The organism is Enterobacter sp. BNK-14 (assembly GCF_047456095.1).
GTDB lineage: Bacteria > Pseudomonadota > Gammaproteobacteria > Enterobacterales > Enterobacteriaceae > Enterobacter > Enterobacter kobei.
This window is the reverse complement of record NZ_CP179897.1, coordinates 4,011,660-4,241,072: the sequence shown is the minus strand read 5'-3', so window position 1 is coordinate 4,241,072 and position 229,413 is coordinate 4,011,660. Positions and strand designations below refer to the sequence as shown.

The 229,413-nt window shown below is 56.1% G+C and carries 218 protein-coding genes, 12 tRNA genes and 1 riboswitch (2 of these 231 running past the window's edge); of the genes, 118 read left to right on the top strand and 112 right to left on the bottom strand.

Translation table 11 applies throughout. The annotated features are described in order from the left end of the window. Window positions 1-36 carry the beginning of a 23S rRNA (adenine(1618)-N(6))-methyltransferase RlmF gene (gene rlmF / locus ACMGGM_RS20130; protein WP_023332468.1) on the bottom strand. It extends 876 nt beyond the left edge of the window, so 36 of the gene's 912 nt are visible here — the first part of the coding sequence; its start codon is at window positions 34-36; its stop codon lies off the left edge, out of view. A gap of 243 nt (window positions 37-279) precedes the next feature. On the opposite strand from rlmF, the gene mcbA reads away from it, so the two are divergent. From mcbA to ybiJ, 3 genes are all read left to right on the top strand, one after another. Further along, entirely contained in the window at window positions 280-546 is a 267-nt protein-coding gene (mcbA, locus tag ACMGGM_RS20125) for a DUF1471 family periplasmic protein McbA (protein ID WP_014883104.1), read from the top strand. Window positions 547-669: 123 nt separating this feature from the next. Further along, window positions 670-936, top strand: coding sequence for a DksA/TraR family C4-type zinc finger protein (locus ACMGGM_RS20120; RefSeq protein WP_414149066.1), 267 nt, complete (start codon window positions 670-672; stop codon window positions 934-936). 285 nt (window positions 937-1,221) lie between these two features. Beyond that, window positions 1,222-1,482, top strand: a complete 261-nt coding sequence (gene ybiJ / locus ACMGGM_RS20115; RefSeq protein ID WP_014883102.1) for a DUF1471 family protein YbiJ — start codon at window positions 1,222-1,224, stop codon at window positions 1,480-1,482. A gap of 118 nt (window positions 1,483-1,600) precedes the next feature. On the opposite strand, the gene ybiB is transcribed toward ybiJ, so the two are convergent. Then, window positions 1,601-2,563 (bottom strand): DNA-binding protein YbiB, encoded by a 963-nt coding sequence (gene ybiB, locus ACMGGM_RS20110; protein WP_023332467.1) that lies wholly within the window; start codon window positions 2,561-2,563, stop codon window positions 1,601-1,603. Between the two features lie 252 nt (window positions 2,564-2,815). Here ybiB and ACMGGM_RS20105 point away from each other — a divergent pair, with 252 nt between their 5' ends. The 5 genes from ACMGGM_RS20105 (at window position 2,816) to ACMGGM_RS20085 (ending at window position 8,208) form a co-directional block, all read left to right on the top strand. Next, on the top strand, window positions 2,816-3,352 hold the full coding sequence (locus ACMGGM_RS20105; protein ID WP_023338176.1) for a fimbrial protein: 537 nt from the start codon (window positions 2,816-2,818) through the stop codon (window positions 3,350-3,352). Window positions 3,353-3,420: 68 nt separating this feature from the next. Further along, window positions 3,421-4,095, top strand: a complete 675-nt coding sequence (locus tag ACMGGM_RS20100) for a molecular chaperone (RefSeq protein WP_250365983.1) — start codon at window positions 3,421-3,423, stop codon at window positions 4,093-4,095. 74 nt (window positions 4,096-4,169) lie between these two features. Then, window positions 4,170-6,680, top strand: coding sequence for a fimbria/pilus outer membrane usher protein (locus tag ACMGGM_RS20095; protein ID WP_396294917.1), 2,511 nt, complete (start codon window positions 4,170-4,172; stop codon window positions 6,678-6,680). Between the two features lie 20 nt (window positions 6,681-6,700). Further along, entirely contained in the window at window positions 6,701-7,690 is a 990-nt protein-coding gene (locus tag ACMGGM_RS20090; protein WP_063614053.1) for a fimbrial protein, read from the top strand. After that, on the top strand, window positions 7,690-8,208 hold the full coding sequence (locus ACMGGM_RS20085; RefSeq protein WP_023332462.1) for a fimbrial protein: 519 nt from the start codon (window positions 7,690-7,692) through the stop codon (window positions 8,206-8,208). Before ACMGGM_RS20090 ends, ACMGGM_RS20085 begins: the two co-directional genes overlap by 1 nt. Here ACMGGM_RS20085 and dinG read toward each other — a convergent pair. Together dinG and rhlE are read right to left on the bottom strand one after the other, a co-directional pair. After that, window positions 8,195-10,372: an ATP-dependent DNA helicase DinG gene (dinG, locus tag ACMGGM_RS20080; protein WP_023332461.1), complete on the bottom strand. Its 2,178-nt coding sequence runs from the start codon at window positions 10,370-10,372 to the stop codon at window positions 8,195-8,197. The two genes, ACMGGM_RS20085 and dinG, sit on opposite strands and share 14 nt — an antisense overlap. A gap of 97 nt (window positions 10,373-10,469) precedes the next feature. Further along, on the bottom strand, window positions 10,470-11,852 hold the full coding sequence (rhlE, locus tag ACMGGM_RS20075; RefSeq protein WP_023332460.1) for an ATP-dependent RNA helicase RhlE: 1,383 nt from the start codon (window positions 11,850-11,852) through the stop codon (window positions 10,470-10,472). Window positions 11,853-12,060: 208 nt separating this feature from the next. On the opposite strand from rhlE, the gene cecR reads away from it, so the two are divergent. From cecR to ACMGGM_RS20050, 5 genes are read left to right on the top strand one after another with little or no spacing between them, the layout of a single operon-like run. Then, the gene (gene cecR, locus ACMGGM_RS20070; RefSeq protein ID WP_023332459.1) at window positions 12,061-12,738 is read left to right on the top strand and encodes a transcriptional regulator CecR; all 678 of its coding nucleotides are present in this window, start codon (window positions 12,061-12,063) and stop codon (window positions 12,736-12,738) included. Beyond that, on the top strand, window positions 12,735-13,730 hold the full coding sequence (gene hlyD / locus ACMGGM_RS20065; RefSeq protein ID WP_023332458.1) for a secretion protein HlyD: 996 nt from the start codon (window positions 12,735-12,737) through the stop codon (window positions 13,728-13,730). Before cecR ends, hlyD begins: the two co-directional genes overlap by 4 nt. After that, complete coding sequence (locus tag ACMGGM_RS20060) at window positions 13,723-15,462, top strand: ATP-binding cassette domain-containing protein (RefSeq protein ID WP_023336950.1); 1,740 nt, start codon at window positions 13,723-13,725, stop codon at window positions 15,460-15,462. The genes hlyD and ACMGGM_RS20060 overlap by 8 nt, the downstream gene beginning before the upstream one ends. Next, complete coding sequence (locus ACMGGM_RS20055) at window positions 15,452-16,585, top strand: ABC transporter permease (protein WP_023332456.1); 1,134 nt, start codon at window positions 15,452-15,454, stop codon at window positions 16,583-16,585. Before ACMGGM_RS20060 ends, ACMGGM_RS20055 begins: the two co-directional genes overlap by 11 nt. Window positions 16,586-16,594: 9 nt before the next feature. Continuing rightward, a complete protein-coding gene (locus ACMGGM_RS20050; RefSeq protein WP_023332455.1) occupies window positions 16,595-17,701 on the top strand; it encodes an ABC transporter permease in 1,107 nt (368 codons plus the stop codon). Here the strand turns inward: ACMGGM_RS20050 and ACMGGM_RS20045 are convergent. Next, window positions 17,663-18,073, bottom strand: coding sequence for a YbhQ family protein (locus ACMGGM_RS20045; protein ID WP_014883088.1), 411 nt, complete (start codon window positions 18,071-18,073; stop codon window positions 17,663-17,665). The genes ACMGGM_RS20050 and ACMGGM_RS20045 overlap by 39 nt on opposite strands. 132 nt (window positions 18,074-18,205) lie before the next feature. Between ACMGGM_RS20045 and ACMGGM_RS20040 the strand changes: the two genes are divergently transcribed. Genes ACMGGM_RS20040 through ACMGGM_RS20030 form a run of 3 tightly spaced genes read left to right on the top strand, consistent with a single transcriptional unit; the run spans window position 18,206 to window position 21,164 of the window. Next, the gene (locus tag ACMGGM_RS20040) at window positions 18,206-18,967 is read left to right on the top strand and encodes an endonuclease/exonuclease/phosphatase family protein (protein WP_023332454.1); all 762 of its coding nucleotides are present in this window, start codon (window positions 18,206-18,208) and stop codon (window positions 18,965-18,967) included. Beyond that, the gene (gene clsB / locus ACMGGM_RS20035) at window positions 18,964-20,202 is read left to right on the top strand and encodes a cardiolipin synthase ClsB (protein WP_014883086.1); all 1,239 of its coding nucleotides are present in this window, start codon (window positions 18,964-18,966) and stop codon (window positions 20,200-20,202) included. Before ACMGGM_RS20040 ends, clsB begins: the two co-directional genes overlap by 4 nt. Continuing rightward, on the top strand, window positions 20,202-21,164 hold the full coding sequence (locus tag ACMGGM_RS20030; protein WP_014883085.1) for a lysylphosphatidylglycerol synthase transmembrane domain-containing protein: 963 nt from the start codon (window positions 20,202-20,204) through the stop codon (window positions 21,162-21,164). Before clsB ends, ACMGGM_RS20030 begins: the two co-directional genes overlap by 1 nt. A gap of 89 nt (window positions 21,165-21,253) precedes the next feature. Here ACMGGM_RS20030 and ACMGGM_RS20025 read toward each other — a convergent pair whose 3' ends face one another. From ACMGGM_RS20025 to moaA, 6 genes are all read right to left on the bottom strand, one after another. Then, the gene (locus ACMGGM_RS20025; protein WP_014883084.1) at window positions 21,254-21,961 is read right to left on the bottom strand and encodes a Bax inhibitor-1 family protein; all 708 of its coding nucleotides are present in this window, start codon (window positions 21,959-21,961) and stop codon (window positions 21,254-21,256) included. Between the two features lie 64 nt (window positions 21,962-22,025). Continuing rightward, on the bottom strand, window positions 22,026-22,478 hold the full coding sequence (moaE, locus tag ACMGGM_RS20020) for a molybdopterin synthase catalytic subunit MoaE (RefSeq protein WP_014883083.1): 453 nt from the start codon (window positions 22,476-22,478) through the stop codon (window positions 22,026-22,028). A gap of 1 nt (window position 22,479) precedes the next feature. After that, on the bottom strand, window positions 22,480-22,725 hold the full coding sequence (gene moaD / locus ACMGGM_RS20015) for a molybdopterin synthase sulfur carrier subunit (RefSeq protein ID WP_014883082.1): 246 nt from the start codon (window positions 22,723-22,725) through the stop codon (window positions 22,480-22,482). Beyond that, window positions 22,718-23,203, bottom strand: coding sequence for a cyclic pyranopterin monophosphate synthase MoaC (moaC, locus tag ACMGGM_RS20010; protein ID WP_014883081.1), 486 nt, complete (start codon window positions 23,201-23,203; stop codon window positions 22,718-22,720). The genes moaD and moaC overlap by 8 nt, the downstream gene beginning before the upstream one ends. A gap of 3 nt (window positions 23,204-23,206) precedes the next feature. Further along, window positions 23,207-23,719, bottom strand: a complete 513-nt coding sequence (gene moaB / locus ACMGGM_RS20005) for a molybdenum cofactor biosynthesis protein B (protein WP_023292963.1) — start codon at window positions 23,717-23,719, stop codon at window positions 23,207-23,209. Window positions 23,720-23,743: 24 nt separating this feature from the next. After that, entirely contained in the window at window positions 23,744-24,733 is a 990-nt protein-coding gene (gene moaA / locus ACMGGM_RS20000) for a GTP 3',8-cyclase MoaA (protein WP_032637145.1), read from the bottom strand. Then, a riboswitch (molybdenum cofactor riboswitch) is annotated at window positions 24,721-24,855 on the bottom strand. (Overlaps the previous gene by 13 nt.) 226 nt (window positions 24,856-25,081) lie before the next feature. Here moaA and yvcK point away from each other — a divergent pair. After that, window positions 25,082-25,990 carry a uridine diphosphate-N-acetylglucosamine-binding protein YvcK gene (gene yvcK, locus ACMGGM_RS19995; RefSeq protein ID WP_069601832.1) on the top strand — a complete coding sequence of 303 codons (909 nt, stop codon included), beginning with the start codon at window positions 25,082-25,084 and terminating at the stop codon, window positions 25,988-25,990. A 73-nt stretch (window positions 25,991-26,063) separates the two neighbouring features. On the opposite strand, the gene uvrB is transcribed toward yvcK, so the two are convergent. Further along, on the bottom strand, window positions 26,064-28,079 hold the full coding sequence (uvrB, locus tag ACMGGM_RS19990; RefSeq protein ID WP_014883077.1) for an excinuclease ABC subunit UvrB: 2,016 nt from the start codon (window positions 28,077-28,079) through the stop codon (window positions 26,064-26,066). A gap of 750 nt (window positions 28,080-28,829) precedes the next feature. Between uvrB and ACMGGM_RS19985 the strand changes: the two genes are divergently transcribed. Beyond that, window positions 28,830-29,552, top strand: a complete 723-nt coding sequence (locus ACMGGM_RS19985; RefSeq protein ID WP_023332449.1) for an ABC transporter ATP-binding protein — start codon at window positions 28,830-28,832, stop codon at window positions 29,550-29,552. Here the strand turns inward: ACMGGM_RS19985 and bioD are convergent. Genes bioD through bioB form a run of 4 tightly spaced genes read right to left on the bottom strand, consistent with a single transcriptional unit; the run spans window position 29,515 to window position 33,142 of the window. Further along, on the bottom strand, window positions 29,515-30,216 hold the full coding sequence (gene bioD, locus ACMGGM_RS19980) for a dethiobiotin synthase (protein ID WP_045134235.1): 702 nt from the start codon (window positions 30,214-30,216) through the stop codon (window positions 29,515-29,517). The genes ACMGGM_RS19985 and bioD overlap by 38 nt on opposite strands. Beyond that, on the bottom strand, window positions 30,209-30,964 hold the full coding sequence (gene bioC, locus ACMGGM_RS19975; protein WP_045134236.1) for a malonyl-ACP O-methyltransferase BioC: 756 nt from the start codon (window positions 30,962-30,964) through the stop codon (window positions 30,209-30,211). The genes bioD and bioC overlap by 8 nt, the downstream gene beginning before the upstream one ends. After that, window positions 30,948-32,105 carry an 8-amino-7-oxononanoate synthase gene (bioF, locus tag ACMGGM_RS19970; protein ID WP_048997247.1) on the bottom strand — a complete coding sequence of 386 codons (1,158 nt, stop codon included), beginning with the start codon at window positions 32,103-32,105 and terminating at the stop codon, window positions 30,948-30,950. The genes bioC and bioF overlap by 17 nt, the downstream gene beginning before the upstream one ends. Continuing rightward, window positions 32,102-33,142, bottom strand: coding sequence for a biotin synthase BioB (bioB, locus tag ACMGGM_RS19965; protein WP_008501133.1), 1,041 nt, complete (start codon window positions 33,140-33,142; stop codon window positions 32,102-32,104). The genes bioF and bioB overlap by 4 nt, the downstream gene beginning before the upstream one ends. An 86-nt stretch (window positions 33,143-33,228) precedes the next feature. On the opposite strand from bioB, the gene bioA reads away from it, so the two are divergent. Beyond that, window positions 33,229-34,518: an adenosylmethionine--8-amino-7-oxononanoate transaminase gene (gene bioA / locus ACMGGM_RS19960; protein WP_392389252.1), complete on the top strand. Its 1,290-nt coding sequence runs from the start codon at window positions 33,229-33,231 to the stop codon at window positions 34,516-34,518. A 48-nt stretch (window positions 34,519-34,566) separates the two neighbouring features. Then, window positions 34,567-35,043, top strand: a complete 477-nt coding sequence (locus ACMGGM_RS19955) for a kinase inhibitor (protein WP_014883071.1) — start codon at window positions 34,567-34,569, stop codon at window positions 35,041-35,043. A gap of 83 nt (window positions 35,044-35,126) precedes the next feature. Here ACMGGM_RS19955 and hutH read toward each other — a convergent pair whose 3' ends face one another. The 5 genes from hutH to hutI all read right to left on the bottom strand — a co-directional run bounded on the left by hutH (window position 35,127) and on the right by hutI (window position 41,369). Then, the gene (hutH, locus tag ACMGGM_RS19950; protein ID WP_069601829.1) at window positions 35,127-36,647 is read right to left on the bottom strand and encodes a histidine ammonia-lyase; all 1,521 of its coding nucleotides are present in this window, start codon (window positions 36,645-36,647) and stop codon (window positions 35,127-35,129) included. After that, the gene (hutU, locus tag ACMGGM_RS19945) at window positions 36,644-38,332 is read right to left on the bottom strand and encodes a urocanate hydratase (RefSeq protein ID WP_014883069.1); all 1,689 of its coding nucleotides are present in this window, start codon (window positions 38,330-38,332) and stop codon (window positions 36,644-36,646) included. Before hutU ends, hutH begins: the two co-directional genes overlap by 4 nt. 127 nt (window positions 38,333-38,459) lie before the next feature. Further along, the gene (locus ACMGGM_RS19940) at window positions 38,460-39,194 is read right to left on the bottom strand and encodes a histidine utilization repressor (protein ID WP_045134240.1); all 735 of its coding nucleotides are present in this window, start codon (window positions 39,192-39,194) and stop codon (window positions 38,460-38,462) included. Between the two features lie 19 nt (window positions 39,195-39,213). Beyond that, window positions 39,214-40,152: a formimidoylglutamase gene (gene hutG, locus ACMGGM_RS19935; RefSeq protein WP_045134241.1), complete on the bottom strand. Its 939-nt coding sequence runs from the start codon at window positions 40,150-40,152 to the stop codon at window positions 39,214-39,216. Further along, the gene (gene hutI / locus ACMGGM_RS19930) at window positions 40,149-41,369 is read right to left on the bottom strand and encodes an imidazolonepropionase (RefSeq protein WP_063614046.1); all 1,221 of its coding nucleotides are present in this window, start codon (window positions 41,367-41,369) and stop codon (window positions 40,149-40,151) included. The genes hutG and hutI overlap by 4 nt, the downstream gene beginning before the upstream one ends. A 225-nt stretch (window positions 41,370-41,594) precedes the next feature. Between hutI and ACMGGM_RS19925 the strand changes: the two genes are divergently transcribed. After that, a complete protein-coding gene (locus ACMGGM_RS19925) occupies window positions 41,595-42,878 on the top strand; it encodes a putative acyl-CoA thioester hydrolase (RefSeq protein WP_032637155.1) in 1,284 nt (427 codons plus the stop codon). A 52-nt stretch (window positions 42,879-42,930) separates the two neighbouring features. Here the strand turns inward: ACMGGM_RS19925 and tisB are convergent, their stop codons facing one another. Both tisB and pgl read right to left on the bottom strand, forming a co-directional pair. After that, on the bottom strand, window positions 42,931-43,020 hold the full coding sequence (tisB, locus tag ACMGGM_RS19920; protein WP_023332440.1) for a type I toxin-antitoxin system toxin TisB: 90 nt from the start codon (window positions 43,018-43,020) through the stop codon (window positions 42,931-42,933). A gap of 444 nt (window positions 43,021-43,464) precedes the next feature. Then, the gene (gene pgl, locus ACMGGM_RS19915) at window positions 43,465-44,460 is read right to left on the bottom strand and encodes a 6-phosphogluconolactonase (protein WP_014883064.1); all 996 of its coding nucleotides are present in this window, start codon (window positions 44,458-44,460) and stop codon (window positions 43,465-43,467) included. Between the two features lie 140 nt (window positions 44,461-44,600). On the opposite strand from pgl, the gene ACMGGM_RS19910 reads away from it, so the two are divergent. After that, on the top strand, window positions 44,601-45,419 hold the full coding sequence (locus ACMGGM_RS19910) for a pyridoxal phosphatase (RefSeq protein ID WP_023332438.1): 819 nt from the start codon (window positions 44,601-44,603) through the stop codon (window positions 45,417-45,419). On the opposite strand, the gene modC is transcribed toward ACMGGM_RS19910, so the two are convergent. The 4 genes from modC to ACMGGM_RS19890 form a co-directional block, all read right to left on the bottom strand. Then, window positions 45,420-46,478, bottom strand: a complete 1,059-nt coding sequence (modC, locus tag ACMGGM_RS19905) for a molybdenum ABC transporter ATP-binding protein ModC (protein ID WP_014883062.1) — start codon at window positions 46,476-46,478, stop codon at window positions 45,420-45,422. It lies immediately after the preceding gene. Between the two features lie 2 nt (window positions 46,479-46,480). Further along, window positions 46,481-47,170 carry a molybdate ABC transporter permease subunit gene (gene modB / locus ACMGGM_RS19900; protein WP_032637160.1) on the bottom strand — a complete coding sequence of 230 codons (690 nt, stop codon included), beginning with the start codon at window positions 47,168-47,170 and terminating at the stop codon, window positions 46,481-46,483. Then, the gene (gene modA / locus ACMGGM_RS19895) at window positions 47,170-47,943 is read right to left on the bottom strand and encodes a molybdate ABC transporter substrate-binding protein (RefSeq protein WP_045134246.1); all 774 of its coding nucleotides are present in this window, start codon (window positions 47,941-47,943) and stop codon (window positions 47,170-47,172) included. Before modA ends, modB begins: the two co-directional genes overlap by 1 nt. Window positions 47,944-48,119: 176 nt before the next feature. Continuing rightward, window positions 48,120-48,269 (bottom strand): AcrZ family multidrug efflux pump-associated protein, encoded by a 150-nt coding sequence (locus tag ACMGGM_RS19890; protein WP_014883059.1) that lies wholly within the window; start codon window positions 48,267-48,269, stop codon window positions 48,120-48,122. 127 nt (window positions 48,270-48,396) lie between these two features. Between ACMGGM_RS19890 and modE the strand changes: the two genes are divergently transcribed. From modE to gpmA, 7 genes are all read left to right on the top strand, one after another. Continuing rightward, window positions 48,397-49,185 carry a molybdenum-dependent transcriptional regulator gene (gene modE, locus ACMGGM_RS19885; RefSeq protein ID WP_023332436.1) on the top strand — a complete coding sequence of 263 codons (789 nt, stop codon included), beginning with the start codon at window positions 48,397-48,399 and terminating at the stop codon, window positions 49,183-49,185. Between the two features lie 67 nt (window positions 49,186-49,252). Continuing rightward, on the top strand, window positions 49,253-50,725 hold the full coding sequence (gene modF / locus ACMGGM_RS19880; protein ID WP_045134247.1) for a molybdate ABC transporter ATP-binding protein ModF: 1,473 nt from the start codon (window positions 49,253-49,255) through the stop codon (window positions 50,723-50,725). 200 nt (window positions 50,726-50,925) lie between these two features. Beyond that, the gene (gene galE, locus ACMGGM_RS19875) at window positions 50,926-51,942 is read left to right on the top strand and encodes a UDP-glucose 4-epimerase GalE (protein WP_023332434.1); all 1,017 of its coding nucleotides are present in this window, start codon (window positions 50,926-50,928) and stop codon (window positions 51,940-51,942) included. 9 nt (window positions 51,943-51,951) lie between these two features. Further along, window positions 51,952-52,998, top strand: coding sequence for a galactose-1-phosphate uridylyltransferase (gene galT / locus ACMGGM_RS19870; RefSeq protein WP_023332433.1), 1,047 nt, complete (start codon window positions 51,952-51,954; stop codon window positions 52,996-52,998). A 3-nt stretch (window positions 52,999-53,001) separates the two neighbouring features. Next, a complete protein-coding gene (galK, locus tag ACMGGM_RS19865; RefSeq protein WP_014883054.1) occupies window positions 53,002-54,150 on the top strand; it encodes a galactokinase in 1,149 nt (382 codons plus the stop codon). After that, on the top strand, window positions 54,144-55,187 hold the full coding sequence (gene galM, locus ACMGGM_RS19860; RefSeq protein WP_023332432.1) for a galactose-1-epimerase: 1,044 nt from the start codon (window positions 54,144-54,146) through the stop codon (window positions 55,185-55,187). The genes galK and galM overlap by 7 nt, the downstream gene beginning before the upstream one ends. Before the next feature lie 205 nt (window positions 55,188-55,392). Beyond that, window positions 55,393-56,145 carry a 2,3-diphosphoglycerate-dependent phosphoglycerate mutase gene (gene gpmA / locus ACMGGM_RS19855; RefSeq protein WP_008501111.1) on the top strand — a complete coding sequence of 251 codons (753 nt, stop codon included), beginning with the start codon at window positions 55,393-55,395 and terminating at the stop codon, window positions 56,143-56,145. Between the two features lie 61 nt (window positions 56,146-56,206). Here gpmA and aroG read toward each other — a convergent pair whose 3' ends face one another. Further along, window positions 56,207-57,259, bottom strand: a complete 1,053-nt coding sequence (gene aroG / locus ACMGGM_RS19850) for a 3-deoxy-7-phosphoheptulonate synthase AroG (RefSeq protein WP_014883052.1) — start codon at window positions 57,257-57,259, stop codon at window positions 56,207-56,209. Window positions 57,260-57,562: 303 nt separating this feature from the next. Between aroG and ACMGGM_RS19845 the strand changes: the two genes are divergently transcribed. Then, window positions 57,563-57,943: a protein YbgS gene (locus ACMGGM_RS19845; RefSeq protein WP_014883051.1), complete on the top strand. Its 381-nt coding sequence runs from the start codon at window positions 57,563-57,565 to the stop codon at window positions 57,941-57,943. A gap of 105 nt (window positions 57,944-58,048) precedes the next feature. Then, window positions 58,049-58,987, top strand: a complete 939-nt coding sequence (zitB, locus tag ACMGGM_RS19840; protein ID WP_023332431.1) for a CDF family zinc transporter ZitB — start codon at window positions 58,049-58,051, stop codon at window positions 58,985-58,987. Here the strand turns inward: zitB and pnuC are convergent. The 20 genes from pnuC to mngA form a co-directional block, all read right to left on the bottom strand. Then, complete coding sequence (pnuC, locus tag ACMGGM_RS19835) at window positions 58,984-59,703, bottom strand: nicotinamide riboside transporter PnuC (RefSeq protein WP_045134249.1); 720 nt, start codon at window positions 59,701-59,703, stop codon at window positions 58,984-58,986. The genes zitB and pnuC overlap by 4 nt on opposite strands. 22 nt (window positions 59,704-59,725) lie before the next feature. Next, the gene (nadA, locus tag ACMGGM_RS19830) at window positions 59,726-60,769 is read right to left on the bottom strand and encodes a quinolinate synthase NadA (protein ID WP_063614045.1); all 1,044 of its coding nucleotides are present in this window, start codon (window positions 60,767-60,769) and stop codon (window positions 59,726-59,728) included. A 191-nt stretch (window positions 60,770-60,960) separates the two neighbouring features. Beyond that, window positions 60,961-61,036: transfer RNA gene (locus ACMGGM_RS19825), tRNA-Lys, on the bottom strand. Window positions 61,037-61,059: 23 nt separating this feature from the next. Further along, window positions 61,060-61,135 (bottom strand) — tRNA-Lys (locus tag ACMGGM_RS19820). A gap of 146 nt (window positions 61,136-61,281) precedes the next feature. Then, a tRNA-Lys gene (locus ACMGGM_RS19815) sits at window positions 61,282-61,357 on the bottom strand. A gap of 3 nt (window positions 61,358-61,360) precedes the next feature. Next, window positions 61,361-61,436 (bottom strand) — tRNA-Val (locus tag ACMGGM_RS19810). A 26-nt stretch (window positions 61,437-61,462) separates the two neighbouring features. Beyond that, a tRNA-Lys gene (locus ACMGGM_RS19805) sits at window positions 61,463-61,538 on the bottom strand. A gap of 161 nt (window positions 61,539-61,699) precedes the next feature. After that, window positions 61,700-62,497 (bottom strand): cell division protein CpoB, encoded by a 798-nt coding sequence (gene cpoB, locus ACMGGM_RS19800; RefSeq protein ID WP_045134251.1) that lies wholly within the window; start codon window positions 62,495-62,497, stop codon window positions 61,700-61,702. 9 nt (window positions 62,498-62,506) lie between these two features. Further along, complete coding sequence (pal, locus tag ACMGGM_RS19795; RefSeq protein WP_003858578.1) at window positions 62,507-63,028, bottom strand: peptidoglycan-associated lipoprotein Pal; 522 nt, start codon at window positions 63,026-63,028, stop codon at window positions 62,507-62,509. Between the two features lie 35 nt (window positions 63,029-63,063). Beyond that, window positions 63,064-64,356 (bottom strand): Tol-Pal system beta propeller repeat protein TolB, encoded by a 1,293-nt coding sequence (tolB, locus tag ACMGGM_RS19790; RefSeq protein ID WP_013097529.1) that lies wholly within the window; start codon window positions 64,354-64,356, stop codon window positions 63,064-63,066. A 130-nt stretch (window positions 64,357-64,486) separates the two neighbouring features. Further along, window positions 64,487-65,755, bottom strand: coding sequence for a cell envelope integrity protein TolA (gene tolA, locus ACMGGM_RS19785; RefSeq protein ID WP_014883046.1), 1,269 nt, complete (start codon window positions 65,753-65,755; stop codon window positions 64,487-64,489). 28 nt (window positions 65,756-65,783) lie between these two features. Continuing rightward, window positions 65,784-66,212, bottom strand: a complete 429-nt coding sequence (tolR, locus tag ACMGGM_RS19780; RefSeq protein ID WP_003858589.1) for a colicin uptake protein TolR — start codon at window positions 66,210-66,212, stop codon at window positions 65,784-65,786. Between the two features lie 3 nt (window positions 66,213-66,215). Further along, entirely contained in the window at window positions 66,216-66,908 is a 693-nt protein-coding gene (tolQ, locus tag ACMGGM_RS19775) for a Tol-Pal system protein TolQ (RefSeq protein WP_008501101.1), read from the bottom strand. Continuing rightward, window positions 66,905-67,309, bottom strand: coding sequence for a tol-pal system-associated acyl-CoA thioesterase (gene ybgC, locus ACMGGM_RS19770; protein WP_003858593.1), 405 nt, complete (start codon window positions 67,307-67,309; stop codon window positions 66,905-66,907). The genes tolQ and ybgC overlap by 4 nt, the downstream gene beginning before the upstream one ends. Window positions 67,310-67,457: 148 nt before the next feature. Beyond that, window positions 67,458-67,748 (bottom strand): cyd operon protein YbgE, encoded by a 291-nt coding sequence (gene ybgE / locus ACMGGM_RS19765; RefSeq protein ID WP_010428735.1) that lies wholly within the window; start codon window positions 67,746-67,748, stop codon window positions 67,458-67,460. Then, on the bottom strand, window positions 67,748-67,861 hold the full coding sequence (gene cydX, locus ACMGGM_RS19760; RefSeq protein WP_003858598.1) for a cytochrome bd-I oxidase subunit CydX: 114 nt from the start codon (window positions 67,859-67,861) through the stop codon (window positions 67,748-67,750). Before cydX ends, ybgE begins: the two co-directional genes overlap by 1 nt. Window positions 67,862-67,875: 14 nt before the next feature. Next, the gene (gene cydB / locus ACMGGM_RS19755) at window positions 67,876-69,015 is read right to left on the bottom strand and encodes a cytochrome d ubiquinol oxidase subunit II (protein WP_014883044.1); all 1,140 of its coding nucleotides are present in this window, start codon (window positions 69,013-69,015) and stop codon (window positions 67,876-67,878) included. Between the two features lie 15 nt (window positions 69,016-69,030). Continuing rightward, window positions 69,031-70,599 carry a cytochrome ubiquinol oxidase subunit I gene (cydA, locus tag ACMGGM_RS19750; RefSeq protein WP_014883043.1) on the bottom strand — a complete coding sequence of 523 codons (1,569 nt, stop codon included), beginning with the start codon at window positions 70,597-70,599 and terminating at the stop codon, window positions 69,031-69,033. Between the two features lie 672 nt (window positions 70,600-71,271). Then, a complete protein-coding gene (gene mngB, locus ACMGGM_RS19745) occupies window positions 71,272-73,902 on the bottom strand; it encodes a mannosylglycerate hydrolase (protein WP_045134252.1) in 2,631 nt (876 codons plus the stop codon). Between the two features lie 23 nt (window positions 73,903-73,925). Continuing rightward, complete coding sequence (gene mngA, locus ACMGGM_RS19740; protein WP_045134253.1) at window positions 73,926-75,842, bottom strand: PTS 2-O-a-mannosyl-D-glycerate transporter subunit IIABC; 1,917 nt, start codon at window positions 75,840-75,842, stop codon at window positions 73,926-73,928. 171 nt (window positions 75,843-76,013) lie between these two features. Here mngA and ACMGGM_RS19735 point away from each other — a divergent pair, with 171 nt between their 5' ends. Next, the gene (locus ACMGGM_RS19735) at window positions 76,014-76,730 is read left to right on the top strand and encodes a GntR family transcriptional regulator (RefSeq protein WP_045134254.1); all 717 of its coding nucleotides are present in this window, start codon (window positions 76,014-76,016) and stop codon (window positions 76,728-76,730) included. 83 nt (window positions 76,731-76,813) lie between these two features. Here the strand turns inward: ACMGGM_RS19735 and sucD are convergent, their stop codons facing one another. From sucD to sdhC, 8 genes are all read right to left on the bottom strand, one after another. After that, a complete protein-coding gene (gene sucD, locus ACMGGM_RS19730; RefSeq protein WP_008501094.1) occupies window positions 76,814-77,683 on the bottom strand; it encodes a succinate--CoA ligase subunit alpha in 870 nt (289 codons plus the stop codon). After that, window positions 77,683-78,849: an ADP-forming succinate--CoA ligase subunit beta gene (gene sucC / locus ACMGGM_RS19725; RefSeq protein WP_006809579.1), complete on the bottom strand. Its 1,167-nt coding sequence runs from the start codon at window positions 78,847-78,849 to the stop codon at window positions 77,683-77,685. The genes sucD and sucC overlap by 1 nt, the downstream gene beginning before the upstream one ends. 83 nt (window positions 78,850-78,932) lie before the next feature. Beyond that, complete coding sequence (gene odhB / locus ACMGGM_RS19720; RefSeq protein ID WP_014883039.1) at window positions 78,933-80,156, bottom strand: 2-oxoglutarate dehydrogenase complex dihydrolipoyllysine-residue succinyltransferase; 1,224 nt, start codon at window positions 80,154-80,156, stop codon at window positions 78,933-78,935. Between the two features lie 14 nt (window positions 80,157-80,170). Continuing rightward, the gene (gene sucA, locus ACMGGM_RS19715) at window positions 80,171-82,978 is read right to left on the bottom strand and encodes a 2-oxoglutarate dehydrogenase E1 component (RefSeq protein WP_014883038.1); all 2,808 of its coding nucleotides are present in this window, start codon (window positions 82,976-82,978) and stop codon (window positions 80,171-80,173) included. 238 nt (window positions 82,979-83,216) lie between these two features. After that, on the bottom strand, window positions 83,217-83,933 hold the full coding sequence (sdhB, locus tag ACMGGM_RS19710; RefSeq protein WP_014883037.1) for a succinate dehydrogenase iron-sulfur subunit SdhB: 717 nt from the start codon (window positions 83,931-83,933) through the stop codon (window positions 83,217-83,219). Between the two features lie 15 nt (window positions 83,934-83,948). Continuing rightward, window positions 83,949-85,715, bottom strand: a complete 1,767-nt coding sequence (gene sdhA, locus ACMGGM_RS19705; RefSeq protein ID WP_014883036.1) for a succinate dehydrogenase flavoprotein subunit — start codon at window positions 85,713-85,715, stop codon at window positions 83,949-83,951. Then, window positions 85,715-86,062: a succinate dehydrogenase membrane anchor subunit gene (sdhD, locus tag ACMGGM_RS19700; RefSeq protein WP_008501088.1), complete on the bottom strand. Its 348-nt coding sequence runs from the start codon at window positions 86,060-86,062 to the stop codon at window positions 85,715-85,717. The genes sdhA and sdhD overlap by 1 nt, the downstream gene beginning before the upstream one ends. Next, window positions 86,056-86,460, bottom strand: coding sequence for a succinate dehydrogenase cytochrome b556 subunit (gene sdhC, locus ACMGGM_RS19695; RefSeq protein ID WP_020684965.1), 405 nt, complete (start codon window positions 86,458-86,460; stop codon window positions 86,056-86,058). Before sdhC ends, sdhD begins: the two co-directional genes overlap by 7 nt. A 639-nt stretch (window positions 86,461-87,099) precedes the next feature. Here sdhC and ACMGGM_RS19690 point away from each other — a divergent pair. Next, window positions 87,100-88,383: a citrate synthase gene (locus ACMGGM_RS19690; protein WP_014883035.1), complete on the top strand. Its 1,284-nt coding sequence runs from the start codon at window positions 87,100-87,102 to the stop codon at window positions 88,381-88,383. A 99-nt stretch (window positions 88,384-88,482) separates the two neighbouring features. On the opposite strand, the gene nei is transcribed toward ACMGGM_RS19690, so the two are convergent. From nei to ACMGGM_RS19655, 7 genes are all read right to left on the bottom strand, one after another. Continuing rightward, window positions 88,483-89,274: an endonuclease VIII gene (gene nei, locus ACMGGM_RS19685; protein WP_014883034.1), complete on the bottom strand. Its 792-nt coding sequence runs from the start codon at window positions 89,272-89,274 to the stop codon at window positions 88,483-88,485. A gap of 18 nt (window positions 89,275-89,292) precedes the next feature. Next, window positions 89,293-90,033: a 5-oxoprolinase subunit PxpA gene (pxpA, locus tag ACMGGM_RS19680; RefSeq protein ID WP_032637179.1), complete on the bottom strand. Its 741-nt coding sequence runs from the start codon at window positions 90,031-90,033 to the stop codon at window positions 89,293-89,295. Beyond that, complete coding sequence (gene pxpC, locus ACMGGM_RS19675; protein ID WP_023336927.1) at window positions 90,020-90,952, bottom strand: 5-oxoprolinase subunit PxpC; 933 nt, start codon at window positions 90,950-90,952, stop codon at window positions 90,020-90,022. Before pxpC ends, pxpA begins: the two co-directional genes overlap by 14 nt. Further along, the gene (gene pxpB / locus ACMGGM_RS19670) at window positions 90,946-91,602 is read right to left on the bottom strand and encodes a 5-oxoprolinase subunit PxpB (protein ID WP_045134255.1); all 657 of its coding nucleotides are present in this window, start codon (window positions 91,600-91,602) and stop codon (window positions 90,946-90,948) included. Before pxpB ends, pxpC begins: the two co-directional genes overlap by 7 nt. Before the next feature lie 14 nt (window positions 91,603-91,616). Beyond that, window positions 91,617-92,360, bottom strand: a complete 744-nt coding sequence (locus tag ACMGGM_RS19665) for a type 2 GTP cyclohydrolase I (protein WP_045134256.1) — start codon at window positions 92,358-92,360, stop codon at window positions 91,617-91,619. Between the two features lie 10 nt (window positions 92,361-92,370). Then, window positions 92,371-93,783, bottom strand: coding sequence for a deoxyribodipyrimidine photo-lyase (gene phrB, locus ACMGGM_RS19660; RefSeq protein WP_045134257.1), 1,413 nt, complete (start codon window positions 93,781-93,783; stop codon window positions 92,371-92,373). Window positions 93,784-93,991: 208 nt separating this feature from the next. Next, window positions 93,992-94,198: a YbfA family protein gene (locus ACMGGM_RS19655; RefSeq protein ID WP_014883027.1), complete on the bottom strand. Its 207-nt coding sequence runs from the start codon at window positions 94,196-94,198 to the stop codon at window positions 93,992-93,994. A 308-nt stretch (window positions 94,199-94,506) separates the two neighbouring features. On the opposite strand from ACMGGM_RS19655, the gene kdpF reads away from it, so the two are divergent. From kdpF to potE, 9 genes are all read left to right on the top strand, one after another. Further along, window positions 94,507-94,596, top strand: coding sequence for a K(+)-transporting ATPase subunit F (kdpF, locus tag ACMGGM_RS19650; protein WP_014069365.1), 90 nt, complete (start codon window positions 94,507-94,509; stop codon window positions 94,594-94,596). Then, on the top strand, window positions 94,596-96,275 hold the full coding sequence (kdpA, locus tag ACMGGM_RS19645; RefSeq protein ID WP_014883026.1) for a potassium-transporting ATPase subunit KdpA: 1,680 nt from the start codon (window positions 94,596-94,598) through the stop codon (window positions 96,273-96,275). The genes kdpF and kdpA overlap by 1 nt, the downstream gene beginning before the upstream one ends. 18 nt (window positions 96,276-96,293) lie before the next feature. After that, window positions 96,294-98,342, top strand: coding sequence for a potassium-transporting ATPase subunit KdpB (gene kdpB, locus ACMGGM_RS19640; protein WP_045134258.1), 2,049 nt, complete (start codon window positions 96,294-96,296; stop codon window positions 98,340-98,342). A 12-nt stretch (window positions 98,343-98,354) separates the two neighbouring features. Beyond that, window positions 98,355-98,930 (top strand): potassium-transporting ATPase subunit KdpC, encoded by a 576-nt coding sequence (kdpC, locus tag ACMGGM_RS19635; RefSeq protein WP_063943413.1) that lies wholly within the window; start codon window positions 98,355-98,357, stop codon window positions 98,928-98,930. Continuing rightward, window positions 98,931-101,618, top strand: coding sequence for a two-component system sensor histidine kinase KdpD (gene kdpD / locus ACMGGM_RS19630; RefSeq protein ID WP_023336921.1), 2,688 nt, complete (start codon window positions 98,931-98,933; stop codon window positions 101,616-101,618). It begins immediately after the preceding gene. Next, window positions 101,615-102,292, top strand: a complete 678-nt coding sequence (gene kdpE / locus ACMGGM_RS19625; RefSeq protein WP_008501074.1) for a two-component system response regulator KdpE — start codon at window positions 101,615-101,617, stop codon at window positions 102,290-102,292. The genes kdpD and kdpE overlap by 4 nt, the downstream gene beginning before the upstream one ends. Before the next feature lie 279 nt (window positions 102,293-102,571). After that, the gene (speFL, locus tag ACMGGM_RS19620) at window positions 102,572-102,676 is read left to right on the top strand and encodes a leader peptide SpeFL (RefSeq protein WP_003858645.1); all 105 of its coding nucleotides are present in this window, start codon (window positions 102,572-102,574) and stop codon (window positions 102,674-102,676) included. 254 nt (window positions 102,677-102,930) lie between these two features. After that, a complete protein-coding gene (gene speF, locus ACMGGM_RS19615) occupies window positions 102,931-105,129 on the top strand; it encodes an ornithine decarboxylase SpeF (RefSeq protein WP_063943411.1) in 2,199 nt (732 codons plus the stop codon). Then, entirely contained in the window at window positions 105,126-106,439 is a 1,314-nt protein-coding gene (gene potE, locus ACMGGM_RS19610; RefSeq protein ID WP_022647448.1) for a putrescine-ornithine antiporter, read from the top strand. The genes speF and potE overlap by 4 nt, the downstream gene beginning before the upstream one ends. 104 nt (window positions 106,440-106,543) lie before the next feature. Here potE and pgm read toward each other — a convergent pair whose 3' ends face one another. Both pgm and seqA read right to left on the bottom strand, forming a co-directional pair. Next, entirely contained in the window at window positions 106,544-108,184 is a 1,641-nt protein-coding gene (gene pgm, locus ACMGGM_RS19605; RefSeq protein ID WP_414149065.1) for a phosphoglucomutase (alpha-D-glucose-1,6-bisphosphate-dependent), read from the bottom strand. Between the two features lie 24 nt (window positions 108,185-108,208). Beyond that, the gene (seqA, locus tag ACMGGM_RS19600) at window positions 108,209-108,757 is read right to left on the bottom strand and encodes a replication initiation negative regulator SeqA (RefSeq protein WP_014883019.1); all 549 of its coding nucleotides are present in this window, start codon (window positions 108,755-108,757) and stop codon (window positions 108,209-108,211) included. Window positions 108,758-108,940: 183 nt separating this feature from the next. Between seqA and ybfF the strand changes: the two genes are divergently transcribed. From ybfF to fur, 4 genes are all read left to right on the top strand, one after another. Beyond that, on the top strand, window positions 108,941-109,714 hold the full coding sequence (gene ybfF / locus ACMGGM_RS19595) for an esterase (RefSeq protein ID WP_014883018.1): 774 nt from the start codon (window positions 108,941-108,943) through the stop codon (window positions 109,712-109,714). 128 nt (window positions 109,715-109,842) lie between these two features. Then, window positions 109,843-110,130 (top strand): LexA regulated protein, encoded by a 288-nt coding sequence (ybfE, locus tag ACMGGM_RS19590; RefSeq protein ID WP_014883017.1) that lies wholly within the window; start codon window positions 109,843-109,845, stop codon window positions 110,128-110,130. Between the two features lie 155 nt (window positions 110,131-110,285). Then, window positions 110,286-110,816: a flavodoxin FldA gene (gene fldA, locus ACMGGM_RS19585; protein ID WP_008501067.1), complete on the top strand. Its 531-nt coding sequence runs from the start codon at window positions 110,286-110,288 to the stop codon at window positions 110,814-110,816. A 287-nt stretch (window positions 110,817-111,103) separates the two neighbouring features. After that, entirely contained in the window at window positions 111,104-111,550 is a 447-nt protein-coding gene (fur, locus tag ACMGGM_RS19580; RefSeq protein ID WP_003858655.1) for a ferric iron uptake transcriptional regulator, read from the top strand. A gap of 136 nt (window positions 111,551-111,686) precedes the next feature. Here fur and chiQ read toward each other — a convergent pair whose 3' ends face one another. The 4 genes from chiQ to nagE all read right to left on the bottom strand — a co-directional run bounded on the left by chiQ (window position 111,687) and on the right by nagE (window position 117,705). Then, window positions 111,687-112,013: a ChiQ/YbfN family lipoprotein gene (gene chiQ, locus ACMGGM_RS19575; RefSeq protein WP_014883016.1), complete on the bottom strand. Its 327-nt coding sequence runs from the start codon at window positions 112,011-112,013 to the stop codon at window positions 111,687-111,689. Between the two features lie 47 nt (window positions 112,014-112,060). Then, window positions 112,061-113,458: a chitoporin ChiP gene (chiP, locus tag ACMGGM_RS19570; RefSeq protein WP_014883015.1), complete on the bottom strand. Its 1,398-nt coding sequence runs from the start codon at window positions 113,456-113,458 to the stop codon at window positions 112,061-112,063. A 447-nt stretch (window positions 113,459-113,905) separates the two neighbouring features. Continuing rightward, entirely contained in the window at window positions 113,906-115,573 is a 1,668-nt protein-coding gene (glnS, locus tag ACMGGM_RS19565) for a glutamine--tRNA ligase (RefSeq protein WP_023332403.1), read from the bottom strand. 179 nt (window positions 115,574-115,752) lie between these two features. Continuing rightward, window positions 115,753-117,705 (bottom strand): PTS N-acetyl glucosamine transporter subunit IIABC, encoded by a 1,953-nt coding sequence (gene nagE, locus ACMGGM_RS19560; protein ID WP_045134261.1) that lies wholly within the window; start codon window positions 117,703-117,705, stop codon window positions 115,753-115,755. Window positions 117,706-118,032: 327 nt separating this feature from the next. On the opposite strand from nagE, the gene nagB reads away from it, so the two are divergent. From nagB to ACMGGM_RS19500, 12 genes are all read left to right on the top strand, one after another. Next, the gene (gene nagB, locus ACMGGM_RS19555; protein WP_008501061.1) at window positions 118,033-118,833 is read left to right on the top strand and encodes a glucosamine-6-phosphate deaminase; all 801 of its coding nucleotides are present in this window, start codon (window positions 118,033-118,035) and stop codon (window positions 118,831-118,833) included. 55 nt (window positions 118,834-118,888) lie between these two features. Further along, complete coding sequence (gene nagA / locus ACMGGM_RS19550; RefSeq protein WP_045134262.1) at window positions 118,889-120,037, top strand: N-acetylglucosamine-6-phosphate deacetylase; 1,149 nt, start codon at window positions 118,889-118,891, stop codon at window positions 120,035-120,037. 8 nt (window positions 120,038-120,045) lie between these two features. Beyond that, window positions 120,046-121,266: a DNA-binding transcriptional regulator NagC gene (gene nagC / locus ACMGGM_RS19545; RefSeq protein WP_014883011.1), complete on the top strand. Its 1,221-nt coding sequence runs from the start codon at window positions 120,046-120,048 to the stop codon at window positions 121,264-121,266. 45 nt (window positions 121,267-121,311) lie between these two features. Beyond that, on the top strand, window positions 121,312-122,064 hold the full coding sequence (nagD, locus tag ACMGGM_RS19540) for a ribonucleotide monophosphatase NagD (RefSeq protein WP_008501057.1): 753 nt from the start codon (window positions 121,312-121,314) through the stop codon (window positions 122,062-122,064). A 248-nt stretch (window positions 122,065-122,312) separates the two neighbouring features. Beyond that, window positions 122,313-123,977 (top strand): asparagine synthase B, encoded by a 1,665-nt coding sequence (asnB, locus tag ACMGGM_RS19535; RefSeq protein WP_014883010.1) that lies wholly within the window; start codon window positions 122,313-122,315, stop codon window positions 123,975-123,977. 224 nt (window positions 123,978-124,201) lie between these two features. Then, window positions 124,202-124,278: transfer RNA gene (locus tag ACMGGM_RS19530), tRNA-Met, on the top strand. 8 nt (window positions 124,279-124,286) lie between these two features. Beyond that, window positions 124,287-124,371, top strand: a tRNA-Leu gene (locus ACMGGM_RS19525). 23 nt (window positions 124,372-124,394) lie between these two features. Beyond that, window positions 124,395-124,469 (top strand) — tRNA-Gln (locus tag ACMGGM_RS19520). A gap of 32 nt (window positions 124,470-124,501) precedes the next feature. Further along, a tRNA-Gln gene (locus ACMGGM_RS19515) sits at window positions 124,502-124,576 on the top strand. Between the two features lie 17 nt (window positions 124,577-124,593). Then, window positions 124,594-124,670: transfer RNA gene (locus ACMGGM_RS19510), tRNA-Met, on the top strand. Window positions 124,671-124,710: 40 nt separating this feature from the next. After that, window positions 124,711-124,785 (top strand) — tRNA-Gln (locus tag ACMGGM_RS19505). Window positions 124,786-124,821: 36 nt separating this feature from the next. Continuing rightward, window positions 124,822-124,896: transfer RNA gene (locus ACMGGM_RS19500), tRNA-Gln, on the top strand. Between the two features lie 116 nt (window positions 124,897-125,012). On the opposite strand, the gene ubiF is transcribed toward ACMGGM_RS19500, so the two are convergent. Further along, the gene (ubiF, locus tag ACMGGM_RS19495; protein WP_063614037.1) at window positions 125,013-126,188 is read right to left on the bottom strand and encodes a 3-demethoxyubiquinol 3-hydroxylase; all 1,176 of its coding nucleotides are present in this window, start codon (window positions 126,186-126,188) and stop codon (window positions 125,013-125,015) included. 135 nt (window positions 126,189-126,323) lie between these two features. On the opposite strand from ubiF, the gene miaB reads away from it, so the two are divergent. The 10 genes from miaB (at window position 126,324) to rihA (ending at window position 136,598) form a co-directional block, all read left to right on the top strand. Then, on the top strand, window positions 126,324-127,748 hold the full coding sequence (gene miaB, locus ACMGGM_RS19490) for a tRNA (N6-isopentenyl adenosine(37)-C2)-methylthiotransferase MiaB (protein ID WP_014883008.1): 1,425 nt from the start codon (window positions 126,324-126,326) through the stop codon (window positions 127,746-127,748). Between the two features lie 163 nt (window positions 127,749-127,911). Further along, complete coding sequence (locus ACMGGM_RS19485) at window positions 127,912-128,958, top strand: PhoH family protein (RefSeq protein WP_014883007.1); 1,047 nt, start codon at window positions 127,912-127,914, stop codon at window positions 128,956-128,958. Next, a complete protein-coding gene (gene ybeY, locus ACMGGM_RS19480) occupies window positions 128,955-129,422 on the top strand; it encodes an rRNA maturation RNase YbeY (RefSeq protein WP_008501052.1) in 468 nt (155 codons plus the stop codon). The genes ACMGGM_RS19485 and ybeY overlap by 4 nt, the downstream gene beginning before the upstream one ends. 89 nt (window positions 129,423-129,511) lie before the next feature. Further along, entirely contained in the window at window positions 129,512-130,390 is an 879-nt protein-coding gene (gene corC / locus ACMGGM_RS19475; protein ID WP_014883006.1) for a CNNM family magnesium/cobalt transport protein CorC, read from the top strand. 5 nt (window positions 130,391-130,395) lie between these two features. Further along, on the top strand, window positions 130,396-131,934 hold the full coding sequence (gene lnt / locus ACMGGM_RS19470; RefSeq protein WP_014883005.1) for an apolipoprotein N-acyltransferase: 1,539 nt from the start codon (window positions 130,396-130,398) through the stop codon (window positions 131,932-131,934). A gap of 401 nt (window positions 131,935-132,335) precedes the next feature. After that, on the top strand, window positions 132,336-133,241 hold the full coding sequence (locus ACMGGM_RS19465) for an amino acid ABC transporter substrate-binding protein (protein WP_014883004.1): 906 nt from the start codon (window positions 132,336-132,338) through the stop codon (window positions 133,239-133,241). Between the two features lie 155 nt (window positions 133,242-133,396). Further along, window positions 133,397-134,137 (top strand): amino acid ABC transporter permease, encoded by a 741-nt coding sequence (locus ACMGGM_RS19460; RefSeq protein ID WP_045134264.1) that lies wholly within the window; start codon window positions 133,397-133,399, stop codon window positions 134,135-134,137. Beyond that, window positions 134,137-134,811: a glutamate/aspartate ABC transporter permease GltK gene (gene gltK, locus ACMGGM_RS19455; protein WP_032637193.1), complete on the top strand. Its 675-nt coding sequence runs from the start codon at window positions 134,137-134,139 to the stop codon at window positions 134,809-134,811. The genes ACMGGM_RS19460 and gltK overlap by 1 nt, the downstream gene beginning before the upstream one ends. Continuing rightward, window positions 134,811-135,536, top strand: a complete 726-nt coding sequence (locus ACMGGM_RS19450; RefSeq protein WP_014883001.1) for an amino acid ABC transporter ATP-binding protein — start codon at window positions 134,811-134,813, stop codon at window positions 135,534-135,536. Before gltK ends, ACMGGM_RS19450 begins: the two co-directional genes overlap by 1 nt. A gap of 120 nt (window positions 135,537-135,656) precedes the next feature. After that, window positions 135,657-136,598: a pyrimidine-specific ribonucleoside hydrolase RihA gene (gene rihA, locus ACMGGM_RS19445; protein WP_045134265.1), complete on the top strand. Its 942-nt coding sequence runs from the start codon at window positions 135,657-135,659 to the stop codon at window positions 136,596-136,598. Window positions 136,599-136,677: 79 nt separating this feature from the next. On the opposite strand, the gene ACMGGM_RS19440 is transcribed toward rihA, so the two are convergent. Further along, window positions 136,678-137,160 carry a zinc ribbon-containing protein gene (locus tag ACMGGM_RS19440; RefSeq protein ID WP_014882999.1) on the bottom strand — a complete coding sequence of 161 codons (483 nt, stop codon included), beginning with the start codon at window positions 137,158-137,160 and terminating at the stop codon, window positions 136,678-136,680. Window positions 137,161-137,374: 214 nt separating this feature from the next. Here ACMGGM_RS19440 and leuS point away from each other — a divergent pair, with 214 nt between their 5' ends. The 14 genes from leuS (at window position 137,375) to lipA (ending at window position 152,330) form a co-directional block, all read left to right on the top strand. After that, window positions 137,375-139,957, top strand: coding sequence for a leucine--tRNA ligase (gene leuS, locus ACMGGM_RS19435; protein ID WP_023338167.1), 2,583 nt, complete (start codon window positions 137,375-137,377; stop codon window positions 139,955-139,957). A gap of 14 nt (window positions 139,958-139,971) precedes the next feature. Then, window positions 139,972-140,541, top strand: a complete 570-nt coding sequence (gene lptE, locus ACMGGM_RS19430; protein ID WP_014882997.1) for an LPS assembly lipoprotein LptE — start codon at window positions 139,972-139,974, stop codon at window positions 140,539-140,541. Then, window positions 140,541-141,572: a DNA polymerase III subunit delta gene (gene holA / locus ACMGGM_RS19425; RefSeq protein WP_014882996.1), complete on the top strand. Its 1,032-nt coding sequence runs from the start codon at window positions 140,541-140,543 to the stop codon at window positions 141,570-141,572. The genes lptE and holA overlap by 1 nt, the downstream gene beginning before the upstream one ends. Continuing rightward, window positions 141,565-142,230, top strand: coding sequence for a nicotinate-nucleotide adenylyltransferase (gene nadD, locus ACMGGM_RS19420; RefSeq protein ID WP_041163044.1), 666 nt, complete (start codon window positions 141,565-141,567; stop codon window positions 142,228-142,230). The genes holA and nadD overlap by 8 nt, the downstream gene beginning before the upstream one ends. A 268-nt stretch (window positions 142,231-142,498) precedes the next feature. After that, a complete protein-coding gene (gene rsfS / locus ACMGGM_RS19415; RefSeq protein ID WP_003858696.1) occupies window positions 142,499-142,816 on the top strand; it encodes a ribosome silencing factor in 318 nt (105 codons plus the stop codon). Window positions 142,817-142,819: 3 nt separating this feature from the next. Beyond that, entirely contained in the window at window positions 142,820-143,287 is a 468-nt protein-coding gene (gene rlmH / locus ACMGGM_RS19410; protein ID WP_003858701.1) for a 23S rRNA (pseudouridine(1915)-N(3))-methyltransferase RlmH, read from the top strand. 28 nt (window positions 143,288-143,315) lie between these two features. Further along, the gene (gene mrdA / locus ACMGGM_RS19405) at window positions 143,316-145,217 is read left to right on the top strand and encodes a peptidoglycan DD-transpeptidase MrdA (protein ID WP_014882994.1); all 1,902 of its coding nucleotides are present in this window, start codon (window positions 143,316-143,318) and stop codon (window positions 145,215-145,217) included. A gap of 2 nt (window positions 145,218-145,219) precedes the next feature. Then, on the top strand, window positions 145,220-146,332 hold the full coding sequence (gene mrdB / locus ACMGGM_RS19400) for a peptidoglycan glycosyltransferase MrdB (RefSeq protein ID WP_014882993.1): 1,113 nt from the start codon (window positions 145,220-145,222) through the stop codon (window positions 146,330-146,332). Window positions 146,333-146,348: 16 nt separating this feature from the next. Continuing rightward, window positions 146,349-147,455 carry an endolytic peptidoglycan transglycosylase RlpA gene (gene rlpA, locus ACMGGM_RS19395; RefSeq protein ID WP_045134266.1) on the top strand — a complete coding sequence of 369 codons (1,107 nt, stop codon included), beginning with the start codon at window positions 146,349-146,351 and terminating at the stop codon, window positions 147,453-147,455. 139 nt (window positions 147,456-147,594) lie between these two features. Next, on the top strand, window positions 147,595-148,806 hold the full coding sequence (dacA, locus tag ACMGGM_RS19390) for a D-alanyl-D-alanine carboxypeptidase DacA (RefSeq protein WP_014882991.1): 1,212 nt from the start codon (window positions 147,595-147,597) through the stop codon (window positions 148,804-148,806). A gap of 105 nt (window positions 148,807-148,911) precedes the next feature. Beyond that, complete coding sequence (gene ybeD, locus ACMGGM_RS19385; RefSeq protein ID WP_003858718.1) at window positions 148,912-149,175, top strand: DUF493 family protein YbeD; 264 nt, start codon at window positions 148,912-148,914, stop codon at window positions 149,173-149,175. Between the two features lie 95 nt (window positions 149,176-149,270). After that, complete coding sequence (lipB, locus tag ACMGGM_RS19380) at window positions 149,271-149,912, top strand: lipoyl(octanoyl) transferase LipB (protein ID WP_014882990.1); 642 nt, start codon at window positions 149,271-149,273, stop codon at window positions 149,910-149,912. Between the two features lie 291 nt (window positions 149,913-150,203). After that, window positions 150,204-151,157, top strand: a complete 954-nt coding sequence (locus tag ACMGGM_RS19375) for a YbeF family transcriptional regulator (RefSeq protein ID WP_014882989.1) — start codon at window positions 150,204-150,206, stop codon at window positions 151,155-151,157. A gap of 207 nt (window positions 151,158-151,364) precedes the next feature. Continuing rightward, window positions 151,365-152,330: a lipoyl synthase gene (lipA, locus tag ACMGGM_RS19370; RefSeq protein WP_045134267.1), complete on the top strand. Its 966-nt coding sequence runs from the start codon at window positions 151,365-151,367 to the stop codon at window positions 152,328-152,330. Window positions 152,331-152,411: 81 nt separating this feature from the next. Here the strand turns inward: lipA and tatE are convergent, their stop codons facing one another. Next, entirely contained in the window at window positions 152,412-152,612 is a 201-nt protein-coding gene (gene tatE / locus ACMGGM_RS19365; RefSeq protein ID WP_014882988.1) for a twin-arginine translocase subunit TatE, read from the bottom strand. 125 nt (window positions 152,613-152,737) lie between these two features. Then, complete coding sequence (locus ACMGGM_RS19360) at window positions 152,738-153,526, bottom strand: deaminated glutathione amidase (RefSeq protein WP_014882987.1); 789 nt, start codon at window positions 153,524-153,526, stop codon at window positions 152,738-152,740. 67 nt (window positions 153,527-153,593) lie between these two features. Here ACMGGM_RS19360 and crcB point away from each other — a divergent pair, with 67 nt between their 5' ends. Further along, window positions 153,594-153,977 carry a fluoride efflux transporter CrcB gene (gene crcB, locus ACMGGM_RS19355; protein WP_014882986.1) on the top strand — a complete coding sequence of 128 codons (384 nt, stop codon included), beginning with the start codon at window positions 153,594-153,596 and terminating at the stop codon, window positions 153,975-153,977. Between the two features lie 219 nt (window positions 153,978-154,196). Here the strand turns inward: crcB and cspE are convergent, their stop codons facing one another. Both cspE and pagP read right to left on the bottom strand, forming a co-directional pair. Further along, complete coding sequence (gene cspE, locus ACMGGM_RS19350) at window positions 154,197-154,406, bottom strand: transcription antiterminator/RNA stability regulator CspE (protein ID WP_002439184.1); 210 nt, start codon at window positions 154,404-154,406, stop codon at window positions 154,197-154,199. A gap of 190 nt (window positions 154,407-154,596) precedes the next feature. Continuing rightward, window positions 154,597-155,172: a lipid IV(A) palmitoyltransferase PagP gene (gene pagP / locus ACMGGM_RS19345; protein ID WP_014882985.1), complete on the bottom strand. Its 576-nt coding sequence runs from the start codon at window positions 155,170-155,172 to the stop codon at window positions 154,597-154,599. Between the two features lie 432 nt (window positions 155,173-155,604). Between pagP and dcuC the strand changes: the two genes are divergently transcribed. Together dcuC and rna are read left to right on the top strand one after the other, a co-directional pair. Then, window positions 155,605-156,972, top strand: a complete 1,368-nt coding sequence (gene dcuC / locus ACMGGM_RS19340) for an anaerobic C4-dicarboxylate transporter DcuC (RefSeq protein ID WP_014882984.1) — start codon at window positions 155,605-155,607, stop codon at window positions 156,970-156,972. A 94-nt stretch (window positions 156,973-157,066) separates the two neighbouring features. Next, complete coding sequence (gene rna, locus ACMGGM_RS19335) at window positions 157,067-157,876, top strand: ribonuclease I (protein WP_023336912.1); 810 nt, start codon at window positions 157,067-157,069, stop codon at window positions 157,874-157,876. Here rna and ACMGGM_RS19330 read toward each other — a convergent pair. Next, window positions 157,870-158,487, bottom strand: coding sequence for a flavin reductase family protein (locus tag ACMGGM_RS19330; protein ID WP_023336911.1), 618 nt, complete (start codon window positions 158,485-158,487; stop codon window positions 157,870-157,872). The two genes, rna and ACMGGM_RS19330, sit on opposite strands and share 7 nt — an antisense overlap. Window positions 158,488-158,756: 269 nt before the next feature. On the opposite strand from ACMGGM_RS19330, the gene rnk reads away from it, so the two are divergent. The 3 genes from rnk to uspG all read left to right on the top strand — a co-directional run bounded on the left by rnk (window position 158,757) and on the right by uspG (window position 159,974). Beyond that, a complete protein-coding gene (rnk, locus tag ACMGGM_RS19325) occupies window positions 158,757-159,167 on the top strand; it encodes a nucleoside diphosphate kinase regulator (protein WP_014882981.1) in 411 nt (136 codons plus the stop codon). 139 nt (window positions 159,168-159,306) lie between these two features. Beyond that, the gene (gene yldA / locus ACMGGM_RS19320; protein WP_350028918.1) at window positions 159,307-159,396 is read left to right on the top strand and encodes a small membrane protein YldA; all 90 of its coding nucleotides are present in this window, start codon (window positions 159,307-159,309) and stop codon (window positions 159,394-159,396) included. Window positions 159,397-159,545: 149 nt separating this feature from the next. Continuing rightward, entirely contained in the window at window positions 159,546-159,974 is a 429-nt protein-coding gene (uspG, locus tag ACMGGM_RS19315) for a universal stress protein UspG (protein ID WP_014882980.1), read from the top strand. A gap of 39 nt (window positions 159,975-160,013) precedes the next feature. Here uspG and ACMGGM_RS19310 read toward each other — a convergent pair whose 3' ends face one another. From ACMGGM_RS19310 to ahpC, 6 genes are all read right to left on the bottom strand, one after another. Continuing rightward, window positions 160,014-160,781 (bottom strand): dimethyl sulfoxide reductase anchor subunit family protein, encoded by a 768-nt coding sequence (locus ACMGGM_RS19310; protein WP_014882979.1) that lies wholly within the window; start codon window positions 160,779-160,781, stop codon window positions 160,014-160,016. After that, window positions 160,781-161,338: a 4Fe-4S dicluster domain-containing protein gene (locus ACMGGM_RS19305; protein WP_014882978.1), complete on the bottom strand. Its 558-nt coding sequence runs from the start codon at window positions 161,336-161,338 to the stop codon at window positions 160,781-160,783. Before ACMGGM_RS19305 ends, ACMGGM_RS19310 begins: the two co-directional genes overlap by 1 nt. Then, entirely contained in the window at window positions 161,335-163,611 is a 2,277-nt protein-coding gene (locus tag ACMGGM_RS19300; RefSeq protein ID WP_045134268.1) for a molybdopterin-dependent oxidoreductase, read from the bottom strand. Before ACMGGM_RS19300 ends, ACMGGM_RS19305 begins: the two co-directional genes overlap by 4 nt. After that, on the bottom strand, window positions 163,608-164,183 hold the full coding sequence (locus ACMGGM_RS19295) for a molecular chaperone (protein WP_045134269.1): 576 nt from the start codon (window positions 164,181-164,183) through the stop codon (window positions 163,608-163,610). The genes ACMGGM_RS19300 and ACMGGM_RS19295 overlap by 4 nt, the downstream gene beginning before the upstream one ends. Window positions 164,184-164,369: 186 nt before the next feature. Next, window positions 164,370-165,935, bottom strand: coding sequence for an alkyl hydroperoxide reductase subunit F (gene ahpF, locus ACMGGM_RS19290; RefSeq protein WP_014882975.1), 1,566 nt, complete (start codon window positions 165,933-165,935; stop codon window positions 164,370-164,372). Window positions 165,936-166,120: 185 nt separating this feature from the next. Beyond that, window positions 166,121-166,684: an alkyl hydroperoxide reductase subunit C gene (ahpC, locus tag ACMGGM_RS19285; protein ID WP_014882974.1), complete on the bottom strand. Its 564-nt coding sequence runs from the start codon at window positions 166,682-166,684 to the stop codon at window positions 166,121-166,123. Window positions 166,685-167,300: 616 nt separating this feature from the next. Between ahpC and citR the strand changes: the two genes are divergently transcribed. The 3 genes from citR (at window position 167,301) to ACMGGM_RS19270 (ending at window position 170,205) form a co-directional block, all read left to right on the top strand. Continuing rightward, window positions 167,301-168,203, top strand: coding sequence for a DNA-binding transcriptional repressor CitR (gene citR, locus ACMGGM_RS19280; RefSeq protein ID WP_045134270.1), 903 nt, complete (start codon window positions 167,301-167,303; stop codon window positions 168,201-168,203). Between the two features lie 167 nt (window positions 168,204-168,370). Next, window positions 168,371-169,594: a phosphoadenosine phosphosulfate reductase gene (locus ACMGGM_RS19275; RefSeq protein ID WP_023332379.1), complete on the top strand. Its 1,224-nt coding sequence runs from the start codon at window positions 168,371-168,373 to the stop codon at window positions 169,592-169,594. Continuing rightward, complete coding sequence (locus ACMGGM_RS19270; protein WP_014882971.1) at window positions 169,579-170,205, top strand: IbrB-like domain-containing protein; 627 nt, start codon at window positions 169,579-169,581, stop codon at window positions 170,203-170,205. The genes ACMGGM_RS19275 and ACMGGM_RS19270 overlap by 16 nt, the downstream gene beginning before the upstream one ends. On the opposite strand, the gene ACMGGM_RS19265 is transcribed toward ACMGGM_RS19270, so the two are convergent. Next, window positions 170,206-171,366, bottom strand: coding sequence for a pyridoxal phosphate-dependent aminotransferase (locus ACMGGM_RS19265; RefSeq protein WP_014882970.1), 1,161 nt, complete (start codon window positions 171,364-171,366; stop codon window positions 170,206-170,208). Between the two features lie 121 nt (window positions 171,367-171,487). Here ACMGGM_RS19265 and ACMGGM_RS19260 point away from each other — a divergent pair, with 121 nt between their 5' ends. The 3 genes from ACMGGM_RS19260 to ACMGGM_RS19250 are packed head-to-tail and all read left to right on the top strand — an operon-like array spanning window position 171,488 to window position 173,327. Then, window positions 171,488-172,102: a methylthioribulose 1-phosphate dehydratase gene (locus ACMGGM_RS19260; RefSeq protein ID WP_014882969.1), complete on the top strand. Its 615-nt coding sequence runs from the start codon at window positions 171,488-171,490 to the stop codon at window positions 172,100-172,102. After that, window positions 172,099-172,788 carry an acireductone synthase gene (gene mtnC, locus ACMGGM_RS19255; RefSeq protein ID WP_014882968.1) on the top strand — a complete coding sequence of 230 codons (690 nt, stop codon included), beginning with the start codon at window positions 172,099-172,101 and terminating at the stop codon, window positions 172,786-172,788. The genes ACMGGM_RS19260 and mtnC overlap by 4 nt, the downstream gene beginning before the upstream one ends. Continuing rightward, window positions 172,785-173,327: a 1,2-dihydroxy-3-keto-5-methylthiopentene dioxygenase gene (locus tag ACMGGM_RS19250; protein ID WP_014882967.1), complete on the top strand. Its 543-nt coding sequence runs from the start codon at window positions 172,785-172,787 to the stop codon at window positions 173,325-173,327. The genes mtnC and ACMGGM_RS19250 overlap by 4 nt, the downstream gene beginning before the upstream one ends. 52 nt (window positions 173,328-173,379) lie before the next feature. Here ACMGGM_RS19250 and ACMGGM_RS19245 read toward each other — a convergent pair whose 3' ends face one another. After that, window positions 173,380-173,850, bottom strand: coding sequence for an SRPBCC family protein (locus tag ACMGGM_RS19245; protein WP_014882966.1), 471 nt, complete (start codon window positions 173,848-173,850; stop codon window positions 173,380-173,382). 42 nt (window positions 173,851-173,892) lie between these two features. Next, on the bottom strand, window positions 173,893-174,909 hold the full coding sequence (mtnA, locus tag ACMGGM_RS19240) for an S-methyl-5-thioribose-1-phosphate isomerase (protein ID WP_014882965.1): 1,017 nt from the start codon (window positions 174,907-174,909) through the stop codon (window positions 173,893-173,895). A gap of 104 nt (window positions 174,910-175,013) precedes the next feature. Here mtnA and mtnK point away from each other — a divergent pair, with 104 nt between their 5' ends. Continuing rightward, complete coding sequence (gene mtnK / locus ACMGGM_RS19235) at window positions 175,014-176,213, top strand: S-methyl-5-thioribose kinase (protein ID WP_014882964.1); 1,200 nt, start codon at window positions 175,014-175,016, stop codon at window positions 176,211-176,213. 62 nt (window positions 176,214-176,275) lie between these two features. Here mtnK and ACMGGM_RS19230 read toward each other — a convergent pair whose 3' ends face one another. From ACMGGM_RS19230 to ACMGGM_RS19215, 4 genes are read right to left on the bottom strand one after another with little or no spacing between them, the layout of a single operon-like run. Next, a complete protein-coding gene (locus ACMGGM_RS19230; protein ID WP_014882963.1) occupies window positions 176,276-177,517 on the bottom strand; it encodes an LVIVD repeat-containing protein in 1,242 nt (413 codons plus the stop codon). Next, window positions 177,514-178,578 (bottom strand): sugar ABC transporter substrate-binding protein, encoded by a 1,065-nt coding sequence (locus ACMGGM_RS19225; protein ID WP_023336903.1) that lies wholly within the window; start codon window positions 178,576-178,578, stop codon window positions 177,514-177,516. The genes ACMGGM_RS19230 and ACMGGM_RS19225 overlap by 4 nt, the downstream gene beginning before the upstream one ends. 19 nt (window positions 178,579-178,597) lie before the next feature. Continuing rightward, complete coding sequence (locus ACMGGM_RS19220) at window positions 178,598-179,593, bottom strand: ABC transporter permease (RefSeq protein ID WP_014882961.1); 996 nt, start codon at window positions 179,591-179,593, stop codon at window positions 178,598-178,600. Further along, the gene (locus ACMGGM_RS19215) at window positions 179,590-181,092 is read right to left on the bottom strand and encodes a sugar ABC transporter ATP-binding protein (RefSeq protein WP_014882960.1); all 1,503 of its coding nucleotides are present in this window, start codon (window positions 181,090-181,092) and stop codon (window positions 179,590-179,592) included. The genes ACMGGM_RS19220 and ACMGGM_RS19215 overlap by 4 nt, the downstream gene beginning before the upstream one ends. A gap of 159 nt (window positions 181,093-181,251) precedes the next feature. On the opposite strand from ACMGGM_RS19215, the gene ACMGGM_RS19210 reads away from it, so the two are divergent. From ACMGGM_RS19210 to ACMGGM_RS19195, 4 genes are all read left to right on the top strand, one after another. After that, window positions 181,252-182,340 carry an oxidoreductase gene (locus tag ACMGGM_RS19210; protein ID WP_014882959.1) on the top strand — a complete coding sequence of 363 codons (1,089 nt, stop codon included), beginning with the start codon at window positions 181,252-181,254 and terminating at the stop codon, window positions 182,338-182,340. 59 nt (window positions 182,341-182,399) lie between these two features. Next, complete coding sequence (locus ACMGGM_RS19205; RefSeq protein WP_014882958.1) at window positions 182,400-183,143, top strand: SDR family NAD(P)-dependent oxidoreductase; 744 nt, start codon at window positions 182,400-182,402, stop codon at window positions 183,141-183,143. Window positions 183,144-183,326: 183 nt separating this feature from the next. Next, on the top strand, window positions 183,327-183,623 hold the full coding sequence (locus ACMGGM_RS19200) for a type II toxin-antitoxin system RelE family toxin (protein ID WP_014882957.1): 297 nt from the start codon (window positions 183,327-183,329) through the stop codon (window positions 183,621-183,623). Beyond that, complete coding sequence (locus ACMGGM_RS19195; protein ID WP_014882956.1) at window positions 183,604-184,008, top strand: helix-turn-helix domain-containing protein; 405 nt, start codon at window positions 183,604-183,606, stop codon at window positions 184,006-184,008. The genes ACMGGM_RS19200 and ACMGGM_RS19195 overlap by 20 nt, the downstream gene beginning before the upstream one ends. Here ACMGGM_RS19195 and ACMGGM_RS19190 read toward each other — a convergent pair. The 7 genes from ACMGGM_RS19190 to entC all read right to left on the bottom strand — a co-directional run bounded on the left by ACMGGM_RS19190 (window position 184,005) and on the right by entC (window position 191,346). Continuing rightward, on the bottom strand, window positions 184,005-184,202 hold the full coding sequence (locus tag ACMGGM_RS19190; RefSeq protein WP_014169079.1) for a YbdD/YjiX family protein: 198 nt from the start codon (window positions 184,200-184,202) through the stop codon (window positions 184,005-184,007). The two genes, ACMGGM_RS19195 and ACMGGM_RS19190, sit on opposite strands and share 4 nt — an antisense overlap. Before the next feature lie 59 nt (window positions 184,203-184,261). After that, on the bottom strand, window positions 184,262-186,367 hold the full coding sequence (cstA, locus tag ACMGGM_RS19185) for a pyruvate/proton symporter CstA (RefSeq protein ID WP_014882955.1): 2,106 nt from the start codon (window positions 186,365-186,367) through the stop codon (window positions 184,262-184,264). Between the two features lie 149 nt (window positions 186,368-186,516). After that, window positions 186,517-186,930, bottom strand: coding sequence for a proofreading thioesterase EntH (gene entH / locus ACMGGM_RS19180; protein WP_014882954.1), 414 nt, complete (start codon window positions 186,928-186,930; stop codon window positions 186,517-186,519). Beyond that, window positions 186,931-187,686, bottom strand: a complete 756-nt coding sequence (gene entA / locus ACMGGM_RS19175; RefSeq protein ID WP_014882953.1) for a 2,3-dihydro-2,3-dihydroxybenzoate dehydrogenase EntA — start codon at window positions 187,684-187,686, stop codon at window positions 186,931-186,933. Beyond that, window positions 187,686-188,540 carry an isochorismatase gene (locus ACMGGM_RS19170; RefSeq protein ID WP_014882952.1) on the bottom strand — a complete coding sequence of 285 codons (855 nt, stop codon included), beginning with the start codon at window positions 188,538-188,540 and terminating at the stop codon, window positions 187,686-187,688. The genes entA and ACMGGM_RS19170 overlap by 1 nt, the downstream gene beginning before the upstream one ends. Window positions 188,541-188,550: 10 nt before the next feature. Then, window positions 188,551-190,161: a (2,3-dihydroxybenzoyl)adenylate synthase EntE gene (entE, locus tag ACMGGM_RS19165; protein WP_014882951.1), complete on the bottom strand. Its 1,611-nt coding sequence runs from the start codon at window positions 190,159-190,161 to the stop codon at window positions 188,551-188,553. Between the two features lie 9 nt (window positions 190,162-190,170). Next, the gene (gene entC / locus ACMGGM_RS19160; RefSeq protein ID WP_014882950.1) at window positions 190,171-191,346 is read right to left on the bottom strand and encodes an isochorismate synthase EntC; all 1,176 of its coding nucleotides are present in this window, start codon (window positions 191,344-191,346) and stop codon (window positions 190,171-190,173) included. A 187-nt stretch (window positions 191,347-191,533) separates the two neighbouring features. Here entC and fepB point away from each other — a divergent pair, with 187 nt between their 5' ends. After that, window positions 191,534-192,493, top strand: coding sequence for a Fe2+-enterobactin ABC transporter substrate-binding protein (gene fepB, locus ACMGGM_RS19155; protein WP_014882949.1), 960 nt, complete (start codon window positions 191,534-191,536; stop codon window positions 192,491-192,493). Between the two features lie 83 nt (window positions 192,494-192,576). Here the strand turns inward: fepB and entS are convergent, their stop codons facing one another. Then, a complete protein-coding gene (entS, locus tag ACMGGM_RS19150; RefSeq protein ID WP_014882948.1) occupies window positions 192,577-193,812 on the bottom strand; it encodes an enterobactin transporter EntS in 1,236 nt (411 codons plus the stop codon). A 108-nt stretch (window positions 193,813-193,920) separates the two neighbouring features. On the opposite strand from entS, the gene fepD reads away from it, so the two are divergent. Genes fepD through fepC form a run of 3 tightly spaced genes read left to right on the top strand, consistent with a single transcriptional unit; the run spans window position 193,921 to window position 196,705 of the window. Continuing rightward, window positions 193,921-194,925: a Fe(3+)-siderophore ABC transporter permease gene (gene fepD, locus ACMGGM_RS19145; protein ID WP_014882947.1), complete on the top strand. Its 1,005-nt coding sequence runs from the start codon at window positions 193,921-193,923 to the stop codon at window positions 194,923-194,925. Further along, entirely contained in the window at window positions 194,922-195,914 is a 993-nt protein-coding gene (fepG, locus tag ACMGGM_RS19140) for an iron-enterobactin ABC transporter permease (RefSeq protein ID WP_414149064.1), read from the top strand. Before fepD ends, fepG begins: the two co-directional genes overlap by 4 nt. Then, on the top strand, window positions 195,911-196,705 hold the full coding sequence (gene fepC / locus ACMGGM_RS19135; RefSeq protein ID WP_014882945.1) for an iron-enterobactin ABC transporter ATP-binding protein: 795 nt from the start codon (window positions 195,911-195,913) through the stop codon (window positions 196,703-196,705). Before fepG ends, fepC begins: the two co-directional genes overlap by 4 nt. Window positions 196,706-196,787: 82 nt before the next feature. Here fepC and entF read toward each other — a convergent pair whose 3' ends face one another. The 3 genes from entF to fes are packed head-to-tail and all read right to left on the bottom strand — an operon-like array spanning window position 196,788 to window position 202,061. After that, window positions 196,788-200,645 (bottom strand): enterobactin non-ribosomal peptide synthetase EntF, encoded by a 3,858-nt coding sequence (gene entF / locus ACMGGM_RS19130; RefSeq protein ID WP_063943409.1) that lies wholly within the window; start codon window positions 200,643-200,645, stop codon window positions 196,788-196,790. Beyond that, window positions 200,642-200,854 (bottom strand): MbtH family protein, encoded by a 213-nt coding sequence (locus ACMGGM_RS19125; protein WP_014882944.1) that lies wholly within the window; start codon window positions 200,852-200,854, stop codon window positions 200,642-200,644. Before ACMGGM_RS19125 ends, entF begins: the two co-directional genes overlap by 4 nt. A gap of 10 nt (window positions 200,855-200,864) precedes the next feature. Next, window positions 200,865-202,061: an enterochelin esterase gene (fes, locus tag ACMGGM_RS19120; RefSeq protein ID WP_014882943.1), complete on the bottom strand. Its 1,197-nt coding sequence runs from the start codon at window positions 202,059-202,061 to the stop codon at window positions 200,865-200,867. A 145-nt stretch (window positions 202,062-202,206) separates the two neighbouring features. Here fes and ACMGGM_RS19115 point away from each other — a divergent pair, with 145 nt between their 5' ends. Both ACMGGM_RS19115 and entD read left to right on the top strand, forming a co-directional pair. After that, on the top strand, window positions 202,207-204,447 hold the full coding sequence (locus ACMGGM_RS19115) for a TonB-dependent siderophore receptor (protein WP_014882942.1): 2,241 nt from the start codon (window positions 202,207-202,209) through the stop codon (window positions 204,445-204,447). Window positions 204,448-204,506: 59 nt separating this feature from the next. After that, on the top strand, window positions 204,507-205,181 hold the full coding sequence (entD, locus tag ACMGGM_RS19110) for an enterobactin synthase subunit EntD (protein ID WP_014882941.1): 675 nt from the start codon (window positions 204,507-204,509) through the stop codon (window positions 205,179-205,181). On the opposite strand, the gene ACMGGM_RS19105 is transcribed toward entD, so the two are convergent. The 7 genes from ACMGGM_RS19105 to betT form a co-directional block, all read right to left on the bottom strand. Beyond that, entirely contained in the window at window positions 205,135-205,974 is an 840-nt protein-coding gene (locus tag ACMGGM_RS19105) for a metal ABC transporter permease (protein WP_014882940.1), read from the bottom strand. The two genes, entD and ACMGGM_RS19105, sit on opposite strands and share 47 nt — an antisense overlap. Continuing rightward, entirely contained in the window at window positions 205,971-206,828 is an 858-nt protein-coding gene (sitC, locus tag ACMGGM_RS19100; protein ID WP_014882939.1) for an iron/manganese ABC transporter permease subunit SitC, read from the bottom strand. The genes ACMGGM_RS19105 and sitC overlap by 4 nt, the downstream gene beginning before the upstream one ends. Beyond that, on the bottom strand, window positions 206,825-207,631 hold the full coding sequence (gene sitB, locus ACMGGM_RS19095) for an iron/manganese ABC transporter ATP-binding protein SitB (protein WP_014882938.1): 807 nt from the start codon (window positions 207,629-207,631) through the stop codon (window positions 206,825-206,827). The genes sitC and sitB overlap by 4 nt, the downstream gene beginning before the upstream one ends. A gap of 2 nt (window positions 207,632-207,633) precedes the next feature. Further along, window positions 207,634-208,545 (bottom strand): metal ABC transporter substrate-binding protein, encoded by a 912-nt coding sequence (locus tag ACMGGM_RS19090; RefSeq protein WP_014882937.1) that lies wholly within the window; start codon window positions 208,543-208,545, stop codon window positions 207,634-207,636. Between the two features lie 166 nt (window positions 208,546-208,711). Beyond that, window positions 208,712-208,996 (bottom strand): NadS family protein, encoded by a 285-nt coding sequence (nadS, locus tag ACMGGM_RS19085; RefSeq protein ID WP_014882936.1) that lies wholly within the window; start codon window positions 208,994-208,996, stop codon window positions 208,712-208,714. After that, the gene (locus tag ACMGGM_RS19080; RefSeq protein ID WP_014882935.1) at window positions 208,993-209,385 is read right to left on the bottom strand and encodes a type II toxin-antitoxin system RelE/ParE family toxin; all 393 of its coding nucleotides are present in this window, start codon (window positions 209,383-209,385) and stop codon (window positions 208,993-208,995) included. The genes nadS and ACMGGM_RS19080 overlap by 4 nt, the downstream gene beginning before the upstream one ends. 136 nt (window positions 209,386-209,521) lie before the next feature. Beyond that, on the bottom strand, window positions 209,522-211,555 hold the full coding sequence (gene betT, locus ACMGGM_RS19075; RefSeq protein ID WP_014882934.1) for a choline BCCT transporter BetT: 2,034 nt from the start codon (window positions 211,553-211,555) through the stop codon (window positions 209,522-209,524). Window positions 211,556-211,683: 128 nt separating this feature from the next. Between betT and betI the strand changes: the two genes are divergently transcribed. The 7 genes from betI (at window position 211,684) to ACMGGM_RS19040 (ending at window position 218,406) form a co-directional block, all read left to right on the top strand. Next, window positions 211,684-212,271 carry a transcriptional regulator BetI gene (gene betI / locus ACMGGM_RS19070; protein ID WP_014882933.1) on the top strand — a complete coding sequence of 196 codons (588 nt, stop codon included), beginning with the start codon at window positions 211,684-211,686 and terminating at the stop codon, window positions 212,269-212,271. A gap of 13 nt (window positions 212,272-212,284) precedes the next feature. After that, window positions 212,285-213,757, top strand: coding sequence for a betaine-aldehyde dehydrogenase (betB, locus tag ACMGGM_RS19065; protein ID WP_014882932.1), 1,473 nt, complete (start codon window positions 212,285-212,287; stop codon window positions 213,755-213,757). 13 nt (window positions 213,758-213,770) lie between these two features. Continuing rightward, entirely contained in the window at window positions 213,771-215,435 is a 1,665-nt protein-coding gene (gene betA / locus ACMGGM_RS19060) for a choline dehydrogenase (RefSeq protein ID WP_014882931.1), read from the top strand. A 150-nt stretch (window positions 215,436-215,585) separates the two neighbouring features. Then, complete coding sequence (locus ACMGGM_RS19055) at window positions 215,586-216,149, top strand: fasciclin domain-containing protein (protein WP_014882930.1); 564 nt, start codon at window positions 215,586-215,588, stop codon at window positions 216,147-216,149. 43 nt (window positions 216,150-216,192) lie between these two features. Continuing rightward, window positions 216,193-216,747 carry an RNA polymerase sigma factor gene (locus tag ACMGGM_RS19050; RefSeq protein ID WP_063614036.1) on the top strand — a complete coding sequence of 185 codons (555 nt, stop codon included), beginning with the start codon at window positions 216,193-216,195 and terminating at the stop codon, window positions 216,745-216,747. Then, window positions 216,744-217,391 (top strand): anti-sigma factor domain-containing protein, encoded by a 648-nt coding sequence (locus ACMGGM_RS19045; RefSeq protein WP_045134273.1) that lies wholly within the window; start codon window positions 216,744-216,746, stop codon window positions 217,389-217,391. Before ACMGGM_RS19050 ends, ACMGGM_RS19045 begins: the two co-directional genes overlap by 4 nt. Before the next feature lie 274 nt (window positions 217,392-217,665). After that, window positions 217,666-218,406 (top strand): SDR family oxidoreductase, encoded by a 741-nt coding sequence (locus ACMGGM_RS19040; protein ID WP_045134274.1) that lies wholly within the window; start codon window positions 217,666-217,668, stop codon window positions 218,404-218,406. 327 nt (window positions 218,407-218,733) lie between these two features. On the opposite strand, the gene ACMGGM_RS19035 is transcribed toward ACMGGM_RS19040, so the two are convergent. Continuing rightward, window positions 218,734-219,432, bottom strand: a complete 699-nt coding sequence (locus ACMGGM_RS19035) for a GNAT family N-acetyltransferase (RefSeq protein ID WP_014882926.1) — start codon at window positions 219,430-219,432, stop codon at window positions 218,734-218,736. Between the two features lie 201 nt (window positions 219,433-219,633). Here ACMGGM_RS19035 and ACMGGM_RS19030 point away from each other — a divergent pair, with 201 nt between their 5' ends. The 5 genes from ACMGGM_RS19030 to ACMGGM_RS19010 all read left to right on the top strand — a co-directional run bounded on the left by ACMGGM_RS19030 (window position 219,634) and on the right by ACMGGM_RS19010 (window position 224,666). Further along, entirely contained in the window at window positions 219,634-221,202 is a 1,569-nt protein-coding gene (locus ACMGGM_RS19030) for an ABC transporter substrate-binding protein (RefSeq protein WP_063943407.1), read from the top strand. A 97-nt stretch (window positions 221,203-221,299) separates the two neighbouring features. Then, window positions 221,300-222,313, top strand: coding sequence for an ABC transporter permease (locus ACMGGM_RS19025; protein WP_063943405.1), 1,014 nt, complete (start codon window positions 221,300-221,302; stop codon window positions 222,311-222,313). Then, a complete protein-coding gene (locus ACMGGM_RS19020; protein WP_063943403.1) occupies window positions 222,313-223,146 on the top strand; it encodes an ABC transporter permease in 834 nt (277 codons plus the stop codon). Before ACMGGM_RS19025 ends, ACMGGM_RS19020 begins: the two co-directional genes overlap by 1 nt. Beyond that, window positions 223,139-223,975: an ABC transporter ATP-binding protein gene (locus tag ACMGGM_RS19015; protein ID WP_248235035.1), complete on the top strand. Its 837-nt coding sequence runs from the start codon at window positions 223,139-223,141 to the stop codon at window positions 223,973-223,975. Before ACMGGM_RS19020 ends, ACMGGM_RS19015 begins: the two co-directional genes overlap by 8 nt. Beyond that, on the top strand, window positions 223,962-224,666 hold the full coding sequence (locus ACMGGM_RS19010; RefSeq protein ID WP_014882921.1) for an ABC transporter ATP-binding protein: 705 nt from the start codon (window positions 223,962-223,964) through the stop codon (window positions 224,664-224,666). The genes ACMGGM_RS19015 and ACMGGM_RS19010 overlap by 14 nt, the downstream gene beginning before the upstream one ends. Window positions 224,667-224,774: 108 nt before the next feature. Here ACMGGM_RS19010 and ACMGGM_RS19005 read toward each other — a convergent pair whose 3' ends face one another. The 4 genes from ACMGGM_RS19005 to budA all read right to left on the bottom strand — a co-directional run bounded on the left by ACMGGM_RS19005 (window position 224,775) and on the right by budA (window position 228,643). Continuing rightward, complete coding sequence (locus ACMGGM_RS19005) at window positions 224,775-225,248, bottom strand: cold-shock protein (RefSeq protein ID WP_014882920.1); 474 nt, start codon at window positions 225,246-225,248, stop codon at window positions 224,775-224,777. Between the two features lie 131 nt (window positions 225,249-225,379). Then, on the bottom strand, window positions 225,380-226,150 hold the full coding sequence (locus tag ACMGGM_RS19000; protein WP_014882919.1) for a (S)-acetoin forming diacetyl reductase: 771 nt from the start codon (window positions 226,148-226,150) through the stop codon (window positions 225,380-225,382). Between the two features lie 20 nt (window positions 226,151-226,170). Further along, entirely contained in the window at window positions 226,171-227,805 is a 1,635-nt protein-coding gene (gene alsS / locus ACMGGM_RS18995; protein ID WP_230278589.1) for an acetolactate synthase AlsS, read from the bottom strand. A gap of 58 nt (window positions 227,806-227,863) precedes the next feature. Continuing rightward, on the bottom strand, window positions 227,864-228,643 hold the full coding sequence (gene budA, locus ACMGGM_RS18990; protein WP_014882917.1) for an acetolactate decarboxylase: 780 nt from the start codon (window positions 228,641-228,643) through the stop codon (window positions 227,864-227,866). Window positions 228,644-228,748: 105 nt separating this feature from the next. Between budA and ACMGGM_RS18985 the strand changes: the two genes are divergently transcribed. Then, window positions 228,749-229,413, top strand: the 5' portion of a protein-coding gene (locus ACMGGM_RS18985; RefSeq protein WP_014882916.1) for a LysR family transcriptional regulator. The gene runs 217 nt beyond the window's last position; only the first 665 of its 882 coding nucleotides appear in the window; the start codon lies at window positions 228,749-228,751; the stop codon falls past the right edge of the window.

Genomic DNA, 229,413 nt, shown 5'->3' with positions numbered 1-229,413 from the left:
ATTTCGTGGGTGCAATCCCGGCTTTTGGGAAGTCATGGCATTCTCCTTTAAACAGCGGCGTAAGATACCTTGTGCTGGCTCTACGGTAAATCTTTCTCTGCAACCCTTAAAAAACCGCCATAAATCAAACACCTTTATGTCTATGATCTGTCAGCGGATTGTCAGCTTTTATCGTTCAAAAAATAAGCAGATCATCATCAAATATTTGCGCTAAATCACACTCGTCAGGCTTCTAAACTTAAAGGGAATCACCTGTTGTTTCCTCATGAGGATGTGATTATGAAAAAGTATCTGACCCTTGCTCTTCTCGCCGGTACCCTGGCGAGCGCCTCTTTCTCCGCTATGGCCGTTCAGTCCCTGACCCAAAGCACGGACACCAGCCAGTTGCGCCCGGCAGGTACCGTCTCGGTAAGCCGCGCAAGCAACCTTGACGATCTTCAGGATAAACTGGCTGAAAAAGCTCGCCAGGAAGGCGCTAAAGGCTTCGTGGTGAACTCCGCAGGTGGAGATAACCATATGTACGGCACAGCGACTATCTATAAATAACGTGTTTCCTTTCACCCGACTGCATCTGCCTGCCAGATGCAGTTTGTCTCCCCTCTCACCTTGATTGTGCATTTTTTAACCCCATATTAACGCTATGGCTTAAACCGATATCAGGAGGGCAAGATGGCTTCCGGTTGGGCAAATGATGATGCCGTGAACGAACAGATCAACAGTACGATTGAAGATGCAGTTGCGCGCGCTCGCGGCGAAATTCCGCGCAGCGAAAGTTTAACGGAATGCGAAGAGTGCGGAGAGCCCATTCCTGAGGCGCGGCAAAAAGCCATTCCCGGGGTAAGGTTATGTATAACCTGCCAGCAGGATAAAGATTCAAAAAACGCTTCACATTCGGGATATAATCGCAGAGGATCGAAAGACAGCCAGTTACGCTGACTTTCCTTTACCTAAGTTAACCGCCCGAATGCTTACCTTTACGCTCACGCTTTTTAGCGAACCGCGTAGCAAAATGTGCCATTCAACTTTCTTCTGTAAAGCGTATCAACAAGAAGTGTAAAGCCGTAATTTGAATTTATTAATAATCAATAAGTTATTTGTCATTCAATTTTTTTGATTAACCACGTCAATTCTCTTCGATTTTATCTCTGCAGAAAAAACGTGATACTTATCACATCGACGGAACATCGTCCCCTTAACAGAATAACCTGCGAGAGATTAATTATGAAAACCATCAAATATGCTGTTGCTGCTGTTGCCCTGTCCGCTCTGTCTTTTGGCGCATTCGCTGTAGAGCCTGTTTCATCTACTCAGGCGCAGAGCATGAATAAAATCGGTGTGGTGAGTGCAGAAGGCGCGACCACGCTGGACGGTCTGGAAGCCAAACTGGCTGAGAAAGCGGCTGCTGCCGGTGCAAGCGGATACACCATCACCTCCGCTAACACCAACAACAAGCTGAGCGGTACTGCGGTTATCTACAAATAATCGCCTGAATGAATGCTGTACCCTCACCAAACCCTCTGGTGAGCTGCTCCAACCCTCATTGACCCTGTTGTTTGTTACCCTTGCTTGCCCGTCCGCCACTGGACGGGCTTTTTTTTGCCTAAAATGCCGCCTCAACCCGTTTCATGCCAGCCTCGACCGTGTCAACTTCCCCGGTCGCCAGCAGGCAGCAGGCCATCTGTAACTTGATGGACTGCGGCACCGGCACATTTCCGGCAAGGCACTGTTCAATCCACTTCGCGGTGATGTAGGGATCTTTCGCCTCCGGCAGAATAACGCCGCTGTTCTCTTCCCCACGTTCAAGCGCGATACGCGTCCCAGCCGCGTCGATCAGCATTATTTGCGGGCAGCGCTGCGGATTAGCGTACACCTCGCCTTCCGTCCCATGCATCAGCAACGCGTTGCCGCCAATCTCTTCAAAGAATTTCCCCACGCGCCCCACGTATTCCGGGTGCGAAACGCTGGAAAGGCGCAGCGCGGCATTTTCGGCAAACGGCGTGGCCAGCTTCGCCAGCGTATGCGCGCTGTTACGCACGCCCATTCGCCAGCGCATTGCGAGCTGCTTTTCCAGCGGCGGGCAGAGCGCCTTAACGGGAATATAGACCGGCTGATGGCTATCGAGCTTCGCCTGCGCCTGCCCGGCGTGGAGAGTGGGTTCGATCCCCAGCAGTTCAAAAATCGTTTCTGTCAGCACGCGGGTCGGATCTTCACTCACCCCATGCACCACCACCGGAAAACCCAGCTTATGTAACAGAATAGCCAGCAGCGGCGTCAGGTTGGCCTGCTTGCGCGCGCCGTTATAGCTGGGAATGACGATCGGCATCGGTTTTGCCACAGGTGGCGTCAGACGCAGCGTTTGCGCCTGCATCGCCTCATAAAAGCCGCGCATCTCCGCTTCACCTTCTCCTTTAATGCGCAGGGCGATAAGAATGCCGCCGAGTTCGAGATCGGGAACCTCACCGTTGAGCATACGGGTGTAAAGCGCACGCGCTGTCTCATGATCCAGGTCGCGGGCATGGTTTTTTCCACGCCCTACCTCTTTGATAATTTTACGATAATCCACGGTATCTCTCCTGAAAACGTCACCTTGTTAACACTATATCCCCGATGAAACCTGCCCGGTAGCTTTTTATCCCCACCGCCAGAGCCATCTGTTTTACCGAAGAAAAAAATTATGCAAGCACTGATTCAATTATTTGTGATGCCTATAGAAGATTCTTATCCATCCATTCTTTGATTAAATAACGAACGGAAATCATTGAGGACAACGGGCAAAAACCTTAGGCACGTTTTTACCCACACACCAGGAACTATTATGAACAAGATTGCGTTAGGTCTTTTTATCGCGTCGGTGATTGGCTGCTCGGCATCCGCTTTTGCAGCAACAGACGGTGAAGGACAGATCAACTTTACGGGCGAAATCATCGATTCCGCCTGTCAGGTTGTGAATGGTTTAAGTAACCCGTTGAACGTGACATTAGGCAAAGTCTCCAAGACGGTCTTTACCGGTGCCGGCTCCACCAGCACCGCCACGAAGTTTGATATTGAGTTAAAAAACTGCCCGGAAACCGTTACGGCGGCGGCAATCAACTTCGGTGGAACCCCGGATGCCAATAACAACAGCACCCTGGCGTTAACCCCCGATGCAGATGCCGCAACCGGCGTAGCCATTCAGCTGATCGACTCTTCTGAACAGCCCGTCAGTTTATATACTCCGTCAAAAGAGTATCCGCTGGCCTCCGGCACCGCAGTAAACGATCTGCAGTTTGCCGCGCGATATATTCAAACCGGTGCGACTATTACCGCGGGTCCGGCAAACTCTGTTTCAACATTCACGGTTATTTATAACTGATATTGCTCACCAGGGACTATTTCCTTTTGCAAAAAAGAGATAGTCCCGCCTTATTTTGAGAAAAAACTATGCGTCACGGTTATTTACTCAGCACCCTTTTACTGGTAGCTGCAACGGCACATGCAGGCGTTATTATTAACGGCACGCGCCTGGTCTACCAGGGAGGCAAAAAGGAATCCTCTATCGGTATTTCAAACCCAGATGCAACGGATTATCTGGTGCAATCCTGGGCGGATTCTGGCGGTAAAGACCTGGCCAAAGCTCCCTTTCTGATTACGCCGCCACTGTTTCGTCTTGATGCGAAGCAGGAAAACGTTCTGCGCGTCGTACGTACCGGCGGAAATTTGCCTGAAGATCGCGAGTCGATGTTTTGGCTGAATATAAAAGCCATCCCCTCCTCAAAAAAGGTGGCTGGGGTCAATACCCTGCAAATTGCGGTTAACACGCGCATTAAGCTGATGTACCGCCCGGCCTCCGTCAAGGGTAAACCGGAAGCGGTCGCGGATCAGCTTGAGTGGCACCGCGAGGGCAATGATTTAGTGGTTAACAACCCGACGCCGTTTTATATGAATTTCCAGTCGGTCACCCTTAACGGTCATAAGGTCGATAAAGCGACCTGGGCCGTACCAAAAACCGAAACCCATTTTGCGTTGCCTGCACATACCGGCGGTTCAACCATGTCCTGGTCAATTATTACTGATTACGGCAGCATCAGCAAAACGCTCTCTGCATCCGTGCATTAATACCGTACCCAATAACGCACCTTATGATTACCTATTCTTCAACCCCAAGAAGGCAATTGCCTTCCGTTTATCGGATGCTTACGCTGCTGACCCTGCTATGCGGGTTAGCGGCCGTGGGTTTTTCGCAGCAAACGCGGGCGGATGATTATTTTAATCCAGCATTGTTGGATGTGGATAATCCACAGCAGGGAAAAACCGATCTCTCCATTTATGAAAAAGGCCCGGGACAGGCGCCAGGGAAATATCAGGTCACGATCTTTATCAATAATAATAAAATTGATACCCGCGACGTGACCTTTATATTGCAAAAGCAGGATAATGGAGAAAATTCCCTTCAGCCCTGCTTTACTCTGTCCGATTTAAAAAGCCTGGGTATTAAAACTGACGACTATCCTCAGCTTGCCGTGAAGGGCGCATGCGCGGATTTGCACGCCATACCGGCGGCGACGGCGACATTTCGCGTCAGCAACCAGCAGCTTCTGTTGAGCATTCCGCAGTCCGCGCTCGGTCAGGTTCCCCGTGGCTATATTGACCCAACAGAATTTGATGAGGGGATCACGGCGGGCATCCTCAACTACAGCGCCAGCGCCAGCCAGAGCCACGCCCGTCAGCAGGGCATGCAGGACAACAGCAGCCAGTACGTTAACCTGCGTCCGGGCCTGAACGTCGGCGCGTGGCGCCTGCGCAACTACTCCACCTGGAGTCGCAGCACCAGCGGTCACGAAGAAGAGCAATCCTTTAACTCGGTCTACACCTATGCCCAGCGCGATATCGTGGCGTTAAAAAGCGACCTGACCGTAGGCCAAAGCAGCTCCCCGGCAGACGTATTTGACAGCGTTCCATATACCGGCGCGCAGCTGAACTCCGACAACGATATGCTGCCGGACAGCGAAAAAGGCTATGCCCCGATCATCCGCGGCACGGCCCACAGTAATGCGCTGGTGGTGGTACGTCAGAACGGCTACGTGATTTATCAAAATACCGTTGCGCCGGGTGCATTTGAAATTAATGACCTGTATCCCACCGGCAGCAGCGGCGATCTCCAGGTCACCGTGAAAGAGACGGACGGCAGCGAACGTCACTTTGTGGTGCCCTACGCCTCCGTACCGGTCCTCCAGCGCGAAAAGCATCTGAAATACAGCGTCACTGCCGGGCGCTACCGCTCTTATGACAAAGACGTGGAAAAAACGCCCTTCGCTCAGGGAAGTGCCATTTATGGCCTGCCGTACGGATTCACCGCCTACGGTGGCGTACAGCAAAGCAGCCATTATCAGTCACAGGCGCTGGGCACCGGTAAAAACTTTGGCGATCTTGGCGCGTTTTCTGTCGACGTGACGCGCGCCAAAGCGCTGCTCAAAAAACAGCAGGCCAGCAAGGGGCAATCCTGGCGTCTGCGCTACAGCAAAGATTTCGCGGGTACGGGCACAAACTTCGCTCTGGCTGGCTATCGCTACAACAGTAAAGGGTTTTACACCCTCGAAGACACCATGGAGTCCTATACCCGCGCCGATGACTGGTCAGCACCGCAGCAGCGCCGCGCGCGTACCGAGGCCACCATCGATCAAACCCTCGGCGAAGGCTGGGGATCGTTTACGCTGAGCCTGGTCAAAGAGACCTACTGGAACCAGGGTCAGGACATGACCTCGATGAGCGTCAGCTATAACAACAGCTGGAAGGGAATCACCTACAGCATGAGCTATAGCCTCAACAAAAACACCAACAGCCGTGATGACGAAGGCGATTCGGTCAGTAACGATAACCTGTTCGCGCTGAGCGTGTCGGTACCGCTGGATCGCTGGATGAGCAACACCTGGGCCTCCTACAACATGAATAACAATAAAGACGGCACCACGCACACGCTGGGCCTGAACGGGACGGCGCTGGAGGAGAACAACCTTAACTGGAACGTGCAGGAAGGCTATGACTCATCAGAGAACGGTACCTCTACCAGTCTGAACGCCGATTATAAAGCCACCTACGGGGAAGTGAGTGGCGGTTTCAGCCAGGACAAATACCAGCGGACCACCAACGTCGGTCTGCAGGGGGGCATGATAGCCCACGCTAACGGCCTGACGCTGAGCCAGCCGCTGGGCGAGACCATCGCACTGGTGAAAGCGCCCGGAGCCAGCGGCACGCACATCGCCAACCAGACGGGCGTGGAAACTGACTTCCGCGGCTATACCGTGGTGCCCTTTGTCACCGCCTATCGCCACAACACGATTTCGCTGGATACCGAAACGCTGCCTGACGAGGCTGACGTGACGCACGCTTCGCAGATCGTCACGCCAACCCGCGGTGCGGTGGTGCGGGCAAGCTTCAATACCCGCGTGGGTCATCGCGTCCTGATGATGCTGACGCACAACGGGAAGCCGCTGCCCTTCGGCGCAACGGTTACCACCGAGGATAAGGACAGCGAATTTATCGTCGGCACTGATGGCCAAACCTATCTTTCCGGAATGCCCGATCGCGGCAAGCTCTCCGTCTCATGGGGACAGGAAGCCAGCGACCACTGCGTTGCGGAATACACGCTCACGGATGAAAAAGAGAAAACAGACATTATTAACGCTGCCGCGCAGTGTCAGTAATCAACCGAGCAGGTTCACCTATGCAGCTTGTAAAACAATGCTTTTTCTTACTCGTACTGGCAACCGCATCGCTGTTTATGCCGCATGCAAAAGCCACCTGTACGTCGCCGGATATGCCAAAGACCATTAACCTGGCCACGGTTTCCGTCTCCACCACGCTTCCCGTCGGCGCGACCATCCCCGGCACCGAACAGACGGTACACGTCGCGGGCCACTGCGATAGTGCTGCAGATAAGGGTCTGGAGATCGTCTCCTGCTACTACGGCTACGGCACGGAAATTCCCGGCCTTTCCGGAGTCTATGAATCCGGCGTGAAGGGGGTTGGTATTGCGCTGATGAATGACAAAGGTCAGCGCATCAGCGGTGCGGGCGGGGTCACCTGTGACTCCCGCGGCACGCCAATTGGCTATGTCTCAACTGACGGCAACCAGACGTTCGATTTTAACGTCACGCTGGAGCTGGTAAAAACGGATACCGCGGTAGAATCCGGTACGCTAAATCAAAGCCAGACCGTTTTTGGCATTGGCGTTTTTGGTCACGAAGGCATCGGTTCACCCAACAATGTTAGCTATGCTGGTAACGTAAACCTTGAAAACGTCACCTGCTCCGTACTGCCAAAAAGCCTGACCGTCAACATGGGCGATTTCCCGGTCAGCGATTTCAACATGGTCGGCACCCTGGCGATGCCCGCGAAGGAGTTCAACATCACGGTGAACTGTAACTCCACCGTTCAGCCGGAATTTAAGGTCACCAGCAGTGACGGCTACGTACCCGGTTATCAGGGGGTGCTTAAGCTCACGCCGGAGGATGGCGTGGCAACGGGGGTCGGGATTGAAATGGCGATCGACAACGAGCTGGCAACGTTCGATACCTACACCCAAACTGAAACCCTGGCCTATGCCAACCAGACGATGGATATCCCGGTCAAGCTGAACTATTTGCAGGTGGCAGATGAAGTCACCCCTGGCCCGGCGAACGCCGTCGCCACCATTACTCTGGCCTATAAGTGATGAAAATGAAGAAACGTCTCTTTGTGCTGGCCGCGCTGGCCAGCACGCTCACCTGTCTGGCCCGGGCTGACGATATTCAGCTGCAAATGGTCGGTAACATTTATGCCAACACCTGCCTCGTGGACAGCGCCAGCAAGGATTTAACCGTTGATTTAGGCCAGGCGGCTTCCAGTGAATTCCACGACGTGGGGGATACCGGCGCGTGGAAAACCTTCAGCCTGAAGGTGACACATTGTCCTAAATCCCTCGCCCTGGCGACCGCCTTCTTTTACGGTCAGGCGGATGCTACCCACCCAACCAAGTTTGCCAACACGGGCAGCGCGAAGGGGCTGGCGCTGGAGCTGGCGGACAGCCAGGACCATATACTCATCGCACCGCAGGCCAGCTTTAACGCGCTGATTGACCAGAACGACCATACCGCTACCTTCCCGCTGGCCGCACGCTATTACGCCACCGCTATGCCTGTTACCGCAGGCACGTTCAGCAGCGTCGTTCAGGTGACCTTCACTTACCAGTAGGACCGCGCCCCTTAGCACGGATGCTTTTTCGACGCCCGGCAGCCTGTTTTGCCGGGCGTTTTTTTATCTCCGGTACCGACGGCTGTTCAATCGGGAAGACCGGAAGCGCGTTGAGCAGCCGCTGTCCATAATTTTTGGTCAGCAGACGTTTATCGTAGATCACCACTTCGCCCCAGCAGCCGTGGCTTCGAATCAAACGCCCCACCTGCTGAATCAGGTTAAACGATGCCGCAGGCAAACTCTGCACCTCAAACGGATAGCGGTTAAGGCTTTTCAGCCATTCGCCCTCGGTGATCACCACCGGGCTGTCGATGGGGGGGAAGGCAATTTTATGAATGTGGACCTGCGTCAGGTAGTCGCCTTTCAGGTCAAGACCTTCCGCGAAAGACTGCAATCCCACCAGCACGCTACGCTCGCCGTTATCAATGCGTTTACGGTGGGTTTCCACCAGCCTGTAACGCGGCTGGTCACCCTGCACCAGCAGGAGTAAACGCAGATCGGTGACGTGTTCCAGAAAACGCTGCATGGCGCGTCCACTGGCAAATAACACCAGCATGCCAGGGTATTTTTTACTCTCGACCTGTTCGCGGAAATAGGCCGCCATTTCCGCAATGTGCTGTTCTTCGTTGTCGATCAGCGGCTCAAACGTCATGCGCGGAATGACCAGCTTGCCCTGCTCGCAGTGGTTAAACGGCGAGTCCAGCGCCACAAAGCGGTCACCCGCTTTTTCTTTAAGCCCGCTCATCTCCTGCAAACGAGAAAAACTGTTCAGAGAACGCAGCGTGGCAGAGGTCACCACCACGTGCGGCACGCTGCGCCAGATCAGCTTTTCCAGCTGATCGGCCACGCGGATGCCCACGCAGTGGAAGTAGAGATGCACCTGCCCGTCCCGCACGTCGCGGGTGGCCCATTTGGTGACCGGCGCGCCTGATGCCTGCGCCATTGAGGCCAGCCGCCAGAGTTTGCTCTGCGCTTCGAACATGCCCAGCGCGCGGTTCATCTGTAGCAGAATACGGTGCAGACGCACCACGTCATGCGTGCCGGTTTTCTCGCTCAGATCGTTTAAGAACATCTCCGCCAGCCCGCGCAGCTTTTCAAGGTGCTTTGCCAGCTGCTGACAAATTTCCATCACCTCTTCTGGCAGTTCGCCCATCGCAAAGCGATGTTCCGCCTCCTGGGCTGCGGGAAGATAAAGGTTGAGGATGTTATTGAGCGAGGAGATCAGGCCGTAAACCTCTTCACAATGCTCGCTTAGCCGTTCCGGCACCGCCAGCGGCGGCGTGGTTTTCGGGCGGAACTGCTCCATGCAGGTTGCCACCAGCTTGCAGAACAGATCCAGCTGCAGGCGGAACCAGGGCGCGGTGATCTCGGCGCTCATCTCCAGCGCGTCCCGAGCCACGTCGGGCAGATGATGGCCTTCGTCGAGCACCAGCAGCAGATTTTTGGGCTCCGGTAGCACCGCCTCACTCTCCAGCGCGGCCATCACCAGCGCGTGGTTGGCGACAACCACCTCCGCCTCCTGAATTTCGCGCCGGGCGACAAAGAACGGGCACTCGCGGTAGTAGTGGCAGTTGCGGTTCAGACAGCTGGCTTTGTCAGTGCTGAGCCTGCGCCATAAGTCGTCGCTGATGGCCTGGCTGGTGTGATCCCGAAGGCCGTCCCACTTATAGCCGTCGAGTTCGGCTTTGAGTTTTGCACACTGCTCCTGCTCGGCCTTATTGTTCGGCGTCAGCTCGTCATCAAGAAACGCGAGCAGATCCTGTTGATTCGGCTCGCTGCTGGCGAGCGCCGCCAGGTTACGTGGGCACACGTAGCGCCCGCGCCCAAAGGCGGCGGTAAAGCGCAGGTCGGGGATGATTTTGCGCAGCAGCGGCAAATCTTTGCTGAAAATCTGATCCTGCAGGGCCACGTTGGCGGTGCTGACCACCAGCGTTTTGTCCTCTTCCCGCGCGATGGCAATACCGGGAATGAGATATGACAGGGTTTTCCCGACGCCGGTCGGCGCTTCAATCGCCAGATGTCGCCCGTCGTCCCCGGCAAGCGTTTTTGCCACGTCAGCAATCATCTGCCGCTGCGGCGCTCGGGGGATAAAGTCGGGGATCTGCTGTTGTAGCGCCTTGTACCATGCGCCAATTTGCGCTTTCAGCGCCGCGGTTAAAGCCATCGAAAAACCTGAAATACTGTATAAACAGCCACTATTGTGGCACTTTCTCTTCGCTGCCGCAAAAAGAAAAGCCCGGCTTTACGACCGGGCTTCCAGATTACTGCGGGTTAGCAGGTTTACGCGGGCGGCGTCGACGCTGCCCTTCCCCTGCCGGTTTCCCTTCGCCGCTGCGCCACGGACTTTCGCCGGCCGGTTTGCTGTCGTTGTTGCGACGCGGGGGCTTGCCGGATGATTTCGGCGCGCCGCCTTCAGCACGACGCGGCTGCTGACCGCGACCACCGCCGCCCTGACCACGACCGCCACCCTGGCGACCGTTCTGAATCGGCTCCGCCTTGATGGATGGATCCACTTCGTAGCCCGGGGTTTCGATGCGTGGGATCTCTTTCTTCAGCAGACGTTCGATGTCGCGCAGCAGCTTGTGTTCATCGACGCAGACCAGTGACAGCGCTTCACCGGTTGCCGCCGCGCGGCCGGTACGACCGATACGGTGAACGTAATCTTCCGGGACGTTTGGCAGCTCGTAGTTTACTACGTGCGGCAGCTCTTCAATGTCCAGACCACGCGCGGCGATGTCGGTTGCCACCAGCACGCGGATGTCGCCAGATTTGAAGTCCGCCAGCGCACGGGTACGCGCACCCTGGCTCTTGTTACCGTGGATGGCGGCACTGCGGATACCGTCTTTATTGAGCTGTTCCGCCAGGTGGTTCGCACCGTGCTTGGTGCGGGTAAAGACCAGCACCTGCTGCCAGTTACCCTGGCCGATCATCTGGGAGAGCAGCTCCCGCTTACGCTTTTTATCAACAAAGTGAACGTGCTGCGTCACCTGCTCAGAGGCGGTGTTGCGACGCGCCACTTCCACTTCCAGCGGGTTATGCAGCAGCTTTTCTGCCAGCGCCTTGATCTCGTCGGAGAAGGTGGCAGAGAACAGCAGGTTCTGACGACGCGCAGGCAGCTTGGCCAGCACGCGACGGATGTCGTGGATAAAGCCCATATCCAGCATGCGGTCAGCTTCATCCAGCACCAGAATTTCAATCTGATCGAGCTTCACCGCGTTCTGGTGTTCGAGATCCAGCAGACGGCCCGGCGTTGCCACCAGCACGTCCACGCCGCCGCGCAGCTTCATCATCTGCGGGTTAATGCTGACGCCACCGAAAACGACCAGCGAGCGAATGTTGAGATAGCGGCTGTAGTCACGCACGTTCTCACCAATCTGCGCCGCCAGCTCACGGGTTGGGGTCAGGATCAGCGCACGAACCGGACGACGGCCTTTGGCGTGCGGCTGGTTTTTTACCAGCAGCTCTAACAGCGGCAGCGTAAAGCCCGCGGTTTTACCGGTGCCGGTCTGGGCGCTGGCCATCAGGTCACGCCCCTGAAGAACGGCGGGGATCGCCTGCTGCTGGATGGGGGTTGGCTCAACGTAGCCCTGCTCTGCGATGGCACGCAGAATTTCCGGGTTCAGGCCAAGGGAATCAAAAGACATAAAAACTCCGAACCGCCCCGACCATCACAGGTGTAGTTTTCAGGGAGATATAACGAAAAGGGGAAGGACAAAAACCACAATGTCGCGAAGGGGCGGAGTGTAGCAGCTTTTGTGACGTGGCGCATAAAATATCCCTCCGCGTTCCCTCGACGTTAGCGTGAATCAGGCATAATCTTAATCAATCGATTGATTAATTTTTAATACCGCCATGAATACGACCCCAACAACAACCAAAGGTGAACAGGCCAAAAGCCAGCTGATTGCTGCCGCGCTGGCGCAGTTTGGCGAGTATGGCCTGCACGCGACCACGCGAGATATCGCCGCCCAGGCCGGGCAAAACATTGCGGCGATCACCTACTATTTTGGCTCAAAAGAGGATTTGTACCTCGCCTGCGCCCAGTGGATTGCCGATTTTATCGGCACACATTTTCGTCCGCACGTTGAAGAAGCCAGCGAGCTGTTGAGCCAGCCGACGCCGGATCGTGACGCTATCCGGCGGCTTATCCTGAATGCCTGCCATAATATGATCCGCCTGCTGACGCACGACGATACGCTCAACCTGAGTAAGTTTATCTCCCGCGAGCAGCTCTCCCCTACAACTGCCTATCAGCTGGTACACGATCAGGTCATTGCTCCGATGCATACCCACCTGACCCGGCTGATCGCCGCCTATACCGGGCGGGACGCCAGCGATACCGTGACCATTTTGCATACCCATGCCCTGCTGGGTGAAATCCTTGCCTTTCGTCTGGGGCGGGAAACCATCCTGTTACGCACCGGCTGGACACAATTCGATGAGGATAAAGCCGCGCAGATTAGCCAGGTCATCACCTGTCATCTCGATCTGATCCTGCAAGGCTTAACGCAAAGGAGCCTGAAGTCATGAAAAAACCTGTCGCCATCATTCTGGTGGTTGTTGTTTTGCTTGCCGCGGGCGTCGGTGGCTGGCTGTGGTATCAGAGCCATCAGGACCGGGGCCTGACGCTGTATGGTAATGTGGATATTCGTACCGTGAATATGAGCTTCCGCGTGGGTGGCCGTCTCGCCTCGCTGAGCGTTGACGAAGGTGATGCCATTAAACGCGGGCAGACGCTGGGCATGCTGGATAAAGCCCCCTACGAGAACGCCCTGATGCAGGCCAAAGCGGGCGTTTCCGTTGCCCAGGCGCAATATGACCTGATGCTGGCGGGTTATCGTGACGAAGAGATCGCCCAGGCCGCCGCTGCCGTTAAGCAGGCGAAAGCTGCCTACGACTACGCGCAGAATTTCTATAACCGTCAGCAGGGGCTGTGGAAAAGCCGCACCATTTCAGCCAACGATCTGGAGAATGCGCGTTCATCCCGCGACCAGGCGCAGGCGACGCTGAAATCCGCGCAGGATAAATTAAGCCAGTACACCACCGGTAACCGCCCGCAGGACATTGCCCAGGCCAAAGCCAGCCTTGAACAGGCGCAGGCGCAGCTGGCCCAGGCAGAGCTGGATCTGCATGATACAACCCTCATCGCCCCGTCTGACGGTACGCTGATGACCCGTGCCGTGGAGCCGGGCAGCATGCTCAGCGCGGGCAGCACCGTATTAACGCTCTCCCTGACCCGCCCGGTCTGGGTGCGCGCCTACATTGACGAGCCAAATCTCGGCCAGATGCAGCCGGGCCGCGAGCTGCTGCTCTATACCGATGGTCGTCCGGATAAGCCGTATCACGGCAAAGTCGGCTTTGTCTCCCCCACCGCCGAATTCACCCCGAAAACCGTTGAAACGCCGGACCTGCGTACCGACCTGGTGTACCGTCTGCGCATCATCGTCACCGATGCGGACGACGCGCTGCGTCAGGGCATGCCTGTTACCGTAAAAGTGAACAACGGGGAACGACATGAATGACGCGGTTATCCAGCTCAACAATCTGGTCAAACGCTTCGCAGGGATGGACAAACCGGCGGTCGCCCCGCTGAACTGCACCATTCAGAAAGGCTATGTGACCGGCCTGGTCGGCCCGGACGGCGCAGGCAAAACCACGCTGATGCGGATGCTGGCCGGTTTGCTAAAGCCGGATGAAGGCACAGCCAGCGTGCTTGGCCTTGACCCCATCAAAGACGACGGCGCGCTCCACGCCATGCTCGGCTATATGCCGCAGAAGTTTGGTCTGTATGAAGATCTGACGGTGATGGAAAACCTGAACCTGTATGCCGACCTGCGCAGCGTGACCGGCGAAACCCGGCAGAAAACCTTCGCCCGCCTGCTTGAGTTCACCTCCCTCGGCCCGTTCACCGACCGGCTGGCGGGCAAGCTCTCCGGCGGGATGAAGCAAAAGCTGGGGCTGGCCTGTACGCTCGTCGGCGAACCAAAGGTCCTGCTGCTGGACGAGCCCGGCGTCGGCGTGGACCCCATCTCCCGCCGTGAGCTGTGGCAGATGGTGCACGAGCTGGCAGGCGACGGGATGCTGATCCTCTGGAGCACCTCCTACCTCGACGAAGCGGAACAGTGCCGGGACGTGCTGCTGATGAACGAAGGCGAGCTGCTTTATCAGGGCGAGCCAACGACGTTGACGCAGAGCATGGCCGGACGCAGTTTCCTCCTCCACAGCCCGCAGGAGTCCAACCGCAGGCTGCTGCAGAGAGTGCTGAAACTGCCGCAGGTGAGCGACGGGATGATTCAGGGTCGGTCCGTGCGCGTAATCCTCAAAAAGGAGGCCACCGTCGAGGATATTCGCCGCGCGCCTGGCATGCCTGAAATTGAAATGGCAGAGACGGCGCCGCGCTTTGAAGATGCGTTCATCGACCTGCTGGGCGGCGCGGGGACATCGGAATCGCCTCTCGGCGCGATCCTCCACACGGTTGAAGGTACGCCGGGCGAGACGGTGATTGAAGCCAAATCCCTGACCAAAAAGTTCGGCGATTTCGCCGCCACCGATAACGTCAACTTTGCGGTAAAACGCGGCGAGATTTTTGGCCTGCTCGGGCCGAACGGCGCGGGGAAATCCACCACCTTTAAAATGATGTGTGGCCTGCTGGTGCCGACGTCCGGCAAGGCGCTGGTGCTGGATATGGATCTCAAAGTCAGCTCCGGCAAGGCGCGCCAGCATCTGGGCTATATGGCACAGAAATTCTCGTTGTATGGCAACCTGACCGTCGAGCAGAATCTGCGCTTTTTCTCCGGCGTGTACGGCCTGCGCGGGCGCGCGCAGAACGAGAAAATCCGCCGCATGAGCGATGCCTTCGGGTTAACGAATATTGCCTCCCACGCCACCGACGAACTGCCCCTCGGCTTTAAGCAGCGCCTCGCGCTGGCCTGCTCGCTGATGCACGAGCCCGATATTCTTTTCCTCGATGAGCCGACCTCCGGGGTGGATCCCCTCACCCGCCGCGAGTTCTGGCTGCATATCAACAGCATGGTGGAGAAAGGGGTGACGGTGATGGTGACCACCCATTTTATGGATGAGGCGGAATACTGCGACCGCATCGGGCTGGTCTATCGCGGCAAGCTGATTGCCCACGGCACCCCGGACGACCTGAAAAACCAGGCCGCCGACGATGCCGTGCCGGACCCGACCATGGAGCAGGCGTTTATCACCCTCATCCACGACTGGGATAAGGAGAATGCCCATGCGCAGTAACGCCCTTTCCTGGCGCCGGGTGCGCGCGTTATGCATAAAAGAGACGCGGCAGATCGTGCGTGACCCGAGTAGCTGGCTGATTGCGGTGGTGATCCCCCTGCTGCTGCTGTTTATCTTTGGCTACGGCATCAACCTCGACTCCAGCAAGCTGCGGGTCGGCATTTTGCTGGAGCAGCAGAGCGAAGAGGCGCTGGACTTCACCCACGCCATGACCGGCTCGCCGTACATTGACGCCACCATCAGCGATAACCGGCAGGCGCTGATCCAGAAGATGCAGGCCGGGAAAATTCGCGGGCTGGTGGTCATCCCGGTGGATTTCGCCGCCAATATGGCGCGGGCGAATGCCGACGCGCCGATCCAGGTGATTACCGACGGCAGCGAGCCGAACACCGCCAACTTCGTGCAGGGCTACGTGGAGGGGATCTGGCAGCTATGGCAGATGCAGCGTGCCGAAGACCGGGGGGAGACGTTTGAACCGCTCATCGACGTGCAAACACGCTACTGGTTTAACCCTGCCGCCATCAGCCAGCACTTTATCATTCCGGGCGCGGTGACGATTATCATGACGGTGATTGGCGCGATCCTGACCTCGCTGGTGATCGCCCGCGAGTGGGAGCGTGGCACCATGGAGGCGCTACTGTCCACAGAAGTGACGCGCGTCGAGCTGCTGCTGTGTAAGCTCATCCCCTACTATTTCCTCGGCATGCTGGCGATGCTGCTCTGTATGCTTGTCGCCGTCTTTATCCTCGGCGTGCCGTACCGCGGCTCGCTGGTGGTGCTGTTTTTTATCACCAGCCTGTTTTTACTCAGCACGCTGGGGATGGGGCTGCTCATCTCCACCATCACCCGCAACCAGTTTAACGCCGCGCAGGTGGCGCTCAACGCCGCCTTTTTACCGTCGATTATGCTGTCCGGGTTTATTTTCCAGATAGACAGTATGCCAGCGGTGATCCGCGCCGTGACCTACATCATTCCGGCGCGTTATTTCGTGAGCACGCTGCAAAGCCTGTTCCTGGCGGGGAATATTCCGGTGGTGCTGATTATCAACACGCTGTTTTTAATGGCGTCAGCGGTGATGTTTATCGGATTGACGTGGTTGAAAACCAAACGGCGTCTGGATTAAGGAGCGAACATGTTTCACCGACTATGGACGTTAATACGAAAAGAGCTGCAATCCCTGCTGCGCGAGCCGCAAACCCGCGCCATTCTGGTTTTGCCGGTGCTGATCCAGGTGTTGCTGTTCCCCTTTGCCGCGACGCTTGAGGTGACCAACGCCACCATCGCCATTTACAACGAAGACAACGGTAAACATTCCGTCGAGCTGACGCAGCGCTTTGCCCGTGCAAAAGCGTTTACCCATATCCTGCTGCTGAAAAGCCCGCAGGAAATCCAGCCGACCATCGATACGCAAAAAGCCCTGCTGCTGGTGCGCTTCCCGGCAGATTTTTCCCGTAACCTGGATACCTTCCAGACCGCGCCGATGCAGCTTATCCTCGACGGGCGCAACTCTAACAGCGCCCAGATTGCGGCCAACTATCTGCAGCAGGTGGTGAAGAATTATCAGCAGGAGCTGATGGACGGCAAACCAAAGCCCAACAACAGCGAGCTGGTGGTGCGTAACTGGTACAACCCGAATCTGGACTACAAATGGTTTGTGGTGCCGTCGCTGATCGCCATGATCACCACCATCGGGGTGATGATCGTCACCTCCCTGTCCGTCGCCCGCGAGCGGGAGCAAGGTACGCTGGATCAGCTGCTGGTTTCCCCGCTCGCGACCTGGCAAATCTTTGTTGGCAAAGCGGTGCCGGCGCTGATTGTCGCGACATTTCAGGCCACTATCGTGCTGGGCGTGGGAATTTGGGCCTATCAAATCCCGTTTGCCGGTTCGCTGGCGCTGTTTTACTTCACGATGGTGATTTACGGGCTGTCGCTGGTGGGGTTTGGGCTGTTAATTTCGGCGCTGTGCTCGACGCAGCAGCAGGCGTTTATCGGCGTGTTTGTCTTTATGATGCCAGCGATTTTGCTCTCCGGGTACGTTTCCCCTGTCGAGAACATGCCGGTGTGGCTGCAGGACATCACATGGATAAACCCGATACGCCACTTCACGGACATTACCAAGCAGATCTATCTGAAGGATGCGAGTCTGGATATTGTCTGGGGGAGTTTGTGGCCGCTACTGGTCATAGCGGCCACGACGGGGTCAGTGGCGTACGCGATGTTTAGACGCAACATTGCGTAGCTTTTTCTCTTTGGTGAGCAATGAGACCACCGCAGGCCCTGCAAGGATTGCGAGACCCGCCAGGGCCAGCAGCAGGTTGTTTTGCAGCACGCGTGACAGCAGCCAAAGCACAATCATCGCGGCACCAAAGTACCAGGTGGTGGTGAGCTCTTCGAGCACATCACCCACCTCGCGCCAGCGCGCTTCATGGTGGCGCTGTAAGAACAGCATCGACAGCACGGTGACGCCATAGAGGACGCATAGCCCCAGGCCAACACGCACCAGCGTGCCGCTCATCCAGCCCATCACCAGTACGGCCACGACCAGTAAATGCAACATTATCTGCCAGCAACTTAACCCCGTTGCGACACGAACACGTTGTTGCCACTTCATGGCTTCTCTCCTGAAGGATTTTATCTGCTTAATCAGACTACCGCACTTTACGGAAAATTCCGTAACGCCGCATCTTTTTGTGACGCCGACTACACTTTATTTTCATTGGGATAGTCACTCAGGAAGGGGCTTATGACTCAAAAAATGCAGCATTTCTCGCTTAAAGTGCTGACGATAAACATTCATAAAGGCTTCACAGCATTTAATCGCCGCTTCATTTTACCGGAGCTGCGCGACGCGGTTCGCACCGTCAGCGCGGACATTGTCTGCCTGCAGGAGGTGATGGGCGCGCACGAGGTGCATCCCATGCATTTCGAGAACTGGCCCGATACGCCGCACTATGAATTTCTGGCCGACACGATGTGGAGTGATTACGCCTACGGGCGCAACGCGGTCTATCCGGAAGGCCATCACGGGAACGCGGTGCTGTCACGTTTTCCTATCGAACATTATGAGAACCGGGACGTTTCCGTGGGTGAGAGCGAAAAGCGCGGGCTGCTATACTGCCGCATCGCGCCACCGGCACTCACGGTGCCCATTCATGTCGGTTGCGTGCATCTTGGCCTGCGCGAAGCCCACCGTCAGGCGCAGCTACAGATGCTGGCTGACTGGACCAATGCGCTTCCCGACGGAGAACCCGTGGTCGTGGCCGGTGATTTTAACGACTGGCGGCAGCGCGCGAACCATCCTCTGAAAGTCAATGCAGGGCTGGAGGAGATTTTTACCCGGGCCCATGGTCGCCCGGCACGGACGTTCCCGGTGCGCTTTCCCCTGCTGCGCCTGGACCGTATCTACGTGAAAAATGCCCATGCCAGCAGCCCGACGGCGCTGGCCTTACTTAACTGGCGACATCTGTCCGACCATGCCCCGCTCAGCGCGGAGATCCACTTATGAAATGTTCCTGGCAGGAAGGCAACCGGATCTCGCTGCTGGTCAACGGCGACGAGTATTACCCGGCCGTCTTTAAGGCGATTGATAACGCTAAGCAGAGAGTGATCCTCGAAACCTTTATCTGGTTCGAGGACGACGTGGGCAAACAGTTACACAGCGTACTGCTGCGTGCCGCCCGGCGCGGCGTCAAAATTGAAGCGCTGCTGGACGGCTATGGCTCACCGGACCTCAGCGACGGGTTCGTGAATGAACTGACCGCTGCGGGCGTGGTGTTCCGCTACTACGATCCCGGCCCGCGCCTGTTTGGCATGCGTACCAACCTTTTCCGGCGGATGCACCGCAAAATTGTGGTGGTGGATGAGACGGTGGCGTTTGTCGGCGGCATTAACTACTCCGCTGAACATATGTCCGACTACGGCCCGGAAGCAAAACAGGATTACGCCATTCGCATTGAGGGCCCGGTAGTACAGGACATCGTATTATTCGAACTGGAGAACCTGCCGGGGAAAGAGGCCGTTCGCCGCTGGTGGAAACGCCGCCATCGCCCGGAGGAGAACCGCAAGCCCGGCGAAGCGCAGGCCCTTTTCGTCTGGCGCGATAACGGCGAGCACCGGGACGATATTGAACGCCATTACCTGAAGATGCTCGCCAACGCGAAGCGCGAAGTGATCATTGCTAACGCCTACTTTTTCCCGGGCTATCGCCTGCTGCATGCCATGCGTAATGCGGCCCGGCGCGGCGTACGGGTGAAGCTGATTGTGCAGGGCGAGCCGGATATGCCGATAGTCAAAGTTGGCGCGCGGCTGCTGTATAACTATCTGGTCAAAGGCGGCGTTCAGATCTACGAATATCGCCGTCGGCCGCTACATGGCAAAGTCGCGCTGATGGACGATCACTGGGCCACCGTCGGCTCCAGCAACCTGGATCCGCTGAGCTTATCGCTGAATCTCGAAGCTAACCTGATCATCCACGATCGCCAGTTTAATCAGACCCTGCGGGATAATTTGCAGGCCCTGATTGTTAACGACTGCGTGCGCGTGGATGAGTCTATGGTGCCGAAACGCACCTGGTGGAACCTGGGCATCAGCGTAGTGGTGTTCCACTTCCTGCGTCATTTCCCGGCGATGGTCGGCTGGCTGCCAGCGCATACGCCGAAGCTGGCGCAGGTGGACCCGCCGGTACAACCCGAAATGGAAACCCAGGACCGCGTTGAAGCGGAAGATGGAGGCAAACCCTGATGTCGAAATCACATCCGCGCTGGCGGCTGGCGAAAAAAATTCTCACCTGGGTGTTCTTTATTGCGGTCGCCGTGCTGCTGGTAGTGTATGCCCAAAAAGTTGACTGGGAGGAGGTGTGGAAAGTTATCCGCAACTACAACCGGATGGTGCTGCTGGGCGCGACAGGGCTGGTGATCGTGAGCTACCTGATGTACGGCTGCTACGACCTGCTGGGCCGGGCATACTGCGGCCACAAGCTGGCTAAACGCCAGGTGATGCTGGTGTCGTTTATTTGCTACGCCTTCAACCTGACGCTGAGTACCTGGGTCGGGGGGATTGGCATGCGCTATCGCCTCTACTCGCGTCTCGGGCTGCCGGGCGGGACCATAACACGCATTTTTTCCCTGAGCATCACCACTAACTGGCTGGGCTATATTCTGCTCGGCGGGGTGATTTTCACCATCGGCGTGGTCCAGCTGCCCGCGCACTGGTACATCGATGAAGCCACGCTGCGTATTCTCGGCATCGTGCTGCTGCTGATTATCGCTTTTTATCTGTGGGCCTGCGCGTTTGCTAAACGCCGTCATATGACCCTCAGAGGGCAGAAACTGGTATTGCCGTCGTGGAAGTTTGCCATGCTGCAGATGGCGGTATCCAGCGCTAACTGGATGGCGATGGGAGCAATTATCTGGCTGTTGATTGGCGAGGACGTGAATTACTTCTTCGTGCTGGGCGTGCTGCTGGTGAGCAGTATCGCCGGGGTTATTGTGCATATCCCGGCGGGGATTGGGGTGCTGGAGGCGGTGTTCATTGCGCTTCTGGCCGGAGAGCATGTTTCTCAGGGAGCGATTATTGCCGCCCTGCTCGCCTACCGCATGCTCTATTACTTCCTGCCGCTGGCGCTGGCCACGGTCTGTTATCTGGTGCTGGAGAGTCGGGCGAAGAAACTACGGGCGAAGAATGAGAGGATGTTAGCGAAGTGAATAAGTCGGGTGGCTGCTTCGCCTTACCCGACCTACGGTTCGCGTTTCGTAGGCCGGGTAAGGCGAAGCCGCCACCCGGCAAAACAACCTTAACGACGGTTGCCGAAAATACGCAGCAACATCAGGAACAGGTTGATGAAGTCCAGATAGAGCGTCAGCGCGCCCAGAATCGAGTATTTGCGCAGGTTTGAACTGTCGCGCACGTCGATCTGCTCGCCGATGTTTTTCAGCTTCTGGGTGTCATACGCCGTCAGCCCAACGAAGACCACCACACCAATGTAGGTCACGGCCCACATCAGCGCTTCACTCTTCAGCCACAGGTTCACCAGCGACGCCAGCACAATCCCGATCAGCCCCATAAACAGCATGCTGCCGAAACCACTCAGGTCACGTTTGGTGGTGTAGCCGTAAAGGCTCATCGCGCCGAACATCCCGCCGGTTACCACAAACGTGCTGGCAATGGAGGAGTAGGTGTAGACGATGAAAATACTGGAAAGCGTCAGCCCCGTTAGCGCCGAATAGAGCATAAACAGCGTGGTCGCCATCCCCGCACTGAGCTTTTGCACCAGCCCGGAGAGGACAAACACCAGCGCCAGCTGCGCGATAATCAGCCCAAAGAAGGTGATTTTGCTGGAGAAGATAAACATCATCAGTTCAGGCGTGTTCGCCGCATACCACGCGATAAACGCGGTAAGCAGCAGGCCAACTGTCATCCAGCCGTACACCTGAGCCATATACGTCTGCAGGCCGCTACGGGTCTGCTGTACTATTGAATCGGAACGCGGAAATCGGTCCATGATTCACTCCTGATTAAGATTAAGTAGACACACACGTTAAGATTAACACATCCACGTCAACCGACTACCAACGGCTGGCGGCTTGTTTATCGCTATCGCGGGATTCCACCCAGCGCTCCCCTTCCGGCGTCGCTTCCCGCTTCCAGAACGGCGCTTTAGTTTTGAGGTAATCCATCATGAACTCCCCTGCCGCAAACGCGCTGCCGCGGTGCGCGCTGGTCACGCCCACGAAGACAATCTCTTCGCCTGGCCACATCTCGCCGATGCGGTGGATCACCGTGACGCGCCCGAGCGGCCAGCGGCCTCGCGCTTCTTCCACAATGGCCGCCAGCGATTTCTCCGTCATGCCCGGGTAGTGCTCCAGCGTCAGCGCCTTTACGCTGTCACCGAGGTTGTGGTTACGCACCTTGCCAGTGAACGTCACGACCGCGCCGTCTTCGTCACGCTCGGCCAGCCAGTCATATTCTGTCCCCACGTTAAAACGCGCCGGGCTCACCAGAATTCGGGTCTCAGCCATCTTAACCCCCTGTGACCGGCGGAAAGAAGGCCACTTCATCCCCTGCGGTTAGTGGATGGCTGAACTCAACCAGCGTCTGGTTCACGGCGGCCAGCAGCTTACTTTCGTCCAGCGCCAGCGCCCAGCGTTCGCCCTGTGCGGCCAGATGCGCACGCAGGGCGGCGACGTTTTCAAAAGAGCCCTCCAGCGTCAGGCTGTCGGTATTCACCAGCTCGCGCACCTGGGCAAAAAAGAGCACCTTAATCATGGCTGTCCACCTTAAAATCACCGGATTTGCCGCCGCTTTTTGCCAGCAGGCGAACCGGGCCAATCACCATATCTTTCTGCACCGCTTTACACATGTCGTAGATGGTCAGCGCGGCAACGGAGGCTGCCGTCAGGGCTTCCATCTCAACGCCGGTCTTCCCGGTTAAGCGGCACAGGGACTCAATGCGCACCCGATTATGCTCCGGCTGCGCCTGCAGGTTCACTTCCACCTTGCTAAGCATCAGCGGATGGCAAAGGGGAATGAGGTCCCAGGTGCGCTTGGCGGCCTGAATACCGGCGATGCGGGCGGTGGCAAAGACGTCACCCTTGTGGTGGCTGCCGTCGATAATCATCGCCAGCGTTTCCGGCTGCATGGTAACGAACGCTTCCGCGCGCGCCTCGCGCACCGTTTCCGCTTTGGCGGAGACATCCACCATATGCGCTTCGCCGGCGGCGTTAATGTGGGTCAGTTGTGACATAGCTTATTTCTTTAAATGGGGATGGAAATTACACGGACGGGTACGGGCATCCAGCTGCGGGGCGATGATGTTTTCCCATGCGGTGCGGCAGGCTTTGGTCGAGCCCGGCATGGCGAAAATCAGGGTGTTGTTGGCCACCCCGGCGACGGCGCGCGATTGCAGCGTGGAGGTACCAATCTCCTCAAAGGAGAGCATGCGGAATACTTCGCCGAAGCCTTCCACTTCGCGGTCAAACAGCGGGATCAGCGCTTCAGGCGCCTGATCGCCTGCGGTAAAACCGGTGCCGCCGGTGATCAATACCACCTGCACTTCATCGCTGGCAATCCACTGCGAAACCTGCGCGCGAATGGCGTAGCGGTTCTCTTTCACAATCGCTTTATCGACGATGTGATGCCCCGCATCATGGGCCGCCTCGCGCAGCCAGTGGCCGGACGTATCATCCTCTTCGCCACGGCGGTCGGAAACGGTAAGAATAGCAATGCGTGTCGGGATAAATTCTGCGCTTACCTGACTCATCTTCTGATTCCTTCTTAAGCCTGATCACCCGCCAATATAAGACAGGTTCTGAGTAATGCCGGTGTTGCCCTGATGCAGGAAGTGGGTCTGTTTTTTGTGCGTCAGCGCTTCAGAAATGCGCGCTTCAAGCGCTTCCTGCTGAGTATCGTCTTCCAGCAGATCGCGCAGATCTACGCCGCCGTCGCCGAAGAGGCAGAGATGGAGCTTGCCCACGGAGGAGACGCGCAGACGGTTACAGCTGGCGCAGAAGTCTTTCTCATAGGGCATGATAAGCCCAATCTCACCCTCGTAATCCGGGTGGCAGAAGACCTGCGCCGGGCCGTCGCTGCGCTGGCGGATCTGGTGGATCCAGCCGCGTTTGAGCAGCTCGTCGCGCAACACCATGCCGGAAATGTGATGGCGGCGGAACAGGTCACTGCCCTCACCGGTTTCCATCAGCTCGATAAAACGCAGCTGGATTGGGCGAGATTTTATCCACGCCAGGAAGGTATCGAGCTGATGATGGTTCACATCACGCATCAGCACCGTATTGACTTTGACTTTCTCGAACCCGGCCGCAAATGCCGCGTCGATGCCGTCCATCACCTGGCGGAACTTGTCCTGGCCGGTAATGGCGTGAAACTGGCGGGCATCGAGGCTGTCCACGCTGACGTTGATGGCGGTTAAGCCCGCGTCGCGCCAGGTCGCCACATCACGCGCCATCCGGTAACCGTTGGTGGTCACCGCAATCTGGCGGATATGTTCGTTTTCACGCACGGCGGCAATGATGTCGGGGAAATCACGGCGCAGAGAAGGTTCGCCTCCGGTCAGCCTGACCTTTTCGGTGCCAAGCCCGGAGAACGCGCGCGTAACGCGGCGCACCTCATCCACGGAGAGAAAGCCGTTATTGGTGACGCTGCCCGGTTTGTAACCGTCGGGCAGGCAGTAGGTGCAACGGAAGTTGCACACATCGGTAATAGACAGACGTAAGTAATAAAACTTACGCGCGAAAGCATCAGTCAGTTGTGAAGCCATGTACACCTTTCCAGATACGGGAGGCACAGTCATTTCTTTCTGTACCCTGGTGGCAGATCCGCCACGGCCAGAGCGCCATATCTTTCGACACAGGCACAAAGGCTAGAGTGTATGTTTTCAAATTCGAAAACGTGGTTATGGCGATAGTAGCGCGGAAATTCTCACTTCGCCATCATCGCCTTTCGCTATATAATTATGTATATAGCGACTCAATCGTGCATTTTCGCTACAGATTACCTAAAAACCTTCTTTTCGCATTGATATACGTCATTTTGCTTCGTATGAGGCATCGTCTTTTAGGGGTAGTTCAGGTAGTGTTACGCAGATCAAACGTGATAAGGAATTGGTATGCGCAATCGCACTTTTGCGGATCTTGACCGAGTGGTCGCTCTTGGCGGAGGCCACGGTCTGGGCCGGGTGATGTCCTCTTTGTCGTCACTGGGCTCAAGGCTGACAGGGATAGTGACAACCACCGATAATGGCGGCTCAACCGGGCGGATCAGACGTGCCGAAGGCGGCATCGCCTGGGGGGATATGCGCAACTGTCTCAACCAGCTGATTACCGAACCGAGCGTCGCATCAGCGATGTTTGAGTACCGTTTTGGCGGTAATGGGGAACTTTCCGGGCATAACCTTGGAAATTTAATGCTTAAGGCGCTGGATCACCTGAGCGTGCGCCCGCTTGAAGCCATCAACTTGATACGAAATCTGCTGAAAGTGGATGCGTTCCTGATCCCGATGTCTGAACAGCCGGTGGATTTAATGGCCATTGATGCTGACGATCACGAAGTGTACGGCGAAGTGAATATCGACCAGCTTCTGCTGCCGCCAAAAGAGCTGATGACCTACCCGAGCGTACCGGCAACGCGTGAAGCCGTCGAAGCGATTGGCGAAGCGGATTTAATCCTGATTGGCCCGGGCAGTTTTTATACCAGCCTGATGCCGATCCTGCTGGTCAAAGAGCTGGCGCAGGCGCTGCGTCGCACCCCTGCTCCGATGGTTTACATCGGTAATCTGGGGCGTGAGCTGAGCCCGGCGGCGGCAAGCCTGTCGCTGGCAGACAAACTGAGCCTGGTGGAGCAGTACGTCGGCAAGAAAATCATCGACGGCGTGGTGGTTGGGCCTAAGGTGGATGTCTCCGGTATCGGCGAGCGGGTGGTGATTCAGGTGCCGCTGGAGGCCAGCGATATTAAATACCGCCACGACCGCCATCTGCTGCGCGAAGCGCTGGAGAAGGCGATTCAGGCGCTGGGTTAGGTTCGTTTTATGCGGCCTGTTGCCCTCACCCCGGCCCTCTCCCACAGGGAGAGGGAGAAAACACATCACCAACTCACGATGCCGCAATAAACAAATCCCGCAGCTGATGAAGCTGATCGCGGATCTGTGCCGCCTCTTCGAACTCCAGGTTCTGGGCGTGCTGCATCATCTGCGCCTCCAGCTCGTGGATCTTCTGCTGCAGCGCTTTCGGCGTCAGTACGACGGTATCTTCTTCCACCACGGAACGCGCCTTGCCGCGGCCTTTCGCTTTGGTCTTCGCAATGTTCTGACCGAGCGCCAGAATATCCACCACTTTCTTGTTCAGCCCCTGCGGAGTAATGCCGTGCTCTTCGTTATAGCGCTGCTGTTTCTCACGGCGGCGTTCCGTTTCGCCAATCGCTTTCGCCATCGACGGGGTAATTTTGTCGCCGTAGAGAATCGCTTTGCCATTGACGTTACGCGCGGCGCGGCCAATGGTCTGGATCAGCGAGCGCTCGGAACGCAGGAAGCCCTCTTTATCCGCGTCCAGAATCGCCACCAGCGAGACTTCCGGCATATCCAGCCCCTCTCGCAACAGGTTGATCCCTACCAGCACGTCAAACTCACCCAGACGCAGATCGCGGATGATCTCCATACGCTCCACGGTATCGATATCCGAGTGCAGATAACGCACCTTCTCGCCGTGCTCTTCCAGGTACTCCGTCAGGTCTTCCGCCATACGCTTGGTGAGCGTGGTCACCAGCACACGCTCGTTGATGGCGGCACGCTTGCGGATCTCAGAGAGCAGATCGTCCACCTGGGTCGCCACCGGACGCACTTCGATAATCGGATCCAGCAGCCCGGTCGGACGAACCACCTGATCAATCACCTCATCGCCCGATTTCTCCAGCTCGTAGTTGCCCGGCGTGGCCGACACGTAGATAGTCTGCGGCGCCAGCGCCTCAAACTCTTCAAACTTCATCGGCCGGTTATCCAGTGCCGACGGCAGACGGAAGCCGTACTCCACCAGCGTCTCTTTACGCGCGCGGTCACCGCGGTACATCCCGCCAATCTGCGGAATGGTGACGTGGGATTCGTCTATCACCAGCAAGCCGTCGGCCGGGAGGTAGTCAAAAAGCGTCGGCGGCGGCTCACCCGGCCCACGACCTGAGAGGAAACGGGAGTAGTTTTCAATACCGGAGCAGTAGCCGAGCTCGTTCATCATCTCCAGATCGAACTGGGTTCGCTGGCTCAGGCGCTGCTCTTCCAGCAGCTTATTGTTCGCCAGAAGCACCTTACGGCGTTCAGCCAGCTCCACTTTGATCTCTTCCATCGCCTGCACGATACGCTCGCGCGGCGTCACGTAGTGCGTTTTAGGGTAGATGGTAAAACGCTGGATCACCGACTCAACGTGACCGGTTAGCGGGTCAAACAACGATAAACGTTCAACCTCTTCATCAAACAGCTCAACGCGCAGCGCCATATCGTCCGATTCCGCCGGGAAGATGTCGATCACCTCCCCGCGCACGCGGAACGTTCCGCGCTGAAATGCCTGGTCGTTACGGGTGTACTGCAACTCCGCCAGTCGGCGCAAAATCGCACGCTGATCGATGATCATCCCCTGCGTCAGGTGGAGCATCATCTTCAGATAGAGGTCCGGGTCGCCCAGGCCGTAAATCGCCGAAACCGACGCCACCACAACCACATCGCGACGCTCCAGAAGCGCCTTGGTCGCCGACAGTCGCATCTGCTCGATGTGTTCGTTCACTGAGGCATCTTTCTCGATGAAGGTGTCAGAGCTCGGCACATAGGCTTCCGGCTGGTAGTAATCGTAGTAGGAGACGAAATACTCAACGGCGTTCTCCGGGAAGAACTCTTTCATCTCGCCGTAAAGCTGTGCCGCGAGGGTTTTGTTGGGGGCAAGCACCATCGTAGGGCGCTGCAGATCCGCGATCACGTTGGCGATGGTGAACGTTTTACCGGAACCGGTTACCCCCAGCAGCGTCTGGTGCGCAAGCCCATCTTCCAGCCCCTCTTCCAGACGACGGATCGCCTCAGGCTGATCGCCAGATGGACGGAAAGCAGAATTCAGTTTGAACGGTTTACTCATGGGCGACGACCTGATGACGTTATAAGCGGCAGGTGAGTAATTTTACTCGTTGTTGCCAGGAATGCCAGTAAAAAACACTGGATGAAAAACCAGTAGCATGTCAGGATATTTAGCATAGCGGCTTAAGGATTAGCGCGTTAATGGATAAAATTTCGACTCTGACGAGATAAAAAACCAGTCAACGTGGGTTATCCCCAGAACTTTTTCTTTTTTAACATTTGTCAAGCCAGGTTATGAGAGTTTTATGGCAGCGCGTGACACTTTCATTACGGTAATTGCTTTTATCTAAGCAATTAAATTTTAAACGATATTTTCTAAAGCCGCGTTTCGCGTCAATTTGGGCGAAAGCCGCGTCTTCTCTCGCTTATCGCGTGTTTTCTAACTCTAATGCACATGGTTATCCACAGGAATAGTGGATAACTGCTTCCAGCCCGTGCAGAGTGCCGCTCGGCAAATTCCCGGATTTTCCCACGGGACGGCAACAAAAAATTTTTATCGCTATTTTTTGTCGATAAACAGTTGCGTCATTCATAACCACCTGATGGGATCTTGCTCACATTTCCGCCATTTTCCCCTGCACCACGACTCAACACCGCCAGCACCGTCGATGTGCAATTCCCGGTTTCCTTACCCCACTTAAGGGTGGAACATTCTTAAAAAAGCCGCTTTTTTAATCACTTCACGGTTTCTGGCAGGGGTTTTGCACAATCAAAAACCGAGCATCACCGACACATTTTTAAGGAGAGAAAGATGTTGAGTCTGCGTGCAGTGAATCAGTTTTACGGAAGCCAACATACGCTATGGAACGTGGATTTAGATTTTCCGCAAGGGATGTGTACCGGCGTTGTTGGCCTGCCAGGGATGGGAAAAACCACCCTAATGAATTGCATTGCCGGGAAAGTGCCCGTGGATAGCGGCACCATCATCTGGCATGAAGCGGGTGCGCCGCCGCGTGATTTACTCAGCCAGACGGCCGAACAACGTTCCGGACCGGGGATTGGCTATGTCCCGCAGGACAGGCGGATTTTTTCTCAGCTGACGATTGAGGAAAATTTGCACATTGCCATGCGGGCGATGGATAAATCCGACCCGGCAGCGAAAAGTGAAGTGTACGAGCTCTTTCCCGAACTTTACGCGCTGCGTCAGACGCGAGGCAACGCCCTTTCGCCAGAGGCGCAGTATCAGCTTGCTCTGGCAAATGCGCTGGTCAATCGCCCGCGTATGTTGATTCTGGATGAACCTATGCACGGTGCCGGCCAGGGCTTTGCCCATAAGCTTGCACAACTGCTGGTACGGCTAAACCGGGAGCTTGGGATGACGGTGCTGCTAGCAGAACAGCAGCTGTCGTTTATCCGCCGGGTAGCGGATCGGTTTTGCATGCTCTACCGCGGACGTAACGTGGCACAGGGCCACGTTAACGAACTCAACGATGAGCTTATTGCCCACTGGATGTCGCTGGAAGCAAGACGCTGAGGTCAAGATACTGACCGGTTTCGGCCTGTTCGGCATCGTCCGCAAGCCAGGGGATCTCCCCCAGGAATGGCGCGGGGAGCACCCGTTTGAGGGTCGTCAGATACTCATGGTGTCGCTTGCCCGGCGTGACCACGTCGTTGGCTATCCAGCCCGCGAGACGCAGCCCTGCCTGCTGAACGGCCTGCGCCGTCAACATGGCGTGGTTAATACAGCCGAGCTTGACGCCGACAACGAGTATGACCGGGAGTTGCTCGGCCTGCACCCAGTCAGCAAACGTCTGGTCCTGAGAGAGCGGCGTAAACCACCCGCCTGCACCTTCCACCAGCACCCAGTCGGCCTGGCTTTCCAGGGTTCGTAACCCGGCAGAGAGCACGGTAAAATCAATCGGACGGCCTTCATCGGCGCTGATAATGTGCGGCGAGGTAGGCTCGGCAAAGGTATACGGGTTCACCGCTGAATAGGCGAGTTCGAGCGTGCTGTTACGCTGAAGCGCCAGCGCGTCGGTGTTACGTAACCCCTCCGCCGTCATCTCGCTGCCGGAAGCCACAGGCTTATACCCGGCGGTGTTTTTCCAAAGCTTTCGCGCCGCCTGCAAAAGGGCAGCGCTGGCAACCGTCTTGCCCACTTCCGTATCCGTCCCGGTGACAAAATAACGTTCAGTCACGTTCAATAATCCCATGAAAAAGTTGATAAGAGAGCGGGAACTGGCCCCGCTGCTGCGGCCAGGCCAGCTCAAGGCGCTGCAGCTGGCCCCGGGTCAGCGGTTTTTTCTCGCGCCCGGCATGCAGATGCGTGGCGCCAATGCCCTTCAGCGAGCGCATCGCGCTTAAAGCATCGCTAAAATCGAGAGTGATGGTCTGCACCGTACTGCGACAGCGCCAGCCTGCCAGGGCCTGCGTAACCTGCTCATATGACAAAAAGCGGTTGGCGTGCGGCTGTTCATCCACCGACTGCCATGCCTGATTGAGCTCCGGTAACGAGCTTTCCAGTAGCGTGGTAAACGCCACCTTGCCGCCCGGGCAGGCGACGCGGTAAAGCTCGCTCAACGCCTGCGGCAGGCTGCTGCACCACTGCACCGCCAGATGGCTCCAGACCAGATCGAATTGCGCGTCCGCCAGCGGAATCGCCTCGATATCCGCCACCAGATAACGATGCGCAGCCTGCTGCTGGCGCGCCTCATCCAGCATAGCGGGAGACAGGTCGATGGCCGTCACGTGACTTCCCGCCTCGCGCCAGAGTCGGCTATTCCCGCCGGGGCCGCACCCGGCGTCAAGCACCTGGGTAAAGCGCCTCTCGCCGAGCAACGTCATCAGCCCCTGTGCGCTCTGGCGCTGCAGTTCATCGTGCTGTGAATAGCTGCGCGCGGCCCGGCCGAACGCCGCCGCAATGGCCTGCTTATTGACTGGCAACATGCAGCGCCTCCAGCAGTGCAGCAATATCCTCGGTCTCGTGCGCCGCCGTCAGCGTGAGCCGCAGACGCGCCGTGCCCGGCGGTACGGTGGGCGGACGAATAGCCGTGACCCACATCTCCCGATCGCGCAGCGTTTGTGCCAGGGAGAGCGCCTGCGCGTTTTCCCCTACGATCACCGGCTGGATGGCACTTTGCGAATCAGTACTGCGGAAAGGAAGCGCCGCCAGTCCCTGACGGAAGCGGCAGATATGCTCTGCCAGCCGCTGGCGACGTTCCTCCCCTTCTGCGCTACGAATGACGGCCAGGGACGCAGACAACGCCACGGCCTGCGCCGGTGGCATGCTGGTGCTGTAGATCAGGTGCCGGGCAAACTGCAGCAGATAGTCTGCAACGGACTCACTGCACAGTACGGCGGCGCCACTCACGCCAAAGCCTTTGCCGAAAGTGACTATCAGCAGCTCCGGTCTGACGCCTTGCTGGTGAACACTTCCCCGCCCTTCATCACCCGTCACGCCGATACCGTGGGCATCGTCGACCAGCAGCCAGGCATGTTGCTGTCTGGCAGCCTCGTGCAGTACGGCAAGCGGTGCGCTGTCGCCGTCCATGCTGAATACCCCTTCCGTGACCACCAGCTGTTGCCCCTCGCACGGTTTATCCAGCAGCGCAGCGAGTTGCCCCGCATCGTTATGGGCAAAGCGGCGCAGCTGAGCCGGACTCAAACTTGCCGCTTCCAGCAGCGAGGCATGGCTTAAGCGGTCGGCGACAATGCGGTCGTCCTTCCCCATCAGGGCGGTAATCACCGCCTGATTGGCGGCAAAACCCGAAATAAACAACAGCGCGCGCGGGTAGTCCAGCCAGTCGGCAAGCGCCTCCTCCAGCGCCTGATGTGCCGGGGTGTAGCCGCTAACGTGCCCCGATCCACCGCTGCCCACGCCAAACCGCTCTGCCCCCTGCTGCCAGGCGCGAACGATAGCCGGATGCTGGCTAAGACCGAGATAATCGTTACTGGAGAAGTTACGGTAACGCCGACTGTCGCGGGTCAGAAAACGGCCTGCGCCGTTTTCGACCACCTTGCGTACGCGAAACGCATCAGTCGCCCGACGCTCGTCGAGCGCCGACTGGATACGTGCCTGCCAGGTCATACTGCTGCCGCGTTGTAGAACTGGTCGGTGTCGGCATTGAAAATCTGCTGCTCCAGCTGCTGCTGTTGCTCGTTATCGCCCGTCAGCACCTCGGTCTGATGCGGGTTCAGCCCCAGCTTGCGGAACAGCTGAACGTCTTTGTCTTCCTCCGGGTTCGGCGTGGTCAGCAGCTTGCAGCCGTAGAAGATGGAGTTGGCCCCGGCCATAAAGCACATTGCCTGGGTCTGCTCGTTCATCTGCTCACGGCCCGCAGAAAGGCGTACATAAGAGGTCGGCATCATGATGCGCGCCACCGCGATAGTGCGAATAAAATCAAACGCGTCCACGTCTTCGTTATCCGCCAGCGGCGTGCCTTTGACCTTCACCAGCATGTTAATCGGGACGCTTTCCGGCGGCGTTGGCAGGTTCGCCAGCTGCAGCAGCAGACCCGCACGATCTTTCACCGTTTCACCTAAGCCCACAATACCGCCGGAACAGACTTTGATCCCCGCGTCACGCACTTTGTCCAGCGTATCCAGACGCTCCTGATAGGTGCGCGTGGTGATGATGTTGCCGTAAAACTCCGGCGAGGTATCGAGGTTATGGTTGTAGTAATCCAGTCCTGCCGCCGAGAGGCGCTGCGCCTGTTCTTCGTTCAGCGTTCCGAGCGTCATACAGGCTTCGAGGCCCATCTCCTTCACCCCTTTCACCATCTGCTCCAGATACGGCATATCGCGATCGTGCGGGTTCTTCCACGCCGCCCCCATGCAGAAGCGTGTCGAGCCGGCGTTTTTCGCCTTACGCGCGGAGTCGAGCACCTGCTCTACTTCCATCAGGCGTTCGGATTCAAGACCGGTTTTATAGCGTGCGCTCTGTGGGCAATATTTGCAGTCTTCAGGACAGGCGCCGGTCTTGATCGACAGCAGCGTGCTGACCTGAACATGGCGCGGATCGAAGTGCTGACGATGCACCTGTTGGGCTTCAAACATCAGCTCAAGGAAAGGTTTATTGAATAATTCAGTAACTTGCGACATCGTCCAGCGTGCGTGGTGAGCCATCGGGCTTCTCCAAAGGGTTTTGTTAATTTTCGGTTCGGTTTATACTCGTAAACCTAAAACTTTTCAAAATGGTTTACAAGTCGATTATGACCCAGGACGATCTCGCCTTCGACAAGCAGCATATCTGGCACCCTTACACCTCCACCACCCGCCCTCTTCCCGTCTATCCGGTGGCCTCGGCCCACGGCTGCGAGCTGCACCTTGCCAGCGGTGAACAGCTCGTCGACGGGATGTCCTCCTGGTGGGCGGCCATTCACGGGTATAACCACCCGCGCCTGAACACGGCGATGAAGGCCCAGATTGACCAGATGTCGCACGTCATGTTTGGCGGGATCACCCATCAACCTGCGGTGGATTTGTGCCGTCGCCTGGTGGCAATGACCCCTGAATCGCTGGAGTGTGTCTTCCTGGCCGATTCCGGCTCCGTGGCGGTGGAAGTGGCGATGAAAATGGCGCTGCAGTACTGGCACGCCAGAGGCGAAACGCGCCAGCGCTTCCTCACGTTCCGCAATGGCTATCATGGTGACACCTTCGGGGCGATGTCGGTCTGCGACCCGGATAACTCCATGCACAGCCTGTGGAAAGGGTACCTGCCGGAAAACCTGTTCGCGCCTGCCCCGCAAAGCCGCTTCGACGGCGAGTGGAACGAGATGGACATGGTTGGCTTCGCGCGACTCATGGCGGCACATCGTCATGATATCGCCGCCGTGATCCTGGAGCCGATTGTGCAGGGCGCAGGCGGAATGCGGATGTATCATCCGGAATGGCTGAAGCGTATTCGCAAGATGTGCGACCGCGAGGGCATTCTGCTGATTGCCGATGAAATCGCCACCGGCTTTGGCCGCACCGGGAAGCTGTTTGCCTGCGAGCATGCGGGTATCGCCCCGGATATTTTATGCCTGGGCAAAGCGCTGACTGGCGGCACCATGACGCTCTCGGCCACCCTCACGACCCGTCATGTTGCCGACACCATCAGCGACGGCGACGCGGGCTGCTTTATGCACGGTCCGACGTTTATGGGCAACCCACTGGCCTGCGCCGTCGCCAGTGAAAGCCTCGCCATACTGGAGAGCGGCGAGTGGCAGACGCAGGTCGCGGTGATTGAAGCGCAGCTGAAAGACGAGCTGAGCGCCGCCTCGGGTGCCCATTTTGTGGCGGACGTGCGCGTGCTGGGCGCCATCGGGGTAATTGAAACCACGCATCCGGTGAATATGGCGGCGCTGCAGCGCTTCTTCGTTGAGCAGGGCGTCTGGGTGCGGCCTTTCGGCAAGCTGATCTACCTGATGCCGCCGTATATCATCACTGCTGAGCAGCTGCGTAAGCTCACCGCCGCGGTAGTCGACGCGGTCAACATACCCGCGCATTTCACGATTTAGCCCTATGCGTTACACTTCGAGAACGAGTGATTAACGAGGGTAAACCGTATGAAAATCATCAGCAAAGATCTGCGCGACGGCGAAAAGCTGCCGGAACGCCACGTTTTCAACGGCATGGGGTATCAGGGCGATAATATCTCCCCGCACCTGGCGTGGGATGAGGTTCCGGCTGGCACGAAAAGCTTTGTCGTGACCTGTTACGACCCGGATGCACCAACCGGCTCCGGTTGGTGGCACTGGATCGTAGCAAACCTGCCTGCCGACACGCGCGTGCTGCCGCAGGGTTCCGGCTCCGGCCTGGTCGCCCTGCCGGAAGGCGCTATTCAGACGCGCACTGACTTTGGTAAAGCGGGCTACGGCGGCGCGGCGCCACCAAAAGGGGAAACCCACCGCTATATCTTCACGGTGCATGCGCTGGATGTGGACAAGATTGAGGTCGATGAAGGCGCGAGTGGCGCGATGGTAGGCTTTAACGTGCATTTCCATTCGCTTGGTAGCGCGTCGATTACGGCGATGTATTCGTAAAAAAAGCCGGGTGGCGACTACGCCTTACCCGGCCTACATTTTGCACTCGTAGGCCCGGTAAGCGCAGCGCCACCGGGCACGAATCACAGCACGGAAGGTAGCAGCCCTACCAGCCGTCCCTCTTCCAGAAGCTGCATCGCTTTATCAATGTCCGGCGCAAAGAAGCGGTCGTCATCGTAATGCGATACGTGCTCACGAAGCGCCTGACGCGCCTGCTCCAGCAGCGGGCTGGATTTCAGCCCTTCACGCAAATCAATACCCTGACTTGCCGCCAGCCATTCCACCGCCAGCACGCCGCGGGTGTTGGCGGCCATCTCCCAGAGACGACGTCCGGCAGCCGGGGCCATCGAGACGTGGTCCTCCTGGTTCGCCGAGGTTGGCAGGCTGTCGACACTGTGCGGGTGCGACAGCGCTTTGTTTTCACTCGCCAGCGCGGCAGCCGTCACCTGGGCAATCATAAAGCCCGAGTTGACCCCGCCGTTACGCACCAGGAACGGTGGCAGCTGCGACATATGTTTATCCATCATCAGCGCGATACGGCGTTCTGACAACGCGCCAATTTCGGCAATGGCCAGGGCGATATTATCCGCCGCCATCGCCACCGGCTCGGCGTGGAAGTTACCGCCGGAGACCACCTCGTTTTCCTGGGCGAAGACCAGCGGGTTATCGGATACCGCGTTGGCCTCTATCAGCAGTACCTCTGCGGCCTGGCGCAGCTGCGTCAGGCACGCGCCCATCACCTGCGGCTGGCAGCGCAGAGAGTACGGATCCTGCACTTTTTCACAGTTGTGGTGTGAATCCGCAATTTCGCTGGTGTCGGTGAGCACGTGGCGATACATGGCGGCGGCGTCAATCTGGCCGCGCTGGCCGCGCACCTCGTGGATGCGGGCGTCGAACGGACGACGCGAACCCAGCACGGCTTCAGTAGTGAGCGCGCCGCACACCACCGCCGAGGCAAACAGATCCTCCGCTTCAAACAGGCCGCGCAGCGCGAAGGCGGTCGACGCCTGCGTGCCGTTCAGCAGCGCCAGCCCCTCCTTCGCCGCCAGGGTGATCGGGGCTAAACCGGCTTTTTTCAGCGCCTCTTTGGCAGGAAGCCATTCGCCCTGCCAGCGTGCCTGCCCTTCCCCCAACAGAAGCAGCGACATATGCGCCAGCGGCGCAAGATCGCCGGAGGCGCCGACGGAACCTTTCGCCGGGATCCACGGATAGACGTCGGCATTAACCAGCGCCATCAGCGCCTGGATCACGCTCAGGCGAATGCCGGAGAAACCGCGCGCCAGGCTGTTGATTTTAAGCACCATCATCAGACGGACAATCTCGTCATCCAGCGGCTGGCCGACCCCCGCCGCGTGAGACAGCACCAGCGAACGCTGTAAGTTTTCCAGATCGTGCGTTGCAATGCGCGTTTGTGCCAGCAGACCAAACCCGGTGTTGATCCCGTAAGCCGTGCGCCCTTCGGCAACAATGGCCTCCACGCAGGCAACGCTGTCGTTAATGGCGGCGTGGGCACTTTCATCAAGCGAGAGCGTAACCGGCTGACGCCAGGCGTTTCGCAGCTGTTTAAGCGTCAGGGAACCGGGCGTAAGTGTTAAGGCGTTCATTCATGATTTCCTTGTGTGGCAGGGATCATCGGCAGGTTTAGCCCCTGCTCTTTGGCACAGTCAATAGCAATCTCGTAACCCGCGTCCGCGTGACGCATCACGCCGGTGGCCGGGTCGTTGTGCAGCACGCGAGCGATACGCGCGGCGGCTTCATCGGTACCGTCACAAACGATAACCATCCCCGAGTGCTGGGAGAAGCCCATTCCCACGCCACCGCCGTGGTGCAGCGAGACCCAGGTCGCGCCGCTGGCGGTATTAAGCAGGGCATTCAGCAGCGGCCAGTCTGAAACGGCATCCGAGCCGTCGCGCATGGCTTCCGTTTCACGGTTAGGGCTGGCAACGGAGCCGGAATCAAGGTGGTCGCGACCAATGACAATCGGTGCGGAGACTTCGCCGCTGCGCACCATTTCATTGAAGGCCAGACCCAGTTTTTGCCGCCACTCCAGACCGACCCAGCAGATACGCGCCGGCAGGCCCTGGAAGTTAATGCGCTCGCGCGCCATGTCCAGCCAGTGGTGGAGATGTTCGTCATCCGCGACGATCTCTTTCACTTTGGCATCGGTTTTGTAGATATCCTCCGGGTCACCGGACAGTGCAACCCAGCGGAACGGCCCAATGCCGCGACAGAACAGCGGGCGAATATAGGCAGGCACGAAGCCCGGGAAGTCGAAAGCGTTCGTCACGCCCATCTCTTTCGCCATCTGGCGGATGTTATTGCCGTAATCGAAGGTCGGAATGCCCATCTTGCTGAAGGCCAGCATCGCGGAGACGTGTTCAGCCATCGAACGTTTCGCGGCGAGAACCGTGCCTTCCGGGTCGGTTTCCGCTTTTTGCTGATATTCTTCCCACGTCCAGCCGTTTGGCAGGTAACCGTGCAGCGGGTCATGGGCGCTGGTCTGGTCGGTGACGAGATCCGGGCGAACGCCGCGGGCGACAAGTTCAGGCAGAATCTCTGCCGCGTTGCCGCACAGGGCGATCGACACCGCTTTGCCTTCCGAGGTGTATTTTTTGATGCGCGCCAGCGCATCGTCGAGGTTATCAGCCTGCTCGTCGACGTAGCGGGTACGCAGACGGAAATCAATGCGGCTCTGCTGGCACTCAATGTTAAGCGAGCAGGCGCCAGCAAGCGTGGCAGCCAGTGGCTGCGCGCCGCCCATACCGCCGAGACCGGCAGTCAATACCCAGCGGCCTTTCAGCGAGCCGTTATAGTGCTGGCGGCCGGCTTCCACGAAGGTTTCGTAAGTGCCTTGCACAATCCCCTGGCTGCCAATGTAGATCCAGCTCCCGGCGGTCATCTGACCATACATCGCCAGCCCTTTGGCATCCAGCTCGTTGAAGTGTTCCCACGTCGCCCAGTGCGGCACCAGGTTAGAGTTGGCGATCAGCACGCGTGGCGCGTTTTTATGGGTTTTGAATACGCCGACCGGCTTGCCGGACTGTACCAGCAGGGTTTCGTCGTGTTCGAGATGAGTCAGGGATTTTACAATTGCGTCATAGCATTCCCAGTTACGCGCGGCGCGGCCTATACCGCCGTAGACCACCAGCTCGTGGGGGTTCTCCGCCACCTCAGGGTCGAGGTTATTCATCAACATGCGCAGCGGGGCTTCGGTGAGCCAGCTTTTGGCAGTAAGCGTGGTGCCGCGCGCGGCGCGGACATCCTGCTGGCGGTATTTACCTGACGACATTGTGTGCTCCTCATAAAGGACAGATGATGCATTTAGATATACTTGTATAGACAAGCACACACAAGGTCAGTTTTAACAAAAAAGATACAATTTTGTTATATTGCGTTAGCGATCACGCTTATAAAACTTATGACATAAAGTGGCCCTGCAGCCGGTAACGGTTACCCGGGAAAAGCAGCCTGGCATGGGAGACAATCTGCGATGATGACCAGGTTCGACGGCGGATCAGCAGGCACGGATCGTGCTCTTTAATGCGCAACCGTTCACATTCCTGCGGCGTGGCGCGCACAGCCTCCACAATGTGTTCCCCTTCCGTCAGCGGTGCGACCAGCGAGAGGTACGCATGCGGCGTGGTTTGGGTGTAATCCTGGCTCAGATACTCCGGTATCCGCTCTGCGTTAACGCAGCGATCTTCAATCTGTACCGGAATGTCGTTCTCAAAATGCACCATCACGGAGTGGAAGATGCGGCTCCCTTCTTTAACATTCAGTTCGGCGGCCTGCTCGGCGCTCGCCTCGGTCTCTTCGAGCACCAGCACCTCGCAGCGGTGCTGATGATTTCGCGAGTGTATCTCATCGGCAATACTGCGGATTTCAAACAGCGCCGACTGACCTTTGGGCTCCGCCACGAAAGTGCCGACCCCCTGCAGGCGCACCAGAAGACCTTCATCGGTCAGTTCGCGCAGCGCCCGGTTGATGGTCATCCGGCTAAATCCAAATTGCGCCACCAGTTCGGCCTCGGACGGAATACGATCGTGAGGGCACCAGACACCGGTAGCAATTTTTTCGCTGATAGCCTGCTTCACCTTTTCGTAGAAAGGCGCAGGAGGGCTCGACTGCGCCAGGGGCGAGCGTGAAAACATCATGACTCCTTAACTCGGGTTATGCCCACCAGTGAGCAATTTGCCAGGCCAGACGAGCGGCAAGCTTCGCGCCCTGTCCGTCCCTGTCGTACTGCGGGTTAAACTCTACCAGATCGGCGGCCTGCAGCTTACCGCTGCGACAGATTTGTTCGATAACCGGCAGAAGATCCAGCGCCGGTACCCCTAACGCCGCAGGGGCGGATACGGCAGGCATTTCGCTCGCCGGCAGAACGTCGAGGTCAATAGTCAGGTAGACCCGATCGGCCTGCGCCAGCACCTTTTCCAGCGCAGATAACGCATCGCGTCTGAAATGCCAGTCTTCCACCAGCGTGACGTTCAGGCGTTCCGCTTCATCCCAGAGTGCCTGCGTGTTGGCTGCCCGGCTGACGCCAAAGCAGGCGTAGCGAAACGCCCGACCGTGGTCCTCGCAGTAATGGGCCAGTTGACGAAACGGGGTACCGGATGTTGCACGCTCGGCCTTGCGCAGATCGAGATGGGCATCAAGATTAATCACCGCCACGCGCTCGTTCGGGAAGGCATCGAGAATGCCCCGACCATGCGCCCAGGCGGTCTCGTGCCCGCCGCCAAAGATCAGCGTGCGCATCCCGGACTGCTGGCAGGCCGTCACCGCATCGCTTAAAACCCGCTGTGCCGCTTCAAGTTCATCACCTTCGACATACACGGACCCCATATCCGCAAGCCGTTCGTGTCCCTGATGGCTGGCCATATTCGCCAGCGCGTTGCGCAGGATATCAGGGGCCTGCACGGCGCCAGGCCTGCCCTGATTGCGTTTAACCCCTGCATCGCATTCAAACCCGAGCAGCGCGATGCCAGAGGAAAGCGGCGTAAACTGCGCCTGCTGCTGTATCGTCTGAAAGATACGCTTTGCATTGCTGGCCTCGGCGCTGTCGTCACGCCCCTGCCAGACCGTTTCGGCTACGGGCCGCCATAACCTCATACTGCCTCCCCACGGAAAATACGCTGATACAACGGATTGCGACCCGGTTCATAGACCATCTCAACCGGATGGTCAGCATCCCAGACGATAAAATCGGCCACATACCCCGCCTGCAATTGCCCGTGGGTTGCGCCGCGACCCAGCGCCTGCGCGGCGTGTCGCGTGACGCCAGCCCAGGCCTCTTCAGGGGTCAGGCTAAACTGGACGCAGGCCATATTCATCGCCAGGTGCAGGCTCGCAAACGGGCTGGTGCCGGGGTTATAGTCGGTGGCCACCGCCATCGGCACTCCCTGTTTTCTGAGCTGTTCAACCGGCGGACGCTGGCGCTCCTGAAGGAAATAGAATGCGCCGGGGAGCAATACCGCCACCGTACCGCTTTGCGCCATCGCCTGAATGCCTGCGTCGTCGAGATATTCGATATGATCCGCTGACAGCCCTTTATACTGGCTGACCAGCGCCGCACCGCCCTGATTAGACAGCTGCTCAACATGCCCTTTCACCGGAATACCCAGCGCGGTGGCAGCCTGGAAAAGACGCTCGGTTTGCGACGGGGTAAAGCCGACGTTTTCACAAAACACGTCTACCGCTTCAAATAACGCTTTTTGCCACAGCGTGGGCATGATCTGCTCGCAGACCAGCGTGAGATAGGCATCCGGATCCTGTCGGTATTCCGCAGGGACGGCATGTGCCGCCAGAAGCGTCGGGCTAATCTCGACCAGATTACTCAGACTAAGCTGGCGAGCAACCAGCAACATTTTCTCTTCGGCATCCGCGTTAAGTCCGTATCCCGATTTAATTTCTATGGTCGTAACGCCTTCATTCATCAGACGCTCTAGCCGCTGCTGCGCCAGCTTCAACAGGGTTTCCGGCGAACTGTTGCGTGTCGCCGTCACGGTGGCGTTAATCCCGCCGCCCTGCGCGCTGATGGTTTGATAAGAGACACCGTTCAGGCGCTGCTCCCACTCTGCCGCGCGGTCGCCGCCAAACACCAGATGGGTATGGCAATCAATCAGCCCCGGCGTCACCAGACGCCCCTGTAGATCAATGCAGTGACGGTGTCCGGAAGGAATGTCAGATTCAGGGATCACGGCCAGGATGGTTTGACCGCGCACGACCAGGGCGTGTTGCGCTTTAAGACCATAGGGTGCGGAGGCATCGGGAACCATCGTTGCCAGTCGCGCATTTCGCCATATTACATCGTCAGGATGAAGCTGCATGGGCATTCCACTTGTCATAGGTTGTATAGACATTTATTTTCATCCGCCGTCTGCTGTCAACCGTTCTGGTAGAAAATGTTATTTATTTGTGATGACTTTCCCGCCTCCCGGGGGTAAAAAATGCAACTTTTACCCTTTTTATCTTCCCGTTTCGCTCAACTTAGTATAAAAAAGCAGGCTATTTCGTCTATCCCGTTTAAGACTTGCATACCCAGGAGCTCCACCTTGAACATTTCCAGGATTTCCCGTCTGGCGTTAGCGCTCGCCTTTGGCGTGACCTTATCCGCATGCAGTTCAACACCACCGGATCAGCTGCCTTCTGAGCAGGTAGCACCGGGCACCGCGTCCCGCCCGATTTTGTCCGCTGATGAAGCGAAGAACTTCGACCGTGCCCACTACTTCTCAGCGATGGATCCTAACGCTGCGCCGTGGACACCGTCTTCTATTAACCTGCCGAAACAGCCTGACTTCGTGGTTGGCCCGGCTGGCGCCCAGGGCGTAACGCACACGTCCATTCAGGCAGCGGTTGACGCGGCCATTACCAAACACAGCGCCTCTCGCCAGTACATCGCGATCCTGCCGGGCGAATACGAAGGCACCGTGTATGTTCCGGCCGCACCAGGCAGCATCACCCTTTACGGTCTGGGCGAAAAAGCAATCGACGTGAAAATTGGCCTGGCGATTGATTCCGAAATCGACAGCACCACCTGGCGTCGCCTGGTGAACCCGGCCGGTAAATATATGCCAGGTAAACCGGCGTGGTACATGTTTGATAACTGCCAGAGCAAGCGTTCCGCTACCGTTGGCCTGATGTGCTCGGCGGTATTCTGGTCCCAAAATAATGGTCTGCAGCTGCAAAACCTGACCATTCAAAATACCCTCGGCGACAGCGTCGATGCCGGTACCCACCAGGCCGTCGCGCTGCGTAGTGATGGCGATAAGGTGCAGATTAACAACGTCAACATTCTGGGCCGTCAGAATACCTTCTTCGTGACCAACAGCGATGTTAAGAACACGCTGCAGAACAACCGCCTGACCCGTACGCTGGTAACCAACAGCTACGTTGAAGGTGACGTGGATCTGGTGTCCGGTCGCGGTGCGGTGGTATTTGAAAACACCGATTTCCGCGTGGTGAACTCGCGCACTCAGCAGGAAGGTTACGTGTTTGCGCCAGCAACACAGTCTAACCTGTTCTACGGCTTCCTGGCCGTTAACAGCCGCTTTAACGCTGCCGGCGACGGCGTGGCACAGCTGGGTCGCTCCCTGGATGTGGACTCTGCCACTAACGGTCAGGTCGTGATCCGCGACAGCGTGATCAACGAAGGCTTTAACATGGCGAAGCCGTGGGCTGATGCCGCGATCTCCAAGCGTCCGTTCTCCGGCAATACCGGTGCGGTGGATGATAAAGGGAACGTGCAGCGCAATCTGAACGACGCAAACTTCAACCGCATGTGGGAATACAACAACCGCGGTCTGGGTAGCAAGGTGGTTGCAGAGCCGAAGCAGTAAGATGAGAGTAAAAGGGGGATTTTAATCCCCCTTTTTACTGCAACTGAATGCGTCAGGCACCAAACTTAAGATACGCATCCAATAGTTGCATAATCGCAACCATGAGTTGCAGGAACAGAATTGCCCATTCCACACCGCTCATACGCCACTCCTTTGGTATAGAGCACTTCTCCTCTGCCTTACCTTTCCGCTGCCTGTCACCAGAGGTGTGTTGGCTATGTTTTGATGTGCTCCGCAGTTTAGGCACTGTCGGCACCACCCGACAGCTAGGACTTAAAAAGGATCCTGAATTGCGGAACTGCAACACATCAAACCAACGAACAGAATGATATCAAACCATTACTGTACATAAAAACAGTTATGAAGAGTTTAGGAATCCATAAAGAAAAACCAAATACCTCATTGATTATATTAGTTATTTTTGCGCACCACCGCTTGAGAACGTCTTTTCTTCATTGGTGATGATTTTACATCGTCTTAAGTCAACATTATGATAATCAGGTTGGTTACGTTTTGATGTGCTCTACCCGGCTACCACCGGGCATAAAAAAACCTCGCATTCGCGAGGTTTTTTGTTTCAGGCCACTTAGTGAGCGTTGACCAGGACCCACATCGGACCCTGGCCTACGGCGTAGCGTCCTTTTTCTTCCAGTAGACCCTGTACGCCTTTGATTTCATACAGCGCGATATGGTGGGATTTCTGCCCTGCCGCAATCAGGTATTTACCGCTGTGATCGATATTAAAGCCGCGCGGCTGAGTTTCCGTTGGCTGGAAACCTTCAATGGCCAGCACGCTGCCATCTTCGGAGACGCTGAAGACGGTAATCAGGCTGGAGGTACGGTCGCAGGCATACAGATGACGGCCGTCAGGCGTAATGTGGATATCCGCCGCCCAGCGGGTGTCAGAGAAGTCAGACGGCATCATATCCAGCGTCTGCACGCATTCGATCTGACCGTTTGGATCTTTCAGCTCCCACACGTCTACCGAACTGTTCAGTTCGTTTACCACATAGGCATACTGCTGGTTCGGGTGGAAGACCATATGGCGTGGGCCTGCGCCCTCAACGGTAGTCACTTCAGCCGGGTTTTGCGCCACCAGGTGACCATCGTCGCTCAGGGTAAACAGGCAGATGCGATCCTGCTTCAGTGCAGGCACCCACAGCGTGCGGTTGTCCGGAGAGATATTCGCCGAGTGACATCCTTCCAGCCCTTCCACCACGTCGACAGTGTCGACCGGAATGCCGTCGTCAAGGCGGGTCACGCTGACGCTGCCCGCATTGTAAGAGCCGCTAAAGATGAAACGCCCTTTACGATCGGTCGAGATGTGGGTCGGGCTGCCCGGCAGCGGCGCTTCGGCAGTGTAGGTCAGCGCACCGTCGTCCGGCGAGATGCGGTAGGCCAGCACCCGGAACTCAGGGCGTACGCCAACATACAGAAAACGTTTATCCGGGCTGACGACCATTGGCTGTACTTGCCCCGGAACATCAACAACCTGAACCAGCGTGAGCGAACCTTCTGCATTCAAACGCCAGACGTGGATCTGCTGACTTTCAGGACTGGCGGTATAAACGGTTTGTTTCATGAATACTCCTTTCCTCACTGCGCGTGAAAGTGATTATTTTTAACGGTGAATGCTGAATTTTAGCCAGGAATTTTGCAGCGATTTACTCTCGGTGTAACATCGCCTGAGACCTAAAATTCAACATTAACCCGGAAGAACAAATGACCTCGCGTGTGATTGCCCTGGATTTAGACGGAACATTACTGACCCCTCAGAAAACCCTGCTCCCCTCCTCCCTTGAAGCGCTTAAACGAGCCCAGGAAGCCGGGTATCAACTCCTTATCGTAACGGGTCGACATCACGTTGCCATTCATCCTTTTTATCAGGCACTGGCGTTAGATACACCTGCAATTTGTTGTAATGGCACTTATTTGTATGATTATCAGGCAAAAAAGGTTTTAGCCTCCGACCCGCTACCGGTTCCTCAGGCGCTGCAACTGATTGATCTGCTGGATGAGCATGCCATTCATGGCCTGATGTATGTGGACAACGCGATGCTGTACGAGCGCCCTACCGGCCATGTGGTGCGCACCAGTAACTGGGCACTTTCGCTGCCGGAAGCGCAGCGTCCGGTCTTTACCCAAGTGTCCTCCCTGCGCCAGGCCGCTCAGGATGTTGACGCTATCTGGAAATTCGCCCTGACGGATGAAGACACCACCAAACTGAATACCTTCGCGAAACAGGTTGAACAGACCCTGGGTCTGGAATGTGAATGGTCCTGGCACGATCAGGTAGATATTGCCCGTAAAGGCAACAGCAAGGGCAAGCGCCTGACGCAGTACGTAGAATCTCAGGGAGGGTCGATGCGTAACGTGATTGCCTTTGGCGATAACTATAACGACATCAGTATGCTGGAGGCTGCCGGTACCGGCGTGGCGATGGGCAACGCCGATGACGCGGTGAAAGCGCGCGCTAACGTGGTGATTGGCGATAACACCACCGATAGCATCGCGCAGTATATTTATACCCACCTGCTGTAATCAGGCAGTGATCGAGACGCTCTTGATTTGCGCGTAAAGCCACAGGCCGGGCTTGATACCTAACTCGTCCCTGGCCCACGGGCTGATGCGCGCCCAGAGCGTCCTGCTTCCCACCTCAAGCTTCACTTCCACCTGACCGTTATCATCAAAACACTCCGCCACTTTGGCGCGCAGAATATTACGAATGCTGGTTTGCAGCGGCGGTTGCAGCACCAGCGAGACGTCCGATGCCTGAATGCGAATACGCAGCGCGGACTGTAACGGCTTGTCGACCTTGCTCACCCACAGATGCTGGTCGCCCAGCGCCAGCGCGGTCATCGCATAATGCGGGTGGTGTTCCAGCACGCTCACTTTCAGGATACTGCTCTGCTGCTCCTTTGGAAGCCAGGGATGCATCACGCTGCTTCCCCATACCTCTTCCAGGTTGCCAAAGGCCTTTACGCTGCCCTCTTCCAGTACCAGCACTTTGTCGGCCAGATGGAGGATCTCATCCAGCGAGTGGCTGACGTAGAGCATGGGAATGTTAATCTCGCGGGTCAGGCGCTGCAGGTAGGGCAGCAGTTCACGTTTACGCGGAATATCCAGCGAAGCCAGCGGTTCGTCGAGCAACAGCAGCTCGGGTGCGGTCAGCAAGGCACGGCCAATCGCCACACGCTGTTTTTCTCCACCGGAAAGCGAGGAAGGCAGCCTGTCGAGCAGAGGCTCAATACCTAACAGCGTCACCAGCTTATCAAACTGCCCGGCCATACTTTTGGCCATACCGTAGCGCAGGTTGCCGCGCACGCTGTAGTGCGGGAACAAGCGCGCGTCCTGGAAAACATAGCCGATGCGACGTTTATCCGGCGAGAGGTATATTTTGTTCTCCACGTCATTCAGAACGCGGTCATTCAGAACAATTCGCCCTGACTGCGGGCGTGTCAGGCCGCTAATCGCATTAATCAGAGAGGTTTTTCCCGCACCGGAGACGCCAAAAATGGCGGTGATGCCGCTTGCAGGCAGCGTCTCGTTAAGCGTCAGCGTGTGGTTCCCCAGCGTCTGGGTGAAATTCAGTTCCAGCATCCTTATTTCCCCATCCGTTCGCGACTCAGCCGCGCCAGCCATTCAGACACCAGCAGCGAAGCCAGGGCCAGGACGATTGAAATGATGCACAGTCGCGCCGCCGCGCCTTCTCCGCCGGGTGTTTGAATCAGGGTGTACATGGCTGACGGAATCGTTCGCGTCTCGCCGGGAATGTTCGATACAAACGTGATGGTCGCGCCGAACTCGCCCAGCGAACGGGCAAACGCCAGTACCGTGCCAACTATAATCCCCGGCAGCGTAAGCGGGAGCGTGATGGTGAAAAAGACGCGCCAGCGCCCGGCACCCAGCGTGCGGGCCGCCTGTTCGAGCTTCATGTCCACCCCTTCCAGCGCGAGGCGGATCGCCCTCACCATCAACGGAAATGACATCACCGCCGCGGCCAGTACCGCACCGCGCCAGCTAAAGGCGAACGTCAGACCAAACCAGTCGTAGAGCTTCTCGCCGATAAAACCGCGTCGCCCCATCGAAATCAGCAACAGATAGCCGACCACCACGGGGGGTAAAACGAGCGGGAGATGAAGTACGCTGTCGAGCAGCGCTTTGCCGGGAAACCGGCAGCGCACCAGTAACCAGGCAAAGAAGATCCCAAAGGGCAAACTCAGCGCAACCGCCAGGGAAGAGACTTTAAGGCTCAGCAGAACAGCCTGCCATTCAGGATCGGTCAATATCATCAGTGAGTCGTAAATCCATAACGTTTAAAGATTGCGGACGCTTCTGGCCCCTTCAGGTAATCGCGAAAGGCCGTCACGGTCGCGTTTTTATGTCCATCAACAATCGCGACAGGATATTCCACTTTCTTGTGGGAGTCTTCCGGGAACGTTGCAACCACTTTCACACCCTTGCTGGCAACGGCATCAGAGCCATATACAATCCCCAGCGGGGCTTCGTTGCGTTCCACCAGCGCCAGCGCACCGCGTACATCTTCCGCCGGCGCCAGTTTCGGCGACAATGTCTCCCACGCGCCCAGTTTTTGCAGCGCTTCTTTGGCGTAGATCCCCGCCGGAACATGCTCCGGATCGCCCACCGCCAGACGGCCACCGTTAAGCAGGCTCATCCAGTTGGTCTCTTTGTTAATGGTAATATCCGCCTGCGCGCTGGCTTTTGGTGCCACGACAACCAGGCTATTCCCCAGCAGCGTTTCGCGGGTTGCCGGATCAATTGATTTCTTCTCCGCCGCGTAATCCATCCATTTCTGATCGGCTGAAATGAACAGATCCGCCGGTGCCCCCGCTTCTATCTGGCGCGCAAGCGTAGATGAAGAGGCGAAAGAGGAGACAACATCGACGTTTTTCTCTTTTTTATACGCCGTCGCAATATCCTGCAGCGCGTTGGTCAGCGACGCCGCCGCAAAAACCGTAATTTTTCCGTCGTCCGCCAGCGCCTGCCCGGCAAGTGAAAGCGTCAGCGTTGCCCCAGCGAAAAGACGTACCCATGAACGTGCCATTTGTAGCTCCTGTATATAGCGTTATATAGACGATAATATAACGATATCTTCATGGAGATCCCAGCGCTATATCGTACCGCTCAAGGGGTAAGCTGGACTGATTCTTAATACTATCGGAGAAAATGAGAAAAGCTTGAGAGCAAAACGCCCGGGCTAGCCGGGCGTTTTGAAGGGAATCAATGCTGCTTTTTAGCCTGGTCTTTGTGACCAATGTTCGAAAAGAGGTTGAACACTTCACCCAGGCCGTAGATGGCACCGAGGATGATGGCCATCACTACTGGCACCATGATCACGGCGAATACCAGACTTTTCAACAACTCTAACATGGTTTTCTCCAGATATTGTGAAGGGCTTATTCTACCCTGAAAAGTAAGAAAAACATCCCCTTTTGTGCGGTAGCCTTTGCGCCCCGCACCATTTGGGTCACAATATCCTTTTTGCCAGGACACTGTTATGCAGGCCGAAATTCTTCTTACTCTCCGACTACAGCAAAAGCTTTTTGCCGACCCCAGACGTATAGCCCTGCTTAAACAAATAGAACAAACGGGCTCGATTAGCCAGGGGGCAAAGAATGCCGGGATCAGCTATAAAAGCGCCTGGGATGCCATCAATGAAATGAATACCCTGAGCGAACACCCGCTGGTGGACAGAGCCACGGGCGGTAAGGGCGGTGGCGGCGCCAGGGTGACGCGCTACGGCCAGCGCCTGATTCAGCTTTACGATCTTCTGGGCCAGATCCAGCAAAAAGCGTTTGATGTTCTGAGTGATGACGATAGCGTTCCACTGGACAGTTTGCTGGCCGCCATTTCCCGCTTCTCGTTACAAACCAGCGCCCGCAACCAGTGGTTTGGTACGGTGACGGCGCGCGATAATCTTCAGATACAACAGCATGTTGAGATCCTGCTTGCCGATGGAACAACGCGTCTGAAAGCCGCAATCACCGCGCAGAGTGCAGAGCGCCTTGGCCTGGATGAAGGTAAAGAGGTGCTGGTGTTACTGAAAGCGCCATGGGTCAATATCACGCGTAACCCCGACACGGCACAGGCAGCGGATAACCAGCTATCGGGCGCAATCAGCCATATTGAACGCGGCAAGGCGCAATGCGAAGTGCTTATGACGCTGGCGGACGGACAATCACTCTGCGCGACGGTACCTTGCAGCGAGGCGGACGGCTTAGAAGAAGGTGCTGTCGTCACCGCATATTTCAACGCAGACCGGGTGATTATCGCCACATTGTGCTGAGCGCATTGACAACCGCGCTGACAGTGAGTATCCCTGACATCTGTTGCTGCAAAAAATGGGATAAATCATGGCTTTATTGCATATTTCGCAAGGTACGTTTCGTCTTAGCGATACCCGGACGCTGGCGATTGCTGATTTGACAATACGCGCGGCTGAAAGCTGGGCGTTTGTTGGCACTAACGGCAGCGGTAAATCCGCGCTGGCCCGTGCGCTGGCGGGGGAACTCACCCTCCTCAAAGGGGAATACCAGAGCGACGTTACGCGCCTGACGCGCCTCTCTTTTGAACAACTGCAAAAGCTGGTGAGCGACGAATGGCAGCGCAACAATACCGATTTACTCAGTCCTGGAGAAGAAGATACCGGCCGTACAACGGCGGAAATTATCCAGGATGAGGTGAAAGATCCTGCCCGCTGTCAGCGCCTGGCTGAACAGTTCGGCATTACCGCCCTGCTCAACCGACGCTTCAAATATCTTTCTACCGGCGAAACGCGGAAAACCCTGCTTTGCCAGGCGCTGATGAGCGAGCCTGAGCTGCTGATCCTCGACGAACCATTCGACGGCCTTGACGTCCAGTCCCGGGCGCAGCTGGCGCATCTGCTGGGCTCGCTTAATCGGCAGGGATATACCCTTGTGCTGGTACTTAACCGCTTTGATGAGATTCCGGATTTTGTCCAGCATGCCGGTGTGCTGGCCGACTGCCATCTGACCGAGACGGGCGAAAAGTCGGCGCTGCTTAAGCAGGCGCTGATCGCCCAGCTCGCGCACAGTGAACAGCTCGACGGCATCACCCTTCCGGAACCCGATGCCCCGTCAGCCCGCCACGCGCTCGATCCTCACCAGCCACGCATCGTGCTGCGTGATGGTATCGTCTCTTATGACGACCGCCCGATCCTTAACCATCTTAGCTGGACGGTGAATCCGGGCGAGCACTGGCAGATTGTCGGCCCGAATGGCGCGGGAAAATCCACGCTGCTGAGCCTCATCACCGGCGACCATCCGCAGGGCTATAGCAACGATCTCACGTTGTTTGGCCGTCGTCGCGGCAGCGGTGAAACCATCTGGGATATTAAAAAACATATCGGCTACGTCAGCAGCAGCCTACATCTGGATTACCGGGTCAGTACCACGGTACGTAACGTGATCCTCTCCGGGTATTTTGACTCCATCGGAATTTATCAGGCGGTGTCGGACAAGCAGCACAAGCTGGCCCAGCAGTGGCTGGATATTCTGGGGATGGATAGCCGGGTGGCTGACGCGCCGTTTCACAGTTTGTCATGGGGGCAGCAGCGCCTGGCATTGATCGTTCGCGCGCTGGTAAAACACCCGACACTGTTAATTCTGGATGAGCCCCTGCAGGGTCTGGATCCGCTAAACCGCCAGCTGATTCGTCGCTTTGTGGATATTCTCATTGCCGAGGGTGAAACCCAACTGCTGTTTGTTTCACACCATGCCGAGGATGCCCCTTCCTGTATCACCCATCGTCTTGAGTTCATTCCAGACGGCGAGCGCTATCGCTACCTTCTCAGCCACATCGACTAACCGTGGAGGGCCCCGCCCTCCTCTTTTCAGATAACTTGCATCATTACAACACTATCTCTTTGATCTAGAATGGTCTGAGTGATTGGAAAAGCGAGTTTGAAAACGAGTGTAAACGATTCCACTATTTTATCCCATGTCACACTTTTAGCGTCTCTGTTATGCTATGGTTATTACATACCATAAGCCTAATGGAGCGAATCATGCGAGTTCTGGTAACAGGTGGTAGCGGTTACATAGGAAGTCATACCTGTGTGCAACTGCTGCAAAATGGTCACGATGTGATCATCCTCGACAACCTGTGCAATAGTAAGCGCAGCGTGCTGCCGGTGATTGAACGTCTTGGCGGGAAACAACCCACTTTCGTGGAAGGCGACATCCGCAACGAAGCGCTGATGACCGAAATCCTTCACGACCACGCCATTGAAGCGGTGATCCACTTCGCCGGTCTGAAAGCCGTCGGTGAATCCGTTGCGAAGCCGCTTGAGTATTACGACAACAACGTCAACGGTACCCTGCGTCTCATCTCCGCCATGCGTGCGGCGAACGTTAAAAACTTTATCTTCAGCTCCTCCGCCACCGTCTATGGCGATCAGCCAAAAATCCCCTACGTTGAAAGTTTCCCGACAGGCACGCCACAAAGCCCGTACGGCAAAAGCAAGCTGATGGTGGAACAGATCCTGACCGATCTGCAAAAAGCGCAGCCGGAATGGAGCATCGCCTTGCTGCGCTACTTCAACCCGGTCGGCGCCCATCCGTCTGGCGATATGGGTGAAGATCCGCAGGGCATCCCGAACAACCTGATGCCGTATATCGCCCAGGTGGCGGTAGGCCGTCGTGAGTCGCTGGCGATTTTTGGTAACGACTACCCAACCCAGGACGGCACCGGCGTGCGCGACTATATCCACGTGATGGATCTGGCCGACGGTCACGTTGCGGCCATGCAACAGCTGGCAGATAAACCGGGCGTGCATATTTACAACCTCGGCGCCGGGGTCGGCAGCAGCGTGCTGGACGTGGTTAACGCCTTCAGCAAAGCCTGCGGTAAGCCAGTGAACTACCACTTCGCACCGCGTCGTGATGGTGACCTGCCCGCTTACTGGGCGGATGCCACTAAAGCCGACAAAGAGCTTAACTGGCGTGTGACCCGCACGCTTGATGAAATGGCACAGGATACCTGGCACTGGCAGTCACGCCACCCGCAAGGCTATCCGGACTAAGGATCCTTCATGACTTCGTTTAATCCCGTCGATCATCCGCATCGTCGTTTTAACCCGTTAAGCGGACAATGGATTTTGGTGTCTCCGCATCGCGCCAAGCGCCCCTGGCAGGGGGCGCAAGAGACGCCTGCGAAACAAACGCTACCGCAGCATGACCCGGATTGCTTCCTGTGTCCGGGCAACACGCGCGTCACCGGAGATAAAAACCCGGACTACAAAGGCACCTTCGTCTTCACCAACGATTTTGCTGCGCTAATGACCGACACGCCGGACGCGCCCGCGAGCCATGACCCGCTGATGCGCTGTGAAAGCGCGCGGGGTACCAGCCGCGTGATCTGCTTCTCGCCCGATCACAGCAAAACGCTGCCGGAGCTGAGCGTTGAGGCACTGAAAGAGGTGATCGGCACCTGGCAGGCGCAAACCGCTGAGCTGGGGCAGACTTACCCGTGGGTGCAGGTATTTGAAAACAAAGGTGCGGCGATGGGCTGCTCCAACCCGCATCCGCACGGCCAGATCTGGGCGAACAGCTTCCTGCCTAACGAAGCCGAACGCGAAGACCGCCTGCAAAAAGCCTATTTCGAGGAAAACGGCTCACCCATGCTGGTTGATTACACCCAGCGTGAGCTGGCCGATGGCAGCCGTACCGTGGTGGAAACCGAACACTGGCTCGCCGTCGTACCTTACTGGGCCGCCTGGCCGTTTGAAACGCTGCTGTTGCCGAAAGCGCACATACAGCGCATGACCGATCTCAGCGACGCACAGCGCGACGACCTTGCGCTGGCGCTGAAGAAACTGACCAGCCGTTACGACAACCTGTTCCAGTGCTCTTTCCCGTATTCCATGGGCTGGCACGGCGCACCGTTTAACGGTGAAGAGAACCAACACTGGCAGCTGCATGCCCATTTCTATCCGCCACTGCTTCGCTCTGCGACGGTACGTAAGTTCATGGTGGGCTATGAAATGCTGGCGGAAACCCAGCGTGACCTGACGGCGGAACAGGCAGCCGAACGTCTGCGTGCCGTGAGTGACGTCCACTATCGCGAATCAGGAGTCTAAAAAATGAGTCTGAAAGATAAAACACAATCCCTGTTTGCTGAGAAATTTGGCTACCCTGCCACCCATGTTATTCAGGCGCCTGGCCGCGTCAATCTGATCGGTGAACATACTGACTACAACGACGGTTTTGTGCTGCCGTGTGCCATTGATTACCAGACGGTTATTAGTTGCGCAAAGCGCGACGACCGTAACGTCCGCGTAATAGCGGCGGATTACGGTAACGAAACCGACGAGTTTTCCCTTGATGCCCCCATTGTGACGCACGACAGCCAGCAGTGGTCTAACTATGTGCGCGGCGTGGTGAAGCATCTGCAGAAGCGTAACAAGAACTTTGGCGGTGCGGATTTAGTGATCAGCGGCAACGTGCCACAGGGCGCGGGCTTAAGCTCCTCTGCCTCTCTGGAAGTCGCCGTGGGGACCGTGTTCCAGCAGCTTTATCATCTGCCGCTGGACGGGGCGCAAATCGCCCTTAACGGTCAGGAAGCAGAAAACCAGTTCGTGGGCTGTAACTGCGGCATTATGGACCAGCTGATCTCCGCGCTGGGCAAAAAAGAGCACGCGCTGCTGATCGACTGCCGCTCGCTTGGCACCAAAGCCGTTCCGCTGCCCAAAGGCGCGGCTGTTGTGATTATCAACAGTAATTTTAAGCGCACGCTGGTGGGCAGCGAGTACAACACCCGCCGCGAGCAGTGTGAAACCGGTGCACGCTTCTTCCAGCAGCCCGCCCTGCGCGACGTGACGCTTGATGAATTCAATAAGGTTGCGCATGAGCTGGATCCGGTTGTCGCCAGACGCGTTCGTCACGTGCTGACGGAGAACGCCCGTACCGTTGAAGCCGCGTCCGCGCTGGCGAAAGGCGACCTGAAACGCATGGGAGAACTGATGGCTGAATCGCATGCCTCCATGCGCGATGACTTTGAAATCACCGTCCCGCAAATTGATACCCTGGTTGAGATCGTCAAAGCGACCATCGGCGATAAAGGCGGTGTGCGCATGACCGGCGGTGGCTTCGGGGGCTGCATCGTTGCGCTGGTGCCGGAAGAGCTGGTCCCTGCTGTACAGGATGCCGTGACGAAGCAGTACGAAGCAAAAACAGGTATTAAAGAAACCTTCTATGTATGTAAAGCATCACAAGGAGCCGGACAGTGCTAAACGAAACACCTACCCTCGCACCGGATGGTCTGCCGTATCGCCTGTTAACCCTGCGCAACCGCGCAGGGATGGTGGTTACGCTGATGGACTGGGGTGCAACCCTGCTCTCCGCCCGCGTACCGATGCCGGACGGCAGCGTGCGTGAAACGATGCTCGGCTGTGCATCGCCTGAGCAGTATGTTAACCAATCGGCTTTTCTGGGAGCGTCCGTCGGCCGCTATGCCAACCGCATCGCTAAAAGCCGTTTCGAACTCGACGGCGTGGCGTACCCTCTCCTTCCAAGTCAGGGTGAGAACCAGCTTCACGGCGGACCGGAAGGGTTTGATAAACGCCGCTGGAAAATTGTCCGTCAAAATGACAGCGAAGTGCTGTTCTCGCTGGATTCACCTGATGGCGATCAGGGCTTCCCGGGCAACCTTATCGCCTCAGCACGCTTCACGCTAACCGACGACAACCGAATCGCCATCGAATACCGTGCCACGGTCGACAAGCCGTGTCCGGTTAACCTGACTAACCATGCCTACTTTAATCTGGACGGCAACCAGTGCGACGTGCGCAACCACAAGCTGCAAATCCTTGCGGACGCGTACCTGCCGGTTGACGAAATGGGCATACCGTATAAGGGCCTGAAGCAGGTGAACGACACCAGCTTCGACTTCCGCAATGCGAAAGCTATCGCACAGGATTTCCTGAGTGATGACGATCAGCGCAAGGTGAAAGGCTACGACCACGCTTTCCTGTTGCAGGCCAAAGGCGATCTCAGCCAGCCCGCCGCGCAGGTCTGGTCTGCTGATGAGAAGCTGCAGATGACCGTTTATACCACCGCCCCTGCCCTGCAGTTCTACTCAGGTAACTATCTTGGCGGCACAACGGCACGCGAACACAATGAATACAGCGACTGGCAGGGTCTGGCACTGGAGAGCGAGTTCCTGCCTGACAGCCCGAATCATCCGGAATGGCCGCAGCCAGATTGCGTTCTGCGCCCGGGTGAAGAGTACGTGAGCGTCACCGAGTATCATTTCATTCCGCGCGCTTAACGACAGGCCCTCACATAGAGGGCTTTTTTCTGCTCCCCTTGCTGAAAATAGCGCCGATCGCAGACAAAATCATAACCCTGGATTCACAAGCATCTTACACTCGGAGACTATTTTCGCTATGGTTAGGGTTAAGCGTTGCTGCTGGCCTGGCCACAGCAATATAATGAGAATTGTTATCATTCTAAAAATGCTTGAGGAGTAAGAGATGGCTATTACTAAGCTGGTCCTGGTGCGTCACGGCGAAAGCCAGTGGAACAACGAAAACCGCTTTACCGGTTGGTACGACGTTGATCTGTCTGAGAAAGGCGTAAGCGAAGCAAAAGCAGCAGGTAAACTGCTGAAGGAAGAAGGCTTCAGCTTTGATTTTGCTTACACCTCTGTGCTGAAACGTGCCATCCACACGCTGTGGAACGTGCTCGACGAACTGGATCAGGCCTGGCTGCCGGTTGAGAAATCCTGGAAACTGAACGAGCGCCACTACGGTGCGCTGCAGGGTCTCAACAAAGCCGAAACCGCTGAGAAATACGGTGACGAGCAGGTTAAACAGTGGCGTCGCGGCTTCGCGGTAACCCCACCAGAGCTGACCAAAGATGACGAGCGCTACCCGGGCCACGACCCGCGTTACGCGAAACTGACTGACGCTGAGCTGCCAACCACCGAAAGCCTGGCGCTGACCATCGACCGCGTTGTGCCTTACTGGAACGAAACCATTCTGCCACGCCTGAAAAGCGGTGAGCGCGTGATCATCGCCGCTCACGGTAACTCCCTGCGTGCGCTGGTGAAATACCTGGACAACATGGGTGAAGACGAAATTCTTGAACTGAACATCCCAACTGGCGTACCGCTGGTGTATGAGTTCGACGAAAACTTCAAACCAATCAAACACTACTATCTGGGTAACGCGGATGAAATCGCAGCGAAAGCCGCGGCTGTCGCGAACCAGGGTAAAGCGAAGTAATTTTCGCCAGACATAAAAAAAGCGCGGAACCTTCCGCGCTTTTTTATTTCTGCCTCAGGACTTAACCGCGACGTGCTTTCACCGCGTTCGCCAGCTGACGCAGGAGGGTGTCGGTATCGTCCCAGCCGATGCAGGCATCCGTGACGCTCTTGCCGTACACCAGCGGCTCGCTGCCTTCCAGGTTCTGGTTACCTTCGACCAGATGGCTTTCAATCATCACGCCAATCACCGCCTTCTCACCGCCGGCAATCTGCTGACAGACATCAGCCCCGACGTCCATCTGCTTTTTAAACTGCTTGCTGGAGTTGGCATGGCTGAAATCGATCATCACCTGCGGTGGCAGCCCGGCTTTTTCCAGCCCGACCTTCACGTCGGCCACATGTTTTGCACTGTAGTTTGGCTCTTTGCCGCCACGCAGAATAATATGGCAATCCCCGTTACCGCTGGTGTTCACGATGGCGGAATGACCCCATTTGGTCACGGACAGGAAGCAGTGCGGTGCACCCGCTGCGTTAATGGCGTCGATAGCCACCTTAATGGTGCCGTCAGTGCCGTTTTTAAAACCAACCGGACAAGAGAGACCGGATGCCAGTTCGCGGTGAACCTGAGATTCCGTGGTACGGGCACCAATTGCGCCCCAGCTCATCAAATCAGCCAGGTATTGTGGCGTGATCATATCCAGGAACTCACCGGCAGCAGGCAGGCCACTGTCGTTGATCTCCAGCAGCAGCTTGCGCGCAATACGCAGACCGTCGTTGATCTGGAAGCTGTTATCCATGTGCGGATCGTTAATGAGCCCTTTCCAGCCAACGGTCGTACGCGGTTTTTCAAAATAGACGCGCATGACGATTTCCAGCTCATCCTTCAGCTCTTCGCGCAGCTGAAGAAGCCTTGCCGCATACTCTTTTGCCGCAGCAGGATCGTGGATAGAGCATGGACCAATCACCACCAGAAGACGATCGTCATTACCTTTTAGGATCTTATGGATCGCTTTGCGAGCATGAGAAACCGTGTTTGCGGCATTTTCAGTGGCGGGGAATTTCTCAAGGAGCGCTACAGGAGGTAATAACTCATTGATCTCTTTAATGCGTAAATCGTCGTTCTGATAATTCATTTTCTTTCCAGCTCTGCCATATCTTTAGTAATGAAAGCAATCCTTTCAATCTATCTTGTCGACCAGGAAGTGTAAACACGGTTTTACACTTCACGCAGATAATTCCTGGAATTCGCCTAAAAATCGCCACAAAATAGCGAAAAATGAGATCTAACCTAAGCTTTTTAACTGTAACAACCAATTTTATACGCCTAAACGCGATTCCCTACTGACGTAAGTCCGTAAGGCGGAATCTTTCGCCTCTAAAAAGATGCACTGTTGGAGAAAGTTATCCAGCGTAACGACAAGAACAGGAGCACCATGATGAAAATGACAAAACTGGCAACCCTCTTCCTGACCGCCACTCTCACCCTGGCAAGCGGCAGCGTCCTGGCTGCTGAAACGGGCACCTCAGACAGCAACGGTGATGCCAATGCGGCAGCAGAAGCAGGCCAGGTCGCCCCTGATGCGAAACAGAATATCGCCCCAAATAATGTCGATAACAGCCAGATCAATACCGGCAACACCAATACCGGCGGCACCATGCTGCATCCGAACGGCAGTGATTCCGGCACCATGAATCACGACAATATGAGTTCAGATGAAGTTCATAAGAACTCAATGTGTAAGGACGGCAAATGTCCCGACCCTAACGACAAAGTGGGTAACGATGCCAATACCAAAACCGATGGCACAACCCAGTAAGTGGTCAGTGCTTTAAATGCGAAAGGAGAGCCCAGGCTCTCCTTTCTTTTTGGAGTAACCTGTTAAAAACGCTACACTAAAAAATAACGAAACAGGAAAGCAGACATGGCGCACACCCACTCACACGCATCTTCTCCCGGAAATGACAACGTAAAACGACTCATGCTGGCCTTCGGCGTCACGGCCACGTTTATGGTTATCGAGGTCATTGGCGGTCTGGTCTCCGGCTCGCTGGCGCTGCTGGCTGATGCCGGGCACATGCTGACCGATGCCGCAGCGCTACTCTTCGCTCTGCTGGCAGTGCAATTTGCTCGTCGTCCTCCGAACGCACGCCATACCTTCGGCTGGTTGAGGCTGACTACGCTTGCCGCGTTTGTTAACGCCATCGCGCTGGTGGTCATTACTATTCTTATCGTCTGGGAAGCCATCCAACGCTTCAGGCACCCGCAGCCAATAGCCGGAACGACAATGATGGTGATTGCCGTCGCGGGGCTGCTGGCGAATATTCTGGCATTCTGGATTTTGCATCGCGGCAGCGGGGAAAAGAACCTCAACGTGCGCGCTGCTGCCCTGCATGTGCTGGGGGATTTGCTCGGCTCAGTCGGGGCGATAGTCGCCGCGCTGGTGATCCTCTATACCGGCTGGACGCCAGTCGACCCGATTCTCTCCGTGCTGGTATCGTGTCTGGTTTTACGTAGCGCCTGGAGTCTGCTGAAGGAGAGCGTCAATGAACTGCTTGAAGGGGCACCCGCATCCATGGACATTGACGAGCTGAAGCGTAACCTGCGCCGTTCTGTCCCGGAAGTGCGCAATGTTCATCATGTGCATGTCTGGCAGGTAGGTGAAAAACCGGTGATGACGCTACACGTTCAGGTGATCCCACCTCACGATCACGATGCATTACTGGAACGCATTCATCATTTCCTGGAACATCATTACGAGATTGGCCACGCCACCGTCCAGATGGAGTATCAGGCCTGTAACGGGCCGGACTGCCACCTTAACGAGGCGCAGCCCGACCATTCACATCATCATCACCATTAGCGGGAAAGCGCGTGAGAGCCTCGCTCACGCGCGCTCTTAATCCACATACGGCTGCCATTCAGGGCAATGAAGGTCAGCAGCAGATATTCCAGCGACATCGCATAGACGCCCTGCAGCGCGAAAATGACCACGCTGATAACGTTGATGATGACCCACAGCAGCCAGTTCTCAACGTATTTACGGGTCATCAGGATCATCGCCGCAATTGACAGCACCATCATGCAGGAATCCCAGAACGGGAAAGCATCCGGCTGAAGTTCTGGCATCGTTACGCTCAGGCCGATACTGGACATAGCCGAAACGGCCACGCGGGTCAGGAAGGCAAACACCGGGTTGATATAAACTGTCATGAATCCAATAGCGACCACGCAAGCGACAAACCAGGCAATGGCTTTCGGCAGGGGTAGCCAGCGGATCTGTAGCTCAGCCTCCTGCTGGCTGTTCTGCCGCGACCACGCGTACCAGCCGTAAATATTGGCGGCGAAGAAGAACAACTGCAAAAGCAGACTGGCGTACAGCTGGATCTGGAAGAAGATAATCGCAAAAAGCGTAACGTTAATCAGCCCGAACGCGTAATTGCTGATTTTCTCCAGGCTTGCCAGCCAGATGCAGAGTAAACCCGCCAGCGTGCCGACGGCCTCAATCCATGACAGGTCATAGCCACCTGCACCAATCGGTATATGAACCAGAATGTTCTGCGTGCTAAAAAAATCCATCTTTTCCCCGGAACGTTTTGAATTAAGTACGTAGTGTAGCCGCAAAATCCAGCATGCGGTTAAGCGGAATTAACGCACCTTCGCGCAGCGCAGCATCGACATGAATTTCATGCGCGGCGCCGCCCGTCTCCAGCCCTTCGGCAATCGCTTTCAGACCGTTCATCGCCATCCACGGGCAATGCGCGCAGCTGCGACACGTCGCGCCCTCGCCTGCCGTTGGGGCTTCAAGGAGCTCTTTCTCCGGCACGGCCTGCTGCATCTTATAAAAGATACCGCGATCGGTCGCCACGATGAGCTGCTTGTGCGGCAGCGTTCTGGCCGCGTTGATAAGCTGGCTGGTTGAACCCACGGCATCCGCCATGTCGACAATGGACTGGGGTGATTCAGGGTGAACAATAATGGCGGCGTCAGGATAAAGCGCTTTCATGCGTGCCAGCGCCTGGGTTTTGAATTCGTCGTGCACAATGCAGGCCCCCTGCCAGCAGAGGACGTCAGCGCCTGTCTGCTTCTGAACATAATTGCCGAGATGTCGGTCAGGTGCCCAGATAATTTTCTCCCCCAGGCTGTCCAGATGCTCAATCAGCTCAACGGCGATGCTGGAGGTCACGACCCAGTCTGCCCGCGCTTTTACCGCCGCGGAGGTGTTGGCATAAACCACCACGGTACGGTCAGGATGGGCGTCGCAGAAGGCGGTGAACGCGTCAATCGGGCAGCCAAGATCGAGCGAACACTCGGCATTCAGCGTCGGCATCAAAATGGTTTTTTCCGGGCTGAGAATTTTCGCCGTTTCGCCCATAAAACGCACGCCAGCAACAAGCAGCGTGGAAGCAGGATGTTTTGCGCCAAAGCGCGCCATCTCCAGAGAGTCAGAGATGCAGCCCCCGGTCTCTTCCGCCAGTTGCTGGATTTCCGGGTCGGTGTAGTAATGCGCCACCATCACCGCGTCTCGCTCTTTCAGAAGACGTTTGATCTTCTCGCGGTAGAACTGTTTTTCGTCCTGGCTTAGCGGAACAGGTTTTGGCGGAAACGGATAGATGGCGGCTTCGGGATCAAACATCACACTCATTATGGCTTCTCGTTTTACGGGCTTAACAATATTGCCTTTCTTTTGCCTGACATAGCAAAACGCATGGCAATTGTGTTTTGTATACTAAACAAGATAGCGAATCTGGAGTGAAAAGTCACCGGGAATAGAGGTGTGGAGCATTTATAGAATTGCAGATAGCAAAAAGGCGCCTTTAGGGCGCCTTTCTACATTGGTGGGTCGTGCAGGATTCGAACCTGCGACCAATTGATTAAAAGTCAACTGCTCTACCAACTGAGCTAACGACCCCTTGCGGGATTTTTTCTTCGAAGTGGTGGGTCGTGCAGGATTCGAACCTGCGACCAATTGATTAAAAGTCAACTGCTCTACCAACTGAGCTAACGACCCATTCGGGTGCTGACTTCGAAGATTTTTACTCGGTACCACATTTAAGTGGTGGGTCGTGCAGGATGACTCGGCTTCGCCTCGCCCTTCGGGCCGTTGCTAATGCAACGTTATCCTTCACGTTTAATATCTGAGTAAGACATTAAAATTGGTGGGTCGTGCAGGATTCGAACCTGCGACCAATTGATTAAAAGTCAACTGCTCTACCAACTGAGCTAACGACCCGAGTGGTGGGTGATGACGGGCTCGAACCGCCGACCCCCTCCGTGTAAAGGAGATGCTCTACCAACTGAGCTAATCACCCACTCTGTACTATCGGAACTGCTTAAGTGGTGGGTCGTGCAGGATTCGAACCTGCGACCAATTGATTAAAAGTCAACTGCTCTACCAACTGAGCTAACGACCCACTTTTACGCTGTTTTCACGTTGTTTGATATCCCGTGGCAACGGCGGCATATATTACTGATTTAAGAATTCTGCGCAACAAAAATTTCGATGAAGATCACTTAACTGCTTACGAATCATGCTGCACGACCAGAAATAACGCGATTTCTGGTCATGCGATAATCATCCCATCGAATTCAGACGTTTTTGCGCCTGTTTGGCACCTTCGGTACCAGGGAATTTGGCGACCACCTGCTGATAAACCGCTTTGGCTTTCGCAGTGTCTCCTTTGTCCTGCATGATCACGCCAACCTTATACATCGCATCTGGCGCTTTCGGCGATTTCGGGTAATTTTTCACCACGGAGGCAAAATAGAACGCCGCATCATCCTTTTTACCCTTGTTGTAATTCAACTGACCAAGCCAGTAATTGGCATTTGGCTGGTAGGTTGAATCAGGGTATTTCTTAACAAAGTTCTGAAACGCAGCAATCGCGTCGTCCTGACGAGATTGATCCTGCACGAGGGCAATGGCCGCATTGTAATCCGTATTCGCGTCACCGCTCTGTACAGGCGCGCCTGTGGAGGCGGAAGCATCCGCAGACGGCGCGGGCGCGGATGTCGCCGCTCCGCTCTGATCGCCTGCTGCGGGTTGTGCTGCTGCACCACCACCGCTGCTGAGGCTATCTATCTGCAACAAGATTTGCTTCTGACGTTCCGCAACCTGGTTAAGCTGATACTGACTTTCCTGAATCTGACCGCGGAGTGAGTCAATATCGTTTTGGTTATCGGAAAGTTGTTGCTGGAGTTGGGTTAAAAGCTGACTGTGAGCGTTAGAAATACGCTCGAGTTGAGTGACCCGGTCTTCTACCGAGCCTGAGCCGACACTACTGATTGGTGCCTGAGCAAAAGCGGCCCAGGGGGCCGCTATTCCAACCAGTAACGACAGACTCAACAGATGATGTCTGAAGTTACTGCTCATGCCATTCTCTTAGTAAACCAGTACGGCACGACGGTTTTTGGAGTAAGCCGCTTCGTCGTGACCCAGTACTGCAGGTTTTTCTTTACCGTAAGAAACGATGGAGATCTGATCAGCAGAAACGCCTTTACCCTGCAGGTACATTTTAACAGCGTTAGCACGACGTTCACCCAGGGAGATGTTGTACTCTGGGGTACCACGTTCGTCCGCGTGACCTTCTACGGTGACTTTGTAAGATGGGTTGCTACGCAGGAAGTTAGCGTGAGCATCCAGCATCGCAGCGAAGTCAGAACGGATGTCGTATTTATCCAGATCGAAGTAAACGATGTTGTTCTGCTGCAGCTGCTGCATCTGAAGACGCGCCTGCTCTTCAGAAGACATGTTGCCATTGCCGTTCGCGTCCATACCGGTACCGGCACCCATCATGCCTTCGCCGCTCTGGTCATTGCTTGCGTTCTTGTTAGAAGAACACGCTGCGATTGCCATTACAGGCAGAGCGATCATCAGCCCCTTCAGCACTTTGTTCAGTTGCATTTCTATGATTCCTTTAGTAATCAATTAATTATTATTTACAGATACGGCGACCAGGCAGGTGATTTTACCTGTCCATCAGTGGCCGGAATACGCGCTTTGAAACGCCCATCTGTAGAAACCAGATTCAGCACAGATCCCATCCCCTGAGAAGAGCTGTAGATTACCATAGTGCCGTTAGGTGCCAGACTTGGCGTTTCATCCAGGAACGTTGACGACAGAACTTGAACGCCACCCGCTACCAGATCTTGTTTGGCAATGTGCTGCTGCCCACCGTTGGAGCTGACCATTACCATGAATTTACCGTCGCTGCTCACGTCTGCGTTCTGGTTCTGCGAACCTTCCCAGGTAATACGCTGCGGAGCACCGCCGTTGATGTTTACTTTATAGATTTGTGGACGGCCAGCCTGGTCAGAGGTAAACGCCAGGTTTTGACTGTCCGGGAACCATGAAGGTTCGGTGTTGTTGCTGCGACCATCGGTCACCTGGCGGATCTGGCCAGAGCCAATATCCATCACATACAGGTTCAGGCTACCGGTTTTAGACAGCGCAAAGGCCAGTTTAGAGCCGTCCGGAGAGAAGGAAGGCGCACCGTTGTGACGTGGGAACGACGCTACCTGACGCACAGCACCGTTAGCCAGCGTCTGGATAACCAGCGCAGAACGACCGCTCTCGAAAGTCACGTATGCCAGTTTAGAACCGTCCGGAGACCAGGCTGGAGACATCAGCGGCTGGGAAGAACGTTTCACCAGGAACTGGTTGTAGCCGTCGTAGTCAGAGACGCGCAGCTCATACGGGAACTGACCGCCGTTGGTCTGCACCACATAAGCAATACGGGTACGGAACGCACCTTTAATGCCGGTCAGTTTTTCGAATACCGCATCGCTGGCCGCGTGAGCCGCGTAGCGCAGGTACTGTTTAGTGACCTTGTAAGAGTTCTGTGCCAGAACGGTACCCGGTGCACCGCCGGTATCTACCAGCTGCCAGGCCACGTTGTAAGAGCCGTCCGGGTTAGGGGTAACCTGACCCACAACGACCGCATCAATACCCAGCGCAGACCATGCAGCAGGCTGTACTTCCTGTGCGCTGCCCGGCTGCTGAGGCAGACGAGAACGATCTAACGGGTTGAATTTACCGCTGTTACGCAGGTCAGCCGCCACGATGCCACCGGCATCTTCAGGTGCAGCGCCAGGACCGGCCCACTGGAACGGAACAACACCGATTGGGCGTGCCGAGTCCACCCCCTGGGTGATCTCGATACGTACTTCTGCGTGCAGCACAGCTGCCCACAGCATTAAAAAACTAAATGCTACACGTAATGCCTGCTTCATCATATCTCCCTTATCCGGGTAACCTTACCCACGATAATTTAGCAGAATGTTAACAAACTCAAATAGACAAAACTACACGATCCTGGCTATGACAATAGTCGGTTTTCTATACTTCCCAAAGGAAAGACGATCACAGCTTAAAGTCTAGTTTGGCATCTTTTATCTTATCGTAAACAGCCTCACTCGGCGGTTTAGGAATGTTCGCCGATCTTGCTGCGGCTAACGCTGCCTGGCAAAGCGCAGGATCGCCCCCTTCAGAAGTGACGCTTTTCAACCGTCCATCTGGGGCAAGATTGATATGCAGCACGCACTGTTTGCCCTGATACAGGCCCGCATCAAACAGACGGCTTTGGATCGCCACCTGAATCTGCTTCGCATAAGCGCTGATATCTGCACCAGTTGCCCCGCCGTTGGCGCCGGAGGTCCCGCTGTCTTTAGACGGCTGACCGTTCCCTTTCGCCCCGCCACCCGCTTTTGGTGCGTTCTTACCTGAACTCAGGTCGCCCAGCAAATCGTCGACGCCGGCAGCCGCAGCCGCTTTATCTGCAGCGGCCTTTTTGGCAGCGGCTTTTTCAGCCGCAGCTTTCTTATCGGCAGCCGCTTTTTTATCTGCTGCAGCTTTCTCGGCAGCCGCTTTTTTATCAGCAGCAGCTTTTTCAGCCGCAGCCGCTTTTTCAGCCGCGGCCTTCTCGGCAGCAGCCGCTTTCTTCGCAGCGTCAGCCGCTGCTTTCTTCTCTGCTTCCTGAGCGGCTTTCTTCGCCGCTTCGGCTTCAGCTTTCTTCTGAGCGTCAGCAGCCGCTTTCTTCGCCGCTTCGGCTTCGGCTTTCTTCTGAGCATCAGCAGCGGCTTTCTTCGCGGCTTCGGCTTCAGCTTTTTTCTGGGCATCGGCAGCCGCTTTCTTCGCTGCTTCAGCCGCTAATTTTGCCTGGGCATCAGCCTTCGCTTTGGCATCCGCTGCGGCTTTAGCGGCCGCTTCTTCCGCCTGCTTTTGCTGCTCCTGCGCTTTTTTCGCGGCCTCTTCAGCTTGCTTTTGCTGTTCCGCCTGCTCTTTCGCCGCTTCCTGCGCCTGCAAACGTTCTTTCTCAAGCTGCTTCAGACGTTCCTGCTCCGCGGCCTGCTTTTCACGCAGCTCTTCCGCTTGCTGTTGCGCCTGTTTTTCACGCTGTTCTTCAGCCCGTTTTGCACTCGCCTTCTGCTGCTGTTGGCGATTATAGTTTTGCACTACCGCACCGGGATCCACCATAACGGCATCGATGGAAGACCCTCCACCGCCGCCTGATGCATCAATATGCTCATCGAACGAACTCCAGATCAGCGCTGCAAAAAGAATCACGTGCAGTACTGCGGAGACGATTATCGCTCGCTTAAGCTTGTCGTTCTGTTCGGTTGCCTTTGACACTATCGGTTCCCAAAAACTACGCGGATGATCAAATAGGTTGAGTCATTAAGCCAACTGACTTAACACCCGCACTATGTAGCAAGTTCAGCGCTTTAATAATTTCATCGTAGGGTACGTCTTTCGCGCCACCGATTAAGAAGACCGTTTTCGGATTTGACTCCAGGCGACGCTGCGCCTCAGCTATCACCTGCTCCGGTGGAAGCTGATCCATACGATCTTTTTCTACCACCACGCTGTACTGCCCTACGCCGGAAACTTCAATGATGACCGGAGGATCGTCATTGGTGCTCACCGCCTGTGATTCTGTCGCATCCGGCAGATCCACCTCCACGCTCTGGGTTATGATTGGCGCTGTTGCCATGAAGATCAGCAGCAGTACCAACAGGACGTCCAGCAGTGGAACGATATTGATTTCGGACTTGAGCTCGCGACGACCTCGTCCACGCGATCTGGCCATGGTTTACCCCTTGTTGCTCTCGGTGCTGGTAAACGCCTGACGGTGCAGAATCGCAGTGAACTCTTCCATAAAGTTGTCGTAGTTCAGTTCCAGTTTGTTCACGCGCTGGTTCAGGCGGTTGTAAGCCATTACCGCCGGGATTGCCGCAAACAGACCGATAGCGGTCGCAATCAGTGCTTCAGCGATACCCGGTGCAACCATCTGCAACGTCGCCTGCTTCACCGCACCCAGCGCGATAAAGGCGTGCATGATCCCCCATACTGTACCAAACAGGCCGATATACGGGCTGATGGAGCCGACAGTACCGAGGAAAGGAATGTGCGTTTCAAGATTTTCCAGCTCACGGTTCATGGAGATACGCATCGCACGAGAAGCGCCTTCCACAACCGCTTCCGGCGCATGGTTATTTGCGCGATGCAGGCGAGCAAACTCTTTGAAGCCGCTATAGAAAATTTGTTCGGAGCCGGTCAGGTTTTCACGGCGCCCCTGGCTCTCCTGATACAGGCGAGAAAGCTCAATACCCGACCAGAACTTATCTTCAAACGCTTCCGCTTCACGGCCAGCAGCATTGAGGATACGCGTTCTCTGGATGATGATGGCCCAGGATGCGATTGAAAAACCAATCAAAATCAACATGATAAGTTTAACCAGAAGGCTTGCCTTCAGGAACAAATCAAGGATATTCATGTCAGTCACTGCTTAAACTCCGCGACAATAGACTTAGGAAGCGCACGAGGCTTCATTATGGTTGGATCAACACAAACAATCAGTACTTCAGCTGAGTTCAGTACGGTGTTCTCTGCGTTGACTATCCGCTGCGTGAAAACCAGTGAGGTCCCGCGCATTGATGTAATTTCAGTTTGGACTTCGAGCATGTCGTCGAGTCTGGCAGGCGCAAAATACTCAAGCGTCATCTTGCGTACCACGAAGGCAACTCGCTCAGCCAACAGCACCTGTTGACTAAAGTGATGATGGCGCAGCATCTCTGTGCGTGCCCGTTCATAAAAAGCAACGTAGCTGGCGTGGTAAACCACACCACCGGCATCGGTATCTTCGTAATAGACACGAACCGGCCATCGAAACAGCGTTGTATTCACTTTACATCCCAGTAATACAAGAAAAGTTGGAGCTTTCAAACTTCGCTACTATACGCGCGGGAAAGATGGTTTGGAATGGGAGAAAGTAAACGGAGAGTAAATTTTTATGGGCTCGGGTAAGCCCATATCGTTATAGGACATTTCTTATTCAGAAGAAGAAGAAAATCAAACCGGCGAGGAGAACCAGATCGGCAATCAGCGGGCAGAAAATGCCCTGCCAGTGTACCGCTTTCGGACGAAAGCCCACGCCGTGGATCACCCCAGCACACACTGCCCACATAATGAGGAAGCCATGCCAGATTTCCAGTTCGCTGGTTTTTGCCGCGAAACGCGACGGGTCCCAGAAGATGCAGCCTGCCAGCAGTAATGCCATCACTAAAGAAAGCGCCCGTAATGGGCGCTTATCCATTACCGCGTAAAGCGTCGCGATAATATTCATCAGTGTTTTTCTTCACCCGCTTTCGTCGCTTCAACATGCTCAAGCGCCAGGGCGGTGATGACACCAAAAGCACAGGCAAGAAGCGTCCCTAAAATCCATGCGAAATACCACATATTCAGCTCCTTACTTAGTACATAGAGTGGGTGTTGCTTTCGATATGTTCTTTGGTGATACGACCGAACATTTTCCAGTAACACCAGATGGTGTAAGCCAGAACAATCGGAACGAACACGCAAGCAACGTAAGTCATTAAGTTCAGCGTCATATGGCTGGAGGTTGCATCCCACATGGTCAGGCTAGCATTCAGCATGGTGCTGGATGGCATGACGAATGGGAACATGGCAATACCCGCCGTCAGGATGATGCACGCCAGGGTCAGCGAGGAGAACAGGAACGCCAGCGCGCCTTTCTCCAGACGAGACGTCAGCATGGTCAGCAGAGGCAGCAGTACACCCAGAGCCGGGATCGCCCACAGTGCAGGCATGTTATTGAAGTTCACCAGCCATGCGCCAGCCTGACGCGCCACTTCTTTGGTCAGCGGGTTAGACGGTGCCGTATGGTTGATTGCAGACGTCACGACATAACCATCAATACCGTACACCACCCATACGCCTGCCAGTGCGAAGCAGACCAGCGTCACCAGTGCAGCAACCTGAGCCGTCGCACGGGAACGCAGGTGCAGTTCACCCACCGTACGCATCTGCAGGTATGTTGCGCCCTGCGTGATGATCATCGCCACGCTCACCACACCCGCCAGCAGACCAAACGGATTCAGCAACTGGAAGAAGTTACCGGTGTAGTAAAGACGCATGTATTCGTCCAGGTGGAACGGTACACCCTGCAACAGGTTACCGAACGCCACGCCGATCACCAGCGGTGGAACGAAGCTACCAATGAAGATGCCCCAGTCCCACATGTTGCGCCAGCGGGTGTCTTCAATCTTGGAACGGTAGTCGAAACCGACCGGACGGAAGAATAAAGAGGCCAGCACCAGAATCATCGCCACATAGAAGCCGGAGAACGCAGCCGCGTAGACCATCGGCCAGGCAGCAAACAGCGCGCCGCCTGCGGTGATCAGCCACACCTGGTTACCGTCCCAGTGCGGGGCGATGGAGTTGATCATGATTCGACGCTCGGTGTCATTACGACCGAGGAAACGAGTGAGCATCCCCACCCCCATGTCGAAACCATCGGTGACAGCGAAACCGATCAGCAGAACGCCAATCAGCAGCCACCAGATAAAACGCAATACTTCATAATCGATCATTTGATGACTCCTGTCTTAGCGTGCCGGCTGAGTAGTCGCAGTGGACTGCTCGTAGTGATAGCGACCGGTTTTCAGGCTGCTTGGGCCAAGGCGCGCGAACTTGAACATCAGGAACAGTTCAGCCACCAGGAACAGGGTGTACAGACCGCAAATCAGCAGCATGGAGAAGATCAGGTCGCCTGCAGTCAGGGAAGAGTTCGCTACCGCCGTTGGCAGTACCTCACCAATGGCCCATGGCTGACGGCCATACTCCGCAACAAACCAGCCGGATTCGATAGCGATCCACGGCAGTGGAATACCGTACAGCGCCGTGCGCAGCAGCCATTTTTTCTCGCCGATGCGGTTACGAATGACGGACCAGAAGGAAGCCGCAATGATCAGCAGCATGATGATGCCGCAGCCCACCATGATACGGAATGCGAAGTACAGTGGCGCAACACGCGGAATGGAGTCTTTGGTCGCCATCTGGATCTGCGCTTCCGTCGCATCAGAAACGTTCGGGGTATAGCGTTTCAGCAGCAGACCGTAACCCAGATCTTTCTTCACGTCGTTGAACTGGTCACGTACCGCCTGATCGGTCGAACCGGCACGCAGCTGTTCCAGCAGCGAGTAGGCCTTCATACCGTTACGGATACGCTCTTCGTGCTGAACCATCAGCTCTTTCAGACCAGTGACCTGCTTATCAACAGAACGGGTGGCGATGATACCCAGCGCGTAAGGGATCTGAATCGCGAAGCGGTTTTCCTGCGCGTCCTGATCGGGAATACCGAACAGCGTAAAGGCAGCAGGCGCGGGTTGAGTTTCCCATTCAGCTTCGATTGCAGCCAGTTTGGTTTTCTGCACGTCACCCATTTCGTAACCGGATTCATCACCCAGAACGATAACAGAGAGGATGGCAGCCATACCGAAGCTTGCAGCGATAGCAAAGGAGCGCTTAGCAAAGGCGAAGTCACGACCGCGCAGCATGTAGTAAGAGCTGATGCCCAGAATGAACATCGCGCCGCACACGTAACCAGAAGCCACGGTGTGAACGAATTTCACCTGTGCAACCGGGTTCAGGACCAGCTCGGCAAAGCTGACCATCTCCATACGCATGGTCTCGAAGTTGAAATCAGACGCGATGGGGTTCTGCATCCAGCCGTTCGCCACCAGGATCCACAGCGCGGACAGGTTCGAACCTAATGCCACCAGCCAGGTGACGGCCATATGCTGGACTTTACCCAGACGGTCCCAGCCGAAGAAGAACAGACCTACAAAGGTGGATTCGAGGAAGAAGGCCATCAGACCTTCAATGGCCAGCGGCGCACCGAAGATGTCCCCTACATAGTGGGAATAGTATGACCAGTTAGTCCCGAACTGGAACTCCATGGTCAGACCGGTGGCCACGCCCAGTGCGAAGTTGATACCAAACAACTTGCCCCAGAACTTGGTCATATCTTTATAAATCTGTTTGCCGGAGAGGACGTAAACCGTTTCCATAATGGCCAGCAGGAACGCCATACCGAGCGTCAGCGGCACAAACAGGAAGTGGTACATCGCGGTCAAGGCAAACTGTAAGCGCGACAGTTCGACTACGTCTAACATTATGACTCCTTGCTCATCGCATGAAGACTCCGAGAGTGAACCCCGTCAGAAGAGATCCACACGCATGCCCCAATACAAATTATTCGCATCCTGGTCGTCGTTATTACCCTGAAGAAGGATAAAAACGATGACGTCAGGTTACAAATAGGTTAATAAAAAACTCAAATTGATCCCGCAAATATAATACGCTGCAAAACCCTTACAATAAACAGGTTTTTATTGAATCACATTTACGTTTTTCGACGGCGATCAATTTATAGCAAAATTACCACTTTTCGGCCATTTTGATCGGGAACAATTTAGCGCTTTTCAACGCCTTTTTCCAAGGATTAAACATTGATTTAAATCAAAAACAAGCAGCAATGTTAATCATGTTTAAACGCGGTGAGAATGGTAAAAACCATGTTAACGATATGTACATGCAAGGATGTGATAGGTTATCGAAGAAGGAAAAAATATAAACAGAAGTGATTTTTATTAACGCGAGAGAAATTGTCCTTTTCAAGCGCGACCAACAATAAAGCGTAGTCGAGCCAGATTATTTTTCCATTGCTTTTCTTCAACTCTTAGAAATTACATTTAATTTACCTTTATCACCCCATAAGTTAACACCACGGTGTGACTATTCAATGAAAAAAGGCCGCTAACGCTGCAGCCTTTTTATCACTGTTTTCAGCCGACAAGCACGCTAAAGGTGCGTGACTGTCCAGGCCTGAATACCCCGGCAATGCCCTCGCCTTCATGCTGCGCTAACACCTGTTCATTCATGTCCGTTTCGCAGCACCGTTTCACCGTCGGATTCACAGATAACGTCGCATCACATGCGCTGGACGCTGACGGGTTAAACAGACGAAGAATAAGCTCATCACGATCTTCCGCCTTTTTGAGAGCACTGAGCACACATCCCGTTGGCGAAAGCGCTAACAAACTGTAACTTTCCGGCGTGGTAAACGGTGCGCGGTTCAGTTTCATGGCATCCCAGGGAATTTTGTTGTAGCACTGTACAGGCGTTAACCACGATTTAGCCTGCTGCGCGACACCCGCATTTTCCGGCGTACCGCTGAAACTGAAGAGACTAAAGCGACAGCTTAGCGCGCCCCGAACCTGGGAGTCAGGAACGGGCAGTTTGATCCCTGATGGTCTGCCGGGACGCAACAGCAAATCTTCTTTGCCGAGTAGCCCCACGCCACGCAACAAGGTTACGGCAAAGGCTTTTTTATCCTCGCCCACCACTTCAAATTCGCGCAGTCCCTCGGTGAACAGCGCCAGCCCGTTTCGTTTCTCCTGCAGGACGGCGTAATTGAGTAAGTTCCAGACGGGAACAGGCGCTTCTTTCCAGCCCTCCTCCTGCCAGTTTTGCATGGCGGGATCCTGCGCAGCACGCGTGACCGTACCAAACTGCGTATCCGCTAACACCTCCAGGGTTGTAAACGGCGTTGGGATCAGCACGCGAACGCGGTGGTCGTCAGCCTGATTGTCCAGACGAACCGCCACATCAATGCGTCTGCTGTTGTGGCTAAGCGTTATTTCAAACTCAGCGCTGAGAGAACCGTTCCTCTGACGTGCCGTGCGTTCGGCCAGATTAGCCGGAACAGCGATCCGATGACGGATCACCGCCCTGCTCTGCCAGCCTTCATGCGTCACCTCAACCTGATGCTCGCCCTGTGCTGAAGTGAGCCTCCACTCTTCCCGGGCAGGCGAGTAGTCGTACTCATCGCCATCATCCGAACTCTCTTCGATTTCCAGTACGCGGTCATAAATCAGCCCGGTTTCTTTGTCACGCAGGCGCAGCGTGCCGTCTTCATTGAAATCAACCTGCCAGAACGCATTTTCAAGTAAGGATTCTGTGTTTTTCACCTCTGGGCGCTGCTTCCCGGCCACGTTCGGTTCGATAAACAACGTACGGTACCCCATCGACGGCAGTATCTGGCTGAGCTGAATATCAAACTCCATAAACGGTTCGTAATTGCCGTAATGGACAATCTGTCGGTCGATGAGACCGGGGTCGAGTTCGCGTGCGCTGCGAATGAAATACGGAATCTCATTGCCTTTATCATCCCGCAGACGGAACTGGCTGGCACGCAGTCGGATGGTGGTGTTCATCACCTCTTCACGCGGCCAGGGCATCAGGTTGAACATCACCAGCTTATCGGCATCGCTTTGCTGCATGTTGTCGACAATCTTGCGCATATAGAAACGCACCAGGTTGTCTGCCATGTCTTCAGCCAGTTCGAAGCGGGAGACAATCTCACGATGCACTTTGTCGCTGCAGCAGCAACCGATGCTGTCGTGAGCGTGGTTTTTGAGGATCTCTTTCCACATTTTCTCCAGCAGACCGTGGTGGTAATCGAAGCCCAGCGTCCAGGCAAGGGTCGCCAGCGGCTCGAGGATATTGACAATTTTGTTCTCAATACGCGCATGGGCGATTTTGATGTCCATGCGCGTAGAGCCGATTGTCCGGTGAACGCGCATGTATTTCCCGTCGATAAACTCCCCTTTTACCGTCGCCAGTTCATCGCGGTGCGCATCGATGTGGTCAAATACCTCTTCGAACCGACTCATCACAAACTGACGCTGGGGATAGATTTCTCGCAGCTTGTCCATTACTGCAAAAATATTCTGCTGCAGCGGCATCTGATCGTGACCGTTGGGCAGCAAAATCTCTTTGGTGACGGAGGCGCTTTCCAGCACCTCGAGATAGCTGTCGAGCCGCTTTCGCAGCCCCGCTTCGTCCTCCGGTAAGTACTTACCAATCGCGTAGCCCAGCGGCAGCACCTGTGCCGTCACTTCGCTGCCGTCCTGGCTCTGCCAGAGAAATTCCGTTTTATCGGTTCCGTGTCGTTCCGAGCAGCCGCGCCAGAACATGGTCCGCGTTATGCCAAACCCGTTATAAATATGCGGAAGCTGACCGGACATACCAAATGAATCCGGCAGATAGCCGATTTTCATCGGCTCGCCGAACGCCATACAGTCGCGAATGCCATACATAAGGTTGCGGACGATCGACTCGCCGCTGACGAGGGTGGTATCAGTCTGGGTATACCAGGGGCCGATAATCAGTTTTCCGCGCTCGACCAGGGCCTTCACGCGCGCGCGGTTTTCAGGCACGACGGCAAAATAATCCTCCAGCACCGCCGTCTGCCCATCAAGGACGTAATATTTATACTCGTCATCCTGCTCCAGGCGGGTCAGGATCTCTTCCATATTATTGACCAGAAGAATACGTGACTCTTCGGTGGTGAAATACCACTCACGGTCCCAGTGCATATGCGGTGTGATATGAACGCGAGATACAGCTTTCATCTTCGTTTCCTGTGTGTGAGTTTTTACCGTATGGCGTCTTCAGTGACGTATTTGCCCTTTTTTACCGCCTGGCGTCGCCAGAGCAGCAGAACAAACGTGGAGATAGCGGCCCCCAGCAGCGCCGCGCCAAACCAGCCCGCTGCGGCAACCACACCGGTCAGCCCTGCGTCGTGAAGTAAAAAGAGGGAGAAAATACCCGCCCCCGGGGTAGACAGCCCGATCCCCATCGCCCCAACAATCGCGCCGGTTACCATGGAGCCGAGCACAAAGGAGCCAATGACGCGAAGGGGATCTTCTATCGCCATCGGAATCGCCCCTTCGGTAATGCCCGCGAGTCCGAGCAGCCACGTTGATTTACCGGTTTCAATTTCAAACGGTTTAAACAGTCCCGGAGCCAGCATCGTTGACGCCGTCACGGTAAAGGCCGAGACCATTTTGACGGAGGCAAAGATGGCATAGGGACCGTATACGCCGTTCGCCATCGCGCCCAGGCAAAACGCGTAAGAGGCTTTGTTGACCGGCCCGCCCAAATCAAATGAACACATAAAGCCGAGGATCGCCCCCAGGAGCAGCGCATTCGCACCGGACAGACCATTAAGCCAGACGGTGAGCGTGTTATTAAGCCAGGCCACCGGTTCGCCGATCACAAACAGCATCAGGCTACCCGCCCCCAGCACGCCAATGACCGGATAGAGATAAAAGGTTAAAAAGCCGTTATAGCGGCTACTCAGGCGGATGTGATTTTTCACCCAGCGCATCAGGTAACCCGCGATCAGGCCGCCCACGATAGCCCCCAGAAAACCGGAGCCGATCATATTGGCAGCAAGACCAGCAGCAAATCCCGGTGTCAGGGCGGGTTTATCCGCCAGCGAGTAAGCGGTATACGCGGCCAGAACGGGAACCATCAAAATTCCGAGCATGCCGCCGCCAAGCTTGCGGTACATCCACAGCCACGAGTTTTCCTGGTCGAACAAGTGCTGCAAGCCCAGGATTTGCGCCAGCAGTACCGACACGGCCAGCACCGTACCGCCAGCGACGATCAGCGGCACCGCAAAGGAGATCCCGCTGAGGAGCGCCTGTTTGAGCTCACTTTTTACGCCCGTTTTCGTTTCGGTATCGACATACTCATGACCCGCATCGGATGAAGGCCGTAGCGCCAGCGCGCGCTCAATTAGCGCTTCAGCATGGCGCAGGGGCTCCGCAACGGGGACGGAAATCGCGGGGATCCCCTGAAAACGCTCACGCTCTTTGATCGCCACGTCTGCGGCAAAAATGCATGCTTTCGCCTCCTTCAACTGCTGCGCAGTGATGCGCCCCTCAATGCCGTTCGCCCCCTGCTTTTCGACCACCACGTTGACGCCCAGCCTGCGTCCCGCTTTTTCCAGGTATTCCGCAGCCATATAGGTATGCGCAATTCCAGCCGGACAGGCGGTAACGCAAACGATCGTCGGGGCATTCACCGCAACGGCGGCCTCTTGCGCTTCAGGGGTCGCTTCCAGGGCAGCAAGCACATCTTCCGCCGTGGTGGCTGCCATCACGCGCGCCCGGAGATCGTCATCCGCCAGGCGAGACGTCAGTTCCGTCAGTACCTGAATATGTGTCGACCCCGCTTCGGCAGGAGGAATGGCGAGAAGAAAAATCAGCTCAACCTCTTCCGGTCCGTCCACGCCTTCCCACTCCAGCGGTTCGCGCAGCGTTGCCACGGCGAAGGCCGCTTCTTTCACGACGGCTGATTTACCGTGGGGCACCGCCAGCCCTTCGCCCAGGGCGGTGGGGCCAAGCGATTCCCGATGGAAAACTTCTTTAAGAAAAGCATCGGCATCAGCGATTTTGCCCAGCGCCACCAGACGTGTCGCAAGCTGACGGATTGCCTCATCCCGGCAGGAAAACCGCGCCTGAACGCAGACTGCACGCGGATCGGTCAGGGTCGTCAGGTTCATAGTGATCCTCACATTTAGATCGTTATTGTCTGGGATGGATTCTGGCAGACCTTATAATACATGTATGTGATCACTTTCACTAATAAGCCAATTTGTATTTTATTTGTATTATTTACAAATCATCAGTTGAATGCATAATTCCCTGAAAAGGTATTAAGCAGGCGCAATCAAATGGGTAATAAACCGATGTACCGGCAGATAGCCGATGCGTTTCGCGAGAAAATTAACGCCGGGGAGTTAAAACCCGGTGACGCGCTCCCGACGGAGTCCAGCCTTCAGGAGACGTTCAGCGTTAGCCGTGTCACCGTCCGGCAGGCCCTGAAACTGCTGGCTGATGAGCAGATTATCGAAAGCATTCAGGGCAGCGGCTCTTATGTAAAAGAGGAACGCGTAAATTACGATATCTACCAGCTCACCGGTTTTTACGAAAAGCTGGCTGACCGAAACGTCGATACGCACAGTGATGTTAAAATTTTTGAAGTGGTGAAAGCCGATGAGCGGCTTGCGGCAACGCTGGCCATCAATCCGGAGGATAAAGTCTGGCACGTGAAGCGCGTACGCTTCATCAAGCAGAAGCCGGTTAACCTGGAAGAGACATGGATGCCGCTGGCAATGTTTCCCGACCTCACCTGGGACGTAATGGAAAATTCGAAATACCACTACATCGAGCAGATCAAAAAGATGGTTATCGATCGCAGCGAGCAGGAGCTGGTGCCGATCATGCCATCAGAGGAGGCGATCGCCGCGCTGGCGCTCGATCCGGCCAAACCGATCCTGGAAAAAGCCTCCCGCGGTTTCCTGAAGGACGGACGGGTATTTGAATACAGTCGCAACGTCTTCAATACCGACGATTACAAGTTCACGCTCGTTGCCAAACGCAGGCAATAAAAAAGGCCGCTTTTCAGCGGCCAACCATGTCGAAACGGACATTTTTTTACTTCAACGCTCCCCTGTCGGGGAGCAGAGAGGACTTACTTAATGATGGATTTCAGTGCTTCGCCGATATCCGCCAGGCTGCGAACGGTTTTCACGCCTGCGGCTTCGAGCGCTGCGAATTTCTCGTCAGCCGTACCTTTACCACCGGCGATGATCGCCCCTGCGTGACCCATACGCTTGCCTTTCGGCGCGGTCACACCCGCGATGTAACCGACAACCGGCTTGGTCACGTGTTCTTTGATGTAAGCAGCCGCTTCTTCTTCCGCGCTACCACCGATCTCACCAATCATCACGATCGCTTCGGTCTGTGGATCTTCCTGGAACAGTTTCAGGATGTCGATGAAGTTAGAGCCCGGGATCGGGTCACCGCCGATGCCCACACAGGTGGACTGGCCGAAGCCGTAATCGGTGGTCTGCTTAACGGCTTCATAGGTCAGGGTACCGGAACGGGACACGATGCCTACTTTGCCCGGCTTGTGAATATGACCCGGCATGATGCCGATTTTGCATTCGCCTGGCGTGATAACACCCGGGCAGTTCGGGCCGATCATGCGCACGCCGGCTTCATCCAGCTTCACTTTCACGGTCAGCATATCCAGCGTCGGGATACCTTCAGTGATGGTGATGATCAGTTTGATGCCCGCGTCGATCGCTTCCAGAATGGAATCTTTGCAGAACGGTGCCGGAACGTAAATAACGGTCGCGGTTGCGCCCGTCGCTTCTACGGCTTCACGCACGGTGTTGAACACCGGCAGGCCCAGGTGCGTGGTGCCACCTTTACCTGGCGTGACGCCGCCAACCATCTGCGTGCCGTAGGCAATCGCCTGTTCGGAGTGGAAAGTCCCCTGGCTACCGGTGAAGCCCTGGCAGATAACCTTGGTATCTTTATTAATTAAAACTGACATTATTTCCCCTCCACTGCGGCAACAACCTGCTGAGCTGCATCCGTCAGACTTTTCGCTGCAATAATATTCAGGCCGCTGTCAGCCAGTTTTTTCGCGCCGAGTTCAGCGTTGTTACCTTCCAGACGTACAACCACCGGAACGTTAACACCCACTTCTTCTACCGCACCAATGATACCGTCGGCGATCAGGTCGCAACGAACGATGCCGCCGAAGATGTTAACCAGAACCGCTTTAACATTGTCGTCAGAGAGGATGATTTTGAACGCTTCGGTCACGCGCTCTTTGGTTGCGCCACCGCCCACGTCGAGGAAGTTCGCTGGCTCACCACCGTGCAGCTTAACGATGTCCATGGTGCCCATTGCCAGGCCCGCACCGTTGACCATACAGCCGATGTTGCCGTCCAGCGCCACGTAGTTCAGCTCCCACTGTGCAGCCTGTGCTTCACGAGGGTCTTCCTGAGACTGGTCGCGCATTTCGCGCAGATCCGGCTGGCGGAACAGCGCGTTGCCGTCAGCACCCAGTTTGCCGTCGAGGCAGATCAGATCGCCCTGGGTGGTGATCACCAGCGGGTTAATCTCGATCAGCGCCAGGTCGCGCTCCAGGAAGATAGTCGCCAGACCCATGAAGATCTTGGTGAACTGCTGAACCAGCTTGCCTTCCAGACCCAGTTTGAACGCCAGCTCGCGACCCTGGTAAGGCATTGGGCCTGCCAGCGGATCGATCGCCACTTTGTGGATCAGATGTGGGGTTTCTTCCGCCACTTTTTCGATTTCCACGCCGCCTTCGGTAGACGCCATGAACACCACGCGACGGGAGCTACGGTCAACAACCGCGCCCAGGTACAGCTCTTTAGCGATATCCGTCGCAGCTTCAACCAGGATCTGGTTAACCGGCTGGCCGTTCGCATCTGTCTGGTAGGTCACCAGACGTTTGCCGAGCCAATGTTCAGCAAACGCACGAATCTCTTCTTTGCTCTTAACAACCTTCACACCGCCCGCTTTACCACGGCCACCAGCGTGAACCTGACATTTAACTACCCACGGGCCGGAACCGATTTTAGATGCGGCTTCTTCTGCTTCACGCGGGGTAGTACAGGCATAACCCACCGGAGCCGGTAAGCCATACCGGGCAAACAGCTGTTTGGCCTGATATTCATGTAAGTTCATGTGTTCTATCCATCCTTCAGGTAATCGTTAGGTAGTGCTTTTAGTGGCCCGGCAGCCATACGCCGCCGGGCAAGACTGCAAAACTAGACGTCCAGCAGCAGACGCGTTGGATCTTCCAGCAGCTCTTTAATGGCAACCAGGAAGCCCACGGACTCGCGGCCGTCGATCAGGCGGTGATCGTAAGAGAGCGCCAGGTACATCATTGGCAGGATCTCAACTTTACCGTCTACCGCCATCGGACGATCTTTAATGGCATGCATACCCAGGATCGCGCTCTGCGGCGGGTTAATGATCGGGGTAGACATCAGCGAGCCGAATACGCCGCCGTTGGTAATGGTGAAGTTACCGCCGGTCAGGTCGTCTACGGTCAGCTTGCCGTCGCGGCCTTTAACAGCCAGCTCTTTGATATTTTTCTCGATGTCAGCCATACCCAGGGTATCCACATCACGCAGAACCGGGGTGACCAGACCACGTGGGGTAGAAACCGCCATGCTGACGTCGAAATAGTTGTGGTAAACCACATCATCGCCATCGATGGACGCGTTCACTTCCGGGTAGCGTTTCAGCGCTTCAACGACAGCCTTCACGTAGAAGGACATAAAGCCCAGACGGATACCGTGACGTTTTTCAAACGCGTCACCGTACTGCTTACGCAGGTCCATGATTGGCTTCATGTTCACTTCGTTGAAGGTGGTCAGCATCGCGGTGGAGTTTTTCGCTTCCAGCAGACGCTCGGCTACACGCTTACGCAGGCGCGTCATTGGGACGCGTTTTTCGCTACGGGCACCCAGAGCAGGCTGAGCTGCTGCTGGCGCTGCCGCAGGGGCTTTCGCTTCTGCCTGAGCAGGTGCTTTCGCCAGGTGCTTGTCGATGTCTTCACGCGTCAGACGGCCACCCACACCGGTGCCTTTGATGGCAGCCGGGTCAAGGCTATGTTCAGCCAGCAGGCGACGGATCGCCGGGCTGAGGGCGTCGTTAGACTGTTCTTCCAGAGAAGCCTGCTGGCGCTGAGCCGGCGTAGAGGCTTTCTCTTCAGACTTGGCGCTGGACTCTTTACCCGCGCTGTTGCCTTCACGCAGGCGACCCAGGATCTGACGAGAGGTGACGGTCGTACCTTCATCTTCCAGCACCGCGTCCAGTACGCCATCCGCCGAAGCCGGTACTTCCAGTACCACTTTGTCAGTTTCGATTTCTACCAGCACTTCATCGCGCTTAACGGCATCGCCTGGTTTTTTGTGCCAGGTAGCGACGGTCGCATCTGCTACAGATTCAGGCAGGTCGGGAACAAGAATATCTACGCTACTCATTATGTATCCTTTAATTAATCGACGTTCAGCGCGTCATTGACCAGATCTTGTTGCTGCTTCTGGTGAACGGACATATACCCTACCGCCGGAGAGGCGGAGGCCGGGCGACCTGCGTAACGCAGAGCGGACCCAAATGGAATCACTTCACGGAAATGATGCTGGCTGCAGTACCATGCGCCCTGGTTAAGCGGCTCTTCCTGGCACCAGACAAAATCATGAACGTGAGCGTAAGGTTTCAGCACTTCCTGCATCGCCTGATGCGGGAACGGATAAAGCTGTTCGATACGCACGATGGCGACATCTTTCTGATCGTTCTTACGGCGCTGTTCCAGCAGGTCGTAATAAACCTTACCAGAACACATCACCACACGCTTCACGGCCTGCGGATCCAGCTCGTCAATCTCACCGATGGCTGGCAGGAAGGTGCCGTTTGCCAGCTCATCCAGGCTGGATACCGCCAGCGGATGGCGCAGCAGGGATTTCGGAGACATGACCACCAGCGGACGGCGCATACCGCGCAGTGCCTGACGACGCAGCATGTGGTAGACCTGAGCCGGAGTGGACGGCACGCAAACCTGCATGTTCTGCTCAGCGCAAAGTTGCAGATAGCGTTCCAGACGCGCGGAGGAGTGCTCCGGACCCTGGCCTTCATAACCGTGCGGCAGCAGCATGACCAGACCACACATGCGGCCCCACTTCTGCTCGCCGGAGGAGATGAACTGGTCGATAACGACCTGCGCACCGTTCGCGAAGTCACCGAACTGCGCTTCCCAGATGGTCAGGGTGCGTGGTTCAGCGGTGGCGTAGCCGTATTCGAAGGCCAGTACCGCTTCTTCAGACAGTACGGAGTCCCAGACCTTGAACTGGCCCTGACCGTTGTGGACGTGCTGCAGTGGGGTATAGGTTGAACCGTTAGACTGATTGTGAACCACCGCGTGACGGTGGAAGAAGGTGCCACGGCCCGCATCTTCGCCGGACAGACGCACGGGAATGCCTTCGTCAACCAGCGTTGCATAAGCCAGCGTTTCCGCGCCACCCCAGTCAAACAGCTTCTCACCTGCTGCCATGGACTGACGGTCAGCATAGATTTTCGCCACGCGAGACTGCATCTCGATAGCGTCTGGTACGGTGCTGATGCGTTTAGCCAGCTCCTGCAGACGCTTCATCTCAACCTTGTTCGGGTAGCTCTCATCCCACTCGTGGTTGAGGTACGGCGACCAGGTAAAGGAGTGCATGTTCATCGGACGCAGCTCTTTCACTACGCATTCACCCGCATCCAGCGCATCGCGGTAGAGGTTGACCAGTTCGGTCGCATCTTCCAGCGTCGCCACTTTTTCGCTTTCCAGCTTGTCAGCATAGATTTTGCGTGGCGTCGGGTGTTTTTTGATTTTCTGATACATCAGCGGCTGGGTTGCACTTGGCTCATCCGCTTCGTTGTGGCCGTGACGGCGGTAGCAGAAGAGGTCAATGAACACATCGCGTTTGAAGGTATTACGGAAGTCCAGCGCCAGACGGGTCACGAAAGCGACAGCTTCCGGATCGTCCGCGTTCACGTGGAAGATCGGCGCCTGAACCATTTTACCGATGTCGGTGCAATATGGTGTAGAGCGAGCATCCAGCGGGTTAGAGGTGGTGAAGCCCACCTGGTTGTTGATCACGATGCGAACGGTACCGCCCACTTCATAACCACGCGCTTTCGACATGTTCAGGGTTTCCTGAACCACGCCCTGCCCGGTTACCGCCGCATCACCGTGAATGGTGATTGGCAGCACTTTGTTGCTGCTTGGCTCGTCCAGACGATCCAGACGCGCTCGCACGGAACCGATAACCACCGGGCTGACGATCTCCAGGTGTGACGGGTTAAACGCCAGCGCCAGGTGAACCAGACCGCCTTCGGTTTCGATATCAGACGAGAAGCCCATGTGGTACTTCACGTCGCCGGTGCCGAGGTGCTCTTTATGTTTGCCCGCAAATTCGTCGAACAGGTCCTGCGGTTTTTTACCCAGCACGTTGACCAGGACGTTCAGACGACCACGGTGCGCCATGCCCAGTACCACTTCACGGGTACCGCTCTTGCCTGCATGACGAATCAGCTCTTTCAGCATCGGCACCAGCGCGTCGCCGCCTTCCAGCGAGAAGCGCTTTGCGCCCGGGAATTTCGCGCCCAGATAGCGCTCAAGACCCTCTGCTGCAGTCAGTTCGCCAAGGAAACGTTTTTTCTCGTCTGCTGAGAAATTCGCATGGCCCGCTACGGATTCGATGCGCTGCTGGATCCAGCGTTTCTCTTCGGTAGAGGTAATGTGCATGTATTCCGCGCCGATGGAGCCGCAGTAGGTTTGCTTGAGCGCATCAATGAGTTCGCCCAGCTTCATCGTGTCTTTGCCGATGGCAAAAGAACCTACGTTAAAGCTTTCCTGGAAATCGGCCTCGGTCAGATCGTGATACGCCGGATCGAGATCGGCCACACGTTCTTGCTGCCACAGTCCCAGCGGATCGAGATTCGCATGCTGGTGACCACGGAAGCGATAAGCGTTGATAAGCTGCAGGACTTTAACCTGCTTCGCATTGGTGTCAGGGTCGGAAATCGCAGAAGAGTAACGTGAGGCATCCTTCGCCAGACGACGGAAATAATCACGTGTTTTGGAATGGAATTGATCCGGTTTGACCCCTGTGCCAGGCAACTGCTGGAACATGGAACGCCAGTTTGCGTCCACTGAGTCAGGATCGGTTAAGAAGTCTTCATAGAGCTGTTCAATCCAGCTCTGGTTCGCACCAGAAAGGAAAGAAGAGTCCAGCCAGGCTTTCATTGCGCCGTTCTGCATCGTGATCCCTTAAGCATTTTTATGCTTACTTTCGCCGTAGAAACTACCACGCACACCACGTGTACGTGCCGGGGTTCACCTGCGAGCTCTTTTCATTTGGCCCGCGAAGGAACCTTTAGAAACTGTCTAAACTTCAGGGCAGTTTTTAAAGGTTTCTGCAATTTGCCCGGTGGCGCTACGCTTACCGGGCCTACTGTTACATAGGCCGGATAAGCGCAGCGCCATCCGGCGTTTTTACTTACGCACTGCGCTGCAGCAGCATCGACTTAATATGGCCGATGGCGCGCGTCGGGTTCAGTCCCTTCGGACATACACTGACGCAGTTCATGATGCTATGGCAGCGGAATACGCTGAAAGCGTCACTCAGTCCTTCCAGACGACTCTCGGTTTCGGTGTCGCGGCTATCGATCAGGAAGCGATAGGCAGCCAGCAGACCGGCCGGGCCGATAAACTTGTCCGGGTTCCACCAGAACGACGGACAGGACGTTGAACAACATGCGCAGAGAATACACTCGTACAACCCATCGAGTTTTTCACGCTGCTCAGGAGACTGTAAGTGCTCGCGAGCGGGTGGATTTTGCCCATTATTCAATAAGTAAGGCTTAATCTTCTCATATTGTGCATAGAATTGCCCCATGTCTACCACCAAATCACGCACGACCGGCAGGCCTGGCAGAGGACGGATAACAATTTTCTGACCAGGACGCTGCAACGCGGAAATTGGCGTGATGCAGGCCAGGCCATTTTTGCCGTTCATGTTCACGCCATCAGAGCCGCAGACCCCTTCACGGCAGGAGCGACGGAACGACAGTGTCGGATCTTTTTCTTTCAGCTGGATTAACGCATCCAGCAGCATCATGTCGCGACCTTCTTCCGCTTCCAGGGTGTAGTCCTGCATACGCGGAGCATCATCAACATCCGGGTTATAACGATAAACTGAGAATTCGAGTTTCATTATCCTGTCTCCGCATTAGTAAGTACGAATCTTCGGCGGGAACGCCGGACGCAGTTTCGGTTCCATGTTGACGCTACGACGCGTCATGGATTCCGACTCTGGCAGATACAGGGAATGGCACAGCCAGTTTTCGTCATCACGATCCGGGAAGTCGAAGCGGCTATGCGCGCCACGGCTCTCGGTACGGAAGTTTGCCGACATCGCGGTCGCGAACGCAGTTTCCATCAGGTTATCCAGCTCCAGGCATTCAACGCGCTGGGTGTTGAACTCGCTGGAGGTGTCATCCAGACGGGCATTTTTCAGACGCTCGCGGATCGCTTTCAGTTGCTCAAGACCTTTGGCCATTGCGTCACCTTCGCGGAATACCGAGAAGTTATGCTGCATGCATTCCTGCAGTGCTTTACGGATTTCCACCGGATCTTCGCCGTTACGGTTGCCGTTCCAGCGGTTGAGGCGCTCAAGAGAGGCATCAATTTCGTCGTCGGTCGCGTCACGCAGCGCGCCCTGCTCGGCAATGGATTCCTGCAGATGCAGACCGACTGCACGGCCGAATACCACCAGGTCCAGCAGCGAGTTGCCGCCGAGACGGTTTGCGCCGTGAACGGATACGCAGGCAATTTCACCTACGGCGAACAGGCCAGGAATAACCACATCTTCGCCCTGCTCGTTCACGGTCAACGCCTGACCGGTCACTTTGGTCGGAATACCGCCCATCATGTAGTGGCAGGTTGGGATAACAGGAATTGGCTCTTTCACCGGGTCGACGTGTGCGAAGGTACGAGACAGCTCCAGAATGCCCGGCAGACGGGATTCCAGCACCTCTTTACCCAGATGGTCGAGTTTCAGCTTCGCGTGTGGACCCCATGGGCCATCACAGCCGCGGCCTTCACGGATTTCGATCATGATGGAACGCGCCACCACGTCACGACCCGCCAGGTCTTTCGCATTCGGGGCATAACGCTCCATGAAGCGTTCGCCGTGTTTGTTCAGCAGGTAGCCGCCTTCACCACGGCAGCCTTCTGTTACCAGAACGCCGGCACCGGCGATACCGGTTGGGTGGAACTGCCACATTTCCATATCCTGAACCGGCACGCCTGCGCGGATTGCCATGCCGACACCGTCACCGGTGTTGATGTGGGCGTTGGTGGTGGACTGGTAAATACGGCCTGCACCGCCGGTGGCCAGCACGGTTGCGCGGGCTTTGAAGTAAACGACTTCACCGGTTTCGATACACAGCGCGGTACAACCGACCACTGCGCCATCGGCATTTTTCACCAGATCCAGCGCATACCACTCGGAGAAGATGGTGGTGTGGTTTTTCAGGTTCTGCTGATACAGGGTGTGCAGCAGTGCGTGGCCGGTACGGTCAGCCGCCGCTGCGGTACGTGCCGCCTGCTCGCCGCCGAAGTTTTTCGACTGGCCGCCAAACGGACGCTGATAGATGGTGCCGTTTTCCAGACGGGAGAACGGCAGCCCCATGTGGTCCAGCTCCAGAATCGCTTCCGGGCCGGTCTTACACATATATTCGATGGCATCCTGGTCGCCGATGTAGTCGGAACCTTTTACCGTGTCGTACATGTGCCATTCCCAGTTATCTTCATGGGAGTTACCCAGCGCAACGGTAATACCGCCCTGCGCGGATACAGTGTGGGAACGGGTCGGGAACACTTTAGAGAGCAGCGCACAGGTCTGGCCGCTCTGGGAAATTTGCAGTGCGGCACGCATACCTGCGCCACCGGCACCAATCACAACAGCATCAAATTCTCTGACTGGCAGTTTCATTACACACCCCACACCACAACGAATCCATAAATAACGTAAACCACCAGTGCAACGACAATGGCCAGCTGCAGAGGAAGGCGAATCGCCAGCGGTTTAACGTAATCGGTCAACACCTGCCACATACCAATCCACGCATGAATAAGGATGGAGAACAGCGCCAGCAGGGTGAACACTTTGGTGAAGGCGGATCCGAAGAACCCACTCCAGATTTCCCACGTCAGCGTACCGCTGGTCGCGAAGAAACCAATCATATAGATGATGTAAAGGGTGAGAACGATGGCGGTAGCACGGACAAGAATGAAGTCATGTACGCCGTTGCGTCCTAATGCGGAGGCGTTGCTTACCATACGAGAACTCCTGCGAGAAGTGAAAGCACGACAGTAATCACAAATGAAATGTTAGCGGAGCGTTTCCCGGCTTCGAACGTCTCTTCCAGGTAGCCAAAGTCCATCAGCATATGACGAACACCCACGACGACGTGGTACGCCAGCGCGGTCAGAATGCCCCACATGATGAATTTCACGAAGAAGCTGTTCATGATGGCAGAGGCCTGGAGGAATCCTTCAGGGGAGGAGAGGCTGGTACCCAGTAACCACAGCAGAATGCCGACCGCCACAAACGTAATTACACCTGAAACACGGTGCAGAATGGACGCTATTGCTGTTACGGGGAACCGGATCGTTTTCAGATCCAGATTGACAGGTCTTTGTTTTTTCACATTTCTTATCATGAATAACGCCCACATGCTGTTCTTATTGTTTCCTTCCTCCGGACTGCGATGCGGGTCAAGCAGCGTTCCTTTTCTATAACTGCGCGTCATGCAAAACAATGCTTCCAGATGCTTCAACGACACATTACAACGCTGGGTGGCTCGGGATTGCAGGGTGTTCCGGAGACCTGGCGGCAGTATAGGCCGTTCACAAAATCATTACAATTAACCTACATACAGTTTGTCGGGTTTTCTCTGGAACAGTGATCAGGGTCACGATAACAACATCTTTTTAATTTTTAATCATCTGATTTGACAAATGTTAAACAATATTGTTACAAACGTCATCAGAAAAGGCATATAATGCGCAAAAGTTATGAGGTCTCTCTTTCACCTGACAAATAGTTATGTAACAGTGTGATGGTATTGACCGAAGTTATCAGGACAGTTATTAGTGATATACAGGTTTGAATAATTCGGACTGCAAAAACGCTGATTTGCTGTTGTTTCACTGATATTTCATTCGTTTACCTGCAAGGCGCCATAGCTCTGTACCCTGGTTTGTCCTCGTGAGCTGAGCGGTAAGCCAAATAACAATCTGGTAACGGTGATTAACAGCTGAAAGCAAATCCGGTAAAGCGCAGTCTTAAGCATAAGGCGCTAAGGAGACCGTAAATGGCTGATACAAAGGCAAAACTCACCCTCAACGGTGGTGATGCTATTGAACTGGATGTGCTAAAAGGCACGCTCGGTCAGGATGTTATTGATATCCGTACGCTGGGTTCCAAAGGAGTATTTACCTTTGACCCTGGATTTACCTCTACCGCATCTTGCGAATCCAAAATCACCTACATTGACGGTGACGAAGGTATCCTGCTCCATCGCGGCTTCCCCATCGATCAGTTAGCCACCGAATCCAACTATCTGGAAGTGTGCTACATCCTGCTGAACGGCGAAAAGCCAACGCAGGCGCAGTACGATGAATTCAAAACCACCGTCACCCGTCACACCATGATCCATGAGCAGATTACCCGTCTGTTCCATGCGTTCCGTCGTGACTCTCACCCGATGGCGGTGATGTGCGGGATTACCGGTGCGCTGGCGGCGTTCTACCACGACTCCCTTGACGTGAATAACCCGCGTCACCGTGATATCGCGGCGTTCCGTCTGCTGTCCAAAATGCCTACCATGGCGGCGATGTGTTACAAATACTCCATCGGCCAGCCGTTTGTGTATCCACGTAACGACCTCTCCTACGCCGGTAACTTCCTGCGCATGATGTTCTCCACGCCGTGCGAAGAGTACGAAGTGAACCCGGTGCTGGAACGCGCAATGGACCGTATCCTGATCCTGCACGCTGACCACGAACAGAACGCTTCCACCTCTACCGTCCGTACCGCGGGCTCTTCAGGCGCGAACCCGTTCGCCTGTATCGCTGCGGGCATCGCCTCCCTGTGGGGACCGGCGCACGGCGGTGCGAACGAAGCGGCACTGAAGATGCTGGAAGAGATCAGCACCGTTGAGCACATTCCTGAATTCGTGCGTCGCGCGAAAGACAAGAATGATTCCTTCCGCCTGATGGGCTTCGGTCACCGTGTTTACAAAAACTATGACCCACGCGCCACCGTGATGCGTGAAACCTGCCACGAAGTGCTGAAAGAACTGGGTACCAAAGATGATCTGCTGGAAGTGGCGATGGAGCTGGAACACATCGCGCTGAACGACCCGTACTTCATCGAGAAGAAACTCTACCCGAACGTCGACTTCTACTCCGGTATCATTCTGAAAGCGATGGGTATTCCGTCTTCCATGTTCACCGTAATCTTCGCCATGGCCCGTACCGTAGGCTGGATTGCGCACTGGAACGAAATGCACAGCGAAGGCATGAAAATCGCCCGTCCTCGTCAGCTGTATACCGGCTACGAGCAGCGTGATTTTAAGTCTGATATTAAGCGCTAACAGACGTTGGGTGCGGCATGATGCCCTCACCCCAGCCCTCTCCCACAGGGAGAGGGTGAAAACCTTAAAAACGGTAACCCTTGGGTTACCGTTTTACTTTTATTTCTGGCAGTGCGGGCACCAGTAAAAAGGTCTCGAAGAGAGCATAATCCTGTCGATAATCCCGCCACATCGCTCGCACTTTTTCCCCGCCCGATGAAACACCTTAAACCGGAACAGCGCCCCGTGATGCCTGTTCTCATCTACCACGCCGCGCGTCGTGTAGGATAAACGCGGTATGTCCAACAGCGCATGGGACAGCGCTTCCAGCTGTTCATCGCTGAGCTGCGAGGCTTTATGCTGCGGCGCCAGCCCGGCTTCCCAAAGGATTTCCACCCGCAGGTAGTTGCCGAGCCCGGCCAGAAAGGCCTGGTCGAGAAACAGACCGGAAAACTGCCGATTGCGAAATTTGGGTGACAGCAAACGGGCTTTCACATCGCCCGCCGTCAGGCGCATATCCAGCACATCCGGCCCGACGCGCAGCAAGAACGGATGAACGAGCAACTGCTCAGGCGTTAACATTTCGATATCCGACGCGCTGTAAAGCAGGATGGCTTTATCAGCCGTTTGCAGCCTGACCCGCAGCACACGGGTGGTTTGCGGCTGTTCATCCGCGTTAACCACGCGCCAGACGCCGTAAAGCTGGTTATGGCTATATAACGTCAGGTTATGGGAAAAGTGCGTGAGTAAGGCTTTCCCGCGCGTTTCAATATGGGTCACCGTCTGCCCCAGCAGCTGTGATTCAAACGGTTTGAGTTGCGGAAAGGCAAACCAGACATCCGTCAGCGGTTTGCCCTTTATCGCCGCTTCCAGGCTATCCGCCGCGCGGCGGATCTCCGGACCTTCTGGCATGTTATTGTCCTTAAATGATTATTCTGCGCTGACAAGAATACCCTCATCAGAGAACGCTGCCCGCAGGCGTCGCGCAAACTGGAGCGCATGCTCGCCGTCGCCATGTAAGCATACCGTATCGGCCTGAACGTTTGCCGATGTACCATCCACAGCGGTGACACGCCCGGCGCGCACCATCTCCAGCGTCTGCGCCAGCGCTTTACCTTCGTCGGTAATGAGCGCCCCGGCCTGCGTTCGCGGCACCAGGCTGCCATCAGACTGATATCCCCGGTCGGCAAACACTTCCTGGCGGGTGGTTAACCCCAGGCGCTGCCCGGCGCGGATCAGCTCGCTGCCCGCCAGGCCCACCAGAATCAGCTGAGAGTCACAATCCCGCACCGCGCGGGCAATGGCGTCCGCCAGAGCAGGATCTTTCGCCGCCTGATTGTAAAGCATGCCGTGCGGCTTCACGTGGCGCAGTACGCCCTTCTCAGCGCGCACTATCGCCTCCAGCGCGCCAATCTGGTAAAGCATCTGAGCGTAGACCGTCTCCGGCGGCAGGTCCATCGCCGTACGGCCAAAGTTCTCCCGGTCGGGAAAGCTCGGGTGAGCGCCTATCGCCACGCCGTTTTTAATGGCATTGCGCACGCTCTCCAGCATGGTTTGCGCATCACCCGCGTGAAAGCCGCAGGCGATGTTGACCGAAGATACCAGCGTCATCAGCTCTGCGTCGGCGCGGCTCCCCTCCCCCAGATCGGCATTTAAATCAATCTTTACCATCAAGCCTCCACGCCAGCTGTTCGAGATAACGCTGCTGATCCTGCCGCGCTTTCAGCGCCTCCTCCAGCGAACATTGCACGAAATGGATCGGCTGACCGAGGGGAATTTGCGCCAGATGGTAGCGATCCGCGTCAATAATGCAGGCAATGCGCGGATAGCCGCCCGTCGTCTGCGCATCGTTCATCAGCACAATGGGTTGACCATTGCCCGGAACCTGAATGACGCCAGGCAATAAGCCGTGGGAGAGCAACTCCCGGTCGGTTGTGCGGGTCAGCGGCTGCCCCTGCAGGCGGTAGCCCATGCGGTTACTCTGCGGGCTAATCTTCCACGGCGAACGCCAGAAAGACTCTTTAGAAGCGTCATCGAACTCCTGATATTCCGGCCCCGGTAAGGCGCGGATCACGTTCCCCCACAGCAACTGTTTTACGCCCTGCGTCGTCGAGAAATCGCGTGTTGACGGCTTAATCGCCAGACGATCGCCATCGCGTAGCGAACGTCCCTCATGCCCCCCTATGCCCGCTTTCTGATCGGTACTGGCTGACCCCAGCACCTCCGGCACGTCAATGCCCCCCGCTACCGCAAGGTAACTGCGCACGCCGTGCAAAGGCCGTTTCAGCGTCAGACGTTGCCCGGCTTTCGCCCGCAAACGCCAGCCGGTCCACACCGCTTTGCCGTCCAGCGTGGCGTCACAACCTGCGCCGGTTAACGCAAACCAGGTTTCCTGACCGAACTCAATCACGCACTGACCCAGCGTAATTTCTAACGCCGCCGTGCTGCCTGCGTTACCCACCAGCAGGTTGGCAATCTCCAGCGAAGGACGATCAAGCGCACCGCAGTAGCTCACGCCAGACTGGCGCAGGCCAAAGCGGCCGGCATCCTGTACCGAGGTATAAAGCCCTGCGCGAAGTAACGTTAACATACCCCCTCCTTCTGCGGGATAAAGCGAAGGGTATCGCCAGGACGAAGGAGAATGGGTGCCTCCTGCCCCGGTTCAAATAATGGCATGGCGGTGTGCCCAATAAGCTGCCAGCCGCCCGGTGAGGTGAGCGGATAAATTCCGGTTTGTTCGCCGCCAATCGCCACCGTTCCCGCGGGAACGCTCAGGCGTGGCTCGGCCCGGCGCGACGTATGCAGCTGAGGGGATAATCCGCCAAGATACGGGAAGCCGGGTTGAAACCCCAGAAACCAGACCACGTAATCCACCGAACTGTGCAGCTCAACTACCTGCTTCTCCGTTAATCCGCAGTGATCCGCCACCACGCCAAGATCCGGCCCACCCGTGCCGCCATAGACGACCGGGATTTCAATCATTCTCGATTCCGGCTCCAGCGCTTCGCTCTCTTCCCACCAGCGCTGAAGACGTTCAATAGCATCCAGCGCCTTTGTCTGCGGGTTGCGCAGCACGACGGTAATGTTATTCATACCAGGAATGGTTTCTACCACTTCCGGGATGTCAACCAGACGCTGTGTCAGCCGCCAGATACGCTTTTGCGTGGCAAGCGTGACCGGCGGTTCAAGTTCCAGTACAACTGCGCTTTCACCCAGAAGATAACAACGCGCTCTCTGCACTCGGGCACCTCTCATCAGGCGGGATTAGGGATATCAATAAAGGTCACATCCAGATCGGTATTTTCCGTCAGCCATTCGCTGAGGGCGCGGATACCGCCACGCTCGGTAGCATGGTGGCCTGCCGCGTAAAAATGCAGCCCCTGTTCACGGGCTGAGTGAACCGTCTGCTCAGAGACTTCACCGGTAATAAACGCATCAACACCAAAACGCGCGGCGCAGTCGATAAAGCCCTGACCGCCGCCGGTACACCAGGCAACGCGCTTAACGGTATCCGGCCCCGTGTCGCCACACCACAGCGGACGACGCCCGAGACGTGCTTCGATCCACGATGCCAGCTCCAGACCCGGAACCGGCATCGACAGCTCTCCCCACGGGACCAGCGGCTCGATTTCGCCCATCACAGTGATCCCCAACAGCTGCGCCAACTGGACGTTATTCCCCAGTTCCGGGTGTGCATCCAGCGGCAGGTGGTAGCCGTACAGGTTGATGTCATTGGCCAACAGCGTTTTCAGGCGGTTGCGCTTCATACCGCGAATAATCGGTGATTCGTTTTTCCAGAAATAACCGTGGTGAACAATGATCGCATCGGCCTCCTGACGCACCGCTTCATCCAGCAATGCCTGGCTTGCCGTCACGCCGGTGATGATTTTTTGCACTGTCTCACGGCCTTCCACCTGCAGCCCATTCGGGCCGTAATCGCTGAAGCCGGCGGTATTGAGTTTTTCGTTAATCAGGCTTTCCAGTTCGCTGTTTTTCATCATCACTCTCTTAAGCTTTACGGGCGGCTTCATAGGCCGCCAGCGTGGCGACGCGCGCCTGTTTATGGTCAACAATCGGGCGGGGATAATCGAGCTTTACGCCCTGTTTATCCGCCCATGCCCACGGGTCGTGGATCGCTTTCGCAGGAACATGCCTGAGCGCGGGCAACCAGCGACGAATAAAGTCGCCGTTAGCATCAAATTTTTGTCCCTGAGTGGTCGGATTGAAAATCCGGAAATAGGGAGCCGCATCGGTACCGGTAGAGGCCGCCCACTGCCATCCGCCATTATTCGCTGCCAGATCGCCATCGATCAGCTGAGAAATAAAATAACGCTCCCCGACACGCCAGTCGATAAGCAGATCTTTCACCAGGAAGCTGGCGGTAATCATTCGCAGACGGTTGTGCATCCACCCGGTTTCATTCAACTGGCGCATCGCGGCATCAACAATCGGATAGCCCGTCTCCCCCTTTTTCCAGGCCAGTAAACGCGCCTCGTCGTGCTGCCATTTTACGTTATCGGTCCAGGGAATGAACGGGCGATGCTTGCAGAGATCGGGATGATAAGTCATCAGATGGCGATAGAACTCACGCCAGATCAGTTCGTTCAGCCACACCGACCCCGTCCCGCCGTCCAGCGCCTGCGGCTGCTCGGCCAGGAGACGATGCAGACACTGGCGAGGAGAGAGCACGCCCAATGCCAGGCAGGCCGATAATCGGCTTGTCCCTTCAACCGCCGGGAAATCCCTGCGCGCGTCGTACTCTCCCGCGCCCTGCTTGCAAAACTGGCGCAGCTTCGCAATCGCTGATTTCTCACTGGCAGGGAACAGAAGATCGTCGAACGACTGTTGGGGATAGTTAAACGTTAATTCAGGCAGATCGGTTATGGCATCACCCCGAACAGCGGGCGCGGCCACGCACTCAGGCAGCGCCTCTTTCAGGCGTTTAACAAACGCATTTTTAAACGGCGTAAACACTTTGTACATTTCGTGACTGCCGGTCATGACGCTGCCCGGCGCCAGCATGACGCTGTCATCAAATCCTTCACAAACTACCCCGTCCAGCATGTTTTCCAGCTGGCGATCCCGCCGCTGTTCGTTCAGCTCGTACTGATAGTTATAAAAAAGGTGTGTGACGCCGTTTTGCTGACAGATCGCCTGCAGCATCTGAAGCTGCGCGGCAAAATCACTGACCTCTTTGTAGATCAGCGGAATACCTTTTTCAGCAAGCGCGTGTTGCAGAACGTTCAGATGTGATTTGAGGTAAGCCGCCTGGCGCGGTGCCATATCATGCTGCTGCCACTGTTCGGGCGTAGCGATGAACAGTGCCAGCACGCTGGCATCCTCAGAACGACAGGCTGCCGCGAGAGCGATGTTGTCATGTACGCGCAGATCTGCGCGAAACCAAACCAGATGGGTGGGCATAAAACTCCAGGCAAATATCCATTATGTCCGTAAGGGCACGCCACCAAAGGAAAAAGTGGCGAGCTTTTACTGTACTTTGCCATGAAGTGTAGACGGGATGAAATAAAAAAGACCGCCGGGGGGTGGTAATGCCAGTCAGTTAAGTAACTGACTGGCATTACCCATTGCTATTGGCGGTTTCTATATTGCTATGTGTAGTCTTTCTTTTTTAGTAGAAGTCGCAGGTCGCTTTCTCGGCCTGATCCATCCACACCGGCTTCTCGCTGGTTTTCGCCCAGACGCGGTGCAGATAGCTGTAAAAACGAGCGCGATCTTTCCAGAACAGCATCACCGGCAGGGCCAGCACGCCAGCCACTACGGCGAAAGTACGACGCATGAACACAATATGAGCTGGATACGCTTTATACAGATCCATATTTTCTCCCCTATAGTTGGCCGGAAACGTCATCCGGAAAATTCAAAATCTGTGACCTGGATAAAATAATATCGCTTTGCGTGTAATTTTACTACTCATCCGACCACTTATTTTCATTCATTTAGTGAATATTTACACTCGCGCCGTAATTTAGTTACAAAAAAGTTAACAATTTACTTACCAATAGTTAAATTGTGGGCTTTGCCATTTTTATACTTTTTTTACACCCTCTCTCCTCATTTTTGCGAAATCTTTGCGCCATAAATCCTACCGTTAACCCAACAACAAAAGTCACCCGGAGGTGGATTGTGAGTGCAGGTCTTATTGCCGGCATCGTGCTGGTGTTCCTGTTATTGGGTTATCTGGTTTATGCCCTGATTAATGCGGAGGCATTCTGATGGCTGCTCAGGCGTTTTTGCTTATTGCCAGCTTCTTACTGGCGTTGTTCGTTCTGGCAAGGCCACTGGGAATGGGGCTGGCAAGGCTTATCAACAACGTCCCCCTGCCTGGTACGGGAAGCGTTGAAAAAGGGATCTGGCGTGTACTGGGAATAGACGATCGCGAGATGAGCTGGCGTGAATATCTGTTTGCCATTCTGCTGCTGAATATTGTTGGGCTGATTGCACTTTTTACCCTGCTGATGCTGCAGGGGAGTCTGCCGCTGAATCCGCAACAATTACCGGGTCTGTCCTGGCATCTTGCGCTGAATACGGCAGTCAGCTTTGTCACCAACACCAACTGGCAGTCCTATGCGGGTGAAACCACGCTCAGCTATTTCAGCCAGATGGTTGGGTTAACCGTTCAGAACTTCCTCTCAGCCGCCAGCGGTATCGCTGTGATCTTCGCGCTGACGCGCGCGTTTGCTCGTCAGAAAATCAGTACCCTGGGTAACGCGTGGGTGGATCTGACGCGCATCACGCTGTGGATATTGCTGCCAATTGCGCTGCTGATCGCGCTGTTCTTTATTCAGCAAGGTAGCCTGCAAAACCTGCTGCCATACACCCCTTATACCTCGCTGGAAGGGGCAAAACAGCTCCTGCCGATGGGGCCCGTGGCGTCGCAGGAAGCCATAAAGATGCTCGGCACCAACGGCGGCGGCTTCTTCAACGCCAACTCATCGCATCCGTTTGAAAACCCGACTGCCCTGACCAATTTTGTGCAGATGCTGGCGATTTTCCTGATCCCCACCGCACTCTGCTTTGCCTTTGGTGATGTCGTCAACGATCGCCGTCAGGGGCGCACCCTGCTCTGGACCATGTCGTTAATCTTCGTGGTCTGCGTTGCGCTGGTGATGTGGGCTGAATGGAACGGCAATAGCCATTTCATGCAGCTTGGGGCTAACAGCAATATCAATATGGAAGGTAAAGAGAGCCGCTTTGGCATTCTCGCCAGCAGCCTCTATGCGGTGGTCACCACGGCGGCCTCGTGCGGGGCGGTGAATGCCATGCATGACTCCTTCACCGCACTGGGCGGAATGATCCCAATGTGGCTGATGCAGATTGGCGAGGTGGTATTTGGCGGCGTGGGTTCAGGTCTTTACGGCATGCTGTTGTTCGTGATGCTGGCGGTGTTTATTGCCGGTCTGATGATTGGTCGTACCCCGGAATACCTCGGTAAAAAAATCGACGTTCGCGAGATGAAATTAACCGCGCTGGCGATTCTGGTAACCCCTGCCCTCGTACTGCTCGGCTCCGCACTGGCGCTGATGACCGAGGCCGGACGCAGCGGCATCTTTAACCCGGGTATTCACGGCTTTAGCGAAGTGCTGTATGCCGTCTCCTCTGCCGCCAACAACAACGGCAGTGCCTTTGCAGGCTTAAGTGCCAACTCACCGTTCTGGAACTGTCTGCTGGCGTTTTGCATGTTCGTGGGTCGTTTCGGGATCATTGTGCCGGTCATGGCGATTGCCGGATCGCTGGTGAATAAAAAAATTCAACCGACCACTACCGGAACATTACCGACCCACGGCGCGCTGTTTATCGGCCTGCTCACAGGCACCGTGTTACTGGTTGGTGCCCTGACCTTTATCCCCGCCCTCGCGTTAGGCCCGGTCGCGGAATACCTCTCTTTACGCTGATTTTGCGGAGAATTTGTCATGAGTCGTAAACAACTGGCCCTGTTCGAACCGTCATTAGTTCGTCAGGCGCTCATGGATGCGGTGAAAAAACTGAGCCCGCGCGTGCAGTGGCACAACCCGGTGATGTTTATTGTCTGGGCGGGAAGCGTCCTGACCACCGCACTGGCGATTGCCATGGGAACGGGCCACATGCCGGGAAATGCGATGTTTACCGGCGCCATTAGCCTGTGGCTGTGGTTTACCGTGCTGTTTGCCAACTTTGCGGAAGCGCTGGCGGAAGGCCGGAGTAAAGCCCAGGCCAACAGCCTGAAAGGGGTAAAAAAGACCGCCTTCGCACGCAAGTTACGTGAACCAAAATACGGTGCGCAGATGGACCACGTTCCGGCGGATGAACTGCGTAAAGGCGATGTGGTGCTGGTCGAAGCTGGCGATATTATCCCGTGCGACGGGGAAGTGATTGAAGGTGGCGCGTCGGTGGACGAAAGCGCCATCACCGGGGAATCCGCCCCGGTTATCCGTGAATCCGGCGGCGATTTCGCCTCCGTAACGGGGGGGACGCGCATACTCTCCGACTGGCTGGTGATCCAGTGTAGCGTTAACCCAGGTGAAACCTTCCTTGACCGGATGATCGCCATGGTGGAAGGCGCCCAGCGTCGTAAAACCCCCAACGAGATTGCCCTGACCATCCTGCTGGTCGCGTTGACCCTCGTCTTCCTGCTGGCAACCGCGACCCTGTGGCCGTTCTCCACTTATGGCGGTACGGCGGTCACCGTCACGGTGCTGGTGGCGCTGCTGGTCTGCCTGATCCCCACCACTATCGGCGGCCTGCTGTCGGCCATCGGCGTGGCCGGTATGAGCCGTATGCTCGGTGCCAACGTTATTGCCACCAGCGGACGTGCCGTTGAAGCGGCGGGCGATGTAGACGTTCTGCTGCTTGATAAAACCGGGACCATCACCCTCGGTAACCGTCAGGCATCAGACTTCTTACCCGCACCTGGCGTGGATGAAAAAACGCTGGCAGATGCCGCACAGCTCTCATCGCTTGCCGACGAAACTCCGGAAGGTCGCAGCATTGTGATTCTTGCCAAACAGCGCTTTAACCTGCGCCAGCGCGACGTTCAGAGCCTGCATGCCACTTTCGTGCCCTTCACGGCACAGACCCGGATGAGCGGCATTAATATTCAGGACCGGATGATCCGTAAAGGCTCGGTTGACGCCATTCGTCGCCACATTGAGGCTAATAACGGTCACTTCCCACCCGAAGTGGATAGCCTGGTGGAAAGCGTGGCCCGTCAGGGGGCAACGCCGCTGGTGGTGGCTGAAGGCGCAAATGTGCTGGGGGTGATTGCCCTGAAGGATATCGTCAAAGGCGGCATCAAAGAACGCTTTGCCCAGCTGCGTAAAATGGGGATCAAAACGGTGATGATCACCGGGGATAACCGCCTGACCGCCGCGGCGATTGCTGCCGAAGCGGGAGTGGATGATTTTCTTTCCGAAGCTACACCGGAAGCCAAACTGGCCTTGATTCGTCAGTATCAGGCGGAAGGGCGTCTGGTCGCGATGACCGGTGACGGGACCAACGATGCCCCTGCCCTGGCGCAGGCCGACGTGGCGGTGGCAATGAACTCCGGTACCCAGGCGGCAAAAGAGGCGGGCAACATGGTCGATCTCGACTCTAACCCGACCAAGCTGATTGAAGTCGTACACATTGGTAAGCAGATGCTGATGACGCGCGGCTCGCTGACCACGTTCAGCATCGCTAACGATGTGGCGAAATATTTCGCCATCATTCCGGCCGCGTTTGCTGCGACCTATCCGCAATTAAACGCCCTGAACGTAATGCACCTGCACTCCCCGGCATCGGCCATTCTGAGCGCGGTAATCTTTAACGCCCTGATTATTGTCTTCCTGATCCCGCTGGCGCTGAAAGGCGTGAGCTACAAGCCGCTCACGGCGGCCGCCATGCTGCGCCGCAACCTGTGGATTTACGGCCTGGGTGGGCTGGTGGTGCCCTTCATCGGTATCAAGGCTATCGATCTGCTGTTGACCCTGTTCGGGCTGGTTTAAAAGGTGAATCAAATGACGATGTTACGCCCCGCTATACTTCTGTTTATTCTGCTGTCGCTGATTACCGGGGGGCTCTACCCGCTGGTCACCACCGCCCTGGGCCAGTGGTGGTTTAAGGATCAGGCTAACGGCTCGCTGATTATGCAAAACGGTGAAAACCGCGGTTCGCGCCTGATTGGCCAGAGCTTTACGGACGCTCGCTACTTCCAGGGACGCCCTTCCGCCACTGCCGAAAGCCCGTATGATCCGATGGCATCCGGCGGCAGTAACCTGGCGGGCAGCAACCCGGCGCTGGACAAAGCCGTCGCCGAGCGTGTGGCCGCCCTGCGCGCCGCCAACCCACAGGCCAGCCGCGAGGTTCCCGTGGAGCTGGTCACCGCCTCAGCCAGCGGGCTGGACTATAGCCTGACGCCGGCAGCGGTGGCGTGGCAGATCCCGCGCGTTGCCGCCGCCCGTCAATTGAGTGTTGAACAGGTGAGCAAACTGATGGCAGAACACACACAAAAGCCGCTGGTCAGCTATATCGGCATGCCGGTAGTGAATATTGTTGAGCTGAATCTGGCGCTGGACGCGCTAAGGAAAAACTAAATGACCGACGAGCCCATGCGCCCGGATCCGGACAGGCTGCTTGAACAGACGGCTGAAGCCCATCGCGGCAAACTGAAAATTTTCTTTGGCGCCTGCGCGGGTGTCGGGAAAACCTTCGCCATGCTGACGGAAGCCCAGCGGCTTCGGGCGCAGGGGCTCGATATACTCATCGGCGTGGTTGAAACCCACGGACGTAAAGAGACGGCATCGCTGCTGAAGGGGCTTGCCACCCAGCCGCCCCGCCGCATCAGCCATCGGGGTCGTTTAGTCACTGAGTTTGATATTGATGCCGCCCTCGCCCGCCGTCCAGCGCTTATCCTGATGGACGAACTGGCGCACAGCAATGCGCCAGGCTCGCGTCACCCCAAGCGCTGGCAGGATGTGGAAGAATTACTTGAAGCTGGCATTGATGTTTTCACGACGGTTAACGTGCAGCATCTGGAAAGCCTGAACGATGTGGTCAGCGGCGTGACCGGCATTCAGGTGCGCGAGACGGTGCCCGACCCTTTCTTCGATTCCGCTGACGAAGTGGTGCTGGTCGACCTGCCGCCGGATGATTTGCGCCAGCGCCTGCACGAAGGCAAAGTCTATATTGCCGGACAGGCCGAGCGTGCCATCGAACATTTCTTCCGCAAAGGCAACCTGATTGCCCTGCGCGAACTGGCTCTGCGCCGTACTGCCGATCGCGTTGACGATCAGATGCGTGCCTGGCGCGATTTGCAGGGCCAGGAACGCGTCTGGCATACGCGGGATGCCATCCTGCTGTGCGTGGGGCACGGCAGCGGTAACGAAAAACTTGTCCGCACTGCCGCGCGTCTGGCCGCCAAATTTGGCAGCGTCTGGCATGCGGTGTATGTCGAAACGCCGCAGCTTCATGCCCTGCCCGAAAACCAGCGCCGCGCGATTCTGAGTTCGCTGCGCCTGGCGCAGGAGCTGGGTGCCGAAACCGCGACCCTTTCCGATCCTCAGGAAGATAAAGCCATTCTGCGCTACGCCCGGGAGCATAACCTGGGGAAAATCGTCATTGGCCGTCGCCAGCATCGTCGCTGGTTTAGCCGTGAATCCTTTGCCGACAAACTGGCCCGCCGCGCGCCGGATCTGGACCTGGTGATCGTGGCGCTGGATGATAAACCCACCCCCCTTCCCAGCCGCGCCCCGGACAGCCGTACTTTCAGTGATAAATGGCGCATTCAGCTTCGCGGCTGCCTGGTGGCCGTCGTGCTCTGCGCCCTGATCACGATCATTGCCAGCAAATGGCTGATTGCCTTCGACGCGGCCAACCTGGTGATGATCTACCTCCTTGGCGTGGTGGTGGTGGCGCTCTTTTACGGACGCTGGCCGTCGGTGCTGGCAACGGTGATTAACGTCATCAGCTTTGATCTGTTCTTTATTGCCCCTCGCGGGACGCTCGCCGTGTCGGACGTACAGTACATCCTGACCTTTGCCGTGATGCTCACCGTCGGGCTGGTGATCGGCAATCTGACGGCGGGCGTGCGCTACCAGGCGCGCATCGCCCGCTACCGCGAACAGCGCACGCGGCATCTGTATGAAATGTCGAAATCGCTGGCGGTGGGTCGGACCCCGCTGGATATTGTGCAGACCAGCGAGCAGTTTATTCGCTCGACGTTTCATGCCAGCAACCTGATTTTACTCCCGGACGAACACGGTAAGCTGCGCCCGCTAACCTCGGCCTCCGGCATGACGCCCTGGGACGAAGCCATCGCGCGCTGGAGCTTTGATAAAGGGTTACCTGCGGGCGCAGGGACCGACACCCTGCCCGGCGTGCCCTATCAAATTCTGCCGCTACGCAGCGCCGATAAAAATCAGGGGCTGGTGATTGTTGAGCCCTCAAACTTGCGTCAGCTGATGATCCCCGAGCAGCAGCGGCTGCTGGAGACTTTTACGCTGCTGGTTGCCAGCGCGCTGGAACGGCTGGCGCTTACCGCCAGTGAAGAACAGGCCCGACTGGCCAGCGAGCGTGAAAGCATTCGTAACTCGCTGCTGGCGGCGCTGTCGCACGACCTGCGGACCCCGCTGACCGTTCTGTTTGGTCAGTCAGAAATCCTGACGCTGGACCTGGCCGCGGAAGGGTCTAAACACGCCCTTCAGGCCAGCGAAATCCGCCAGCACGTGCTGAATACCACCCGTCTGGTGAATAACCTGCTCGATATGGCGCGCATTCAGTCGGGCGGATTTAACCTCAAAAAAGAGTGGCTCACGCTGGAAGAAGTGGTAGGCAGCGCGCTGAAAATGCTGGAGCCCGGCCTCGGTGGGCGGCATATCGCGCTGAACATGCCTGAACCCCTGACCTTAATTCACGTCGATGGCCCCTTGTTTGAACGGGTGCTGATCAATCTGCTGGAAAATGCCGGTAAATATGCCGGCTCAAGTGCCCGGATTGGCGTGGATGCGATGGTAGAGGATGGCACGCTTCACCTTGACGTCTGGGATACCGGACCGGGCATTCCTGCCGGGCAGGAGCTGGCTATTTTCGAAAAATTCGCGCGCGGGAACAAGGAGTCGGCCATTCCGGGCGTTGGGCTCGGGCTGGCGATTTGTCAGGCGATCGTTGACGTCCATGGCGGAACCATTTCCGCAGAGAATCGTCCGGAAGGCGGCGCGCGTTTTTGTGTTACACTTCCTCTGGAAACCCCGCCAGAACTGAATGAATTACCCGAGGATTTGTGATTAACGTTCTGATTGTCGAAGATGAGATCGCCATTAGCCGTTTTCTGCGCGCTGCGCTGGAAGGAGACGGTCTGCGCGTTCACGATGCGGGTACGCTTCAACGGGGTTTAATTGAAGCCGCCACCCGCAAGCCGGACCTGGTGATCCTCGATCTTGGGCTGCCGGATGGCGACGGCATCGATTTTATTCGTGAGGTTCGTCAGTGGAGCCAGATGCCGATTCTCGTGCTCTCTGCCCGTACTGAAGAGACGGATAAAATCGCCGCGCTGGATGCCGGCGCCGATGACTATCTGATTAAACCCTTTGGCATTGGCGAATTGCAGGCTCGCCTGCGCGTGGCGCTGCGTCGTCATAGCGCCACCACGCCTGCCGACCCAACCTACACGTTTGGTGATATTCGGGTTGACCTCGCCGCACGGCGCATTGTGCGCGGTGAAGAGGAAATCCATCTTACCCCCATCGAATTCCGCCTGCTCGCCGTGCTGCTTAATAACCACGGCAAGGTTCTCACCCAGCGCCAGCTGTTGAGTCAGGTGTGGGGACCCAACGCGGTGGAACATAGTCACTATTTGCGCATATATATGGGTCACCTTCGTCAGAAACTGGAAGTCGACCCCGCTCGCCCTCGCCATTTATTAACTGAAACCGGTATCGGTTATCGGTTTATGCTTTGAATAACTATTCATATTATTTTCTAAATAATCAAAAACCCTCCCGATAAATATTAAAAAAATAATCAATACATTATTCCATGGATTATTTTTGCTCGTTTAAAACATTAACAAAACCAATCATTAACACTTCAACAACAAATCAGCATTTTGATCTGAGTTATTCATCAAAAACGACTAATTATTTCTGAAATGATCGGTTAAGGGTGATCTGATTCACAGTTAATCCCTTTTTCCTGGATAAAATGACCATGCTTTCAATTACTGAAAGGAAAATGAAACATGGAAAACAACAATCGCTTAATGCCCCATATAAGGCGGACAACACATATCATGATGTTTGCCCACCGAAACTGCTTTGACTTTCACCTCTTTAATGCCCGGTAGTCCTTCGACTTCTGGCGCACTCGCTTACAGGTTATCCTGAAACACTTTATTTTACAGGCCATTGCCTGTGAACACGTGCGCTCATTCAATTTAATTCAGACTCATCCGCAACCGGGCGGACTGAATTTCAATCATCAAAAAGCAATTTACTGATTTTAATCAGCGGCCACACTTTGCTTTTTTTCCGGAAAATTATCGATTTCTTTCTGACAAGAAATCGAAGGACGCTTATTACCTAAAATAAAGAGAGAAAGATGAAAAGTTTAAAAATCGCGGCCAGCCGTGCATGTCCGGACTGCTTTACCACCCAGCGTGAGCTTGTGGATGTCCGCGCTTCTGATTATATCGACGTCGCGGCCATTGTTCTGGCCGTTAGCGATATTTCCAGCGGCATACTGGAAGAAATAGAAGCCACCGGATTTGGCATTCCCGTCTTTGTCGCAACGCATAAAGAAGAGATCATTCCGGCAGATTATTTATCGCGCATTCACGGCGTATTTGAGCATTCAGACACCAGCAACGATTTTTATGGCCTCCAGCTGGAAGCAGCGGCCCAGAAGTACGAAACCCAGCTGCGACCGCCGTTTTTCCGTGCCCTCGTAGACTACGTGAAACAGGGTAACAGCGCATTTGACTGTCCGGGGCATCAGGGGGGGCAATTCTTCCGCCGTCATCCTGCGGGCAATCAGTTTGTCGATTTCTTTGGTGAAACGCTTTTCCGTTCCGACCTGTGTAACGCCGACGTGGCGATGGGCGATCTGCTGATCCACGAAGGCGCGCCGTGCATTGCGCAGCAACATGCCGCAAAGGTCTTTAATGCCGATAAGACCTACTTTGTGCTGAATGGGACCTCCTCATCCAACAAAGTGGTCCTTAACGCCCTGCTCACCCCTGGCGACCTGGTGCTGTTTGACCGTAATAACCACAAATCGAATCATCACGGTGCTCTTCTTCAGGCTGGCGCGACACCGGTCTATCTGGAAACCGCGCGCAACCCGTACGGCTTTATTGGTGGTATTGACGCGCACTGCTTTGAGGAAAGCTACCTGCGCGAGTTGGTAGCCGAGGTGGCGCCAGGTCGTGCACGCGATGCACGCCCGTTCCGTCTGGCGGTGATCCAGCTGGGTACCTACGATGGCACCATCTATAACGCCCGTCAGGTGGTGGATAAGATTGGGCATCTGTGTGATTACATCCTGTTCGACTCGGCCTGGGTAGGTTACGAGCAGTTTATCCCGATGATGGCCGACTGCTCGCCGCTGCTGCTGGAGCTGAACGAAAACGACCCGGGAATTCTGGTCACCCAGTCGGTACATAAACAGCAGGCAGGCTTCTCGCAGACCTCGCAGATCCACAAAAAGGACAGCCATATCAAAGGCCAGCAGCGCTATGTACCCCACAAGCGGCTGAATAATGCTTTTATGATGCACGCCTCCACCAGCCCGTTCTACCCTCTGTTTGCTGCGCTGGATATTAACGCCCGTATGCATGAAGGTCAGAGCGGTCGCAATATGTGGATGGACTGCGTGGTTAACGGTATCGAAGCGCGCAAACTGATCCTGGAGAACTGCCAGTACCTTCGTCCGTTTGTGCCGGAGACGGTGGATGGCCGTCCGTGGGAAAGCTTCGACACAGCGGAAATTGCCACCGATCTGCGCTTCTTCCACTTCGTACCGGGTGAAAACTGGCACGCTTTTGAGGGCTATGCCGCGCACCAGTACTTTATCGACCCGTGCAAGCTCCTGCTGACCACGCCAGGTATTAACGCCCGCACCGGCGAGTATGAGGATTTCGGCGTGCCCGCCACCATCCTCGCCAACTTCCTGCGTGAAAACGGCATCGTGCCGGAGAAATGCGATCTCAACTCGATCCTGTTCCTGCTCACCCCTGCGGAAGATATGGGCAAACTGCAGCAGCTGGTGGCGCAGCTGGTGCGCTTCGAAAAACTGCTCGAGAGCGATGTTCCGCTGAAAGAGGTCCTGCCTTCTCTCTACAAACAACATCCGGAACGTTACGCGGATTACACGCTGCGCCAGATTTGCCAGGAGATGCACGATCTCTATGCCCGCCATAACGTGAAGCAACTGCAAAAAGAGATGTTCCGCAAGTCTCACTTCCCGCGCGTGATGATGAACCCGCAGGAGGCAAACTATGCGTATCTGCGTGGTGAAGTCGAACTGGTCTCCCTGCGCGACGCGGAAGGCCGCATTGCCGCTGAAGGCGCCCTGCCTTATCCGCCTGGGGTGCTGTGCGTTGTCCCGGGCGAAGTCTGGGGCGGCTCCGTGCTGCGCTACTTTGCCGCGCTGGAAGACGGTATCAACCTGCTACCAGGCTTCGCGCCTGAGCTGCAGGGCGTATACGTTGAAGAGTGTGAGGGTCGCAAACAGGTTCGCTGTAACGTCATCAAACAACCCGCTGCTCAGCCCGCGCTGCTGAAAGGAGAGACATTATGAGTAAATCCAATAAGATGGGCGTGGTGCAGCTGACCATCCTCACCATGGTCAACATGATGGGGTCTGGGATCATCATGCTGCCCACCAAGCTTGCCGAAGTGGGCACCATTTCGATTATCTCCTGGCTGGTGACGGCGGTGGGGTCAATGGCGCTGGCGTGGGCATTCGCCAAATGCGGGATGTTCAGCCGCAAGTCCGGCGGGATGGGCGGCTATGCGGAATACGCTTTTGGTAAGTCCGGCAACTTTATGGCCAACTACACCTATGGTGTATCGCTGCTGATCGCCAACGTGGCGATTGCCATTTCCGCCGTGGGTTACGGGACGGAACTGTTTGGCGCCACGCTCACCCCGGTACAAATTGGGCTGGCGACCATCGGGGTGCTGTGGATCTGCACCGTGGCGAACTTCGGCGGCGCGCGTATCACCGGACAACTGAGCAGCATCACCGTCTGGGGCGTGATTATCCCGGTCGTCGGTTTATGCATCATCGGGTGGTTCTGGTTTAGTCCTACGCTCTACGCCAACTCCTGGAACCCGCATCATGTGCCGTTCTTTACCGCCGTGGGCTCTTCTATCGCCATGACGCTATGGGCTTTTCTCGGACTGGAATCGGCCTGCGCGAACGCGGAAGTAGTTGAGAACCCGGAAAAGAACGTGCCGATTGCGGTACTTGGCGGAACGCTGGGGGCGGCGGTGATCTATATCGTCTCAACCAACGTGATTGCCGGGATTGTGCCGAATATGGATCTGGCTAACTCCACGGCACCGTTCGGGCTGGCTTTCGCCCAGATGTTCACCCCGGAAGTCGGGAAGGTGATTATGGGTCTGATGGTGATGTCCTGCTGCGGTTCGCTTCTCGGCTGGCAGTTCACCATCGCGCAGGTGTTTAAATCCTCGGCTGACGAAGGTTATTTCCCCAAAATCTTCTCCCGCGTCACCAAAGCGGACGCACCGGTGCAGGGCATGCTGGCCATCGTGATTTTCCAGAGTGGATTGTCGCTGATGACCATTAGCCCGTCGCTGAACAGCCAGTTCAACGTGCTGGTCAACCTGGCGGTGGTGACGAACATCATTCCGTACATTCTGTCGATGGCCGCGCTGGTGATTATTCAGAAGGTCGCGAAGGTGGATCCGCGTAAAGCACGAGCAGCGAATATCGTGGCGCTCATTGGGGCGATTTACAGCTTCTATGCGCTCTACTCTTCCGGTCAGGAAGCGATGCTCTATGGGGCAATGGTGACCTTTATGGGCTGGACGCTGTACGGTCTGGTGTCACCACGGTTTGAATTGAAGAATAAGCATAGTTAGGTAAAAACAAAACGGCAGCCCGAGGGTTGCCGTTTTTATTGTTTTCTCCCTCTCCCCGTGGGAGAGGGCCGGGGTGAGGGCATCAGCCCGCACCGATAACGCACTTACGCGTTCTTCAGCACTTCGCTGACAATCTCTACGGCTTCTTTCTCAATCTGCTGACGGTGCTCAGCGCCGAGGAAGCTTTCGCAATAGATTTTATACGCGTCTTCCGTACCGGATGGACGTGCAGCGAACCAGCCGTTGTCGGTCATTACTTTCAGCCCCCCGATAGACGCGCCGTTACCCGGTGCAGCCGTCAGACGCGCGGTGATCGGATCACCTGCCAGGGTGTTAGCACTGACCATCTCCGGAGAGAGTTTAGACAGCGCCGCTTTCTGGGCTGAGGTCGCGCTCGCCTGAATACGGTTGTAGCTTGGCGCACCAAAACGTGCCGCCAGGTCGTTGTAATGTTCCTGCGGGTTCTTACCGGTGACCGCGGTGATCTCCGCCGCCAGCAGGCACATGATGATACCGTCTTTATCGGTTGACCATGGCGTGCCGTCGAAACGCAGGAAGGATGCCCCGGCGCTCTCTTCACCACCGAAGCCGAAGCTGCCGTCGTGCAGACCGTCAACAAACCATTTGAAGCCCACCGGCACTTCCACCAGCTTGCGGCCCAGCGCGTCGACCACGCGGTCGATCATCGCGGAAGAGACCAGCGTTTTACCAACAGCCACCTCTTTGCCCCACTGCGGACGATGCTGGAACAGGTAGTTGATCGCCACAGCCAGATAGTGGTTCGGGTTCATCAGCCCGGCAGGGGTGACGATACCGTGACGGTCATAATCCGGGTCGTTCGCAAACGCCAGATCGAATTTGTCGCGCAGTGCCAGCAGGCCCGCCATCGCACACTCGGAGGAGCAGTCCATACGGATCGCGCCGTCTTTATCCAGGTGCATAAAGCGGAAGGTCTGATCGACGTGATCGTTCACGATGGTCAGATCCAGCTTGTAATGCTCGGCAATACGTTTCCAGTACTCGATACCGGAACCGCCCAGCGGGTCCACGCCCAGCTTCAGGCCTGCTTTCTGAATCGCCGCCATGTCGACGATATCCGCCAGTCCCTCCACGAACGGCTGAACCAGATCCTGCTCTTTTACGTGACCGGACGCCATTGCCGCATCCAGAGAGATGCGTTTCACGCCTTTCAGACCGTCAGCCAACAGCGCGTTTGCGCGGTCTTCTACCACTTTGGTGACGTTAGTATCTGCCGGGCCACCGTTAGGCGGGTTGTATTTAATGCCCCCGTCTTCCGGCGGGTGGTGGGATGGAGTGATAACAATCCCGTCAGCCAGCGCGCCACCTTTTTTGTTGTGCACCAGGATAGCGTTAGACACCGCCGGCGTTGGCGTGAAGCCGTTATTCTCCTGCACAATCACGTCGACGCCGTTTGCCGCCAGCACTTCCAGCACAGAGATGAACGCCGGTTCAGACAGCGCATGGGTATCTTTCCCCACGTAGCACGGACCGGTAACGCCGTTTTTAGCGCGCTCTTCCGCAATGGCCTGAGCAATGGCCAGAATGTGCGGTTCGTTAAAGCTATGGCGTGCCGCGCTACCGCGGTGACCAGATGTACCAAACTTCACTGCGTGTTCTGCGTTGCCCACGACCGGTTTCAGCACGTAATACTGCGCGGTCAGCTGAGCGACGTTAATCAAATCGCTTTGTTGTGCAGGTTGGCCTGCACGGCTGTGATTTGCCATTACCGGGTCCTTCTGATGCAAGGGTTAAATTGTACCGCAAACCTTTTCAATCAATTCCGCCGGGAACTGCATGGACTGCATGATGTGTTCAATCATGCTGCACTTGCGGCCCGTATTGGTATTGGTGATCACCCAGTATGGGGTGCCAGGGACATGTTTAGGTTTGGTTTGGTTGCCATTTTGCAGCAGCGTTTGCTCGTCACCCGCGAAATAGACGCGAGTACGACCGTGCAGCGACTCGGTCGCTTCAGCAAACGCTTTGTTATCCAGGGAGTAAAGTGTAGACAGCACCAGCATAAAGCGGTTAACCGCCTTTTTCTGCTCCGCATACTCGTCGGACAGCAGCAGCTCGCGCATCGCGCGTACTTTATCTTTTACCGGCGTCACGGCAGGCTTTGCTTGTGCAACAACGCTCGGCTGAGACACGACATCTTTGGTGACTGGGGTAGCAGGCTGTGAAGCGGCGGAAATTTTAAGCATGCGCCGTAAAATGTCGGACGCGCTCTCCCCGATATGCCGCGTTTGGCTGGCAATATACTGATAGAGTTCGTCATCAACTTCGATTGTTTTCATCTTAATCCAGTGCGATATCTTATCTGAATACAAGTCATTGGGATTATAAGGTCAAATCCCAACAGCGGATAGCGTCAAACCAGGTTGGCGGCAAAAGTCAGATTAAACTGGAACCTTGCGGCCGGGCGGCAGAATGGTCAACATGATACCCTAACCTGACAAACGTAAAAAAAGAACTTTGCCATGAAATTGAATACCCGAGCGCAAACTGCACAATCGCCGAACAATAATTCTCCCATCGTACTGGTTCATGGACTTTTTGGCAGCCTGGATAACCTGGGCGTGCTGGCGCGCGATCTGGTTACCGATCACGATATTTTACAGGTCGATATGCGCAACCACGGACTTTCCGGGCGCGCAGACGAGATGACCTACGCGGCAATGGCGCAGGATCTCCTGGATACGCTCGACGCCCACAACCTGCAGAAAGTGACCCTCATCGGGCATTCGATGGGTGGTAAAGCGGTTATGGCGCTCACAGCATTGGCACCTGAGCGAATTTCCGGGCTGGTGGTGATTGATGTCGCCCCAGTGGATTACGACGTTCGCCGTCACGATGAGATCTTCGCGGCAATTAATGCGGTGACGGAGGCCGGCGTTTCCACCCGTCAGCAGGCAGCAGCCGTGATGCGTGAGCATCTTGATGAAGAAGGCGTGGTGCAATTCCTGCTGAAATCGTTTGTTGAGGGGCAATGGCGTTTTAACGTCCCGGTGCTGTGGGACCAGTATAATAACATCGTGGGCTGGGAGGCCGTCCCCGCCTGGCCGCATCCTACCCTCTTCATTCGTGGCGGTAACTCGCCTTACGTTACTGATGCTTACCGCGACACGCTGCTGGCACAATTCCCGCAGGCGCGCGCCCATGTAATTGCCGGTGCCGGGCATTGGGTACATGCGGAAAAACCTGAAGCAGTCCTGCGCGCCATTCGTCGCTATCTCACTGATACGGCAAATTGATTAAAAAGAGAGCGACTGGAAGACGACGGGCTTCCAGTCGTTGGCGTGCCGTTTTTGCTGATGTATGATGGCGCGCTTATCGCCCGGGCATTAGCAGGGCGGCGTGTTTCCCCCGAAGTCTCAGAATCATGGCCAAAGAACAAACGGACCGTACGACACTAGATCTGTTCGCGAATGAGCGTCGACCGGGACGACCGAAAACGAATCCGCTTTCGCGCGACGAACAGCTGCGTATTAATAAACGCAACCAGCTTAAACGCGATAAAAATCGTGGGCTTAAGCGTGTCGAATTGAAGCTCAACGCTGACGCTGTCGATGCGCTTAACGAGCTGGCGGAAGCGCGTAATATCAGCCGCAGCGAGCTCATTGAAGAGATGCTGATCGCCCAGCTTGAGACATTGCGCAGCCAGGCATAAGTCTGAAAAACCCCTTTTTTACCCTTTTCATGTAGCACAAAGTGCAGTCCTGCGCGATAGCGGTTTCCGCAGGGTTGCCTGTTCTGCTATTATTGCCCTTATCCGTGGCCGAATTGCGCCACCATACCATTAAGTTTCAAGAGGTTATTTTACTCATGGCAATCATCGGCATTTTCTTCGGCAGTGATACCGGCAATACCGAAAATATCGCAAAAAACATTCAGAAACAGCTCGGTAAAGACGTTGCTGATGTGCATGACATCGCCAAGAGCAGCAAAGAAGATCTCGAGGGCTACGACATTCTGCTGCTGGGTATTCCAACCTGGTACTACGGTGAAGCACAGTGCGACTGGGATGATTTCTTCCCAACGCTGGAAGAGGTGGACTTCAACGGCAAGCTGGTTGCCCTGTTTGGCTGTGGCGATCAGGAAGACTATGCCGAGTACTTCTGCGACGCGCTGGGCACCATCCGCGACATCATTGAGCCGAACGGCGCCGTTATTGTCGGTCACTGGCCCACTGCCGGTTACCACTTTGAAGCCTCCAAAGGTCTTGCCGATGACGATCACTTCGTGGGTCTGGCCATCGACGAAGACCGTCAGCCTGAGCTCACCGCTGAGCGCGTAGAGAAGTGGGTTAAGCAGATCCGTGAAGAACTGCACCTGGACGATATTCTCAACGCCTGATTTTCGCGGCGCAACGGCGGTTGCGCCCGTTTTCCAGGTAAAACCGATTAAATTAATTGCTACAAACTTTTAACTTTTTCGCTCAGACCTGTACAATGTTTCCCTGGTAAAATGTGGTTTTCATTTCACAAGTTTGTCGGTGATACCCCATTTTTATAAGCATACTTTGCCTGAGACTTGCAGTTTTCATTTAGCCGTGGCAGTTCTATAATGAGACGCAATATCCAAGGTGCATTTTCTGTCACTTCTTTCAGAAGTGAATCGTTTAGCAACAGGACAGATTCCGCATGACTGACAACAATACCGCATTAAAGAAGGCTGGCCTGAAAGTAACGCTTCCTCGGTTAAAAATCCTCGAAGTGCTTCAGGGTCCAGACAACCACCATGTCAGTGCGGAAGACCTCTATAAACGTCTTATCGACATGGGTGAAGAGATTGGTCTGGCCACCGTTTATCGCGTGCTGAACCAGTTTGATGACGCGGGCATTGTTACCCGTCATAATTTCGAAGGCGGTAAATCTGTATTCGAACTGACCCAGCAACATCACCACGATCACCTGATCTGCCTCGATTGCGGCAAGGTCATTGAATTCAGCGATGATTCCATCGAATCGCGTCAGCGTGAAATCGCCGCTCGTCATGGCATCCGCCTGACCAACCACAGCCTGTACCTGTATGGTCACTGCGCTGAAGGTGATTGCCGCGAAAATGAACACGCGCACGACGCAAAATAAGTCACGTTCATACTCTGAGCCAGCCGTAAGGCTGGCTTTTTTTGCCTTAAAAAACCCGGTGGCGCAGCGCCTGGGCCTACGGACTATGACGCCTTTGTAGGCCCGGTAAGCGCAGCGCCACCGGGCGTAAAGCAACTTAATTATTGTTATTGCGTATCTCGTTCCAGATCTTATCGCAACGCTTCGCGACTTCCTGATCGTTACCCGTTTTACGCGCCTGGATACAGGCCTGATAATCCATCACACGAATATTCTCCTGCGTCGCGAATTGCTCATGCGCCTTCTCTTTCTTCAGCACATTCAGTACGCTCTGACAGGCTTCAATTTTCTCCGGCGAGCCTTGTGCGGTATTAATACAGGCGCTGTAAGCCTCCTTTAGCCTGGAATCTTCCTTCGGTGCCTGAGGCTGAGCGCAGGCCACCAGCCCCGATGCAAGCATCGCGACAATTACGATTTTTTTCATCATATGCAGTCTCCGGTCCGGCGGGCCTTAACCCGCCGGAAGATTCATCAGAAGATGGTGAATGGGGCAATAACCATGAATTTCACGTCACGTTCATCCTGGAAGATGTTGCCGTAACCGCCCGCATAGCTCGGGATATCGGAGTGGTTGTCATACTGAGTGAAGTGCAGTTTGAACATCGTGCCCTTCGCGCGCCCATCCTGCAGGGTATAGATAGCATCCAGGCTGTAGGAGGACTCTTTCAGGCGATAGTTTGGATCGTAGTACGCATCCGGCGTGGCCATGTCGCCAGGTTTTGCGTCCCAGGCGTAAGCGTAAGAAGCGCCCACTGCCCAACCCGGCAGGTTCCAGTTTTTCAGATCATACATTGCGCCGAAGAAGACCGCTTTTTCACCATCGGCGTTGAAGTCTGAGCGGTTATCCCACCAGATATCCAGACGACCGTTAGATGACGCGTAAGTTGGCGTCATACGTTGCAGGAAGTAGCCCTGCTGCCCTTCCGCCTTCACCCATGTCCCTTCCAGGCGTAAATCAACCTGGCCCACTTTATAGCCGAAAGTCAGCGCCTGCAGCCACGCGGTGCCGTCATAAATGTCGTTGACGCCGCCATCGCTGACCTTGTCACGCGTACCATAGAACTGGTAGCTGGTGCTCAGCGGACTTCCTGCGATATCAAATTTGTAGCTGGCTTTAGCAAAATACTGATCGATATAGCCTTCCGCCTGACCAAATGCGGCTTCCAGTACCAGATCGTTTTTAAAGTCGTATTTCGCGCCCAGCGAGTGGAGATAATCGACTTTGGTTTTCTTATCGTTCTGGTAGAACTTGTCCATTTCAATGTGCCATGGAGCCTTATACTCGTTGGTCCACATATAGGAGAAGCTCAACGCACCCGCATCACCATAGTCAAAGTTCGCCCCGGCTTCTGCACCCTGATAGGTACCTGGCATGAAGCTCCAGTGTGGTGCTAACAGCGTCTGGCCGGTTGGCTGAATATACCCTCCACGCGCCCAGACCGGGCCGTATTTAAATTTCGCTGCGGCCTTGTACAGGCTGATACCGCTCTTATCACCGGACCAGTCTTCATCGTAAGCTTTGTTGCTGGAGGAGAAAGCAATTTCGTTAGGGTGGCCGCTGTCGCCGTTTTCCGCCATTTCAATCGCGGTGAATGCAGCGATATCCAGGCCGAACATATCTGCGGCATAGCCTGACTGGAAGTCCAGGTTGGCGTTCCAGGTGGAGTGAGAAAGGTTGGTTTTATATTTGTCTTCGGCGACGTCTTTACGGTCACGTTCACGCTGCCAGTAATAGATGCCGCCCGTGAGGGTAGAATCGTCGATGAAACCCGCAGCTTTCGCCTCAGGTGTAACAACCAGGCCAGACATTGCTGTCACACCGGCAATAGCCAGCGCCAGCGCACTACGTTTGCCACTGAACGTACGCATAGATTATTCCTCTTTGACGAATTAAAGCGCCTAAAACGGCGAAAATAAAAAAGACCAGGCGGTCAGGGGTAGTTATAAATACCCTCGAATTAACTACCGTCTTTAGGTTATTTTTCGCGACGCGAATTATCAATGCTTTTCATCAGGCAAAAGTCAGGATTATGACGAAGTGCACATAATTGGTAGTGCTTTGTAACATTTGGCCGGAAGCGTGATTTGGCGGGGGTATAGCAGCGTATTTCAGGGTATTAGAACATTAGAAATCGCGTATTTTGCGAAATTTGCCATTTTCAAAAACAGACAAACTTTTTTTAAAAAAATAAGTAGCACCACATTGACCAAAAATAACGGCGGACATTTTTACAACGCCACTTTAACGATATGATCATTAATAAAAAAAACGCCGCAATAAGCGGCGTTTGTTTCTCATTGACCAGAGCAGCGTTATTATTCGCCGATCTTGGTCCAGGTGTCACGCAGACCGACGGTACGGTTAAATACCGGTTTTTCCGCAGTGCTGTAACGGCTGTCCAGGCAGAAGTAACCTTCACGCTCGAACTGGAACGCTTTACCTGCTTCAGCTGTTTTCAGCGATGGCTCAGCATAACCCTGTTTGATCACCAGAGATTCCGGGTTGATCGTCGCCAGGAAGTCTTCCGCCGCACCCGGGTTAGGCACGCTGAAAAGACGATCGTACAGACGGATTTCTACCGGCAGCGCGTGAGAAGCGCTTACCCAGTGGATAACGCCTTTCACCTTGCGACCATCGGCAGGATCTTTGCTCAGCGTTTCGGCATCGTATGAACAGAAGATGGTGGTGATATTCCCTTCTGCATCTTTCTCTACGCGCTCGGCTTTGATCACGTAGGCGTTACGCAGACGGACTTCTTTACCCAGCACCAGACGCTTGTACTGCTTGTTGGCTTCTTCACGGAAGTCAGCGCGGTCGATCCAGATTTCACCGCTGAACGGTACGTCACGGCTTCCCATTTCCGGTTTGTTCGGATGGTTAGGCATGGCAACCAGCTCACTCGCACCCTGAGGATAGTTTTCGATAACCAGTTTTACCGGGTCGATAACTGCCATCGCGCGCGGGGCATTTTCGTTGAGGTCTTCACGAATGCAGGACTCCAGCGACGCCATTTCAATGGTGTTGTCCTGCTTGGTCACGCCGATGCGCTTGCAGAACTCACGAATAGAAGCAGCGGTGTAGCCACGACGACGCAGACCAGAAATGGTCGGCATACGCGGGTCGTCCCAGCCCTCAACGTGCTTGTCAGTCACCAGCAGGTTCAGCTTACGCTTGGACATCACGGTGTATTCCAGATTCAGACGAGAGAACTCGTACTGACGCGGATGCACAGGGATGGTGATGTTATCCAGCACCCAGTCGTACAGGCGACGGTTGTCCTGGAACTCAAGCGTACACAGCGAGTGGGTAATGCCTTCCAGCGCATCGCTGATGCAGTGGGTGAAGTCGTACATCGGGTAGATGCACCACTTGTTACCGGTCTGGTGGTGTTCAGCAAACTTAATGCGGTACAGCACCGGATCGCGCATCACGATGAACGGAGAAGCCATGTCGATTTTGGCACGCAGACAGGCTTTGCCTTCTTCAAAACCACCCGCACGCATTTTTTCAAACAGCGCCAGGTTCTCTTCCACGCTGCGATCGCGGAACGGACTGTTTTTGCCAGGCTGCGTCAGCGTACCGCGGTATTCACGGATTTCATCCGCGGACAGTTCATCGACGTACGCCAGACCTTTGTTGATCAGCTCAACCGCGTAAGCGTACAGCTGATCAAAATAGTCAGAGGAGTAGCAGATATCGCCAGACCAGTTGAAGCCCAGCCATTGCACGTCGTTCTTGATGGACTCAACGTATTCGATGTCTTCTTTTACTGGGTTGGTGTCATCGAAACGCAGGTTGCACTGCCCCTGATAGTCTTGCGCAATGCCAAAGTTCAGGCAGATGGATTTCGCATGACCAATATGCAGGTAGCCGTTCGGCTCCGGCGGGAAGCGGGTATGCACCGTGGTGTGCTTACCACTGGCCAGATCTTCATCGATGATCTGACGAATAAAGTTACTCGGGCGGGCTTCAGCCTCACTCATCGTGGATTCCTCAAAGCGTAAACAACGTATAACGGCATATGATCTTATAAGCCGGACGTAGTGACAACCCTTAGTTACGGAAAATACGTATCAGATGAAAATAATGGGGGCATTTGCTGCAAAAAAAAGCGGCGGAGGATATCCCCCGCCGCTTAAGGCATGACTCTACTCAGGAGCGATTACTTGCCTTTAATCTCATACAGTGGCGTTTGACCTGCAACCACCTGACCTTTTGCCTGAATAACCAGGCCACTGAAGTCGTCGATGTTGCTGCAAACAACCGGACTGATCATGGAGCGTGCATTAGCGTTCAGGAAGTCCAGATCCATCTCCAGAACCGGCTGCCCGGCCACCACTTCAGCGCCCTCTTCCACCAGACGAGTAAAGCCTTTACCTTCCAGCGCAACGGTATCGATGCCCATGTGGACAACAATCTCCGCGCCATTTTCGGTTTCGAGGCAGAACGCGTGGTTGGTGTTGAAAATCTTCACGATAGTACCCGCAGCAGGAGAGACGACGGTTTTGTCCGTTGGTTTCACCGCCACGCCGTCGCCTACCGCTTTACTGGCGAACGCTTCGTCAGGCACTTGTTCAAGGTCAACGACCTCACCCGTTACCGGAGAGACCAGAGCCGCCACCGTCACGGCGTTAGGCACAGCCTGTGGCTTCGCGGCCGGAGTCGCCGTTGCCGCAGGTGCGCTGTCAGCTGCTGCCGCTGCGACCGGGCCACGCGCAACCACTTTCTTCATTTCGTCACCGATGGATTCCGCTTTGGCGCCCACGATAACCTGGATAGTTTGTTTGTTTAGTTTAACGACGCCAGATGCGCCAAGGCGTTTACACATTGCATCGCTTACGCGAGCGGAGTCACCCACGGTCAGACGCAGACGGGTAATACAGGCATCAATGGCTTTCAGGTTGTCGGTACCGCCGACTGCGGCAATGTAGCTGGTTGCCAGCTGAGTTAAACCTTCTTCGGTATTGCTGTTGGCTTCACTGGTCACGACGTCATCAGTGGTATCTTCGCGGCCCGGCGTTTTGAGGTTAAACATACGAATAACCGCGCTGAACAGAACGAAGTAGATAACGAAGAAGGCCGCCCCCATCACCACCAGCATCCAGACGTTCTTGCTTGCCGCTGGCAGGTTGTACATCAGCACGTAGTCGATCGCGCCTGCAGAGAAGGAGAAGCCCGCATGGATGCCCAGCAGAGTCGCCACGAACAGGCTGATACCGGTTAACACCGCGTGCATCAGGTACAGCAGCGGAGCCAGGAACATGAACAGGAATTCCAGAGGCTCGGTCACACCGGTCAGGAATGCGGTAATGGCGACTGACAGCAGCATACCGCCGACCATTGGACGACGCGCTTTCGGCGCAGCCAGGTACATGGCCAGCGCAGCGCCCGGCAGACCAAACATCATGATTGGGAAGAAGCCGGACATAAACATGCCCGCGGTGCCATCACCCGCGTAGAAGCGGTTAATGTCGCCGTGGAAAACGGTACCCGCCGCATTGGTAAACTCACCAATCTGGAACCAGGCGATGGTGTTCAGAACCTGATGCAGACCGGTTGGGATCAACAGACGGTTAATGAAGCCGAAGATGCCCGCACCCATCGCACCCGCAGAGACGATCCACTCGCCGCCCGCATGGATAGCATGCTGCACTGGCGGCCAAACGTAGCCAAAGATCGCGGCCAGAACCAGACAGAAGAAGCCGGTCGCGATTGGCACGAAGCGTTTGCCACCAAAGAAGCTGAGGAAGTCTGGCAGCTTGATGTTTGCCCAGCGGTTATATACCGCACCGCCGACCAGACCGGTAATGATACCCGCCAGTACGCCCATGTTGATTTCCGGGTTAATCGTTACCATCGCTTTCGTCAGGATGAAGTAACCGACCGCCCCTGCCAGCGCTGCGGCCCCCGCACTGTCTTTAGACCAGCTGGAAGCAACGCCGATGGCGAAAATCAGCGCCAGGTTGTCAAAGATTGCGCCGCCAGCCTGGGCGATAAACGGCACGTTGAGAAGATCGGGTTGCCCGAATCGCAGCAGCAGTGCTGCAACCGGTAGCACGGCGATAGGGAGCTGCAAAGCCCTACCGAGGCGCTGGAAAAAACCTAAAATATTCATCCTATTCCCCCTACGAGACCCTTTCCAGGCTCGCGCATTAACTATGTTTTTATTGTGTTGCTAACGATAAGTACCGTCGATAATTCACTGGCAGTGTGAGTGTGTGAAAAATTAATTCGTATCGCAAATTAAACACCCATTTTTTGTGATTTTTGTCACCAAATATCGTATTAAGCCCTCCCTTTCACTGGCTAACAGCGAAAACTTATTTTATCATTCAAAAAATCAAGACGGATTGATCCAGCCTGAAAGGTTCCAGGTTACGCTTAAGTATCAGGTTCCGGTAGCCATCCGCCCACTCTTCTACTTTAACTCTTGAGGTGAACAATGAGACTGATTCCCCTGGCAACTGCTGAACAAGTCGGTAAATGGGCCGCTCGCCATATCGTTAACCGCATTAATGCCTTCAAGCCTACCGCCGATCGTCCTTTCGTTCTTGGCCTGCCAACCGGCGGTACTCCGCTGACGGCGTATAAAGCCCTGGTTGAAATGCACAAAGCGGGCCAGGTTAGCTTCAAACATGTTGTGACCTTCAATATGGATGAATATGTCGGCCTGCCAAAAGACCACCCGGAAAGCTACCATAGCTTTATGCACCGGAATTTCTTTGATCACGTTGATATCCCAGCGGAAAATATTAACCTGCTGAATGGAAATGCGCCTGATATTGACGCAGAATGCCGTCAGTACGAAGAAAAAATCCGTTCTTACGGTAAAATCCACCTGTTTATGGGCGGCGTGGGCAACGATGGTCATATCGCGTTTAACGAGCCGGCATCGTCCCTGGCTTCCCGCACGCGTATTAAAACGCTGACCCATGACACCCGCGTGGCAAACTCCCGCTTCTTTGACGGTGATGTGAACCAGGTTCCAAAATACGCCCTGACCGTTGGCGTAGGCACCCTGCTGGATGCCGAAGAAGTGATGATTCTGGTGCTGGGTGGCGTGAAAGCGCAGGCACTCCAGGCTGCCGTTGAAGGCAACGTTAACCACATGTGGACCATCAGCTGCCTGCAGCTGCATCCAAAATCAGTCATCGTCTGCGACGAACCGTCCACGATGGAGCTGAAAGTGAAAACGCTGAAATACTTCAACGAGTTAGAAGCCGAGAACATCAAAGGTCTGTAATTGATTAACCGCCTCTTCTCTAAGAGGCGGCCGCTTTTTTTAACCGGGGGTCGTTATGTACGCTTTAACCCACGGTCGGATTTATACCGGCCACGAAATTCTGGATGACCATGCGATTGTTATCGCCAATGGCCTGATTGAACGTGTTTGTCCGCTGGCAGAACTGCCGCCAGGGATTGAACAGCGCTCACTCAATGGAGCAGTAATCTCCCCCGGTTTCATCGACGTACAGCTGAACGGCTGCGGCGGTGTGCAATTCAATGACACTGGCGAGGCGGTGACGGTTGAAACGCTGGAAATCATGCAGAAAGCCAACGAGAAATCGGGCTGCACCAGCTATCTGCCAACGCTCATCACCAGCAGTGATGACCTGATGAAACAGGGTATCCGCGTGATGCGCGAATACCTCGCCAAACACCCTAATCAGGCGCTCGGTCTGCACCTGGAAGGGCCATGGCTGAATATCGTGAAGAAAGGCACTCATAACCCGGATTACGTGCGCAAGCCTGACGCTGAACTGGTCGACTACATGTGTGCGAACGCCGATGTGATCGCTAAAGTGACGCTGGCACCAGAGATGACCGGCACTGACGTGATCAGCAAACTGGCTGCCGCCGGGATTGTGGTTTCAGCAGGACACTCAAACGCCACGCTGAAAGAAGCCAAAGCGGGCTTCCGCGCGGGCATTACCTTCGCCACGCACCTTTACAACGCCATGCCTTATATCACCGGTCGCGAACCGGGTCTGGTCGGGGCGATTCTGGACGAGCCAGACGTCTACTGCGGCATTATTGCTGATGGTATGCACGTGGATTACACCAACATTCGTAATGCCAAGCGCCTGAAAGGTGACAAGCTTTGCCTGGTTACCGATGCCACTGCACCAGCAGGTGCAAATATTGAGCAGTTCATTTTTGCCGGTAAAACAATATACTACCGCAATGGACTGTGTGTGGATGAAAACGGTACGCTGAGCGGTTCCTCTTTAACCATGATTGAAGGGGTGCGTAACCTGGTTGAGCACTGTGGGATTGCGCTTGATGAAGTCCTGCGTATGGCTACCCTTTATCCGGCTCGCGCAATCGGCGTGGATAAACAGCTTGGCGGAATTGCACCGGGTATGGTTGCAAACCTGACGGCATTCACACACGATTATAAAATTATTAAGACCATCGTTAATGGTAACGAGGTCGTCACTGAGTAAGTAAAAGTATGACACCAGGCGGACAAGCTCAAATCGGTAATGTCGATCTCGTTAAACAACTTAACAGTGCGGCGGTATATCGCCTGATTGACCAACACGGGCCAATCTCTCGAATTCAGATAGCCGAACAAAGCCAGCTTGCTCCCGCCAGCGTGACAAAAATTACCCGCCAGCTTATTGAGCGCGGTTTGATCAAAGAAGTCGATCAGCAGGCCTCTACCGGGGGCCGCCGCGCTATATCCATTATTACTGAAACCCGCAATTTTCAGGCGATTGGCGTTCGGCTCGGCCGTCATGACACCACGCTCACGCTCTACGATCTGAGCAGTAAAGCAATTGCGGAAGAGCACTATCCCCTTCCCGAGCGCACCCAGGAGACGCTGGAGCACGCGCTGCTGAATACCATCGCGCACTTTATTGAGAGCTGTCAGCGTAAGATCCGCGAGCTCATTGCAATTTCAGTGATTTTACCCGGACTGGTCGACCCGGAAAGCGGCGTGATTCGCTACATGCCGCACATTCAGGTGGAAAACTGGGCGCTGGTCGATGCGCTGGAAAAACGCTTCAAAGTGACCTGTTTTGTCGGCCACGATATTCGTTCTCTGGCACTGGCAGAGCACTATTTTGGTGCGAGTCAGGACTGCGAAGACTCTATTCTGGTGCGTGTCCACCGCGGGACAGGCGCAGGTATTATTTCTAACGGTCGGATTTTTATTGGTCGCAACGGTAACGTCGGCGAGATCGGCCACATTCAGGTCGAGCCGCTGGGCGAACGCTGCCACTGCGGTAACTTCGGCTGCCTTGAAACCATTGCCGCCAACACGGCCATTGAGCAGCGCGTTCGCCATCTGCTTGAACAAGGTTACCAGAGTCGCGTCACGCTGGCTGATTGCAAGATAGGCACCATCTGCAAAGCCGCCAATAAAGGCGATGCACTGGCCTGTGAGGTGATCGAGCAGGTTGGGCGCCATCTGGGGAAAACCATCGCCATCGCCATTAACCTGTTTAACCCACAGAAAGTGGTGATAGCCGGAGAAATTGTTGAAGCGGAAAAGGTGCTGCTCCCCGCGATTGAAGGCTGTATTAACACCCAGGCGCTAAAAGCATTCCGCCAGAATCTTCCTGTGGTTCGTTCAAAACTTGACCATCGCTCGGCAATTGGCGCTTTTGCGCTGGTGAAACGCGCCATGCTCAACGGTATTCTGCTGCAGCATTTGCTGGAAAGTTGATCGGACCTTATAGTAACGCCTTCTTTTTTTGATGTCGGAACGTCCATGACCATTAAGAATGTAATTTGTGATATCGACGGCGTGCTGATGCACGACAACGTTGCTGTACCAGGTGCTGCGGAGTTTCTTCACCGCATCATCGACAAAGGAATGCCTCTGGTTCTTCTCACGAACTACCCTTCTCAGACCGGTCAGGATCTGGCAAACCGCTTTGCGACGGCGGGCGTCGATGTCCCGGACAGTGTGTTTTACACCTCGGCGATGGCAACGGCGGATTTTCTGAAACGTCAGGAAGGCAAAAAAGCGTATGTGGTCGGCGAAGGCGCGCTGATCCACGAGCTGTATAAAGCGGGCTTTACGATTACAGATGTCAATCCGGACTTCGTGATTGTGGGTGAAACGCGCTCCTATAACTGGGAGATGATGCATAAAGCCTCGTTCTTCGTTGCCAACGGCGCGCGCTTCATTGCCACCAACCCGGATACCCACGGTCGAGGTTTTTATCCGGCCTGTGGCGCGCTGTGTGCCGGTATTGAAAAAATCTCCGGGCGCAAGCCATTCTATGTCGGCAAACCAAGCCCGTGGATCATCCGCGCCGCGCTCAATAAAATGCAGGCCCACTCAGAAGAAACGGTTATTGTCGGCGATAACCTGCGTACGGATATTCTGGCCGGCTTCCAGGCGGGTCTGGAAACCATTCTGGTGCTGTCCGGCGTCTCGCAGCTTGATGACATTGATTCGATGCCGTTCCGACCAAGCTGGATTTACCCCTCCGTCGATGAAATTGACATTATCTGATACCAAACCACGCTCAGGGCGTGGTTTTTCATTTTTAGCCCTTACAAATAAAACCATATCTAACAAAAAGCGCACTTTATTGCATAATCATCAATAAAAGTGTTCATGGCGTACTCTTTTTTCACTATTCCGCAATCACCATTGCACTATTTCCGTTTTCGCCCGTAAATCTCTTGCGCCCCTTCGCCCTTTGCGGCATTTTCATAAGCAAGCAACATTACAAAGCAACAGGGTTAACGGAGAAGGTTATGTGTTCAATTTTTGGCGTACTGGATATTAAAACTGACGCGGGCGAACTGCGTAAAAAAGCACTCGAACTGTCCCGCCTGATGCGCCATCGCGGCCCGGACTGGTCAGGCGTTTACGCCAGTGATAAAGCGATTCTGGCTCACGAACGTCTGTCTATCGTAGACGTCAACGCCGGTGCACAGCCGCTGTATAACGAGAAAAAAACGCACGCGCTGGCTGTTAACGGTGAAATCTATAACCATCAGGCACTGCGCGCCGAGTACGGCGATCGCTACGCCTTCCAGACCGGGTCTGACTGTGAAGTGATTCTGGCGCTCTATCAAGAGAAAGGTCCGGAATTCCTGGACGACCTGCAGGGTATGTTTGCCTTCGCCCTGTACGATAGCGAAAAAGACGCGTATCTGATTGGCCGCGACCATATCGGCATTATCCCGCTGTACATGGGCCACGATGAACACGGCAACTTCTATGTTGCCTCTGAAATGAAAGCTCTGGTACCGGTCTGCCGCACCATTAAAGAGTTCCCGGCAGGCAGCTACCTGTGGAGTAAAGACGGTGAGATCCGTCCGTACTACCAGCGCGACTGGTTCGATTATGACGCGGTTAAAGACAACGTGACGGATAAAGCCGAGCTGCGTCAGGCGCTGGAAGATTCCGTGAAAAGCCACCTGATGTCAGATGTACCTTACGGCGTGCTGCTCTCCGGCGGTCTGGACTCCTCCGTGATCTCCGCGATCACCAAGAAATTCGCCGCTCGCCGCGTGGAAGATCAGGAGCGCTCCGAAGCCTGGTGGCCGCAGCTGCACTCCTTTGCCGTGGGTCTTGAAGGGGCACCTGACCTGAAAGCTGCGCAGGAAGTGGCAAACCATCTGGGCACCGTGCACCATGAAATTCACTTCACCGTGCAGGAAGGCCTGGATGCAATCCGCGATGTGATCTATCACATTGAAACTTATGATGTTACTACCATTCGTGCCTCAACGCCGATGTACCTGATGTCACGTAAGATTAAAGCGATGGGCATCAAGATGGTGCTGTCCGGTGAAGGTTCTGACGAAGTGTTTGGCGGCTACCTGTACTTCCATAAAGCGCCAAACGCCAAAGAGCTGCATGAAGAGACCGTGCGTAAATTGCAGGCACTGCATATGTTTGACTGTGCACGTGCCAACAAAGCAATGTCGGCATGGGGAGTGGAAGCGCGTGTCCCGTTCCTGGATAAGAAATTCCTCGACGTGGCGATGCGTATCAACCCGCAGGACAAAATGTGCGGCAACGGTAAAATGGAAAAACATATCCTGCGCGAATGTTTTGAATCATACCTGCCCGCGAGCGTGGCGTGGCGTCAGAAAGAGCAGTTCTCTGATGGCGTAGGCTATAGCTGGATCGACACCCTGAAAGAGGTGGCAGCAAAACAGATTTCCGACCAGCAACTGGAAACGGCAAGCTTCCGCTTCCCGTACAACACGCCGGGCTCGAAAGAAGCGTACCTGTACCGCGAAATCTTTGAAGAGCTGTTCCCGGTGCCGAGTGCGGCAGAGTGTGTTCCGGGTGGCCCATCCGTCGCCTGCTCGTCTGCCAAAGCGATTGAATGGGATGAATCTTTCAAAGCGATGAACGATCCATCAGGCCGTGCGGTAGGCGTTCACCAGTCTGCCTACAAATAATCGCGACGATTCTAATCAGGCCCCTCTGGGGCCTTTTTTTTGCCTTGCATTTCACTCTCGAAAAACGATTAATAACCAATAATTGCCGAATATTCGGTCACGCTGTTCGCAACCTAACCAAACAGTCACATTCCGGCTATTTTCGTTGAAAAAGGTGTTGACGCTGCAAGGGTCTATACGCATAATGCGCCCCGCAACGCCGATAAGGTAACGCGAAAAAAGATGGCTACGTAGCTCAGTTGGTTAGAGCACATCACTCATAATGATGGGGTCACAGGTTCGAATCCCGTCGTAGCCACCATCTTTTTTGCGGGAGTGGCGAAATTGGTAGACGCACCAGATTTAGGTTCTGGCGCCGCAAGGTGTGCGAGTTCAAGTCTCGCCTCCCGCACCATTCCCAGGTAAGCGTTGCACGGATGGGGTATCGCCAAGCGGTAAGGCACCGGTTTTTGATACCGGCATTCCCTGGTTCGAATCCAGGTACCCCAGCCATATTTCTTCGATTTTGCGGTTCTCCGCGGTATTGGGGTATCGCCAAGCGGTAAGGCACCGGTTTTTGATACCGGCATTCCCTGGTTCGAATCCAGGTACCCCAGCCATCGAAGATTGCAGTACTGGCTACGTAGCTCAGTTGGTTAGAGCACATCACTCATAATGATGGGGTCACAGGTTCGAATCCCGTCGTAGCCACCAAATTAAGATTGTCGATTTTTCGGTAATCAAGACAAATTGTTGGGGTATCGCCAAGCGGTAAGGCACCGGATTCTGATTCCGGCATTCCGAGGTTCGAATCCTCGTACCCCAGCCAATTTAAAAAGTCGTTAAGCAGTTTGTTTAACGCAATTGGGGTGTCGCCAAGCGGTAAGGCTCTGGTTTCTGATACCAGCATTCCGGGGTTCGAATCCCTGCACCCCAGCCACTTAAAAACAAATAAGCCCGCTCTGCGGGCTTTTTTGTTTTTGTTGTTTGTGCGGCCTGATGCCCCCTCACCCTACCCCTCTCCCCAAAGGGGCGAGGGAATAGTCGAAGCAGCGATTAAAGTCCGAGAGCGTATTTCAGGGCCTGACGTTTCAACCCACCGGCACGTTCCGCCGCCATGAGGCCAATGTTACGCAGAATACGTACTGGCGCTAAGTCATTGCTGAACCCGGCATAGAACAGATCCATTCCCGACTGCATAATAAAATTATCCGCCATACGTCGCGTCTGGTAACGCTTCAGTACCTGATGGCTGGACCACGCTTCCGCATGCCCGCGCGCATGACTTAAAACGTCCAGTAATGCGTCAACGTCACGATACCCAAGATTTACCCCCTGCCCGGCCAGCGGGTTTATGGTGTGTGCCGCATCCCCCACCAGCGCCAGCCCGTCACGGGCATACTGCAAAGCGTGACGTCGCGTGAGCGGGAATGCGCCAGCGGCGACTGGCGTGATATGCCCCAGACGACTCGGGAAGTGCAGCAGGATCTCGCGCTGCAGTTGTTCCATTGAAAGCCCTTGTAGCTGGCGAATGCGCGCCGGTTTGTCGTACCACACCAGTGACGCCCAATGATCAAATAGCGGTAAAAAGGCATGCGGGCCATTCGGCGTAAAGTGCTGCCAGGTGCTCTCACCCGGCGAATTCTCACACTGGACGGTAATCAGCATACAAGACTGCTCATACTGCCAGGCATGTACCCCAATACCTGCCATCTGTCTGACCTGAGAATTGGCACCATCCGCCCCGACGACCAGCTTCACAGCCAGCTCATCACCGCTGTCGAGCATCAGCAAATAGCCGTTTTCGTGAGTATGAAGTGCCTTAAGTGACGCAGGAATACGCAGCGTCACCTTCGGGTGCGCCTCCAGGGCCTGCCAGAGCGCCAGCTGGAGCACATTGTTTTCCACCATGTAGCCCAGGCGCGGCAGCTTCAGCTCCGCAGCATCAAACGCAACGTGGGCATTTTCCCACTCCCAGGTTTCAAGACGGCTGTAGGGATGCGCACGCATCGCCTGCACCGTTTCCCAGACGCCCAGACCGCGCAGCAGATCGACCGACGCCGCGCTGATAGCAGAAATGCGCACATCCGGCTTGCTGGCGGGATCGAATGCCGGCGGTGCAGCCTGTTCAATTACCGTTACCTCAAATCCCTGCTGCGCCAGCCCCAGCGCCAGTGCGCCGCCGACCATACCGCCGCCGACAACGGCAACTTCGGTGTGTTGGAGTGTCATGGTCATTTTTCCTTATTGGAGAATCCCTTAAGTTTACCGGATTTTTGCGGTCCTGAGACACATAACCTTCATACTGGTCACAACCCCACCAAAGCATTACAATACGCGGCTTGCAATCCTGAGCTGAGCAAGTCGATGACTAAAAAACTCCATATAAAAACCTGGGGCTGTCAGATGAACGAATACGATTCATCCAAGATGGCCGATCTGCTGGACACCACCCACGGATACCAGCTGACTGAAAATCCGAAAGAAGCCGACGTGTTGCTGCTGAACACCTGTTCAATTCGTGAAAAAGCGCAGGAAAAAGTCTTCCACGTGTTAGGCCGCTGGAAACTTCTCAAACGAAAAAATCCGGACCTGATCATCGGCGTGGGCGGTTGCGTTGCGTCGCAGGAAGGTAAGCTGATCCGTCAGAGAGCCCCCTATGTGGATATCGTCTTTGGCCCGCAGACCTTGCACCGCCTGCCGGAGATGATCAACCAGGTTCGCGGTAATCGAAGCCCGGTCGTTGACGTCAGCTTCCCGGAGATCGAGAAATTTGACCGTCTGCCAGAACCGCGCGCAGATGGCCCGACCGCTTTCGTTTCCATCATGGAAGGCTGCAACAAATACTGCACTTACTGTGTGGTGCCTTACACCCGTGGCGAAGAAGTCAGCCGCCCGGCAGACGATATTCTGTTTGAAATCGCGCAGCTTGCCGCGCAGGGCGTTCGCGAAGTGAACCTGCTGGGCCAGAACGTTAACGCCTGGCGTGGGGAAAACTACGACGGCACCACCGGCACCTTTGCTGAACTGCTGCGCCTGGTGGCCGCGATTGACGGTATCGACCGTATTCGCTTTACCACCAGCCATCCGATGGAATTCACCGATGACATCATTGATGTCTATCGCGATACGCCAGAGCTGGTGAGCTTCCTGCATCTGCCGATTCAGTGCGGCTCTGACCGCGTTCTGAACCTGATGGGCCGTCCGCATACGGTTCTGGAGTACAAATCCACCATCCGTAAGCTGCGTGAAGCGCGTCCGGATATCCAGATAAGCTCCGACTTTATTGTCGGCTTCCCTGGTGAAACCGCGGATGACTTCGAGCGCACCATGAAGCTCATTGGTGAAGTGAATTTTGACGTCAGCTACAGCTTCATCTTCTCCGCGCGTCCTGGAACCCCTGCGGCCGATATGGTTGACGATGTGCCGGAAGAAGAGAAAAAGCAGCGTCTGTATATTCTGCAGGAGCGCATCAACCAGCAGGCCAACGCCTGGAGCCGCCGTATGCTCGGCACCGTCCAGCGCATACTGGTAGAAGGCACCTCGCGCAAGAGCATTATGGAACTCTCCGGTCGTACAGAAAACAACCGCGTGGTGAATTTTGAAGGCACCCCGGACATGATCGGTAAATTTGTGGACGTTGAGATTGTCGAAGTGCTCACCAACTCACTGCGTGCGAAAGTGGTCCGCACTGAAGACGAAATGGGCCTGCGTATTGCCGAGTCACCGGAATCCGTCATTTCGCGTACCCGCAAAGAAAACGATTCTGGCGTGGGGATTTACCAGCCTTAATCCTTCGGGCCTGCCGCTTCGGCAGGCCTTGTATTTCCTCTCATCGTCCCCAATATCATCTGCAATGCTTGCGCCTTTATTCTATGGCGTGAATAATTTCGGTAATGACCGTTTTATTACGCCGGGTGGCAGCGGGTCAGCTAACCAATCAAAGAGGAACAGTTTGAACATAGATACGCGTGAAATCAGCCTAACGCCCGCAGACAACGCTCGCCTGCTGAGCCTGTGCGGACCGTTTGATGACAACATCAAACAACTGGAGCGACGTCTGGGTATCGAAATCAATCGTCGCGATAATCACTTCAAACTTACCGGACGCCCTATCTGCGTCAATGCGGCTGCAGATATCCTGCGCAGCCTGTATGTCGATACCGCCCCGATGCGCGGCGAAATTCAGGATATCGAACCGGAACAAATTCACCTCGCCATTAAAGAGGCGCGCGTGCTTGAGCAGAGCGCGGAAAGTGTGCCGGACTACGGTAAGGCCATCAACATCAAGACCAAGCGTGGCGTCATTAAGCCGCGTACGCCAAACCAGGCGCAGTACATCGCCAATATTCTCGACCACGACATCACCTTCGGCGTGGGGCCGGCGGGTACGGGTAAAACCTATCTGGCCGTTGCCGCGGCGGTGGATGCGCTTGAACGTCAGGAAATCCGCCGTATCCTGCTGACCCGTCCGGCGGTGGAAGCGGGTGAAAAACTGGGCTTCCTGCCGGGCGACCTGAGTCAGAAGGTCGACCCGTATCTGCGTCCTTTATACGATGCGCTGTTCGAGATGCTCGGCTTTGAGAAGGTCGAAAAGCTGATTGAGCGTAACGTGATTGAAGTGGCCCCACTCGCCTACATGCGTGGTCGCACGTTAAACGACGCGTTCATCATTCTTGATGAAAGCCAGAACACCACCATCGAACAGATGAAGATGTTCCTGACGCGTATTGGCTTTAACTCGAAAGCGGTCATCACCGGTGACGTTACCCAGATCGACCTGCCGCGCAGCACCAAATCGGGCCTGCGCCACGCCATTGAAGTGCTGGCCGAAGTCGATGAAATCAGCTTTAACTTCTTCCACAGTGAAGACGTGGTACGCCATCCGGTGGTTGCGCGCATCGTTAACGCCTATGAAGCCTGGGAAGAGGCGGATCAAAAACGCAGGGCCGAACTGGCCGCAGAACGTAAGCGCGACGCGCAGGAGCAAGAACAGAAATGAGTCAGGTGATCCTCGATTTACAGCTGGCCTGTGAAGACAATTCCGGTATGCCAGATGAGGCACAGTTTCAGAAATGGCTGGATGCCGTTATCCCCCAGTTTCAGGAAGAATCAGAAGTGACGATTCGCCTGGTGGATGAGGCAGAAAGCCATGAGCTTAACCTGACTTACCGTGGGAAAGATAAGCCAACCAACGTGCTCTCTTTCCCGTTCGAAGCCCCGCCGGGTATCGAGATGCCGCTGCTAGGGGATCTGATCATCTGCCGTCAGGTGGTTGAACAGGAAGCCAAAGAGCAGCAAAAGCCGCTGGAAGCCCACTGGGCGCATATGGTGGTGCATGGCAGCCTGCATCTGCTTGGCTACGATCATATTGAAGATGACGAAGCGGAAGAGATGGAGTCCCTCGAGACAGAGATAATGCTTGCTCTGGGCTATGAGGATCCGTACATTGCCGAGAAAGAATAGTCAGTTAACTTACTGACGACTATGCCGCCGCGCAGGGAATTCGCGTGGCGGTAAATGTTGAACTAACAAGAGAACCCTTAACAAACGCCATGAGCGACGACAATTCACACAGTAGCGACACGACAAACACTAAAAAGGGATTTTTCTCCCTCATTCTGAACCAGCTTTTCCACGGCGAACCCAAGAACCGTGATGAACTGCTGGAGCTGATTCGTGATTCCGGGCAAAACGACCTTATCGACGAAGATACGCGCGAAATGCTCGAAGGGGTGATGGACATTGCTGACCAGCGTGTTCGCGATATCATGATCCCCCGCTCGCAGATGATCACCCTGAAACGTAACCAGACCCTGGACGAGTGCCTCGATGTGATCATCGAATCCGCCCACTCGCGTTTCCCGGTCATCAGCGAAGATAAAGATCACATCGAAGGGATTTTGATGGCGAAAGATCTGCTGCCGTTTATGCGCAGCGATGCCGAAGCCTTCAGCATGGAAAAAGTGTTACGCCAGGCCGTGGTTGTGCCGGAAAGTAAACGTGTGGACCGGATGCTGAAAGAGTTTCGCTCTCAGCGTTACCACATGGCGATTGTTATTGATGAATTTGGCGGCGTTTCCGGACTGGTCACGATCGAGGATATTCTTGAGCTGATCGTGGGTGAAATCGAAGATGAGTATGACGAAGAGGAAGATATCGACTTCCGTCAGCTCAGCCGCCACACCTGGACCGTGCGCGCGCTGGCCTCGATTGAGGACTTCAACGACGCTTTCGGCACTCACTTCAGTGATGAAGAGGTCGATACCATTGGCGGGCTGGTGATGCAGGCCTTTGGCCACCTTCCGGCGCGCGGTGAAACCGTTGACATCGACGGTTACCAGTTCAAAGTGGCAATGGCCGACAGCCGCCGTATTATACAGGTTCATGTCAGAACGCCGGACGACTCACCGGTGCCAAAACTGGAAGATTAATGTAAATGGCATTTGCCCCATTACTTGAACGCCAGCGCGTCCGTTTGCTGCTGGCGCTGTTACTCGGAGCCAGCGGTACGCTGGCTTTTTCTCCTTACGATATCTGGCCTGCGGCTATTCTCTCCCTGATGGGGCTTCAGGGTCTGACCCTGAACCGACGTCCGGTACAGGCTGCCGCCATCGGTTACTTCTGGGGACTGGGGCTCTTTGGCTCCGGCATTAACTGGGTCTACGTCAGCATCGCCCAGTTTGGCGGTATGCCGGGCCCGGTTAACGTCTTCCTGGTCGTCCTGCTCGCGGCATATCTCTCACTGTATACCGGTCTGTTCGCAGGGATCCTTTCCCGCCTGTGGCCTAAAACCACCTGGCTGCGCGTCGCCATTGCCGCGCCGGTGGTCTGGCAGATCACCGAATTCCTGCGCGGTTGGGTGCTGACCGGCTTCCCGTGGCTGCAGTTCGGCTACAGCCAGATTGATGGCCCGCTGAAAGGCCTGGCCCCGGTCATGGGCGTTGAGGCAATCAACTTCCTGCTGATGGTGGTGAGCGGCCTGCTGATCCTGGCGCTGGTCACGCGTTGCTGGAAACCGCTGGCCGTGGCGCTGGTGCTGTTTGCACTGCCCTTCCCGCTGCGGTATATCCAGTGGTTCACGCCTGAGCCTGAGCGCACCATGCAGGTTTCTATGGTGCAGGGAAATATCCCGCAATCTATGAAGTGGGATGAAAAAGAGCTGCTGAACACGCTGAAGATCTACGCCAACGCCACCGAAGAGGTGATGGGTAAATCGCAGCTGATCATCTGGCCGGAATCCGCCATTCCCGATCTGGAGATCAATCAGCAGCCGTTCCTGAACATGATGAACGACTTGCTGCTGGCTCGCGGCAGCACGCTGATTACCGGGATTGTCGATGCGCGTCTGAATCAGCAGAACCGTTATGACACCTACAACACCATCATTACGCTCGGCAAAGACAGCGAATACAGCTACAACTCCACGGATCGGTACAACAAGAACCACCTGGTGCCGTTTGGTGAATTTGTTCCGCTGGAGTCGATTCTGCGCCCGCTGGCTCCGTTCTTTGATCTGCCGATGTCCTCCTTCAGCCGTGGCCCGTACGTACAGCCCCAGCTGCATGCGCACGGCCTTGCCCTGACGGCGGCCATCTGCTACGAAATCATTCTCGGCGAGCAGGTTCGCGATAACTTCCGCCCGGATACCGACTACCTGCTGACCATCTCCAACGATGCGTGGTTCGGTAAATCTATCGGCCCGTGGCAGCATTTCCAGATGGCGCGTATGCGTTCTCTGGAGCTGGCTCGCCCATTGCTGCGCAGCACCAACAACGGCATCACCGCCGTGATTGGTCCACAGGGTGAAATCCAGGCCATGATCCCGCAGTTCACCCGTGAGGTGTTGACCACAAAAGTCACACCAACCACCGGCCTGACGCCGTATGCACGCACCGGTAACTGGCCGCTGTGGATCCTGACCGCGCTGTTCGGTTTCGGTGCCGTGCTGATGAGCCTGCGTCAGCGTCGTCGCTAATCTTACCTTCTGTTGCCGGGTGGCGCTAACGCTTACCCGGCCTACATTTTGACTCCCGTAGGTCGGGTAAGGCGTAGCCGCCACCCGACAAATTCCTTCCAGTGCCAAATCTGGCACGCCTGTTGCTTTGTATATTCACGCAAACGCAGTTTGGCTTAACGTGCAACCTTGTCGCACCAGCGTAGATCATCGGTAGCACCGAAACGGTGCAACGGGAGATATTTGCCTCTGAATGGTGCGGCGCGCTTCGCAAAAATAAACAATAACGCAGCAAAATCTTTACATTAAGCCAGACTAAATGTTAACAAGCTTGCATAACACTGCACTCGCATCGCGCGAGATATAACAACATCACAATGGGTATCAATGCGTCACTGGCGCTGATAAGAAAGGAGTTGGGTATGCAATTACGTAAACTGGCCACAGCAATGCTGGTTATGGGAATGTCTGCCGGCGTGGTTCACGCTGAAGATGCTCCGGCAGCAGGCAGTACTCTCGACAAGATTGCCAAAAACGGCGTCATCGTGGTCGGCCACCGTGAATCTTCCGTCCCGTTCTCTTACTACGACAACACGCAAAAAGTCGTGGGCTATTCACAGGATTACTCCAACGCCATCGTTGAAGCTGTGAAGAAAAAGCTGAACAAACCTGACCTGCAGGTGAAGCTGATCCCAATCACTTCACAGAACCGTATTCCACTGCTGCAAAACGGCACCTTTGATTTTGAGTGTGGCTCTACCACCAACAACCTCGAGCGCCAGAAACAGGCCGCTTTCTCTGACACCATCTTCGTCGTGGGCACCCGTCTGCTGACGAAGAAAGGCGGTGATATCAAAGATTTTGCTGACCTGAAAGGCAAAGCGGTCGTCGTAACGTCCGGTACCACCTCAGAAGTGCTGCTGCACAAGCTGAACGACGAGAAGAAAATGGATATGCGCATCATCAGCGCGAAAGACCATGGCGACTCCTTCCGTACCCTGGAAAGTGGCCGTGCCGTCGCGTTTATGATGGATGACGCCCTGCTGGCGGGTGAGCGTGCGAAAGCGAAGAAACCAGACAACTGGGACATCGTCGGCACCGCGCAGTCAAAAGAAGCTTACGGCTGCATGCTGCGTAAAGACGATCCGCAGTTCAAGAAGCTGATCGATGACACTATCGCCCAGGTACAGACTTCCGGCGAAGCGGAAAAATGGTTCGACAAATGGTTCAAGAACCCGATTCCACCAAAAAATCTCAACATGAACTTTGAACTGTCTGATGACATGAAAGCGCTGTTCAAATCTCCAAATGACAAGGCTCTTAACTAATTAGAACAACAGGGGCGGGATCTCCTGCCCTCTCGATTGTCGGGAAGCATGGACAGACTATACGTTGAGTGGTCGTTCCCCACTCAGCGCGAAAAATGAGCTTCTCACCAATCTTCGAGGGTAGCGCTGCTACCCTTTTTTTTCTGGAGTTTATTATGTCAATAGACTGGAACTGGGGCATATTCCTGCAACAAGCCCCGTTCGGCAACACCACCTATCTTGGCTGGCTGTGGAGCGGCTTCCAGGTCACCGTGGCACTATCGATAACAGCGTGGATTATCGCGTTTCTTGTCGGTTCGCTGTTCGGTATTCTGCGCACCGTCCCTAACCGTTTTCTTTCAACACTGGGCACTCTCTATGTGGAACTGTTCCGTAACGTTCCGCTCATCGTGCAATTCTTTACCTGGTATCTGGTTATCCCGGAACTGCTGCCGGAAAATATTGGCATGTGGTTCAAGTCGGAGCTGGATCCAAATGTGCAGTTCTTTGTCTCCTCCATGATGTGTCTGGGGCTGTTTACCGCTGCGCGCGTTTGTGAGCAGGTGCGTGCCGCCATTCAGTCATTACCCCGCGGACAAAAAAATGCGGGTCTGGCGATGGGTCTGACCCTGCCGCAAACCTACCGCTACGTGCTGCTGCCTAATGCCTACCGCGTTATCGTGCCACCGATGACCTCGGAGATGATGAACCTGGTGAAAAACTCGGCCATCGCCTCCACTATCGGCCTGGTCGATATGGCGGCCCAGGCGGGCAAGCTGCTGGATTACTCCGCTCACGCGTGGGAATCCTTCACCGCGATCACGCTCGCGTATGTTCTGATTAACGCTTTCATCATGCTGGTGATGAACCTGGTTGAACGCAAATTACGCCTGCCGGGCAATCTGGGGGGCAAATAATGTACGAATTTGACTGGAGTTCTATCGTTCCTTCCTTACCTTACCTGCTGGATGGCCTGGTGATTACCTTAAAAATCACCGTTATTGCCATCATCATTGGTATCGTCTGGGGCACCCTGCTGGCGGTGATGCGCCTGTCGAGCTTTAAGCCGCTCGCCTGGTTTGCGACCGCCTACGTTAACGTTTTCCGCTCCATCCCGCTGGTGATGGTGCTGCTGTGGTTTTACCTGATTGTTCCCGGCTTTCTGCAAAACGTCCTGGGGCTGTCACCAAAAACCGATATCCGCCTGATCTCGGCGATGGTGGCGTTCTCGATGTTTGAGGCCGCTTACTACTCAGAGATTATCCGCGCGGGCATCCAGAGTATCTCCCGTGGACAATCCAGCGCCGCACTGGCGCTGGGGATGACGCACTGGCAGTCCATGCAGCTGATTATTCTGCCGCAGGCGTTTCGCGCCATGGTTCCGCTCCTGCTGACCCAGGGCATTGTGCTGTTCCAGGATACCTCGCTGGTGTATGTCCTGAGTCTGGCAGACTTCTTCCGTACCGCGTCAACCATCGGTGAACGTGATGGTACGCAGGTCGAGATGGTGCTCTTCGCGGGCGCGGTCTATTTTGTGATTAGTTTAAGCGCGTCGCTGTTGGTCAGCTGGCTGAAGAAAAGGACGGTATAATGATTTCCCTGAAAAATGTTTCTAAATGGTATGGGCACTTTCAGGTGCTGACCGACTGCTCCACGGAAGTGAAAAAAGGCGACGTGGTGGTAGTGTGCGGCCCGTCCGGTTCCGGTAAGTCCACGCTGATCAAAACCGTTAATGGTCTGGAACCTGTGCAGCAGGGCGAAATTGTTGTTAACGGCACCAAAGTGAACGACAAAAAAACCAACCTTGCCCAGCTTCGCTCTCACGTTGGTATGGTGTTCCAGCACTTTGAGCTGTTCCCTCACCTCTCCATCATCGAGAACCTGACGCTGGCGCAGGTGAAAGTGCTTAAGCGCGATAAAAAAGCATCGCGTGAGAAAGGCCTTAAGCTTCTGGAGCGCGTTGGGCTTTCTGCACATGCCGATAAGTTCCCGGCGCAGCTTTCGGGTGGTCAGCAGCAGCGTGTCGCGATCGCCCGCGCGCTGTGTATGGATCCGGTGGCAATGCTGTTTGATGAGCCAACATCGGCACTCGATCCAGAGATGATTAACGAAGTGCTCGACGTTATGGTCGAGCTGGCGCACGAAGGGATGACCATGATGGTGGTGACGCACGAAATGGGCTTCGCCCGTAAAGTGGCCAACCGCGTCATCTTTATGGACGAAGGGAAGATCGTGGAAGACTCGCCGAAAGAAGAGTTCTTCGCGAACCCGAAATCCGAACGTGCGAAAGATTTCCTCGCCAAAATCCTGCATTAATCTTCTCAGTGCGCAATCTGCGGATTGCGCACTGCCTCACGCTTTCGCGCTCTTGTTCTCGTCGGCGTCACATTGCAGCGTTAACCTTGTCACAAAATAACGCTACGTATGGAGAACGCTATGGCACAGCCTATTATTCTCGATTGCGATCCGGGTCATGATGACGCCATTGCTCTCGTCCTCGCTCTTGCCTCCCCTGAACTGGTCGTAAAAGCGGTTACCTCATCCGCCGGAAATCAGACGCCGGATAAAACCTTGCGCAACGTGCTGCGCATGCTGACCCTGCTCAAACGCACCGATATTCCTGTCGCTGGCGGGGCCGTGAAACCGCTGATGCGCGAGCTGATCATTGCGGATAACGTTCATGGCGAAAGTGGACTGGACGGCCCTGAACTGCCGGAACCGGGCTTCGCGCCACAAGGCTGCACCGCCGTTGAGTTGATGGCGAAGGTGCTGCGCGAAAGTGCAGAGCCCGTGACGCTGGTGGCTACAGGTCCGCAGACGAACGTGGCATTGCTGCTTAACAGCCATCCAGAACTGCACGGTAAAATCGCCCGGATCGTCATCATGGGCGGCGCAATGGGGCTCGGAAACTGGACGCCAGCCGCGGAGTTCAATATCTATGTTGACCCTGAAGCCGCAGAGATCGTTTTCCAGTCCGGTCTGCCGATTGTGATGGCGGGGCTGGATGTGACGCATCGGGCCCAAATTATGGCAGACGATATTGAACGCTTCCGCTCTGTGGGTAATCCGGTGGCAACGACTGTGGCAGAACTGCTCGACTTCTTTATGGTGTACCACAAAGCCGAGAAATGGGGCTTCCATGGCGCACCGCTGCATGACCCGTGCACGATTGCCTGGCTGTTGAAACCTGAGATGTTTACCACGGTTGACCGCTGGGTTGGTGTGGAAACGCAGGGGAAATATACCCAGGGAATGACGGTGGTGGATTACTACTCGCTGACGGGGAACGAGCCGAATACTGCGGTGATGGTGAATATCGACCGGGAAGCGTTTGTAGATTTGCTGGCGGAGAGACTGGCTTACTATAGTGCGGCCTGATGCCCTCACCCCAACCCTCTCCCACGGGGAGAGGGAGCAAACACTAAAAACGGCAACAGGGTTGCCGTTTTGCTTTTACCTAGGGCTCAAACGGCCGGCGCTGGAACTGGTCGTGACCGCATTTCGGGCACAAGGGCAGCACCTCCGGCGTATACACCGCGATGTGGTGATGACATTTCTCACACACCAGATTTCCCAACCCTACCACTTCGCCGCTGTGGTACACACCGTGATGGTTCAAATCCTGAAACACCTCGCGCCACTCAAGCTGCGTTTTATCGGTGATATCCGCCAGCTCCTGCCACAGGCTCTCTTTGATCACCCGCATAAACACGCTGTCCGAGACCTCTTCCTGGCTCTCCTGATAGCTGCGCGCAAACTCTTCCAGGTCACGACGTACCGCACGCGTCACCTCTTCCACTTCGGTTCGCGTTAACTCACCCGTTTGCGTCACGCGGGCACGCGCCTGTTCGACCAGCGCATCAATATCACGCTCGCCGTTACGCAGCCGCTCCGTCAGTGTCGCCACCAGCTCGCGGTAAAATTGAGCAACCTTGTTCATCATTTTGCCTCCCGGGTAAGTAACTAACTCTAATAATAGACCTTATTTCACCGCCGCTTTGTCAGGTGAAGCACAGACCCGGTAAATTCCTGCAAAGTGCTTTTGTGCGAAAGGCTGTTTTGACGCGGACGTTTGGGCTATGCTATGCGGATCTGAATTACCACATCCATTGGCTACATTTGTAGCTGTATTAAAAACAGGACCACTGGCTGCCATGCAAGAGCAATACCGCCCGGAAGAGATAGAATCAAAAGTCCAGCAACACTGGGACGAGAAGCGCACCTTTGAAGTAACCGAAGACGAGAGCAAAGAGAAGTATTACTGCCTGTCGATGCTTCCCTATCCTTCTGGTCGACTACACATGGGCCACGTGCGTAACTACACCATTGGTGATGTGATCGCCCGTTACCAGCGTATGCTGGGCAAAAACGTGCTGCAGCCTATCGGCTGGGATGCGTTCGGCCTGCCGGCAGAAGGTGCAGCAGTAAAAAACAATACGGCACCGGCACCATGGACGTACGACAACATCGCGTACATGAAAAACCAGCTCAAAATGCTGGGCTTCGGCTATGACTGGAGCCGCGAGCTGGCGACCTGCACCCCGGAATATTACCGCTGGGAGCAGAAATTCTTCACTGAGCTGTACAAAAAAGGCCTGGTGTACAAGAAGACGTCTGCGGTTAACTGGTGCCCAAATGACCAGACCGTTCTGGCGAACGAGCAGGTTATCGACGGCTGCTGCTGGCGCTGTGACACCAAAGTTGAGCGTAAAGAGATCCCGCAGTGGTTTATCAAAATCACCGCTTACGCTGACGAACTGCTGAACGATCTGGATAAACTGGATCACTGGCCTGACACCGTTAAGACCATGCAGCGCAACTGGATCGGCCGTTCTGAAGGTGTGGAAATTACCTTCAACGTTGAGAACTACGACCAAACGCTGACCGTCTACACTACCCGTCCGGACACCTTTATGGGGGCGACCTATCTGGCCGTGGCCGCAGGTCACCCGCTGGCGCAGAAAGCGGCAGAGAACAATCCGGAACTGGCAACTTTCATCGACGAATGCCGCAACACCAAAGTGGCTGAAGCCGACATGGCGACGATGGAGAAAAAAGGCGTTGATACCGGCTTTAAAGCGATTCACCCGCTGACGGGTGAAGCTATTCCTGTCTGGGCGGCGAACTTTGTGCTGATGGAATACGGCACCGGTGCGGTGATGGCCGTTCCGGGACACGATCAGCGCGACTACGAGTTTGCCACCAAATATGGCCTGACCATTAAGCCGGTGATCCTGGCCGCAGACGGTTCTGAACCCGACCTGTCTGAGCAGGCATTGACCGAAAAAGGCACCCTGTTCAACTCCGGCGAATTTAGCGGACTGAGCTTCGAAGAGGGCTTCAATGCCATCGCTGACAAGCTGGCCTCGCTGGGCGTAGGTGAGCGTAAAGTCAACTTCCGTCTGCGCGACTGGGGCGTTTCCCGTCAGCGTTACTGGGGCGCGCCAATTCCAATGGTGACCCTTGAAGACGGCACCGTGATGCCGACGCCAGAAGATCAACTGCCGGTGATCCTGCCGGAAGATGTGGTCATGGACGGCATCACCAGCCCGATCAAAGCCGATCCTGAGTGGGCGAAAACCACCGTTAACGGCCAGCCTGCGCTGCGTGAAACCGACACCTTTGACACCTTTATGGAGTCTTCCTGGTATTACGCACGCTACACCTGTCCTCAGTATCAGGAAGGCATGCTGGATTCTGACGCGGCCAACTACTGGCTGCCGGTAGACATCTACATCGGTGGCATCGAACACGCCATCATGCACCTGCTCTACTTCCGCTTCTTCCATAAGCTGATGCGCGATGCTGGCATGGTGAATTCTGACGAACCAGCCAAACAGCTGCTGTGTCAGGGCATGGTGCTGGCTGATGCCTTCTACTACGTTGGCGCGAACGGCGAGCGTAACTGGGTGTCTCCGGTGGACGCGATCGTAGAGCGCGACGAGAAAGGCCGTATCGTTAAGGCGACAGACGCTGAAGGTCATGAGCTGGTTTATACCGGCATGAGCAAGATGTCCAAGTCGAAAAACAACGGTATCGACCCGCAGGTGATGGTTGAGCGTTACGGTGCAGATACCGTGCGTCTGTTCATGATGTTTGCCTCTCCGGCTGACATGACGCTGGAGTGGCAGGAATCCGGTGTTGAAGGCGCGAACCGCTTCCTGAAACGCGTCTGGAAACTGGTTTACGAACATACCGCACAGGGTGATGCTCCGGCGCTGAACGCTGCTGCCCTGACGGAAGATCAGCAGGCGCTGCGTCGTGATGTTCATAAAACAATTGCAAAAGTCACCGATGATATTGGTCGTCGTCAGACCTTCAATACCGCAATTGCGGCTATTATGGAACTGATGAACAAGCTGGCGAAAGCCCCGCAGGATGGCGAGCAGGATCGTGCCTTAATGCGTGAAGCGCTGCTGGCCGTCGTTCGCATGCTGAACCCGTTCACGCCACACGTCAGCTTTACTCTGTGGCAGGAACTGAAAGGCGAAGGCGATATCGACAACGCGCCGTGGCCGGTTGCGGACGAAGCAGCAATGGTGGAAAACACCACGCTGGTGGTAGTCCAGGTCAACGGCAAAGTGCGCGGTAAAATTACCGTGGCGGTCGACGCAACCGAAGAACAGGTTCGCGAGCGTGCAGGCCAGGAACCTCTGGTCGCGAAATATCTTGAGGGCGTTACCGTACGTAAAGTGATCTACGTACCCGGTAAACTGCTCAATCTGGTCGTTGGCTAAGCGCGGGAGGAAACGTGCGACAACTGGCAACAATACTCTTATCACTGGCGGTGCTTGTCACCGCTGGCTGTGGCTGGCACCTGCGCAATACCACGGCAGTGCCTGCTGAGATGAAAACGATGATTTTCGACTCATCAGATCCGAATGGCCCATTCAGCCGGGCAGTTCGTAACCAGCTGCGCCTGAACGGTGTCGAACTCATTGAGAAAGACACGCTGCGCCAGGATGTACCGTCTCTCCGCGTTCTGGGGACGACCCTGAGCAAAGATACAGCGTCTATCTTCCAGGATGGCCGTACCGCAGAGTATCAGATGGTAATGACTGTTAACGCAGCCGTGCTGATCCCGGGTAAAGACATCTATCCGATCAGCACAAAAGTGTACCGTTCGTTCTTTGATAACCCGCAAACGGCGCTGGCGAAAGATGCCGAACAGCAGATTATCATCAACGAAATGTACGACAAGGCAGCGGAACAGCTGATCCGTAAACTGCCAGGTATTGCCGCGTCGACAAAAGAAGGCTCTGACATTATTGAAAAACCGGATGCCAGTACGCCCCCGGTTTCTACCTCTATGGGTAACTGATGATCAGGCTGTATCCTGAACAACTCCGCGCGCAGCTCAATGAAGGGCTGCGCGCGGCGTATCTGCTGCTTGGAAACGATCCCTTACTGCTGCAGGAAAGCCTGGATGCCGTGCGACATACTGCAGGTGCTCAGGGCTTTGATGAACACCATACCGTCCAGGTGGATAACAATACCGACTGGGACGCCCTCTTCTCACTCTGTCAGGCGATGAGCCTTTTCGCGTCGCGTCAGACAATTCAGATCCTGCTGCCGGAAAACGGCCCTAACGCGGCCATCAATGAGCAGCTTGCCACTCTGGTGAGCCTGCTACACAGCGATCTGCTGTTAATTGTCCGCGGCAATAAGCTCACCAAAGCGCAGGAAAATGCCGCGTGGTTCACTCAACTGGCGACCCACTCGGTGCTGGTTACCTGTCAGACACCTGAGCAGGCGCATCTGCCAAAATGGGTGGCCGCAAGAGCAAAGCAGAACAATCTTCAGCTGGATGATGCGGCAAATCAACTGCTCTGCTACTGCTATGAGGGTAACCTCCTGGCGCTGGCACAGGCGCTGGACAGACTCTCCCTGCTCTGGCCGGATGGCAAACTGACACTCCCCCGCGTCGAGCAGGCCGTTAATGACGCCGCGCACTTCACGCCGTTCCACTGGGTGGATGCATTGCTGGCCGCGAAAAGTAAACGCGCCCTGCATATCCTTCAGCAGCTGCGCCTGGAAGGCAGCGAGCCCGTTATTCTGCTGCGTACGCTGCAGCGTGAACTGTTGCTGCTGATTACGCTCAAGCGACAGTCTGCCCATACGCCGCTGCGCGCGCTGTTTGATAAACACCGGGTATGGCAAAATCGCCGCGCAATGACCACCGAGGCCGTCAACCGCCTGAGCCATGAACAGCTTCGTCAGGCTGTCCAGCTTCTGATGCGCGCTGAGCTCACCTTAAAACAAGATTACGGCCAGTCGGTCTGGGCGGAGCTGGAAAGCCTTTCCCTGCTGCTCTGCCACAAGGCGCTGGCTGACGTATTTATTGATGGATAGTATGCACTCTTTACAGGCCCTGTATGGCGGCACCTTTGACCCGGTACACTACGGGCATCTTAAGCCGGTGGAAATTCTGGCGAATTTGATCGGCCTGCAGCGCGTCACCATTATGCCCAATAACGTTCCGCCGCACCGCCCTCAGCCTGAGGCAACCAGCGAGCAGCGAAAAGAGATGCTAACGCTTGCCATTGCGGATAAACCGCTTTTCAGGCTTGATGAACGGGAATTGCGTCGCGACACCCCCTCGTGGACGTCGCAAACGCTGCAGGAGTGGCGAGCTGAGCAAGGGCCTGACCAGCCGCTGGCGTTTATCATTGGTCAGGATTCTCTGCTCAACTTTCCCACGTGGCACAAGTATGAAACCATTCTGGAGAACAGCCACCTGCTCGTTTGCCGCCGCCCAGGCTATCCGCTGACCATGCGTGAAGAGCAGTATCAGCAGTGGCTTGAAGACCATCTTACCGATAACGTAGAGGATCTTCACAACCAGCCCGCCGGGAAGATTTATCTGGCGGAAACCCCGTGGTTCGATATCTCCGCCACCCTTATTCGTGAGCGTTTACAACACGGTTTAACGTGTGACGATCTGCTGCCTGCCCCGGTGCTGGCGTATATTCATACGCACGGGTTGTATCAGAAAAGCGCAGATGTTTAGTCAGGCGTCATAAAAAGCGGCTTATTGATTCTCCTGCCTTGACAGGTTAAGCCATACTGTTATCCTCCGCTGCCAGACTTTCCCGCCAGTCATTGCTTTACAGAAATTGTTTTACAAAAATGGCGATGCAATCTCTGGCGGAGGGTGGGATGATACCCGCCTTCAAAATCCCGGCCGGTGACATTTGTCCCGACAAGGGCGCCAGTTCAGGTATACTGTCTGGCTACAAATTCATAGTTGCACCATCTTATTCACCCAGGGGGAAAACTTGCAGGGTAAAGCACTCCAGGATTTTGTTATCGACAAAATTGATGACCTGAAAGGTCAGGACATCATCGCTATCGACGTTAAGGGTAAATCCAGTATCACCGACTGCATGATTATCTGCACCGGGACGTCTACGCGTCATGTTGTTTCGATTGCCGACCATGTGGTTCAGGAATCGCGTGCAGCAGGACTGTTACCGCTTGGCGTTGAAGGTGAAGCGACCGCTGACTGGGTGGTGGTTGACCTCGGCGATGTGATTGTCCATGTCATGCAGGAAGAGAGCCGTCGCCTGTATGAGCTGGAAAAACTCTGGGGTTAATGCGTGAAGTTGCAGCTGGTCGCCGTCGGCACCAAAATGCCGGACTGGGTACAAACCGGTTTTACTGAATATCTGCGTCGTTTTCCAAAAGACATGCCGTTCGAACTGGTGGAGATCCCTGCCGGGAAGCGCGGTAAGAACGCGGATATTAAACGTATTCTCGATAAAGAGGGCGAACTGATGCTGGCTGCCGCTGGCAAGAACCGCATCGTCACCCTCGATATTCCGGGTAAACCCTGGGATACGCCGCAGCTGGCGCACGAACTGGAGCGCTGGAAGCAGGATGGCCGTGACGTTAGTCTGCTGATTGGCGGACCTGAAGGGTTGTCCCCTGCCTGCAAAGCGGCAGCAGAACAAAGTTGGTCTCTCTCCGCGCTGACGCTGCCCCACCCGCTCGTTCGGGTCCTGGTGGCAGAAAGTCTGTATCGCGCGTGGAGCATTACTACCAACCACCCCTATCACCGCGAGTAATGACTGACCAGGGTAGATTAAGCAGCGGATGAAACTACAGAATTCTTTTCGCGACTATACGGCTGAGTCCGCGCTGTTTGTGCGCAGGGCACTGGTCGCCTTTACGGGGATTTTGCTGCTTACCGGCGTGCTGATCGCCAACCTTTATAATCTGCAAATCGTCCGCTTTACCGATTACCAGACGCGTTCAAACGAAAACCGCATCAAGCTGGTGCCTATCGCGCCCAGCCGCGGCATTATCTACGACCGTAACGGCACCCCTCTGGCGCTAAACCGCACCATCTATCAAATCGAGATGATGCCGGAAAAGGTCGATAATGTTCAGGACACGCTGGAGGCGCTAAGAAGCGTTGTCGATCTCAACGATGACGATATCGCAGCCTTCAAAAAAGAGCGCGCCCGTTCCCACCGATTTACCTCCATTCCGGTGAAAACCAATCTGACGGAAGTTCAGGTGGCCCGTTTTGCGGTGAACCAGTACCGCTTCCCCGGCGTGGAAGTGAAGGGTTACAAACGTCGCTACTATCCTTACGGCTCCGCGCTGACGCACGTCATTGGCTACGTTTCCAAGATTAACGACAAAGACGTTGACCGCCTTGATAAAGACGGCAAGCTGGCGAACTATGCCGCGACGCACGATATCGGCAAGCTCGGGATCGAACGCTACTACGAAGATGTCCTGCATGGACAGACCGGCTATGAAGAGGTTGAGGTTAACAACCGTGGCCGCGTCATTCGACAGCTGAAAGAAGTTCCGCCTCAGGCGGGGCATGACGTCTATCTGACGCTCGACCTCAAACTGCAGCAGTATATTGAAACCCTGCTGGCGGGCAGTCGCGCCGCCGTCGTGGTCACCGATCCGCGTACCGGGGGAATTCTGGCTATGGTGTCCATGCCTAGCTATGACCCGAATCTCTTTGTTGACGGCATCTCCAGTAAAGACTATTCCGGCCTGCTGAATGATCCCAATACGCCGCTGGTAAACCGCGCCACGCAAGGCGTTTACCCGCCGGCATCTACGGTGAAACCGTATGTGGCGGTCTCGGCGCTGAGTGCGGGTGTCATCAACCGTAATACCAGCCTGTTTGACCCGGGCTGGTGGCAGCTACCCGGGTCTGAAAAACGCTATCGCGACTGGAAAAAATGGGGCCACGGCCATCTGAACGTGACCAAATCTCTGGAAGAGTCAGCGGATACCTTCTTCTATCAGGTCGCCTATGACATGGGGATTGACCGCCTGTCAGAGTGGATGAGCAAGTTCGGCTACGGGCACTACACCGGCGTCGACCTTTCAGAGGAGCGATCCGGCAACATGCCGACGCGCGAGTGGAAGCTGAAGCGCTTTAAGAAGCCGTGGTATCAGGGTGATACCATTCCGGTGGGTATCGGCCAGGGCTACTGGACCGCAACGCCGATTCAGATGAACAAAGCGATGATGATCCTCATTAACGATGGCGTGGTCAAAGTCCCGCATCTGCTGCAAAGCACCGTTGAAGACGGCAAAAAGGTGCCGTGGGTACAGCCCCATGAAGCGCCCGTGGGTGACATTCATTCCGGCTTCTGGGAAATCGCGAAAGACGGTATGTACGGCGTAGCAAACCGTCCGAACGGTACCGCGCACAAATATTTCGCCGGAACGCCGTATAAAGTGGCTGCAAAATCCGGTACAGCGCAGGTCTTTGGCCTGAAAGCCAACGAAACCTACAACGCACACCGCATTGCTGAACGTCTGCGTGACCATAAGCTCATGACAGCATTTGCCCCTTACGATAACCCGCAGGTGGCGGTGGCGATGATTCTGGAAAACGGTGGCGCTGGCCCGGCGGTAGGGACCATCATGCGCCAAATCCTCGACCACATTATGCTGGGTGATAACAACACCGAACTGCCGGCTGAAAACCCGGCCGCCGCTGCGGCGGAGGACCAATAATCATGACGGATAATCCAAACAAAAAATCGTTGTGGGATAAAATCCACATCGACCCAGCCATGCTGCTGATCCTGCTGGCTCTGCTGGTTTACAGCGCCCTGGTTATCTGGAGCGCCAGTGGTCAGGACATCGGTATGATGGAACGCAAAATCGGCCAGATCGCGATGGGTCTGGTCATCATGGTGGTGATGGCGCAGATCCCACCGCGCGTCTATGAAGGCTGGGCGCCCTATCTCTATATCTTCTGTATTATTTTGCTGGTGGCAGTAGACGCGTTCGGCGCCATCTCAAAAGGGGCTCAGCGCTGGCTGGATCTGGGCGTTGTTCGTTTCCAGCCCTCGGAGATTGCCAAAATTGCCGTCCCCCTGATGGTGGCGCGCTTTATCAACCGTGATGTCTGTCCGCCGTCGCTGAAAAACACCGCGATCGCGCTGGTGCTGATCTTCCTGCCGACGCTGCTGGTTGCTGCGCAGCCTGATCTCGGCACCTCGATCCTTATCGCGCTCTCCGGTCTGTTTGTCCTTTTCCTGTCGGGCTTAAGCTGGCGTCTGATTGGTATCGCTGTGGTGCTGATTGCGGCGTTTATCCCTATCCTCTGGTTCTTCCTGATGCATGATTACCAGCGCCAGCGCGTTATGATGCTTCTCGACCCGGAAACTGACCCGCTCGGTGCGGGCTATCATATTATTCAGTCCAAGATTGCGATTGGCTCCGGCGGCCTGCGCGGTAAAGGCTGGCTGCACGGTACCCAGTCGCAGCTGGAATTTTTACCGGAACGTCACACCGACTTTATCTTTGCGGTACTGGCTGAAGAGCTGGGGCTGGTTGGTATCCTGATTTTGCTCGCGCTCTACGTGCTGCTGATCATGCGAGGATTGTGGATTGCCGCCCGGGCGCAAACCACCTTCGGCCGCGTCATGGCAGGCGGATTGATGCTGATTTTATTCGTTTATGTCTTCGTAAATATTGGTATGGTGAGTGGTATTCTGCCGGTAGTAGGCGTACCGCTGCCGCTGGTCAGTTACGGAGGCTCGGCACTGATCGTGTTGATGGCCGGGTTTGGGATCGTGATGTCGATCCATACCCACAGAAAAATGTTGTCAAAAAGCGTTTAAAAATAAGGGGATCGGAATGCGTAAGCAGTGGCTGGGGATCTGCATCGCGGCAAGTTTACTTGCGGCCTGCACAAGTGATGATGGTCAGCAACAGGCAACCGTCGCGCCGCCGCAGCCTGCGGTGTGTAATGGTCCGATCGTTGAAATCAGTGGGGCCGATCCCGTTTATGAACCGCTGAATGCCAGCGCGAATCAGGATTACGAGCGCGACGGCAAAAGCTACAAAATCGTGCAGGACCCTTCCCGCTTCAGCCAGGCGGGCTTTGCTGCCATTTATGATGCAGAACCGGGCAGTAACCTCACGGCATCCGGTGAAACATTTGACCCCATGCAGCTCACTGCCGCGCACCCAACGCTGCCGATTCCAAGCTACGCGCGTATCACCAACCTGGCTAATGGTCGCATGATCGTCGTGCGTATTAATGACCGTGGTCCATATGGTAATGACCGGGTGATTTCTCTGTCCCGCGCGTCTGCCGATCGCCTGAACACGTCGAACAACACCAAAGTTCGCATTGACCCGATTATCGTGGCGCAGGATGGCTCGCTGTCCGGGCCGGGTACCGCCTGTACGACGGTGGCGAAGCAGACCTATGCTCTGCCAGACCGCCCAAATCTTGACGGCGGAATGGGCAGCGTCTCTTCTCCGGCAGAGCCTTCTCAGCCGGCGGGAGAAATACGTCCAATCAGCAATGATACGCTGCAAAGCGATGATTCCACTGGCGCACCGGTAAAAAGTAGCGGCTTTTTAGGCGCACCGACGACCTTAGCGACGGGCGTGCTGGAAGGCAGTGAGCCGACGCCAGCCCCGGTTGCGGCTCCGGTGACGCAGCCAGCGCCGGTAACAGCGCCAGCGACCACGCAAAGCGCGGCAGCCGCTGCGCCAGCAGCAGCCAGCGGCGGCTTTGTCGTTCAGGTGGGGGCAGTGAGCGATCAGGCCCGAGCCCAGCAGTATCAACAGCGTCTAAGCCAGCAGTTTGGCGTACCTGGACGCGTTGAGCAGAACGGCGCGGTCTGGCGTATTCAGATGGGGCCTTTTGCCAGTAAATCGCAGGCAGCGTCTCTGCAACAGCGTTTGCAGAGCGAAGCACAACTGCAGTCCTTCGTCACTGTTGCAAAATAATTAATCGGCGGTATCCGAAATGTCAGTTTGTGTAAAACGCATTCACAAACTCATGCTTAAAGTCGGATGCCTGCCTGAATAGCATTTGCTATAGTAAGGCACTTTTTTTAATTCCATCACGGATGTCGTAGTTCTGACCATGAAGACCACTTTTTCTGCTCGTTTTGTGCAGCGCATGGCGCTGACCACGGCCCTTTGCGCAGCAGCACTCTCTGCTGCTCATGCCGATGACCTGAATATCAAGACCATGATCCCTGGCGTTCCGCAAATCGACGCGGAATCCTACATCCTGATCGATTACAACTCTGGCAAAGTTCTGGCAGAACAGAACGCCGATGCCCGCCGTGACCCGGCCAGCCTGACCAAAATGATGACCAGCTATGTTATCGGCCAGGCCATGAAAGCCGGTAAATTCAAAGAAACGGATCTGGTCACCATTGGTAACGATGCGTGGGCAACCGGGAACCCTGTGTTCAAAGGTTCTTCTCTGATGTTCCTGAAGCCCGGTATGCAGGTTCCAGTTTCCCAGTTAATCCGGGGTATTAACCTGCAGTCAGGTAACGATGCCTGCGTAGCAATGGCTGATTTCGCCGCCGGTAGCCAGGATGCCTTCGTCGGTCTGATGAACAGCTACGTCACCGCGCTGGGTCTGAAAAACAGCCATTTCCAGACCGTACACGGCCTGGATGCAGACGGTCAGTACAGCTCCGCACGTGATATGGCACTGATTGGTCAAGCCCTGATCCGCGACGTACCGAACGAATACTCCATCTATAAAGAGAAAGAGTTTACCTTCAACGGTATTCGTCAGACCAACCGTAACGGCCTGCTGTGGGATAACAGCCTGAACGTTGACGGTATCAAAACAGGTCATACCGATAAAGCCGGTTACAACCTGGTGGCCTCTGCCACTGAAGGCCAGATGCGTCTGATCTCTGCCGTGATGGGCGGTCGTACCTTTAAAGGTCGTGAAACCGAAAGCAAGAAACTGCTGACCTGGGGCTTCCGTTTCTTCGAAACCGTGAATCCGCTGAAAGCAGGCAAAGAGTTTGCGTCTGAGCCAGTGTGGTTCGGCGACAACGACCGTGCTTCCCTCGGCGTGGATAAAGATCTGTACCTGACCATTCCACGCGGTCGTATGAAGGATCTGAAAGCCAGCTACGTCCTGAACAGCACCGAACTGCATGCCCCGCTGCAGAAAAATCAGGTCGTGGGTACCATCAACTTCCAGCTGGATGGCAAGACTATCGATCAGCGTCCGCTGGTTGTTCTGCAGGAAATTCCTGAAGGCAATTTCTTCGGCAAAATCATTGATTACATTAAATTGATGTTCCATCACTGGTTTGGCTAAAAATCGAACACTTGAAAGTGTGATTTTGATCCCCATATACTAAGTATCCTGATAACTCCCACCTGACGTGGGAGTTATTCTTTTTGACGTTACGCCGGAGCTGACATGAAAACCAAACTTAACGAACTGCTTGAATTCCCTACCCCATTTACCTACAAAGTAATGGGTCTGGCGAAACCTGAGCTGGTTGATCAGGTGGTTGAAGTGGTACAGCGCCATGCGCCCGGTGATTACTCTCCGTCAGTAAAACCAAGCAGCAAGGGCAACTACCACTCGGTTTCTATTACTATCACCGCGACCCATATCGAACAGGTTGAGACGCTCTACGAAGAACTCGGCAATATCGAAATTGTGCGTATGGTGCTGTAGTCCCTTTGCGGTTACCCGGCTTACCGGGTAACCCCTCTCCCCCGCTGTGATATACTCCCCCTCATCATTGGTTCCTCGTCTTCGGAGACGCTGTTTTGTATCAGGATAAAATTCTGGTCCGTCATCTCGGGCTGCAACCTTATGAGCCTGTCTCCCAGGCTATGCATGACTTCACCGATTCACGCGATGACACGACCCCTGATGAAATTTGGCTGGTTGAGCACCTGCCGGTATTTACCCAGGGTCAGGCCGGTAAAGCGGAACATTTATTAATGACGGGCGATATCCCGGTGATCCAGAGCGATCGGGGTGGACAAGTGACTTATCACGGCCCGGGCCAGCAGGTGATGTACGTCCTGCTTAATCTGAAGCGCAGAAAGCTTGGCGTGCGTGAGCTGGTGACGTTGCTGGAACAAACCGTCGTCAACACGCTGGCGGAATATGGTATTGACGCGCATCCGCGGGCTGATGCACCAGGCGTCTATGTTGGCGAAATGAAGATCTGCTCGCTGGGGCTACGTATTCGTAAAGGCTGTTCCTTCCATGGTCTGGCGTTGAATATTAATATGGATCTGACGCCTTTCCAGCGCATAAATCCCTGCGGCTACGCCGGTATGGAAATGACGCAGATGCGCCAGTGGGTAGATACCGCCACGCCAGATAATATACGCCCTGTTCTTCTGAAGAATGTGTTAGCGCTACTTAACAATCCCCCGCATGAATATATCCCTGCTTAATATATCATACAGGGGAGCCCGTTAATTTGACGGGCAACTATTTATTTACCGCTTTTACGCTTTACAATAATCCGCAGATTCTATATTTTCGAAGCGCCCGAATATTGCCGTTACATATTATTTAGCCTCCGGACAGCACGGCATACACAGGCTAAGTAACGTGAGTGATAATCACACAACTGTTTGTTTTTGATAAACAAGTGAAACAAAACCAACACTTTACGAATCTCTACAAGCATAATAAATAAATTCAACTATCATTCATGTTGTGAATGTATACGGAGTGAAAGCGTGGAGTCTACTAATTTACCAGCCAAACGACTGAATGAACCCGGTGGCGAAGACAAGCCACAAATTTTTCGGACTTTACGTAATATTGATCTCAATTTACTGACTATTTTTGAGGCAGTATATGTCCATAAGGGTATCGTTAACGCTGCGAAAATTCTTAATCTCACGCCATCGGCAATAAGTCAGTCGATTCAAAAGCTACGCGCTATATTTCCTGACCCGTTATTTATCCGTAAAGGCCAGGGCGTCACGCCGACGGCCTATGCGACCCACCTCCACGAATACATCAGCCAGGGGCTGGAGTCGATTCTGGGTGCGCTGGATTTAACCGGGAGCTATGACAAACAAAGAACGATCACCATCGGCTGCTCTCCTTCAGTGGGCGTGCTGGTCATGCCCGCCATCTACCAGGCCGTGAAAGAGCATGCTCCCCAGCTTCTGCTGCGCAATGTGCCACTCAACGAACCTGACGTTCAGCTTGCCCAGTTCCAGACGGATCTGGTTATTGAGAGCGGCAGCTTCAGCGCCAGAGCGCTGGGGCAAAACGTGCTTTATGCCGATAATCTGGTTTTGGTTTGCCGCCAGCAGCATCCCGCGCTCAGCGAGCCGTTAACCATTGAGAACCTGCGCAATTACGACCACTCGTCTTTCATGACCGAAGGGCAGTCCAACCATGGTCTGCGCCAGCGCATTGATGAAATTTTCCCGGAACGTCAGATCAGTTTCAGCAGTTACAATATGTTTACCACCGCCTCCCTGATTGGCAGCAGCGATATGCTGTGCATCATGCCTTCACGCCTGTATCACCTGCTGCGGAAATGCTGGTCGCTGGAGAGTATTCCGCTCAGCCAGCTCAATGCGGAATCTATCGAGATTTCACTGCATTACAACAAACTCAGTTTGCGCGATCCGGTACTGGAAAACGTCATCCGCATTATCCGTCAGGCCTTCTGACAGCGAGTGTCAGCACAAGCCCCTGCCACAAGCAGGGCGAAAGGCACAAAACAACAACTATTTTACAAATTGGCGACGTGGCAGGCTGCTTTCATGGCCGTTTCAATGATATACTGCCTGTCGTTCGTTCAAAAATAGTTGATAAATACAACATTCCCTTGAATTGAAACGCTTTCCTTCGATATTCGCAACTGGAACACGCACGCTATGAGTAAACCCATTGTGATGGAACGCGGTGTTAAATACCGCGATGCCGATAAAATGGCCCTTATCCCGGTTAAAAACGTGGCTACCGAGCGCGAGGCGCTGTTAAGAAAACCGGAATGGATGAAAATCAAACTTCCGGCTGACTCTTCGCGTATCCAGGGGATCAAAGCGGCGATGCGCAAGAATGGCCTTCACTCCGTCTGTGAAGAAGCGTCTTGCCCTAACCTTGCTGAATGTTTCAATCACGGCACCGCGACGTTTATGATTCTGGGTGCCATCTGTACCCGCCGCTGCCCATTCTGTGACGTTGCTCATGGCCGCCCGTTCGCGCCCGATGCTAACGAGCCGCAAAAACTGGCGCAAACCATCGCTGACATGGCGCTGCGTTATGTGGTCATCACATCCGTTGACCGTGACGATCTGCGCGATGGTGGAGCTCAGCACTTCGCTGACTGCATTACTGCTATTCGCGAGAAAAGCCCGAACATTAAAATCGAGACGCTGGTTCCTGACTTCCGCGGCCGTATGGACCGTGCGCTGGACATCCTGACCGCGACGCCGCCAGATGTGTTTAACCACAACCTGGAGAACGTGCCGCGTCTTTATCGTCAGGTACGACCGGGTGCGGATTACAACTGGTCTCTGAAGCTGCTGGAGCGCTTTAAAGAAGCCCATCCGCATATCCCTACCAAGTCAGGTCTGATGGTCGGTCTGGGTGAAACTAATGACGAAATCATCGAAGTGATGCGCGATCTGCGCCGCCACGGTGTGACCATGCTGACGCTGGGCCAGTATCTGCAGCCAAGCCGTCACCATCTGCCGGTACAGCGCTACGTCAGCCCGGATGAGTTTGATGAGATGAAAGCCGAAGCGCTGGCGATGGGCTTTACCCACGCAGCATGCGGTCCGTTTGTTCGCTCTTCTTACCATGCTGACATGCAGGCAAAAGGCGAAGAAGTCAAATAGTGCTGTAATATCCATTTACAGTAATGCAAAAAAACCGGCCTGATGAGCCGGTTTTTTTTCGCAAGCCCTCAGGCATTGCTATTACTCTTTGTGAGAAAGCTTCTCTGCCGGGATGTCCTCAGCGCTTTTCTTCGCGGCTGCATCATCGTCGTTCATCGCTTTCTTAAAGCCTTTGATGGCAGCCCCCAGGTCACCACCCAGCGTGCGTAACTTCTTGGTACCAAACAGCAGGACGACCAGTGCGGCAACCACCAGCAGTTTGGTAATACTAATCTCACCCATAGATACCTTCTTTACATAAAACAGGCTGCATTCAGCGCCAAAACCTGACTGTATTAACGGTCATTTGGCGCGTGCACACAATAGCAATCTGTAACAAGGTGAATCAAGCATTGTTGAAAAAAACATCACATTAATTGCGGTGGCGCAAAGCGTCGGTTACGAAGAACAGGTAATTGCTGACGCGCAAGCGCAATTCTTTCTAAAAATATCTCCGTCATCAGCAGCACCGGCGCTTCCGCTGCTGCGGCAACCGTGACTCCCAGTGGATCAACTACCCTGCTCTGCCCGATATTTTTATTGCCACACTCCCCGGAAGCAACGACATAGCAGGTCGTGTCCAGCGCGCGCGCCGCAAGCAGCGTTGCCCAATGCTGCTCTTTCAGCGGTCCCTTAACCCATGCAGCAGGCAATACCAGCACGTCTGCCCCTTGCAGGGCCAGATGCAATGCCAGCTCAGGAAAACGCAGGTCGTAGCAGGTCATTAACCCAACCTTAAACCCGTCAATATCAATTAACGGCGCAACGCGGTCACCAGGGTCAACACGCCGTGACTCCTGAATGCTGAACGCATCATAAAGATGAAGCTTGGCATAGCGCGCGATAATCACGCCATCACGGATAGCCACCAGCGTATTTACGGCGCGCCCCGGCGCTGAAGGAACGTGCACTGTTAAGATGGTCGTCATCGCGTTACCCACGCTCTCGGTGAGCAACGGCTGTAAAAAATCGCCATCAAGCGGCTGCGCGGACTTCACGGACAGATCCGGGTCATTATCATCCCTTGCCAGCAGCGCTTCCGGGAGAACCAACAGCGACGCGCCCTTCTGCCGGGCCTGTGTCATCAGGTTCACGCATTGTAGTGCATTAACCTGCCAGTCAGGCGTGACTGCAAACTGCCCTACCGCCACATACATATTTGTCCCCTCATCATAAACAGCGTTAAACTCGCTACTCTTACACATCAAATAGCAGGTATTTAGCGTGTTACAACTCCTTTTGGCTGTTTTTATTGGTGGAGGCACAGGGAGCGTTGCGAGATGGTTCCTGAGTATGCGGTTTAACCCCCTGCACCAGGCGATTCCCATGGGGACACTGGCTGCCAACCTGATTGGTGCTTTTATCATTGGTATGGGGCTGGCCTGGTTTAACCGGATGACGCACATCGATCCCATGTGGAAGGTCCTGATTACCACCGGGTTCTGTGGCGGTTTAACGACTTTCTCAACCTTTTCTGCGGAAACGGTTTTTCTCTTTCAGGAAGGCCGTATCGGCTGGGCGCTGGTGAATATCGCGATCAACATGCTTGGATCCTTCGCGATGACGGGGATCGCATTTTGGCTATTTTCCTCAGTAAGCACGCATTAACCGTCGGGGCGTTAATGTTGGCTTAATTTTTCTCTGTCACTCTGGAGGCCATACTGAACGAGGGTGACAGAATGAAACAGAATCTGATGAGCGCAGGAATGGTGTTGTTGAGCGTACTGATCGTTGCCAGCTTCCTGAAAATGTACCTGCTTGGCTGATTCATAACGAAAAAAACCCGCTCAATGAGCGGGTTTTGAAATTCTTGCTGACGCGTCTGAATTACAGAGCGATTACGTTAGCAGCAGAAGGGCCTTTGGCACCGTTAGTGATTTCGAACTCTACGCGCTGACCTTCAGCCAGAGTTTTGAAACCATTAGACTGGATTGCAGAGAAGTGTACGAACACATCTTTGCTGCCATCTTCAGGAGTAATGAAACCGAATCCTTTGGACTCATTAAACCACTTAACGTTACCTTTAATCTTAGACATCAAAATTACCTTTACATTAAAAAACGACACAAATGCTGTGTCGGTTACCAGTACAACAATTGTGGGACCTTTTGTCCAGCGGATCTTTGACAAAAAGTGACTAAAGTCGCGTTAATTTTCACTGGCAGATTTTTATCGCTTAGGAATCAATGCCTGCGCGTTTTTTCACCAGCTGGTAACCTTTTTTCAGTCAAAACTGAAAACGCATCCAGGCGAAGTAAACGTTACCGTTGTTGTACGTCCCGGGGATGTAGGTCATCTGGAACGTTGCCGGGCCATAGCCAATCGAGGCCAAAGGCAGCAGCACGGGGATCGGAATGTAGTTCCAGTTATCACGCGCCGTCACTCCTGCGGTATAGCCTAACCCGACGTGGAAATTCTCGTCCGCCAGCGGGCGCCACGTTTTCTCCCAGCCGTAACCCCCAATCGGTTCCCATTTATTAAACGAGTCTTTAAAGGCCATCAGATAGATGCCGTGCCAGTTTCCTTTCTCATCCCAGCGTGACTGACCAAAACCAGCCCCCCACGGGCGCTCGTTGTATTTATCTGTTTTCTCTTTGTCATAAGCAAAGCGCGCATGCCACGTTATTGCCGGTACATAGAGATCATAATGTTCAGGTGCTGACCAGGTCTGCGAAACATTATCCGTAAAAGTAGAGAACCAGCCTTTATTCGTCGCGTTGTCTTCTGCCTGTGCAACAGATGAAAACGTTAACTGACCAAAAATAAACAATAAAAGAGAGAAAAAAGTATTACGTAAGCTCACAATGCAATTACCATTCTTAATATTCGAAGCAAAGTTTACCACACAATAGTTGAACCATGTCTTAACGGCATCAGCACTACTCCTAAATATCAGGCCTCTTTTCGGGAATATTCTTAAGGCAGCGTTCAGGCTGGCCCAAATAAACCTACAATATGTATGACTATAACATTTTCATCCATCCCGATTAACAGGCCGAAAAACACATAATTTTAACATTTTGTTATCATTAAAGAGACATGCTACGCTGTTTCTGGCGGTCAACTTCCTGATGACATAAATGCCTGGGCCATGGCAAAAACGCTGTGATACTGTTCTTTAGTCGTCTATTTATTGATTTTAATCAGCAAGGACAGGCCATTAATTCGGCACATTTTCATCCTTCTTATTTTATTAATTTTTTTCTACCTCAGGGCACAGGATACAGGGGAAACCATGCTTACGTTTATCGAACTCCTTATTGGGGTCGTCGTCATTGTCGGTGTAGCCCGCTACATCATTAAAGGGTACTCAGCCACGGGCGTTTTATTTGTTGGCGGCTTAACTCTCCTGATTGTCAGCGCATTAATGGGGCATCAGGTATTACCTGCCAGCGCAGCCAGCACGGGTTATACTGCCACGGATATTGTTGAATATATTAAAATACTGCTCATGAGCCGTGGCGGCGATCTCGGTATGATGATCATGATGCTGTGCGGTTTTGCCGCCTACATGACCCATATCGGCGCTAATGACATGGTGGTTAAGCTTGCCTCGAAACCCCTGCAGTATATTAACTCCCCGTATCTGTTAATGGTTGCCGCCTATTTCCTCGCCTGTCTGATGTCGCTGGCCGTTTCATCGGCCACCGGTCTTGGCGTACTGTTAATGGCCACGCTGTTCCCGGTGATGGTGAACGTGGGCATCAGCCGCGGTGCAGCGGCAGCCATTTGCGCATCACCGGCCGCCATTATTCTTTCCCCAACCTCTGGCGACGTTGTGCTGGCCGCCAAAGCAGCCGAGATGTCGCTGATCGACTTCGCCTTTAAGACCACGCTGCCGATCTCGATTGTCGCCATTGTGGGAATGGGGGTCGCGCATTTCTTCTGGCAGCGCTATCTCGATAAAAAAGAGAACATCAGCCATGAGATGATGGATGTCAGCGAAATCACCACCACCGCTCCAGCGTTCTACGCCATTCTGCCGTTCACACCGATTATCGGCGTGCTGATTTTTGACGGCAAATGGGGTCCACAGCTGCACATTATTACTATTCTGGTCATCTGTATGCTGCTGGCTGCCGTGCTGGAATTCGTGCGCGGTTTCAACACGCAAAAAGTCTTCTCCGGCCTGGAAGTGGCGTATCGTGGAATGGCGGATGCCTTCGCGGGCGTGGTGATGCTGTTGGTTGCGGCAGGCGTGTTTGCCCAGGGTCTGAGCACTATTGGCTTTATCCAGAGCCTGATCTCCATCGCCACGTCGTTCGGCTCAGCCAGTATTATCCTGATGCTGGTGCTGGTCGTTCTGACCATGCTGGCGGCGATGACCACCGGTTCTGGTAACGCGCCGTTTTACGCTTTCGTTGAGATGATCCCTAAGCTGGCTCACTCCTCTGGCATCAACCCGGCTTACCTGTCTATTCCGATGCTTCAGGCCTCAAACCTGGGTCGCACTATCTCTCCTGTTTCAGGCGTGGTCGTTGCGGTTGCCGGTATGGCAAAAATCTCTCCGTTTGAGGTCGTCAAACGCACGTCAGTCCCGGTGCTGGTTGGCCTGATCATCGTCATTATTGCTACCGAAGTGCTGGTTCCCGGCGCTGCCTAAGTAAAATTCCTGATTTCCAAAAAGCGCCTGCTGGCGCTTTTTGTGCTTTAATAACTCCCAAAAATTAATCGAGCACAACCAATCAGGAAATCACATGTTCAGGAAGGATATTGTTATCTCGTCTGGCGCAGTTGCGCTTGCACTCAGTGTCTTCTCCGCACAGGCAGAACCGCTCAACGCTACGCAATATGGCGATTTCGATCGCTATGTACTGGCGCTGTCCTGGCAAACCGGGTTTTGTCAAAGCATGGTTGAGCGTAACCGCAATGAACCGGATGAATGTCGTCTGCAAAAAGAGAGCGAAAATAAAGCCGATTTTCTGACCGTCCACGGGTTATGGCCTGGTCTGCCGAAATCGATAGCGGCACGAGGCGTGGATGAACGTCGATGGATGCGATTTGGTTGTGCCACGCGTCCCATCCCGAATATGCCGGAAGCAAAGGCCAGCCGCAAATGTGCTGCTGCCGAAACCGGGCTGTCGCTTTCCGGTGCGGCAAAACTTAATGAGGTGATGCCAGGCGCGGGCGGAAACTCCTGCCTGGAACGGTACGAATACGCCAAGCATGGCGTCTGTTTTGGTTTTGATCCCGATGCCTATTTCGGCACCATGGTGAGAATGAATCAGGAAATGAAAAACAGTGCCGTCGGTCAATTCCTCGCGGCTAACTACGGTAAAGCCGTCAGTCGTCGTGATTTTGACAACGCCATTGCCAAAAGCTGGGGCAAAGAAAACATCAAAGCCTTTAAGCTGACCTGCAATGGCAACCCGGCGTATCTCACTGAGATGCAGATTTCGCTGAAAGCAGACACCATTAACCAACCGCTTTCCACAACGTCCTTTGCCCCGCAGCCACATCCTGGTAACTGCGGAAAACAATTTGTCATTGATAAAGCCGGTTATTGACCCACCACCGGGCGCACCATATCGAACCGGTGTTCATCACTGATCCCATAGTACGCCGTCGGCCCACCCGCTCGCAGGATGGGCTGCGCTTTCGCCGTCTGGTATATCCCCTCTTCCAGTAGCGTTTCCGCTATATGGATCCCCACCACTTCACCCAGCACCAGCCAGGTATCAACCGGGGTGCCATCGGCTCCGGTAAGCTGAATGCACTGAGAAAGGCGGCACTCAAAATTGACCGGGCTTTCCGCCACACGAGGAGCACTCACCAGTTGGCTTGCGGCGGGGGTTAATCCTGCAAAGGTAAATTCATCCCGATCGTGAGGAAGCGTAGCCGAGGTTTGATTCATGGCATGTGCCAGATCGCGCGTCGCCAGATTCCAGACAAACTCCTTTGTCTCGTGAATATTTCGCACGCTGTCTTTCCAGCCGTTGCTGGAAAAGCCGATGATCGGCGGGCGATAGTTAAAACAGTTAAAGAAGCTATACGGCGCGAGATTCAACTGACCGGCCCGATCGCAAGAGGAGATCCAGCCAATCGGACGGGGACCAATAATGGCGTTCAGCGGGTCATGCGGCAGGCCGTGCCCCTGAGACGGTTGATAGAAGTACATAGTGCTCTCTCGTTGATGGGGCAGACACGCATAATGCTTCGCGCAACACCCGGGTTCAGGATACTCAGCGTAACGCAATCCGCCTGGAATTAAGACTGAATAAATTTCAGCGAAAATTCATATGGGACATGAATGTGACCTTCATCACTTCAAACTTGAGCGTTCAGCCAGTATCATCGGGTAAGTTAAACCCTCGCTGCCAGACGGCGAGGGTTTTCTTTTGGATTGGTTTCTGCGTTAGACGCAGCATTAACGACATGGAGTAAAAAATGTCCAGACCCACCATTATCATCAATGAACTCGACGCAGAACGTATCGACCGATTGCTGGAAAAAGCCGAATTCGCCTCACTTCCGGTGGCCGATGCCCTGAATGAGGAACTCGACCGCGCGCAGATGTGCACACCTGAGTCAATGCCGCATGACGTGGTCACCATGAACAGCCGGGTAAAATTCCGCAACCTGACCACCGGTGAAGAGCTGACCCGCACGCTGGTTTACCCGGCTCAGATGACTGACAGCAGCGCGCAGCTTTCGGTTCTTGCCCCTGTCGGCGCCGCACTGCTGGGACTGCGCACAGGAGATACCATCCACTGGGATTTACCGGGCGGGGCCTCCACTCATCTGGAAGTGCTGGAACTGCTCTACCAGCCAGAAGCTGCGGGCGATTACCTGCGTTAATCCCTTCTGAACAAGCGCCCACTCGCTTTGCACAGAGGATGCACCCGCATCCTCTTTCCGCAAATTCACCTGATTTTCCTATATCACCCTTATTCCCCTTAATACACGCTTAATCTGTTTTGGTGCCGTGGGGACGGTCATGGGTGAGATAGTGGTTATCACATTCATTTTTTTACTTTTTGTGGCCATCATCGTCTCGGCTGTGCTTTACCTTGAACGCCACTGGTGAACGCTCACGTCACCGCTCTGCCCCGCACGCTGCGCAATGATTTTTTTCGCGGCATCACGATCGTCATCAAAATTGACGGAGTGATTACAGAATCCATAACTATTTTGTGGTTGAATGATTTCAGCGTTTATAAACAAGGAGAAACGGGTATGTATCAGAGAATCATTATGCCGGTTGATGTTTTTGAAATGGAACTGAGTGACAAAGCAGTGCGTCACGCGGAATTTCTCGCACAGCAGGACGGTATTATTCACCTTTTACATGTCTTGCCGGGCTCCGCCAGCCTGAGTCTGCACCGCTTTGCCGCCGATGTGCGTCGCTTCGAAGAGCACTTACAGCACGAAGCCGAGACGCGCCTGCAAACCATGGTCGGGCATTTCAGCATCGACCCGTCGCGCATCAAAACCCACGTCCGGTTCGGTAGCGTACGCGATGCCGTCAATGAACTGGCCGCGGAGCTGAATGCAGACGTAGTGGTGATCGGTTCACGCAATCCTTCCATCACCACTCACCTGCTAGGGTCAAACGCCTCCAGCGTGATCCGCCATACCCACATTCCGGTGATGGTGGTTCGTTAACTGCCCATAAAAAACCCCGCTTGCGCGGGGTTTTGTTTATCAGTACAGATGACCAATATTGACGATGGTACTGACGGTATCACCGAAGAAGGTCAGGCGGCTGAGCACCACGCCCACCAGCAGGATAACAAATACGGCTTTCTGCATCGGATGGCGCCTTAGCGACAACGTGAACCCCACGACGCAGCACAGCAGGCAGCCCAGATAGAGCGGCGAGCTTAACCAGGCGTGAGCGGTCATTTTCATGATGGTGCCGCCGCTGAGCCAGAGTACCGGTGCGGCAATCAGCAGCGCCATCAGGGCGATAATGCCCTGACGCAGTGCGACAGCTGACGCTTTCATCCCGAGCAGCGGTGTAGCTGCACAGCCCAACACCCAGACGGTGGCAAAGAACAGCATCATGGTGATGCCGTTGGCAATGGCCTGCATCGCCGGCGCGGCGTAGGTCATCCCCTGCACCACCACCAGCAGTATCCCGAACAGGGACGCCAGCAGCGCTGCGCCTTTGTTGCCTTTCGTAAGAAAAGCCAGGCCAATTGTGCCGCCATACAGCGTCGCGCCGAGAATCTCACGGCTCAGCCAGGCATGTTTCAGGTTGATTAACGCATTATAAGCGTGTTCCGGGTGCGCCAGATGCAATACCGCGGCGATGGAGGCAACCCCCAGGATCAGCCCCGTGATCAGCCAGTGAAGACGGTTGCCCTGCACTTCGCCACGCAGCGTGCGCCAGCTCAACAGGAGCGTCATCCCAACGGACATCTGGCTCAGCACGGTAAAAATCACCAACGGCAGTTCGTACTTTTCCATTATTTGTCCCCCGGCTGTTTCGGCTGGCGTGCCAGAATGAAGCGCGTACCCGGATTAAGCTGCGGCATTTTTGGGAAGCCCGGCGGATACTGCACGGCATTATTTGGCAGCGGATCGGCATCCAGATCGATCAGGGTCAGCGCCCCAACCGGACAGGCGTTAACGCAGGCAGGATTCAAGCCGATATCCAGACGCTCATAGCACATGCTGCACTTCTCGGCCTTCTGCGTTTCCTCATTGAAGCGCGGAGCGCCATACGGACAATTGCGGATACAGTTTTTACAGCCGATGCAGCGCTCAGGGTTATGCACCACCACGCCATCATCACGTTTGGTGTAGGCTTCCACCGGGCACGCCGCCAGACAAGCGGGGTTTTCACAGTGGTTACAGGCCAGCGAAAAGAACGCACGCTCCTCATGCGGGTAAATTTCTTTATCCAGCGGGTAGACATAGCGCCAGAAACGTTCGGGTTCGAGCTGGTTGAAGCTCTTACAGGCCATGGCGCATCCGCGGCAACCAATACATTTATCACTGTTCACTAAAAATGCGCGTCTCATGCGTCCGCTCCTTCATTGGCAATGAGGACAATATCGACAAACTGATCGTGAATAGCCGCGCCCGGTGCACCGGTGGCCATTTTACCCATATCGGCCGGGGTATCTTTCACCACGTTCTGCACGTTATAGCTGAGCTTGTTGAACCAGGATTCGTACATGACCAGGAAATCTTCCGGTACATTGGTGGTGACTTTGGCACGCAGTTGAACCTCGCCGATCTCGTTGAATACCCGCACTGTCGCCAGGTCTCGGATCCCCTTTTTCTTCGCAGCAACCGGGTGGATATAGACAAAGGGCTCCGGCCAGAAGACCTGCATCCAGTCAAGGTTAACGAACTGCGAATGCAGGCCGTACTGCAGGTGCGGCGTAAAGAGCTGGAACGGCAGTTTACCTTCTGCGGCTGGCAGATATTCCGGCAGTGCTTTATGGCCGTTCTCTTCGCAGCGCGCGGATAAAAACTCATACTTGCCTGACGGCGTTTTGAACTTCCGATCGTGCCAGGCTGCGCTGCTCGGCATTTTGGCCTTCACCGGCCCCTTCAGCAGATCGTCCCAGGAGCTGATGCCAAACTGCTTCGCCAGCCCGTCGTTGAATTCCAGATCCAGCCATTTTTTCTGGTCAACATCCTGTGGGAAGGTGCAAGAGCCCGGTTCCATTTTGTTGATGGTACGGGAGAGCAACACGGCAATATCCAGGTCGCTCTTGCATTCGTACATCGGCTTGATGGCAGGTTCGTTTACCGTCAGCCAGTAGTGCCAGTAAGACGAAGAGGCGCTCCAGTGCTCGAAGGTGGTGGTGACAGGCAGAACGATATCCGCGTGCTGAACCGTCTCGTTAAAGAACTGATCCACGCACACCACCATTTCCAGCTTGTCGAACGCTTTTTTCATCTTGTTGCGGTCGAAGTCCTGGGCAAACGGGTTCTTACAGGCCACCCACAGCATGCGGATAGGGGGATCGTTGGCGTCCAGAATGCTTTGCGCAGTCTGGTTCAGGTTGAGCGCGCGGTCAGAGTACTTGCGCTTTTCGCCGCTATCGCTGACAAACTCGCCCACCGGGCCTGATGCCCCTTCCATCCCTACAGAACCCACCGGGGGTGTCTGCGTCATTGCGTGGTAGTTATAGCCCCAGGTCTGCAGATGGCCGTAGCGAGCGCCACCGCCTTCTACGCCGATATTGCCGGTCATGGCGACAAAGGCATCAATCGCACGCACGTTCGCGCCGCCGTTCACGTGGCGCTGCATACCGTAACCAATCCAGACGGTGGAAGGCTTAACCGCCGTGAACTCCTCGGCAAGCTGGCGAATCACATCCGGCGCCAGACCACAAATTTCCGATGCCCACTCTACCGTGATGTTGTTGAGCAAGTACTGCTCAAACTCCGGATACCCGTGCGCGAAATGATTGACGAACTCCTGGTCCACGCGGCCGGTGTCCACCAGATGGCGCGCCATACCCAGCGCCAGCGCACCGTCTGAACCTGAACGCACGCGCAGATAGAGGTCGGCTTTCGCGGCAGTTTGCGAGAACAGCGGATCGATAACCACCACTTTCGCCCCTTTCTCGCGGGCCTGATAGATGTACTTCATGGTGTGCATGGAGCACCAGGCCGGGTTCGCCCCCCAGAGGATAATGTATTTGGCTTTAACCAGATCTTCCGGGTCGTTACACCACATGTCGCCCATGTCGTAGTGCTGTGCGTCAATGCCCGCAGGCCAGCACGGCGTACCGGCAAAACGCGTGGTGTAGCCGAGCGAGGACATCATCCCCTCCACGGCATAGCTCATCACCCCCAGGTTGCCGGAATATTTGGTCAGCGCCAGGCCAAGCAGGGAGCCATCTTTCTTTTTGATCTCCAGCATCTTGCTGGCGATCCGCTGCATGGCCTCATCCCAGGAGATGCGTCGCCATTTGCCGCTGCCGCGTCCGTCCTGAATCATCGGGTATTTTATACGGTCCGGCGAGTAGACCCGGCGCGGGTAGGTCAGCCCTTTCACGCACGGCGCACCGTGGGTAAAGGTGGATTCGCTTGCCCCCTCGACGAAGGTAATCACGTCATCTTTCACCCACGTTTTTAAGCTGCAGGTGTCATAGCAGTTACGCGGACAGGCGTTACGGAAGATTTTGTAGGTTTTCGGGTTAAACGGAATGGGCGGTTGTGCCATGGCACATCGGGAGGATAATAATCCGCCGGGTAATGCGGCGACGGTACCTAGCGCAATCAGTCCTTTTAAAAAGGAGCGCCGGTTAAGCTGCCCTTTATCAATAGTCATAATATTACTCTCGTTTTTAATTCATCAAACCAATTAGTCAGTAGCACGGCGAGGCATTTAATTACGGCTGTTTTCGCACAATCCTTTATTTTTGCGATAAATGCCGGGAGCCATAATTCGAGATGCGCGCGGACAAAACGGGTAAGTGCTTCATGATATTGCGGTGAATGTCTGGCATGCACTAATAGCATTACGGCCAGTTCAATTTCATAGCTGATATGGTCGTCGGGGACGCTATTTTCCGCGGTAACGGACAGCCCAATGCTCTGCAGGAATTCGCGCACGCTCAGCGTTGTCGCCCCCATTAGCAGAGGCTCGTCGTCCAGATAAACCGAGGCATAAGGTGGCGCCAGCAGCGTCGCCGGGCCGACAAACAGCACATTGAAGTCATACTCGACGTTTAACGCCTCATCCTGCGGCCAGGACTCACTCTCAGGGAAAAAATAGCGTAACGAGGCGCATCGCGAGGTCATATCCGCCGCGTTGAAGAAATCACGAAACATCAACCCATTTATTTCAAAGGGTGTTAACGCCTCATACATTGAAGGTGTGAATATATCTTTATCATTCATGTTAAATATAAATATTTATCAACAGAAAACGACGAGATATTATCAGCAGGCTTATTAATTTCTTTGATCGAAGCAGGTAGTTAACGCATGAAGCGTTCAATCACGACAATAATTGAGAATAAAAAAAACCAATAAAAAAGCCACCCCATGATGAGGTGGCTACTGCAGGTATCGTCTTACTTTTTTTTATGCGGTTTTGGTGCGAATCAGATAGTCAAACGAACTCAGGGACGCTTTCGCACCTTCGCCCGTGGCAATGATGATCTGTTTGTACGGCACGGTCGTACAGTCACCTGCGGCGAAGACGCCTTTTACGCTGGTTTCACATTTCGCATCAATGATGATCTCGCCCATACGGTTGCGCTCAATCGCGCCTTCCAGCCAGGTGGTGTTTGGCAGCAGACCAATCTGCACGAAAATCCCCGAAAGCTGAACGCTGTGCACGTCGCCGCTGATGCGGTCACGGTATTCCAGGCCGGTCACTTTGCTGCCGTCGCCCTTCACTTCCGTGGTCTGCGCGTTCAGGATGATGTCGACGTTTTTCAGGCTGCGAACTTTATCCTGCAGAACCTGGTCGGCCTTCATCTCTGGCGCGAACTCCAGCAGGGTCACATGTTCCACAATCCCCGCCAGGTCGATAGCCGCTTCCACGCCGGAGTTACCGCCGCCGATCACCGCTACGCGTTTACCTTTAAACAGCGGACCGTCACAGTGCGGGCAGTAGGTCACACCTTTGGTGCGGTACTGATCTTCACCCGGAACGTTCATGTTGCGCCATTTCGCGCCGGTGGCAATGATAATGCTACGCGCTTTCAGCACCGCGCCGGATGCCGTTTCAATCTGGTGTAAACCGCCTTCGACCGCAGCAGGAACCAGCTTGCTGGCGCTCTGGCTGTCGATGACATCCACGTCATAGTCGCTGACGTGCGCTTTAAGTGCGCCAGCCAGTTTCTGGCCTTCGGTTTTCGGCACGGAAATGTAGTTTTCGATGTCCACGGTATCCAGTACCTGGCCGCCAAAGCGTTCACCCATCAGACCGGTACGGATCCCTTTACGCGCGGAGTAAACCGCCGCTGCCGCGCCCGCCGGGCCGGAACCGACGATCAGCACATCGTAGGCATCACGTTTGTTCAGCGCTTCTGCTGCGCGTTTTTCTGCGCCGGTATCCACTTTGGCAACAATTTCCGTCAGCGTCATGCGGCCCTGACCAAACTCCTGACCATTCAGATAGACCGCCGGCACGCCCATTACGTTACGCTCGGTGATCTCATTCTGGAACGTACCGCCGTCAATCGCCGTGTGTTTAATGCGCGGGTTCAGCACCGACATCAGGTTCAGCGCCTGCACCACGTCCGGGCAGTTGTGACAGGAGAGTGAGTAATAGGTTTCAAACTCGAAATCACCGTCGATGTCGCGGATCTGCTCCAGCAGGGCCTGCGCTTCTTTAGACGGATGCCCACCGGTCCACAGCAGCGCCAGCACCAGTGAGGTAAATTCATGCCCCAGCGGAGAGCCGGCAAAGCGCGGCCCCTGATCAGAACCCGGGTTGGCGATCAGGAAAGAAGGCTTACGGACTGCAAGCGTATTGTCTTCTTTGAAGGTCACTTTCGGTGACAGTTCAGCGATCTCTGCCAGCAGTTCCTTGATCTCTGCCGATTTCGCGCTGTCATCCAGCGTGGCAATCAGCTCAACAGGTTTGGTCAGTTTCTCAAGGTAGGCCTTGAGCTGGGTTTTCATATTCGCGTCGAGCATTGTTCTTCCCTCTCTTAAGACGTCATCATGCAAGCTGCCTTATAGGGGCGGCCTGAATGCAACTTGCATCATGGTGCTAATGAAATGGGCGCGGGCGCGCCCATGGATTGCCGGGTGGCACTTCGTTTACCCGGCCTACGATACTGTAGGCCTGTGCAAACGCGGCGCCGCCAGGCTTTGCAGACTTAGATCTTGCCGACCAGGTCTAAAGATGGAGCCAGCGTCGCTTCGCCTTCTTTCCATTTCGCCGGGCACACTTCGCCTGGGTGGGAAGCCACGTACTGAGCGGCTTTCACTTTACGCAGCAGGTCAGACGCATCACGGCCGATACCTTCAGCGGTAACTTCGATAGCCTGGATAATGCCCTGCGGGTCAACAACGAAGGTCGCGCGGTCGGCCAGACCTTCATCTTCACGCATATTGTCGAAGTTACGGGTCAGGGCGCCAGTCGGGTCGCCGATCATCGCGTATTTAATTTTCGCGATGGTTTCAGAGCTGCTGTGCCACGCTTTGTGGGTGAAGTGGGTATCGGTAGAGACAGAGTAAACGTCTACGCCCAGCTTCTGCAGTTCTTCATAGTGGTCAGCCACGTCACCCAGTTCGGTCGGGCAAACGAAGGTAAAGTCAGCCGGATAGAAGAAGAACACGCTCCAGCGACCTTCGGTATCTTTCTCAGTGACTTCAATGAACTCACCGTTTTTGAACGCCTGGTTTTTGAAAGGTTTAATTTTGGTATTAATCAAAGACATCTGTACTTCCTCCGTGTTTTCGTTGAGATGTAAGGTAACTAACTTTGCTCATCGGGGCTAATGCGTTTGCTTTATCAAATCAATCAGCCATACCTAACAACATCAACAAGACAGTAAGGTGAACCTTTTAAAGGAAACGCCAAAAGTAAAAAGGCCGCCTCTACGGGCGGCCCTTTTACCTGAATTCCCCGCAGGTACATTCAGTGCCAGCTTAAGCTGGCGTTGCGTTGCGCTCTACGCCCTTAACATCAAGGTGGTAACAGCCGTTTAATTACACCATCCGTGCCAGGCTTGAGCAATCCACGGGAGAGGCATTCCTGCCTATGGCTGTGATAGGCAGTTTCGAACATAATGACGGGGCGTTATAAATTAATTTTTATTATAAAAATAACTCAATATATAAATGACAATTGTCAATTAAAGTGCCTCTTAGTGAGATAAAATTATCTTAATCATCTTTGAAGTACTATTTTAATAATCTGACGTCGTGATATATTAAGACGCGTTTAATTTAAAATTAAGAGAGTTAACCGAAAGGATTGTAAATGGTTAACTTCAAACTATAGTTATCAGTGATGTGATAACTCATGCAAACACGACATCATCAGGACGACACATGGCAAATCTCTACGATCTTAAAAAATTTGATCTCAACCTGCTAGTCATTTTTGAATGTATCTATCAACATTTGAGTATCAGTAAAGCGGCTGAGACGCTCTATATTACTCCCTCAGCAGTGAGTCAGTCATTGCAGCGTCTGCGCGGACAACTCAACGATCCCTTGTTTATTCGTTCAGGTAAGGGCATCACCCCCACTACGGTTGGCGTCAACCTTCATCATCATCTTGAACAAAACCTCAATCAGCTTGAGCAAACCATCAATATGATGCACAGCAACGGGTTGAAGAAGAGCTTTGTCATTTACGGTCCGCAGTTTATGACGCCTAAAATCATGCTGGATCCGATGAAAATCCTGATCGAGAAGTATAACTATCAGGTTGAGCTGCATGATGTCTTCCTTGCCCCGGACTCAGCAGAAGACCTGCTGGCATACCGGAAAGCGGACCTTGTCTTCTCTTTCGCCCCGCTGAATAGCCGTTCAACGGCCTGCTGCTTGTTCCAGCAGATGTCTTTTACGCTGGTTTGCCGTCAGGATCACCCCCGCCTGGGTTTACAGGCGACGCGTGACGAAATTCTTCAGGAAAAATTTACGGCCTTCCTGAGTGATGAGTTGAGCGTAAAGAATTTTCAGGAGCATACTGAGCAACTGCTTCCCGAACGAAATATCCTGTTCCGCAGCGACTCGTTTATCTCACTGCTGTCGATGATAGGCAATTCCGATCTGATTGGATTAGCCCCTACGCCAGCCTTTGAGCAGTATGGCCCGGCATTAAATCTCCGTAAGATTGAGACTGACATTACCTTCCCGACAGTCCCGGTTTATATGATGTACAATCGCTCAGCACTGAATAATGCTTCCTTCTCCAATTTTATTGATGACTTAAACTTACCCCAATAATTATAACTGACTGTTTACAGCAGTCAGTTACTTTTAATGCATTCACAAGGGAAATGTATTTAGCGTAATTATATGATTAATTTTTACCTATAATTATCTTCTTTCTAAGAGTATCATCCCCATTATTCATGCGCCATCTGATCATTATCACTCAGTAATGGATTGATATGTCACTTTACAAATTTCCATTGAATCAAAACGTAGTCGATGCCACGCAAGAGCGAATAAAATGGACCCTGGAGAATTTATCCAGGGTGTGTGTCTCTTTTTCAGGGGGAAAAGATTCCACCGTCATGTTACATCTGACGGCATTATGCGCCCGTAAAATGAAACGCAAAATAGACGTTCTCTTTATAGACTGGGAAGCGCAATTTACTTACACCATTAATCATGTCGAACATATGCGCGCCTTATACAGCGATGTCATCGATCGTTTCTGGTGGGTAGCGCTTCCCCTCACCACGCAAAATTCCCTGTCGCAATTCCAGCCAGAGTGGCAATGCTGGGAACCCAATACCGAGTGGGTACGGCAACCGCCTGACGATGCCATAACAGATCCCGCCTTTTTCCCCTTTTACCAGGGGGGAATGTCTTTTGAGACCTTTGTGCGCAGTTTCTCGGACTGGTTCTCTCTCAACCGCCCGGCCGCCGTCATGGTCGGGATACGCGCCGATGAGTCATACAACCGTTTTCTGGCTATCGCATCAGCGCGTAAACAACGCTTTGCCGATGATAAACCCTGGACGACCGTCGCACCGGGTGGGCATGCCTGGTATATCTATCCTCTCTACGACTGGAAAACCGCGGATATCTGGACCTGGTTTGCAAAAACCGGCAATAGCTATAACACACTCTATGACCTTATGTATCAGGCCGGCGTACCACCGCGCTATATGCGCATCTGCGAACCTTTTGGCCCGGAACAGCGTCAGGGCTTATGGCTCTATCATGTTGTAGAGCCCGAACGCTGGGCGACCATGTGCGCACGTGTCAGCGGCGCGCGCAGCGGCGGAATTTACGCCGGGCACGACAACCATTTTTACGGTCACCGCAAAATACTCAAGCCGGACCATCTTTGCTGGCGGGAATATGCCCTGCTGCTTCTCGACAGCATGCCGCAGAATACGGCCGAGCATTACCGCAATAAAATCGCCATATATCTGCACTGGTACCAGAAGAGGGGCATGGAGGATATTCCCGATACCCAGGAGGGCGATATCGGTGCCAAAGACATCCCTTCATGGCGGCGCGTTTGTAAGGTTTTACTTAATAACGACTACTGGTGCAGAGCGCTGTCTTTCAGCCCAAACAAACCCAAACATTATCAGCGCTACAGCGACAGAGTGAAGGCAAAACGCAAGGAGTGGGGCATTTTATGCGACAAAGAATAATCAACGAAATCGAAACGTACCTTCAGTCACTTCCTGAAGAGGACCAAATTAACGCCATTAATGCCTTTCGCCAGGCACTGCATAAATATAGCCCGTTTAACGATCAACCCATCGACTGCGTATTGTGGATCAAACAGGACGCTATCACGGCTAACGATTACAACCCCAATAATGTGGCCCCACCGGAAAAACGGTTGCTCATTAAGTCGCTGGAACTTGATGGATTCACCCAGCCTATTGTTGTAACAGAAAACGAACCACAACATTATGAAATTGTGGATGGTTTTCATCGTCATGAGATTGGCAAAAGTCGGGCTGCGTTAAAGCGCAAGCTGAAGGGTTACCTGCCTGTCACGTGCCTGCGTCAGGAACGACTCGGTAAATATGACCGCATGGCCTCGACCATCCGACACAACCGCGCACGCGGGCGGCATCAAATCAACGCGATGTCTGAAATCGTTCGAGAACTTGCGCAGCTTGGCTGGAGCAATGAAAGAATTAGCGAAGAGCTCGGTATGGATGGTGACGAGGTGCTGCGTCTCAAACAAATCAACGGCCTGCTGGAACTGTTTGCAGACCGTCGTTACTCAGAAGCCTGGACGGTGAAATAATCAGAGCGTGTTCAAACGCTCTGCCGCGGCCAGTAGCGTCGATTCCTGCTTCGCAAAGCAGAGACGAATCAGTTTATGCGGAAAAGGATCGGCGCAGAACACCGACAACGGAATAGCGGCCACGCCGACTTCTTTTGTCAGCCACTGGCAGAAACTGACATCATCCAGATCGGAAATGGCGCTGTAGTCAGCCAGCAGGAAGTACGTCCCCTCGGAAGGCAAAATTTCCAGGCGACTTTGAGCCAGTGCGGTCACAAACAGATCCCGGCGTGCACGGTAAAAATCCGGCAGGTCGCGATAATGCTGTGGTTCATCGCGTAGCATGTCCGCCAGCGCCAGCTGAGCCGGGGTATTCACCGCAAACGTCAGGTACTGGTGTACCTTACGTAATTCAGCGCTGATGGCGGCAGGTGCCACGCAATACCCCACCTTCCAGCCGGTCATATGGTACGTTTTGCCAAATGACGACACGGCCACGGCACGTTCACGAAGCTGCGGATGGGCCAGCACGCTGGCGTGCCCTTCTTTAGTAAAACAGATGTGCTCATACACCTCGTCGCTCAGGACATAAATTTCACGTTCGGCAATGGCCTGCCACAGCGCGGCAAAATCGGCTTTCTGCCACACGCTCGCAGACGGGTTATGGGGCGTATTCAGGATCACCAGCCGCGTTTTATCGCTCAGCAGCGCAGCGAACGCCCGCCAGTCCGGGCGGAAATGCGGCGGCTGCAGCGCCACGCGTTTCACCACGCCGCCAGAGAGTTCAACCGCAGGCGCGTAGCTGTCGTAACTGGGGTCAAAACAGATGACCTCATCGCCCGCGCGCACCAGCGCGGTGATGGCCGCATACAGCGCTTCGGTCGCCCCTGCCGTCACCGTAATGTCGCTATTCGCATCCGGTTTATGGCCATACAATTCCGCCGTTTTATCCGCAATGGCTTCCCGCAGCGCCTGCACGCCCGTCATCGGCGCATACTGATTTGCTCCCTGCGCAACGTGGTACGCCAGTCGTTCCTGCAACCAGGCCGGTCCGTCAAAATCCGGGAATCCCTGAGAGAGATTAATGGCGTTGTGCTGCTGCGCCAGTGCGCTCATCTGCGTAAAGATGGTGGTGCCGAGATTAGGAAGTTTACTCTGAGGAATCAATGCGTTATTACTCATTATACGGTGCCTGCATGTAATACTTATGTTGCTGCCACTATAACACGATGTTACCATTTGGCAATCAAGACGCTTAGACGTCTATACCATATCAATATTCCTGGTCGAGAGGTAAAAGGCAATGGCAGACAACCTGCAACTCACACAACTTGTCGACGCCTGCCGCTGGATTGGCGCCAAAGGCTGGGCACCCGCCACCGGTGGCAACATGTCTGTGCGACAGGATGAACACCTCTGCTGGTTGAGCGAATCCGGTAAAGACAAAGGCAGCCTGACCACGGCGGATTTTCTGCAGGTCGAGATCGCCACAAACCGTGCGCCATCAGGCCGCAAGCCGTCGGCAGAGACCGGGCTACACACCCTCATTTATCGCCTGTTCCCCGAGGCCAACGCTGTCCTGCACGTTCACACCGTCAACGCGACGGTGCTGTCACGTCTGGTCAGGGAAACCGAGCTGAACATCAGCGGCTTTGAGATGCAAAAATCGCTTACCGGACAGGCCACCCATCTGGATACCGTCTCCATCCCGGTGTTTGATAATGACCAGGATATCGACGCCCTCGCCTCGCGAATCGCCCATTACGCGCAGGAACGCCCGCTTAATTATGGTTTTCTTCTGCGCGGTCATGGCTTAACCTGCTGGGGACGCGATGTGGCCGAGGCCCGCCGCCATCTGGAAGGACTTGAATTTCTTTTTGAATGCGAAATGCGTTTACGACAACTGGAGAGAGTATGATTCGCGCAATTGTGACGGATATTGAAGGGACCACCAGCGATATCCGTTTTGTCCACGATGTTTTGTTCCCCTACGCGCGTGAGCGGCTGGCGGCGTTCGTCACCGCGCAGCAGTACGCCGAGCCGGTCAAATCCATTCTGGACAATCTGCGCGATGAAATCGGTAACCCGCACGCCAGCGTCAGCGAGCTTATTGACGCCCTCTTTGCCTTTATGGATGAAGACCGTAAATCCACGGCGCTCAAAGCGCTTCAGGGGATCATCTGGCACGATGGCTACGTGAATGGCGACTTTACCGGCCACCTCTACCCTGACGTCCTGCCTGCGCTGGAAAAATGGAAAGCGCAAGGGATTGATCTCTATGTTTATTCCTCGGGATCTGTCGCCGCACAGAAACTGTTATTTGGCTACAGCGACGAAGGTGATATTACTCATCTGTTCAGCGGCTATTTTGATACCCACATCGGCGCCAAGCGCGAGGTGGCGTCTTACCAGAACATTGCGGCCCAAACGGGCATCGCGCCGTCGCAGATCCTGTTCCTGTCAGATATTCATCAGGAGCTGGACGCGGCTGAACAGGCAGGCTTTCGTACCCTGCAGCTGATTCGCGGCGATGATGACGGGGCAAGCCATCACCATCAGGTCCACCAGTTTGACGAGATAAACCCGGAGCAGATCCCTTCATGAGCGCATTAACTGTCTATTCTGATAAAGACGCCAGTCAACCAAAGTGGCACAGCACCGACGCCGCCGAGATCGCCCGGCAGCTCAACGCCAAAGGCGTACGTTTTGAACGCTGGGACGCGGACCGCGATTTAGGTCAGGATCCCGCCCCGGAGGCGGTGATTGAGGCTTACCAGCATGCGATCGACAAACTGGTGGCAGAGAAAGGTTATCAGAGCTGGGACGTCATCAGCCTGCGGGCCGATAACCCACAAAAAGACGCGCTGCGCGCAAAGTTCCTGAGCGAACATACTCACGGCGAAGACGAAGTGCGCTTCTTCGTGGAAGGCGCGGGATTGTTCTGCCTGCACATTGGCGATGAGGTTTATCAGGTGCTGTGCGAGAAAAACGATCTGATCTCCGTACCCGCGGGTACGCCGCACTGGTTTGATATGGGTTCAGAGCCGAACTTTACCGCGATCCGTATTTTCGACAATCCGGAAGGCTGGGTGGCGCAGTTTACGGGCGATGCGATCGCGGATGCGTATCCACGTCTGGCATAATCTTTTCTCCCTCTCCCTGTGGGAGAGGGTTGGGGTGAGGGCTTAACGCGCACTACGCGTTAAGCCCTTTCACATACCCCACCAGCTGATCCAGCACAATCCCCCACCCTTCGTGGAAGCCCATCTGTTCATGCTGCTCACGAATTTCCTTCGTCGGGTGGCGCGCAATTGCCGTATAGCGGGTTTTGCCCTCGCCCACCTCCTCCAGCAGCAAAATCGCCGTCATAAACGGCTTCTCGGCCGGTTTCCAGCCTTCCGTATAACCGTCGGTAAAGACCAGTTTTTTTCCCGGGTCGATTTCAAGAAACACACCCCGGTTATCCATCCGCTGTCCGTCCACCTCAAATACGGTATTGAACCGACCGCCCACGCGCAGGTCGAGGTCGCATTCGGTCACTTTATGGGGAGCAGGAATGAAGAAGTTTTTGATGTGCTCGGGCGTGGTCCAGCAGAGCCACAGCAGGTCGCGCGGTGCATCCACCACGCGCTCCAGTTTTAAGTCAGTATCAGGATCAAGCGTCACGATATCGTCCTCTAAAGGGAACCCCTTAAAGGATAGCCGGACTCAGGCGAATTTCCCGTTTGCCACCTCTTCCGGCGTCACTACGCCCGTATCCAGCACCCAGCCGCTAATCAGCGAGGCTGGCGTAACGTCAAACGCCGGGTTATAGACCAGGGCGTTTTCCGGCGCCCACTGCACCGCCCCAAAGCTTCCCGCAACGCCCTTCACCTCACTGGCGGCGCGCTGCTCAATCGGGATCGCATCTCCGTTCGGGCACTCCGGGTCGAGGGTTGTTTGCGGGGCAGCCACGTAGAACGGAATGCCGTGGAATTTCGCCAGCACCGCAAGGGAATAGGTACCGATTTTGTTCGCCACGTCGCCGTTAGCGGCAATTCGATCGGCCCCTACCCACACGGCGTCCACTTCCCCTTTTGCCATCAGGCTGGCGGCCATGGAATCGGTAATCAGCCGATACGGCACGCCCAGCTCGCCAAGCTCCCACGCGGTCAACCTGCCGCCCTGCAGCAGCGGACGGGTTTCATCCACCCAGACGTTGCTGACATTTCCCTCCTGATAGGCGCGGGCAATCACGCCCAGCGCCGTGCCCACGCCCGCCGTTGCCAGCCCGCCGGTGTTGCAGTGGGTCAGCAGGCGGCTACCGGGCGTCACCAGCGCGCTGCCCGCGCGGGCGATAGCGTCACACAACTGCCTGTCTTCAGAAATCAGGCGCAGCGCTTCAGACACCAGCGCCGAAACGAAATCTTCCTGCCAGAGCGCCAGCTTCATACGGTCAAGGTTGTTCATCAGGTTCACCGCCGTCGGGCGGGACGCGCGCAGGGTTTCCAGCGCCACGGCGAGTTCATCACGGCTTTTGCCGCTTTCCGCCAGCAATGCCAGCAGCAGGCTTGCAGAGAGACCAATCAGCGGCGCACCGCGCACGCGCAGAGCATGGATATGCCCGACCAGCGTCTCTACCGTGGAGGCCTCAAGCCAGCGTTTCTCCTGCGGAAGCGCCTGCTGGTCGAGAATAAAGAGCTGATTATCCGCCACCCGCAGGCTGGTCGTCTGTAATGTCTGCATGTCGTTAATTCCCTGTTGCGTTGTTGTAGCACATTGTGTCAGGATGAAATCCAGATGTATAGACGTCTACATGTCTTTATTAGCAAACTCGTGAGGAGCAGGCCATGTCGCAATACCGTACCTTTACCCCTCAGGACGCCGTGGAGTATGCCAGGCAGTTTGGTGGACTCGACGATCCTTCCTCGCTGGTGGAGGCGCAGGAAGTGGGCGACGGCAACCTCAATCTGGTTTTCAAAATTTTCGATGCCCAGGGCACAAGCCGCGTCATCGTCAAACAGGCGCTGCCCTACGTGCGCTGTGTCGGCGAGTCCTGGCCGCTGACGCTGGACCGCGCCCGTCTGGAGGCGCAAACCCTGGTCGAGCATTACCAGCACAGCCCGCAGCACACCGTGAAAATCCACCACTTTGACCCGGAACTGGCGGTGATGGTGATGGAGGATCTCTCCAGCCATCGCATCTGGCGCGGCGAGCTGATTAAAAACAATCACTATCCTCAGGCCGCGCGTCAGCTGGGTGAATACCTCGCATACACGCTGTTCCACACCAGCGATTTCTACCTGCATCCGCACGCGAAAAAAGCGCAGGTAGCGAAATTCATCAACCCGGAGATGTGTGAGATCACCGAAGATCTGTTCTTCAACGATCCGTACCAGATCCACGAACGCAACAACTACCCGGTCGAGCTGGAAAATGACGTCGCCGCCCTGCGCGACGATGCCCAGTTGAAAATTGCCGTGGCCTCCCTGAAGCATCGCTTTTTCTCACACGCTGAAGCGCTGCTGCACGGGGATATTCACAGCGGCTCCATTTTTGTGGCGGACGGCAGCCTGAAGGCCATTGACGCCGAGTTCGGCTACGTTGGCCCGATTGGCTTTGACGTCGGCACTGCCATTGGCAACCTGCTGCTCAACTTCTGCGGCCTGCCGGGGCATCTGGGTATTCGCGATGCCGCCGCCGCCCGCGAGCAGCGCCTGATCGACATTCAGGCGCTGTGGAACACCTTCGCGGAGCGCTTCCAGGCATTAGCAAACGAAAAAACGCGAGACGCCGCGCTCAGTGCGCCGGGCTATGCTTCCGCGTTTCTGAAAAAGGTCTGGCATGACGCCATTGGTTTCTGCGGCACCGAACTGATTCGCCGCAGCGTCGGGCTTTCCCACGTCGCGGATATCGACACCATTCAGGATGACGCCATGCGCCACGAATGCCTGCGCCATGCGATTACCCTCGGCAAGGCGTTGATTGTCATTGCCGAGCGCATCGACAGCGCGGAAGAGCTGGTGGCACGCGTGCGGCAGTACAGCTGAGTGCTTCTGGTTTTCTCCCTCTCCCCGTGGGAGAGGGTCGGGGTGAGGGCACCAAACCGCACTCACCCTAAATACTCAATCACCGACAACCCACCGTTATAATCCGTGCTGTAGATAATCCCCTGAGCATCCACAAACACGTCGCAGGACTGGATCACCTGCGGGCGATTCGGCCGCGTATCCATCATTCTTTCCGGCGCAGCTGGCACCAGCGCACCGGTCTCCACCGGGCGATACGGGTTGGAAATATCATACGCGCGTACGCCCGCGTTCTGGTAAGTGGCAAAAATCAGCGTCGAGCTGACAAAACTCCCCGGCCGGTTCTCGTGCAGGTTGTGCGGCCCAAAGTGCGCCCCTTTCGCCACGTAGTCGGTTTCATCCGGCTGCGGGAAAGTCGAGATACTCACCGGGTTCGACGGCTCGCGGATATCAAACAGCCAGATCAGCTTCTCCCCATCCTCCTGGTTATCCAGCACCGCTTCGTCGAGCACCACCAGCAGGGAACGGTCCGGCAGCGGCAGCGCGGTATGCGTCCCGCCACCAAACGGCGGGCTCCAGTTGCGATGGCTAATCAGCTTTGGTTGAGTGCGGTCTTTCACGTCCAGCAGCGTCAGACCACCGTCGCGCCAGCTCCCATAGGCGGTATCGCCGGCGATAATCGCGTGGTGCAGCGCGTGGCGCTTCCCTTCGGGCCAACTGGGCTTTTCCCCTTCGGCCTGGTTCATCCCCGGCAGCCACCAGCGCCCCGCCACTTCAGGCTTGCGCGGGTCGGCCAGATCGATGGTCAGAAAGATATAATCGGTAAAGCCGTCAATCAGCGCCGACACGTACGCCCAGCGCCCGCCGACGTACCAGATGCGGTGGATCCCGATGCCGTTCAGCGAAAGAAAGCCGATTTCACGCGGCTTGTCCGGGGTAGAGATATCAAACACCCGCAGCCCGGCGCTCCAGCCTTTGTCCCGCACGTCGCTGACGGTCTCCCCCACCTGACGGGTGTAGTAAACCTTCTCATCGGCAAAGCGGGCATCGGCAAACAGATCCCGGGCGTTGATCACCAGCAACAGATCGTCATGCGCCTGCAAATGCACGTTCCAGGTGCCGGGCGGCGCGGGAACATAACCTGCCGCTTTCGGTTTTTCCGGGTCGCGCACATCGACGATGGAAAAACCCTGCGACACCATATGACCGATATACGCGAAACCGCGATGCACCATCAGCTGCACGCCGTCCGGGCGACCGCCCTGGTCGCTATGGCCAATCAGCCGCATATTGCGGCTGTATTCGGGCGTAGGGAGCACACTCATTTATTTTTAGCTTCCAGCGTCGCAAACCACGGCGCGATAAAATCGTCCGTCTGGCCCCAGCCCGGAATGATTTTCCCAAGCGACGCCACGTTCACCCCACCCGGCTGGGCGGTCAGCAGCGCCTGCGGAATGGCAGCGGCTTTAAAGTCATAGGTTGCCGGGGTCGCTTCTCCGGCAATCTTATTGGCGATCAAACGCACGTTGGTTGCGCCAATCAACTTCGGATCCACCGCCACGCTTACCTTCCACGGGCTGCCCGGCTCGCGCATCAGCTGCAGATCCTGGTTAGATATATCGATGCTGTAGAGTTTGATCTCGGTGCGCCCGTTCTCTTTCAGCGCCTTATACGCGCCCTGGCTGAAGGCATCCCAGGTGCCCCAGATAGCGTCGATTTTTCCTTTCGGGTATTTCGCCAGGATAGCGCCCACCTTGTTGGCGGTATCCCCCTGCACGTCAGAGGAGACCGCACCAATGGATTCCAGCTCTTTGATCTCCGGATACTGTTTTTGCAGTTCCTTGTACGCCGCCTGACGACGCTCCATCGGCGGGAAGCCCGCCACCCACAGCTTGACAATATTGGCCTTTCCGTTGAAATCTTTCGCCAGCTGGCCGAAGGAGAGGTTCGTCAGCGAAGCATCATCCTGCTGAGTAACGGTCACGCCCGGGATCTCGCCGTTCACCGCCGTATCAAACACGGCGACTTTAATCCCGGCATCCACCGCCTTCTTCACCAGCGCGGTGGAGTACGGATCGCGCCCCTGAGACAGGATAATCCCGTCGTACTTCTGGCTGATTGCCTGGTTCACGAAGTCCTGGAATTTGGCATCGTCCCCGTTGCTTAAAAAAGTGCTGACCTTAAAGCCGAGTTTCTTCCCTTCCTGAATCGCCCCCGCCACAAACTGCGTGGTGTTGTCGTCGGAGCCGAGGTTGCGGATCACCGCGATGCGGATCGGACCCTCGTGGTTCGCAATGGCAGCCGGCACCGGTGCGGGCGTGGCCGCGAAGCCTGGCAGCGCAGTCAATAATCCAAGTGCTACCAATGAGCGTGCAATTTTTTTCATTTTTTATCCTGTTGTGTTATCAGCGTTTTTGTATGTAGGTCATCGCCAGCGCCACCGCGAGCACCAGCCCTTTTATAATGTCCATGGCGTAATACGGCACGGAGAGCATCACCAGCCCGTTCGACAGCACGCCGAGAATAACTGCCCCAACCAGCGTCCCCAGCGCGTTCGGCTTGCCGGAACCCGCCAGCGAGAAGCCGATCCACGCCGCGGCCACCGCATCCATCAGATAACCGCCCCCGGCATTCACCTGCGACGAGCCAATGCGCGAGGCCAGCAAAATCCCGCCCAGCCCCGCCAGCAGCGAGGCGATCACGTAAGCTGCCACCTTGTAGCGCGTGGTGCGAATACCGGAGAGGCGCGCGGCTTCCGGGTTGCCGCCGATGGCGTACATGCGTCGGCCATGCGTGGTGAGGGACAATCCCAGCTGCGCGAGAACCGTCACCACCAGCATGATGATGACGATGGTCGGCACCTGCCCCAGCAGGCTGAACGCCGCCGGAATGGTCCCTTCCGCCATATCACCGCTCGGCAGCACCATGTTTTCGGTAATCGACCCGCCATAGCTGTAAGTCATCGCCACGCCCTGGATCACAAACAGGCTGGCGAGGGTTGCGAGCATGTCCGGAATACGCAGGATGACGATCAGAAACGCGTTGAACAGCCCCACCAGCGTGCAGAGCGCAAGGGTAATCAGAATCGACTCGGTAGTGCCGAAGCCGTGCCAGACGAAAAGCGATATCACCAGCGCGTTTGCCAGCGACGCGGTGGATCCCACGGAGAGATCGAACCCGCCGATGGTCAGCGAAATCGATACGCCAATGGCAATCACCGTCACGATGGCGATCGCGCGCAATATGTTGATGATGTTGTTCGGATCGAGGAAGTTGTCCGAGGCCAGGCCAAACACCGCCACCAGCGCGACGACGGTCAGCAACATGCCCCACTTGTAGAGAAAATCGAAAATATGCTGACGGCCTGACGCCGCCGCAGTCACTGAAAGGGCCTTACTCACGACGCCGATCCTCCGGTTGAATAATAAAGTAGTGTCTCTTCACGGGCCTCGGCCCCGGCGATTTCCGCCACGATACGTCCGTCCCACAGCACGCAGATGCGGTCGCACAGCCCGACCAGCTCGGCAAATTCACCCGAGGCATAAATCACCCCTTTGCCCTCGCGCGCCAGGCCGTCAATCAGCTGGAACAGATCGGTTTTAGCTTTCACGTCCACGCCCTTCGTCGGCTCGTCGAAAATCAGCACGCTGGCATCATTACGCAGCCATTTACCGATGGCGACCTTCTGCTGGTTGCCGCCGGATAAACGGCGCAGCACCTGCCCCGGCCCCCGCGCACGCACGCCGACGCGGGCAATCACCTCTTCTGCCCAGCGCCACGCCTGACGATGACCAAACAGGCTCCAGCGCGAGAAGCTGTTATCGGCGCACACGGCAAGGTTCATGCTCACGGGCTCGTCGATAAAAATGCCCTCCTTGCGCCGCTCCTCCGGCACCAGCGCCAGCCCGCGCAGCACCGAGTCGGCCGGGTCGTGCGGTTTCCAGGGCTGATAATTCAATTCGCCTTGTGCCACCCGGCTTTTCGTGGCGCCAAACAGCGCCTTACAAAGTTCGGTTTTACCCGCGCCCGCCAGCCCGGCAATGCCCAGAATTTCGCCTTTGCGCAGGTGAAGGGAGATATCTTTCAGCAGCGCGTCATCGTGCAGGCCCTCTACGCGCAGCAACGTTTCGTCGCTGTGCGGGGGGCGAGCAGGCGGGTAAATATCGCTCAGCACGTGGCCAAGCATCTTCTCAACGATCGCTTCGCCGCTGAGATCGGCCATCGGGCCGGACTCAATCAGCTTGCCGTCACGCAGCACCGTCAGGGTGTCGCAGATGGCTTTCAGCTCGTGAATACGGTGCGAGATAAACACTACGCCGATGCCCTGCTGCTGCAGGCGTCTCACCACCGCAAACAGGCGCTCGCTTTCGTGTGCATCCAGCGGTGCGGTGGGTTCATCCAGAATTAAAAAACGGCAATGATGGGACAGCGCCCGCGCCAGCAAAATCTGCTGTTTTTCAGCAAGCGTGCAGCTGTCGACCGATCGCCGAACATCCATGGACACGTCCAGTTGCGCCAGCGCCTGTCTCGCCTGGTGACGAACCGCACGCCAGCTGAAGCGGTGCCCGGGCTGCGCAAGCTGGTCGAGCATGATGTTCTCGGCAATGCTCAGCCCCGGGATCAGCGCCACGTCCACTTCCTGCTGCACAAGGTGAATGCCCAGCCGTTTGGCGTCCAGCGGCTCGCGGATCGTCACCGACTGGTTGTTAATGCAAATCTCGCCTTCATAGCGATCGTGCGTTCCGCACAGCACCGCCATCAGCGTCGATTTCCCCGCGCCGTTGGCGCCGGTCAGCGCATGCACCGACCCTCCGCTCAGGGTAAAGTCCACCCGTGACAGCGCCTGAAAGCCGGAAAAGGCCAGGCTGATACCACGCATCTCAAGGCGACTGGAAACCATCCGCGTAAATCCTTCATTACTCTTCTGATTTATCGAATTTTTCACAGCGCCGGTTGACTGACAACGACGGAAAAGGCATAAGATAAAGCGAAATATTATTAGCCATCCGGATGTCCAGACATAACATCGGGTTAGCGCGTGCTAAAAAAGGACAACACCATGAGCAATACCGATATCCGCGTCGTGCCCGGCCCGGCGAACTACTTCTCCCACCCAGGCAGCCTTGTGCATCTCAATGATTTCTTCACGCCAGAGCAGCTTTCCCGCGCGGTGTGGATTTACGGCGAGCGCGCCATCGAAGCCGCGCGCCCTTTCCTGCCAGCGAGCTTTGACGCGCCGGGGGCAAAACACCTGCTGTTTAAGGGCCACTGCAGCGAGCGCGACGTCAGCCACCTGGTGAATGAAGCCGGCAGCGACGTCAGCGTGGTGATAGGCATCGGCGGCGGCGCGGTGATGGATACCGTCAAAGCCGTGGCGCGCCGTTCAGGTGTACCGTTCGTGGGCATCCCCACCATCGCCGCGACCTGCGCGGCGTGGACCCCGCTCTCCGTCTGGTATAACGATGAAGGCCAGGCGCTGCAGTTTGAGATTTTCGACGACGCGAACTTCCTGGTGCTGGTGGAGCCGCAGATCGTTCTCAATGCCCCGGCGGAATACCTGCTGGCGGGCATCGGCGACACGCTGGCGAAGTGGTACGAAGCGGTTGTGTTGGCACCTGAGCCGGAAAACCTGCCCCTGACCGTGCGGCTGGGCATCAACAGCGCGCTGGCGATCCGCGACGTGCTGCTGGAACGCAGCGAGGAAGCGCTGGCAGACCAACAGCGTGGCGAGTTATCGCAGGCGTTCCGGGACGTAGTGGATGCGATCGTTGCCGGCGGTGGAATGGTCGGCGGTCTGGGCGAGCGCTACACCCGCGTGGCGGCGGCGCATGCCGTACATAACGGGTTAACCGTGCTGCCGCAGACGGAAAAATACCTGCACGGCACCAAGGTGGCCTACGGCATTCTGGTGCAAAGCGCCCTGCTCGGCCAGGACGACGTGCTGGCGCAGCTGGTGGCGGCCTATCAACGCTTTAACCTGCCGACCCGGCTACGCGAACTGGACGTTGATATTAATAACCGCGACGCGCTGGATAAGGTTATTACCCACACTCTGCGTCCGGTGGAGTCGATTCATTATCTGCCCGTTGAGTTAACCCCTGACGTTCTGCGCGCCGCGTTTGAGAAGGTGGAAACATTCCCCCGTTAAATGCGCCGACCGTCTATACCTAATGATGATTCTCACCACTCTCTCGCAACGAGGTCATCATGCAGATCGATTTAACAGGTAAGAAAGCGCTGGTTACCGGCGCCAGCCGTGGGTTGGGCCGTGCGATAGCCCTGTCGCTGGCCCGCGCCGGTGCCGATGTGGTTATAACGTATGAAAAATCAGCCGATAAAGCCCAGGCGGTCGCCGATGAGATAAAAGCGCTTGGCCGATACGGTGAAGCCGTACAGGCTGACAGCGCCAGCGCGCAGGCGATTCAGGATGCCGTCACCCATGCGGCGCGCGCGCTCGGCGGGCTGGACATTCTGGTCAACAACGCCGGGATCGCGCGCGGTGGCCCGCTGGAGTCCATGACGCTGGCTGACATTGACGCCCTGATCAACGTCAACATCCGCGGCGTGGTGATCGCCATTCAGGAAGCGCTGGTGCACATGTCTGACGGCGGGCGCATCATTAACATCGGCAGCTGCCTGGCAAACCGCGTGGCCATGCCCGGTATTGCCGTTTACTCCATGACCAAGTCGGCTCTCAACTCTCTTACCCGCGGCCTGGCGCGCGATCTCGGCCCGCGCGGCATCACCGTCAACCTGGTGCATCCCGGCCCGACCAACAGCGATATGAACCCGGAGGACGGCGAACAGGCGGAAGCCCAGCGCCAGATGATTGCGGTCGGCCATTACGGTCAGCCGGAAGACATCGCGGCGGCAGTCACTTTCCTTGCCAGCCCGGCCGCCGGGCAGATCTCCGGTACCGGTCTGGACGTGGACGGCGGTTTGAACGCCTGAACGCATATTTTCTGCAAGCCTCTGTCACCCGGCAGAGGCGCTTCCGGGCCGCCTCGACGGTTTGCGTTTTGCCGCTTTCTCGCGGTTTTTCGCCGCTCTACAGTACCCCATTAGAAATTCGGATTTTATCTAATAGTCTTATTATTTCCTTATATTTTGTGTGGGCGTACAGTGGAGGTACGGATGAAGATTGTCTGGTCAAAGAATGCAAAGAAAGAGTTTTCCAAAATCGATGGCCGATATCAGCGAAGAATCAAAGTTAAACTTTCTGAGCTAGACGATCGCTCAGCTCCCCAGCCCGATATCAAAAAAATATCGGCGACAGAAAATCATTTCCGGCTACGCGTTGGCGATTACCGCATTCTGATTACACTTCGGGACGATCCCGATAAACATTGTTATGTTTTGGCCGTCAAGCGCAGAACATCAACGACCTACCTTCACGAGGAGAAAGCCCCCTATGGCTGTTCAGCTAATTAAGGACGATGACGGAAAAACGCAGTACGTGGTTATTCCCTATGATGAATACTTTCGTATGTGCTTACAGATGGCAGAAATCGACGACGAAACCGACGATGATCTGGAGGATATTGAAGTCGAACACGATTGTTATGATGACGTAGGTTTACCGGGGGAAGTGTGCGACATCATGCATAACGAGAACGTCAGCCTGCAGGCCGCGTGGCGCATCCATTGCGGGTTATCCCAGCAGGAGGTGGCGCAGAAACTCGGCATCACCCAGTCCGCCGTCTCACAGCTGGAAGCGCTGGACTCCCGCCCGCAAAAACGTACCCGCGAAAAGCTGGCGGCAATTTACGGCTGCAAGCAGGAGCAGATCAGCCTCTATTTACCAAAAGAGGGTTAACAGCACTTCGCCCCGCCCTTGCCGCCGTAGCGGGCGTCCTGGCGGTCGCGGAAAAAGGCTTCATAGGTCATGGGCGTCTGGTCCGGATGGTTGACGCGCATATGTTCAACGTAGTTGTCGTAGTCCGGCACACCAATCATCATTTTGGCGGCCTGGCCCAGGTACTTACCTGCTTTGGAGAGGGTGTCGAACATCGTTCTGGTCTCACAGAAAATGTAGGCCGGGTAAGCGCTAGCGCCACCCGGCACACTGGTTAATGCGCCCCTTTCGCCTGGGTGACAATCTCTTCCAGGTTTTCAGGCATTGGCTCATACGGTGTCTCTTTCGCCGTTGGCTTATCCACTTTCAATGCTGCCAGCGCGGTTTTAAGAGAATACAACGCCAGCACCACGACCACCACCATAAAGAAGATGGTCAGCCCGGCATCCAGACGGTTATTAAACACCAGCTGCGACAGCTGAGACTCGGTGTACTGCGCCGGGATCTTGCCGCTGTCGATCATCGCCTGGAACTTATTGGCAATCGCCAGGAAGCCCACTTTGTTATCCGGGCTGAAGGCTTTCTGCCAGCCTGCCGTCAGGGTACAGATCAGCAGCCACGCGGTCGGCACCAGCGCCACCCACGCATAGCGCTGGCGCTTCATTTTGAACAGCACCACCGCGCAGAGCATCAGCGCCATGCCTGCCAGCATCTGGTTAGCGATACCGAACAGCGGCCAGAGCGTGTTAATGCCACCGAGCGGATCCACCACGCCCTGATGCAGGAAGTAGCCCCACGCCAGCACGCACAGCGCCGTCGCCAGCAGGTTTGCCGGGAGCGAATCAGTACGCTTCAGGTTCGGGGAGATCACCCCCAGCAGATCCTGCAGCATAAAGCGCGCCGCACGCGTACCGGCATCCACCGCCGTCAGGATAAACAGCGCCTCGAACAGAATGGCGAAGTGATACCAGAACGACACGTCCATCAGCCCACCCAGCGCACCGTGGAGAATGTAGGCCATACCCACCGCCAGCGTTGGCGCACCACCCGCACGGGAGATAATTGACTGCTCGCCCACCTCATTAGCGATATGCGTCAACGTTTCAGGGGTAATCGCAAAGCCCCAGCCGCTGACCACCTGCGCAGCAGACGCCACGACGTCAACGGTCCCGGCCGGGGCCAGTACCGCCATCGGGCTGTTCATCGCGAAGTAGACGCCCGGGTCGATAATACAGGCGGAAACCAGCGCCATAATGGCGACGAAGGATTCCATCAGCATGCCGCCGTAGCCAATCAGGCAGGCCTGATTTTCATTCGCCAGCATCTTCGGCGTGGTCCCGGAGGCAATCAGCGCGTGGAAACCAGACACCGCACCGCAGGCGATGGTGATAAACAGGAACGGGAACAGATTGCCCGTCCAGACCGGGCCGGTACCGTCGATGAACTTAGTCAGCGCAGGCATGGTCAGGGTCGGACGCATAATCAGAATGCCGATCGCCAGCCCGACGATGGTACCGATTTTCAGGAACGTAGAGAGGTAGTCACGCGGGGCCAGCAGCAGCCACACCGGCAGTACCGCTGCCACAAAGCCATACCCCACCAGCATCCAGGTCAGCTGTATACCGGTAAAGTCGAAGAACGGTGCCCAGATCGGGCTTTCCGCCACCCAGCCGCCGGAAATAATGGCGAAGACCAGGAACACCAGGCCAATCACCGACACTTCACCAATGCGGCCCGGGCGCAGGTAGCGAATGTAGATCCCCATAAACAGCGCCAGCGGTATGGTGAACGCGACGGTGTACGTCCCCCACGGACTGTGGGTCAGCGCTTTCACCACAATCATCGCCAGCACCGCGAGAATGATCACCATGATCATAAAGGTCGCCACCAGGGCAATCACCCCGGCGGTTGCGCCCATCTCCTCTTTCACCAGCTCACCCAGTGAACGGCCGTCGCGGCGAGTGGAGACGAACAGCACCATAAAGTCCTGCACCGCGCCCGCCAGCACCACGCCCGCGAGGATCCAGATCATCCCGGGCAGGTAGCCCATCTGGGCCGCCAGCACCGGTCCTACCAGTGGACCCGCCCCGGCAATCGCCGCAAAATGGTGACCGAACAGCACTTTTTTGTCGGTCGGGACGTAGTCCAGACCGTCATTATGACGTACGGCAGGCGTCATGCGCGTCGCATCAACGCCCAGGACGGTTTTCGCGATATAGCGGCCATAAAAACGATACGCGATCAGATAAATGCAGACGGAGGCGACAACGATCCAGAGCGCATTGATCTGTTCCCCCCGGTTGAGGGCGATATAGCCCAGGGCAAAAGCTCCCACAACGGAGAGCCCTGCCCATGTAAGGTATTTCCCTGAGTTGTTCATTGTGGTTATCCGTTGTTGTGAAACAGTGAGATGTTACATTTTGTTTCTAGAACAACGGCAAATATTTAACAACTCTGAAACGCAATAATGTGTGGTCAAACCAGAGATTTACACCACAGTGTTAAGCCGATCACTTTCAGCTAAATGACTTACCCCAACACCATCGTACTCAACCTGCAGGTACAGCATCGTCGTCCCTGCTCGTCGAAAACCACGATTTCCCAGCTCTGGTTTGTTCTCCCCAGATGCAGCGGCTGGCACACCCCACGCACCTTTCCCTGCGCCACGGCACGGTGGTGTGTGGCGTTCAGTTCGGTGCCCACGACGCTTTGCCCGTCACGGGTCATCAGAAATCCGGCCATCGACCCCAGCGTTTCCGCCAGCGCGGCTGAGGCGCCGCCGTGCAGCAGGCCAAACGGCTGATGGGTACGCGCATCCACCGGCATCTCGGCCTCGAGCGTGTCGTCGCCGAGGCGGGTATAGACGATGCCCACATGCGCCACCAGGGTGTTCATGCTGGTCGCGTTCAGCTCGTCGAGCGATAAATGACGTTTCCAGATCATTTACGCCCCCAGCGTGGAGCCGCCGTCCACCACGATATCCTGCAGAGTGATATGGCTGGCGGCATCGGAGGCAAGGAACAGCACGGTACTGGCAATCTCCTGCGGACGGGCGATTTTGCCAAGCGGAATACCAAGCTTGAACTGCTCGCCAAAACCGCGAATGCGCTGCTGCTGTGCATCGTCGTTTGTCCAAAGGGTGCGCTGCATATCGGTGTCCGTTGACCCCGGCGACACCAGGTTACAGCGTACGCCGCTGCCCGCCAGCTCCAGGCCGACGGTCAGGGCGAGGCTTTTCAGTGCCGCTTTCGAGGCGCCGTAGGCGCTCATCCCGATACGCGGCGTATGTGCCGCGTCAGAGGCGACGGTGACGATCGCCCCGCCCTGCTGACGGCGAAACTGGCCCATCGTCTGCTGGAACAGGTTGAACGCGCCGCCAACGTTAACCGCGAAGGTCTGCTGCCAGTCCTCCTGCGAGAGCTGGTCCGTCGCCCCCATACGCAGAATACCCGCCGCGTTGACCAGCACGTCGAGCCGCTCAAGAGTGCTGAGCAAACGCCCGCACAGGTTACTCACCTGCGCGGCATTCGCTACATCCAGCGTTTCGGTGGCAAACGGATAATCGTCCTGCGGGAAGGCCAGATCGAACCCGGTCACCTGCGCGCCCGCGTCAACAAACGCCAGCGCCGTCGCGTAGCCAATCCCCTTCCCCGCGCCCGTCACCCAGACGGTTTTGCCGCTGAAATCAAATCCCGCCATCACTTCACCTCGCGGGAGAGCAGCGCCCACCAGGCGTCGAGGGTAGGATTTTTGGCCAGCATCACGAAGTCGATATCGCCATGCACTTTGCGCCAGCGGGCGGCCAGCGCCATCATGCGCACCGAGTCCAGACCATAGTCGATCAGGTTTTCGTCATCCATCGGCTCATCGGACTCGTCCAGCAGCGGCAGGATCAGCGCGCGCAGCGCCGTTTTCGATGCCGGAATGGACGGCAGCAGCTCGTCGGTCATCACCACGCGGCCTGAACGCCCGGCAACGTAGTTGAGGGACATCAGGTGCTCGTCGCGGGTGAAATCCGCCAGCGCGTCGGCGATAAAGAACGGCTTGATGTCGCGCATAAAGGCATCGGTCGCGGTGGTCATACAGCCGATGTGGGCGTACACGCCGGTAATCAGCAGCTGGTTGCGGCCGGTCTCTTTCAGCATCTGCTCCAGCGGCGAACGATGGAACGCGCTATAGCGCCACTTCACCAGCACGGTGTCCGCTTCGTCCGGCGTCAGTTCGGCCACAATACGCTGCTGGTCCGGCGAGCGGGTCAGGCCCGGCCCCCACATGTCGTTCAGCAGGGCGCGGTCCTCATCGCTCTGCTCTTTTGGCTGCGCGGTGTAGTACACCGGAATATTGTGCGCTTTGCAGTACGCGCGAAGTCTGGCGATATTCGCGACCACCTGTTGCATCATGGCGCTGTTTTCGCCCCAGAAATTCAGGAAATACTCCTGCATGTCGTGGATCAGCAGCGCGGCACGTTCTGGCTCGAACGCCCAGTTCACTTTATTGGCTGGCAGTTCTGCAGCGGTCGGCAGCGCGTAAGCGGTTAATTTTGGAATGGCCATACTCTGTTCCTCAGCCCTGTGCCCGTTCAGCCAGCCACAGGCGCAACTGTTTCTTATCGACTTTGCCGACCGGCGTCAGCGGGAGCGCATCCACGCTCTCCACGCGGTCCGGCAGTTTAAACTCGGCAACGCCCTCCTCGCGGAGGAAGCGGCGCACCTCGACCGCGCGCAGGGGCTTTTTCACCACCAGATACGCGCAGCTCTTTTCGCCCAGCAGGCTGTCCTCCATGCTCACCAGCGCGGCGTGGATCACCGACTCATGGCGCAGCAGCAGGTTTTCGATCTCTTCCGCGGCGATCTTCTCTCCGCCGCGGTTGATCTGATCTTTCTCGCGCCCCTGCACGGTGATATAGCCCTGCTCGTCGATGGCGATCAGATCGCCGGAGCAGTAAAAACCCTCTGCGTCGAAAGCGCTGGCGTTGTGTTCCGGGCTGTTAAAATAGCCGCGGAAGGTGTACGGCCCGCGCGTCATCAGACGCCCGACTTCCCCGCGCGGCAGCGGATTGCCGAGTTCATCTGCCACCCACACTTCGTCGTCCGGACACATCGGGCGGCCCTGGGTATTGATGATGCGTTCCGGCGCGTCGTCGAGCGCGGTGTAGTTCACCAGCCCTTCCGCCATGCCAAACACCTGCTGAAGCTGACAGCCGATTTCCGCCGGAATGCGCGCGGCAAGCGTGGCGGAAAGGCGCGCACCGCCCACCTGCAGGAGCTTGAGAGATTTAAGCTGTGCGTTCCCCGCGCCGTCGGCAATCGCCTGCAACCACAGGCTGACCGCCGGTGGCACCAGCGAGGTGACGTTGATCTGATGTTGTTCAATCAACGGGAAGCAGAGCGTGGCGCTCGGGTCGCTCGCTAACACCACACAGCCACCCGCCGTGAAAACGCCTAGCGATCCCGGCGAACTCATGGCGTAGTTATGTGCTGCGGGCAGCGCGTTCAGATAACGGGTCTTCGCGGTAATGCCGCAAATCTCGTTGCTGCGGCGGATGCTGTAGTCGTAATCGTTGTGCGTGCGCGGGATCAGTTTCGGCGTGCCGGTGCTCCCCCCGGAAAGCTGAAAGAAGGCCACTTCATCGGCGGGCGTCGGGTTCGGGATGACGTTGTCCGCCGGGCGGGCAATCGCCGCGTCCAGGGCGTGTTCGCCCTTATCGCCGCGCAGGAGCACGACGCGTACCGACCGATGCGTATCCACGAAGGTGTTGAGGAAATCATCGTCCGCGAACAGCGCGTGATCGCGATCGGCAATCAGCACGGCGGGTTTGATCTGCATAGCGTAGGCGTTCAGTTCGCTGCGCTGATGGCTAAATAGCGCGTTGACCGGCGCGACGCCGATTTGCAGCAGCGCAAAGAAGGTCATGTAGAACTCGGCCACGTTGCCGAGCTGTACCAGTGCGGTCTCGCCACGGTGCAGCCCCTGCGCCTGAAGTGCGGACGCGAGGTTGTTCACCGCCTGATTAAAGTTACGATAGGTGATACGCCGATCGCCGTCGATAATCGCCACGGCATCGCTGTCCGCATGGTCCGTCAGGATGTGGGTCAGCGGCAGATCCTGCCAGTAGCCTTTTTCTCGGTAGCGACGGGCAAAATCCTCCGGCCAGCGGGTAAAGGGAATGGTCATCAGTCTTCCTTAGTGCAAACCAAACACGTTGAGCATGGTGGAAAGCTTCACACCGGTTTCACGCCATTCGCCCACCGGAGAGGAGGCAGGCACAATGCCCGCGCCAGCAAACAGGCGAACGGTATTTTTATGCAGCCGCGCGCAGCGGATGGTCACCACCCACTCGCCGTTCCCTTCGCTGTCGCACCAGCCGACGATGCCGCCGAACAGCTCGCGATCAAACGGTTCCAGCTCGGCAATCAGCGCTTTCGCCGCCTGATGCGGGAAGCCGCTCAGGGCCGGGGTCGGGTGCAGCAGGCAGGCCAGCGTCAGGGCGTTCTCGTTTTCACGCGCCTCGCCCTCCACCGGCGTTGCCAGGTGCCACAGCGTTGGCGTGGTAATGAGCTGCGGAGAAGACGGCATGCTCAGGTGATGGCTGCGCGGTTCCAGAATCGCTTTCATCGCCTGGGTGACCAGGTCGTGCTCGTGGCGATCTTTTTCGGACGCCAGCAGCTTATTACCCGCCTCGCGATCCAGCACATCGTCCGGCTGACGACGCGCGGAGCCTGCCAGCGGCAGCGAGCTAAAGTGCGCGCCCTCTTTACGCAGCAGCAGTTCCGGGCTGGCGCCGAGCAGCACGCCCCCGTCCTCCAGCGGTACGTGGAAGTTAAAACTGGCCGGATTCTGGGCGATAAGGCGCTCTATCAGGGCGCCGCTGTCCAGCTTTTTGTCAGCCGCGATATCAATCAGGCGCGACAACACCACCTTGTTCACCTGCGGGGTGGCGGTGAGCGACGCTGCACGCGCGACCATCTCTTCAAACACGGACTGCGCAGGGATCTCGGTGCGTTGTTGCACCTTCAGCGCCTGTGAACCGGAGAAATAACGTGCGGATTGCTGACGCGCAGGACGGGAAAAGGTCTGCCAGCGTTGCGGAATAAACAGCGACGACGGCTTGCGGGTATCAAAGGGAATGGCACCCACCATCACCGGATGGGCAATGCCGCTGGCTTTCGCATTCCGGAAAGCCAGGGCTAATTTTTGCTGGAAGTGACCTGCCGGATCGTCGCCGCCGACGGCGGGTTCACTGAAGCGGGCAAAACAGCCGGAGGTGGTAAAACTGCGGTAAGGCGACATAAAGAAAAAGCTGTCTGATGGCAGCGTGGTCGCGGTGTGCTGAACTTCCTCAGCCAGGGACGTGTCCATATCATCCTCCACAAACGATAAAAGAAGCAATAATGATTATCATTTATATTTTCGTCGGCTAACCTAATCCCACAGCGCCCCGCTGTCAACCGTCGGACAAATAACTTATGCGACAAACGCTTGCATCCCTTCCCGGCAACCATGAAAATGAGAAGCATTATCTTCAACAAAAACAGGATGCCGAGCTGTGAATCTTCCCGCCCTTTTCCGTAATGCCCTTTTTTTAACAGGCGTATTTGTTTTAGGCGTTACCTCATCGATTGCCGCCGACTGGCCGCGTCAGGTCACCGACAGCCGTGGCGTTCATACCCTTGAGCACAAACCGACGCGCATTGTCTCCACCAGCGTGACCCTGACCGGCTCCCTGCTGGCAATTGATGCGCCGGTTATCGCCAGCGGTGCGACCACGCCGAATAACCGCGTCGCGGATGCGCAGGGTTTCCTGCGCCAGTGGGGAGACATTGCGAAACAGCGTAAGGTTGCGCGGCTGTATATTGGTGAACCCAGCGCAGAGGCGGTGGCCGCCCAAATGCCGGATCTGATTTTGATCAGCGCCACCGGAGGGGATTCGGCGCTGGCGCTATACGATCAGCTCTCGGCCATCGCACCCACGCTTATCATCAACTACGACGACAAAAGCTGGCAGGAACTGCTGACGCAGCTGGGCACGATGACCGGACACGAAAAGCAGGCCGCCGAGCGCATTGCCGCATTTGATGAACAGCTCGCCCAGGTGAAGCAGCAGATGACGCTGCCGCCGCAGCCAGTAAACGCCATCGTCTATACCGCCGCCGCACACACGGCGAACCTGTGGACCACGGAATCGGCCCAGGGCAAGCTTCTGCACCAGCTGGGCTTTACGCTGGCGGACCTGCCTGCCGGGTTGCATACCTCGAAAAGCCAGGGGAAACGCCACGACATTATTCAGCTAGGCGGGGAAAACCTGGCGACGGGGCTAAACGGCGAAGGGCTGTTTGTCTTTGCCGGCGACCAGAAAGACGTGGATGCGATCTACGCCAACCCGCTGCTGGCGCACCTGCCAGCTGTGCAGAACAAGCGCGTCTGGGCGCTGGGAACGGAGACGTTCCGCCTGGATTATTACAGCGCGATGTTGGTGTTACAGCGTTTAGAGGCAATTTTCAGGTAATAACTGCGCCCGGTGGCGCTTCGCTTACCGGGCCTACGGGTGCAAAATGTAGGCCGGGTAAGGCGCAGCCGCCACCCGGCAAATCACACCGGAGCACTCTCCTGCCTGAACCGACGCAACTCCACCAAAACCGCCAGTAAAATCACGCCAACAACGGCTAACACTAACCCGCTGCTGCTCGCCGAGGCCACCGGGCTCATGACGGCTCCCAGTCCGCCAAGGATCGCCGCACCGATCGCATCCCCCGTCACGTTCTGCGCGGTCCACAAACCATTAATGCGCCCGAGCATCCCCTCCGGCGTCTGGGTCTGGATCAGGGTGTACTGTAAAAGCGAGCTGATGGCGCTCAGCCAGCCAAAGATCGTCAGACACATCACCCCGAGCGCCCACACCGGCATCAGGCTGAAGAAGCCAATGGCAACAAACGAGGCCAGCGTAGCAAGCAGCATAATCAGCCCCGGACGCGCGCTCTGCGCCAGATGACCGCTGGTCAACGCGCCACACGCCGCGCCGAGCGGAATGGCGGCGTAGAGAATACCGATTTCCGAGGCGCTCATCTGCCACTCGCCCGCCAGCGCCGGGTACAACACGCGCACCGCGCTCGCCATGGTCAGCAGGCCACCGAGCAGCGCAATGCCGCCAATCAGCGGGTTGCTGAACAGAAAACGAATGGCCGCCATCAGGGACTTCAGCGGATGCTCACGCGGCTGCGGCGGAGGTGGCAGCAACGGCAGGCGCAGCAGCGTCAACGTGGTAATGAAGGTTCCCGCCGCCGCCAGCCCGTAGTTCCACGCCACGTTGCCGGTGGCCAGTAGCAGGCCACCCACCATCGGCGAAATCACCGAGCCGAGGCGCACGGTGAGCATGGTGATCGCCCCCGCCTGCATCAGATTCTCACGCCCCACCAGCGCAGGCGTCGCCGCCAGCAGCGCCGTCACGCCTAGCGAGGCAAAAAAACCGTCCCACAGCCCCAGAGCGTAAATTGCCATCAGCGACGGCTCCGGCAGCAAAGCGTTAATACACAGCCCGATAAAGCCCACGCCACAGGTGCCGCGCGCCAGCAGGATCAGTTTTTTACGCTCGTAGCGGTCCGCCAGCACGCCGCCGACCATCAGGCCGATAAACATTGCGCTGCCGGTTAACGTAACCGATAACCCCACCAGCCAGCTGGAGTGCGTCATGGCCTGGATCTGGACCGGCACCGCCACGCCGAGCAGCCCGAGGGACAAAATGGAGATAAAGCGCGCGATAAAAACGGCGCGATACGCCGGGTGCGTTTTGAGCAGGCTGAGGTTGAGCAGCCAGGATTTTTGATTCATGACAAAGCCTTGAGTCTATTTCTACCCATTCCATGGGCGCACATGCTAACATAGCCAAATAAGATAGATAACGATAATCACTATCATTATCAAATCATGGATGTTGCTATGTCGTTTTCCTCTTCTGCGGTGCGCGCCATTGCCGTGCCCGTATTATTGCTGCTGTTGATCCTTGCGATTGCACTCAGTCTGCTGGTTGGCGCGAAGTCCCTGCCCGCATCCGTTATTGTCGATGCGCTCTCCGGAAGCTGCCAGAGCGCCGACTGCGTTATCGTGCTCGACGCTCGTCTGCCCCGAACCCTCGCCGGACTGCTGGCCGGTGGTGCCCTCGGTCTTGCCGGGGCCCTGATGCAAACCCTCACCCGTAACCCGCTGGCGGACCCCGGTATTCTCGGCGTGAACTCTGGCGCCAGCTTTGCCATCGTGCTCGGCGCGGCGCTGTTCGGATTGACGTCACCTTCTGAGCAACTGGTGATGGCCTTTTGCGGCGCGCTGGCCGCCTCGCTGGTGGTCGCGTTTACCGGCAGCCAGGGCGGCGGACAGCTAAGCCCAGTACGCCTGACGCTGGCTGGCGTAGCGCTCGCAGCGGTGCTGGAAGGCTTATCCAACGGCATCGCCCTGCTCAACCCGGACGTCTACGACCAGCTGCGCTTCTGGCAGGCCGGCTCGCTGGATATCCGTACTCTCGACACGCTGAAAGTGGTGGCGCTCCCGGTCATTATCGCCGCCGCCGTGGCGCTGTTGTTAAGCCGGGCGCTCAACAGCCTCAGTCTTGGCAGCGACACCGCGACCGCACTCGGCAACCGCGTGGCGCGTACGCAGCTGGTTGGCCTGCTCGCCATCACCGTCCTGTGCGGCTGCGCGACCGCCGTGGTCGGCCCGATTGCCTTTATCGGCCTGATGATGCCGCACATGGCGCGCTGGCTGGTGGGGGCCGATCACCGCTGGTCATTGCCGGTCACCTTGCTTGCCACCCCGGCCCTGCTGCTGTTTGCCGATGTGCTCGGCCGTCTACTGGTGCCAGGCGAACTGCGCGTTTCGGTGGTCAGCGCCTTTATCGGCGCGCCGGTGCTGATCGTCCTGGTACGACGCAGACGCGGAGGTGGCGCATGAGGCTTCTGTCCCGTCGTTTAATAACCAGCGTATCTCTGCTGGTTATCGCCACGGTTATGCTGGCGGTCTGGAGCCTGCAAAGCGGTGCGGTCACGCTCGATTTCGTGCAGGTCTTCCACGCCCTCACGGGCAGCGCCCCGCGCAATATCACCCTGGTGGTCACCGAATGGCGACTGCCGCGGGTGGCGATGGCGATTCTGGTGGGCGCAGCGCTCGGGGTCAGCGGCACGATTTTCCAGTCGCTGATGCGCAACCCGCTCGGCAGCCCGGACGTAATGGGCCTGAATACCGGAGCCTGGAGTGGCGTACTGGTGGCGATGGTGCTGTTCGGCCAGCACCTGACAGCCATCACCTTTACGGCGATGGCGGGCGGTATTCTGACGTCGCTGGTTATCTGGCTGCTTGCCTGGCGCAACGGCATCGATACCTTCCGCCTGATCATCATCGGTATTGGCGTGCGCGCCATGCTGATGGCCTTTAACACCTGGCTGTTACTGCAGGCCACGCTGGACACCGCGATCTCCGCCGGGCTGTGGTATGCCGGTTCACTCAACGGCCTGACGTGGGGCAAAACCTGGCCCGCCGCGCCGTTGATTTTGCTGATGTTTATCGGCGCGCTGCTGCTGGTGCGCCGCATGCGGCTGCTGGAGATGGGCGACGACAGCGCCTGCGCGCTGGGCGTGAGCGTTGAGCGCTCGCGCCTGATGCTGATGCTGGTGGCCGTATTACTGACCGCCGCCTCCACCGCCATCGCCGGGCCGATATCCTTTATTGCGCTTGTCGCCCCGCACATCGCCCGGCGTCTTAGCGGCACCGCGCGCTGGGGATTAACCCAGGCGGCGCTGTGCGGATCGCTGTTACTGCTGGCCGCCGATCTCTGCGCCCAGCGGCTGTTTATGCCCTATCAACTGCCGGTGGGCGTGGTAACCGTCAGCCTCGGCGGGATTTACCTCATCGTCTTGCTCGTTCAGGAGTCACGCAAGAAATGACAGACACAACAACCCGCTTGCGCGGCGAAAACCTTACCCTTGGCTACGGCAAAAAAATCATTGCCCGTGATTTAACCGTCGTTATTCCGGACGGCCACTTCACGGCGATTATCGGCCCGAACGGCTGCGGCAAATCAACCTTGCTGCGCACGCTGAGCCGCCTGATGACCCCGGTTGAGGGCAGCGTGTTTCTGGACGGAGAGCAGATCCAGCGCTTCGCCAGCAAAGAGGTGGCCAGGCGCATCGGGCTGCTGGCGCAAAACGCCACCACGCCGGGGGACATCACGGTGCAGGAACTGGTCTCGCGCGGGCGCTATCCGCACCAGCCGCTGTTTACCCGCTGGCGTAAAGAGGACGATGAAGCGGTAAACCGCGCGATGCAGGCGACGGGGATTACCGCTCTCGCCCAACAAAGCGTCGACACCCTTTCCGGGGGCCAGCGCCAGCGCGCGTGGATTGCGATGGTGTTAGCGCAGGAAACCTCCATTATGCTGCTGGACGAGCCAACAACGTGGCTGGATATCAGCCATCAAATTGACCTGCTGGAGCTGCTGAGCGAGCTGAACCGCACCCAAGGGTATACGCTGGCGGCGGTGCTCCATGATTTGAACCAGGCGTGCCGCTACGCGACGCATCTGATTGCCTTGCGCGACGGTGAGATTGTGGCGCAGGGCGCGCCGAAGGAGATTGTCACGCCGGATCTGATCGCGCAGATCTACGGTATGCGCTGCATGATTATTGACGATCCGGTGGCGGGAACGCCGCTGGTGGTGCCATTGGGTCGGCGGTAACTGCCGGGTGGCGGCTACGCCTTACCCGGCCTACATTCAGCTCCCGTAGGCCCGGTAAGCACAGCGCCACCGGGCATTTGCACTATCCCAACATTTCCCTCAATACCGGCCCAATCTTCTCAAACGCCTGCGGCGAAATGATATCCACGTGGGCGCAATCCTGGCTATGCACCTCAAGCTCCGCCACCCACGGCGCCCAGGCGATCTGCGGATCCATCGTGCGCGTGCGCTCGGCGACAAACAGCGTCGCTTTGCCGTCAAACCGCGCGCTGTGCGCCGTGGTGAGCAGGCGCACCGCATCGGCGTAGTTGCCCTCGATGGCGCCAAACAGCTCACTGCTGCCCTGCCCCTGCTGCGCGGCGATAAACGCCTGCCGCTCGCGCTCAATTTCCGCCAGCACTGCCGGGTCCAGGCCGTTGGCCTCTTTCTCCGCCCAGTTCTGGGTTTCCGGTGGCCAGGTATCCAGCAGGCCAAGGAACGCCACCTCTTCACCCTGCGCGCGCAAACGAGCGGCAATAGCCTGCGCCAGCGTGCCGCCGAGGGAATAGCCGAACAAATAATACGGCCCCTGCGGCTGCTGCTTACGCAGCGTATTGAGGTGATGATCAATCACCCCATCCAGATCCGCACACTGCTGCATCGGCCCTTCCGGTCGGGGAGACTGAATGCCGGTGATAGACCAGTGCGGGCTGAGGTGGCGCGCCAGGACGCTGAACTGCCAGGCAAAACCGGACGCCGGATGGAAGCAGAATAGCGTCGGGCCATCGCTTTCACGCAGCGGCAGAACGGCTTCATGCCCCAGACGCTGCGCCTGCTCGTCGTTCATTTTTAAGTCCAGCAGCGCACTGAGCTTGCTCACCGTCGAGGCGACCATAATCTGCCCCGGCGTGACCTTGCGGGCGAACGTGCGGCTGAGCTGCGCCGCCAGCCGCATCGCCAGCAGCGAGTGGCCGCCGAGGGCAAAGAAGTCGGCTTCGATATCGTTCACCTCGCAACCCAGCAGCGCGGCAAACGCCTGCGCCACGGCGATTTCGGTGTCCGTTTTCGGCGCGCGTCCGGTGGTTTTGCTGGTCAACTCCGGCAGCGGCAGCGCCTTGCGGTCGAGTTTGCCGTTCGCGCTGAGCGGCAGCGCGCTGAGTTGCAGCAGCGCCACCGGCACCATATGCGGCGGAAGCTGCGCCTTCAGCGATTCCAGCAGCGCATCGCGATCCAGCGGTAAACCGGATTCGGAGACAACGTATCCCACCAGCTGGCGGGCATCGCCCCCCGTTGCCGCCGCCTGGTTGAACACGCAGGCATGCGCCACGGCCTGCGCCACGTCCGGCAGCGACAGCATCGCCCGGTCGATTTCGCCCAGCTCAATACGCTGGCCGCGAATTTTTAGCTGATCATCGCTGCGGCCCAGATATTCTACCGCCCCGTTATCCAGCCTGCGGGCGACGTCACCGGTGCGATACATCCGCTCGCCCGGCGCGAACGGGTCGGCGATAAAGCGGCTGGCGGTGAGATCCGGACGCCCCAGATATCCCTGCGCCAGCTGAATGCCGGTGAGATACAGATCCCCCGCCACGCCGAACGGCACCGGGCGCATCATTGCATCCAGAATGCGCAGCCCCGTGTTCCACACCGGGAAACCAATCGGCACGCTATTGCCTTCAACGGCCGCCAGCTCAGGGCCAAACGCCGGATACCAGCTCACGTCCACTGCCGCTTCGGTCGGGCCGTAGAGGTTGTGCAGCGGCGCACGGGTGAGCTGTTCCCACTCGCGGCACAGCCCGGTCGGCAGCGCTTCGCCGCTGCAGAACACCTGCTTAAGCGTCCTGCAGCAGTCGACGTTTTCCGGCGTCAGCGAGGCGACAAACGCCGCCAGCATCGACGGCACAAAGTGGGTCGTCGTGACGCCATACCGGGCGAAGAAGCTCTGCATCGCCTGCGGGTCCCGGTGCGCGTCCGGCTCGGCCATCACCAGCTTCGCCCCGGCGATAAACGGCCACCAGAACTCCCAGACCGAGACGTCAAAGCTGCACGGCGTTTTCTGCGCCACCACGTCATTCGCTGTCAGCGGGTAGTGGTTCTGCATCCACTTCAGGCGGTTAACGATGGCGGTATGCCCAACCATCACCCCTTTCGGACGCCCGGTTGAACCCGAGGTAAAGATGATGTACGCCGTCTGCTCCGGTTTCGCCACGCGCAGAGGCTCAGTACCCGCAGCAGGTAAAAGCATGTTGTAACTAAACGAAGCTATGGGCAGTTCGCTAAAGCGCGGAAGCTGCTCATCGGTGGTAATCAGCAGGGATGGCTTTGCGTCCTCCAGCATCATCCGCAGGCGGTCGTCCGGGTAACCGGTGTCCAGCGGTAACCACGCGGCGCCGGCTTCCACAATGCCGTGCAGGGCCAGCGTCAGGAATACCGAACGCGGGAGGGCCACCGCCACGCTGTCGCCCGGCTTCACGCCGCGCGCACGCAGCAGGTTTGCCAGCGCGACCACCTGCTCGCGCATCTGGCGGTAGTTCAGCTCGATGTGCGCATCCGCCAGCGCGGGGGCGTCCGGCGTCCTGCTCGCCTGTTCCGCCACCAGCTCCGCGAGCGTGGTGGAGGGTAGCGCCAGCCCGGTGTCATTGATGCGCGCAAGCTGCGCGTACTCTTGCTCTGACACGGTTTCCACTTCCCCACAGCGCAGGTCCGGGTTAGCGGCAAACTGCACCAGCATCGCGTTCAGGCGCGCGACGTGGCCCTTCAGCGTTGTTTCATCGTAACGCTGTTTGCTGGCGAGAATTTCAATGCTTAATCCGCCCTGCTCGTCCGGGAACAAGGCCAGCTCGAGATCGTTCACCGGTCCGGTCGCCAGCGTGTGGGTGATGGCCTCTACGCCGTCGAGTTCCAGTTGATAATCGAACACCTTAACGTTCAGCACCGGGCCAAACAGGGCTTCATCACCCGCCGCCTTACCGCTGTCGCGGAGAATTTGCTCCGCGTCGTAGCGCTGATGGCGGCGCATTTTTTTCAGCTGGCTCGCCAGACGCAGCGCCAGCCCAGGCAGGCTCTCCTGCGGATCGATATTCACCGCCAGCGGCAGGACGTTGAGCACCGGTCCGGTTGCGGTCAGCGCGACGGAGCCCATGCGGCGCATAAAGATAAACCCGGCGGCGTAGTCCAGACGCCCGGTCAGGCGGCCCAGCCACAGCGTGACCAGCGCAAGCGCCAGATCGGTACGCTGAGCCTGCCCTGCAGCCTGCGCAAGCTGGCTAAACGCGCTGCTGTCGGCGACGATTTTCAGGCGCAGGATGTCAGTTGTCGCGGCGCGCCCCGGCAGCGGCGCGGAAGAAAGAGAGACCGGAGGAGGAAGCTGTCTGCGCTGCGCTGCCCAGAAGTCACCGTCGCGTGCATACGCCTCGCTTTCACGATAGCGCTGATACTCTTCCACCACCTCAGCGAAGGGTGAAAAAGGAGATGGCGGCATGGGGTCGCCTTTTTTCCATGCGGCATAAATGGCGGCAATCTGGCGGGTAATCGCCGGGAAACTGAAGCCATCTACCACTAAGTGATGATAACGCTGATACCAGTACCAGCGTTCTTCCCCCACCTGAATCAGCAGATGAAACGCCAGCGGTTGACCGCTGTCGACGCGCAGGTTCTGGTTGAGATCGGCTTCCATCAGCGCCACGGCGGCATCATGAGAGTCCACGCGAACGATGGACGGTTCCGGCAGCATGACGGTTTCATCCACCCACTGCCACACCTCACCGTTATCTTCGGCAAAACGCATCCGCAGGGTATCGGCCTGCATCATGCCTTCAGCAATGGCTTTTGCCAGCAACGGCGCGTCGATATCGCCCTTTAGCTCAGTGTAGTGCGCCACGCTCCAGGCATTTGGCAGCGCGGACAACTGCTCCGCCATCCAGATACCCGGCTGGGCGGCGACAAGCGGAAGACGGCTCATGCGTTTTCCCCCGCAAAATACGACGGCTCAAGCGTCTGCCAGTGTTCCGCCAGCCACTGCTGGCACACGTCCTGAGGCTGCGCTTCGCATACCACGCGCCAGCCCGCGGGCAATTCGCACTGCTGCGGCCACAGGCTGTACTGCCCCTGGTCGTTTTGCAAAATGACAAACTGTCCCTGCGGATTATCGAAAGGATTGCTGAATTCCATACAGACTCCGTTATTGAATAAGCGGCTGCCAGAGGGTCATCAGCCCCTGCGTCAGCCCACCGCGCCAGCAAAGCGCGTCGTGTCCGCCGTCAACCTGACGCCAGTAAACCTGCTGCGCGTGCAATTCGGCGTAAATCGCCTGATTCACGCGGAAGATAAGCGGTTCGTTGCGCCCGGCCTCAAGGACGATGCGCAGTCCGCGTGCGGTTTTTTCACCCGCTTTAAGCTGCCCGATGAGTAGCCCCTCCTGCTGTGCGCCGCGGTGCGGCCACCAGTAGGAACCGGACTGACTGAGCACGCAGCCAAAGCGCTGCGGCCAGTTGAGGCCCGCATAAAGGGAGGAAAGCCCGCCGAAGCTCTGACCCGCCGCCACGGTACGGTCGGCGCGGTCGCTGAAGGGGGCAATGCGTTGTATCTGTGGGAGGAGTTCTTCCTGTACCGCCAGCCAGAAATCGGGGTTGCAGGGAAGCTCGCGGCTGCGGTGTGCGGTATCAATCACATCAATTAAGACATAGACCGCCGGGGGCAGTTTGCCTTCACGGGTAAGCGCGGCCAGCGCGGGCCAGACGGGCATGCTTTCGGCCCAGAACTGGCCATCAAGCAGCACCGCCAGCGGGCGCTCGGGGTTTTCCTCCCCGGTGGTAAAAATCCAGACTCGGCGGCGGTTTTTCAGGCGTGCGCTTTCCCAATCAATACAGACCGGCGCGTGGTGGGGCGTATCAGGACGATCCCAGCCTGGCTGAACGGGTGCGCCCGGCATTTCAAGCGCCGAAACGGCATGACCGCGACCACCGCGCCAGCTCTGCGGGTTAAGCGGGTCGGAAACCGCGTGCGGCAGCAGTTTACCCCAGCCTTCGCGCAGCGCCATACGGTCCGGACTCTCGCCTTCAAACACCGCGTCGGCAAAATCGTTTTCATTCACGGAAGGGATAAAACAGTAGCTCCCCCGCCACGCGGGACTGAACTCTCCCTCCCACTGCCAGACGTCGGTATCCGGGATGCGTTTGAGGGACTGCGGGCGGGCATTTTGATGGTGATCGGTCACGCCGGTGATATTGAGCCAGACGTGTTTAATCGGTGACGAGGTCTGCGTTCCGTTCGGATCGCGCCACCAGAACGTGACGCGAAATTTACCGTTTTCAGGTTTCAAGTCAGGCCCGCTTTTCGACTGCCACCACGCTTCACTGCCCGTTGTTAACGCCGTCACCCTTATAACCTCATGTTTAACAGTCTTTTTTGTTTCAGGACAAATTTTATTGATAATATTATTGATAACTATTTGCATTTGCAATAGCGTAATGCCCGCGCTGTGGGAAGCGCGTTCATGAATAACCATAAAAGCGGGACGTACAATGAATAAGAAGATTCACTCTCTGGCCTTGCTGGTCAATTTAGGGATTTATGGCGTCGCGCTGCCCGCCATGGCAGACGACAACGCCGCCTCCGCGCAGCACGAAGAAACGATGGTGATCACCGCCGCCGAGCAAAATTTGCAGGCGCCGGGCGTGTCGACCATCACCGCCGATGAGATCCGTAAAAACCCGCCCGCGCGCGACGTGTCGGAAATCATCCGCACCATGCCGGGCGTGAACCTCACCGGTAACTCCACCAGCGGCCAGCGCGGGAATAACCGTCAGATTGATATCCGCGGCATGGGCCCGGAAAACACCCTGATCCTGATCGACGGTAAACCGGTTACCAGCCGTAACTCCATCCGTCTGGGCTGGCGCGGCGAGCGTGATACCCGGGGCGATACCGGCTGGGTACCGCCGGAGATGATCGAGCGCATCGAAGTGATCCGTGGTCCGGCGGCCGCCCGCTACGGCAACGGCGCGGCAGGTGGCGTGGTCAACATCATCACCAAAAAATTCGACGACCAGTGGCACGGCTCCTGGAACACCTACCTGAATGCGCCGGAACATAAAGATGAAGGTTCCACTAAGCGCACCAACTTCAGCCTGAGCGGCCCGCTGGGCGGCGATTTCAGCTTCCGCATGTTCGGTAACCTGGACAAAACCCAGGCCGACGCGTGGGACATCAACCAGGGCCATCAGTCTGACCGTACCGGCGCCTACGCCAACACCCTGCCCGCAGGTCGTGAAGGTGTAGAGAACAAAGACATCAACGGCGTCGTGCGCTGGGACTTCGCCCCCATGCAGTCCCTGGAGTTTGAAGCAGGCTATAGCCGCCAGAACAACCTTTATGCGGGCGACACGCAGAACACCAATAACGACAACGCGCTGGTGAAGAAAAACTACGGCAAAGAGACCAACCGTATTTATCGCCAGAACTTCGCGGTGACCTGGAACGGCGGCTGGGATAACGGCATTACCACCAGCAACTGGGCGCAGTACGAACACACCCGCAACTCCCGTCTGGGCGAAGGGCTGGCTGGCGGGACGGAAGGTCTGTTTAACAGCGATAAATTCACCGACACCGATCTGGCCGACGTGATGCTGCACAGCGAAATCAATCTACCGATTGATTTCCTCGTTAACCAGAATCTGACCCTGGGCACCGAGTGGAACCAGCAGCGCATGAAGGATTCGACCTCCTTCACGCAAACCCAGCAGGGCGGCACCATTCCGGGCATGAGCAACGACCGTAGTCCGTACACCTCGGCGGAGATTTTCTCCCTGTTTGCGGAGAACAACATGGAGCTGACCGACAGCACCATGCTGACCCCTGCCCTGCGCTTCGATCACCACACCATCGTCGGCAATAACTGGAGCCCGTCGCTTAACCTGTCGCAAGGTCTGGGGGATGACTTCACGCTGAAGATGGGTATTGCGCGGGCTTACAAAGCGCCAAGCCTGTATCAGACCAACCCGAACTATCTGCTCTACAGTAAAGGCCAGGGTTGCTACGCAAGCGGCGACGGCGTCGGCTGCTACATGATGGGCAACGACGATCTGAAAGCCGAAACCAGCATCAACAAAGAGATCGGTCTGGAGTGGAAACGCGACGGCTGGCTGGCGGGCGTGACCTGGTTCCGCAACGACTACCGCGACAAGATTGAAGCGGGCTATGCGCCAATTGGCCACACCTCTTCCGGCAAGGTGCAGACGGATATTTACCAGTGGGAAAACGTCCCGAAAGCGGTGGTTGAAGGGCTGGAAGGCTCCCTGAACGTGCCGGTCAGCGACACGATCAACTGGACCAATAACATCACTTACATGCTGCAGAGTAAGAACAAGGAGACCGGCGACCGTCTGTCGATCATTCCGGAGTACACGCTAAACTCGACCCTGAGCTGGCAGGTGCATCAGGATGTGTCGCTGCAGTCGACCTTCACCTGGTACGGCAAGCAGCAGCCGAAGAAGTACAACTACAAGGGTGAACCGGTGAGCGGGTCTGAGAAAGACGAAGTTAGCCCGTACAGCATCGTTGGCCTGAGCGCGACCTGGGACGTGACCAAAAACGTCAGCCTGACCGGCGGCGTGGACAACGTCTTCGACAAGCGCCAGTGGCGTGCGGGTAATGCCCAAACCACGGGGAATGCCACCACCGGCGCGTATATGTACGGTGCAGGAGCGTATACGTATAATGAGCCGGGTCGCACGTGGTATATGAGTGTGAATACGCATTTTTAAGGCACTGAAGTAAACCTTCCCTCTCCCCTCCGGGGAGAGGGTCAGGGTGAGGGGAAACCATGCACACAACCCACAGCACGTTCATTCTCGCCGATCGCACCGTTCACCGGGTCACCTTCGACCCCACCACTTTTACCGACGCCGATCTCCTCTGGCTTCCCCATCACGCAGAGCTTTCAAACGCCGGACGCAAACGCAAAGCCGAGCATCTTGCCGGGCGCATCGCCGTGGCGCACGCCTTACCGGACCACACCGTACCCGGCATCGGCCCCAGCGGGGAACCGCGCTGGCCACAGGGAGTGTCTGGCAGCATTACCCACATCAGCACGCAGGCGATGGCTGTCGTTACGCACGACCACCCTGCGCTTATCGGCATTGATTGCGAAACGATCCTCCCCGAAAACGAAGCCCGGGAAATCAAAGACGGCATTATTGATGCGCTTGAAGAGAGCGTCCTTTCCCGCTCGGGTTACCCGTTCGCCCTCGCCCTGACGCTGGTGTTTAGCGCCAAAGAGAGCCTGTTCAAAGCCCTCTTTCCGCAGGTGCAGGCCTGGATGGGATTTGACAGCGCCCGCGTCACGCAGCTCGTCGATAAGACGCTTACGCTGGCATTGACCTGCCAGCGCGCGGGCTATCCCGAAGGCACCGCCTTTACCGTTCACTGGCAACAGCACGGCGAACAGGCGATCACCCTGCTGTCACACTCTCCTGTCGACGGGCCTTCACGCTGGTGACCACAAACGTCACGATAAACACGACCGCGAACAGCACGACGATGGTCGGGGCAGGCGCGCTGTCGAGATAAAACGACGCATAGACGCCGCTGACGGACACGAGCGCGGAAACGGCTACCGCCACCAGCAGCGCCATGTGGAAGCGCCGGGTGATCAGCACCGCCACCGCGCCGGGCGCAATAAGCAACGAAATCGACAGAATAATCCCCACCGCTTTCAGCGTCGCCACGATGGTCAGCGAAACCATGCACAGTAATCCATAGTGCAGCCAGCGAGTGCGCAACCCGCTCGCCTGCGCCTGCTGATAATCAAAGCAGAACAGCAAAAAGTCCCGCCATTTCAGGCCAATCACCAGCGCAATCAGTCCCGCCACAATCCCGCTTTGCAGAATGTCCATTCCGTTAATACCCAGCATATCGCCGAACAGAATATGGTCGAGATGCACCTCGGGTTTGACGGCGATGTAGAGGATCAACCCGGCACCGAACATGCCGGAAAAGACGATCCCCATAACCGTATCCTGCTTGATGCGGCTGTTATCTTTCAGGTATCCGGTGGCGACCGCGCAGAACAGACCGGCAACGAAAGCGCCCAGCGCCAGCGGCAGCCCCATCATCCAGGCCAGCACGACGCCGGGAAACACCGCATGGCTCATGGCGTCGCCCATCAGCGCCCAGCCCTTGAGCACCAGAAAAACCGACAGCAGCGCGCAGGGCACGGCGACCAGGAGTGAAATCAGCAGCGCGTTGTTCATAAACGCAAACTGGAAGGGTTCAAGGAGCAGCGCGATCATGGGTGGACCTCCTGCGCCTGACGCGCCCGGCGGCGGCTGGCGAGCAGCCCGTGCTTCGGCGCAAAGACGAACGCCAGCAGGAACAGCAGCGTCTGGGCGACCACGATAATGCCGCCGGTCGCGCCGTCGAGATAATAGCTCGCCCACGCGCCGAGGAAGCTGGTAATGCTACCCATGGCAACGGCAATCATCAGCAGTCGCGGGAAGCGATCGGTCAGCAGCCACGCGGTCGCGCCGGGCGTGACCACCAGACAGATCACCAGAAATGCGCCGACGGTTTGCAGCGCAGCCACGGTGGAAACCGCCAGCAGGGTAAAGAAAAGGATCTTCAGACGTTCAGGACGCAGACCGATGGCGCGGGCGTGGTTCTCATCAAAAAAGGTCACCATCAAATCTTTCCATTTGAACAGCAGAACAAGCATCGACACCACGCCGATAATCGCCAGCTGGACGATGTCTTCCGGGGCAATGGCGAGGATATTCCCGAGGACGATAGTCTGAATATTCACCGAGGTCGGGTTGAGTGAGACCATAAACAGCCCGAGGCCGAAAAAGGAGGAGAAGATCAGCCCGATGATGGCGTCCTCTTTCAGGCGGCTGCGCTGGTTGAGAAACAGCATGCTGCCCGCCGCCAGCCCGCCCGACAGGAACGACCCCAGCGAAAACGGCAGCCCGAGCATGTAGGCTCCCGCCACGCCCGGTACGATGGAGTGCGAGAGCGCATCGCCAATCAGCGACCAGCCTTTTAGCATCAGATAGCACGAGAGAAACGCGCACAGCCCGCCCACCATCGCCGAAACCCACATCGCGTTCAGCATGTACTCGTAACCGAAGGGTTCCAGAAGTACGCTCATTTTACCTCCTGACGGTGCGTCACGAAGGGGCGTTCATCGTCGGTAATAATGCGATCTTCAGAGCCGCTGAGCACCACGTGGCGCAGCACGCCGCTGAAGGCGCGCTCCAGATTTTCGGCGGTAAAGGTGGTTTCCGTCGGGCCGCTTGCCAGCACGGTACCTTTGACCATGACCGTGTAATCGCAAAACTCGGAGACGGAGCCTAAATTGTGGGTCGATACCAGCATGGTTTTGCCCTCATCGCGCAGTTCCCGCAGCAGGCTGATAATTCTGGCTTCAGTTTTAACGTCCACGCCGGTAAATGGCTCGTCGAGCAGGATCACCTCGCCCTGCTGGGCAATCGCCCGCGCCAGAAACACGCGTTTCTTTTGCCCGCCGGAGAGCTCGCCAATCTGCCGATGGCGCAGCTCAAGCATATCCACCCGTTTCAGAGCGTCGGTGACGATCTGCCGATCCAGCGCTTTTGGCCGACGCAAAAAACCCATATGTCCGTAGCGGCCCATCATCACCACGTCTTCCACCAGCACCGGGAACGACCAGTCAACCTCTTCCGACTGCGGCACGTAGGCGACCAGGTTCTGACGGAGCGCCCGGTGAGGCGGTAATCCCAGAATAGTGATCGTGCCGCTTGCCGCCCGTACAAAGCCCATCACCGCCTTAAACAGCGTAGATTTGCCGGAACCGTTCACACCTACCAGTGCGGCAATCGATCCGCCCGGCACGCTGAACGAGGCATCACTCAATGCGGTATGACCGTTGCGGTAGGTCACGGTCAAATCGGTTACGACAATCCCCTTCTGCATGGTTACTCCTTCATGCCGTCACGGATGCCCTGCACCAGCGTGCGGGTCGTGACGTTCAACAGATCGATATAGGTCGGCACCGGGCCGTTTTCTGCGCTCAGGGAGTCGACATACAGCACGCCGCCGTAATGGGTATCGGTTTCCCGTGCCACCTGGCGCGCGGGTTTATCGGAGACCGTACTTTCGCTGAACACCGCCGGGATGCGATGTTTTTTCACCAGATCGATAACCTTGCGCACCTGCTGAGGCGTGCCCTGCTGATCGGCGTTGATCGGCCACAGGTAAAGCTCTTTCAGGCCCAGATCCCGCGCCAGATAGGAGAACGCCCCTTCACTGGTGACCATCCAGCGCTTATCTTCCGGGATCTCCGCAACCTGCTTACGCAGCGGTTCGAGGGTAGCGGTGATCTTCTGCTTATAGGCTTCAGCGTTGCGCTGATAGGTCTGCGCATTCGCCGGGTCGTACTTCACCAGCGCGTCACGAATGTTATCGACGTAAATCAGGGCGTTATCCGGAGACATCCACGCGTGCGGGTTGGGTTTGCCGTTATACGGCCCTTCCCCGATCCCCATCGGCGTAATGCCTTTGGTGACAATCACTTCCGGCACGCCGTTCAGATGCTGATAAAACCGCTGGAACCACAGTTCCAGATTCATGCCGTTCGCCAGAATCAGCTGCGCCTTTTGCGCGCGCTTGATGTCGCCGGGCGTGGGCTGATACTCATGGATTTCAGCGCCCGGTTTGGTGATAGAAGTGACATCTGCGGCGTCCCCCGCCACGTTTTTCGCCATATCAGCGATAACGGTAAAGGTCGTGATGACCTGGAATTTTTCAGCCGCCTGCGCGCCCGTGGTGGCCGCGGTCAGTAGCAGCGAGCTGAACAACAGACGCTTCAATCCTTGCAGTAGGTGCATCGCAGAACTCTCCCGAGGTGATTAAATTCAAAGCAAAATTAGCCCGTGCTATAAGGTATAGCACAGGCTATATTTAAATGAAAATAGTTATCATTAAAGATATGTCAACGAAGGCGGTTCGTTTTGTGGGCCGGGTAAGCGCAGCGCCACCCGGCAAGAGGGCTACCTAATGCCCGGCAAGGGCCTTATAAAATGCAGGGTTCTCCCGAATCACATTCAGTACCTTCGCCGCCAGTCCGGTTGGGTTGCGACGTTTAGACTCCCAGCTTTTTATCGTGTCAACGCTCGTGCCAAGCGCCTTCGCCATTTCGCTTTGGGTGATATTGAGCTGTTCTCTGATTGCGCGAACATCTGCAACTTCATAGCGGGTTACTCTGGAAGCTGCCTTCCTTCCGCTATGGATCTCAACGGCTTCTTCAAGCGAAGATTTTAATTCATCGAATATACTCATTGTCTGCCTCCTTCTGCCTGAATGGAGTACATAGTACACCTACCATTTATGGCATAGGAAGTAGTATTTTTCAGAACAGAAGTCAGTTTTTTAAGTTCAGCTTTCTCTGCCTCAGTCAGGCTGTCCCTGGTGCTTTTTAGGTAGGCCATGATGAAATAGATCACCTCTTCCGTTGCCAGAAAGTAAATCACTCTGGCTCCCCCTCTCTTTCCTTTTGAGCCTGCGGCCAGCCTTATTTTACGTAATCCCCCCGTATGCTGAATCAGGTCACCTTTATCAGGCCGGGCAATGAGTTCCTTTTGGAGATCCTTTAATTCATCATCCGTAGCAATGCTTTTGATCTGGCGGGTAAAAAGTGAAGTTTCGATAAATTCTATCGCGTGACTCATCCATGGTTCCTTCCCGAAAAACAACAACAGCCTGGCTCATCAGCGCAGGCTGTCGCTGCAATATTACTCTTCCATGAGTAATATTGCGTCAGTTGACTGTATTTATATACAGCATGATGAAGTTTTAAGAATCTGTTTAGACATCCGGGAACATCACGCTATTCCCCGGCGCTTCCCTGTGCAGATGGATAAAGTTCAGGTGGCGTTCGTACTGGTCCAGAATGTCCGTAATCACCTGCTCCTTGCTGTAGTCCATCAGGTCGTTCCCCTGGCTTCCCTCAAGCAGGAAGGTCTCCAGCCGGTAATAGGTCGATTTCCCGCTGCGCGCCCGGTAGGTAAACCCGGGCACCGAATACTGCTGCGGCCAGATCTGGTAGACGAAGTTTTGCTCGTCGCCCATGTGCACCAGCAGATCCAGGTGCCCCAGGTTTTCGCCTTCATCCGGCGGCAGATTTTTCAGCTCCACGTAGGCACCCCGCAGGCGCAACTCCTGTGCGACTTCCTCCATCGCCGGGAAGCAGACCGTCTCCATCATCTGTTTGGTGTAGCGCGTACCCGGGTAGTTCATCAGGCGCGACAGACGTTTCTTCCAGCTCAGCCTGTCCTGCGCGCCCAGCGGACGCGGCGCGGTATCACGGCTGGCGCTGACGCGGCGGTAGTCTTCCACCTTGAGCGATTTATACAGCCCGGCCATGACGAAGAAGATCACGAAGCTAAACGGCAGGCCCATGATCACCGTCGTATTCTGCAGCGCCGAAATACCGTTGGTCATCAGCATGCCGAGCGTCAGCAGGCCAATCGCCACGGACCAGAAGATGCGCAGCCAGTTCGGCGCGTCGCTGTTGATGTCCTTCAGCTTCGAGGTGAAGTTCCCCAGCACCAGCGCGCCGGAATCCGCTGAGGTGACGTAGAACAGCAGCCCGGTAATGGTCGCCACGGAGGCGCTAAAGGTAAACGCCGGGTACTGCGCCAGCAGGCTGTAGAAGCCGCGCTCCGGGTGCGCCATCGCTTCCTGAGCAAAACCGGCATTGCCGTGGATGATCTCGTGCAGCGCGCTGTTGCCGAAAATCGACAGCCACAGCAGGGTAAAGGTGAACGGGATAATCAGCGTACCCATCACGAACTGGCGAATGGTGCGCCCGCGCGAAATTCGCGCCAGGAACAGGCCGACAAACGGCGACCACGCTACCCACCACGCCCAGAAGAACAGCGTCCAGTTGTTCATCCACTCCACCGGACGGTCGAAGGCGAAGCTATTGAGCGTCATCCCCATAAAGCGGTTCACGTAGTCGCCCACGTTGAGCACCAGCGCGTTGAGCAGGAACGAGGTGTCGCCCATAAACAGCACAAACAGGATCAGGCCCAGCGCCAGCGCGACGTTCAGCTCGGAGAGCACGCGGATGCCCTTGTCCACGCCGGAGGTCACCGAGATGGTGGCGATAATCACGGAGAGCGCAATCAGCGCCGCTTTCGCCGCCATTGAATCCGGAATATCAAACAGCACGCTTAGCCCGTAGTTGAGCTGCACCACGCCGATACCGAGCGTGGTCGCGATGCCGAAGATGGTGCCAATCACCGCTGCGATATCAACGGTGTGACCAATCGGCCCGTTAATTTTTTTGCCAAAAATCGGGTACAGCGCAGAGCGGATAGTGAGGGGCAAATTATAACGATAGCTAAAGTATCCGAGCGCCATCCCCATCAGGGCGTACATCGACCAGCCTGTCAGGCCGTAGTGGAACAGCGTCCAGACCATCGCCTGTCGCGCGGCCTCCATCGTCTGCCCTGCCCCTTCCGGCGGCTGCATATACTGTGTGACCGGTTCAGCCACGGAGAAGAACATCAGGTCGATGCCGATACCCGCAGCAAACAGCATTGCGGCCCAGCTCAGCAGGCTGAACTCGGGCTTGGACTGCTCTGGCCCAAGCTTCACCGAACCGAAGCGCGAGCAGGCGATGCAAACCACGAAGACAATATAGAGCGTCGCCGCCAGAAGATAGTACCAGCCAAAGGTCTTCGACACCCAGTTCAGCGTGTGCCCAATCCACTCGGCGGAAAAATCACGAAAGAAGATCGTAGTCAGGGAAAACAACAAAATCAGCCCGGCGGAAGTATAAAAAACGACCGGGTTGATTTTGTCTTTTTCTCTGTCTTGTGAAAGGTCTGTCATCCAGTATCCCCACTATTTTTGTAACTATTAAAATCCAAATCCGCAACAATTAAGACACATTTTATATTGAACGTCCAATCAAAAAACGCTTTAATGTATTACCAACGCTGATGAATGGAGTGGCAACAATGCCCAAAGTGGGGATGCAGCCGATCCGGCGCAGGCAGCTTATTAACGCCACGCTGGAAGCAATAAATGAAGTGGGAATGCACGACGCAACCATCGCGCAGATCGCCCGTCGGGCGGGCGTTTCCACGGGGATCATCAGTCACTATTTCAAAGACAAAAACGGTCTGCTGGAAGCGACCATGCGCGACATCACCGGGCAGTTGCGCGATGCGGTATTAAGCCGCTTGCACGCCCTTCCGGACGGCAGCGCGGAGCAGCGATTACAGGCGATTGTCGGCGGCAATTTTGATGAAACCCAGATCAGCAGCGCGGCAATGAAAGCCTGGCTGGCCTTCTGGGCGAGCAGCATGCACCAGCCGATGCTCTACCGTCTGCAGCAGGTCAGCAGCCGCCGCCTGCTGTCGAACCTGGTGTACGAGTTCCGCCGCGAACTGCCGCGCGAGCAGGCGCAGGAAGCGGGCTACGGGCTGGCGGCACTGATCGACGGGCTTTGGCTACGTGCCGCACTGAGCGGCAAACCGCTGGATAAAACGCTGGCCCAGTCGCTCACCAGCCACTTTATCAGCCAGCATTTACCGACCGAATAACCGAGGAGAAAGTATGTCCCGAATGGCAGAACAGCAGCTTTATATCAATGGTGGTTATACACCCGCCACCAGCGGTCGCACCTTCGAGACCATCAACCCGGCCAACGGTGAAGTCCTGGCGAGCGTTCAGGCCGCCGGGCGTGAAGACGTCGACCGCGCCGTGGAAAGCGCAACACGCGGGCAAAAAATCTGGGCGGCGATGACCGCCATGGAGCGCTCACGCATCCTGCGTCGCGCCGTGGATATCCTGCGCGAGCGTAACGACGCGCTGGCGAAGCTGGAAACCCTCGATACCGGTAAAGCGTATTCCGAAACCTCGACCGTAGACATCGTCACCGGCGCGGACGTGCTGGAGTATTACGCAGGGCTGATCCCGGCGCTGGAAGGCAGCCAGATCCCGCTGCGCGAAACCTCATTCGTCTACACCCGCCGCGAGCCACTGGGCGTGGTGGCGGGCATCGGCGCGTGGAACTACCCGATCCAGATCGCCCTGTGGAAATCGGCCCCGGCGCTGGCGGCGGGCAACGCGATGATCTTCAAGCCGAGCGAAGTGACGCCGCTCACCGCCCTCAGGCTTGCCGAAATCTATACCGAAGCGGGTCTGCCGGACGGCGTGTTTAATGTCCTGCCGGGCGTAGGCGCGGAGACCGGCCAGTACCTGACCGAGCATCCGGGCATCGCGAAGGTCTCCTTTACCGGCGGCGTTGCCAGCGGCAAAAAGGTGATGGCCAACTCGGCGGCCTCGTCCCTGAAAGAGGTGACGATGGAGCTGGGCGGCAAATCGCCGCTGATTGTTTTCGACGATGCGGATCTGGATCTGGCGGCAGACATCGCCATGATGGCCAACTTCTTCAGCTCCGGTCAGGTCTGCACCAACGGCACCCGCGTGTTCGTGCCCGTGAAATTTAAGGCCGCGTTTGAGCAGAAAATCGTTGAGCGCGTGGGCCGCATCCGCGCGGGGGATCTGTTTGCCGAAAACACCAACTTTGGCCCGATGGTCAGCTTCCCGCACCGCGACAGCGTGCTGCGCTACATCGCCAAAGGTAAAGAAGAAGGCGCGCGCGTGCTGTGCGGCGGCGACGTGCTGAAGGGCGAAGGGTTTGATAACGGCGCGTGGGTGGCCCCGACCGTGTTCACCGACTGCACCGACGAGATGACCATCGTGCGCGAAGAGATCTTCGGCCCGGTGATGTCCATCCTCACCTATGAAACCGATGAAGAAGCGATTCGCCGCGCCAACGATACCGACTACGGACTGGCGGCGGGTATCGTCACTGCCGATCTGAACCGCGCCCACGGCGCTATTCATCAGCTCGAAGCGGGCATCTGCTGGATCAACACCTGGGGTGAATCCGCCGCAGAGATGCCGGTGGGCGGTTATAAACACTCCGGCATTGGCCGCGAGAACGGCATTATGACGCTGCAAAGCTACACCCAGGTGAAGTCCATCCAGGTTGAGATGGGTAAATTCCAGTCCATATTTTAACCGGGAGGTTTATTTGCAATTTGACTACATCATTATCGGCGCCGGCTCTGCCGGCAACGTACTGGCAACACGACTGACTGAAGATCCGAATACCACCGTGCTGCTGCTTGAGGCGGGCGGACCGGATTACCGCTTTGACTTCCGCACTCAGATGCCTGCCGCGCTGGCGTTCCCGCTGCAGGGCAAGCGCTACAACTGGGCGTATGAAACCGAGCCAGAGCCGTTTATGAACAACCGCCGCATGGAGTGCGGGCGCGGTAAAGGGCTGGGCGGTTCGTCGCTGATCAACGGCATGTGCTACATCCGCGGTAACGCGATGGATCTCGACCACTGGGCGAAAGAGCCGGGTCTGGAGCACTGGAGCTATCTTAACTGCCTGCCGTACTACCGCAAGGCAGAGACGCGCGACGTGGGCCCGAACGACTACCACGGCGGCGACGGTCCGGTGAGCGTTACCACCTCCAAACCGGGCGTGAACCCGCTGTTTGAGGCGATGGTGGAAGCGGGCGTGCAGGCGGGCTACCCGCGCACGGACGATCTCAACGGCTATCAGCAGGAAGGCTTCGGCCCGATGGACCGCACGGTCACGCCGAAGGGCCGACGCGCCAGCACCGCGCGCGGCTATCTGGACCAGGCAAAGCAACGCCCGAACCTGACCATCCGTACCCACGCCATGACCGACCGCATCCTCTTTGAAGGCAAGCGCGCGGTGGGCGTCGAGTGGCTGGAAGGCGAAAGCACGATTCCGTCGAAAGCGACGGCGAACAAAGAGGTGCTGCTGAGCGCAGGCGCCATTGCCTCCCCGCAGATCCTCCAGCGTTCCGGCGTGGGCAGCGCGGAGCTGCTGAAGCAGTTCGATATCCCGCTGGTGCACGACCTGCCCGGCGTGGGCGAAAACCTGCAGGATCACCTGGAGATGTACCTCCAGTACGAATGCAAAGAGCCGGTCTCCCTCTACCCTGCCCTGCAGTGGTGGAACCAGCCGAAGATTGGCGCTGAATGGCTGTTTGGCGGCACCGGCGTGGGGGCGAGCAACCACTTCGAAGCGGGCGGTTTTATCCGCAGCCGCGAGGAGTTCGCGTGGCCGAACATTCAGTACCACTTCCTGCCGGTGGCGATTAACTACAACGGTTCGAATGCGGTAAAAGAGCACGGCTTCCAGTGCCACGTCGGCTCCATGCGCTCGCCGAGCCGCGGCCACGTGCGCATCAAGTCGCGCGATCCGCATCAGCATCCGGCGATCCTGTTCAACTATATGTCCCACGAGCAGGACTGGCAGGAGTTCCGCGACGCGATCCGTATAACCCGTGAGATCATGCACCAGCCTGCGCTGGACAAGTACCGCGGTCGCGAGATCAGCCCGGGCGTCGAGTGCCAGACCGACGAACAGCTGGACGAGTTCGTGCGCAACCACGCCGAAACCGCCTTCCACCCGTGCGGTACCTGTAAGATGGGCAATGACGAGATGGCGGTTGTCGACGGCGAAGGCCGCGTTCACGGGCTGGAAGGGCTGCGCGTGGTGGATGCGTCGATCATGCCGCAGATCATCACCGGTAACCTGAACGCCACCACCATCATGATTGGCGAGAAGATTGCAGACGCCATTCGCGGGCGCGAACCGCTGGCGAAGAGCACGGCCGCGTATTATGTCGCGAACGGGGCGCCGGTTCGCCGCTGAGGGTGCCCCCTCCCCCTTACCCTCTCCCCACAGGGGAGAGGGAATAAACGTCTCCTAAATTTATTTTCATTTCCCTGCATCCAGTTTCCACCCTGCCTTCGTATATGGGTATGTGAGCAACCCCTTTGCTCCCCAATCCGAGGAATGATGATGAAAAAGCTAACCCGTGTTGCATTCGTAACCAGCGCTTTACTTTTCTGTGCAGGCGCATCAGCAGCCATGACGTCTGACACCGTGATGGTGGGCGGAGCGGCAATGTTCCCGAGCAAAAATATTGTTGAAAACGCCGTGAACTCGAAAGATCACACGACTCTGGTGGCCGCTGTCAAAGCTGCCGGACTGGTGGATACGCTGCAGAGCAAAGGACCGTTCACCGTGTTTGCGCCGACCAATGCGGCGTTTGCAAAATTGCCCGCTGGCACGGTCGATAACCTGGTCAAACCCGAAAACAAAGCCCTGCTAACCAGCATCCTGACCTACCACGTGGTTGCCGGTAATTACGATATGAAAGCGCTGGAGCAGAAAATTAAACAGGGTGGCGGTCGCGCGGAGCTGAAGACCGTTAACGGTCAGCCGCTGTGGATCATGAGCAACGGCCTGCACAATATTCAGCTTAAGGATGGTCAGGGCAATGTAGCAAACATCAGCACCTACGACGTTCATCAAAAAAATGGCGTGATCGATGTCATTGATACCGTTCTGATGCCTAAGTAGTTGTCTATACTTCGGAAGTGTGCCGTTGCCTTTCGGGGAAAACATGGATAACGCGCTGGCTGAACAGCAGCAGAAATTAATGCAAGCGATCGCGAAGGGCGATCGCCGTGCATTTGAACAACTCTACCGACTCACCTCGCCGCATCTGTTTGCCGTCGCGCTGCGCATGTTGCGTGACCGGGCATGGGCAGAAGAGATCCTTCACGACTGTTTTCTCACGGTCTGGAGTAAAGCCGAAACCTATAACGCCGCCCTCAGTTCCCCGATGACCTGGCTTACGCACATTGTTCGCAACCGCTGTATAGACTGGCTGCGCAGCGGGCAAACCCGGGCCGCCGACCGCGAGACGGCGTATAACGAAGCGCTTCTCCCGGGCGAGAACGATGAGCAGAACAGCTGGCACGACGATGCACAGGCAGAACGGCTCAGGCACTGTCTCGAACATTTGAGCAGCGAGCAGCGCCAGAGCATTACGCTCGCCTACTATCAGGGGATGTCTCACAGCGATATTGCCGACTGGCTCCAGCAGCCCGTAGGCTCAGTGAAAAGCTGGATACGTCGCGCAATGGATCATCTTCGGGAGTGTGTGGGGCTATGAATGACGCAGAAAAACGCGACGACATGCTGGCAGCAGAATATGCCCTCGGCACCCTACGGGGAGGCGCGCGGCTTCAGTTCCAGAAAAGGCTTGCCGCGGAACCAGCGCTGGCTGCGCGCGTAGCGTACTGGCAGGAGATGTTCAGCACGCTCGATAGCCACCTCGTCCCCATCACGCCTCCTGAGTCGGTGTGGAAAAAAATTGCCCTCGAACTGCCGCCCAACCGGCCGGTGCGCAACTGGCGACCTTACCTCGGCTGGATGGTGGCCGCCGGCCTTGCCGCCTTTAGCGTCGTGACGTGGTACTCCACCCGCACGCCAGCGCTCGCACCGCTGATGGTGCTCAACGATGCCCAACAGCGCGGGCAGTGGGTAGTGAGTGCGGACAGCCGCCGTCAGCAGCTGAGTATTGCACCTCTCGGCCCCGCCGCCGTCCCGGCGCAGCACAGCCTGCAGCTTTGGCTGATCCCGACCGGACAGGCCCCTGTCTCGCTGGGGCTGCTGCATAGCGATATCCCAACGACGGTGGCCCTCAGGAACACAACGCTTCCTCCTGACGCCACGATAGCGATAAGCCTTGAACCGGAGGGCGGATCGCCCACTGGCCTGCCAACAGGCCCGGTGCTTTATAGTGGCAAAATCTAATCCTTAGGCCTTGTTCGCAGGGCCTCCAGCGTCACCCCATTTCTTTTTATACTATTCTCGCTTACATATAAGAAATAAACGTTAGGCATGCAATCCGTTTAAATATTAAAAATATGATATTGACAGACTCTTCCACACTCCATTAAGTTTTAAACAGCCATCATTTTATTTCCGATACACAATATATCAAAAATCCGCGTTAATGAATTTGTCATTATTCATTAACACCTCCCTGCCTTTTATTTTTTGCATCACTCAACAGCGAGATAAGATCATGAATAACAGTGCAAACAACGTTGTCGTTATCACCGGCGCCAGCAGCGGCATCGGTCAGGCCATTGCCCTCCATTTAGCGAATAAACCCTTTTCACTGGTGCTGGTGGCGCGCCGCCTCGACAGGATTAATGCCCTGGTGGATCAGATTATCCAGCAGGGCGGCAAGGCGATTGCCGTGAAGGCCGATGTCACCCGTCAGGAAGAGGTTCAGGCCGCCATCGATGCCGCTGTGACGGCCTACCAGCGCGTGGACGTACTGATCAATAACGCTGGTTACATGGCGATAGCCCCCATCAGCGAGCGCAAAACCGACGAGTGGGACAAGATGATTGATACTAACCTGAAGGGCGTGCTGTACGGCATTGCCGCGGCGTTACCGGTGTTCCAGCGTCAGGGTAGCGGACACTTTATTAACGTGGCTTCCGTTGCGGGTATCAAAGTGCTTGCCCCCGGCGGCGTCGTTTACAGCGCCACTAAATTTGCCGTTCGCGCCCTGAGCGAAGGGTTACGTCAGGAGGCGGGGAAAACTATCCGCACGACGCTTATTTCCCCCGGCGCCGTCGAAAGCGAACTGCAGTTCGGCAGTTCTGATAAAGACAGCCTGGCGTTTTTGCACGAATTCTATAAGCAAGCTATTCCGGCTGACGCCATTGCCCGAGCCGTTTTATTTGCCATTGAACAGCCTGGCGACGTTGATATTAATGAAATTGTGGTTCGTCCGACGCAGGAAGAATTTTAGCATGCCTTAAATAACGCTAAATGAGGTGTCATCATGATTAAATCATTAACGTCTATATCACATTGAAATATGCGGACGGGTGCCGATATTTTCCTTGAACTTCTGGAAAGAGAAGACGTAGAAAATATATTTGGCACTCCAGAAGAGCAGCGTGGTTGCCATTGCCGGCGGCTATGCCAAAGCCTCGGCAAAACAGGCTTTATCAATTTGCATACCGCCAGCGGTCCTGGTCACGCCATGGGTGTCCAGTCCGGAGAAACCAACCTGATTGAAATTGCCATTTCCTCAGAGTAATTATCCGTTCCAGCTGTACCCTACATACAAGACTTATAACCGAAATGCCTCAAGCCGCTGAATCTGCCGCCCTTCTGCGTCAAAATTCTCCGCAGCCAGCCAGGCGCACAGCTCCGCGTTTCTTTGCGGCCATTCGCCATCAATAATGGAGAGCATATCGCTGTCGCGGTTACGCCCTTTGCGCACAAGTTTCTGACGCAGGCGACCTTCCCAGACAAAACCCAGCCGCTCCGCCGCATTGCGCGAGGCAATGTTCATTGAATCGCATTTCCATTCCAGTCGACGGTACTTATGCTCAAAGGCATTTTTCAGCAGCAGCCACACCGCCTCAGTACCCAAACGCGTGCCCTTCATTTTGCGCGACCAGGTGACATGCCCGATTTCCACCGAGCCGAGAAACCGCTCAATCGCCATGTAACTCACCAGCCCTACCGCCTGTTCAGTGCGTAAATCGATTACGGCAAAGGGCACCAGATCGTCATCCATCACCTTTCCCAGCACCCAGTGCGCAGTGGCCTCAACGCTTTCCGGCTGAGTGCTGGCAAGCCACGTCCAGTCACTGTCATCACCCAGCGCGTAGGCTTCGTATAAATCAGCCGAATGGCGATCGGTATCCAGCGGCTCCAGTCGGCAATACTGACCGGTAAGTGGGGTGCGGGTTAAGATCCGGGCGCATTTCCAGTCTGGAACAATATCGTTAACGGTTTGACCATGTTGATTGATTTCGGGCACGGCGGTGACTCCCTGAAAGGTAAGGAGTTTGTTATAGCAGGTTAAAAAGCGGACGAAAAGCAGCGCATTCTAATAGCCTTAGCGTATGCGTTATTCCCGGAAGGCATAAGCAAAGCTGAATTTCGACTTTGCGGAATGTCTTAGTCGACCTAACGTAGCGGAGCATAAAACAATCACAATAGAGTTATTTCAGGGATCGCTATGACAAAAAAACTGTTGCCGTTACTGGTGCTGGCCGCGCTCTCAAACGCAGCCCACGCCGCTACTCCGCCGAATACGCTGGTGGTTGCTCAGGGGCTTGATGACATCGTAAGCCTCGACCCGGCCGAAGCCAACGAGCTCTCCAGCATCCAGACCGTACCGAGCCTGTATCAGCGTCTGGTGCAGCCGGACCGCGATAACCCGGAAAAAATCACGCCGATTCTGGCGGAAAGCTGGGAAGCCGACGCGGCAGCAAAAACCCTGACCATCAAGCTTAAGCCCGATGCGAAATTCGCTTCCGGAAACCCGCTGCGCCCGGAAGACGTGATCTTCTCGTATACCCGCGCCGTGACGCTGAACAAATCCCCGGCGTTTATCCTCAACGTGCTGGGCTGGGACGCGAGCAACATCGCCAGCCAGCTGAAAAAAGTGGATGACCATACCCTCCAGCTTCACTGGACGGCGGACGTTAGCCCGTCGGTGGCGCTGAATATTCTCTCCACGCCGATTGCCTCCATCGTCGATGAAAAGCAGGTGGTGGCGAACGTGAAGGACAACGACTTCGGCAACGCCTGGCTGAAAATGCACTCGGCAGGCAGCGGCGCGTTCAAAATGCGCGTTTATCAGCCGCATCAGGCTATCGTGCTGGAAGCCAACGAATCGGCTCCCGGCGGCGCGCCGAAGCTTAAAAGCATCATCATTAAAAACGTTCCCGATCCGGCTTCCCGCCGCCTGCTGATCCAGCAGGGTGATGCCGACGTGGCGCGCGATCTGGGGGCAGACCAGATTAGCGCCCTGGAGGGTAAGCCGGGCGTGAAGGTGCTGAGCATTCCGTCCGCCGAGCAAAATTATCTGGTGTTTAATACCGGCAACAGCGCTAACCCACTGCTCAACAACCCGGCGTTCTGGGAGGCTTCACGCTGGCTGGTTGATTATGAAGGCATTACCAAAAACCTGCTGAAAGGCCAGTATTTTGTGCATCAGAGCTTCCTGCCGGTCGGTCTGCCGGGCGCGCTGGAAGCGAATCCATTCACGTTTGACCCGGCTAAGGCGAAAGAAATTCTCGCCAAAGCGGGCATTAAAGACGCGCACTTCACGCTGGACGTGGAGAACAAGCCGCCGTTTATCACCATCGCCCAGTCCATGCAGGCGAGCTTTGCTCAGGGGGGCGTGAAGGTCGATCTGCTGCCCGCTGCCGGGAGCCAGGTCTATGCCCGCGTGCGCGCAAAGCAGCATCAGGCGGCGATTCGTCTGTGGATCCCGGACTACTTCGACGCGCACTCTAACGCCAGCGCCTTTGCGTGGAACGATGGCAAATCCAGTACCGTAGCCGGTCTGAACAGCTGGAAAATTCCCGAGCTTAACAAAGCCACGCTGGCGGCGGTTGCCGAGCCGGATCCGGCGAAACGTCTGGATCTGTACAAGAAAATGCAGGAACAGCTGCAACATAGCTCGCCGTATGTGTTCGTCGATCAGGGCAAAACCCAGATCGTGGTGCGCGATAACGTGAAGGGATATCAGCAGGGCTTGAACGCGGACATGGTCTGGTACGATCGCGTCACGAAGTAGCCTTTGTTGCCGGGTGGCGCTGCGCTTACCCAGCCTGTGTTATCGGTTTTGTAGGCCGGGTAAGGCGAAGCCGCCACCCGGCATGAAGAGATTTCCCATGCCACATCTTTCCACCCGCGTGCTTCAGGCTCTGCTGACTCTGCTGCTCACGCTTTTCGGGCTGCTGCTCGTCACGTTTGCGCTCTCGGCATTTTCTCCGGTCGATCGCGTGCTGCAGATCGTCGGCGATCACGCCAGCCAGTCCACCTACGATCAGGTTCGCCACCAGCTCGGGTTAGATCGCCCCCTGCCCGTGCAGTTCTGGCACTACCTGCAAGACCTTGCCCACGGTGATCTGGGCACTGCCAGCGCCACCGGCCAGCCGGTGTTGCAGGACTTGCTGCACGCTTTTCCCGCCACGCTCGAACTGGCTACGCTGGCCTTAATCATCGGCGCCGTGCTCGGCGTGATTGCCGGGGTGCTGTGCGCCCGCTATGCCGGTTCGCCGCTTGATTTATCGCTCAGAACGCTCACCCTGCTCGGCAACTCGGTGCCGATTTTCTGGCTTGGCCTGCTGATGCTGGCCCTGTTCTACGCGAAGCTGCAGTGGAGCTCGGGTCCCGGCAGGCTGGATGACATCTGGCAGTTCACCGTAGAACCACGCACCGGCTTTGCGCTGGTGGATACCTGGCTTTCTGGCGATCGCGAGGCGTTTCGCAACGCCCTCAGCCACCTTGTGCTGCCGGTGCTGCTGCTGGCCTATTACTCGCTCGCAAGCATTACCCGCCTGACGCGCTCCGCCTGTCTGAGCGAAATGAACAAAGAGTACATCCTGCTCGCTCGCGCCAAGGGGGCCGGGGAGATGACTATTCTGCTGCGCCACGTGCTGCCGAACATTCGCAGCACCCTGCTGACGGTGATTGCGCTGGCCTACACCAGCATGCTGGAAGGTGCGGTATTAACGGAAACCGTCTTCTCCTGGCCAGGCATCGGACGCTACCTCACCACCGCCCTGTTCGCCGGAGACACTACCGCCGTCATGGGCGGCACGCTGCTGATTGGCATCTGTTTTGTGCTGATCAATAACCTTACCGACCTGCTTGTGCAGGCAACCGATCCCAGGGTGCGCTGATGCCGTTTTATCTCTTTATACGTCGCCTGCGCCGTTCGCCTGCCGCCTTTTGCGGGTTGATTGCCATCGTGCTGCTGATAGTGATCGCCCTGTTCGCCCCCTGGCTTGCACCGGTTGACCCGAACTGGCAGGACGCCGCCTCGCGCCTGCAGGCACCGAATAGCCAGCACTGGCTCGGCACCGACAGCTACGGGCGCGACCTGCTCTCGCGCCTGATTTACGGTACCCGTCCGGCGCTCGGGCTGGTGGCCTTAGTGACGGTCATTACCCTGCCCACCGGGCTGCTGGTGGGGATCCTGTCCGGCTACTACGGCGGCTGGATGGAGCGCCTCCTGATGCGCTTTACCGACGTGGTGATGTCGATGCCGCGCCTCATCCTTGCGTTCGCGTTTGTGGCGATGCTGGGTCCGGGGCTGGTCAACGGCGCGCTGGCGCTGGCCTTAACCACCTGGCCTGCTTATGCACGTCAGGCGCGAAGTGAAATTCAGCGTCTGCGCCACAGTGATTATCTGGCCGCTGCCGAGATGATGGGAATTCGCGGCCCGCGCCTGCTGGTCGGCCATATTCTGCCGCTGTGTCTGCCGTCTGCGATTGTGCGGCTGGCGCTGGATCTGGCCGGCATTATTCTGGCCGCCGCCGGACTCGGTTTCCTCGGCCTTGGCGCCCGTCCGCCAATGGCTGAATGGGGGGCAATGATTGCTGACGGCATGCAGGTGATTTTCGACCAGTGGTGGATCGCCGCCATTCCCGGCGGAGCCATTCTGTTTGCCAGCCTGGCCTTTAACCTGCTAGGCGATGGCCTGCGTGACGTACTGGAGCCGCAACATGACTGAACACCGCGTTATCGTCGATGCGCTGAATATCGACTACCCCGCCGCACGCGTGGTCAACAACCTGAGCTTTACGCTTGGCAACGAGCGTCTGGCGCTGGTGGGTGAATCCGGCTCGGGTAAATCGATGTCTGCCCGCGCCCTGATGGGGCTGGTACGTAAGCCCGGCATGGTGAGCGCCCGGCAACTTAACGTGCTGGGCAACGATCTGCTGACTCTGAACGCCCGCCGCTGGCAAGCGCTGCGCGGCAACGGGATTGCGATGGTTTTGCAGGACCCGCGCTACGCGCTCAATCCGGTGAAAAGCGTTGCCGCCCAGCTTGACGAGGCGCTCACGCTGCATCACCGCCTGCCCCGTTCAGAACGCGTGGCGCGCATTCACGACATCATTCGCGCTGTCGGACTGAGCGAACATGTGCTTCAGCGTTATCCCGGCGAACTTTCCGGCGGCATGGGCCAGCGGGTGATGATTGCGATTGCGCTCATCAACAACCCGCAGGTGCTGATTGCCGACGAACCGACCTCAGCGCTGGACGCTCGCCTGCGCAACCAGATCCTCGAACTGCTGGTGCAGCAGTGTGAAGCGCGCCAGATGGCGATGCTGTTAATCAGCCATGACCTGCCGCTGGTGGCGGAACACTGCGACCGCGTGCTGGTGATGTATCAGGGCGAAAAGGTAGATGAGATGGCGGCAAGCCAACTCCCTCAGGCAACGCATCCGTATACGCGCACCCTGTGGACCTGCAGGCCAAATGCCAATACCTTTGGGCAGATGCTGCCGACGCTCGACCGTTCGCAGCCGTGGAAGGAGGCGAACGATGGCGCTCGTTGAGGTTAACCAGGTTCAGGTCACCTTCGGGGAAAAGACGGCGGTCTCTGCCGCCAGCTTTACCATCGCGAAAGGCGAAACCTTCAGCCTGATCGGGGAATCCGGCTGCGGGAAATCGACCCTTCTGCGCGTGCTGGCGGGGCTGCAGCGCGAGTGGCGCGGGAACATTACGCTACTGGGAGAGACGTTAACGCCCGGGCGACGTTTTCAAGGCACGCTGCGTCGCAACGTGCAGATGGTGTTTCAGGATCCGTGGGCGTCATTGCACCCGAACCACACCATTGCACGCACGCTGTCGGAGCCGTTGAACATTCATGGCGAAACGCAGATTGCGGAAAAGGTGGCGGATGCGCTTAAACAGGTGGGCCTGTCTGCCGATGCGGGGAAACGTTATCCGCACCAGCTTTCCGGCGGCCAGCGTCAGCGCGTGGCGATTGCCCGTGCGCTGCTGTTGCGCCCGCAGCTTCTGCTGCTGGATGAACCGACCTCGGCACTGGATATGTCCGTGCAGGCGGAAATTCTGAACCTGCTCAACCGCCTGAAAGCCGCCCACGACATGACCTATCTGCTGGTGAGCCACGATGCGGACGTGATTGCCCATATGTCCGACCGGGCGGCATTTATGGCACACGGGGAGATCCAGAAGGTGTTTGATCGGGAGGCGATGTTACGGGGCGAGCACAGGATGGGGTAAACGGGTGCGGCTGTGCCCGGTGGCGCGATGCTTACCGGGCCTACGTTTCGTGCCGCGTTGAGGGTTTTTCGTAGGCCGGGTAAGGCATCGCCGCCACCCGGCAACAAATCACTTCAGCAGCTTGACCGTAGCGTCAATGTCAATTTCATCTTCGGTAAAGATCAGCGTCGTGTTCTGGAAGGTCGTGATCGCCAGCTTCTTCACGGTGCGCATTTCACCCGATTTTACCTCGGATTTCGGTTTAATGCTGTTCATCAGCAGCCCCACCGACAGCACCGCGTTTTCTTTGTCGATTTTGGTTTCAACCGGCTCTTCTTCGCTGAACACCACGAAGGATTTGATCGAGGTGAGCTTCACGCGCTCGCCCGCAATATAGAGGTGTTTACTCTCGGGGATCACCTTCACCGCATAGGCGGAAAGGCCTTTATTATTCGTCGTCGGCTCGAACGTCACCGCCGCATCTTTCTTAATCAGATCAGGGTTGGCGACCTTAATCACATGAAAATAGCGGTTATCGCCGTTTTCATCTTTGATAAATCCAAAGCCTTTATCTTTAAACCACGTTGTGATTGTTCCGTTCATCGCTGTTACCGCCTGTCAGATCGTAATGACTAAAGTTTTGCAGCGCGCAGTGTAATGCACAATGGCTAAGGAGACAAAAAAAAGCCCCTGCACGGGGGCAGGGGAAAACTCATGTCAGAGCTTATTAGTATTTAGTTGAACACCATCCCACCATCAATCAATAAGGATTGCCCGGTCATGTAATCAGAATCCGGCCCGGCGAGGTATGAAACGCAGGCGGCGACATCTTCCGGCTCGGACAAACGACCCAGCGTGATGCGTTTGGCAAAAGTTTCCGTCCCGTAGCCAAGCGGTTTGCCCGCCGCCTCGGAGACCTGACGGTCGATTTCCGCCCACATCGGCGTTTTGACGATGCCCGGGCAATAGGCGTTAACGGTGATGCCCAGCGGAGCAAGGTCTCGCGCTGCGGTCTGGGTTAAGCCGCGAACCGCGAACTTGCTGGAGCTGTACACGGCCAGTTCCGGGTTGCCGGTGTGGCCTGCCTGGGAGCAGGCGTTGATGATCTTCCCGCCGTGCCCCTCTTTGCGGAACGCGTCGATGGCAGCCTGAATACCCCAGATCACCCCTTTCACGTTGATGTTGTAGACCTTGTCGACAATCTCTGGCGTGATGGATTCGATAGGCGTGGACGGCGCAATCCCGGCGTTATTAACGATGACGTTAAAACCGCCCAGCGCGGTGCGCGCTTTTTCCACCGCCGCAAACACCTGCTCGCGGTCAGAGACATCCACCTTCACGGCGACAGCCTTGCCGCCGTTGCGGATGATTTCATCGGCGACGGCTCTTGCCGTCTCATCGTTATAGTCGGCAATGGCAACGGCAAAGCCATCCTTCACCAGGCGCAGCGCAATCGCTTTACCAATCCCCTGGCCTGAGCCGGTTACGAGAGCAACTTTTTGCATTTCTCTGTCCTTATATTGAGTCACAAAATCTGGCTGAGATGGAGCTGGCCCATCAGCAGCGGGTTATCGCTGTAGTCGACGGGAATGGCCACCACGGCCGGGCCATCGACATCCATCGCCGCGCGCAGCGTCGGTTCGAGCGCTTCAGCACTCTCCACGGCAAAGCCTTTCGCGCCGAAGGCATCGGCATAGACTTTGAAATCGACCGGGCCGAACTCGACGCCGGAAAGGCGCTGGTATTTTTTCTCTTCCTGGATCGCCACCATGTTGTAGGCGTTATCCACCCAGATGATGTGCAGCACGTTGGCGTTGAGGCGCACCGCGGTTTCCAGCTCCATGCTCGACTGCAGGAAGCCACCGTCACCGGAGACCGATACCACCTTGCGGCCCGGATTCACCAGCCAGGCACCAATCGCCCACGGCAGAGCAACGCCCATGGTTTGCTGGCCGTTGGAGATCATTACCTGACGCGCGCGGAAGCTGTAAAGGTAGCGGGCGATCCAGATGTGGAAGCTGCCCATATCGACGGTCAGGGTCACGTCGTTATTGACGATGTCCTGCATGGCGCGCACGATGCGCAGCGGGTGCAGAGCAAACTGGTTGAGCGAGGCGCCGCGACGATCGAGCAGATCCCGCTGATGCTGACGATCGACCAGGATTTCAGAGGCGCGCTGGCTCAGCTCCAGCTTATGCTCGATCCGGCTGGCAAGCAGGTTCAGCGTTCCGGCGATATCCCCCACCAGCTCAAGATCCGGCACGTAGTTACGCTCTTCATAGGCAGGCAGCACGTCAATGTGCACCAGCGTGGCGTCGCCGCTGTTCCACATAGACGGCTCGTACTCCACCGGGCTGTAGCCGATGCAGATAATCAGATCCGCCAGATGCAGTAGTCGGTCGCCCGCCTGGTTATTGAACAGGCCGACGCGTCCGGCAAAGCGGGTAAAGTTCTCCTGGTTCACCGCCCCGGCGGCCTGATAGGTGCTGGTGACAGGGATACGGCTTTTCTCCAGCAGCTTACGCAGGGCATCGCTGTTCGCGGGCTGGCTGGCCATCAGGCCAAGTAAAATGACCGGGTTTTTAGCGTTTTCGATAAGCTTCGCCACGTCGTTAATCGCAGACTCCGGTGCCGGGCCCATCAGCGCCGCACCGCTGGTGGGTAAAATCGCCCCCGTCGCAGGCTGGTCGACGATATCCTGCGGCAGGCTGACGAACGCGCCCCCCGGCCTGCCGTGCTCGGCAGCGCGAAACGCGTTCGATACCACCTCGGCAATCGCGTCCGGCGAGCTGACTTCGACGGCATATTTGGTCACCGGGCTGAACATAGCGACGGTGTCCATGCTCTGGTGCACCAGCTTCGCTTTATCCGCGCGTTTGACCGCCCCGCCCAGGGCGACCACCGGGTCGCCCTCGCTGTTGGCGGTGGCAATGCCGGTGATCAGATTGGAACAGCCGGGACCGGAAGTCACCAGCGCCACCCCGGCTTTACCGGTCAACCGCCCTACCGCTGCCGCCATAAACGCCGCATTCGCTTCGTGACGCACGGGAATGATCTCGATGGAGGAGTCCAGCAGGGAGTCAAACACTTTGTCGATTTTCGCCCCCGGGATCCCGAACACCTGCTTCACGCCCTGCGCTTCCAGCTGGCCGACAACCATATCGGCGCCATGCGCCCACTGACGTGACTGTTTCTCACTGTTCACGGTAGTTCTCCTGTTAGTTTTCGACGGAACGGATCGCTGCATCCAGATTGCTGGGGTGAAGGTTGGCCTGTAAAAATGCGCTGTCGGCGGGCAGGTCAATCATGAGCTTGTGAATTTCGCCGAAGGTGAGCACACCGCTCTCAAGCTGATAGTCGAGCAGGTGTCCCCCGCCCTGACGGTCGTCAGTAATAAAATGCTCGTGATAACCGGCCACGTTAATGCCCTGCATATGCTGCGGGGTGCGGAACCCGACCAGCACGCCCTCGCGCTGGTTGAAGCGGAACACCGGCTGGTCATCCAGCACGTCGGTCATCGCCCGGTACGGCGGCGTCTGGCGCGGTACGGTGCGGGTGTGGGCGTGGCGGAAATTACCGTCGATACGCAACGCACAGAACAGGTTATCGGACGGGATTTGCTGGTCGATCACATCGTGGATCTGCTGACGGCTGACCGGCGTATCAAAGGTTTTACGGTACTGCGGTTGAAACCAGGTCATCACCGCGAACGGCGTTTTCTGCTCCGGCTTCGCGGCCCGGGCGCTGCCGTCGGCACGCAGCTGGTATACCTGGCTGCTGAAGGCAATCATTTCGCCATCCAGTTCGTTGAACGTACCCAGGCCAAAATCACCGTGTGCCAGCAGATCGGCGATGGTGGTCTCACCTTCGTATACGCCGCTTAGCAGGGCGCTCATTAGCGATGTTTGATAGATCACGCTGTCAGGATGCTGGGCGGAGAACCCACGCAGGGTCTCGCACAAGCTGGCCTCACAGTCGCAGGCAGATGAATGCATCATCATGCTCGTCCTCTTCAACTTTATTTAGAAAGGTTAAATAAATGTTGACCCGATTCAGCAGAGAGTTCCAATATAGAAACCATGCTGGTTTGAGACGTTTTAGATATGGAACTTCGTTATCTGCGGTATTTTGTCGCGGTTGCACGCGAGCGACACTTCACCAAAGCAGCCAAAGCGCTGGGCATTTCACAGCCACCTCTGAGTCAGCAGATCAAACGGCTCGAAGAGGAAGTGGGCACCCCGCTGTTCAGGCGTCTGACGCGAGGCGTAGAGCTGACCGAGGCGGGAGAAGCCTTCTATGAGGACGCCTGTAAGATCCTGGCGCTGAGCGACGCCGCGCTGGAGAAAGCGCGCGGCATCGCGCGCGGACTGAACGGCAGCCTGTCGATAGGCATCACCAGCTCCGACGCTTTTCATCCTCAGATTTTCGCGCTAATCCGTCAGTTTCAGGTGCAGAACATGGCGGTGCAGGTTCATCAGGTAGAAGCGAATATGTCGTCGCTGACGACGATGCTGGCGGACGGTGAACTGGATATCGCCTTCGTGCGCCTGCCGTGCGAAAGCAGCAAGATGTTTGAAATCAAAATTCTCGACCGCGAGCCGATGGTGGTGGCGCTGCATCGCGACCATCCGCTGGCGGAGAGCGATTCGCTGGCCTTAGAGCAGCTGCGGGATACACCGGTGGTGCTGTTCCCGCAGGAGGTCGCGCCGGGATTGTATGACAGGGTTTACAGCTACTGCGAGCGGGCCGGAATCGACGTGCAGCACGC

Bases quoted from the DNA above. Each gene is read 5' to 3' on its own strand.
- cydA (WP_014883043.1), bottom strand. From the start codon at position 70,599: ATGTTAGACGTAGTCGAACTGTCGCGCTTACAGTTTGCCTTGACCGCG.
- ACMGGM_RS19190 (WP_014169079.1), bottom strand. From the start codon at position 184,202: ATGTTCGACACCCTCTCCAAAGCAGGTAAGTACCTGGGCCAGGCCGCC.
- odhB (WP_014883039.1), bottom strand. From the start codon at position 80,156: ATGAGTAGCGTAGATATTCTTGTTCCCGACCTGCCTGAATCTGTAGCA.
- glnS (WP_023332403.1), bottom strand. From the start codon at position 115,573: ATGAGTGAGGCTGAAGCCCGCCCGAGTAACTTTATTCGTCAGATCATC.
- bioF (WP_048997247.1), bottom strand. From the start codon at position 32,105: ATGACCTGGCAGGCACGTATCCAGTCGGCGCTCGACGAGCGTCGGGCG.
- asnB (WP_014883010.1), top strand. From the start codon at position 122,313: ATGTGTTCAATTTTTGGCGTACTGGATATTAAAACTGACGCGGGCGAA.
- cecR (WP_023332459.1), top strand. From the start codon at position 12,061: ATGAATACGACCCCAACAACAACCAAAGGTGAACAGGCCAAAAGCCAG.
- modE (WP_023332436.1), top strand. From the start codon at position 48,397: ATGCAGGCCGAAATTCTTCTTACTCTCCGACTACAGCAAAAGCTTTTT.
- ybiJ (WP_014883102.1), top strand. From the start codon at position 1,222: ATGAAAACCATCAAATATGCTGTTGCTGCTGTTGCCCTGTCCGCTCTG.
- entF (WP_063943409.1), bottom strand. From the start codon at position 200,645: ATGAGCCGTCTTCCGCTTGTCGCCGCCCAGCCGGGTATCTGGATGGCG.
- sdhC (WP_020684965.1), bottom strand. From the start codon at position 86,460: ATGTGGGCGTTATTCATGATAAGAAATGTGAAAAAACAAAGACCTGTC.
- mngA (WP_045134253.1), bottom strand. From the start codon at position 75,842: ATGAACCTGACGACCCTGACCGATCCGCGTGCAGTCTGCGTTCAGGCG.
- galK (WP_014883054.1), top strand. From the start codon at position 53,002: ATGAGTCTGAAAGATAAAACACAATCCCTGTTTGCTGAGAAATTTGGC.
- speF (WP_063943411.1), top strand. From the start codon at position 102,931: ATGAAAAGTTTAAAAATCGCGGCCAGCCGTGCATGTCCGGACTGCTTT.
- pnuC (WP_045134249.1), bottom strand. From the start codon at position 59,703: ATGGATTTTTTTAGCACGCAGAACATTCTGGTTCATATACCGATTGGT.
- nadD (WP_041163044.1), top strand. From the start codon at position 141,565: ATGGATAGTATGCACTCTTTACAGGCCCTGTATGGCGGCACCTTTGAC.
- entC (WP_014882950.1), bottom strand. From the start codon at position 191,346: ATGGACACGTCCCTGGCTGAGGAAGTTCAGCACACCGCGACCACGCTG.
- alsS (WP_230278589.1), bottom strand. From the start codon at position 227,805: ATGGTTGTCGGCCAGCTGGAAGCGCAGGGCGTGAAGCAGGTGTTCGGG.
- entE (WP_014882951.1), bottom strand. From the start codon at position 190,161: ATGACCATTCCCTTTACCCGCTGGCCGGAGGATTTTGCCCGTCGCTAC.
- entS (WP_014882948.1), bottom strand. From the start codon at position 193,812: ATGAATCAAAAATCCTGGCTGCTCAACCTCAGCCTGCTCAAAACGCAC.
- ACMGGM_RS19205 (WP_014882958.1), top strand. From the start codon at position 182,400: ATGCAGATCGATTTAACAGGTAAGAAAGCGCTGGTTACCGGCGCCAGC.
- ACMGGM_RS19360 (WP_014882987.1), bottom strand. From the start codon at position 153,526: ATGTATGTGGCGGTAGGGCAGTTTGCAGTCACGCCTGACTGGCAGGTT.
- ACMGGM_RS19265 (WP_014882970.1), bottom strand. From the start codon at position 171,366: ATGAGTAATAACGCATTGATTCCTCAGAGTAAACTTCCTAATCTCGGC.
- ACMGGM_RS19955 (WP_014883071.1), top strand. From the start codon at position 34,567: ATGAAAATCATCAGCAAAGATCTGCGCGACGGCGAAAAGCTGCCGGAA.
- entA (WP_014882953.1), bottom strand. From the start codon at position 187,686: ATGGCGGGATTTGATTTCAGCGGCAAAACCGTCTGGGTGACGGGCGCG.
- seqA (WP_014883019.1), bottom strand. From the start codon at position 108,757: ATGAAAACAATCGAAGTTGATGACGAACTCTATCAGTATATTGCCAGC.
- moaB (WP_023292963.1), bottom strand. From the start codon at position 23,719: ATGAGTCAGGTAAGCGCAGAATTTATCCCGACACGCATTGCTATTCTT.
- ahpC (WP_014882974.1), bottom strand. From the start codon at position 166,684: ATGTCTTTGATTAATACCAAAATTAAACCTTTCAAAAACCAGGCGTTC.
- chiP (WP_014883015.1), bottom strand. From the start codon at position 113,458: ATGCGTACGTTCAGTGGCAAACGTAGTGCGCTGGCGCTGGCTATTGCC.
- ACMGGM_RS19250 (WP_014882967.1), top strand. From the start codon at position 172,785: ATGAGCGCATTAACTGTCTATTCTGATAAAGACGCCAGTCAACCAAAG.
- leuS (WP_023338167.1), top strand. From the start codon at position 137,375: ATGCAAGAGCAATACCGCCCGGAAGAGATAGAATCAAAAGTCCAGCAA.
- tisB (WP_023332440.1), bottom strand. From the start codon at position 43,020: ATGAGCGGTGTGGAATGGGCAATTCTGTTCCTGCAACTCATGGTTGCG.
- cydX (WP_003858598.1), bottom strand. From the start codon at position 67,861: ATGTGGTATTTCGCATGGATTTTAGGGACGCTTCTTGCCTGTGCTTTT.
- fepG (WP_414149064.1), top strand. From the start codon at position 194,922: ATGAGGCTTCTGTCCCGTCGTTTAATAACCAGCGTATCTCTGCTGGTT.
- hutU (WP_014883069.1), bottom strand. From the start codon at position 38,332: ATGTCGTCAGGTAAATACCGCCAGCAGGATGTCCGCGCCGCGCGCGGC.
- ACMGGM_RS19260 (WP_014882969.1), top strand. From the start codon at position 171,488: ATGGCAGACAACCTGCAACTCACACAACTTGTCGACGCCTGCCGCTGG.
- ACMGGM_RS20050 (WP_023332455.1), top strand. From the start codon at position 16,595: ATGTTTCACCGACTATGGACGTTAATACGAAAAGAGCTGCAATCCCTG.
- fur (WP_003858655.1), top strand. From the start codon at position 111,104: ATGACTGACAACAATACCGCATTAAAGAAGGCTGGCCTGAAAGTAACG.
- mrdB (WP_014882993.1), top strand. From the start codon at position 145,220: ATGACGGATAATCCAAACAAAAAATCGTTGTGGGATAAAATCCACATC.
- bioA (WP_392389252.1), top strand. From the start codon at position 33,229: ATGACCCAGGACGATCTCGCCTTCGACAAGCAGCATATCTGGCACCCT.
- tolR (WP_003858589.1), bottom strand. From the start codon at position 66,212: ATGGCCAGATCGCGTGGACGAGGTCGTCGCGAGCTCAAGTCCGAAATC.
- ACMGGM_RS19275 (WP_023332379.1), top strand. From the start codon at position 168,371: ATGTCACTTTACAAATTTCCATTGAATCAAAACGTAGTCGATGCCACG.
- ACMGGM_RS19005 (WP_014882920.1), bottom strand. From the start codon at position 225,248: ATGAACGGAACAATCACAACGTGGTTTAAAGATAAAGGCTTTGGATTT.
- ACMGGM_RS19910 (WP_023332438.1), top strand. From the start codon at position 44,601: ATGACCTCGCGTGTGATTGCCCTGGATTTAGACGGAACATTACTGACC.
- betI (WP_014882933.1), top strand. From the start codon at position 211,684: ATGCCCAAAGTGGGGATGCAGCCGATCCGGCGCAGGCAGCTTATTAAC.
- ACMGGM_RS19465 (WP_014883004.1), top strand. From the start codon at position 132,336: ATGCAATTACGTAAACTGGCCACAGCAATGCTGGTTATGGGAATGTCT.
- ACMGGM_RS19195 (WP_014882956.1), top strand. From the start codon at position 183,604: ATGGCTGTTCAGCTAATTAAGGACGATGACGGAAAAACGCAGTACGTG.
- ACMGGM_RS20095 (WP_396294917.1), top strand. From the start codon at position 4,170: ATGCTTACGCTGCTGACCCTGCTATGCGGGTTAGCGGCCGTGGGTTTT.
- ACMGGM_RS19125 (WP_014882944.1), bottom strand. From the start codon at position 200,854: ATGGAATTCAGCAATCCTTTCGATAATCCGCAGGGACAGTTTGTCATT.
- ACMGGM_RS19230 (WP_014882963.1), bottom strand. From the start codon at position 177,517: ATGAGTGTGCTCCCTACGCCCGAATACAGCCGCAATATGCGGCTGATT.
- clsB (WP_014883086.1), top strand. From the start codon at position 18,964: ATGAAATGTTCCTGGCAGGAAGGCAACCGGATCTCGCTGCTGGTCAAC.
- sitC (WP_014882939.1), bottom strand. From the start codon at position 206,828: ATGAGCGTACTTCTGGAACCCTTCGGTTACGAGTACATGCTGAACGCG.
- ACMGGM_RS19055 (WP_014882930.1), top strand. From the start codon at position 215,586: ATGAAAAAGCTAACCCGTGTTGCATTCGTAACCAGCGCTTTACTTTTC.
- ACMGGM_RS19735 (WP_045134254.1), top strand. From the start codon at position 76,014: ATGGGTAATAAACCGATGTACCGGCAGATAGCCGATGCGTTTCGCGAG.
- mtnC (WP_014882968.1), top strand. From the start codon at position 172,099: ATGATTCGCGCAATTGTGACGGATATTGAAGGGACCACCAGCGATATC.
- betT (WP_014882934.1), bottom strand. From the start codon at position 211,555: ATGACAGACCTTTCACAAGACAGAGAAAAAGACAAAATCAACCCGGTC.
- ACMGGM_RS19200 (WP_014882957.1), top strand. From the start codon at position 183,327: ATGAAGATTGTCTGGTCAAAGAATGCAAAGAAAGAGTTTTCCAAAATC.
- ACMGGM_RS19080 (WP_014882935.1), bottom strand. From the start codon at position 209,385: ATGAGTCACGCGATAGAATTTATCGAAACTTCACTTTTTACCCGCCAG.
- tolB (WP_013097529.1), bottom strand. From the start codon at position 64,356: ATGAAGCAGGCATTACGTGTAGCATTTAGTTTTTTAATGCTGTGGGCA.
- nagB (WP_008501061.1), top strand. From the start codon at position 118,033: ATGAGACTGATTCCCCTGGCAACTGCTGAACAAGTCGGTAAATGGGCC.
- kdpB (WP_045134258.1), top strand. From the start codon at position 96,294: ATGAGTCGTAAACAACTGGCCCTGTTCGAACCGTCATTAGTTCGTCAG.
- nadA (WP_063614045.1), bottom strand. From the start codon at position 60,769: ATGAGTGTGATGTTTGATCCCGAAGCCGCCATCTATCCGTTTCCGCCA.
- mngB (WP_045134252.1), bottom strand. From the start codon at position 73,902: ATGAAAGCTGTATCTCGCGTTCATATCACACCGCATATGCACTGGGAC.
- dinG (WP_023332461.1), bottom strand. From the start codon at position 10,372: ATGGCTTTAACCGCGGCGCTGAAAGCGCAAATTGGCGCATGGTACAAG.
- zitB (WP_023332431.1), top strand. From the start codon at position 58,049: ATGGCGCACACCCACTCACACGCATCTTCTCCCGGAAATGACAACGTA.
- ACMGGM_RS19270 (WP_014882971.1), top strand. From the start codon at position 169,579: ATGCGACAAAGAATAATCAACGAAATCGAAACGTACCTTCAGTCACTT.
- holA (WP_014882996.1), top strand. From the start codon at position 140,541: ATGATCAGGCTGTATCCTGAACAACTCCGCGCGCAGCTCAATGAAGGG.
- potE (WP_022647448.1), top strand. From the start codon at position 105,126: ATGAGTAAATCCAATAAGATGGGCGTGGTGCAGCTGACCATCCTCACC.
- ACMGGM_RS20060 (WP_023336950.1), top strand. From the start codon at position 13,723: ATGAATGACGCGGTTATCCAGCTCAACAATCTGGTCAAACGCTTCGCA.
- kdpD (WP_023336921.1), top strand. From the start codon at position 98,931: ATGACCGACGAGCCCATGCGCCCGGATCCGGACAGGCTGCTTGAACAG.
- ACMGGM_RS19040 (WP_045134274.1), top strand. From the start codon at position 217,666: ATGAATAACAGTGCAAACAACGTTGTCGTTATCACCGGCGCCAGCAGC.
- ACMGGM_RS19020 (WP_063943403.1), top strand. From the start codon at position 222,313: ATGCCGTTTTATCTCTTTATACGTCGCCTGCGCCGTTCGCCTGCCGCC.
- hlyD (WP_023332458.1), top strand. From the start codon at position 12,735: ATGAAAAAACCTGTCGCCATCATTCTGGTGGTTGTTGTTTTGCTTGCC.
- fepD (WP_014882947.1), top strand. From the start codon at position 193,921: ATGTCGTTTTCCTCTTCTGCGGTGCGCGCCATTGCCGTGCCCGTATTA.
- ACMGGM_RS19115 (WP_014882942.1), top strand. From the start codon at position 202,207: ATGAATAAGAAGATTCACTCTCTGGCCTTGCTGGTCAATTTAGGGATT.
- ACMGGM_RS19330 (WP_023336911.1), bottom strand. From the start codon at position 158,487: ATGTACTTCTATCAACCGTCTCAGGGGCACGGCCTGCCGCATGACCCG.
- ACMGGM_RS20120 (WP_414149066.1), top strand. From the start codon at position 670: ATGGCTTCCGGTTGGGCAAATGATGATGCCGTGAACGAACAGATCAAC.
- ACMGGM_RS19090 (WP_014882937.1), bottom strand. From the start codon at position 208,545: ATGCACCTACTGCAAGGATTGAAGCGTCTGTTGTTCAGCTCGCTGCTA.
- sdhB (WP_014883037.1), bottom strand. From the start codon at position 83,933: ATGAAACTCGAATTCTCAGTTTATCGTTATAACCCGGATGTTGATGAT.
- lipA (WP_045134267.1), top strand. From the start codon at position 151,365: ATGAGTAAACCCATTGTGATGGAACGCGGTGTTAAATACCGCGATGCC.
- ACMGGM_RS19105 (WP_014882940.1), bottom strand. From the start codon at position 205,974: ATGATCGCGCTGCTCCTTGAACCCTTCCAGTTTGCGTTTATGAACAAC.
- nagD (WP_008501057.1), top strand. From the start codon at position 121,312: ATGACCATTAAGAATGTAATTTGTGATATCGACGGCGTGCTGATGCAC.
- ACMGGM_RS19215 (WP_014882960.1), bottom strand. From the start codon at position 181,092: ATGGTTTCCAGTCGCCTTGAGATGCGTGGTATCAGCCTGGCCTTTTCC.
- sdhA (WP_014883036.1), bottom strand. From the start codon at position 85,715: ATGAAACTGCCAGTCAGAGAATTTGATGCTGTTGTGATTGGTGCCGGT.
- pxpA (WP_032637179.1), bottom strand. From the start codon at position 90,033: ATGGTAAAGATTGATTTAAATGCCGATCTGGGGGAGGGGAGCCGCGCC.
- ACMGGM_RS19225 (WP_023336903.1), bottom strand. From the start codon at position 178,578: ATGAAAAAAATTGCACGCTCATTGGTAGCACTTGGATTATTGACTGCG.
- chiQ (WP_014883016.1), bottom strand. From the start codon at position 112,013: ATGAAAAAAATCGTAATTGTCGCGATGCTTGCATCGGGGCTGGTGGCC.
- miaB (WP_014883008.1), top strand. From the start codon at position 126,324: ATGACTAAAAAACTCCATATAAAAACCTGGGGCTGTCAGATGAACGAA.
- betB (WP_014882932.1), top strand. From the start codon at position 212,285: ATGTCCCGAATGGCAGAACAGCAGCTTTATATCAATGGTGGTTATACA.
- ACMGGM_RS19045 (WP_045134273.1), top strand. From the start codon at position 216,744: ATGAATGACGCAGAAAAACGCGACGACATGCTGGCAGCAGAATATGCC.
- galE (WP_023332434.1), top strand. From the start codon at position 50,926: ATGCGAGTTCTGGTAACAGGTGGTAGCGGTTACATAGGAAGTCATACC.
- ACMGGM_RS19890 (WP_014883059.1), bottom strand. From the start codon at position 48,269: ATGTTAGAGTTGTTGAAAAGTCTGGTATTCGCCGTGATCATGGTGCCA.
- rlpA (WP_045134266.1), top strand. From the start codon at position 146,349: ATGCGTAAGCAGTGGCTGGGGATCTGCATCGCGGCAAGTTTACTTGCG.
- yldA (WP_350028918.1), top strand. From the start codon at position 159,307: ATGGGTGAGATAGTGGTTATCACATTCATTTTTTTACTTTTTGTGGCC.
- ACMGGM_RS19440 (WP_014882999.1), bottom strand. From the start codon at position 137,160: ATGAACAAGGTTGCTCAATTTTACCGCGAGCTGGTGGCGACACTGACG.
- ubiF (WP_063614037.1), bottom strand. From the start codon at position 126,188: ATGACACTCCAACACACCGAAGTTGCCGTTGTCGGCGGCGGTATGGTC.
- ACMGGM_RS19305 (WP_014882978.1), bottom strand. From the start codon at position 161,338: ATGAGACGCGCATTTTTAGTGAACAGTGATAAATGTATTGGTTGCCGC.
- lnt (WP_014883005.1), top strand. From the start codon at position 130,396: ATGGCATTTGCCCCATTACTTGAACGCCAGCGCGTCCGTTTGCTGCTG.
- moaA (WP_032637145.1), bottom strand. From the start codon at position 24,733: ATGGCTTCACAACTGACTGATGCTTTCGCGCGTAAGTTTTATTACTTA.
- ACMGGM_RS19300 (WP_045134268.1), bottom strand. From the start codon at position 163,611: ATGACTATTGATAAAGGGCAGCTTAACCGGCGCTCCTTTTTAAAAGGA.
- moaC (WP_014883081.1), bottom strand. From the start codon at position 23,203: ATGTCACAACTGACCCACATTAACGCCGCCGGCGAAGCGCATATGGTG.
- gltK (WP_032637193.1), top strand. From the start codon at position 134,137: ATGTACGAATTTGACTGGAGTTCTATCGTTCCTTCCTTACCTTACCTG.
- hutH (WP_069601829.1), bottom strand. From the start codon at position 36,647: ATGAACGCCTTAACACTTACGCCCGGTTCCCTGACGCTTAAACAGCTG.
- ACMGGM_RS20055 (WP_023332456.1), top strand. From the start codon at position 15,452: ATGCGCAGTAACGCCCTTTCCTGGCGCCGGGTGCGCGCGTTATGCATA.
- kdpC (WP_063943413.1), top strand. From the start codon at position 98,355: ATGACGATGTTACGCCCCGCTATACTTCTGTTTATTCTGCTGTCGCTG.
- fepC (WP_014882945.1), top strand. From the start codon at position 195,911: ATGACAGACACAACAACCCGCTTGCGCGGCGAAAACCTTACCCTTGGC.
- sucD (WP_008501094.1), bottom strand. From the start codon at position 77,683: ATGTCAGTTTTAATTAATAAAGATACCAAGGTTATCTGCCAGGGCTTC.
- ACMGGM_RS19940 (WP_045134240.1), bottom strand. From the start codon at position 39,194: ATGTTTTCACGCTCGCCCCTGGCGCAGTCGAGCCCTCCTGCGCCTTTC.
- ACMGGM_RS19450 (WP_014883001.1), top strand. From the start codon at position 134,811: ATGATTTCCCTGAAAAATGTTTCTAAATGGTATGGGCACTTTCAGGTG.
- rnk (WP_014882981.1), top strand. From the start codon at position 158,757: ATGTCCAGACCCACCATTATCATCAATGAACTCGACGCAGAACGTATC.
- cpoB (WP_045134251.1), bottom strand. From the start codon at position 62,497: ATGAGCAGTAACTTCAGACATCATCTGTTGAGTCTGTCGTTACTGGTT.
- ybgE (WP_010428735.1), bottom strand. From the start codon at position 67,748: ATGAATATTATCGCGACGCTTTACGCGGTAATGGATAAGCGCCCATTA.
- dcuC (WP_014882984.1), top strand. From the start codon at position 155,605: ATGCTTACGTTTATCGAACTCCTTATTGGGGTCGTCGTCATTGTCGGT.
- entD (WP_014882941.1), top strand. From the start codon at position 204,507: ATGCACACAACCCACAGCACGTTCATTCTCGCCGATCGCACCGTTCAC.
- ACMGGM_RS20100 (WP_250365983.1), top strand. From the start codon at position 3,421: ATGCGTCACGGTTATTTACTCAGCACCCTTTTACTGGTAGCTGCAACG.
- ACMGGM_RS20045 (WP_014883088.1), bottom strand. From the start codon at position 18,073: ATGAAGTGGCAACAACGTGTTCGTGTCGCAACGGGGTTAAGTTGCTGG.
- tatE (WP_014882988.1), bottom strand. From the start codon at position 152,612: ATGGGTGAGATTAGTATTACCAAACTGCTGGTGGTTGCCGCACTGGTC.
- budA (WP_014882917.1), bottom strand. From the start codon at position 228,643: ATGATGCATTCATCTGCCTGCGACTGTGAGGCCAGCTTGTGCGAGACC.
- mtnA (WP_014882965.1), bottom strand. From the start codon at position 174,909: ATGCAGACATTACAGACGACCAGCCTGCGGGTGGCGGATAATCAGCTC.
- nei (WP_014883034.1), bottom strand. From the start codon at position 89,274: ATGCCAGAAGGTCCGGAGATCCGCCGCGCGGCGGATAGCCTGGAAGCG.
- nagE (WP_045134261.1), bottom strand. From the start codon at position 117,705: ATGAATATTTTAGGTTTTTTCCAGCGCCTCGGTAGGGCTTTGCAGCTC.
- sucC (WP_006809579.1), bottom strand. From the start codon at position 78,849: ATGAACTTACATGAATATCAGGCCAAACAGCTGTTTGCCCGGTATGGC.
- ACMGGM_RS19845 (WP_014883051.1), top strand. From the start codon at position 57,563: ATGAAAATGACAAAACTGGCAACCCTCTTCCTGACCGCCACTCTCACC.
- citR (WP_045134270.1), top strand. From the start codon at position 167,301: ATGGCAAATCTCTACGATCTTAAAAAATTTGATCTCAACCTGCTAGTC.
- modF (WP_045134247.1), top strand. From the start codon at position 49,253: ATGGCTTTATTGCATATTTCGCAAGGTACGTTTCGTCTTAGCGATACC.
- dacA (WP_014882991.1), top strand. From the start codon at position 147,595: ATGAAGACCACTTTTTCTGCTCGTTTTGTGCAGCGCATGGCGCTGACC.
- modC (WP_014883062.1), bottom strand. From the start codon at position 46,478: ATGCTGGAACTGAATTTCACCCAGACGCTGGGGAACCACACGCTGACG.
- ACMGGM_RS19015 (WP_248235035.1), top strand. From the start codon at position 223,139: ATGACTGAACACCGCGTTATCGTCGATGCGCTGAATATCGACTACCCC.
- ACMGGM_RS19690 (WP_014883035.1), top strand. From the start codon at position 87,100: ATGGCTGATACAAAGGCAAAACTCACCCTCAACGGTGGTGATGCTATT.
- ACMGGM_RS19655 (WP_014883027.1), bottom strand. From the start codon at position 94,198: ATGGATCTGTATAAAGCGTATCCAGCTCATATTGTGTTCATGCGTCGT.
- gpmA (WP_008501111.1), top strand. From the start codon at position 55,393: ATGGCTATTACTAAGCTGGTCCTGGTGCGTCACGGCGAAAGCCAGTGG.
- mcbA (WP_014883104.1), top strand. From the start codon at position 280: ATGAAAAAGTATCTGACCCTTGCTCTTCTCGCCGGTACCCTGGCGAGC.
- nadS (WP_014882936.1), bottom strand. From the start codon at position 208,996: ATGAGTATATTCGATGAATTAAAATCTTCGCTTGAAGAAGCCGTTGAG.
- ACMGGM_RS20085 (WP_023332462.1), top strand. From the start codon at position 7,690: ATGAAAATGAAGAAACGTCTCTTTGTGCTGGCCGCGCTGGCCAGCACG.
- ybeD (WP_003858718.1), top strand. From the start codon at position 148,912: ATGAAAACCAAACTTAACGAACTGCTTGAATTCCCTACCCCATTTACC.
- kdpA (WP_014883026.1), top strand. From the start codon at position 94,596: ATGGCTGCTCAGGCGTTTTTGCTTATTGCCAGCTTCTTACTGGCGTTG.
- rhlE (WP_023332460.1), bottom strand. From the start codon at position 11,852: ATGTCTTTTGATTCCCTTGGCCTGAACCCGGAAATTCTGCGTGCCATC.
- pgm (WP_414149065.1), bottom strand. From the start codon at position 108,184: ATGGCAAATCACAGCCGTGCAGGCCAACCTGCACAACAAAGCGATTTG.
- fldA (WP_008501067.1), top strand. From the start codon at position 110,286: ATGGCAATCATCGGCATTTTCTTCGGCAGTGATACCGGCAATACCGAA.
- ACMGGM_RS19310 (WP_014882979.1), bottom strand. From the start codon at position 160,781: ATGGAAAAGTACGAACTGCCGTTGGTGATTTTTACCGTGCTGAGCCAG.
- ACMGGM_RS19030 (WP_063943407.1), top strand. From the start codon at position 219,634: ATGACAAAAAAACTGTTGCCGTTACTGGTGCTGGCCGCGCTCTCAAAC.
- phrB (WP_045134257.1), bottom strand. From the start codon at position 93,783: ATGCCCACCCATCTGGTTTGGTTTCGCGCAGATCTGCGCGTACATGAC.
- entH (WP_014882954.1), bottom strand. From the start codon at position 186,930: ATGATCTGGAAACGTCATTTATCGCTCGACGAGCTGAACGCGACCAGC.
- galT (WP_023332433.1), top strand. From the start codon at position 51,952: ATGACTTCGTTTAATCCCGTCGATCATCCGCATCGTCGTTTTAACCCG.
- pgl (WP_014883064.1), bottom strand. From the start codon at position 44,460: ATGAAACAAACCGTTTATACCGCCAGTCCTGAAAGTCAGCAGATCCAC.
- bioB (WP_008501133.1), bottom strand. From the start codon at position 33,142: ATGGCTCACCACGCACGCTGGACGATGTCGCAAGTTACTGAATTATTC.
- ACMGGM_RS19295 (WP_045134269.1), bottom strand. From the start codon at position 164,183: ATGAATGATAAAGATATATTCACACCTTCAATGTATGAGGCGTTAACA.
- cydB (WP_014883044.1), bottom strand. From the start codon at position 69,015: ATGATCGATTATGAAGTATTGCGTTTTATCTGGTGGCTGCTGATTGGC.
- rihA (WP_045134265.1), top strand. From the start codon at position 135,657: ATGGCACAGCCTATTATTCTCGATTGCGATCCGGGTCATGATGACGCC.
- modA (WP_045134246.1), bottom strand. From the start codon at position 47,943: ATGGCACGTTCATGGGTACGTCTTTTCGCTGGGGCAACGCTGACGCTT.
- ACMGGM_RS19665 (WP_045134256.1), bottom strand. From the start codon at position 92,360: ATGAAAAACAGCGAACTGGAAAGCCTGATTAACGAAAAACTCAATACC.
- ACMGGM_RS19010 (WP_014882921.1), top strand. From the start codon at position 223,962: ATGGCGCTCGTTGAGGTTAACCAGGTTCAGGTCACCTTCGGGGAAAAG.
- ACMGGM_RS19460 (WP_045134264.1), top strand. From the start codon at position 133,397: ATGTCAATAGACTGGAACTGGGGCATATTCCTGCAACAAGCCCCGTTC.
- sucA (WP_014883038.1), bottom strand. From the start codon at position 82,978: ATGCAGAACGGCGCAATGAAAGCCTGGCTGGACTCTTCTTTCCTTTCT.
- uvrB (WP_014883077.1), bottom strand. From the start codon at position 28,079: ATGAGTAAACCGTTCAAACTGAATTCTGCTTTCCGTCCATCTGGCGAT.
- pal (WP_003858578.1), bottom strand. From the start codon at position 63,028: ATGCAACTGAACAAAGTGCTGAAGGGGCTGATGATCGCTCTGCCTGTA.
- ahpF (WP_014882975.1), bottom strand. From the start codon at position 165,935: ATGCTCGACGCGAATATGAAAACCCAGCTCAAGGCCTACCTTGAGAAA.
- hutG (WP_045134241.1), bottom strand. From the start codon at position 40,152: ATGAGGTTATGGCGGCCCGTAGCCGAAACGGTCTGGCAGGGGCGTGAC.
- nagA (WP_045134262.1), top strand. From the start codon at position 118,889: ATGTACGCTTTAACCCACGGTCGGATTTATACCGGCCACGAAATTCTG.
- ACMGGM_RS19985 (WP_023332449.1), top strand. From the start codon at position 28,830: ATGTTGAGTCTGCGTGCAGTGAATCAGTTTTACGGAAGCCAACATACG.
- nagC (WP_014883011.1), top strand. From the start codon at position 120,046: ATGACACCAGGCGGACAAGCTCAAATCGGTAATGTCGATCTCGTTAAA.
- hutI (WP_063614046.1), bottom strand. From the start codon at position 41,369: ATGCAGCTTCATCCTGACGATGTAATATGGCGAAATGCGCGACTGGCA.
- corC (WP_014883006.1), top strand. From the start codon at position 129,512: ATGAGCGACGACAATTCACACAGTAGCGACACGACAAACACTAAAAAG.
- cspE (WP_002439184.1), bottom strand. From the start codon at position 154,406: ATGTCTAAGATTAAAGGTAACGTTAAGTGGTTTAATGAGTCCAAAGGA.
- ACMGGM_RS19000 (WP_014882919.1), bottom strand. From the start codon at position 226,150: ATGCAAAAAGTTGCTCTCGTAACCGGCTCAGGCCAGGGGATTGGTAAA.
- ACMGGM_RS20030 (WP_014883085.1), top strand. From the start codon at position 20,202: ATGTCGAAATCACATCCGCGCTGGCGGCTGGCGAAAAAAATTCTCACC.
- speFL (WP_003858645.1), top strand. From the start codon at position 102,572: ATGGAAAACAACAATCGCTTAATGCCCCATATAAGGCGGACAACACAT.
- yvcK (WP_069601832.1), top strand. From the start codon at position 25,082: ATGCGCAATCGCACTTTTGCGGATCTTGACCGAGTGGTCGCTCTTGGC.
- ACMGGM_RS20025 (WP_014883084.1), bottom strand. From the start codon at position 21,961: ATGGACCGATTTCCGCGTTCCGATTCAATAGTACAGCAGACCCGTAGC.
- mrdA (WP_014882994.1), top strand. From the start codon at position 143,316: ATGAAACTACAGAATTCTTTTCGCGACTATACGGCTGAGTCCGCGCTG.
- ybfE (WP_014883017.1), top strand. From the start codon at position 109,843: ATGGCCAAAGAACAAACGGACCGTACGACACTAGATCTGTTCGCGAAT.
- aroG (WP_014883052.1), bottom strand. From the start codon at position 57,259: ATGAATTATCAGAACGACGATTTACGCATTAAAGAGATCAATGAGTTA.
- ybeY (WP_008501052.1), top strand. From the start codon at position 128,955: ATGAGTCAGGTGATCCTCGATTTACAGCTGGCCTGTGAAGACAATTCC.
- rna (WP_023336912.1), top strand. From the start codon at position 157,067: ATGTTCAGGAAGGATATTGTTATCTCGTCTGGCGCAGTTGCGCTTGCA.
- sitB (WP_014882938.1), bottom strand. From the start codon at position 207,631: ATGCAGAAGGGGATTGTCGTAACCGATTTGACCGTGACCTACCGCAAC.
- ybfF (WP_014883018.1), top strand. From the start codon at position 108,941: ATGAAATTGAATACCCGAGCGCAAACTGCACAATCGCCGAACAATAAT.
- mtnK (WP_014882964.1), top strand. From the start codon at position 175,014: ATGTCGCAATACCGTACCTTTACCCCTCAGGACGCCGTGGAGTATGCC.
- ACMGGM_RS19170 (WP_014882952.1), bottom strand. From the start codon at position 188,540: ATGGCCATTCCAAAATTAACCGCTTACGCGCTGCCGACCGCTGCAGAA.
- moaD (WP_014883082.1), bottom strand. From the start codon at position 22,725: ATGATTAAGGTGCTCTTTTTTGCCCAGGTGCGCGAGCTGGTGAATACC.
- ACMGGM_RS20105 (WP_023338176.1), top strand. From the start codon at position 2,816: ATGAACAAGATTGCGTTAGGTCTTTTTATCGCGTCGGTGATTGGCTGC.
- pxpC (WP_023336927.1), bottom strand. From the start codon at position 90,952: ATGTTAACGTTACTTCGCGCAGGGCTTTATACCTCGGTACAGGATGCC.
- bioC (WP_045134236.1), bottom strand. From the start codon at position 30,964: ATGTTGCCAGTCAATAAGCAGGCCATTGCGGCGGCGTTCGGCCGGGCC.
- modB (WP_032637160.1), bottom strand. From the start codon at position 47,170: ATGATATTGACCGATCCTGAATGGCAGGCTGTTCTGCTGAGCCTTAAA.
- ACMGGM_RS19025 (WP_063943405.1), top strand. From the start codon at position 221,300: ATGCCACATCTTTCCACCCGCGTGCTTCAGGCTCTGCTGACTCTGCTG.
- ACMGGM_RS19050 (WP_063614036.1), top strand. From the start codon at position 216,193: ATGGATAACGCGCTGGCTGAACAGCAGCAGAAATTAATGCAAGCGATC.
- ACMGGM_RS19210 (WP_014882959.1), top strand. From the start codon at position 181,252: ATGAGCAATACCGATATCCGCGTCGTGCCCGGCCCGGCGAACTACTTC.
- uspG (WP_014882980.1), top strand. From the start codon at position 159,546: ATGTATCAGAGAATCATTATGCCGGTTGATGTTTTTGAAATGGAACTG.
- sdhD (WP_008501088.1), bottom strand. From the start codon at position 86,062: ATGGTAAGCAACGCCTCCGCATTAGGACGCAACGGCGTACATGACTTC.
- ACMGGM_RS20090 (WP_063614053.1), top strand. From the start codon at position 6,701: ATGCAGCTTGTAAAACAATGCTTTTTCTTACTCGTACTGGCAACCGCA.
- ACMGGM_RS20040 (WP_023332454.1), top strand. From the start codon at position 18,206: ATGACTCAAAAAATGCAGCATTTCTCGCTTAAAGTGCTGACGATAAAC.
- moaE (WP_014883083.1), bottom strand. From the start codon at position 22,478: ATGGCTGAGACCCGAATTCTGGTGAGCCCGGCGCGTTTTAACGTGGGG.
- cstA (WP_014882955.1), bottom strand. From the start codon at position 186,367: ATGAACAACTCAGGGAAATACCTTACATGGGCAGGGCTCTCCGTTGTG.